Raw genomic sequence first — 223,810 nt, 5'->3', positions numbered from 1 at the left:
TCAGACCGGCGTCGAGCATCGCCAGCGGAACGCGCGTCGTCTTGCCCGCACCAGGGGGCGCTTGCAGTACCGCGCGCGCGTGGTCACGCAGGGCAGAGATCAGCCCTGGCAGGGCGTCGTCGATGGGCAGTCTGGTCATGGTCGCGTTATGAGCGACCATGCGAGGCTTGGAAAGTGGGCGGTGGGAAAGGGGCACGACAGCGTCGTCGCGGCTCTGGACTTTTCCACGCGGGCGCGGGAAATGGACACATGGATATCGAGGATCTCAAGACCCGCATCCTGGCGGGCGAACGGCGTGCCCTGGCGCGTGCCATCACGCTGGTGGAAAGCGGGCGGGCAGATCACCGCGCGCAGGCCCTTGCGCTACTCGAGGCTGTGAAGGGACATGGCCGCGAGGCGCTGCGCGTCGGTCTGTCGGGCACGCCCGGCGTGGGCAAGTCCACCTTCATCGAGGCGTTCGGGATGATGCTGACGGCACAGGGCCTCAAGGTCGCCGTGCTGGCGGTGGATCCCAGTTCCGCGCGTTCGGGCGGGTCGATCCTGGGTGACAAGACACGGATGGAACGGCTCAGCCGCGAGCGCAACGCCTTTATCCGGCCTTCGCCGTCGCAGTCGCAGCTGGGCGGTGTAGCCCGCCGCACGCGTGAGGCGATCGATCTTTGCGAGGCGGCGGGATTCGACGTGGTGCTGATCGAGACCGTGGGCGTCGGCCAGTCGGAGACGATGGTGGCGGAAATGTCCGACCTCTTCCTGCTGCTCTTGGCGCCGGCCGGTGGCGATGAGTTGCAGGGGGTCAAACGGGGCATCATGGAGATGGCCGACATCCTGCTGGTCAACAAGGCCGATGGCGATCTCAAGGCGACCGCCGTTCGAACCTGTGCGGATTACGCCGGTGCGCTGCGCCTGTTGCGCAAGCGTCCGCAGGACCCCGAGGGTTTTCCGAAGGCGATGACGGTTTCGGCGCTGGAGGATTCGGGCCTGGTGACGGCCTGGGAAGAGATGCAGTCGCTCGCCGATTGGCGGCGTGAGACCGGGCATTTCGCCGGCCGCCGTGCCGAACAGGCGCGATTCTGGTTCGAGGCCGAAGTGCGTGAGCGCCTTCTGGCAAGGTTGAAACGGGAGCCGGTCAAGGGCGCGCTGGAGGCGCTTGCGCGCGACGTCGAGGCAGGCGGATTGACGCCCTCGGCCGCGGCGGAGGAGTTGTTGCGCGACTACCTGCAGATGGGATGAGCCGCTTTGGCAGGTGCCGCGCGGAAAGCCTTGCAACAGGGACTTGACGAAACCCGCACATCTGCATATGCACCGTCAGACCAGATTCCGGGCGCCCCCCGAATAACCAAAACGGGCGGCGCCCTTTGATATTGGCAGGGTCCTCGATTCGCTTTGAACCGGGGTATGCTGCAAGGATGAGACCGGCGGGGCAAAGGCCTTGCCACCAGTGGATGAGGACGAAGCGATGTCGCGTGTCTGCGAACTGACCGGCAAGGGCCCGATGGTGGGCAACAATGTGAGCCACGCCAACAACAAGACCAAGCGGCGTTACCTGCCGAACCTGAATGACGTGACCCTGCAGTCCGAGACGCTGGGCCGCGGCATCAAGCTGCGCATCACTGCGCATGCTCTGCGTTCGGTGGACCACCGTGGCGGCCTGGACAAGTTCCTGGCCAAGGCGAAAGATGCCGAGCTTTCGGATCGCGCCCTGAAGGTCAAAAAAGAGATCATGAAGGCACAGGCCGAAGCCTGAAGCTTTCCTGAGGGACAGTGAAGACAGCCCCGTGGCACAGGTCACGGGGCTGTTTCCTTTTGTCGCTTTGGGGTGCCCGGAAAGGGCGTCTATATCACCGGAACGATGCGGAAACTCCGGACCTCCATAGGTATCTTGCTGGCGATGGTGCTGGCCCTTACGGGCCTGTCTGCCGCCTATGCACGCGGGCAGGCGGACCCGGCGGGCAGCATCGTGATCTGCCGGGGGCTGACCGTTGTGACAATCCTCGTGGATGCCGAGGGTCAGCCGGTCGAACCGCCGCACATCTGTCCCGATGCCGCGACGGCTCTTTTCGTAGAGACCGGCGCCATCGAGCTCTCCTTTGCCCCGGGGCTGACTTGGCGCGCCGTGGATTGGCAGCAGCCCGAGGAGATTCTGCCCCGACAGGCCAAGGCACAGGTCCGGGTGCGGGGTCCTCCACCTATTCACTGACAGACAGACCACATGACTGACAGAGAATTCCGAGGATATTGAAATGACCCTGAAGACCCTCTTTGCCGGCGCCTGCGCGCTGGCCCTTGCCACACCCACCTTTGCCGACATCGTCATCACGGATCCCTACGCCCGCAGCTCTGGCCCGCTGGCCAAGGCCGGCGCCGCCTTCATGATGATTGAGAACACCGGCGCGGAAGATGACCGTCTGATTGCAGCCAAGTCCGACATCGCCGTGCGCGTCGAATTGCACACGCACAAGGACATGGGCGAAGGCGTGATGCGCATGATGGAAGTCGAGGAGGGCTTTCCCGTGCCGGCCGGTGGCGCGCACATGCTGCAACGTGGGGGGGATCACGTCATGTTCATGGGGCTGAAAGGCCCGATGGAACAGGGCGAGACGGTTGCCGTGACGCTGACGTTTGAAAAAGCGGGCGATATGGTCGTCGAAATTCCCGTCGATCTGGACCGCCAGCCGAGGCACGGGATGGGGCACGGCGCCGGGATGGGCGCGAGCAACTGAAGATGTGATGGGGCAGGCCTGTGGGCCTGCCCTTACACCTGCCGGGCCAGCAGGCTGTCCACCCAGGGGGGCACGACCTCGGTGGCCTTGCCCATGTGGTGCCGCGTAAAGGCCCGTGACACCTCTGTCCGTTCCAGGTTCAATTCCACGGTTTCAGCTCCGGCCAGCGCCGCTTCGACGACGAAGCCCGCCGCCGGATAGACTTGGCCAGAGGTTCCGATAGCGGCGAATATCGCACAGTCCTGCAGGTGCTCCGCGATTTCGTCCATGTGATAGGGAATCTCGCCGAACCAGACCACGTCCGGTCGGGTCGCGGGTGCGGCGCAGGCGGGGCAGGGGTCCTCGGGCTGCATTCTCTCGGGGGCGCTCCAGCGGTGCCCGCAGGCGGCGCAGAGCGCCCCGGCCAGCGTGCCGTGCATATGGATCGCTTCCCCTCCAGCGTTTTCGTGCAGGCCATCCACGTTCTGGGTCACCAACACGACCTCGCCGGGCCAGTACCTTTGCAGTCGCGCCAAGGCCTCATGCGCGGCATTGGGGGAGGCGCTTGCGGATTGCCGCCGTCGCGCATTGTAGAATTCATGGACGAGGGATGGATTGCGGGCAAAGCCCTCGGGGGTGGCCACGTCCTCGATCTTGTGCCTTGCCCAAAGCCCGTCCTCGTCGCGGAAGGTGCCCAGCCCGCTTTCCGCGGACAGCCCGGCGCCGGTCAGGATGACGATCTTGCCGGTCATGTTCTCGGTCCTTGCCCTGTTTCCCACGGCTCGCTAGGACCGTGACATGGCTCATCGTATCCTCTTTGTCTGCCTCGGCAACATCTGCCGGTCTCCTTCCGCCGAGGCCGTGGTCCGTACGCGGGCAGAGGCGCGCGGAAAGGCGGTGGACCTGGACAGCGCGGGCACCGGGCGCTGGCACATCGGAGAGCCGCCCTATGCCGCGATGCAAAAGGCGGCGCTCTTGCGCGGGTATGACCTGTCGGCCCTGCGTGCGCGGCAGGTCACGCCGCGTGATTTCGGGCGCTTCGACCTGATCGTGGCGATGGACGGACAGAACCTTCGCGATCTGCGCGAGATGGCACCGGCAACGGGTGGGGCAGAGCTGCGCCTGATGACGGACTATGCCCCATCGCTTGGCGCCGACGAGGTGCCCGATCCCTATTACACGCGTGACTTCGACGGAACGCTTGATCTGATCGAGCGCTGCGCCGACGGGTTGTTGGATCAGTTGTAGAGCTGACGTGCGACCAACCACGGACCGGGGCTGCGATCACGAACCCGGCAATGGCCGCGGCGATGATCGGATATAGCGTGACCTGTCCCGCGACCAGCGCGACGATGATGAATGTCCCGGCCAAGGATGTTGAAATCAGGGAATACAGAAGACTGGCGAGGCGAAGCATGGCATCCTCCGGATGTGCATGTTCTTGCGACACATACTGAAGGCTGCATGCGGAATCCTTGATCTGGGGCAGGTGCCGCTTGATCGGCATTGGCGACTCTCGTAGGTTCACGGCATCAATTTTGATCCAATGGATATACCATGCGCAAACTTGCCTTACTGTCGGCCTGTGCCCTCGCCGTGGCGGGATGCGACCCGACAACCTACATCGCCCAGAGCAGCCGCGCCGAGGCGCCCGAAATCTCCTGCCTGACCCGGCCGCAGGGGGGCTGCACCTTCAGCCAGTCGCCGCTGCGTGTCCTTGACGAGCCGGTCGAACTGCCGCGACGCCCGTACAAGTTCTTCCCGACGGCCGATCCTCTGGATTTTGTCGACGCTCAGGGCAAGTCGTGGAATGCCCCGCCGAGAACCCTGACGGATGGCGCGTCGATCCCCCAGATATTCATCAGCATCGTCGGGGATCCGACTTCGCCCGAGTACATCAATGCCGCGGCCGTGCATGACGCCTATTGCGGTGTCGGCAACGAACGGGGGCCGATGTTTCACCGTGCGAAATGGCAAGACGTCCACGTCATGTTCTACGACGGGTTGATCGTTGGCGGCACGCCGGAAATCCGCGCCAAGATCATGTTCGCCGCTGTCTGGCTGGGCGGCCCGCGCTGGGCCGATCCCACGGGGGCGGTCGTGTCGACGCAGGGCCAGGGGGCGCCGCGAGGGCCGGCCTTCTACAATCCGCTCGACACGGTCCCGGTCTGGGAGAAGCAGGATGCGATGCGCAAGGCCAAGCGCTACATCGAGCGCAATCGCCCGCCCCTGCCGCGGCTGATCGCCTACCTGCGCCGGCTCGAAAAGGAAATGATACACAACCAGCGGCCTGACGCGAGAGATGAATTCCAGTACGACGACGAAGAGAGCTTCTTCTACGAGTTCAATTCGGACGACCCGGAAGTCACCGACCCGGGTCTTGGCGTCAACGGCACCTGAGCCGATCCCTTTCCCCGCCTGATCCGGATCAAGGTCGCCTTTGCGGCCTTGGTCTATCCTCTCCCCGATGTGCGGCGATCCGGGAGGAGAAAAACATGATCACGCTGGACGATATCGAGGACATGACCTGCCTCACGCGCGAAGAGATCGAGGCGGTGGCCGAGCATGATCACCTGCCAGAGGTCAGCGCCACCTGTCTTGCCGAATACATGATGCACCAGCACCACGGGCCGGCCAGGCTCCAGCAGATGATCTGCGAGGATATCCGCGAGGCACTGCACCGGGGGGACAAGTCGCACGCCAAGGAGCTTTATGGCGTGCTGCACCATTTCCTGAAAGAGCACCCCGAAGCGGCGCGCGGCGCGTCCGGCTGAAAGATTGTTCCGGGATCAGGTGCCCGGACAGATATAGACGATTGTCAGCCCCGGCCCGTCCAGCGACAGCGCATAGCTGGTGCCCGCCTCGCCCCGGAAAGGGCTGGGTTGCGGCTCGCTGCTGGGGGCGGGGCCGGGCAGGCTGTGTCCACTGCTGGCATGGATCACCACCTGCCCGGGACCAAGATTGTAGAGCGTCCAGGTATGCGTGGGCGCCAGTAGCTGGATGCGCTGATCGGGGTTTTTCAGGTCATGCCCGATACACTCCCCCGGTTCCTGCGCGGCCAGCGGGCCGGGCAGGGCGAGGGTAAGCAGGGCGAGTCGAAGGGGCAGTCGCATGAGGCCGGGACATTAGGGGTTTGCGCGCCCGTGGCAAAGGGGGATTCGGATAGGTCGAGAGGTACCGGGGGCTGCTGTGGATGGAGTCTGCGGTGGCGGGGGGTGTGGCACACTGGGGAGATGCGTAGAGCCTCAGCCCGCTAAGCGGGAGCCCCAAATTTAGCGAGATCAACCGCCGCGGGGCCGAAGTCGGGCGGTCCGCCAACATGATACCCGCTCAAAATCGGGCTTAGGGTCAGGACCCATTGATTTCAGAGGGGTGTCGTGATTCACGGTTCGAAAAAGAGCGGTGAACATGTCTGATCTATTCTGGCTGACCGATGCCCAGGTGGCGCGTCTCGAGCCTTTCTTTCCGAAGTCCCACGGCAAACCCCGCGTCGATGATCGGCGTGTGCTGAGTGGGATTATCTTTATCAACCGCAATGGGTTACGATGGCGCGATGCGCCTGCAGCCTATGGTCCACACAAGACGCTCTACAACCGCTGGAAGCGATGGAGTGATAAAGGCGTTTTTGCCCGAATGATGGCTGGTTTGGCTGCTGAACACGGTGAGACGAAGACAGTCATGATCGACGCGACATACCTCAAGGCCCACCGGACAGCGACCAGCATGGGCGTCAAAAAGGGGGGCGTGGGCGCCTGATTGGTCGCACCAAGGGCGGCATGAACACCAAGCTGCATGCCATCTGCGACAGCCAAGGACGCCCGCTTGATCTGTTCGTGACCGCCGGACAGGTGAGCGACTACATCGGGGCGCGCGCCTTGCTCAGCAGCCTGCCGAACGTCGATTGGTTGCTTGGTGACCGCGGCTATGATGCCGACTGGTTCCGAGAAGCGTTGCAAGACAAAGGGATACGCGCATGTATCCCCGGTCGAAAGCAGCGCAAGAAACCTGTAAAGTACGACAAGCGTCGCTACAAACGGCGCAACCGGATCGAGATCATGTTCGGCAGGCTGAAGGACTGGCGGCGTGTTGCGACCCGGTACGACAGATGCCCGAAGGTCTTCCTATCAGCCATCGCTCTCGCCGCAGCCGTCATCTACTGGCTTTGAAACTCAATGAGTCCAGACCCTAGGCAAACTCCCCCTCAGTCCAGTTGTTTTAGCGATCTGTCACGTCATTGTGGGCGGCTATGGATACCTGAGTCCGACAGTCGAAAACAATGTACATACAGGGTATTTCAGCTTGCCTTTTCGACCGCAGGGGACCTAGTTTTTCACGGTTAGAAGGCTTGACTGAAGGAGAGGCTGCTTGAGTGGAAATATTGGGGATGAGTGTGAGGTCGTCTTGAGGAAGGCCAAGCTGGGTTCAGTGGTGGTCAATACTATCTTGTTTGGTTTTGTTCATGCCTATCTTTTGTATAAGGTGGTTTTTGATAGTGAGTTTCAAGATCATAGGATGTATCAAGTTGCTTTGTTGATTGTTTTTATTGGCGGGCCAGTCGCGTTTATATATGAGGTCTTAATGCTGAAGAGTCGATTGGAGAGGTTATGCAGTAAGAAATGAATTGGAGAATTTTTTAGGGCGATGCTTTGTTCCAAAACAAACGAACGACCGGTTTCGTAATCGTACAATGCTTCAATAAGAGTTCCGAGGTGGAAGCGGGTCCTGCCATGTTGGGACAGATCAGGGATCTTGATATGAACTGATTTGGTACTCAGTTGATCAAGATCGATGATCTGTTCGTCAAGCAGCACGGCTTGCAACACCCCGCCATGTGGGCGCGCGGAGCCTGCTTCGCACAACCAACTTTCGCCCAACGTCCGAAAAAATGGACTATTCGTCCATCTTCAGCGCAGAAATAAACGCCTCCTGCGGGATCTCCACCTTCCCGAACTGGCGCATCTTCTTCTTGCCGGCCTTCTGCTTTTCCAGCAGCTTCTTCTTCCGGGTCGCGTCGCCGCCGTAGCATTTCGCCGTCACGTCCTTGCGCAGCGCCGACAGCGTCTCACGCGCGATGACCTTGCCGCCGATGGCCGCCTGGATCGGGATCTTGAACATCTGGCGCGGGATCAGGTCCTTGAGCTTGGCGCACATGGCGCGCCCGCGCATCTCGGCCCGATCACGGTGCACCATCATCGAGAGCGCGTCCACCGGCTCGTCGTTCACCAGGATCTGCATCTTGACGAGGTTGTCCTCGCGGTAATCCGTGATCTCGTAGTCGAAGCTGGCATAGCCCTTGGTCACCGATTTCAGCCGGTCGTAGAAATCAAAGACCACCTCGTTCAACGGCAGGTCGTAGACCGCCATCGCCCGACCGCCGACATAGGTCAGGTCTTGCTGAAGCCCGCGCCGATCCTGGCAGAGTTTCAGCACGTCGCCCAGGAACTCGTCCGGCACCATGATGGTGGCCTTGATGCGCGGTTCCTCGATGTGGTCGACCTTGGACGGGTCAGGCATGTCGGCCGGATTGTGCAGGTCGGTGCGCGTGCCATCTTTCATGTAGACATGGTAGACAACGGAAGGGGCCGTGGTGATCAGCTCGATGTCATATTCGCGCTCGATCCGGTCGCGGATGACCTCAAGGTGCAAGAGGCCGAGGAAACCGCAGCGGAAGCCGAATCCGAGCGCCGCCGAGGTTTCCATCTCGTAGGAGAAGCTGGCGTCGTTCAGGGCCAGTTTCTCGATCGCGTCCCGCAGGTCCTCGAACTCCGAACTGTCGACCGGGAAGAGACCGCAGAAGACCACAGGGATCGAGGGTTTGAACCCGGGTAGCGGCTCGGCGCAGGGTTTCTTGTCATGGGTGATCGTGTCACCGACCTTGGTGTCGCGGACCTGCTTGATCGAGCCGGTGAAAAAGCCGATCTCGCCGGGGCCCAGTTCCTTGACGTCCTGCATGGCGGGGCGGAAGACGCCCAGCTTGTCGACGCCGTATTTCGCCCCAGTCTGCATCATGCGGATGTTGTCGCCCTTTTTCAGGGTGCCATCCATGATGCGGATCAGGACAACCACGCCAAGGTAGGGGTCGTACCAGCTGTCGACCAGCATCGCCTTGAGCGGCGCGTCCGGGTCGCCGCCATGCGGAGGCGGCAGGCGGTTGACGATCGCCTCGAGCACGTCGGGGATACCGATACCGGTCTTTGCCGAAATCAGGCATGCATCGCTTGCGTCGATGCCGATGACGTCCTCGATCTGTTCGGCCACGCGCTCGGGCTCGGCGGCGGGCAGATCGACCTTGTTCAGGACCGGGATGATCTCGTGGTCGGCGTCGATGGCGGTATAGACATTGGCCAGAGTCTGCGCCTCGACCCCCTGCGAAGCATCGACCACCAGCAACGAGCCTTCGACCGCGCGCATGGAGCGGGAGACCTCGTAGGCAAAGTCGACGTGCCCGGGGGTGTCGATGAGGTTGAGGACATAGGTGTTCCCGTCCTGCGCCGGGTAATCGATGCGGACGGTGTTGGCCTTGATGGTGATGCCGCGCTCTCGCTCGATGTCCATTGCGTCGAGAAGCTGGGCCTTCATGTCGCGCTCGGCGACGGTTCCGGTCAGCTGGATCAGCCGGTCGGCCAGGGTGGATTTCCCGTGGTCGATGTGGGCGACGATGGAGAAGTTGCGGATGCGGGACAGGGGTGTGCTCATGACGTGCGATATGCTGTGGAACAAGGGTTTGGTCAAGTGGAGATGGGCGGGGGCGTCCCGGGCATGGACGTGCTGAGGCGGCGCGAAACAGCGATTGCGCGCCGGTGCTTGGCCATTGCAGTATCTTGCCGGGAGGCGGCGGCGGAAGCAGCGGGCAGGCCCTTCAGAAATCCCGTCGCAGCGGTTCGTTCGCCGCCCAGTCCTTGCGATCCATGATGTAGGGTGTTTCGCCGAAGTCCACGGCCCAGGTCTCGACGATGAATTCCTGTCCCGTGTCCTTCTGAAAGATCGAGGCAACCGTGTGGGTCCAGAATTCGCGCGTCATGAAGCCGATCGTGACGCGTTGGCCGGGACGGTGAAAGCGCAGGTCGCCGGCGTCGTCCAGCATCTTGAGGTAGACGGCGGTATTCACCATTTCGTCGACGCAATCCTGCGCCTTGACGCCCATCTGCAAGGTCGATCCGGCCCTGTCGCTGTCATATCCAGTCTTGCGTCCCACCACGACCTCTAGCCGGCGAAGGGTCTCGGCCAGGGCGCGGCGCTCGGCGCCGGCGTTTCGCGGGTGGCTGCGCAGAGGTGTTCTGGCGCTAGACCATTCGGCGGGGCTGAGTGAAACGGCGACGCGTTTGCGGCAGTTGTGACTGCCGCAGACCTGGAAGGCGCCAGGCTTGGGGTCGGTCACGCCAAAGCTTTGCCGTGCTCGGTCGAGCCCGCCGTTATCGACATCGCAGCCGGCGAGGCCGATTGTGCCCAGGAAGCAGGCCAGCAGAGCCTTTTGACGCATTTCCGAAGGTCCTTCTTTGACGGGATTTCCTTGGCAAATGGACGTCCCGGGGGCAACGCTGTGCGGTTCACGCGGCGCCGGGATGGTGGGAAACGGCAACAGGTTGAATGGGGGCATGGGCGTCTCTGGGGGATTTCCGGACTGTGCCGCCGAATTTCGCGCCCATATGGTCCTCACAGTTGATTGGAGAAGTTTGATGACCCGTACCGTTGCCATCGCCATTCTTGTTCTTACGGGTCTGTCCGCCGTTGCCGTCGAAGCAGAGCCCCAAGAAAGCAAGACCACGGATCGAAGCGCCCGGATCGACGGGTTTGCCGGGGCCTCGGGGACGGGAAAGACCCTCGCGGGCGGCTTTGCCAGCGACGGCGGCCTTGGCGGGACGCGTTGATCCGGGAAACCCGCTGTTTACCCCGACCGGCCTAGGGTGCCCCAAGCAAGAAGGGGCAGGCGATGGCAAAGGTCGAGGCGGTTCTGGCACGGGCCAGGTCACATGAACGCAAGGGCGACATGGCACAGGCACGTGCGCTTTGCCGTGACGTGCTGGCGCGCTATCCCGGCAACTCGCGGGCGCGGGCCCTGATTGCCCGCCTCCCAGAGCCCGCGCCGTCGCAGGAGTTGCTGGAAAAACTCGTCGAGGCGCACAAGGCCGGGGAGACGCTTCTTGTGGCCGAACAGGCGGCGCGCCTGCTGCCGATCTATCCCGAAAGCTATGTTCTGTGGCAGATCCACGGGGGTGTCCTGCTGGAATTGGGGGCCTACGCCCAGGCGGAAACCTCTTTGGCTCGGGCGGCAGAGCTGCGCCCGGACCTGGCGGAGGCGCGTGTGAACCATTCGGTGGCCCTGCGTGCGGTTGGCCGCATGGACGCAGCCGAGGCAGAGGCGCACGCCGCGCTGAGGTTCGCGCCGGGGCATACGGGTGCCATGATGGAACTCGCTGCGGTGCTGGCGGACAGGGGCGATCTGCCCGAGGCCGCCAGCCTGTGCCGTGAGGTGATCTCGCGGGTGCCGGACGTGGCCGTGGCGCACAATATCCTTGGCGTATCCGCCTACGAGGAGGGCCGTTTCGAAGAGGCGCAGGGCTGCTACTCGAAAGCGATCGAGGTTGCGCCGGGCTTTGCCGAGGCGCATCGGAACCTTGCCGGACTGAAGACCTGGCAAGGAGAAGATGCGCAACTGGCGCAGATGCTGGCGCTGCACGATGATCCGGCGCAATCGCCCATGGACCGGGCGCGCATCTGTTTCGGAGTGTTTCAAGCCTTTGACAAACTGGGACAACCGGATCGGGCCTGGCCTTACCTGGAGCAGGGGAATGCCCTGCGCAAGGCGCTGATGGGCTATGATATTTCGCAGGATCGGGGGTTGTTCGAACGGTTGCGCGCGCTGGAAGTTACTCCTTTGGAAGAGGTCGCGCCGGCGCCGGTGGTGCCCATTTTCATCCTCGGGATGCCCCGATCCGGGACGACCCTCACGGAACAGATCATCTCGTCCCATGCCGAGGTCGCAGGTGCCGGGGAACTCTCGCTCTTTGCGGATCTGGCACGGGATTTCCTGTCCGGGGCGCCCGTAACCTTGGCTGCCCTGCAGGACTTGCGCGCGGGCTACCTGCAAGGATTGGTGGCTCTGGGTGGCGGCGCGCGGTGTGTGACCGACAAGATGCCCCACAACTTCTGCTTTCTGCCGCTGATCTGCGCTGCCTTGCCGGAGGCGCGGATCGTGCATGTGGTGCGGGACGCTGCTTCGGTCTGTTGGTCCAACCTTCGACAGTATTTCACCGCGCAGTCGCTGGGCTATTGCTATGACCTCGATGACGTCGTGGCCTATCACGGGTTGTACCGCGACTGGACGGACCGGTGCGAAGCAGCATGGCCCGGCAGGGTTCGGCGGTTGGACCATGCCACGCTGACCGCCAACCCCGGGGCCGAGATCCGAGCGTTGATCGCCGACCTGGGGTTGGAGTGGGACGCCGCCTGCCTTGCGCCGCAGGAAAATCGACGCCGGGTGCACACGGCGTCGGCGGGGCAGGTGCGACAGTCGGTCTACAAGGTGCCAACCGATGCCTGGGCGCCCTATGCGCCCTGGGTTGGCAAAGCCTTTGCCCGACTGCGCGTTGATTCTTGAAGCTTTTCCCTCTTTGACGCATGATGCGCCCGAGGGCAGTGCCGGGGTAGACGAAAAATTCGCGTCCGGGCAACGAGAGACAGGTGAGATGAAGCAAGCAGTTATTCTGGCTGCCTGCCTTGGGCTGGCAGCCTGTGGTGGCGGAACAGCATCCAAACGCAGCTATGGGGCCGCGCCGCAAGTGCGCATCAGTTCGGGGCCGATCGCCAACGCCTGCGTGGCGGCGGGTCGGCAGGGGGCGACGCGACGCCTGTGCGGGTGCGTGCAGGGGGTCGCCGATCAGGACCTTTCGGTGTCGGATCAGCGGTTGGCGGTCTCTTTCTTTTCCGATCCGCATCGGGCGCAGGAAATCCGGCAATCGGACAACCCGCGGCACGAGGTGTTCTGGAAGAAATACAAGGCCTTTGCCGCCCGCGCTGAACAGGTTTGCCGCGGGCAGTAGGCCGGACCGTCACCCGGACCGGGCGTGTGCGAGGATTAGCGCAACCAGGCAATCAAGGCTGTCCGTCCAGCCCACGTCCGCTGGCAGCAAGGGGGCAGCCAGCGACAGTTCGGTGCAGGCAATCAGGATGTGATCGGTGCGCTCTTGCAGGCGCCGGGCTTCTTCGGTCAACGCCGGCAGGATCTCTTCGGGTGGCGCACCGGCCTTGATCGCGCGGATCATCCCCAGCAGCGGCGCGTCGTCCGGCGGCGCGGTGAAGGGCATGTCGAGGTAGGTATCGAAGATCCCGGTCAATCGGGTCGCCGGCGAGGCCAGGATGCCGATGCGACCCTTACCCTCCAGCGTCTGCGCGGTGGCGGCCAGCATGTCGAGAAACGGCAGATCGGTGGCCGCGCGGATACCGGCGGCATAATGATGCGCGGTGTTGCAAGGCATGGCTAGCGCGGTCGCCCCCGCAGCGGCCAGGTCGCGGGCCATCTCTTGCAGGACGGGCAGGGGTGAGGGACCTGTGCCATCGATCAGGGCGGCGATGCGCGAAGGGACGCCCGGGTTCTGATGCACGATCACAGGGACATGATCCGCGTCGTCCTGCGCCGGCATCGCATCGAGCAGTTTCTGCATCAGCAGGACGGTGGCCTGTGGCCCCATCCCGCCGAGAATGCCGACGGGCTTCATGCGCGGGATTTCACGTCGAAGGCATGGGTGTAACCGGTCAGCCCGATGGCGCCGCCGGTGTGCAGGAAGACGACGCGCTCATTGCTCTTGAAATGGCCCTTGCGGATCAGGTCGATCAGTCCCGCAGCCCCCTTGGCCGAATAGACCGGGTCCAGCAGGATCGCCTCGTGCCGGGCAAAGAGGTCGATCGCCTCCAGCGTGCTTTCGGCGGGGATGCCGTAGCCGTCGCCGACGTAGTCCGTGTTGGCCACCACCGCCTCGCGCGCGACCACACCCGGACAGCCCAGCTTGTCGGCGGTCTTCAGGGCAAGGTTGTACACGTTTTCCTCTTGTTTCGCTTTGGGCGCACGCACCCCGATCCCCAGCAGCGGGATACCGGCGTTCATTGCGCACAGCCCGGTGATCAGTCCGGCCTGTGTCCCGGCAGAGCCGGTGGCGTGGACGATGTGATCGACGCGCAGACCTGTCTCGGCGAACTGGTTCAGCATTTCCAGCGCGCAGTTGACGTAGCCAAGCGCGCCTGTCGCGTTCGATCCGCCGCCGGGAATCGTGTAGGCACGCTTGCCATGCTCACGCATGGTTTCGGCCACGGCCTCCATTTCGGCGTTCATGTCCAGGTCCGGCCCACGATGTTCGATCGAGGCGCCGTGGAGCACGTCCAGCAGGACGTTGCCGTTGTAGCGATAGTTCTCGTGATTGTAGCCTGTGCGGTCTTCGAGCAGGATATGACATTCCATGCCCAGTTTCGCCGCCGCCGCCGCAGTCTGGCGGGCATGGTTGGACTGGGTTGCACCCTGGGTGAGGACGACGTCGGCGCGTTGCTCCAGCGCCTCGGCCATGAGGAATTCCAGCTTGCGGGTCTTGTTGCCGCCGGTCGACAGGCCGGTGCAATCGTCGCGCTTGATCCAGATTTCCGGGCCGCCAAGGAATTCGGTCAGACGAGGCAGGGGTTCCAGCGGCGTGGGCAGATGGGCAAGGCGGACACGGGGGAATTTGGCGAGGTTCATCTTTCAACTTTCATTTGCGGCACAGGCGCGTGGGGACAGGTTTGCGAGGCGGGCTTCTGCCGTCAAGGCGTGTCCGGTCATGCCTTCGGCCCGCGAGATGACAGAGGTGGCATGGGCCAGGGCGGGCAGGGCCTCGTCGCGGGCACGTTGCCAGGTGACGGTCTTGAGAAACTTGTGCACCGAGAGCCCGCCAGTATAGCGCGCGGCGCCGCCGGTGGGCAGGACGTGGTTGGGGCCGGAAGCCTTGTCGCCAAAGGCAACCGTGGTCTCGGCCCCCAGGAACAGCGAGCCGTAGCTGGACAGGCGCGCTTGCCACCAGGGCAGGTCGGCGCATTGGACATGCAGGTGTTCAGGGGCATAGCGGTCGGCCTCGGATGCCATCTCTTCGCGGCTGCGACAGAGGACGATTTCGCCCATCGCCTCCCAGGCCTCGCGGGCGGCGCGTGCATTGTCGCCGCCAAGGCGTGCGCAGGTGCGCGGCATGATCTCTGCCACGCGGCTGGCCAGCGGTTCGTGATCCGTCACCAGCCAACAGGGCGAGGTCGGTCCGTGTTCGGCCTGTCCTGCCAGATCCAGAGCGACCAGTTCCGGATCGGCAGTGGCATCGGCCAGGATCAGCACGTCCGTCGGTCCGGCGAACATGTCGATGCCCACGGGGCCGAAAAGCTGGCGCTTCGCCTCGGCGACATAGGCGTTTCCGGGGCCGGCCAGCACGTCGGCGGGGGGTGTTCCGAAAAGACCGTAGGCCATCGCGGCGATCCCTTGCACGCCGCCGAGGGTCAGGATCGTGTCGGCCCCGGCAAGCTGCATGGCATAAAGCGTCGCCGGATCTATTCCCAGCGCGGTCCCTTCCGCGTCGCGACGGGGTGGGGCGCAGGCGGTGACATGGGGCACGCCGGCGGCGCGGGCGGTGGCGATGGTCATCAATGCCGATGCGATATGCGCATAGCGCCCGCCGGGGACGTAGCAACCGGCCGCCGAAACCGGCAGGCTTTTCTGACCTGTGGTCAGGCCCGGATGCAGTTCGATCTCGAAGTCCTGGACCGAAGCGCGCTGCGCCTCGGCAAACCGGCGGATGTTGTCATGTGCATAGGCCAGCGCCTGTTTCAATGCATCGGGCACCTGGCGGGCGGCGTGCTGCATCTCTTCGGGCGATACCGTGATGTCGCCGGTCCAGCCATCAAGGCGGCCGGCATAGTCACGCGCGACCTCTTCGCCGCCGCTCTTGAGGCGGGCCAACATGATTTGCACGGTGTCGGAAATTTCCGCGATCGAGGCGGGGGGCAGGCCGGGGGCGGATTTGATCAGGCGGGACATGCGTTTTCCTTGACGTGGGCGGACAGGTTCACAAAAACGGAAATTGTGACCTCGGAGATTCTGCGATGTTGATGAAAGGCGTGACGTTGCGCGGGCTCGAGGTCTTCGAGGCGCTGGCGGAAACTGGCTCGGTCGCCAAAGCGGCCGAGATGACGGGATTGAGCCAGCCCGCGGTCAGCCAGCAGATGCGTAACCTTGAAGGGGCGCTGGGCGTGGACCTTCTGGATCACGGGCGTCGGCCGATGCAGCTGACCCCGGCGGGCCGGTCGTTCCTGGGGCGGACCCAGGCGGTGCTGCGGCAGTTGCGGTTGGCTCAGAATGAACTGACAGTGATGGATCTCACCCATCTCAGCACGCTGAGCCTTGGGGTGATCGACGATTTCGACAACGACTTGACGCCGCGCCTTGTCACCATCCTGGCCGAGAGCATGACGCGCTGCCGGTTCAAGCTGATCACCGCGCCCAGCCATGAGATCTCCGAGGAGATCAAGGCGCGTCGCCTGCATCTTGCCATCGCTGCCAGCAGCGGCGAGGTGATGGAAGAAATCGTCGAGTATCCTTTGGTGAGAGATCCTTACATCCTTGTCTGCGCCCGCGGTGCGGTCGAGGCGGCGGGCGGGGTCGAGGCGATGATGCGGGCGCTGCCGATCCTGCGTTACGACCGGGCACAGCTGATCGGGCGTCAGATCGAGGCTCACCTGGCGCGGCAAAAGCTGGAATTCGCCGAAAGATTCGAGATCGGGGCACACCTGTCGCTGATGACCCTGGTGGCGCGTGGCATGGGCTGGGCGATCACCACGCCCTTGGGATACATGCGCGCCGGGCGTTACCACGAGCAGATGGAGGCGCATCCCGTGCCCTTCAAACCCTTCTCGCGCACCATTTCGCTGTTTGCCGGAACGGACTGGGCGGACCGGGTGCCGCGCGACGTTGCGCGCACCATGCGGATGCTGGTGAGCGACATGGTCATCGCCCCGGCGCTGGCGCAGTTGCCCTGGCTGGAGGGCGAGCTGAGGGTGATGGAAAGCTGACGGCGCGCGGCATCGGCGCGCGAACAGCACGTTGACCTGTCGCATGACGCCAGATTGCCCTAAGGGCATGCCCTGTCCACGGGGCAATCGTCTGTTTTGGGAAGGAAATGCCGCAGTTTCGAGAATCGTGAAACTGCCCTTGGTCGGCTAGCCTTCGACGTGGTCCACGAAAGCCCGGACAGAGGCCTCGAACCCGCGCGGATCTTCGGCGTGCAGCCAGTGCCCTGCTTTCGGGATCTTGGCAAACCGCGCCTTGGGGAACAGTTTGCGAATACGGGGGCGGTGTTCAGCTTGCACATAGTCGGACTGACCGCCCGAGAGGAACAGCGTCGGTCCTTCGTAGCGCCCCTCGATTTTGGGAAACCCCAGAATCTTGGGCATTTCCCGGGCTAGAGTGTCCAGGTTCAGCTTCCACCGCTTGTTCTGCACGTCCAGAGACTGGGTAAAGAAACTCTGCAGCGTCTTGTCGTCGACATGCTGCGCCAGTTGTTCCACCGCGTCAGAGCGCTTTTCGACGCGGGAGAGGTCAACCGCGCGCATGGCCTCGATAAACTGGATCTGGCTGTGGGTATAGGCAACGGGCGCGATGTCCGCGACAAGAAGAGAGGCCAGCTTCTCGGGGTGTTGCAAGGCCAGGAGCATTGCTGCCTTGCCGCCCATTGAATGCCCGACCACATGCGCGCGTCCGCCGTGGGCGTCGATCAGTTCTGCCAAGTCCCCCGCGAGGTCGGGGTAGCTGTGGGTTTCAGTCCGGGGGCTGTCGCCGTGATTGCGCATGTCCGGGGTCAAAATGTGCCAGCGGTCGGACAGGCGCTTGGCGATCACTCCCCAGTTACGCCCCGAGCCGTATAGCCCGTGAACGATGACAAGGGGGATACCGTCGGGCGTGCCGTGAGAAAGCGTGTTCAACATGGGCAAGACATACGATGCGCGGTGGTCAAGGGCCAGTGGTCGCGCGTCAATCGCGCATCGGCGTGCCGTGTAGGCGCAGGAACAGGCTTTCTTCATCGTCGTTGCGGAAGAAGGGGACGGAGGCGGGCGGGGTGGCGTCCGTCGCGCGCGCCGCCACTTCTGCCAGAACGACCTCGGTGATAAAGGGCATGTCGTAATCGCGGATCTCGTCCACGGCGATCCATTGCAGGTGGGAAAGCTCGTCCGTGGCAGCGTCGAAATCATCCGGATCCGAGGCGAGATCATCCGCGTCGAGCAGGAAGAACCGCGCATCGAAGCGGCGCGGACGTCCCGGCGGGGTGATGGCGCGAAAGATGAATTGTAGCGGTTCGGCCGAGGGGAGGTGCCCGGTGCCGGCAAACTTCAACCAGTCTTCGGGGATCGATTCGGGCCAAGGGGCGGGAACGCCCAGGATTTGCCCGGTTTCCTCCCACAGTTCGCGCACGGCGGCGATTGCCAGCGCGCGGGCCATCTCCGGCGAGGAATCTTCGCTCAGCCGCGCGGCGCAGAGCGGCGGCAGGGCGCGGGCCAGCGGTATCTGCGCGTCCTGCGCATCGACCGCGCCACCGGGAAAGACGAACTTGTTGGGCATGAAGGCGGCCTTGGCGCCGCGCTGTCCCATCAGGACGCGCGGGCGCGTGGCCCTGTCGCGCAGGACAACCACCGTGGCGGCATCGCGGATCGCGGTCTTGTCGATGGGCTTGGTCGTCGTCTCGGTCATCTGCGTCCCTCAGCTTGGGGGCGCAAAACCATGCATGCCGCGTGCCCACTGGAAGGCCACGATCACCCCTTTCAATCGGGGCAGAAGATAGAGCGAGAGCGCGACGCAGCCAACGCCAAAGATCGTGAACAGGACCAGTGGTTCCGGGCGCCAGGTGGTAAAGACCACGTGCAGAAGGGGCGCCATCAGGTGCCCGACGATCAGGATCGTCAGGTAGGCCGGGCCATCGTCCGCCCGGTGATGGTGCAGTTCTTGGCGACAGACCGGGCAGTGATCTCGCACGGTCAGGTATCCCGACAACAACGGGCCATTCCCGCAATTGGGGCAGCGTCGCCTCCAGCCCCGCCAAAGCGTCGGCCACAGGCTGTCTTTTTCCGGAGTGTCCAGCATGTCGTCCATCTCAGTTATACGCGTTACCGTGATGCAGGATGGGGGCGCGGACGATGCTGCGGAAGGGTGCAAAACGTCATTGCGTCCGGATGTCACAGATCACGGCAGCGTGAAGGAAAAGCCGAAATTTCTTGCGACGGAATTGCAGGGCTGGGCCGTGATAGCCTGCAGAGACGCCCGGAGAGCGGGCGGCTTGGACACCCGAGACAAACTCTGGAAGGACAAGGAAATGAAAACGACTGCACTCTGGATCACGGGCGCGATGGTCGTGGTGATGGGCACCGCGGGTCTGGCCTCGGCCAAGGGCATGGAATTTGGCGACCACGGGCCGCGTGGCGCCGTCATGCAGGAAATGTTTGCCGAGATCGACACCGATGGCGACGGCAAGGTGACCAAGGAAGAGATCGAGGCCTTCAAGACCGCACGGTTCGAGGCCGCGGACACCGACGGTGACGGCAAGCTGTCGCGCGAAGAAATCGCGGCAGCCCGCGATGCCCGCCGCGTTGCGCGAATGCAGCAGATGATCGAGCGGCTGGACCAGGACGGCGACGGGCTGCTGAGTGCCGATGAACTGGCTGCAGGTCCGGACCGGCGCGCGCCCCAGGACATGTTCGACCGGCTGGATGCGGACGATGATGGCGCGCTGACCCTGGAAGAGATCGAAAAGGCGCGTGGTGCCTTCCATCGCGGCGGCAAGTCCCGCTTTGGTCACAAGGACCGCGAACACGGTCAGCGTGGCGGGCATGGCCATCACGGTGGCATGGGCTTTCCGTTCTTTGGTGGCCCCAACATGTCGGACGACAGCTGATTGAAGAGACCGGGCGGCGCTGGCCGCCGCCCGGACCGTTGCACACGGCGAGCTGCCGGGATAGCGCGGAACGATGGACGGGATATGCCTTTCGAAGCCATGAGTACGGCAGCCGACGAAGACCTGCTGGCGGATTACGCTGCCGGCGACGCCAGTGCGGCGCGGGTTCTGACCCAGCGCCTTGCGCCGCGCGTCTTCGCACATGCCATGCGGATGCTGGGCGGCGACCGGGCCGAGGCAGAGGACGTTTCGCAGGAAGCGCTGTTGCGCCTCTGGCGTGCGGCGCCGGGGTGGCGCATGGGCGAGGCCAAGGTCTCGACCTGGCTGTACCGGGTGACGGCGAACCTCTGCATCGATCGCATCCGGCGGCGGCGTGGGGGGACGGACATCGACTCGGTACCCGAGCCGGTGGACGAGACGCCCTCGGCGGCGGCGGGACTGCAGCAGCAGGCCCGCGCCGAGGCTCTGCAGGGAGCGCTGGATGCCTTGCCCGACCGGCAGCGCCAGGCGGTGATCCTGCGTCATATCGAGGGGCTGCCCAACCCCGAGATCGCCGAGATCATGGACATCGGGCCGCGCGCGGTCGAGAGTCTGGTGGCGCGGGGCAAGCGGGCATTGGAGGCGGCGCTGATCGGGCGCCGCGCAGAACTGGGATATGAAGACGATGACTGAGCGCAAGGACAACCGGGACGATCCTGTGCTGCCCAAAGGTGGGCAGGAGGACGATGCGCTGGGGCTGTTTTTTGCCGCAGCCCGCGCCGAGACGCCGCAACCCGGCGGCGATTTCCTGGCCCGGATCGAGGCACAGGCGCTGGCCGAGCAGCCGCGCGTGTCGTCCCCGGCGCCGGTTGTCCTGCCGCGCAGGCCGGGACGGTTGGCGCAATTGCGCGACGCGCTCGGCGGCTGGATCGGGGTGACCGGTCTGGCGACTGCCTGCGCGGCGGGGATCCTGATCGGGGTCAGCTCGCAGGATAGTCTGTCGGTTTTCTGGGGAGGCGATGCCGCCGGGCTGGGGACGCTCGGTGTCGATCCCCTGAGCGGTTTCGACCTTGCGTTGATGGAAGGGTAGGCAATGGCGTCGGAAAAGGAAAACACGGCTCGGCCCGGACGTTGGCTGCGCATTCTGCTGTTCCTGTCGCTGGCGCTCAACCTGCTGGTGGTCGGCGCGGCGGTGGGATTCTTCCTCAACGGGCCGCCTGCGCCGCGTGGCGACCGAAGCGATCCGGTGCTGCCCTACACGCGTGCCTTCGACGAAGACCAGCGGCGCGAATTGCGCCGCGGGCTGTGGCGGGCGATGCGCAAGGATGCCGGTGCCATGCGGGCGGGCTATCTGGCGGATTACCAGCGCGGTCTTGACCTGCTGCGGCAGGACCAGTTCGACCAGGCCGCCCTTGCAGCGTTGCTGGCGGACCAGGCCGCCCGCGGCGTCGAAGTGCGGGCGCGCGGTCAGGAGGTTCTGTTGAATTTCCTGGCCGAGATGAGCCCGGAAGAGCGTCGCGCCTATGCCGACAGGCTGGAATCCGAACTGGAGCGGATGCGAAGCCGCGGAAACCGGCGGGATGGCGACAAGGACGGACGCCAGTCGCCGAAACCGCCGCGCGACTGAGCGCGGCGGATTTTCCTCAAGTCAGCCCGGCGCGCCGCGCCTCGGCTTCTTTGTCGTTGCTAACAGGTAGGGATTTGGCCAGTGACGTGGACCCAACTGTCGGTAATGGACGTACCGTGTCGGCCATGACCACCGTGTTGCGTCCCTTGTCTTTGGCCGCGTAAAGCGCCTCGTCCGCGCGTTCGATCAGTTCCAGCGGGCTGGTTTCATGGCCGGGACGACCGATCGCGACCCCGATCGACAGCGTCACGGTCAGCTGCCTGCCGTCGGGCAGGGTCACTGGCTGGCGCGACATGATCCGGCAAAGCCGTTCCGCCGTGCGCTTGGCCGCGGTTCGGCCGGCGTCTGGCATGGCGACCAGGAATTCCTCACCCCCCCAACGCGCGATCAGGTCGGCGGCGCGAAGATTGTCCTTGAGACGCTGCGCCAGGGTGACAAGAACCGCGTCTCCGGCGCCGTGGCCGTGGTTGTCGTTGACCTGCTTGAAGAAATCGAGATCCGCCAGCAGAAGGGCATAGGGGCGTTTCTGAGCCGCTGCGCGGTCGGCCAGACGCGACAGATGCGGCACTGCGTAACGTCGGTTGTACAACCCCGTGAGAGGGTCGCAGACCGCTGCGCGCAGACCGTCGCGCATGTTGGCGCGCAGCCGGTCGTTGGTGCGCTTGCGTTCGATCTGTTTCTTTAGCCGGATGGCCAGTTCGTCGAGGTCGAGGCCCGAGCTGAGCAGGTCGTTCGCCCCCATGTCCAGCGCGCTTGCCGCCTCGCGCTGCTGGTTGGGCTGGGCAATGTAGATCAGCGCCGAATGGCGGGTGTGACGGCTGGCGCGCAGTTGCGGCAAGAGCGTCAGGGCCTCGCCGGAACTACCCGGCGCCTCGGTGACGATCACGACATCCGGTGCGCGGGCGTGTTCGCGCAGCGCGTCCTCGGGGTCGACGACCTCGATCCGGTCGGGAATGCGCGTGGCCAGCCCCTCGCTCAGGACCTTCGTCTCGGGCAGTTTCGGTGGCGAGACCAGGCGGACAAGGCCCGGTGCCACGAAAGCAGCCCCCTCTTCGGCAAGGCCGAGCGCGCGCTGGGTGTCGTCGCGCAGTTGCAGTTCGGCCTCTGCGTCGCGGGCACGCAGAAGAGAGCGCAGCCGGGCCAGCATGACAAGGTCATCGACCGGACGGGTCAGCACATCGTCAGCGCCCGCCGCAAGCGAGGCGAGCCGTTCACCGGGGTCATCGGCGCCATGCAGGATCACCACGGGGATGCGCACGCTGGATGGCAACTTGTTGACTTCGGCGCAGAGCGCACGCCCGGTCATGTCGGGGAGTTCGGTGGCAGTAATCACGAGATCGGGCGAGAGTTTGCGCAGAAGGGCCAGCGCAGTCTCGCCGCTGTCCGCTTGGATCACGTCGTAGTAGGCGGCGGACAATTTGACACGCAGGATGATGCGGTTCGTCGGAACCGAATCGACTATCAATATCCTTCCGGTCATCTTTCGATACCCCCGCGTATGCAGGTTAGCCGCAGTTAGCTGCGCTTGCACTTTTCTTAACACTCAGCTTTGATGATTATTGGTTAAGAAACCCTTTCGGAGAGAGATCAAAATGGATCTGTCGCGGGAAGCCGCCGAAACCGTCGGCTTGCAGGCTGTGGCCTGGCTGGCGGGAAATGACGAGTTGTTGCAGGTCTTTCTAGGCGCAACCGGGGCCTCTCAGGAGGATTTCCGGGAGGGATTGCAGGACCCCACCTTCCAAGGGTCCGTACTCGATTTCCTCCTGATGGATGACGCCTGGGTGATGGAGTTCTGCGAGGCGCAAGGCCTTCGGCCGCAGGATCCTATGGCTGCGCGGATGGCCCTGCCGGGCGGGGAAACGGTGCACTGGACATGACTTTAGCCGCAATCGAGGCGGTGCTTTTCGACAAGGACGGCACCCTTTTCGATTTTGCAGAAACCTGGAACGCCTTTGCGGCGCGTCTGATCGTAAATCTGGCCGGCGGAGATGACCTGAGGCGACACGGGTTGGCGCGGGTCCTGATGTTCGATCTGGAAACGGGCCGTTTCCTGCCGGGCAGTCCGGTGATCGCGGGGACCAACCGCGAGGTGGCGGAACTGATCGCGCCCATCCTGCCCGAACGCAGTATAGAAGAGCTTGAATCGACGATCATCGCCGAAGCGGCCGACGCCCCGTTGAGCGAGGCGGTGGCGCTGGTGCCCTATCTCGCCGGTCTGGCTGCGCGCGGGCTCAGCCTGGGGGTGATGACCAACGACAGCGAATCCGTGGCGCGCGCGCACCTGCGAACCGCCGGGATCGAGGGGATGTTCGATTTCGTTGCCGGGGCCGACAGCGGCCACGGCGCCAAGCCGTCGCCCGCGCCCTTGCTGGCCTTTGCCTCGGCGACAGGTCATGCGCCGGACCGTGTGATCATGGTCGGTGACAGCCTTCACGACCTTGCCGCCGGTCGGGCGGCAGGCATGTGGACGGCCGGCGTGCTGACCGGGATGGCGGATGCGGACACCCTGGCGCCGATGGCGGACGTGGTTCTGCCCGACATCGGGTATCTTCCGGACTGGCTCGCTGCACACGGAACCTGAAAGCGACCGATTTCGTCGGTTTTGCGAAGGAAGGCGCGGTGCGGGCGCTGTGTGATGGTGGGCACCAGACACGGAGAGCCACCATGCCGGATGCCGTTGAAGCTACCTTGACCGCCCAGAAACGCCGCCGGACCGGGGGGCGCGCGGGCAACCGTCGCCGCGGCGGCGCGGCAATCGAACAGATGCCTTGGCGCCTGCCACTCAACATCGATCGCCCCACGGAACCGCTGACCGAGGAAGGCGTGGAACGCCTGCACCATGCGACAATGCGCATCCTCGAAGAGATCGGGATCGAGTTCCTGCACCCCGAGGCGGTCGAGATCCTGCGTGCCGCGGGCTGCACCGTCCAGGGCGAGAACGTCCGCATCGGACGTGACATGGTCATGGAGATGCTCGCCAAGGCCCCGGCGAAGTTCACGCTGATGCCGCGCAATCCGGACCGCAAACTGACCATCGGCGACGGGCACATCCTCTTCGGCAACGTTTCTTCTCCGCCGAATTACTATGACCTGGAGATCGGAAAGAAGGTCTCGGGCACCCGGCAGCAATGCGCGAACCTGCTGAAGTTGACGCAGTATTTCAACTGTATCCATTTCGCGGGCGGCTATCCGGTCGAGCCCGTGGACGTGCATGCAAGCGTGCGTCACCTGGATGTGGTCTTTGACAAGCTGACGCTGACGGACAAGGTCATGCACGCCTATTCCCTCGGCCAGGAGCGGGTCGAGGACGTGATGGAAATGGTGCGCATCAGCCAGGGGATCAGCCACGAAGAGTTCGAGGCGGTTCCGCGGATGTATACCAACATCAACTCGACCTCGCCGCTAAAGCACGACTACCCGATGATGGACGGCTGGATGCGCTTGGCCCGGCGCGGGCAGGGGCTGGTTGTGACACCCTTCACGCTGGCCGGTGCGATGGCGCCCGTGACGATGGCGGGCGCGGTGGCGCAATCCCTGGCCGAGGGTCTGGCGGCAGTGGTGCTGGCGCAGATCATCAACCCGGGTGTTCCTTGCGTGATCGGGACCTTCACCTCGAACGTCGACATGAAGACCGGTGCCCCGGCCTTTGGCACGCCGGAATACATGCGCGCGACCCAGATGACCGGCCAGATGGCGCGTTTCTACGGGTTGCCGATGCGGTCTTCGGGGGTCTGCGCCGCCAACGTGCCGGATGGACAGGCCATGTGGGAAACGGAACATTCTCTATGGGCCGCAGTCCAGTCGGGTACGAACATGGTCTATCACGCGGCGGGCTGGCTGGAAGGCGGTCTGGTCGCCAGCCCCGAGAAATTCATCATGGACTGCGAGGTGTTGCAGCAGATCCAGCGCTACCTCGAACCCGAGATCTGCGATGTCTCGGACGATGCGCTGGCGGTCGAGACGATCCGTGAAGTGGGGCCCAACGGCCATTTCTTCGGTGTTGACCACACGCAAGAGCGCTACGAAACCGCTTTCTACCAACCTTTCCTGTCGGACTGGAAGAACTTCGAGGCCTGGGAGGCGACTGGTGCCGTCTGGACGGCCGAACGCGCGCACACGCTGTTCAAACGCATCCTGGACGAGTTCGAGGCGCCGCCGATGGATCAGTCGATCCGCGAGGAACTGGAGGACTTTGTCGCGCGCCGCAAGGCAGAGGGTGGGGCGCCGACGGACTTCTGACCCAGGACCTGAGGTGGAGAGTTCCCTTGCGGAAATTCGGGCAATTGTACCTGTTTCCGGATTCTTAATCGCTGATCGCCATGCTCCGACCAAGGCGTTGAGGAATGGCAAGATGCACGGGTTGATCCTGCGAACCTTCCAGGTCTTTGTGGAGGATACATATGGCCCCGGGATATGGGCGGACGTTGCCGAGAAGGCGGGTCTTGAGATGCCCGACTTCGAGGCGATGTTGAACTATGCGCCCGAAACCTACAGCGCGCTGATCAGTGCGGCGGAAACCGTGCTTGATAAGCCTGCCGAGGCGATCTGGGAGGACGTGGGTACCTACCTCGTGTCGCACCCCAACAGCGAGGGCTTGCGCCGCCTGCTGCGCTTCGGGGGGGTCGATTTCATCGAGTTCCTGCATTCCCTGGACGATCTTCCTGACCGGAGCCGCCTGGTGGTCGCCGATCTTGTCCTGCCTGACCTGGAGTTGACGGACAACGGCAGCACCCAGTTCAAGTTGCGGGTGGGTGATGGCCTGCCCGGGTTCGGATATGTCATGATGGGGGTCTTGCGGGCGATGGCCGACGACTACGGCGCGCTGGTTCTTCTCGATACCGAAAGCGGGCGTCGGGGCGAACAATACTTGATGGTAACGGTGATCGAGACCGCCTATGCCGAGGGGCGCGAGTTCGAACTGGCCGCAAGCAGTGGTGGGGGGGGCGAGGGATGAGCATCCTCCCCGAGGAAATCCTGCATCTGATCTGTCCGATGCACCTGCTGCTGGAGTCTTCGGGCCATATCCGGCAGGCCGGTCCGACCTTGCACAAGATCAGTCCCGAACCGCTTGAGGGCGCGCTCTTCCTGGAGGTGTTCGAGGTGTTTCGCCCGCGCGCCGTGACCTGCATGAAACAACTCATGCAGACCGAAGGCCGCAAGATTCGCCTGCGGCTGCGGGGGGGCGTCCGTACACAACTCTACGGCGTGCTTGTTGCCGATGGGCAGGGTGGCGCCGTGATCAACCTGTCTTTCGGCATCCACGTGATGAGCGCGGTGCGCGACTATGCTCTGACGAGCTCGGACTTTGCGCCCACGGATCTCGCTGTCGAAATGCTGTACCTGGTCGAGGCAAAATCCGCTGCGATGGATGCCTCTCGGAACCTGAACACCCGGCTTCAGGGCGCAATGGTTGCCGCCGAGGAGAGGGCCTACACGGACACGCTGACCGGGCTGCGCAACCGCCGTGCGCTTGACGCCGTGCTGGAGCGTTTCAAGCGTGGACGGGGGCCGTTTTCCCTGATGCATATCGATCTCGATTTCTTCAAACAGGTCAACGATACCCTGGGGCATGCGGCCGGCGATCTGGTGTTGCGGCATGTCGCCCGCATCATGACGGATGTGATCCGCAAGGATGATACCGCGGTCCGCGTCGGTGGAGACGAGTTCCTGATTGTTTTCGGCGGTTCGATGCAGCCCGAGCGCCTTGGCGAGATTGCCGGCGATCTCATTGACAGGATCGAGCAACCAGTAAGCTACGATGGGCGGGAGTGCCGGGTTTCCGCCAGTATCGGCATTGCGACCGCCGGCGGGGGTATCGACAATCCGGATGAGTTGCTGGAACAGGCAGACATGGCGCTCTACGCCTCAAAACGCGCTGGGCGTGCGCAGTTCTGCTTCTTCGGAGAAGGCCCCGCGGGGGAAGGTCCGACGAAGGTGGCGAGTAAGTGAATTTCCTGCAATTTTGGTCTTGATCCCGCTGAATCCTCATCGTAAGTAGCGCGCCACGGTTGGGGTGTAGCCAAGTGGTAAGGCAACGGTTTTTGGTACCGCGTACCGTAGGTTCGAATCCTACCACCCCAGCCAAATGCCGAAATTATCCAGTAAAAACAAATCCCTTGAGGGGCGTGCCCAGGCCGCTGTCACACCGCCCGCCCGCGCTGTAACACATCCTGTAGCACAGGCTGTGACACACGGCCCTTCCCGGCGCACGCGTCGCAGCTTCGATTCCAACCAGTCCGGTCGAGGAATCGCCATGCCTTACCTCTCCCGGCGCGGCAGAATCTTCTACTTCCGAAAACGGCTCCCCCGAGCGCTCTCCGCGCGCGGATCAAACCCGTTTCTCTGTCTTTCTTTGCGAACCGATTTCCTGCTCGACGCCGTCAGACGCGCCTCCGTGCTCGTCCCGGCTCTTGAAGAGCGAGAAAGACAAATGTTGAAAGACACCGGCCACGCAGACGTCTGCCCTGAACTCAGCAAGTCCATCCTCCAGGAATTCCTGCGCGTAGAATTGATCCGGCTGATCAAATTCGAAGAGCAGATCGCCACGCAGGAAGAGGACGCGCTGGAAGGCCCTGTCAGAAGAACTTGGGTTGCTGTGGGGCAGGGGCCTGACTAGCGTCTCGGGATGACAAAACGCGATCCGTTCAAATACTTCAAGACGAGCCCCGAGATCATCCGCCTGGCGGTGATGCTCTACATCCGCTTCCCACTGTCGTTACGGAATGTGGAGGATCTGCTGCACGAGCGTGGCATCGACGTCAGCCACGAGACGGTTCGGTTCTGGTGGCGCAGGTTCGGGCCTATGTTCGCGGCCGAGATCCGAAAGCGGCGGATCGAGGCCATGCGGTCAAGCCGCTGGCGATGGCATCTCGACGAAATCTTCGTGAAGATCAACGGCGAGACGCATTATCTTTGGCGCGCCATCGACCATGAGGGCGAAGTGCTGGAAAGCTTCGTGACAAAGAAGCGGGACAAGAAAGCCGCCTTGAAATTCCTCAAGAAAGCGATGAGGAAGCACGGTCGGTCAGACGCTCTGGTGACGGACAAGCTCCGCTCCTATGGCGCCGCCCTGAAGGAAATCGGGGCCGAGGATCGACAAGAAACAGGCCGTTGGCTGAACAATCGTGCGGAGAATTCCCATCTGCCGTTTCGACGACGCGAGCGGGCGATGCTCCGGTTCCGGCGAATGCGAAGTCTGCAGAAATTCGCGTCCGTCCATGCCTCCGTCTACAACCATTTCAACCAGGAACGCGGCCTGTCGAGCCGGGACACTTTCAAGGCCAACCGCGCCGCTGCTCTCTCTGAGTGGCGCGCTCTCTGCGCGGCATAAGGGGCAGCCATACTGCCCTTGGTGAGACCGGTTAGAATTGGTCTGACACCACATATCAGTTAGTCCATATTCGGCGATAGCAGGTATCCAGATTCCGGATGGCAGTAGATGAATGATCTCCGAGCCTTGCGCGTCTTCTCGGAAATCTGCCGGCTGGGCAGTTTCTCGAAGGCGGCGGTTGCCTTGGGCATGGCGCAGCCCAGTATCAGCCGAATCGTCCGGGAGCTCGAAGAGGATGTCGGATCGCCGCTCTTCCTCCGGACCGGGCGCGGTGTCGTGCCCAGCGAAGTCGGCGCCGTCGCGTTCGAGCGGGCCGAACGCCTGCTGCTCGAGGCCGACCAGATGATGGTCGACCTGCGCAATGCCTCGGCTAGGCCGTCAGGCAAGGTCATTGTCGGAGTGCTGCCCTCTGTGGCCCAGCGCATCGCCGCCGATCTGGCCAAGCATGTCGCAATTCACGCGCCCGAGATTTTCCTGTCCTTCCGCGTGGGGTCCAGCGATCAGGTTGACCGGTGGGTGTCCGAGGGGCGTGTCGATATCGGCCTTCTGGGGTATTACAAAGAGTCCGACAAAGGAAGTGGCACCGTTCTGTTTCGCTCAGAATTGCTTCTCATCGGGGCGACGCGACATCGTCGTTTGCCGGACGTAATGAACATGCGGGAGTTGGTTGAATATCCCTTGGTGATTGCGCCAGAGCCAAACGGATTGCGCCTGCTGCTACGCGATGCGGCCAAGTCGACCGGAGAGAGCCTCAACGTTGCAGTGGAAGCCGAAGCCATCGAATTGCAGAAGATAATTATCCAGGAATGCATGTATTTTTCCGTGGTCGCGCGTACTGCAGTCGAAGACGAGCTGCGCTCGGGCATTTTTCAATCCGCGCGCATCGAAAACCCACAGCTTTTCCGGTCGGTGGCACTCACCACCACGCAGCAACGTCCCATTAGCCGTGCGGCCAGTGTGATCGCGGATATCCTGATTGAGAAATTCCGTCGGTCCCGGTAGACGTGGACCATTTTGCTCCGGGATTGACATAGATGGTGCAGCCCGTTGTCCGGCGGTACGTCTCGTCAAACCCGACTTCGTCTTGGAACACATCAACCGCCAGGCTGAAGACAAGGCCGTAGGAACTGTCCCGCATATGCCCGTTATAGTCGATCCAACCCGGCGCAACGGTCGTTTCGAAGTGGAAGAGCTTGCTCATGCGTCAGCAATCTCAACTGTACGTTTCAGGATATCGACGCCCTGTGTCTTCCAGAAATGCAACAGGTCGATGAAAATCCAGTTCTCGGCCAGCTTGACGCCCTCGCGGCGGTAGATGTCGATCACCCGCATTTCGCCGGGTTTGTCCGAACCGGGCATCCCCATGAAGCCGCCTGTGTGCCGGGCGGTGAAGTTGGGCCAGCCGAAGAAGCCTCCGTAATGGCCTTCGGCAATGCGGGCGAGGTGGCGGGTCTTGGAACGGTCGGTGAAGGCCGCGCGAAATGGGCCCGAGTGCTGCTTGGCGTAGCGCTCGATCGTGTAGGTCGCTCCGATCCCCGCCGGGCCCCACCAGATCATGTCGTCATGCCAAGTTTGGGCCAGTTCTTCTTCAAGCGGAAGGCCTGACCGCCAGGTTCCCAGATCACCGATCATGGCATTGATCGCTGCAAGCGTGGCTTGGCCCTCGGCCTCCGGCGCATCGTCGTAGAGCAATCCATCATGGGTCAGCGGGCCGGGCTGGACCAGATGCGCAGCGGTTTGCGGCGGGAAAGGATTGAGCCCGGCCTGCATCATCAGGTGGGGAATGTCGAAATACATCGCGGTTTCGACGATGCGGCCATTTTCGACCTTGTTGAATTCGCAGTACCGCAGAAAGGCCATCTTGCCGGTAGGCGGGATGCTCAGCCAGGGCCGGTCAAAGAGGCCCATCAAATGGCCCATGGACACCACCCAGGTGCCTGTGAACCCGTCCAATTCGTTGCGCCCGGCAAAGAAGATATCCTGCCGCCGTTGCAGCCGCGTCAGTGACTGGCGCAGGGGAGCCCAGAATTGCTCTGCCACAGCGTCCGGGCCGGCCAATTCGCCAAATGGGTGGAACCCGCGCCACAGCGCGTCGGGTGCCATTGCTTTTGAAAGAACCGACCCGATTCGATCCGGAGATGCCTCCTCCAACGCAGTGTAAAGGTCTCGAACGAATTGTTTTTCTTCCTGAAAATTCACAGCTGCATCCTGCGTTTGTCTCTTGTTCACAGCATGCGTACTTGTCAATCTGACACTTGCATGTCCAGTGAATTTCCAGACGAAGGCTTGGTCACGTTCGTCAAGGTGGCGTCATTTGTCAGGCGGCCTGACGTCATGATCAGGCGGTTGGAAAGGCCCGATTTGATGGCAATCCCGAACACTTAGCGAGACACTACGCGGCGCAAGTTTTCGAGCAACCACATGTGGAGTGGGCTGTTGGCATCGCGCGCATGTCGAACAGCTTGCAGCTGAAAATCGCCCACCTTTATCGGCAACGGCTTGTGGATGATATCAAAAGGTTGCTCGTTGTTCTTGGCGACCCGTTCGGGAAGGGTCATGACGAGATCCGAGTTCTTGATGATCGAGAGCGCAGAAAAGAGCGACGGAACAATTGTGCGGATGTTTCTCTTGTAGCCTTGCATTCGGAGCGCTTCGTCCACACGGTTTCGGATCAGACCGTGAGGAGAGACAAGCAGGTGGTCTGCTTGCGCCATGTCCTCGAGTGTCGGGTTTCCGGACAACAGGGGGTGGCCGCTACGACCAGCCAGAACGTAGTTCTCCGAATAGAGGTCCTCGACGACAAATGTCGCGTCGTTTCTTGGCGGAATATCAAAGTATCCAATGGCAAGGTCGAGCCGTCCCTGCACAAGTGCGTCAAGCGCCTCACTATAGACCAGAGGGTAGGCATGGACATCGATGTTCGGGCTGAGACTGCGCATTTCGGTAACAAGCTTCGGTATCACTGTCGTCAGTTCGTAGTCGAATGCTCCGATCCTGAGGTCGGTCGCCGTGGAACGCGGATCGAATTCTTCCGGATCTTCGAGCGTCTCTGAAAGCAGTCGTACGATTCTGCGAATCTTGGGTTCCAGCTCATGCGCCAGCGATGTCGGCTCTAACCCGTGTGCACGGCGCAAAAAGAGCGGATCCTCATAGAGCGTGCGAAGACGTTTCAGGGCATGGCTGACCGCCGGTTGCGTCAAGCCCATCTCGCGGGCAACGTCTGTTGCTTTGCGATGACGCATGAGGCCGAGAAAGATCAACAGGACGGTCGTGTCGATCAATCTCAAATTAATGTTGTTTATATCTACCATAGATCGTTTTCATTATACTGAATATTGCTTTTCGTCTAGCCTCCTTGCAAGCGCATGCAAAGCGTGAAGAGCCACACTCGGGAGGCACCGCATGGCTGAGATACAACTTCGCAATGTCTGCAAACGGTGGGGCAGCTTCGTTGGGGTCGACGATTTCGACCTGACAATCGCAGATCGGGAATTCCTGGTGCTGCTGGGCCCGTCAGGCTGTGGCAAGACGACGACGATGCGGATGATCGCAGGTCTGGAAGATCCCTCGGATGGCGAAATCTGGATTGGCGATCGCAAGGTCAACGATCTGGAACCCAAGGACCGCGACGTGGCGATGGTTTTCCAGAGCTATGCGCTTTATCCCAACCTCAACGTCTATGAGAACATCCGCTTTCCGCTGAAGGTGCGGGGCATTGATCCGTCGACGCATGACGAGAAAGTGCGTCGTGCCAGCGCAATGGTGGAACTGGACGAGTTTCTGCATCGCCGTCCCGCCGAACTGTCTGGAGGTCAGCGGCAGCGCGTGGCGCTGGCCCGCGCCATCGTGCGGGAACCCAACGTGTTTCTGATGGACGAACCGCTGTCGAACCTCGACGCTAAGCTGCGGGTGTCTACCCGCGCGCAGATCAAGAACCTGTCCCACGAGCTCAAGGTCACCACGATCTACGTCACGCATGACCAGATCGAAGCGATGACGCTCGCCGACCGCGTGGTGGTAATGGAAAAGGGCGTGGTCCAGCAGGTTGGCAGCCCGACCGAGATCTACGATCGTCCCGCCAACACATTCGTTGCTAGTTTCATCGGCTCACCGGCGATGAACCTTATTGAAGGTTCTGTTACGGGCGGAAGCTTCACCGCGCCCGACACCCGCATCGACGGACTTTCCGCGCCGGACGGAAAGATCACGCTGGGCTTCCGCGCCGAGGATGCACAGGTGGTGGAAAGCGGCGGTCAGATCAACGCGCCCATCTACACGCTGGAGCTTCTGGGCGACGCTACCATGGTCACTGTCCGTCTGGGTAAGACGTTGGTCAGCGTGCGCGCGGACAAGGCTTTCCGCGCCGAGATCGACGACATGGTCTCGATCCACGTGCCTACCGATCATTGCCACCTGTTCGACGGCCAGACCGGTCAGCGGATTGGCGGCTGACGTAGTTTTTCCCCTGGGGGGTTCCCGGGGCAATCAACGGATGCGTGATTGCAAGGCGCATCCAGTGCAACAGAAATGCAGGGAGAAAGATATGTTTCTGAAAAAGATCGCTATCACCGGCCTGTTTGCCGGCCTCATGTCCACCGCAGCTTATGCCGAAGGCGTCAACTGCGGCCCCGAGGGCCAGTCGATCCGCATCCTCGCGTCCGATTTCCCGGCGATCCATGCCGTGGTCGACGAGGCGCGCAAAAACTGCGGTGGCCAGGCCGCCGAATTCACAGCCAACCACACAACTGAGGCGCGCCAGATCATGAACGCGGCGCTCACGCCGAATCCGGCGGAATACACCTCCGTAATCGTCGCGAACTCGACCCTCACGCAGCTTATGAACGATGGCCTGGTCCGTCCCCTGAACGATCTGGTTGAAAAATACGGCCAGAACCTGCCGAAAAACCTGCTGATCACCCTCGATGGCAAGGTCATGGCGGTGGCCTTCATGGCCAACTCGCAGCACCTCTTTTCCCGCAAGGATATCCTTGCCGAGGTCGGAATAGACACGGTTCCCGAGACCTATGATGAGGTCATCGCCGCCGCCAAGGCGATCCGCGAGGCCGGGATCATGGAATATCCTATCGTGATGAACATGAAGACGGGCTGGAATGTGGGCGAATCCTTCAATCTGGTCTTCATGGCCCATGGCGGTGAATTCTTTAAACCCGGCACGGCAGAGCCGGCGATCAACAGCCCCGCAGGTGTTGCGGCGCTTAACACGCTCAAGGAACTCGTCAAATACGCTCACCCCGACCACCTGACGCAAGCCTCCAATGAGACCCAAGGTCTGTGGGAGGCCGGGCAGGCGGCATTGGGGATCATGTGGGGCTCGCGCGGGGCACCGATACTCGACGATGAGGGCTCGACAGCGAAAATCACCTCAAACACCGTCCTTTCCGCGGCGCCTTCGGTCGAACCCGGCGGCGTGCCTGGCGCGACCCTGTGGTGGGACGGCTTCACCATCTCCACAAACGTCCCTGACGAAGCGGCAGAGGCGACCTTTGCCGCCCTGGCAAGCGCATTGAACGCAGATATGGTCGCGGCGAACAACGATGATGCGGTTTGGCTGCTTGAGGGATTCACGCCGGGACCCGCCGCGGCAGGTGTCGCCGCCACCGCGAAGGGCGGGGCAAAGCCGTACCCGATGATCCCGCAGATCGGCTTGATGCACAACGCTCTCGGGTCGGAACTGACCGACTTTCTGAAGGGTGGCGAGAGTGCCGAGAAGGCTCTCGCCGATGTCGAGGCCGCCTATATCACGGCGGCCAAGGAAGCGGGTTTCCTCAAGTAACCGTCTCGCGGGAGGGGCGCCTTTACGCCCCTCCTACCCTCATTTCATGAATCATCCGGGACCTACGCCATGAAGCATCGCACCTTTTTCTGGTTCATCCTGCCGACCCTCTCGGCGATGATCCTCTTCATCGCATTGCCCATCGTCTCGGTTTTCGTGCAGTCCCTGTTCGTCGCTCATGAACAGGTGCAAGTGGTCTCGGAAAGCTGCGGCCCGTTCGGCTGTGAAGAAACCACCGAGATCGACCTCGAAGCCACCCAGAAGCTCCGCGAGGAGCAACCGCTTGGCCGGTTCAACGGTCTGAACACCTATTTGAATCGCTCACATCTGGCGATTGCCGAGATCGGCGAGGCCTGGGCAAACGCGGAGACCATGGGCGCGTTCTGGGTCGAGGTCTATAACCTGCCCTTCTACAACGCGCTGACCTTCACACTGGCGTATACTTTCATCGTTACACCACTGGTCCTCATGCTGGGTCTGGCCATTGCCGTGGGCGTCAACAATCTGCCTGGCGCGCTCAAGGGGCTTGCGATTTTCATCTCGCTCCTGCCTTTCCTCGTTACGCCTCTGGTCGGTTCGTTGATCCTGTTCTGGATGGTGGACGGAGACGGTGTGATCGGGGCGACGATCCAGAACATCTTCAACGATCCTTCACTCAGTCTCAAGGCCTCGACCCCGCTGATGTGGACCATGCTGATGGTTTACGGCGTGTGGCACACTCTGCCGTTCAGCTTCATCACCTTCTACGCGGGTTTGCAGACCGTACCCGCGGACACGTTGGAGGCCGCGAAGATCGACGGAGCGTCGAAATGGCAAAGCCTGATCCTTGTGACCGTTCCGCACCTGATGCCGCTGGTGTCCTTCGTGACGCTCATGCTCATCATGGACAACTTCCGCGTCTTTGAGCCGATCGTCAGTTTCTCCGCCGAGGCGCATGCCCGGTCTCTGAGCTGGATCATCTTCAACGACCTGCGCGAAAGCGGCAATCCGCTCTACGGCTCCGCGGGCGCAACCTCACTGATCACGATCATGCTGGTGGTGATCCTGATGATGCCCGTCCTGGTCCGCACATGGCGTGACTTCACCCGCAAAGCCCACTGAGGAGACGATCATGGCAACCGCAGCAAAATCCCGCCTGACCCCGCTCAAGATCGCCTCTTTTGGTCTTGTCCTGCTCTGGCTCCTTATCGCGGCGTTCCCTTTTTTCTGGACCTTCTGGGGCAGCTTCAAGGTGCAGGCCGACTTTCTATCCAAGGCTGACTGGATGAATGCGATCAGGGGCACGAACACCATCGCGCAGACTGGCAGCGCCTTCACGACCGAGGCGTATCGCGGTGCCTGGATCGACGAAAGCTTCTGGTTCAATTTCAAGAACACCGGGATCGTCGTCTTCTTCACCGTGGTGATCTCTCTGACCTTCGGCACGCTGGGCGGCTATGCGCTGGCCCGATCGGGGTTCCGCTATGCGTTCTGGATCCTGATGGCCGCGCTCGTGTTCCGCGCCATGCCGCATATCACGCTCGTTTCGGGCTATCTGGTTTGGTTCTTCGAATGGAACGTCTGGGGCATCCTGCCGACGACCATCATTGTGCTCGTGGCGATCAACCAGCCCTTCACGCTCTGGATGCTGCACTCGTTCTTCAAGAACATCCCCAAGGACCTGGACGAAAGCGCCATGGTCGATGGCTGCACCCGGTTTCAGGCTTTCCGGCACGTGATCGTGCCGGTGATGTGGCCAGGCGTCATTACCACGGGGCTGTTCAGCTTCCTGCTCGCCTACAATGACTTCACCGTGACGGTAATGCTTCTCAGCGAGGAAAACGAGACCATCATTCCGGCGATCAACAGCTTCATGGGCACCACGCAGGTCGAGGGCAAAGTGATGTACGCCGTCGCTGCTGTGGTCTCGGCCACCGCGCCCCTGTTTGTGCTGATCCTGTTCTTCCAACGCCAAATCGTCAGCGGCCTGACTGCCGGCGCTGTAAAGGGATGATGCGATGAGAGGTTCCAGACCCGAGCAAGCTGTCCTGTCACGCGACACGGACATGACCAAGACCGAAGAGACCCGTGCCGTGATCGAAGGCATGGTGGACGGTCTCAATGACCACCGTATCGACGATATCGGTCAGTTCTTCGCCGACGGCTTTCGCTGGATGGGGAACCAGGGCTGCGGGACCAAGACAGGGCTCAAGGACTTCCAGGACAACTGGCAGCGCCCGTTCCAAGCCGCGTTTTCCGACAAGACCTGCATCGACGAGGCGCGGCTTTTTATGGGCGAATGGGCGGCGGCCTTCGGGCGGCAGGAAGCGACGCATTCCGGCCACTTCATGGGCATCGCGCCCACCGGCAAGCGGGTGCAGATCCGATACATGGATTTCTGGAAGGTCGAGGACGGCAAGATCACCGACAACTGGGTGATGGTCGATTTCCCGCATGTGCTGGCCCAGCTGGGCCATGACGTTTTCAACGGCGAAGGCTGGGAAGCCTTCGACCGGGGCGAGAAAACTCCGCCCAAGCCCGCAACTCAAGGATCGAAAGAATGACCATGGAACGCATCAAGACATCGAAACCCGAAGCCGACCGCGCCGAGGACGACACCAAGGTGCGCGGCATCGTCGAGGCCGGACTGAAGGACATCGATACTCGTGGCGACGCTGCCGTCCGCGATATGAGCCAGAAGTTCGACAATTACGCGCCCGAAAGCTTCCGCCTGACGCAAGGCCAGATCGAAGGGCTGATGTCCAAGGTCTCGGCCCGCGACATGGAGGACATCAAGTTCGCGCAGACCCAGGTTATGAACTTCGCCCGGGCGCAGCGGGACTCCATGAAAGATATCGAGCTCGAAACCCTGCCGGGCGTGATCCTCGGACACCGCAACATCCCGGTTCAGTCGGTGGGGTGCTACGTGCCAGCCGGCAAGTTTCCGATGGTCGCCTCGGCGCATATGTCGGTGGCCACTGCCACGGTTGCGGGCGTACCGCGTATCGTCGCGGCCACAGCGCCGTTCAAAGGCGAACCGAACCCGGCGGTGATTGCTGCCATGCATCTGGGCGGTGCGCATGAGATCTACGCGCTTGGCGGCATTCAGGCCATCGGCGCCATGGCCATCGGCACCGAGACTATCGACCCGGTGCACATGCTTGTCGGCCCGGGCAACGCCTTCGTGGCCGAGGCCAAGCGTCAGCTCTACGGCCGCGTGGGCATCGACCTCTTCGCCGGTCCGACCGAAACCATGGTGATCGCAGACGACACCGTGGATGCGGAGCTTTGCGCCACCGACCTGCTGGGTCAGGCCGAACATGGGTACAATTCGCCCGCCTGCCTCATCACCAACTCGCGCAAGCTGGCCGATGAGACGCTTTCGGAAATCGAGCGCCTGCTGGGTGTCCTGCCCACGGCGGAAACGGCCCGTGCCTCGTGGGAAGATTACGGCGACGTGATCCTCTGCGACACGCACGAAGAGATGCTGCAGGTCGCCAATGACATGGCCTACGAGCATGTGCAGGTCATGACCGACCGCGACGACTGGTATCTCGAGAACATGCACAGCTACGGCGCTTTGTTCCTCGGCCCGCGCACCAACGTCGCGAATGGAGACAAGGTGATCGGCACCAACCATACGCTGCCGACCAAGAAGGCCGGGCGCTATACCGGCGGACTCTGGGTCGGCAAGTATCTCAAGACCCACAGCTACCAGAAGATCGTCACCGACGAGGCTGCGGCGATGATCGGCGAATACGGCTCGCGGCTCTGCATGCTGGAGGGGTTCGTCGGTCATGCCGAGCAGTGCAACATCCGCGTGCGTCGCTACGGCGGGCGGAACGTAGCCTATGGCACGGCGGCAGAGTGAGTGACGTGCCGGCGCGGCGCAATGCGCGTGGCGGCCCCGGCCCATTGAGCAGAAGAAAACCATGACCGACCAACATACTCAAAACAAGCAGGCCCTCTCGCCGCTCCGCGCGGCGATGGTGGATTTTGATACCGAAGCCGTCCGTGCCGCGCTGCGTGGAGTGATCGCCGAAGGCGCGGTGATCCACATGCCGCATCCTTTCGGCGATTTCACCGGGCCGGACGCGTTCTATGACGCCTGCTATGCGCCTCTTTTCGATGCCATGCCGGACCTCGAACGCCGCGACTGGATCGTCATGGGCGGACCGGACGAACATGGTGGCAACTGGGTTGGCTGCGGCGGGCACTATGTCGGTACCTTCGTCGGTCCTTGGCTGGACATTCCGCCGACCGGGCACCTGACCCATATGCGGTTCCACGAGTTCTACCGGTTCGAGGAGGGCCGGGTCGTCGAAATCCAGACACTTTGGGACATCCCCGAGGTAATGATGCAGGCAAATGCCTGGCCGATGGCGCCCAGCCTCGGGCTGGAGTTCTGCATCCCCGGTCCGGCCACTTTGGATGGAATTATACCGGGACCATGGGACGCGGAAAAATCCCGCGCATCGCAGCAACATATCATCGAAATGCTGACCCACCTCAAGAAGCACCCGAGCCAAGGTGGGCCCGAGGTGATGGAAATGCCGCGCTTCTGGCACCAGCGCATGAACTGGTACGGCCCGGCGGGGATCGGTACCGGACGCGGCATCGCGGGATTCCGCAACTGGCACCAGATTCCCTTTCTGAACGGGATGCCGGACCGCGGGCGGTATCTCGACGAGATCACCTATCACTTCTTCGGCGATGGCGATTATGCCGCCGTCACCGGTTGGCCGAACATGATCCAGACCGTCACCCATGACGGTTGGATGGGGATCGCGCCCTCGGGCAAGAAGATCACCATGCGCAGCCTCGACTTCTGGCGGCTGGAGAACGGCAAGATTCGCGAGAACTGGGTCATGGTCGACATACTGGACGCCTATCGGCAGCTAGGGGTCGACGTTTTTGCCCGGTTGCGGGAGTTCAACAAGGTGCGCGTGCCTGGCCGCATCGCCTTCCCGGTGGGAGACGCCTGATGGAGCTGCCGCGCACCCCGTCGTTTCGTTTGGACGGCAAGCGCGCGCTTGTCGCCGGGGCCTCTTCGGGCATCGGGCTGGCCTGTGCCGTGGCGCTGGCAGAGGCCGGGGCAGAGGTGGTGCTGGCGGCCCGGTCGGCCAGCAAGCTGACGGCGTTGGCCGACGCGCTGACTGGTTCCGGCCACGCGGCCACGGTGCTTTCGCTCGACGTCTCTGACGTCGCAAAGACGGAACGCGCCGTGGCTGCGAACGGCCCCTTTGACATTCTCATCAATTCTGCCGGATTGGCACGTCATTCCCCGGCATTGGAAACGACAGAGACCGATTTCGACTCCGTGAGCGACCTTAACGTAAAAGGCGCCTATTTCCTGACTCGTGCCGTCGCCAAGGGGTTGGCGGACGCGGGCAAGCCTGGCTCGCTGATCAACATATCCAGCCAGATGGCCAAGGTCGGCGGCGTTGACCGTGCCGTCTATTCCGCCACCAAACACGCCGTCGAGGGTTTCACCAAGTCGATGGCGATAGAGTGGGGACCCCTCGGCATCCGCGTCAACACAATCTGCCCCACATTCGTCGTCACGCCACTAACCAAACAGACCTTTGATCGACCCGAGCGCCGCGCCTGGGTCGAGGAAAAGATCAAGCTCGGTCGTATCGGCGAAGTCGAGGACGTCATGGGCGCGGCCGTCTTCCTTGCGTCCGACGCGGCAGCGCTGATCACCGGCACTGCGCTGATGGTGGACGGCGGTTGGACGGCGGATTGATGGCGGAGAAGATCACATCGCTGGACGTGGCCCGCCGCGCTGGGGTGAGCCAGTCGGCAGTCAGCCGGGTCTTCACGCCCGGCGCGTCGGTTTCCAAGAAGACCATTCAAAAGGTCCGGAAGGCCGCCAAAGCACTGGGCTACCGCCCCAACATCCTGGCCCGTGCAGTCGTGTCGGGGAAAAGCCACATCATCGGCCTCGTGGTCGCCTATCTGGAGAACTATTTCTACCCGGAAGCACTGGAAAAGCTGTCCAACGCTCTGCAACGCGAAGGCTACCATGTCCTTGTATTCCTGACCTCGCAGAAGCACCGAAAGATCGATGATGTGGTGGACGAGATGCTCGACTACCAAGTTGACGGGATCGTCTTTGCTTCGGTTCCGATGTCTTCTGACATCGCGGAGCGCTGCCAGAATGCAGGTGTGCCAGTCGTGCAGTTCAACCGCTACGAGGAGCGCAAGGGGATTGCCGCCGTCACATCGGAGAATTTTGATGGCGGTCGAACGGTCGCCGAATTTCTATTGACCGGCGAACACGGACGGATCGCCTACATCGCCGGATGGGAGGGCGCCTCGACACAGCGGGATCGCGAGGCGGGTTTCCTCGAAGGGTTGAATTCGGCGAACCGCGACTTGTTTGCACGTGAGGTCGGAAACTTCGATTTCGATCAAGCCAGAACAGCAGCGCGAGCCATGTTCGGCGTTCCCGCCCATCGCCGACCAGACGCGCTGTTCGTGGCCAATGACCACATGGCATTCGTCGCGATGGATGTGATCCGGCACGAATTGGGCTTGAGCATTCCCGGCGAGGTTTCCGTTGTAGGATTTGATGACGTGCCGCCAGCGGCCTGGCTGTCTTACAACCTGACCACCGTGCGCCAGCGCGCCAAGTTGATGGTCGAGGAGACTGTCAAGGCGCTGCTCGCACAGATCGAATCCATCGATACCGCCATAACCCGAAACATCGCTGTCGAGGCTCCGCTGATCGTGCGCGGATCTGCCCGCATTCCAGAAGGATGGACTGACAAATGAACGCTCCGATGAAGGGTTTTGACCCGAAATTCGTCGATTTTCCCGATTACATCATTGGGATCACCAAAGAGATCTGGGAAGATCGCGGCATCGCGACCCTGCATGATTATTACGCGCCCGAGATCGTGGTGCGGTCGCCTGCTTCCGTCGTGGTCGGCAATCAGGACGTGATCGGCGCAACCATGGCGACGCTGGCCGAGTTTCCCGACAGGACGCTATTTGGCGAGGACGTGATCTGGTCCGGCACGCCCGAGGCGGGAATGCTGTCGTCGCATCGGCTGCATTCGACCGCGACCCACGCCTATCCCGGCGTTTATGGCGCGCCCACGGGCAAGCAGTTGCACTACCGTATCCTGGCCGACTGCCACGCCATCGACAACCAAATCAACGACGAATGGCTGATCCGCGATCAGGGTGCCATCGTGCGGCAACTGGGCTGGGAGCCCAAGGACTTCGCCCGCGACCTCATCGCCCGCGAGGGCGGGCCGGAAGCCTGCGTGCAGCCGCTGACGCCAGCCAATGACGTTGTCGGCCCTTACAAGGGGACGGGCAACGACAACGAATGGGGTCAACGCCACGCAGACATCCTGACCCGGATCATGAGCGCGGATTTCACGGTGGTCCCAGAAGCCTATGACCGTGGCGCGAACCTCTCCTATCCCGGCGGGCTGGAGACGCTGAGTTTTGACGGCGCAGACCGGTTCTGGATGGGGCTGCGCGCGGCCTTCCCCAATGCCACGTTCACCATCCACCACATGATCGGGCGCGAGGATCCGATGATGCCGCCGCGTTCGGCCATCCGTTGGAGCTTGCATGGCAAACACGAAGGCTGGGGCGCGTTCGGCACGCCAACCGGAGCGGAAGTCTATGTTCTCGGCATCAGCCACGCAGAGTTTGGTGCGCTGGTGGGCGGGAAGCCGAAGCTGCGCCGCGAATGGACTCTGTTCGACGAAACCGCGATCTGGAAGCAGATCCTGCTGAAGACAGGTCAACTGTGATGCTGGCGCCGTCCGAGGCTCTGCGCCGCCTTCACGGCTTTCTCGGCAGCAGGCGGGCACGGCGGCTGAACCTGCGGCCGCCGGGGAATGGGTCTTTCACCTTCTGACCCCAACCGAAAAACAGGAACAGTCTCATGACACCTCAGGAAATCGAAAAACGCATCGTCCGTTACGGCGATCTGCAACCCTGTAAAACCGCCTTCATCGACGCCCACACGCCGGGCAGTGACCAGAAGGAGAACTTCACCATCATCGGCGGTGGTGTGTCCGAGTCGCCCGACCAGCATGTCCACATCTCGATCCCACACGGTTTCAATATTGGCGCGGCGGGCCAGCCGCCCAAGTGCCGAAACTCCCTGCATGATCACCATACGGCAGAGGCATTCTTTGTCCTTTCCGGCCGTTGGCGCTTCTTTTGGGGCCGCTGGGGCACCGCTGGCGAAGTGGTGCTGGAAGAGGGCGACATCTTCAACATCCCCACTGGTATCTTCCGCGGCTTTGAAAATATCGGCACCGATTACGGGATGATCATGGCAATCCTCGGCGGCAACGATGCTGGTGGCGGCGTGATGTGGGCGCCGCAGGTGATCGAGGATGCAGCCGATCACGGGCTGGTGCTGGGCGAGGACGGCAAGCTCTACGACACCAAGCGCCAGCAGCGTCTGCCGGACGGGGTGAATCCGATGCCGATAATGTCCAAGGAAGAGCTGGCCAAGCGACCTGAACCCACCACGGCCGAGGTCCTGCCTAACCACGTCGCCCGTTACTGGGACATGGTGGCGCTGGCTGACAAGGCTCCGTGCAAAGTGATCGGCGAAACCGGTCTGCTCAAGGACAAACCCGGCTTCGACGTCGATTTCATCACCCGCGCCTCAGCCACCGACACCAAGCACAGCCACGATCGCCCCTCAGTCCTGACGCCCGTCAAGGGCCACTGGCGCGTGGACTGGGATGGTGGGTCGGCGACCATCGCACCCGGCGACACCATGTCGGTGCCCGAGGGTCTCTCGCATTCCGCCGTGCCTTCGATGACCGGCGAAGCAGCGCTTTATCACATAGTGGGGACCGATGACCCGGCTGGCCCCAGCTGGACCGGGAACTGACACGAGAAGGGAGAGCCTGCATGGGCGAGCAACGATTAACCCAAGCGGGCTCTCCGGCGCGTAGCAAGGCGACACCGGTCTGATGACACCGCTTGTCTTTCTGCCCGGTATGATGTGCGATGCGCGGCTCTTCGGCCCGCAGACCGCATATTTCTCGGGCCGCCGGGTCGTGCATCACGCACCTATCTCCGGTGCGGACAGCATGCAGGCCCTGGCCGCCGAGGTGCTGGCCCGGGCGCCGCAGAGTTTCGCCTTGGCGGGCCTGTCGATGGGCGGGATCGTCGCGATGGAGGTACTGCGGCAAGCGCCGGGCCGTGTCGAACGCATCGCGCTGCTTGACACCAATCCGTTGGCCGAGGCCGACGCCGTCAAGGTCAGGCGTGGACCGCAGATGAACAAGGCTGGTGCAGGCCGCATGGCCGAGGTCATGCGCGACGAGATGAAGCCGAACTACCTCGCGGATGCTCCGGGCAAACAGGCGTTGCTGGATCTTTGCATGGAGATGGCGATTGATCTCGGGCCAGAGGTCTTCATCCGGCAGTCCGTCGCCCTGCGCGACCGTCCGGATCAAAGCGAAACGCTGCGCGGTTTCGGCGGCCCGGCGCTGGTGCTTTGCGGGCGGCACGACACTCTCTGCCCCGTGGCGCGGCACGAGTTGATGGCCGGTCTGCTGCCCAACGCGACACTTGCGATCATCGAGGGCGCGGGACACATGCCAACCCTGGAAAAACCGAACGAGACAAACGCGGCGCTTGGGCGCTGGCTGGAGATGTCATGACACCCGACCTTCTGGACCTTCTGCGCAAGGTCGACACGCCCACCGTCTGCAACGCCATAGAAGTGGTCGAGGGCAAGCGCGGCTTTGATCGCTTCACACGCGGCACGGTGCTTTGCAGCGACCCGGACGCGGGCGCCATCGTCGGCGTGGCTCGCACCGCAAAAATTGCCGCCACCGCCCCGCCGGACGAGGCGCCGGAGGTAATCAGGACCCGGCGGATGGACTACTACCGTCACATGGCGACCGGACCCCGGCCTGCTCTGGCGGTGGTCGAGGACGTCGACGGCCCGAATGCCGTCGGCGCCTACTGGGGCGAGATCAACACCACGGTGCACAAGGGTTTTGGTCTGGCGGGGGCGCTCACCAACGGCGTGATGCGAGACCTTGGCGACTTGCCTATGGGTTTCCCGGTAATCGCCGGCTCCATTGGCCCGAGCCACGCTTTCGTCCACGTGCGCGAGATTGGCACAACGGTCACGGTCTTCGGTTTGACCATCGCTGACGGCGATTTGGTCCACGCCGATCGCCACGGTGCGCTGGTGATCCCGCAAGACTACATTGCCGAGCTGAGCATGGCGATCACAAAAATGCTGGGCACCGAGGCTATCGTTTTGGATGCGGCCCGCGCGCCGGGGTTCGATTTCGACGCGTTCGAGGCGGCTTGGACCGCATTTGAAAAGGCCCGCACCTAGCTGATCGAGTCCGGCATCTTGTCAATCGGGTAGGGAAGTGCCCTGATGCGCGCGATGCTCACGGGATGAGCACCGTTGCGCCCAGTGTCTTGCCGGATTCGATGGCCTCATGTGCCTTGACCGCGTCCTTGAGCTGGTATTCGTAGTTGATGTTGGCATCCAGAATACCCTCGCCGATGGCCTTAAACAGATCCCGCGCGGTCCACTCCAGATCGGACCGTTTGGCGACGTAATGCATGATCGCCGGTCGGGTGATGAACAGCGACCCCCGCCGGCCCAGATCCTGGATGATGTCCACCGGGTCGGGCGGTCCCGAGACGTGCCCGTAGGCCGCACAGACCCCCATCGGGCGCAAGCAGTCGAGGCTGTCCTGCAACGTGTCCTTGCCGATGGCCTCATATACAACGGCGCACCCGTCGCCATCGGTGACATCACGCACAACGTCGACGAACCTCTGCTGTGAGCGGACCACCGGGAAATCGCAGCCTGCCGCGCGGGCGACCTCGGCCTTTTCCTCGGTCGAGACCGTGCCCACCACGGTTGCTCCGAGCGCCTTGGCCCATTGGCACAGGAGCAGCCCCATGCCACCTGCTGCCGCATGGACCAGGATCGTATCTCCGGGCTGAACCGCGTAGGTGCGGTGCAGCAGGTAATGCGCGGTCATGCCCTTCATCAGAAGCGCGGCGACCTGCCTGTCGTCCAATCCTTCGGGCATGTGCAACAGCTTGTCGGCGGGATAATTGCGGGTCTCGGAATAACTGCCCAAAGGCGGGATACCATAGGCGACGCGGTCTCCGGTCTTGAATCCGGTCACACCCTCGCCGACACCTTCCACCACGCCGACGCCTTCGAAGCCGATCACCACCGGTTCATCCGGGACCGGCCACGGATGAGAGATGCCGCCGCGATGATAGGTATCGGCATAGTTCACGCCGACAGCAGTGTGCCGCATGCGCACTTCGCCGGGCGCAGGGTCTGGTACATGCCAGTCTTCCCAGTTCATGCACGCAGGCGGACCTTTCCTGTGGATCACTTGTGCCTTGCTCATGGTCTCCTCCCTGAAATATGCGCGTCACGCAGCGCGGGTTTTCGCCAGTTCTTGCAGGATGCGCGCGTAGGTTTCCTCGCCCTGAGCGCCGGTCACGAGATGCTGACGTTCGAAGATCATCGCCGGGACGGCGCTGATACCGCGCGAAGTCCAGAACTGTTCTTTGTCGCGGACGACTTGCGCCTTCTCTCCGGTCTCCAGCATGGTCAGCGCCGCATCGCGGTCAAGGCCGATGCCCCCCGCCGCATCCGCCAGCATATTGACGTCGTTCAAATCTTCGCGGCGCGTGAAGAATGCGGCGAAGAGCGCCAGTGTCATATCATGCACACGGCCCTGTTCGTCGGCCCAGGCGATCAACTGGTGGGCGCGAAAGGTGTTCACCATTCGCATGTCATCGGCATAGTTGAACTCGAACCCCAACGCCGCGCCCATCTTTGTCAATCGTGCGCGAGCTTCACGCGACCCTTCCGGCGTTGTGCCGTATTTTGCCGCGAGATGTTCGCGCAGGTTCTCGCCCTCGGCCGCCATCTGCGGGTTCAGCTCGAACGGATGCCAATTCACCTCGAGATCGATGCCAGTCTCTTTGGCGGCCTTGGCCAATTGGTGATACCCGATCACGCACCACGGGCAGACCACATCCGAGACGATATCTACACGGAGTGTCATGAACTTACTCCTTGAATCGGGCAGCATTGGCCGAAGCGGCGGCATCGATGTCGCCTTTGCCGAAGGCCGAAGGACGCGGCTCTGGCAATTGCAGGGCCTCCTGCACCTTCGGCATCGCATCGAGTCGGTCGAACCACGCCTGAAGGTTGGGTAGCCCTTCAACCTCCACAGTCGCCCAGAAATAACTGCGCGCCCAAGGATAGGTGGCGATGTCGGCGATGGACATCTCGCCACCCACCAGCCAGTCGCGGCCCTTGAGCCGCGTATCAAGCACTTCCAAGAGCCGCCGGCTCTCGTTGACATAGCGATTGATGGCATAAGGCACCTCGTCGCCATTGGGCTTGGCAATGCGCTGAAAGAACATTGCCTGCCCCATGATCGGACCGATATGGCCGACCTGAAAGAACAGCCATTGCAGCGTCTCTGAGCGTTCCACCGGATCGGAGGACAGGAACCGCCCGTATTTTTCAGCCAGGTGCCACAGGATCGCGCCGCTTTCGAAGATCGCGCGTTCCTCGACCCGGTCCCAGATCGTCGGGATTTTACCGTTCGGGTTCAGCTTCACGTAGTCGGGCGCGTGCTGCTCTTTCTTCGAGAAGTCCACGTTGACCAACTCGTAGTCGATACCCGCCTCGTGCAGGAAGATGAGCGGCTTCCACCCGTTCATCGTGTTGGCGGTGTAAAGGACGATATCAGGCCGCGACATTTTCGACCTCCGCAAAAACGGCACCCAGATGGGCATCAAACCGGGCTAGATCAGCATCGACGTCTGGGTTCTTCATCACGTCATGGGAAGAGAAGGTCGTCAGGGGCGTCATGCCGAAGAACTTCGCGTTCAGGTGCATCGGGCGCAGCAGGTCGTCGACGCTCATGCCCTCGAAGAAGGGCTCTTCAGGGTCGTCGAAGGCTTCGCTCGGGGCGTTGAAGGTGGCAGAGAGCATGTAGCGCGTGCCAGTCAGCGTGCCGCCCATGCCGTAATTCGCCTTGGGCGCCTCGGCGGTACGCCCGTCGCCCGCAGTCAGTCGACCGTCCATCCCGACGGTATAGACCTCATCCATGTATTTCTTGAACGACCACGGCACCCCCATCCAGTTCACCGGAAACTGCATGATGACCGTGTCGGCCCAGCGGTGGCTTTCGACCTCGGCCTCGACGTCATAACCGTCGGCCACGGTCGTAATGCGCACCTCGTGGCCTTGCGCTTCCAGATGGTCTTTCGCCCGCTTGGCGAGAGTCGCGTTCAGCCCGCCGGGCGCAAATGCGTACGGTTGGGCGCCGTTCAGGATCAGGATCTTGCTCATCTTCTTCGTCCTTGTCTGTTTATTCCGGGCCGCTTGACACGCGGCGCGCTCGAGACGAAATTGCGGGCGCAAGGAACTAAGATCAACCAGTATACTTTTTGTAACCTGCAAAAAACAGGAGAGACATGCCGTGGAGGCACGAGTTGAAGAAGACGCAAAGGGCCGCAGACACGTTCACGACGCATGTGTCGAGCCTTGCGCCATCGAACGCGGGATGCGGATCATCGGCGGCAAATGGACCGGGTCGATCCTTTGGCATCTCAAGGATGGGCCGGTCCGGTTCAACGACCTTGCACGGATGGTCGGCGGCGCATCGAAGAAGATGATCACCGAACGGCTGCGCCAGTTGGAAGTGCAAGGCTTGGTGACTCGTGAAGTCATGGATACCGCGCCGGTATCAGTGCAGTACCAGATCACCGAGTTGGGCTGCACGGCGCTCGGGTTTCTCGACGAACTTAGGAAATGGAGCGAAAGCCTGCCCCAGCATATCTCCGATGTCTAAACTGGTGCGTCTGAAGCCCGACCCGATCCCGGCCATTCATCCGGTACCGGAGTACGCCGCAACGGGGGATTTGGCGGAGGTCTACGAGCGGACCAAGGATGGCCTCAGGGTTCCCTGGATGGGCGTTGTTGCAATGGCCTTCGCTCACTATCCGCGCTTTTACGAGACGCTCTGGTCGGCCCTTAAGCCCGTTGTCAGCTCAGATGCTTTCATCCGCGCGTGCCACGACCTGCGCGACCAGGCGGAACAGGAAGCGGCCGCACTTTTGCCGTCGTCTATCTTGGGACGGCTCGGCGAAATGGGCTACGATCAGCGCGAATTCGAGGAGATCCGAGCCTGCAATGAGATCTTCTCGGTCGGAAACATGCCATATCTTCTCATGGCGTCGTTGGCGCGCTTGGTCCTCGAGGGCGGTGAATGGCCCGTCGGCGCCGTTGCGAGCAGGACGCCCGAACCGTGCCGAGATGCGCCAAAACCTGTTCTGATCGAGCCCCACCACGCCGACGCGACCATTTCCGCACTCTATACCGACATCCAGGGCACGCTCGGGCTGCCTTTCGTCAACACCGACTATCGCGCCTTCGCCCGCTGGCCGAGTTACTTCGCCCCTGCATGGGCCGACCTGAAACGTGCCGTGGTACGCGATGACTACGAGCATCACGTTGCCCGGGTCCACGACAGGGCCGTCGTACTGGCCGCGAGTCTTCCGAACCCCACTAGGCTTTCGAGCGACGCGCTTCGCGAGGCCGCCGCAGCAGATGCCACCTGCGAAGAAGTCCTGGCCGTCGCCCGCCTGTTCCAATGGCTGCTGCCCGGACTTGCACTCAACGTCGCCTATCTAAGGGAGCAACTCATCGATCTCCGTGTTATCGAACAGCTCGCTCGCTGAAGAGAAACCGCAAAAAAATTGAGAAACCAAAATATTATCAATGCCCTTGATGCTGGAGAAGGTTCGACCCCGGTCCCATCCCCTCCGCCACTTGCCCCAGCGAAAGCGTTCTCTCGATCCGGCTGCGGCCGGATTTTTTCGTGTTTTCAAAGGGGTTTGCGTGACAGGTGACCTGCCCCCGCGAAACCCCTCACCGTAATGTAGAGTTTGCGCCAACCCTGAAGGAGCAGACACACGCGAAAGAGCCGTTTCACCGAGGCGCAGATCATCGGGATGATCAAGGAGCAGGAGGTGTCAACGGCGGCGCAAAATCCGGCCAAGGGGCGGAGCAAAAGTCGGCCAGTCTGGACGTGACCGGCGCCTTGGCAAACGTGCTCCCCATATAGCTGACGGTTGCCAAGGCGCCTTGGTCTATCAGGACCGATTTCGGTGATGTTTCAGGATTTCTGCCGTGCCTTGCTCTGTGCCAGCCGATAGCTGTCGCCGTTCATCTCCAGGATGGCGACGTGGTGGGTCAGGCGGTCCAGCAAAGCCCCTGTCAGGCGCTCTGTTCCGAAGGTTTCCGTCCACTCGTCGAAGGGCAGGTTCGAGGTGATCAGGATGGAGCCACGCTCGTATCGCTGGGAGATCAGTTCGAACAGAAGCTCGGCGCCGGTCTTGCTGAGAGGCACGAAGCCCAGCTCGTCGATGATCAGAAGTTTCTGCTTCACCAGTTGCTTCTGAAGCCGCAGGAGCTGGCGCTCGTCTCGCGCTTCCATCAGCTCGTGAACGATGGCGGCGGCGGATGTAAACCGAACGGCCATCCCTTTCTGGCAAGCGGCCAGACCCAGGCCGAGGGCCACGTGGGTCTTGCCGGTGCCGCTTGGACCAAGGGCGATAACGTTCTCGCAGCGGTCTATCCATTCACAGCGTGCGAGTTCCAGAACCTGCATCTTGTTGAGCGACGGGATTGCGGCGAAGTCGAAGCTGTCCAGGCTCTTTGTGGCCGGGAATTTCGCTGCCTTGATCCGGCGTTCGATCATCCGCCTTTCCCGGTCGATGAGCTCCAGTTCGATCAGGCGGGCAAGGAACTGGACGTGGTCTCGTCCTTCGGCGGCGCAAAGCCTGGCCTGCTTGTCGTATTCCCGCAGGATGGTCGGCAGCTTCAACTTCTTGAGCTGATGGTTCAGCAGGATCTGCGGCGCTTCCGTCATGTCGTGCCACCGGTTGTCAGGCACATGTGCTGGTCGGAGACGTCGTCTGCACTTCGGCGCGTGGCAGGTACGGATAGACCTCCAGATCGAGCCGCGGTGGCCGCCGTTCGATCCGACACAGCACCAGATGCTTCACGGCGTCGAAGCTGATTGTCCCCATCTGGAGGGCTGTCCGGACTGCGGCATGAACCTCCTCCATCTCGAAGCTTTCGAGCAGCCGTAGGACCTGCACGTATTCGCGCCGGCCGGCTTTCAGCATGCGTACCTCCATCAGCTTCTGAAGGGTGGTGAATGCCTTGGGAAGATCCCATCCGGTCAGCGGAGCCGCCTGCTCGAAAGCGCCAATCTTCTTCTCCAGCAATGGCAGGTAGTGGATCGGATCGAAGACCATGCCCTCGCGGTCGTAGCTGCGAACATGTCGTGCGATGATCTCGCCGCCACAGCCGATGACCACCCGGTCGACATAGGCGCGGATCCATACATCCCGGTGCCCGTAGGCAACCGGCACGGAATAATCGTTGGTCTTGTAGCGCACCAGCGCGAGCGAGCTGACGCGGCCCGATGCCTGATCACAGGCTTCAAAGGAAGTTGCAGGAAGCGTCGCCATCGTCTCCAGATCGCGCCGGAGCCTCTCGCCAATCGTCTCGCTGTGCCCGCGCAGCTTGTCATTCTGGCGTTTCCGGCACTGCTCTTCGAGCCAGTCGTTGAAAGCATCCCACGTCGGTAAGTTCGGGATCGGCACCATGAAGTTGCGCCGGGAGTATCCGACCAACCCCTCCACCGATCCTTTGTCATTGCCCTTGCCGGGGCGCCCATATCGATCCCGGATCACGTAGTGAGACAGCATCTCGCTGAACAGCTTCGCGCGCCTGCGTGTCCCGTCCGGTTCGATCCTGGCCACCAGACAGCGGTCGTTGTCGTAGAGAATCGACAGAGGTACGGCACCGAAGAACGCGAAAGCGTGGACATGCCCATCCATCCAGGCCTCCGCTGTCGCTGCCGGATATGCACGGACGTAGCAGGCATCGCTGTGCGGCAGATCCAGGGCAAAGAAGTGAGCCTTCTGTTCGACACCGCCGATCACCACCACCGCTTCGCCGAAATCGGCTTGGGCATGGCCCGGTGCGTGCGTCAGAGGAACGAACACTTCACGATTCCGCCGTCCGTGCTCCCGCACATAGTCCTTGATGATGGTGTATCCGCCCGCGAAGGCGTGCTCGTCGCGCAGCCGTTCGAAGATCCGCTTGGCGGTATGCCGCTGCTTGCGCGGTCGCTCACGATCCTCCGACAGCCACTGGTCGATAACCCCGGTGAACCCATCCAGTTTGGGCCGCCGGATCGGTGCTGACCGCCGATAGCCGGGTGGGATCGAAAAGGTCAAAATCTTCCGAACGCTGTCACGAGATATCCCGAAATGCCGGGCAGCTTCACGCTGGCCCATGCCCTCGGCACAGGCCAGACGAACCTTGCGATACAAATCCAGGGTGCAGATCCTCCCGCCCTCCCTCCGTCAAAAAAGAAAGGGCAAAGGTGGACGACTTTTACGCCGCCCGCAGCAGGCTCATCCCGCCGCTACCGTGGCCGACTTTCTCACCGCCGCTCTCAACCATGAATATGGACGGTCCCGTGAACTCGATGAACAAAGAGTTCGGGCCGCTCTATGCCGACATGGTGAACAAGCTTGAGGCCGAAGCGGGGCTGAAAGGCGTCATTCTGACCTCGGGCAAAGAGACGTTCTTTGCCCTGACCTCGGGCAAAGAGACGTTCTTTGCAGGGGGTGACCTCAACCGGCTGGTGGCGGTCGAGCCGGATCAGCTGCAGGACCTGTTTGACGAGGTCGAAGGCATGAAGGCCGATATGCGGCGTCTGGAAAACCTGCCGGTTCCGGTGGTCGCCGCGATTAACGGGGCAGCTTTGGGTGGCGGGTATGAGCTGTGCCTTGCCTCGAACTATCGGATCGCCGCCGACAACCCGAAATCCAAGATCGGCCTGCACGAGGTCACGCTGGGCCTGTTGCCCGGTGGCGGCGGCGTGGTGCGCTTGACCTGTCTGCTGGGACTGGAAGCGGCGATGCCGTTCCTGCTGGAAGGCAAGCAATTGCCCCCTGCCGCAGCCCTGAAGGCGGGGCTGGTGCATGAGGTTGTCGAGGCGGACGCCCTGCTGACCCGCGCCCGCGAATGGATCCTGTCCGTTCAGGTCGACGAGGCGGCGGCAACGCAACCCTGGGACACCAAGGGCCATCGCATTCCCGGTGGCGGGTCGAACTCGCCCAAATTGGCCCCCAAGATTGCGGGGGCTTCGGCGATGCTGTTCCAGAAAACTCGCGGCCTGCTGCCTGCGCCAGCCAGGATTCTGGACGTCATGGTTGAAGCGGGCAAGCAGGATTTCGATACGGCGCTGCGTTATGAAACCCGCCAGTTCTGCGCGCTGCTTGTGTCACCCGAAGCGAAGAACATGATTTCAACCTTCTTCTTTGGTCTGGGTCAGGTCAATGGCGGTGCCAGCCGCCCCAAGGACATCCCGCGCAGCAAGGTCAAGAAGCTGGGCATTCTGGGTGCCGGGATGATGGGACAGGGGATCGCCTATTCCTCGGCCATGGCAGGCATTGAGGTTGTGTTGAAGGATATGACGCAAGAAGCTGCAGATCGCGGCAAAGCCTATACCGAGAAACTGCTGGCAAAACGTGTACAGCGGGGCCGCATGGACGAGGCAAAAGCCGCCGAGGTTCTGGGCCGGATCAAAGCCAGCGAAGATATGGAAGACTTGCGCGGCTGCGACATGATCATCGAGGCGGTCATTGAAAAGATCGAATTCAAGGACAAGGTGATCGCCGAGACCGAAGAGTATCTGGCCGAGAACGGGGTCTGGGGCTCGAACACCTCGACCCTCCCGATCACGCGGCTGGGGTCCAAGGCGCAGAACCCGAAGAACTTTGTCGGCCTGCACTTCTTCTCGCCGGTTGACAAGATGCCGCTACTGGAGATCCTCACGGGCGAGGAAACCTCGGACGAGACGCTGGCGCGCGCGTTCGACTTTGCCCAGCAAATCCGCAAGACGCCGATTATCGTCGGTGACAAGACGGGTTTCTACACCTCGCGCGCCATCGGCACGAAGATCATCGAAGGTGTGCAACTGGTTGCCGAGGGGCATGATCCCCTGCGGGTGGACAACCTGTCCAGACTGATCGGGATGCCCACCGGGATGCTGTCGCTGCTGGACGAAGTTCAGATCAAGCTGGTGACGGATATCTATCGCACGCAGATTGAAATGGGCCTGCTGGACCCTGCCGAAGAACAAAACCCCGAGGCGCGGGCGATGCTGGCGGACATGCTGGACAATCATGACCGCCATGGCCGCGCGACCGGCAAGGGGTTCTACGACTACGCAGACGGCGGCAAGACGATCTGGTCCGGCCTGTCCAAATGGCGCAAGGACGATGCCGAGATTTCGGATCGCGACATTCAGGACCGCATCCTGTTCCGCCCGGTTCTGGAAAGCCTTCGGTGTCTGGAAGAAGGCGTTCTGCGCAGCGCCGCCGATGGCAATATCGGGTCGATCATGGGCATCGGCGCACCAGTCCATACCGGGGGCTATACCCAGTATGTGAAACCGGGGGCTATACCCAGTATGTGAACACCTATGGCCAGGATCGGTTCATCGCCCGCTGTGAAGAACTGGCCGACAAATACGGCCCGCGCTTCCGGCTGCCCGCGGCCGTACTCGGAATGACTGCGCTTGGCCTTGCGTCGGTCAACATGTCAGAGGGGCTTGGATCCGTGCTGGCCGAGGGGCAATCGACCTGGCCCTACTGGGCGCAGACCGGTATGATCGCAGGCCTTTGGGTCATTCTGACAGTGCTGTATGTCAAGCAGTCAGACACCTGACCTTCGTGTGCCAACGCCGACGGCGACCGCCATCGGTGGTGATGTCAATCTCAGACATATGCACGTGCTTAGGGCTATCCTTATGCCTCCTTGGTCAAGCCAAGGTGTCCGGTTGAAACGGGGGCCAGTTCACCCATAGCGCGGTTTTCTGGGCACCTGGGTATTCGATCAGGTGGATATTGATCGGGGTGGTCATGGTGATCGAACACAGTTTTTTGCCGCCCGGATTGCCCAAAGGCAGAACCGGCGGGGCGCTACCAGTCGCGTGGACGTGTGCGGTCAAGCTCGGGGCTGATCGGGATGAACTCTTCCTCATCCCCCGGAGGCAGCCTGAAGGGGCCGTTCGACCAATCCGCCGCCTTCCAGTCTTCCTTGGCCTGCTCGATCCTATCCTTCGAGGAGGACACGAAATTCCACCAGATATAGCGTTGCTCGTTCAGCGTCGCGCCGCCAAGCGCCATCAGGCGCGCGCCCAGTGGTCCGGCCTTGACCGAAATGCGGTCGCCGGGACGAAAGACCATCATGCGACCGGCCTCGAATGTGTCACCGCTGACCTCGATGCTGCCTTCGGACACGTAGATGCCACGATCCTCGTGATTGTCGGGCAACGGGAAGGCGGCGCCGGGCTGAAGGATAACGTCAAGATAGAAGGTCTCGGATTGCATGGTGACCGGGCTGGATTTGCCATAGGCGTCGCCCAGGATCAGTCGGGCAATGGCGCCGCCGTCCTGAAACTGCGGCAGCGCGGCCTCTTTGTGATGCTCGAAATCCGGCGCCATCTCCTCGCGGTCTTCGGGCAGGGCGATCCAGGTCTGGATGCCGAACAGCTTGTGGCGCCCGGCGCGGGTTGCGTCGCTGGTGCGCTCGGAATGGGTCATGCCGCGGCCTGCCACCATCCAGTTGACCTCGCCGGGATAGATCATCTGGTGGGTGCCAAGACTGTCGCGATGCTCAAACTCGCCCTGATACAGATAGGTCACGGTCCCAAGGCCGATATGCGGGTGTGGACGCACGTCGATCCCGCCATCGGTGATGAACTCGGCTGGGCCCATTTGGTCAAAGAAGATGAAGGGCCCCACCATCTGCCGTGCTGGCGAGGGCAGTGCCCGCCGTACCTCGAACCCGCCGATGTCACGGGCCCGGGGAATGATCAGCGTGTCGATGTCGTCCACCTGCCCGGCTTTCGGGCAGATCGGTTCGATGGTGGGGTTCCAGCTCATTTTTGTCCTCCTACAGCGCCATGTCGAACAGCAGGAATTCGCTGTTGTCCATTGCAGAGATTGCGACCTTGTTAACATCGGCAAGGGCAAGCCCGTCACCGGATTCCAGCGGTTGGTCTTTGACCGTCACAAGGCCTTTGATGACCTGCACCCAGACGCCACGCTTCTTTTTCAAGGGCAGTTCCACCTGCGCGTCGCTGCGCAGTTTGCTGGCGTAAAGGTTAACGTCGGCATGGATGGAAATCGAGCCGTCCCGCCCGTCATTCGAGGCCACCAGACGCAGATTTCCGTCCAGATCATCATAATGCTCCTGCGCATAGCTGGGTTTCAGCCCTTGCTGGTCGGGCATGATCCAGATTTGCAGGAAATGCACCGGGTCGGTTTTTGAAGCGTTGTATTCGCTGTGGACCACGCCGGTGCCTGCGCTCATCCGCTGCACATCACCCGGTTTGATTTCCGCGACCTGACCCATCGAATCGCGGTGCTCCAAGGCGCCTTCCACGACATACGAGATGATCTCCATGTCGCGGTGCGGGTGCGCGCCGAAGCCACGGCCCGGGGCCACGCGGTCCTCGTTGATCACGCGCAATGGGCCAAAACCCATGTGATTGGGATCATAATAATCAGCGAAGGAAAAGCTGTGTTTGCTTTTCAACCAGCCGTGGTCAGCATTGCCACGGGCGTCAGAGGGACGAAAGTGTTTCATGGTGTTTCCTCTCGGGGATTTCCCCGGTTCAAGATGACAGGACGTCAGCCCATTCAGGGTGACGTTTGAATTGCGCGGCAGCATAGGGGCAAAGCGGCAGTACCTTTTTGCCAGCAGACCGCGCATCGGTGATCGCGCGCTCGACCAAGGCCAGACCGATGCCCTGTCCGCGATAGGCGTCAGGCACCCCAGTGTGATCAATGATGATCATGTGATCCCCGGCCTTAGAGTAAGTCAGCTCGGCCTCGGGTCCGCCATCGGTGGCAAAGCTGTAGCGCCCTTTGGTGTCGGTGGCTTGATGATGAATATTCACGTGCAATTCTCCGGTTCACCCGCCGCTGGCATCAGTGCTGCGTTGGTTGATCCAAAGATACGCCTTATCCGCCGCGCAGGTAGCCCCCGGCATTGAGATTGTCCATTGCGATTTCTGCAACAATAATGCGAGTCTCCACGTAATATCAGCGCAATCAGCCGGGGATTATCGCCAATGGCAGGACAAATCGAACGCATCCGTGTGTTCCTTCGCGTGGCCGAGCTTGAAAGTTTCGCCGCCGCGGCGCGCGATCTTGGCGTCAGCCGCTCGATCGTGACCCGCTATGTCGGGGAACTGGAGGATGAACTGGGCGTGCAGCTGCTGGTGCGCACGACACGGAAGGTTTCGCTGACCGTGGCCGGGCAGGTCTATCTGGATCGCACGCGGCCTCTGGTCGAAGATCTTGACCGGGCAAAGGATCTGGTCAAGCAGCAGCAGGACACGTTGTCAGGGGATTTGAGGGTCAGCGCACCGGTCTCTTTCGGCCAGCGGTTCCTGCCCGACATTTTGCATGAATTCCATCTCGCCCACCCCGACGTTCAGGTGAAGATCGAGATGACTGACCGCTTTGTCGATCTCATTGACGAGGGCTATGACATGGCCCTGCGGATTTCCGGGCCACCGTCGGGAGTTTCCAATATCTGGCGCAAGATCGCCGGCGTGCCGCGCAGTATCGTGGCCTCCCCAGCCTATCTCGAGACAGCAGGAACGCCGCAACATCCCGGCGACCTCGCCGATCACGCGTTTTTGGCCTACAGTCACTTTCCGGGCGGGACCGCGCTGCAACTTTCACACCAGGAAACCGGAGAGACCACGGCAGCTGCGCTCAATCACTGGTTCGAAACCAACAGCGGCGAAGTGATCGTCGCGCTGGCCGACAGGGGGTGCGGCGTCGCGCTGATGCCGAATTTTCTGATGTCCGACGAGCTGAAAAACAGGCGCCTGCTGCCCCTGCTGGACGACTGGTCGGCGCCGGAGATCTGGCTGACGGCCTATTATCCGCCCTACGACAAGATGCCCGCCAAGGTGGCCGCCTTCACCAGTTTCGTCGAGGATATGGTCACCGTAAATCCCGACATGCTGAAATAGGCATAAAGAACGGGCGGCCCGCAGGCCGCCCGCTCGGTTCTTGGAGGGAGGAGGGAGAGTGAGGGAATTCAGGCCTGAACGCGGGCGTCGACCGACAGGACCCCGGCGCCATAGGCGAAGACGAAGCCCAGACCTCCGGCAACCGCCAGGTTCTTCCAGAAGTGGATCATCTCGTTCTGTGCGGTCATGCCTTCCATGCCCGAGCCCGGGATCAGGTGGAACAGCACGCCGGCGATCACGGTGAACCCGCCCAGAAGAAAGGCCACCAGCCGCGTTTGATACCCCACCAGCAGCAGCAGGCCGCCGCCCAGTTCAAGCAGGATGACCAGCGGCAGCAGCCCGCCGGGTACGCCCATCATTTCCATGTAGCCGGCGGTGCCTTCGTAGCCGGCGATCTTTCCGTAACCTGCGCTGATGAACAGCACGGCGATCAGCACCCGGCCGATGGCGGGGGCAATGTTCTGCAGAGATTTGATCAGTTGGTCCATTGGTTTGCTCCGTGTTCGCATTCGATCTGACATCGATCTAACGGGGGCGGCGCCCTGGCAGAAGTCAGGCAATGCGCAATTGATTGTTGCAAAAAATAGCGCAAATCACCTTGCACATAGTCTTTCCACCCAACAAGCGCACCGTTCAGCGTAAATCTCGCAACAATCAATTGCGCGTTTTGCACGTTCCTCTCTCTCGCCCGGCGCCACATATTCCGGCCAGCAACAAAAGGAATTCACCCATGGGTCTTCTGATCGACGGCATCTGGCACGACAGCTGGTACGACACGAAAAAATCTGGCGGCAAGTTCCTGCGCGAGGACGCGCAGTTCCGCAACTGGATCACACCGGATGGCGCCGCCGGTCCTTCGGGTGCGGGCGGGTTCGCGGCCGAGACCGGGCGCTATCACCTCTATGTCTCGCTTGCCTGTCCCTGGGCGCACCGCACGGTGATCGTCCGCAAGCTCAAGGGGCTTGAGGACCTGATCGGCCTGACCGTAGTGCATCCCCACATGCTGGAAAACGGCTGGGAATTCGACAAGGACACTGGCGGCGACCCCATCGGCGGACATGACTTCCTGCATCAGGTCTACACCAGCGTTGTTCCGGACTATACCGGTCGCGTCACGGTGCCTGTGCTTTGGGACAAGAAGACCAACACGATCGTCAGCAATGAATCGTCGGAAATCATCCGGATGTTCAACAGCGCCTTCGATCATCTGACAGGGAACAGGCTGGATTTCTATCCCGAAGCGCTGCGCAGCGACATCGACGCGCTCAACGACTTCGTCTATCCGCACATCAACAACGGCGTCTACCGAGCCGGTTTCGCCACCACGCAAACGGCCTACGAAGAGGCCTTCGACAACCTGTTCGCGGCCCTGGACGAGATCGAGGCACGCCTCGCCACAAGCCGCTTCCTGATCGGTGGCACCCAGACCGAGGCCGACTGGCGCCTGTTCACCACCCTGATCCGGTTCGACGCGGTCTATCACGGGCACTTCAAGACCAACCTGAAACGGATCGAGGATTATCCCAACATCTCAAACTACATGCGGGATCTCTATCAGACGCCGGGCGTGGCCGGGACGGTGGGTTTCCGGCATATCAAGGAGCACTACTACGTCAGCCAACGCACGATCAATCCGACGCAGGTGGTCCCGAAGGGGCCGGTGCTGGACTACGCCCGGCCTCACGACCGCGCGCGGTTGGCAGCGGCGGCCTGACAGGGCGCGAGGGTCCATCGAATTCGTCTCAACGCCGGTCGGAAAACAGGTGCCGATCCAACTGATCGACAACCGCATCGGCCAGATCCGGAATCTGGCCGACGCGGCGTCTGACCTGGTAACAGGCGGAGACATCGTGCCGGAATCCTACGGCGCAAAGCTCAATGCCGCCGGTTGACCCGGTTTGCGCATTAACCTCGCGCAGATGACGATCAGAATCTTGAGCCTTTCTGGGCGTTGCAACAGTCTGCGTGCCGCCCAGTCCAGCGCCTCACCGTCAACATATTCCTTGAGGGCCTCTGGAGACAGAATCGCGCATATACTGTCCCCCGCTGCGGGGCCGCAAGGTTTCCGCATCAGCAATAGTTGCAAGAGCAAAGGGTGGCTCCTTCCCGCAACCTTTAGATCCGGGTTCTCATCTACGCTGCGAAATAAATGAACGGCCGGTTTTCACGCCGCTCAGCGGCGTTGAAAACGATGCGGTCGCGGCAATCTTTCTGCTTCGTGCGCTTGCAGCGAAAATTTAAAACTTCTGCTGAGGGCTCGGAGCGGTCGATCTTCGCGCCGCGGCATGCGAGCGACTGTCAGGCAGGGACGTCCGTCATTCTCGGCCCACAGAAGACATTCGACGCACGTGACGGTGCCGCAGTGCAGCTTCACCAGAGCAGCCTTTTGATGTCAAAGCAACAACCCTGGCGAGGGCACTGTCAAGTTGAGCGGCTTGATCGGTGCAGGGCGGCCGCGTAGCGTTTTGTAATGACCAGACCGAACCTGTTTCGCGGCTTTCGAACGAGCCCGGAAATCATCCGCCTGGCGGTGATGATGTACGTCCGCTTCCCACTGTCGCTTCGGAACGTCGAAGACCTGCTGCACGAGCGCGGGATCGACGTCAGCTACGAGACGATCCGGTTCTGGTGGCACCGGTTCGGCCCGGTCTTTGCCTCGGAGATCAGGAAACGCCGGATCGGCACGATGCGATCGAGCCGCTGGCAATGGCACCTCGACGAGGTCTTCGTGAAGATCAATGGCGAGACGCATTACCTGTGGCGTGCCGTGGACCACGAGGGCGAAGTGCTGGAAAGCGTCGTGACGAAGACACGGGACAAGAAGGCTGCTCTGAAATTCATGAAGAAATTGATGAAGCGCCATGGCAAGCCGGACCGCGTCGTCACCGACAAGTTGCGCTCCTATGGTGTCGCCATGAAAGTGATTGGGAATGCCGATCGGCAGTGTACGGCGCGCTGGTTGAACAATAGAGCCGAGAACTCACACCAACCATTCCGACGAAGAGAGCGGGCGGGTTGAACCGCCCCGGGTTTGCCGTAGGCTGATTGTCGTTAGTTACGCGGCTATGTTTTCAGTTTCCAGAGCTGCGTAGAAGTTCGCTTCTGCTTCGGCTGGCGGGATGTTTGGACCTGTCGCGGTTTGGTACCGCTCCTTTGAGGCCGGCCACATGAGGCTGACATGGGGTGCGACAGAGGCGGTCACCTAGGCTCAGGACTCATAGCCAATAGATGACGGTTGCAGCCAGAGCGATGGCGGAGAAAAAGGCCTTCGGGCATCGGTCGTATCTGGTTGCGACACGGCGCCAGTCCTTGAGCCTGCCGAACATGATCTCGATGCGGTTGCGCCGTTTGTATCGTCGCTTGTCGTATTTCACGGTCGTCTTGCGTTGTTTTCGGCCGGGGATGCAGGCGCTTATCCCTTTGTCCTGCAGTGCTTCTCGGAACCAATCGGCGTCGTAGCCCCGGTCCCCGAGCAGCCAGTCGACATCTGGCAGGCTGCTGAGCAGCGCCCGTGCCCCGATGTAATCGCTGACCTGTCCGGCGGAGACGAAGAAGCTGATCGGGCGGCCTTTGCTGTCGCAGATGGTCGCGCAGGATTGCGCGCTGATCGGGGTTGACTTAACAGCGCACCGCCTTGATGATGTAACTGTATAGTTACTAAAGCTAACTCGCGAAATGCTTTCGTGCGGCTAGAGGATGTCATTAATAACGCGACATTCCGACCTTGCCGGCACGCGCCTTCTATCGGGTTGGCTCGGAGAGTGCCGATCCGATCCGCGGGCAAGGATTACCGTCTCCGTCATTCTTGCCCGCGCCCTTCACGACCCAGACGCAGGACATCGCCATGCCGATCAGCCAGACCAGTAAGATCATCACGCCGGAAACCGCTGCGACACTGGTCGCCTCCGCGCTCGATCATGCCAAGACAAACGGATGGGAGGTTGCGGCGGCAACCGTTGATCCATTCGGCTATCTCGTGGCCTTCGGGCGGACTGACAACGTTGCGCCGCCGATCGGGGAATTCGCCTTGGACAAGGCCTACACCGCGGGAACCTTGCGCAAATCGACCAGGGCCTTTGGACAGCGCATGGCCAGCGACCCGACCCTGTCGCTTGGTCTCAACACGCGGCAACGGTTCATGGCCTGGGGTGGCGGGGTTGCCATCTTCGAAGGCGAGAATTGCATTGGCGGCTTCGGCGTCTCGGGCGCGCAGGATCACGAGGACATTTCCTGTGCCGAAGCCGCGATCCGAGCTTTGGGGCTGGACCCGCGTTGAGCTTTACGGATCGACGCAGACGAGGCGCATGATGGTCTGGATATTGAACTCGATGCGGGCCTCCAGCGCCTCCTTCTCCATCATTTTCCGGTCGAACAGAAGCGCGCCGGTGTAGCGGTTCGTGAGATAATAGTAGTTGACCGCCGCGATGGTGATGTTGAGTTGAACCGGGTCGATGCCCGGGCGGAAGACGCCCTCGGCTACGCCCCGGTCCAGCAGTTCTTCGACCATGTCGACAAAGCGCCGCTGCGCCGGGCCGACGCGCTCGGACTTCTTCAGATGCCGTGCCTTGTGCAGGTTCTCGGAGTTGACCAGCGTTATGAATTCGGGGTTTTTGAGATAATATTCCCAGGTGAAACGTACCAGTTTCTCCAGCGCCTCCCGCGCCGAAAGGTCTTCCAGCCGGAGTTTCCGCTCGGCGGCGCGGATGTCGAGATAGGCCTCTTCCAGAACGATGAGGAACAGATCCTCCTTGTTGCCGAAGTAGTGATAAATCATCCTCTTGTTGGCCTTGGCACGCTCGGCGATCTCGTCGATCCGGGCGCCGCCGAGACCATTCTTGGCAAATTCCTTTTTCGCCGCAGCAAGGATCCGGGCCCGCGTTTCGTCGGCATCGCGTCGCTTTTTCACCGGCTTTTCCATTAGCATTCTCCTGCCTTGGCGCATCTCTGCCTCTCAGTACTCCTAGCGAAAGGGACGTTAGCGGTCAAAGCGCTAGGCGCAGGCGCGTGTTGATCACATCCCTGACGACAATCATGGCTCGGGGCTTGACGATTCGGCAAATAATAAAGTAACTAGTTAGTGCGTTAAGGTTCGGCTGATCCAGATCCGCGACCATCGGTTCGGAGGGGCGATGGGGCGGATGCCCGAATGAGATGGCACACACGGAAAACAGGGAGGAGACCCATGTCCACGTTCATCAAGGATTTCATCGAGAAAGAGAAACTCAGCCGCCGGAACTTCCTTCTGGCCTCGGCCTACGGAATCTCCGGCGCCGCGGCGATGAAGATGTTCGGCCCGTCACCGGTCATGGCGGCCACCTATGACGACCCGACCATCGCGTGGTCGTACCGCAACCGCACCAACCCCTACTGGAACGAGATCGTTTCGGGGGGCGAAGCCTTTGTCGAAAGCCTCGGCAAGCCCGCGGACGCAATGGTCCACCTGATCAACGAAGGTTCGTCGGAAAAATCCCTCGGCGATGTCAAGTCCCTGCTGGCCAAGACCAATGGCGAATTGGCGCTGGCCATAGACACCAACGATGCGCCCAATGCGCGACCCGTGGTCGAAGCCTGCGCCGAGGCGGGGGCCTATGTGTCGACAATCTGGAACAAGACCGACGACCTGCACCCGTGGGACTTCGGCGACAACTACGTCAGCCACATGACCTGGTCGGACGTGGGCCCGGCGGAACAGACCGCGCGCATCCTGCTCGACGCGATGGGCGGAGAGGGCGGTGTCGTCCATCTTGGTGGCATCGCGTCGAACAACCCCGCCATCGAGCGGTTGCAGGGTCTGAAGAACGCGCTGAAGGACTACCCCGACGTGGAGCTTCTGGCCGCCGAGCCCGCCGACTGGGACACCCAGAAGGCCAACCGGGTGATGAGCGCCTTCCTGACCCGCTACGGCGACGAGATCAAGGGGGTCCATTGCGCCAACGACACCATCGCCTACGGCGTGCTGGAAGCGCTGCGCGCCGAGGGGATCGAGGATATGCCCATCGTCTCTTACGACGGGAACCCGCAGGCGGTCGAACTCGTCGGTGAGGGCAAGATCCTGGCGACTGTCTTCACCAATCCGCACTGGGGCGGGGGCATCACCGCGGCGCTGGCCTACTATGCCGCGACCGGCCATTTCAAACCGTCGGAAGAGCCGCCGGAGCACCGCGAGTTCTACGGCCCGACGATCTTGGTGACGCCGGATGAGGCGCTGCATTTCAAGCAGACCTACATCGACAGCACGCCGACATACGACTGGAAGGACTTCTGGAGCCCGACGGGCGGCCAGATCCAGTACAAGTAAGTCCTGCGCGGCGGCCGCACCCAGTGGCCGCAGCCTTGCCCTTTTCCCACACCTACCCATCGGAGGCGCCCCGTGAGCGGCCAAATCTCCAGGGAAGCCCTTCTCAAATGGGCCCCGCTGATCGTCCTATTGGTGCTGATCGCGTTTTTTACCGTGATGGAGCCCCGGTTCTTTTCGGTTCGCAACCTCGCGCGGATCGCGATTGCTTCATCGCCGGCACTGATGGTGGCGGTCGGCGTGACCTTCATCATCATCATGGGGTCCATCGACTTGTCGATGGAAGGCACCGTGTCGGTCGCCGCCGTGGTTTTTGCCTTCGCCTTTATGGGCATGGGGGGCACGGTTTTGGGCCTGGGTATTCTCGCCCTGCCGCTGGCCATCCTGGTGGGCGCGGTGATCGGGCTGATCAACGGGCTGGTGCATGTCAAGCTCAAGATCCCTTCTTTCATGGCCTCGCTCGCCATGGGCTTTGTCGGCACCGGGTTTGCGCTCCTGCTGACCGGCGGTGACCGCATCCGCGTCCAGGACGAGGTCTTTCGCGGGTTGTTGACCGAACGCTGGTTCGGCTTTCCGGTAATGGTCTACGTGGCGGGGCTGTTCCTGCTGGTGGCGTGGTTCATTCAGGCGCGCACGACGCTGGGCCGCAATATCTATGCCGTCGGCGGCGGCGAAGAACTGGCCCATGCCTCGGGCCTCAACGTGAACCGGGTGCGGGTGACGGCCTTTGCGCTGGCCGGCATCTTCTACGCGGTGGGCGCACTTCTGGCGGTGGGCCGGATCGGAATCGCTGAGACCGCGACCGGCAACAACTTCATGTTCATCTCGATTACGTCGGTCGTTGTCGGCGGCACCGCGCTCTGGGGCGGGATAGGTGGCGTTTGGAATACGCTGGTCGGCGTGCTGATCGTCAACGTCATCGGCAACGGCATGGTGGTGATCGGCCTGCCTGGCTACGTGCAGGATGGCGTGCTGGGCGCGCTGGTGATTGCCGCGGTGGTGCTCTCCACCGACCGCAAGTCCGTCGCCTTCGTGAAATAGGGGGAGGCACAGATGTACCAACTCAACCAAGTCGACAAGAAATTCCCGGGCGTGCACGCGCTGAAGGCTGTCGATTTCACAATCGGCCGGGGCGAGATCGTGGGGCTCGTCGGCGAAAACGGCGCCGGCAAGTCGACGCTGATGAAGGTGATCTACGGTGCCTATCAGCCCGATGGCGGAACGATCGAAATCGACGGCCACGAAATGCGGTTCCAGAACCCGCGCCAGGCGATGGAACACGGCATTGGCATGGTGTTCCAGGAACAATCGCTGATCACCAACCTGACGGTGATGGAGAACATCTTCCTCGGGTTCGAGAAGCAGTTCGTCAGATACGGCGTGATCGACTGGAAGGCGATGGCGGCGGCGGCCAAGGCGCAACTGGCCAAGGTCAAGCTGGACATCGACCCGTCGACCGTGACCGCGAAACTGTCCTTTGCACAGCGCCAGCTGGTGGAACTGGCAAAGGTCCTGACGCTGGAGGAACGGGTCGAGGGCGACCTGGTGATCCTGCTGGACGAGCCGACCTCCGTGCTGGCGCGCGAAGAGGTGGAACTGCTCTTCAAGCTCGTGCGCGAGCTGACCAAGCGGGCGTCCTTCATCTTTGTCAGCCACCGCATGGACGAGGTTCTGGAACTGTCCGACCGCGTCTACGTGATGCGGGACGGCGAGGTGGTGGACGTGGTCTCTCACGAAGATGCCAACATCGACGCGATCCAGCACAAGATGGTGGGCCGCGACGTCGACAAGGAATATTACCGCGAGCAGAAGCAGAAGCCGCATGGCGACGAGGTGCTGGTGAGCTTCGACAAGGTGTCGGTGGATCACAAGTATTCCGGCATCAGCTTCGATCTGCACCGCGGCGAGGTACTCTGCCTGGTCGGCACCGAGGGTTCCGGGCGCGAAGCGATCCTTCGCACCATCTTCGGGCTGGAAAAGCCCTCTGCCGGAAGTGTCCGGATCAGACACGAGGAAGTCCGCCAGTTCAGCGCCCAGAACAGCGTGGCCGCGGGCGTCGGCTATGTCCCGCGCGAACGCAAGATCGAGGGCATCGTCGCCGGCATGAACGTCTACGAGAACATCACGCTGAGCCAGATGAAGAACTATGCGGCGGGCGGCGTTCTACGCCTGGGCGAAGAGAAATCGCTGGCCGAGGACTGGGTAAAGCGACTGAAGATCAAGACGCCGAACATCTACAAGGATTGCGGCGGTCTGTCCGGCGGCAACCAGCAGAAGGTCGTTTTGGCCAAGTGGCGCTCGGGCGGGTCGGACATCATCCTGCTCGATCACCCGACACGCGGGCTGGATATCGGCGCCAAGGAAGACGTCTACGACATGGTGCGCGAGATGTCCGAGGCGGGTTCCGGCATCATCCTCGTGGCCGACACTCTGGAAGAGGCCATCGGGCTCAGCCACACCATCCTCGTCCTGAAGGACGGCGAAATGCAAAAGGTCTTTCACGGGCGACCCGGTGACAAGCCGAGCCTCTATGACCTTGTCCACTACATGACCTGAGGCCGACATGAGCATCGAACGTATCAAGCCGCACCTTCCCTGGATCACGCTTCTGATCCTTGTGTTGATCGTCGGCTCCGCCGACGCCAATTTCCTGCGCCCGCAGAACCTGACCTCGATGGTGGCCGACATCATGCCGTTGTTCATCATGGCGCTCGGAATGACCTTCGCCATCTATATTGGCGGCATCGACCTTTCGGCGCAGTCGGTGGCCAACATGACCACCGTGGTGGCGACGATTGCGCTGCCGACGCTGGGCGTCGGCGCGGCGCTGGTCTGCATCTTCGCCGGGCTGGCCTTTGGCGCGGTCTCGGGGTTCATCACCACCAAGCTCCTGGTGCCCTCCTTCGTCTCGACGCTGGCCATCGGCGGCGTGGCCTATTCGACAGCCCAGTACCTGTCGGGCCAGCGCGCGCTATACATGGATGCGACCATGAGGGATGCCTCCTTCGGCTGGATGGTCGGCACCAGCTTCGGCATCCCCAATGAAATCTTCCTGGGCGCATTCCTGCTGCTTGCCACGCTGTTTCTTCAGACGCGAACCACCTTTGGGCGCGCGCTGAAGGCCGTGGGCGCGGGAGAGCTTGCAGCGGTGGCCTCCGGGCTCAGCGTGACGAAGATCAAGATCATGGCCTTCGCCTTGTCCGGAACGCTGGCGGCCATCGCCGGCCTGCTGTTCTCGGTCAAGCTATCGGGCGGCGCGCCGACGCTGGCGAACGGCTTCCTTCTGCCCGCCATCGTTGCGGTGCTGGTGGGCGGCACGCCGTTGACCGGCGGCGTGGGCGGTGTGGTCAATACGCTGGTCGGCACGCTGATCGTCGCGGTGGTCCGCTCCTCGATGCTCTATTTCGAAATCGACGCCACGATGCAGCAGATGGTCTTTGGTATCATCCTGATCATCGCCATCGCCGTCACCATCGACCGCAGCAAGATGCGGATCGTGAAATAGGAGCCGGATGATGATGCAAGCCGCCGTTCTGCAAGAACCCGGGCGCTTCGAGATCGAGGACCGCCCCATTCCGACGCCCGGGCAGGGCGAGGTGCTGATCCGCGTCGCACGCGTGGGTGTCTGCGGCACCGACCTGCATATCTTCCATGGCCATTACGCGGCAGACAGCCTGCCGATGGTGCCGGGGCACGAGTTCACCGGTACGATCCATGCGCTGGGCAAGGGTGTCTCGGGGCTGGCCATCGGCAGCAAGGCGGTGATCGACATGAACATCGGCTGCGGCACCTGCTACTGGTGTCGCCGCAACGAGATCCTGAACTGCCCGGATATGCAGCAGATGGGGATCACCATGGACGGCGCCTTTGCCGAATACATGGCGGTGCCCGCGCGGTTGGTGATCCCGGCACCGGAACACGTGCCGGATGCGGTGCTGGCGCTGACCGAACCCCTGTCCTGCGTGGTGCGCGCGGCGCGCAAGGCGCAGATCACCTTCGGCCAGTCGGTTCTGGTGATCGGGGCGGGGCCGATCGGCAACCTGCATGTGCAGCTTCTCAGGACCATCGGCGCGGCGCCGATCATCGTCACCGACATCTCGCAGCACCGGGTGCAGATGGCGCTGGACTGTGGTGCGGATATCGGTGTGACCGATCCCGACGAACTGAGCCAGACGATCCTCGAAGCGACCGATTGGAGGGGCGTCGACGTGGTGATCGAAAGCGTTGGCCAGCCGGGGCTTTATGCGCAAGCGCTTAGGTTGATGCGCAAGGGCGGGCACCTTGCGGCTTTCGGTTTGACCGGGCCGGACGAAGCGCTGCCGTTGCCGATCCTCGACACGATCCTGCGCGAAAACTCGGTGAAAGGCTCGGTCGCCGGGATGGGGCAGGACATGTACGATGCGCTGACCCTGCTGGTGCATGGCCGGATCGATACCGCGCCCTTTACCCGCGCCGAATACGCGCTGCACGACATCCAGACCGCCTTCGACACGATTGCCGAGCGGCCGCAGGACCTCAAGACGCAGATTGTCATGACCGGGGGAGGAGCGCCATGACCACCGAAAGCTACACGTCGAAGCCGCAAGGAATGATTCCGAACAGTCGCTTTCCGCTGCTGGTGCACCGCAACGCGATACCAGGCGGCGGCACCGAGGCGGTCAAGGCGCGGTTCCGCGAAAACGGCTGGGGCAACAACTGGGAATATCCGGGCGTCTACCACTACGCGCATTTCCACTCGACCAGCCACGAATGCCTCGGCTGCGCGGCGGGCTGGATGGAATTCAACCTGTCGGTGGGCGAGGGCGGCTGGACCAAGGTGCGCGTCGAGGCCGGCGACGTGATCGTCATGCCGGCGGGGGTGAGCCACGAGCACATCGGCGCGTCGGGCGACATCATGATGTGCGGCGGCTACGCCGGCGGCCGGGACTGGGACAACATCCAGGAAAAGTTTCTGACGCCGGAACTCTACTACCAGGCGTGCAAGCTTATCATGAGCTTGCCGATCCCCGACAGGGACCCGGCCACCGGTGAACCCCTGCACCAATGGCACAACGCCCCGTCCTCGGTCGACGGCGGCTGGAACGACTGGCGCGACGGGCTCGACGCCAGCAGTTGAATCTATGCCGCGACAGCGTGGCGGAAGGAGAGAAAGATGGACCAGACGAGCACCAGGCTGACACCGCCCACGGAAGCACGCGATTTCGGCTTTTTCGTGAATGGCAAGAGCGTTCCCGCAGGCGACCGCCAGGTTTTCGACCGGCGCTCGCCCGGCCATGACGTGCCGGTGACGCGCATCCCGAAATGCACCGCCGCGGATCTGGACATGGCGGTGGATGCCGCGCGCGAAGCCTTCGACGACAGGCGCTGGTCGGGCCTGAACGGGCAGGCGCGAGCCGCGGTGCTGCTGAAGGCGGGCGCTTTGATCCGCGAACGGACCGACGAGATTGCCTATTGGGAAACGCTGGAGAACGGCAAGCCGATCAGCCAGTCCCGCGCCGAAGTCAGCGGCTGCGCCGACATGTTCGAATATGCCTCCGGGCTGGCGCGCAGCCTTCATGGCGACAGCTTCAACAACCTCGGCGATGGCATGTTCGGTATCGTCACGCGTGAGCCGGTGGGCGTGGTGGGGATCATCACGCCGTGGAACTTCCCGTTCCTGATTCTTTGCGAGCGGGTGCCCTATATCCTCGCATCGGGCTGCACCATCGTCGCCAAGCCTTCGGAAGTGACCAGCGCGACAACGCTGATCTTGGCCCAGATCCTGACCGAGGCCGGATTGCCCGACGGCTGCATGAACGTCGTCACCGGGTCGGGCTCGACCATCGGCCAGGCGCTACTGGAGCATCCCCGCGTCGACATGCTGTCCTTCACCGGCTCCACCGCCGTGGGGCGCCGCGTGGTCGAGGCCTCGGGCAAGTCCAATTTCAAGAAACTCGGGCTGGAGCTTGGCGGCAAGAACCCGCAGATCGTCTTCGCCGACGCTGATCTCGAGGATGCGGCGGACGGCGTGGCCTTTGGCATTGGCTTCAATACCGGCCAATGCTGTGTGTCCGGCTCGCGCTTGATCGTCGAGCGTTCGGTGGCCGACAAATTCGCGCAGATGGTGCAGGACAAGTTCGCCCGAATCCGGGTGGGGGACCCGCTGGACGAAGCGACGCAGGTGGGTGCGATCACGACCGACGCCCAGAACAGAACGATCATGAGTTACATCCAGAAGGGTCAGGCTGAGGGCGCCAAGCTGCTCTACGGCGGCGAACAGCTCGATTTCGGGCGCGGTCAATACATCGCGCCGACGCTCTTCGGCGATGTGACCCGCGACATGGCCATCGCGCGCGAGGAAATCTTTGGCCCGGTCCTGACGGTGATGCCCTTCGACACTGTGGACGAGGCCATCGCCATTGCCAATGATACCGAGTACGGGCTGGCGGCGTCGGTCTGGACCAAGAACATCGACAAGGCGCTGATGGTGACACGCCGGGTGCAGGCCGGGCGCTTCTGGGTCAACACCACGCTGGCCGGCGGACCGGAACTGCCGCTGGGCGGGTTCAAGCAATCGGGCTGGGGCCGCGAGGCGGGCATGTACGGGGTCGAGGAATACACCCAGGTCAAGTCGGTCCATATCGAGATCGGCAAGCGCAGCCCCTGGATCGAGTGAAAAAGCCCGTAGGCCGCGAAGCGATAGGGCAAAAAAGGCCCTCAGGCAGCGAAGCGGTCGGGCCATCAAGGGAGGAACCATGGCGGAAGGTTACGACTACATCATCGTTGGCGGCGGCTCGTCGGGTTGCGTACTGGCGAACCGGCTGACAGAGGACCCTTCTTCCCGCGTGCTGCTTCTCGAGGCGGGCGGCAAGGACACCCACCCGCTGATCCACATGCCGGTGGGCTTTGCCAAGATGACCACCGGCCCGCTGACCTGGGGCCTCACAACGGCGCCCCAGGAACATGCCAACATGCGCGAGATCCCCTATGCCCAGGCGCGGGTGATCGGCGGTGGGTCCTCGATCAACGCCGAGGTATTCACCCGCGGCAATCCGGTGGATTACGACCGCTGGGCCGAGGAGGAAGGCGCAGAAGGCTGGTCCTTCAAGGACATCCAGAAGTATTTCCTGCGCTCCGAGGGCAATACGATCCTGTCGGGCGACTGGCACGGGACAGATGGCGAGCTGGGGGTGTCGAACATTCCCGATCTGCAGCCGATGACCCGCGCTTTCGTGCAGGCCTGCCAGGAGCGCGGCCTGCCCTACAACCCGGACTTCAACGGCGCGGTGCAGGAAGGCGCGGGTGGCTACCAGACGACCACGAAGAACGGCAAGCGGTGTTCGGCGGCAGTGGGCTACCTGCGGCCCGCCATGAAACGCCCCAACCTGACCGTGACGACCGGGGCGCTGGTCAGGCGTATCGTGATCGAGAACGGGCGCGCGACCGGCGTGGCCTTTTCCGACAAATTCGGCGATCACGTGGCACGGGCGGAGTCCGAGGTGCTGTTGACCTCCGGCGCCATCGGCTCTCCCAAGATGATGATGCTTTCGGGGCTCGGCCCAGCCGCGCATCTGCGCGAACACGGCATCGAGGTGGTCGCGGACCTGCCGGGCGTGGGTGAAAACCTGCACGACCATTTCGGCATCGATATCGTGGCTGAACTGACCGGGCACCAGAGCCTCGACAAGTACAACAAGCCGCATTGGATGGTCTGGGCCGGGGCGCAGTATTACCTCTTTGGTTCCGGCCCGGTGACGTCGAACGTGGTCGAAGGTGGGGCCTTCTGGTACGCCGACTCGGGCCAGCCGGTGCCGGACCTGCAATTCCACTTCCTCGCCGGAGCGGGGGCCGAAGCCGGCGTGCCGAGCGTGCCCAAGGGCTCTTCCGGCATCACGCTCAATAGCTACACGCTGCGCCCGAAATCGCGTGGCACGGTGCGGCTGCGGTCGAACAATCCGGGCGACATGCCAATTGTCGATCCGAAATTCCTGAGCCACCCCGATGATCTGAAAACCTCGGTCGAAGGGGTGAAGCTCAGCCGCGAGATCTTCGAACAGCCGTCGTTGCAGAAACACATCCGCAAGATCCGCTTCCCGGATGACAGCGTGAAGACCCAGGCCGATTACGAGGCCTATGCCCGGCAATACGGCCGCACGTCCTATCACCCGACCTGCACCTGCAAGATGGGGGCGGCGAGCGACCCGATGGCGGTCGTCGATCCGCAATTGCGCGTGCGCGGAGTGGACGGGCTGCGGATCTGCGACAGTTCGGTGATGCCCAGCCTCATAGGCTCCAACACCAACGCGCCGACGATCATGATCGGTGAAAGGGCCGCGGATCTGGTACGCGGCAATCGCTAAGGCTGTCCTGGCCTCTGGCTGTCATTGACTGCCGGGCCCCAAGCGCGGAACCAAAGCTAGCTGCCGCGCATCGACGGCGCGCCTCCAAGTGTCGGCGATCTGGCCGGTGTCAGGGCAGAGCGTCCTGTTCTTGTGGGTTTGGCTGCCATAGAGCGCGCCGCGGAAGTATCGGAGCGCGAACGCGCGCGCCGGTAATGCGCTGCTTGCCCCAAGCCCGGGGCGGTCGGACGCTCCACGCCAATGATCGCGTCCGCGCGGCCGGTCGTGGGGCGGCAACAGGACCGCCCCCGCGCGGGTCAGTCGAATTCCGGTGCGTAAGGCACCAGATCCTTGCTGACGATGCGGTACCCGGTCCCGGTCATTGCCTCGATCCGGTCCATGTCGATCGACGACAGCGTGAAATCCATCACGTCGAAATTGGCCCGGATGTTTGCCTGCTTGGTCGACATGGTGTTGATGCTGACCCCTTTCTGCAAGATCCAGCGCAACACCACCTGCGCGGGGCTCTTGCCATAGGCTGCGCCGATCTCGTCAAAGATCGCGTGCTTGAAGACTTCGCCGCGCGCGACCGAGCAATAGGACGCCAGCGGAATACCGGTCTCGGTGGCGGCGGCCAGCAGCGTGTCCTGGTTCAGCAGCGGGTGGAATTCGACCTGGTTCGTGACCAGCGGGGCGTCGACGATGGACCTTGCGTCACGCATCATCTGGGCGGTGTAATTCGACACGCCTATGTGCTTGGCCAGGCCGCGGTCATGCGCCTGCTGAAGCAATTCCAGCGACAGCTTGATGTCGCCGCCGGGCGTCGGCCAGTGCAGCAGCAGGACATCCGCCTGCTCGATCTGCAGCTTCTTCAGGCTCTCCTCGACCGACGGCAGGAACTTGTCGTCGCTGAAATTGGCGATGTCCACCTTTGTCGTGACCAATAGATCGTCGCGCTCGATACCGGTGGCCTTGAGCGCGGCACCGGTTTCCACTTCGTTGCCATACATCTGCGCGGTATCGAAAGCGCGGTATCCAACCTCGGCGGCGGCCAGCACCGCGTCATGCAACTCCTGACCCTTCAGAGGAAAAGTGCCGAAAGACCGCTGATAGGTCTTTTCGAAATAGATGGTCATTTGAGATCCTCCCTGACATTCGGCCCCGGCCCGGACGCCGCCGCGGGCAATTTCGGCCTTGATCGACTCGCGGATAGGCGGCATATTAAAAATAACCAGTTAGTTACTAAGGGGCAACCGGAGATGTCAAAAGTCACGAATGCACAAGAGGCTGTGGGCCGTATTCAGGACGGTTCGGTTGTGGCCGTGAACTCGTCGAGCGGACTGTGTTGCCCGGATGCGGTCCTCGCCGCTCTGGGCGCGCGGTTCGATGCCGAGGGTGCGCCGCGCAACCTGACCTCTATCCATCCGATTGCGGCCGGCGACATGTTCGGCACCAAGGGAGTCGATCATATCGCCAAGGAGGGGATGCTGACGCGGATCATCGGCGGCTCTTATCCGTCGGGCCCGACCAAGGCGGAGCCGCCGTTGATCTGGCAGCTGATCACCGCCAACAAGGTCAAGGCCTACAACGTGCCCTCCGGCATCGTCTTCGACATGCTCCGCGAAGCCGCGGCAAAGCGCCCGGGCGTGCTGACCAAGGTGGGGATGAAGACCTTCGTCGATCCCGATCAGGAAGGCTGCGCGATGAACGACGCGGCGCGCGCCGCGCCGATCGTTTCGAAACGGGACTTCGAGGGTGAGGAATGGCTGTATTTCCCTGCCATGGCCCCGGACGTGGCGATCATCCGCGCCACCACCGGCGACGAGCGCGGCAATCTGAGTTTCGAGCACGAGGGCGCCTACCTGGGCGCTATGGAAATGGCGCTGGCGGCGCGAAACAATGGCGGGTTGGTAATTGCCCAGGTCAAGCGCGTGGCGATGAACGGCTCGATCCGACCGCATGACGTGGCGGTGCCGGGCATCCTGGTCGATGCCGTGGTGGAGGCATCCGACCAGCTTCAGACCACGGCCACCGAATTCGACCCGGCGATCTCGGGCGAACTGATCCGGCCGCTGTCCTCCTTCCGCCCGGCGGAGTTCAACGTCGGCAAGGTCATCGCCCGGCGCGTGGCGCAGGAGCTAAAGGACGGCTGGGCTGTCAATATCGGCTTCGGCATTTCGGCCAACGTGCCGCGAATCCTGGTCGAGGAAGGACTGCACGGCGCCGTCACCTGGATGATCGAACAGGGGGCCGTGGGCGGCATCCCGCTGCTCGACTTCAAGTTCGGCTGTTCCGCCAACGCCCAAGCCTTCGTCGCCTCGCCGCACCAGTTCGCCTATTTTCAGGCCGGGGGCTTCGACGCGTCGCTGCTGTCTTTCCTGGAAGTCGGGCGCGACGGGTCTGTCAATGTCTCGCGCCTTTCGGCCGTGCCGCACAGGACCGCTGGGGCAGGGGGGTTTGTCGACATCACCGCACGGGCGAAGAAGATCGTCTTCTCTGGCAATTTCAATGCCGGGTCGAAGATGCGGCTGGAGGACGGCAAGCTGCTGATCGACGCCGAGGGCAAGATCGCCAAGTTCGTCGATGCCGTCGACCAGGTGTCTTTCTCGGGCGAACGCGCAGTCGAGCAGGGGCAAGACGTGACCTTTGTGACCGAACGCTGCGTGATCCGGCTGATCGACGGGCGGCTGACGGTGACGGAGATCGCGCCGGGGCTGGACGTGCAGCGCGACGTGGTCGACCAGGCCGCGACGGAACTGCGGGTGGCGGAGGATCTGAAGGTGATGGACGACAGCCTGTTCCGTCCGGAACCGATCAACCTGACACTGGCCCGGGCATGAGCGGTCCTGAGGCCTTTTCGCTGACCGTCGAGGGGCGCATCGGCATCCTTCGCATCGACCGCGAGGAAAAGCGCAACGCGCTCGATGCCGGCATGATGGATGCGCTGGGGTCCTCATGCCGGGAGGTCGAGCGACGGGAAGACATCGACGTGCTCATCCTCACCGGTCAAGGCCGGTCGTTCTGCGCCGGCGGGGATATCGCCGCCTGGTCGGGTGAGGATCCGCTGAGTTTCGGAAGGCACTGGGTGCGCGACGGGCATGAGGCGCTCGACCGGCTGGCCCGGTTGCGCCAACCGGTGATCGCGGTGCTGAACGGGCACGCCCTGGGCGGTGGGCTGGAACTGGCTGCCTGCGCCGATACGCGGATCGCCGAGGCGCATGTGAAACTTGGCCAGCCCGAGGCAGGGCTGGGGATCATCGCGGGATGGTCCGGTACCCAGCGGGCGGTGCGCCGCTTTGGCGCGCGCGCCGTACGGCGCATGGCCCTGATGGGGGAGGTGTTCACGGCAGAAGAGGCGCAAAGCCTGGGCATCGTCGATGCGGTGGCCCCATCGGGTGAGGGGCTGCAAAGTGCACTGGACGTGGCGGCCACCATCCTGAAACGCGGGCCGCGCGCCACGGAACTGACCAAGATGCTGATCAATGCCGCCGAGGGCGAGGAACGCGAACGGGTCCTCGAAGCGCTTGCCGGCCGTGTCGCCGCGGCAAGCGCAGAGCTGCGGGAAGGCGTTTCGGCCTTTTTCGACAAGCGTGCGCCCGATTTTTCCGACAAGAAGGACTGACGTCATGATCCGACACCTGGTGCACCTGCGGTTCCGCGGCGATGTGACGGACGACACCAAGCAGGCGCTCTATGACCGGCTCGCCGGGCTGAGCGGCCATATCGACGGGATCGAGGATTTCCAGCACCGCAGGAACGTCTCGGTCGAGACGCCCCTGGTGCGGGATTTCCGCGACATGTTCTGGTTCGATTTCCGCGACGTGGAGGTGCGCGACAGGTACCTTGCCGACCGGGAACACGAGGCCATCGGCGGCGACATCGTGGCCCACCTGGAAGGCGGCCCCGAGGGCGTCTTTGTCTGCGACATCGAGTTGTGATGCGACCCGAAGACAAGGCCTTTCTGACCGGCCTGTTCGGGTCCGCGGTCCGCGCGGCCGACCCCGAGGCGGTGCTGCGCGACCATCTTCCGGAACGGCCCAAGGGGCGGGTGGTGGTGATCGGGGCAGGCAAGGGTGCTGCGCAGATGGCCGCCGCCTTCGAGCGGCTCTGGGACGGCCCGTTGGAAGGCGTCGTCGTGACCCGCTACGGGTACGGGGTGCCGTGCAAGCGTATCCGCGTGTTGGAGGCGGCGCACCCGGTGCCGGACCAGGCGGGACAGGTTGCGGGGCGGGCGCTGTTGCAGGCGGTGTCAAACCTGACGGCGGACGATTTGGTTGTCGCCTTGATCTGCGGTGGCGGCTCGGCGCTTCTGCCGGCACCGCCCGAAGGTCTGACCCTGGAGGACGAGCGGGCGCTGCACACGGCGCTGCTACGTTCAGGCGCGCCCATTTCCGTGATGAACGCCATCCGCAAACACGTCAGCCGGATCAAGGGCGGGCGCCTCGCTGCCGCCGCCTGTCCCGCCCGCTTGCTGTCGCTGGTGATCTCGGACGTGCCCGGCGACGATCCCGCCGAAGTTGCTTCTGGCCCCACGGTGCCGTCTTCGGTGACGTTGGAGGAGGCGCGTCAGTTGGTGGCCACCTACGGCATCGACCTGCCGCCGCGCGTCGCGGCTTATCTGACCGGCGAGGTCGCCCGTGCGCCCGCCCCGGGCGATGCTGTCTTTGCACGGTCGGAAACGCGGGTGATCGCCTCGGCGGCCCTGTCCCTGGAGGCGGCAGCCCATGCGGCGGAGGCGCAGGGCATACCCGCCGTGATCCTTTCCGATGCCGTAGAGGGCGAGGCGCGGGACATCGGGTTGATGCACGCGGCGATGGCGCGTGAGGTGATCCTGCGAGACAGGCCCTTCACCGCTCCGATCGTGATCCTCTCGGGGGGCGAGACCACCGTGACGCTTGGCGGCGAAGGCGGGCGCGGCGGGCGCAATACCGAGTTCCTGCTGTCATTCGCACGCGCCGTGGCGGGCGTGGACGTGCTTGCCTTGGCGGCGGACACTGACGGGATCGACGGGTCCGAGGACAACGCCGGCGCCTTTGCCGATGGCAGCAGCGCGGCGCGGATGCGCGCAGCAGGCTTCGATCCGATGGAGGCACTTGCGCGCCACGACGCCTGGGGGGCTTTCGCGGCAATCGACGACCTGTTCGTGCCGGGCCCTACGGGCACCAACGTCAACGACTTCCGGGCGATCCTGGTCCGACCTCAGACATAGATCATCAGGCGGTTTTCGCCGCGCTGAACGGTCTTGCCGTTCTGATTGGTCACGTCGAATTCCAGCGTCGCGATGCCTCGCTGGCTGTTTGACGTGAGGCGCAGATCCTTGACCGTGATCGTTGCGCCGACGCTGTCGCCGGCCAGAACGGGCGCCGAAAACTGCCAGTCCCAACCAAGTGATGCGACGGCGTCGAACTGTGCGTCGGCCTGGTTCTTCAACCCGTCGACCAGCGACAGGACCAGTAGGCCGTGCGCGACCCGATCGGCGAAACCGTGGCGGATTGCGGCCGCCCGGTCCATGTGGATTTCGAACCGGTCGCCGGTCATCTCGGCAAAGGTGTCGATCAGGTCTGTGGTCACGGTGCGGCGCCCGGAGACGATCCGGTCACCCACGGCCAGCCGGGCCAGGCCATGGCGGCCGGGCCCCAGGATGCGATGGTTCACGGCGTCGGCGCATCTTCGCGCAGCAAGCCCTTGGACTTCAGATCCGCCCAGAACTCCGGCGGGATCGGATGACTGAACCAGGCCAGGTTCTGCTGCAACTGCTCGACCGTCCGGGTGCCGGCCATGAAGGTCGGGATTGCCGGATGCGCGGTCACGAATTGCAGCGCGGCGGCGGGCAGGGGCACGCCGTACTCGGCGCCGACCGCCTCGATCTTGCGGACGCGATCCATGATCTCTTCGGGAGCAGGGGCATAGTTGTACTTGGCCCCTTCCTTGGCGCCGGTGGCGAGGATGCCGGAGTTGAAGCCGCCGCCGACGACCACCGCCGCACCGCGTTCCTCGCAGAGCGGCAGGAAACCGTCGAGCGCCTCTTGTTCCAGCAGGGTGTAGCGGCCGGCCAGCAGGAAACAGTCGAAATCGCGCTGCTGCAGGGCCGCGTGGCAGACCTCCCATTCGTTCACGCCAACACCGATCGCCTTGACGACACCCTGGTCGCGCAGGTCCGACAGCGCTTTCCAGGCACCATCCATCGCCTGTTTGAATACCTCGGGCTGTTCGTTACCACGGGTGAAGACGTCGATGTCGTGGATAAAACAAATGTCCATGCGTTCCAGGTTCAGCCGCTGCAAACTGTCCTCGAAGCTGCGCATCGTGCCATCGTAGCTGTAGTCGAAATGCATGGTGAAGCGCCCGGCATTGGTCCAGGGCGCATAGTCGATGTCCTGCTTGCGGGCGGGTTTCAGGATGCGCCCCACTTTCGACGAAAGCACGAAATCGTCGCGGTTCTTCCAACGCAGCGAATGCCCGGTGCGCAGCTCCGACAGACCGTGGCCATACATCGGCGCGGTGTCGAAATAGCGAACGCCCTGGTTCCAGGCCTCCTGGATCATCGCGTCGGAAGTCTCTTCGTCGATCTCGCGAAAGATGTTGCCGATGGGCGCGGTGCCGAATCCGAAGGGCGTCACCTCCAGGTCGACTCGTCCGAATTTTTCCTTGGCGTCGGGTTGCATGGGATCCTCCCGTAAGTAACTATATGGTTATATAGTGCATGATTAGCACGTGAAATCAAGCCTTCCATTTGTCTTGACCGGTAGGCGAGTCGACGCTATAAGTAACTAAATGGTTACTGAGGAGAGCGGGATGTACCTGTCCGACACCCACACCCAGGTGCGCGAGATGGCGCGCCAGTTTGCCGACGAGGTGATCAAGCCACTGGCCGAGGAGCTTGACCGCGACGAACGATTCCCGCACGAGATCTACGATCAGATGGGCGAGCTTGGCCTGTTCGGCATCGGCGTGCCGGAAGACATGGGCGGGCCGGGCTTCGACACGGTGGCCTATGCCGTGGTGATGGAGGAGCTGTCCCGCGGCTATGCCAGCGTGGCCGACCAATGCGGTTTGGTTGAACTGCTTTCGACCCTGCTGGTCCAGCACGGCACCGATGCGCAGCGTGACAAGTGGCTTGCCGGCCTGCTGGCGGCCAAGATGCGCGGTGCCTATTGCATCACCGAACCTGAGGCGGGCACCGACGTGTCGGGCATTCGCACGACGGCGGTGCGCGATGGCGACGGGTGGGTTCTGAATGGTGGCAAGATCTGGATCCACAATGCGCCGGTGGCCGATGTCGGACTTGTCCTGGCGCGCACAAATCCCGAGGCCGGGCATCGCGGAATGTCGATCTTCATCGTCGACCTGCATGCCGCTGGCGTTTCGCGCGGGCCCAAGGAACACAAGATGGGGCAGCGCGCCAGCCAGGTCGGCGCCCTCAACTTCGACGGGGTGAAGCTTCCTGCAGATGCGCTTCTGGGGCAGGAAGGTCGCGGCTTCCACATGATGATGAGCGTGCTCGACAAGGGTCGTGTCGGCATTGCCGGGTTGGCCGTGGGCATCGCCCAGGCCGGGCTGGAAGCGGCGGTGGACTACGCCCAGCAACGCAAGCAGTTCAAGAAACCGATCGCGGAATTCCAGGGCGTGCAATGGCTGCTCGCCGACATTGCCAAGGACGTGGAAGCGGCACGCCTTCTGGTCCACAACGCCGCGCACAAGATCGATACCGGCGCGGACGCCACGCGCTATTGTTCGATGGCCAAGTGTTTCGCCGGCGACATGGCGGTGGCCCGGACGGCGGACGCGGTGCAGGTCTTCGGCGGCTCGGGCTATATCCGGGGTTTCGAGGTCGAGCGGCTTTACCGCGATGCCAAGATCACCCAGATCTACGAAGGAACCAACCAGATCCAGCGCATGATCATCGCGCGGGAACTTCTTGCCAAGGGAGCTGCCGCATGACCCGGAACGTCGCGCTCGTCACCGGCGCCAGCAGGGGCATCGGCCTCGCCGCAGCCGTGGCGCTGGCCCGTGAGGGCTTTGCCGTCGCGGTGAACGGACCGGCCGACGACGAGGAACTCAAGGCCGCCGCCGAAACGGTGCGCGCCGAGGGCGGGCCCGTGCACGCCGTGGCCATGGACGTCACCGACCTTTCCGCGCATGACCGCGTGCTGGGCGAAATCGAGGCCGCGCTTGGCCCGCTCACGACGCTGGTCAACAACGCCGGCGTCGGCGTCATGCAGCGCGGGGACCCGCTGGAGGTGAGCGAGGCCAGCTACGATCGCTGCCTCGCCGTCAACACCAAGGCGCCGTTCTTCCTGACCCAGGCTTTCGCCCGCCGCCTGCTGGCGCGCGACCGTGATCTGACGCTGTTTCACGCCGTGGTCAACGTGACTTCGTCCAATGCCACCGCCGTGGCCGAACCGCGCTCGGAATACTGCGTGTCAAAAGCCGGCGCCGCGATGTCGGCGCAGGCCTGGGCTGTGCGGTTGGGGCGCGAGAATATCTCCGTCTACGACGTCCGCCCCGGACTGATCGCCACCGAGATGACAGCGCCGGTGATCGCGCAATACGAAGAGCGCGCGAGGGCTGGCCTGACGTTGATCCCCCGTGTCGGCCAACCCGAGGAAATGGGCACCATCATCTCCTCGCTTGCCGCGGGCAAGCTGCCCTATACCACCGGCCAGGTGATCGCCGCCGACGCCGGCATGCTCGTCCCCCGTTTCTGAAAGGACCGCGCCCCATGAAAATCGCCTTGCCAGATGAAAAAGGTGTCCTCTCCGATCACGCGCTGACCGGCACCCCGGTCGCCGAGGCGCGCTTGCCCGCCGATCCGGCCCGCGTGGTCTATTCCGCCGCGCATGTGGTGGCCGATCCCTTCACTGCCAACGATCCCTCCGGCACGGCGACGGTGGATTGGGAGGCGACGATGCGCTTCCGCCACCACCTGCACGGGCTGGGTCTTGGCATTGCCGAAGCGATGGACACGGCACAGCGCGGCATGGGGCTCGACTGGGGCGGGGCGCTGGAACTGATCCGACGCACCAGGAACGAACTGCCCGACGCGCTGGTCGCCAACGGCTGCGGCACCGATCACCTCGACCCGGCGGACGCGACATCGCTCGATGACGTGAAGCACGCCTACATGGAGCAGCTCGACGCGATCCAAGCGCTGGACGCGCGGATCATCCTGATGGCCAGCCGCGCCCTGGCGCGTGTCGCCACTTCCGCCGACGACTACATCCGAATCTACGGCGAGATCCTGTCGGCCTGTGACCACCCGGTAATCCTTCACTGGCTAGGAGAAAGGTTCGACCCGCAGCTGGCGGGCTACTGGGGCAACGATACCTTCGAAGAGACCCTTGAAACGGTCGTCGCGATCATCGAGCAGAACGCCGCCAAGGTCGACGGGATCAAGACCTCGCTGCTCGACAAGGACAAGGAAATCGCACTGCGCCGCCGCCTGCCTGCGGGCGTCAAGATGTATACTGGCGACGATTTCAACTATCCCGAACTGATCGAAGGCGACGACCAGGGCTATTCCCACGCGCTGCTTGGCATCTTTGACCCGCTGGCCCCGGCCGCGGCCCATTCCGTGAACCTGCTGGGGCAGGGCGATGTCCAGGGCTTCCGCGCCACACTCGACCCGACGGTGCCGTTGGCCCGGCTGATCTTCCGCGCGCCGACGCAATATTACAAGACCGGCGTGGTCTTCCTGGCCTGGCTGAACGGCTTCCAGGATCATTTCGTGATGCTGAATGGCGCCCAGTCGATGCGGCCCTTGCCCTATTTCACCGAGATCTTCCGCCTTGCTGATGGCTGTGGATTGCTGCGCGACCCGGAGATGGCGGTGACCCGGATGAAGCGCCTGCTCGCTCTCCACGGTGTCGCCTGATGCGCGATTTCTCTTCCGAGCACTCGGCCTTGGCGCTGAACACCGCGACGCTCGGGCACAACCTAGAAGGTCATGGTGCCGGTTTTTCGCCAGAACAGGTGGTCGACGCCTGTGCGGCGCGTGGCTACGGCGGCATCGTCTTCTGGAGCCGCGAGATCGGAAAACGGTCGGTCGAGATCGGCGACCGGGTGCGTGCCGCCGGCATGCAGGTCGTGGGCCTTTGCCGCACGCCCTACCTCACCGGTCGCGAGGCCGGCAGCGACGCCGAGGTGACGGCCTCCATCGACATGGCGGCGGATCTGGGCGCGCCGGTGCTGACCATTGTCACGGGTGGAACGGAACCCGGCGTCAAGGGGCTGGAGTACAGCCACAAGCGACTGGCGGAGCGCGTCGCCCGTCATGCAGAACATGCCGCCGATTGCGGTGTCTCCCTCGCCTTGGAGCCCCTGAACCCGATGTTCGGCGGCAACCGCACGGTGCTTTTCACGGTGCGCGACGCGCTGGAGATCTGCGACCAGATCGGGACGGCGAATGTGGGCGTTGCGGTCGATGTCTACCACGTCTGGTGGGATCGGACCCTGGCCGAGACGCTCTCTGCCGCGCGCGGTCGCATTTTCGGGTATCACCTCTGCGACTGGCTCGAAGACACTCGCGACATGCTGCTCGACCGCGGCATGATGGGTGATGGTGTGGCCGATCTGAAAGGGATTCGCAGCGCTGTGGAGACCGCCGGTTACAAGGGGCTGTGCGAGGTCGAGATCTTCTCGCGCGAGTGGTGGCAACGACCTCCGGAAGAGGTGCTGGACGTGATCGTCGAGCGCTTCAGGACCGTCTGCTAGGCGGTTCCACGGATTTCAAACAGGAGAACGCAGATGAAGGTCCTTGTGCCCGTCAAGCGCGTGATCGACTACAACGTGAAAGTCCGCGTGAAGGCGGATGGCAGCGGTGTCGATCTGGCGAACGTGAAGATGTCGATGAACCCCTTCGACGAGATCGCCGTGGAAGAGGCGATCCGCCTGAAGGAAGCCGGCAAGGTCGACGAGGTCGTCGCCGTCTCGATCGGTGTCAAGCAGAGCCAGGAAACCCTGCGCACCGCGCTGGCCATGGGCGCCGACCGCGCCATCCTGGTCGTGGCCGCCGATGACGTGCACACCGACATCGAGCCGCTGGCCGTTGCCAAGATCCTGGCCGCCATCGTCAAGGAAGAAGAGCCGGGGCTCGTGCTCTGCGGCAAGCAGGCCATCGACAACGACCTGGGCGCCACCGGCCAGATGCTGTCCGCCCTGCTGGGCTGGTCGCAGGCCATGTATGCCAACAAGGTCGACGTCGAGGGCGACCACGCGGTTGTCACCCGAGAGGTCGACGGCGGCCTGCAGACCGTCAAGGTCAAGATGCCGACCATCATCTCGACCGACCTGCGCCTGAACGAGCCGCGTTATGCCTCGCTGCCCAACATCATGAAGGCGAAGAAAAAGCCGCTGGATGAGAAGACCGCCGAGGACTACGGCGTCGACGTCAGCCCGCGCCTCGAAATCGTCTCGACCGGTGAACCGGCGGCACGTGCCGCAGGCGAGATCGTTCCGGACGTCGATACGCTTGTCGCCAAGCTGAAAGAAAAGGGGATCGTGTGATGGCCGTTCTGCTGATTGCCGAGATCAACGACGGCGCGCTGGCGATGGACGCCACCGCCAAGACCGTCTCCGCCGCCAAGGCCCTGGGCGACGTGACCATCCTGGCCGCCGGCGCCTCTGCCAAGGCCGCCGCCGACGAAGCCGCCACCATCGAGGGCGTTTCCAAGGTGCTGGTCGCCGAGGATGACCTCTATGGTCACCGCCTGGCAGAGCCGGTTGCCGCGCTGATCGCCTCGCTGGCCGGCGACTACAGCCACGTCGTGGCGCCCGCCACCACCGACGCAAAGAACATCCTGCCCCGCGTCGCCGCGCTGTTGGACGTGATGGTGCTGACCGACGTGACCGAGGTCGTGGACGCCGACACTTTTGTCCGCCCGATCTACGCCGGCAACGCGATGCAGACGGTCAAGTCCAAGGACGCGACCAAGGTCATCACCTTCCGCACCTCGACCTTCGACGCGGCCGCCACCGGCGGTTCGGCGGCTGTCGAAGAGATCGCAGCGGGCGACAACCCCGGCCTCAGCGAATGGGTCGAGGACAAGGTGGCCGAAAGCGACCGCCCCGAGCTGACCTCGGCCGGTGTCGTGGTCTCCGGCGGCCGCGGTGTCGGGTCCCAGGAGGATTTCGCCATCATCGAGAAGCTGGCGGACAAGCTGAACGCCGCTGTCGGTGCCTCGCGCGCCGCGGTCGACTCGGGCTTTGCGCCGAACGACTGGCAGGTGGGCCAGACCGGCAAGGTCGTGGCGCCGGACCTCTACGTCGCGGTCGGCATCTCGGGTGCGATTCAGCACCTTGCCGGCATGAAGGACTCGAAGGTCATCGTCGCCATCAACAAGGACGAAGAGGCCCCGATCTTCCAGGTGGCGGACTACGGCCTTGTCGCCGACCTCTTCGAGGCCGTCCCGGCCCTGACCGAAAAGCTGTGACACGGCGGCGACACGCCCCGAACGTTCGGAAAGGCCCGCCACCTTTGGCGGGCCCTTTGCGAATCAACGTCCGATGATCTCGGGCAATATCTCCGCCAGGGGTGGTGTCAAAGGAACTTCGCTTGCTGCGGAGCAGGGGCCTGATTAGCGTCTCGGGATGGCAAAGCGCGACCCTTTCAAGTACTTCAAGACCAGTCCCGAGATCATCCGGCTGGCCGTGATGCTCTACATCCGGTTTCCGCTTTCGCTTCGGAACGTCGAGGATCTTCTGCATGAGCGCGGCGTCGAGGTCAGCCACGAAACCGTCCGGTTCTGGTGGCGCAGATTCGGGCCGATGTTTGCTGCCGAGATCCGGAAACGGCGGATCGAGGCTATGCGATCAAGCCGCTGGCGATGGCATCTCGACGAGATCTTCGTGAAGATAAACGGCGAGACGCATTATCTATGGCGTGCTGTCGATCACGAGGGCGAGGTGCTGGAAAGCTTCGTGACCAAGACCCGTGACAAGAAGGCCGCCTTGAAATTCCTCAAGAAAGCGATGAAGAACCACGGCCGGTCAGACGCCCTGGTGACGGACAAGCTCCGTTCCTATGGCGCCGCCCTGAAGGAAATCGGGGCCGAGGATCGACAAGAAACCGGCCGATGGCTGAACAATCGGGCGGAGAATTCCCATCTTCCGTTTCGACGACGCGAGCGGGCGATGCTCCGGTTCCGGCGCATGCGAAGTCTGCAGAAATTCGCCTCTGTGCATGCCTCCGTCTACAATCATTTCAACCAGGAACGCGGCCTCTCAAGCCGGGACATCTTCAAGGCCAACCGCGCCGCTGCTCTCTCCGAGTGGCGTGGCCTCTGCGCGGCATAAGGGGCAGCCATCCTGCCCTTGGTGAGACCGGTTAGAATTGGTCTGACACCACACGCCCCGGCGTTCAGCAGGCGCGTTTCGCAGTAATCGGCGTTCTGCGCGATGACCGACTGATGCAGCACGGACCAAAGTTCATTCTCGGTCATGCCGGGACGGATGGCGGCGCGCAGCTTCGCCACGCCGTTTTCCGTCGCGCGGAGCGAGGCGTTCACGCATTTCATTTCTTCGTCCGACTTGATCGCGCGGGCCATTTCCACGGGCTGTTGCGCATCGACGATGTTCAAACCGCAGGCTTTCAGCGCAATTGCCGTACCCGCGTTCAGACGCTCCAGCCCAACGGTGGCCCCGGCACCGACAAGCTCGGTGATGATGGCGGTCATTTCGATCGCCCATGTCTTTTCGCGTGCCGCGATCTCCGGCCCCGCCGCGACGAAACTGGCGGTCCTGGACGGGCGTACCTCGTCGATCGTCTCAAAGCCTTCGCCCAGGTGCAGGCAGCCGGTGAACTCGAAGAGGATGGATTTGTGCTCTGTCATGAGCAAGTAGCGCGAAGGGGCGTTGCGCTGGGAAAAGACCTGCATGTTGCGCGCACCGGTCGCGTAGCGGATGTTGACCGGGTCCGACAGGATCACCGCGTCGACGCCGTGGCGCGCCATCTCGCGCCGCACCCGCGCTTGCCTGTAGAGACGCACGGCCCGCAGGTCGATGCCTTCGCTTTCGGGGGCGCGATCAAGAAGTGCAATACCGGACAGATCGCTGCGCTCTGCGTGCCAATCAAGATTCGCCATGTCGTGATCTCCTGCGTTTTCAGCGCAACTTCTGCTAACTCAAGGTCTCGGTAAACGCGTGAAAAAATCGTGCATCTGGATAACCAAAAGGAATGGAACGGTCCCGAAAATCCCTGCCGCCTCTGGATACGCTGGTCTTCTTCGACGCGGTCATGCGCAACGGCGGGTTCACCGCGGCCTCGTCCGAGCTCTATGTCTCGCAGGCGGCTGTCTCGAAACGGATCAAGCAACTTGAGGATTGGCTTGGCACGCCCTTGTTCGAACGCGGCGCGCGCAGCCTGACGGCCACGCCAACCGGCGCAAAGCTGGCCGAGCCGGTGGCGATGGCGCTCGATTATCTCAACGCATCTCTGGATGGGGTGAGGTCGCCCGCCAACCCTGCCGTTCGGATTGCGGCCAATAACGCGGTCTCGGTCTTCTGGCTGTTCCCCCGGATCAAGGCCTTTGCCATCAGCGAAACGTCCTGCCCGGTCGAGACCGTCGTGTCGGATGACCCGGCGACCCTGCTCTCCGACGACCACGACCTTGCGATCATCTATGCCAGCGCGCCGCCCGATGGCTGGCAGGGCGCGAGGATCATGGAAGAGGCGTTGACACCCGTGCTGTCCCCGGCCCGTTTCGACGCCTTCAAGGCCGACCCGCAAAGGCTGAGCCTGCTGGATTATCACCGCATCGCACCGGACTGGATCAACTGGGAGGTCTGGCTCAAGCGTCACGACACATCCGTTCTGTCGAAGCTGCGACGAGAGGTCTGCCAGACCTACAGCCAGTCCATCGGCCGGGCGATCGCGGGCGACGGTATCGCCCTGGCAAGTTCCGCGCTGCTGAAAGACGAGATAACGTCAGGGGCGCTCATGCCGCTTGGCGAAGAACGCGACGTGACGGGTAAAGGGTACTTCCTCGTGCATCGTTCGGGCCGCCCCATTCGCAAGCACGTCGAAGATTTCGCCAGGTTCCTGTCGAGTGTCGATTGATCAGGCGTACAACCTTTTCCGAAGTTTTTTGCAGTTCTGCTGCATCCGCGGCCAAGGCGTTGCCTGCCCACTGCAAAGGATTGCTTTGATCAGTTGCAAGACATGCCCGCGATCAGTTGCAAGACATGCCCGCGCCCATGCAGCTACGGCAGCAAAAAAAACCGCAATGTCCTCTTGGCCAAGCCGGGCTGCCGGCCCGGTCCTGATCTTCCCTTCCGCCGAGCAATCCTTGTGCATCGGGCCGGCTAGGCAGGGTGCGCGATAGGGCCATGTTCCCGGACACGCTCAATCCTCCCCGTGCGCTTGGGCGACCTTCGGGTGCGCCCTACTGTGCACAACGGGAACGGCCTTGATGCCCTGGACCGCGGGGGAGCCGAAAGACCCGGTAAGGCGGGAGGGGCCGGAAACGCTCAGAACCCGCCCACTTCGGGCCAGGAGGGCGGCCAGGGCTTCCGCCGACCGGGCCACGCGCGGGTAGGTTCCGGGATCGGGCCTGCGGGCCTTGGACCCGGCACCTGAATAGAAACGCCCGGCATCGTAGTTGCACTCCATCCCGTGCAGGCGGATCTCATCGGCCCCGAGCCAGGCCGCGAGTTGGGCCGCAAACAGTGCGACCGAACAGCCGTGGTGGAGCCCGCTGGCAAGATCGTCTGAGGCGCCATCTCCGGGCAGGATACGGACATAGTTGATCTCGGCCTCGTCCTTCAGGAAACCCGCGCAATAGCCCGCAAAGACCCGGGTTGCGTTCTTCGCGGCCCTGGCCATTTCGTGACCCTCAGAGGTTGCCAGAAAGCGGCGGTCAGACACACAGTAGTAATCAAACGCGCGCCCAAGGCGCGACGCCAGGATCTGCGCGGCGTTGACACCGATCACGATGTCCCCCCGCAGGGGCGCCAGATCTATGTCTGCAAGCGAAGGCCCGTTGCCCAGAACATGAGCGACGCGGCCTTGCGCCGATCCGCGGGCGGCAAGCAGCTTGGCGGAAAGGTAGACACGCTGCTCAAAGTCTTCTGACCGTCTGGGGTGTTTCGATCCCTTGACATGGCCCCGCACGGCGCCGTCTGCGCTAGGCGTATCCGGGGCGGGACCGGTTGCACAGACCGGGGCGCGAGTGGGTGACCGAACCGGGCGCACGCCCCTGCACGTCTCCGTTTCATACACCTTGAGGATCGGGTCGAGGACCGCATTCGGTGTCCAGTGCCGCAGCATCCAGGCACGACCGGCCTCGCCGGCCTTGGCAAAGCTCTCGGGCGCATGCGCCATCTCGGTCAACTTGGCCTCCAGCGCGTCGAGTTTGACGGATACCCAGGGCAGCGCGGTCTCGTCGGATCCTGTCATCCTGGCAAGGAGGTGGCGGGTGGTCTCGTCGAGCCAGGCGAAGGTTGCCAAGCCTTGAGACAGCGCTTCCAGCGAGGTCAGGTGGTAGCCCCCGGTCACGCACTCGTCGATCTTGGCCGCGGCGTCCGCCGACAGGGCCAGCGCCTCTCTATGGCTGAGATCGAAGCCGATGACCGGCTGGATCTTACCCGATCGGGCCAACCGCTCGAGGATTGCGCGCGTGGCCCGATAGCCCTTGCCACGGCAGGTTGGTGGGGTCTGCGGATAGTCGTGAAGGTCAGAAGGCGTGAAGACGACGCGGGGCAGGGCGCCGCCAAAACCGCTGTTCGCCCCCTGCGGGGTAAAGCGCGCCGGATCCATCGCGTTCAGCACCGGCGTCGCCCGCGGGTAGAACCGCGCGTGTTTCTGGGCAATGACCAGAACCGGAATGTCCGTGCGTGTGACCGGGTCGCGCCCTCGAAAATGCGGGGCGAGCACAGCGGGCTCGCTGTGGACCTGCAGCACCGCACGCTTGCCGCGCATTGCGCCCGCGAACTGCGACAAAGTCGGGCTTTTCGCATCGACGAAGTTGTGGAAATGCAAGATGTCGGCACGTTCGATCTCGGCCCGCACGGCGGTTTTCTGGCTCCAAAGCAGATCATGGGGGTAGGTCCGTGGCTTGGACCGTCCACGGGTCACGGGTGAGGCGGTTGCAACCCTGCTTTCGAAACGCGGGTCGGCCTGCATCAGTCGGTGCAGGTTCCAGATCGCGCCGGCGCAATTGGTCGAAGAGATGTGCAAGACCCGCGTCGGCGTTCTGCGGGGCGCCACGAAACCCGCGAGGTCGGCCTTGGGAAGAGCACTCAGGCGGCTTCGGCGCGAGAGGTTCACGATCTCGACGCCATTCTGCGCGGCCAATTCGAAAATCCTGCGGTACTCCTTGTCGATCGCGCGCAATTCGCGGGCGAGCGGATGGGGGCCGGTCTTGCCAAAGAAATGATCTTCGGTGAAATCGACCCCAAGGAGGCCTACGCGCTTCGCTCCGAAGAACAGCGCAAGCGTCAGTGCGACATAGGGCGAGTTCCGGGTGTAGGGGATGCGCCCATCGGGGGACACCTCGGTTCCTCCGCGCTTGCCGAGGCGCAGCGGCACAACCTCCACCCCCGGCAAGCTGAAGCCGGCGACGGACGAGAAGACGGCACGCGCGCGCGTGGCCTCGATTGCGGCGAACCGCTCGGGCTTGAACTGTGACTTGGGGTTCAGCACGACGAGATAGTCCGGATCAAAGTGCCGCCCGATGTCGTTCACGCCGATCGTCGTGATCTCGGGCTTGCTCGTGAGGTCCGTTAGCGAGGCGCCACAGCCGCAGACGAGGATCGTTTCACCCGCGTGGCAATTGCGCCAGGCCCTGATGTCGTGCTTCGCCGTCATGCCGCCCCGAAATCGTCAAGCTGTTGCAGCGCCCTTTCGCCGTAGGAACCGCCCTCTGCCGCAAGCGCCTTCAGCGTTGCGGTACCCTCGGTACGCTGGTCACCAAGGAGTTGCGCAAGCCCCAGGTAAAAGCGCGTCCGCGCTCCGGCATCTTTCTTGCTGGCAGCAGATGTCAGTAGTTCGACGGCCGCCGAAAAGGCACCCTGGTCAAGGCGCATGATCGCGAGATCGGTCAGCGGCCCCGCGCTGTGGGGCGCGATCCTCAACAGCGTGTTCAGCGCGGCCTCGGCCTCAATCCGCTTTCCGCAGGCGATGTTGGTGAGATGGAGGTGGCGCAGTACCTCGGCGTCCTCGGGCGCAAGACGTCGCGCGGACTCGAGCGCCTCCAGGGCCGAGCCGAAATCGTGGCGCACGAAACGCACAACGCCAAGCTGGCGCCAGGCATCCGCGTCGGCCGGGTCGAGCGCGCAGGCGGCTTCCAGCACCTCGATCGCCTCGGCGTACCGGCCCCGGGCCGCGATCACCGCGCCAAGCTGAACCAGGTGGTCGACGTTTGGCTCGGACAGAGAGATCGCGTTGCGAAAGGCGTTCTCGCTCTGCTCCAACGCGCCCGCAGCCAGCGACAGGCGGCCAAGGTTGGCCCAGGCCTGCTGGTCATCGGGCGCAATGTCCAGGGCACGCGCCAATAGCGTCATGCCCATCTCCAGATCGCCCTGTGTGGCCCGGGCCGAGGCAAGGTTGGTGAGGCATGTGACGTTCTCGGGATCGAGCCGGAGCGCGGAGTCATAGGCTTCGATCGCTTCGTCGATTTGCCCCTCCTGCGCCAGCAGGAAGCCAAGGTTGTTCAGCGCCGAGGCGTTTTCCGGGTCGGCTTCCAGCGCGGCTTCGTATTGCGCACGCGCTGCCTCGGCCTCGCCGTTCATGTGCAGCATCGCTGCGGCATTGTTGAACTGGCGGCTGCGGTCGATTGCGGATTGTGGTTCGCTCATTTGTTGATCCTCCATCACACGACCTGCTTGATCACGCCCTTGGCGAGTTGCATGGGGTCGATATCGGGTTTGGTAATTTCGACGTCGTTCATCGAGATCGGCTTCACCTCGTTGTTTTCGACCTTCACCTTGAGCTTGGCGCCGACCTCCATGCCGGAGCCATAGGTGAAGGAGGCCAGCTTCCATCTCTTGGAATAGAGTTCGATCGTGGTCAGCCAGAGGTCTGCCTTCACATCGGCAAAGCCCGTGATGTCAAAGGTGAACTGGGGCGAGGCCTTGACGCCCACGTCTGCCTCCATCGAGATGCCGGTCGATGGCGTCCATTCGACCTCGGCATTGGCCGAGGCCAGCCCCTTGACCCCAAGTTCGGCGCCCAGTTCCAGACCGGCGCGGGCCGAAACCACCGGAATACCGGCCCCAAGGGCACCCTGGATGGTCAGCCTCAGGCCCGCTTCGGCCGGCACCTCGAACCGCGCCGATCCGGTGATCTTGGCAGAGCTTTCGTCTTCGGGGTTGTAGGTCACTTCGACCGAGACGTTTTTCAACTCGCCCGGGCCGATCGAGGCCTTGGCGGTGAGCCCGCCCGTGATGTTGAGGAAAATCCCGATCCGCTGGCCCGCGACCGCGACCCCGACGATCGGAATGTCGGCGCTGACCGACAGAAGCTCTTTCTCCAGCTTCTTCTCGGGGAAGACCTCGATGCTGTCGGGCAGTTCGACCTTGCCCTTGACCTCCATCGAGCCGTCTGCCTTGATCGTCAATCCCGCGGTGCCCTGCAGCCAGGGGGTGAACTTGATCGTGACCGAACCCGAGCCGAAGATGGTGATGGCATCGCCCGGGTCGCCGTCCGAAACCTTGCCGGTTTCCGGGTCGACGGGCATGTTCGTCGCGCCGACGGTGACCTTGCCCGATGCAATCCCGCGCGCATAACCGGCACTGGCCTCGGCCTTGAACTTGCCATCATCGTAAGAGGCCGAAAGCTTGGCGGCGACGCCGGGGATATCAAGCTCGGCATCGCCGCTTCCCGACAGCTTGTAGGCCTCGCTCTCCTTGACCAGCTTGGCCTTGAGCTTGCCGCTCTTCAGCCTTGGTATCCCCTTGCCAAGGGTCAATTCGCCCGCGATCTCGAACCCGCCCTTGGGGTCGAACTTCATTGAAAGCGAACCTTCGGAGACACCCGGAACCTTGGGCACGACAGTTCCCGCCGCCTCCCAGGTCTCATCTTCGACGGTGACGTTGAGGGTCGCGGACTGGATGCCCTTGATTTGATCGGACCCGATTTTCAGCGTGCCTTTCCCGGTAAACTTGTCATTGGCATACGCCACGTCGATCTTTGCGTTGGCCCCCTTGAAGAGCGCGGGGTCGAATTCGAACCCGCCCTTGACCGAGAACCCGGCCTCGGCCCCGATCCGGCCCATGCCTTCAAGATAACCCTTGCCGACACGCTCGACCTCGAATTCGAGTTTGCCCGTGGCCGAAAGCGACGCACCTCCCGCACCGGCGCCAGCAGTCAGCGTCAATTCGCTGCCGGTCACATTGATCGGTCCCGGCAGGTCGAAATCCCCGCCCGAGAATGTCTTGGACAGCTCAAGCCGGTGTCCGTTGATCGCCAAGTCGATCCCGAGCCCGTCACGAAAGATCTTCGATGTCGGCAACAGGACCGCCCGCGTCACCAGCCGGTCATTTTCGATCGCGGATTCCTTGACGTCGATCGGGCTCATGCCGACCATCTTGACGTTGTTCTTCAGCGCGGCGCTCAGATCGATCAGGGAATAGGAAAAGGGGTCTCCGCCCAGCATCGAGGGCGTGGCCTGTGTCGTTTTCGAGTCGATCTTCGGGGCTTTGCCGTGTGGATCGACCGTGAAGCTGGTGATCCCGTCTTTGGTGCCCTGAACGCCGGTAATGTTGAGCCCCTTGGGGTTCTTGAAGCTGGGCTTGCCGGTCGGCAGGCTTTCCAGCCCGCCTGGAAGGTTGATCCGTCGCGGTTTGCCTGCGCCGCGTCCGAGCATGACCAGAATGTTGGTGTTGCTGCCGACCAGATCGGCTTTGTTTGCCTCCGCCTTGGTCAGCTGTTTCAGCGTGTTGATGTGCTTTGCGTCCTGGATTTCGCTCACAAGCCAGAAGTTGTTGCGTGATTTCGAAAGCTTCAGGGGCGAGGCGGAGACAGTCTGGAAAGTGACGTCCTTGAAAGTGGACTTCAGGTCGCCCGCATCCATGTCGAGCTGCTTGATCAAGGCGGGGTGGACACCGTCCGCTGTGGCCTTGGCCTTCAGCTTCGTTGCGGCGGCCGCGATCTTCTTGCGTATCTCGGCCTGTATGGCAGAGCCGGAAGCACCGTTCGTGGCCGGGTCCAGCAGTTGAAAATTGCTCATCGCGCTGGCGTCGCCCGACAGCTGGACCTCGTGGATGTGGTCGACCTCAAAGATCTCGTTCTTGCCGGTCTTGGCCCAGTTGGGGATGAGCGATTGTGCCGCGATCTGATCGGGGGTGCCGATGACGTAGGATTTTTGGTTGGCGACTTTCAGAAAAAAGCGCTTTGTTCCGTTCTTGGATTCGACGCCCTCGTCTTGGTTGAGCTTTATCTTGTTGGCGTCGACCTTGATTTTGCTCTTCCAGATAGAACGTTGCTTGCTTTCTGCCGAGGTCCGTTTTTCGCGCTTCGCTTTCAGCGGGCCGGACACCGACTGCTTGTTCGCTTCGGCGGGCAGGCGGATGTCCTTGACGGTCAGCGCGGATTTCTCGGCGCTAGTGGCCAGCGTGGCGGAATGCCCGCCAGCAGTCACCGTTGCCGGACCGGTGGGGGGACCTGCCGGTGCAGCTGGGGGGGCAGCGGCGCTCTTCTTGGCGCGCTGAAGCGGGGCCGGGCCTGCCCGACCCATGGCTGGCGCCATCGAAGGCCCCGGGGTCGAGGGGCCTTGTCGGGCACGGGCCGCGCCGCTTTTTGCCTTGGTCCCGGTCTGCTGGATCACATGTGCGGCCTCATGGGCCATGAGCCGCGTGTCACGCGCGCTTTCCGAAGCGCCAAGCCAGATGTCGCGCCCGTGGGTAAAGGCGCGGGCGCCGATGCTTTCTGCGGCGCGGGCTGCGCGGCCGTCCTGGTGCACCTGCACATCGCTCAGGTCGGCGCCGGTCGAGCGTTCGATCGGACCGCGGACCTCGCTTGCAAGTTCGTCGCCCCGACCTGGGGTCCGGACCGCCTCCTGCGCGACCGAGCGATCGCGTTCAGCGCCGGCAGTCTTTTTCTGGGCGGTCTCCTGTTCGCCCTCATCCTGGACCTTGGGCTGGGCGGTTTTTTCTTCCTCTTCGCCCTCGACGGACTTGGCCTGCGCGGCCTCCTCTTCCTCCTCCTTTTCTTCACCTTCCCCGGATTTCTCCTGTGCCGCCTCTTCCTCTTCCTCTCCACCCGCCATCTTGGTTTGGGCCGGTTCCGCGTCGGGCTTTTCCTCTTCTTCGCTGGTCTTCTTGGCCTGGGTGTCCTGTTCTTCTTCCGCCTTGTCGGTTTCCTCGGTTTCGGTTTCCTCCTTGTCGCTGGCACGTTGCGCATGCGCGCCGAGACCGCCCGCAGGCAGGGGGGTAATGCCCGGAGCCCTGCCGCCCTGGATCACCGTGTCCGCCACCCGGTCGGCTTCGCGTTCAAAGGGGCTGTCGGCTTTTCCGACGGCGAGCTTGGTCTGAACACCCGGGATCGCGAAGGCCGGGCCTTGGGTGGCATTGGCGCCGCTTTTTGCGGGCTTGGAGGGGGATGAACCCTTGGAAGGTGCAGGGCCCGAGGTGACTTTTCTGGCCGGGCGCCGAGATTTGTGAGTCATGATCCTTCTCCGTTCAGGGCCTTCGCAAAGGCGGAGAGGCGTGTGGTCTGCGCGCCGCTCCCACCCCTGCCCGGGGCGAGCCCCCCCATTGCGCCCGCCTTCTGCAACTCGCGTTCGAGCCCGCGGCGCAAGGCTTCGGCGTCGATCGGGCCACCTTCGCTCAGCGCGATGCTGGCGGCGGCGCGCACCGCGTTGCGGATCTGGCCGCCCGTGAGCGCGGCCTGTGTCGAGAAATCGCGCAGACGGGCGGGGTCGACGGCGTGGTTGTCGGGAAGGTGCAGTTCCCAAAGTGCAAGACGCGCTTCGGCCGAGGGGCGCGGGAAGGGCACCACCACGTCCATACGGCGCTGGAAGGCGCTGTCGATATTGTCCGGGGCGTTGGTGGTGACGACGACGATGCCCTCATGGCTTTCAAGGCGTTGCAAGAGAAAGTTCGTCTCGAGATTTGCAAAGCGGTCGTTGGAAGAGCGCACGTCAGTGCGCTGCGCCAAGAGACCGTCGCCTTCATCCGCCAAAAGGATCACGTCCAGCGCCTCGGCCTGCGCCAGGATCTGGTCCAGCCGCTTTTCGGTCTCGCCTACAAACTTGTCGACGACGGCGGCGAGGTTCAGCCGGTAGACATCCGTCCCCACCGCGCCCCCCAGAAGCCGTGCGGCCAGTGTCTTGCCGGTGCCGCTGGCCCCGGTGAAGAGCGCGCGGACACCGCGCCCGGCAGAGCCATCCCGCGCGGTGCCAAGGTGGTGCGGCAGCCTTTCGCGGTTCTTGCAACGGGCGCAGAGTTCGTCGAGCAACGCCCTTGTCTGTCCGGGGGTGATCAGGTCTCCCCATCCGTCGCTGGCGGGCATGAATTCGGCCAGGCCGTCAAGCTGCTCGCGGCCAAGCGCGCGTGCCGCGACCTGAACGTCGCTTGGGGTTATCGTGGCGCGCCCGGCAAGTGTCGCCGCCGAGGCCGCGGCGCGGCCCGCGCGTCGCACATAGCCCAAGGGCAATTGGAAACCGTCGCGGATTTCCTCCATTCCCGTGACAGGGCGCTCTTCGAAGGCCTCAAGCCAGGCACGCGCCCGGTCCGTGGCACGCGGAAATGGCACTGTGAGCGTGATCGCCCGTGCGGCGGATAACGGGTCAAGGCCCCCTGACTGGCCCATCGACAGGATCACCGGGCCGATCCAGCGCCCCAGTTCGGGCGGCTCCAGCGTTTCGCCGGGTCCCAGATCGCAACTCAGCAGCGGGATCGCGTCGCATAGTATCGCCGCAGCGCCGATCGTCTTGGCATTGTCATTGTTTGCAGTTCCGGCAATCAGCAGGTTGCGGTCCATTGTCAGGGCAAGGCTGGCCGAGATCTCTTCGATGTCCGCACCGGGCATGTGGTGCAAGACGATCAGGGGCGCATTGATCGCGGCAATTGCGGCTGGCACCCGCGTCAGCTGGTCTCGGAACGACTGGTTGTAGGCCAGGGCATCGCATTTCCTTGCAGCCGACTTGGCGCGCAGACGGACCCCTTTTGGCCAGGCCGGTAGCGCCGCCCCGCGTATCAGGTCCCAGGCAAGGGGCTCTGGGGCAAGGGTCTGTCGCGCCCGTGGTCCGGTCTTTTCGGTTGGTATCAAGAGACCCGCCGCGATCAACGGCGCTACGAGATCCCAGCCCGCTCCGAGCGCGGGGGGACCATCGGACAGAACCCGCGCCAGCGTCTCGATCGAGGGGTAGGGCGCGCCGCCTCCCTGCGCTTCGACCAGAAATGCGCCGACGCGCGCGTCTTCTTCGGCCAAGGCGACCAGCGCAAAGGCCAGGCGTTGCGTGTCGGTCAAGGCCAGAGTGTCGGCGGTCCGGGCAAAGGGAAGGGCGTCGGTTTCGCGGCTGATCAAATGCGCTGGCCAGGCGGTGGTCGGAACGCCTGGCAAAGCGGCCTCGGCGGCGGCGCGATATCCTTCGAGGAACGGGTGGTGGAGACCAAGCGCGGGATGCTCCCGCGCCACCCAGTCGCAGAGCCGCAGGGCGGCTGCGGTCAACCAGAGCGACATCTGCGTGGCTGGGTCCTGCGGCGGGAGTGACATCGCTGCTGGCGGCGTAACACGTCGGGACCGCGCGAAGGCATCGGGGGGAGGGGGGGGATTCCTCATCAGATCACCTCATGTTCGCGGTAGTGAAAGGCGACGATGCGGCCGAAGGCAGGGTGCCAGCCGGGATCAAGATCGAGCCCGGCCCGACGCACCGGCAGACTCTGGGCGGAAGCAGGAAAGACCACATCGATGTGCATAGGCGCCACGAAGATCCGGGCGCGACGACGAAGGAGGCCTGCCGGGCTTTGTCCCTCGGATGGCCCGTCCGGACCCCAGGCCACACGGCCGAGCCAGGCGCATAGTTCTTGGGCCGCGATCCGGTCGAGTTCGGCAGGATGGGCCGGTGTGTCGACCGGGCGTCCGTCGAGCGTCGCAAGAAGCCCCCAGATCGGGTCGACATGGGGGGCGGTCTCTTCCAACGTCGCCCGCGCCAGTCTTTCGAGCCGTGACCAAGGGCCGTACTCTGGTTGTTTGGACATTTTCAGTGCTTTGGCAAAGGACCTGGCCCGCAGGGCAAAATCGGTCGAGAAGACGTTGATCAGGAAGAAAATCCCGCCAAGGTCTGTGACCGGCGCGGTTTCCGCTTCGGTTGCGGGCGTGCTGTTTTGCGTCGTCTCTGGCCCGGGGCTGACCGCGGGGTCCGGTGACTGTGCCAAGGGCGCGCCTGCAAGGGGCGGGGCGGGTTCCAAGGATGGCGGATCTTTCGAAGACCTGCCGCCTTGATCGGTGTGTTCGGCGCCGTCCGTTCCGATTTCGGCGTCAAGGTCGCGAGACTGGGGATCGGAACCATCGGGGGTGGGCAAGGCACCCCTGTGAAACCTATCCTGGATGCTCTGCGATTGATCCATCTTGCGTGTTGTGGCCGGTTCGTCGGGAACACGGTGTCCACGGGTGGTGCGCATCAAGGTTTCGGCCGCTTCGGTCAGCAGAGCTCCCGCAAGGTTGGGGCGTTTGCGGCGCACCCACCCGATTGCCAAAAGCCGTGCCTGGGGGGGCGACAGCGTGGCGAGTGAATTTTTCAAGGCGGGCGGGGCGTCCACGGCTATGGGGTTGTCGCCGCAGTCATCTGCTGGATCGCCCGTGTCAACGGGCTGGTCATTGGCCGAAGGCCCTGAGTGGCGCCCCGCACCAAATGGCCCGAGGTCGCGGGCCAGTGCCTCCGCCGCCGCGGGCGGCAGGGCCGAGAAAACGCTGCTTGCGCTATTGCGCCAGACCAGCACCTCGGTGATCGCGGGCAGCAGGTGGATCTGCTGGCGCAGCACCGCCTCGGGGCCAGATCCCGGCGGAACCCGGCGCAAGAGCGCCTGCGTCCACCAAGCCTGCTCTGCGGTGCCTGCAAGGCATTCGACCAGGCAGGCGTACATTTCCGCCTCATCGGCGAAGACAACCGCTTCGGCATTGGACAGCGATGCCCCGGGGGTGGGTCTGAGTGCCCGCGCCCGGGCCCTTTCAAGCGCCCCGGTCAGCGCCCGGTCCCAATCCCCCAGCCCGTTTTCGCCCAGAGCGCGGCCAAGCGCACCCGGTGCAGGATCCGCAAGACGGCGCAGGATCAGGACCTCGGAGGGCGCCCCGGGCTGGGTGGGGGAGGCACGTTCGAGCCGCCTCAGCGCCCGGCGCTTTGGAGCCGCCGCCCGGCCTGCGTGCAAATGCACCTTATCTAGTGTCAGCTCGGTCATTACGTGTTCAGGATCATCGTCATGAAGTTCCCGATGTTGCGCTTGAAATCCACCGTCGCAGGCGTGGCCCGTTCAACCGTGACCATGCTGCTTGCGAAGTTCTGCGCCGATCCGGGGAAGGAGACGACAAACTCGTAGTCTCCGGGGGGCAGGGTCAGAATGTACTCGCCGTTCGCGTCGGTGGTCGCGGCAAAGGTGTCTGCCGGGGATCCGGCTGGGGATCCGGTCAGGGTTGCCGTCACGATTGCGCCGGGGACCACCTGCTCTATTGGGCCGGTGCCGAAGAGGTAGATTATGGCGACCGTACCCGTGATCGTTCCGGGCGTGTCCAGGATGTCCTCGAGTTCCTCGATCCTGTCTTCGAGCTCGGCGCATTTGATCGCTTCCAGCTCGGGCGATGGTACGATGTCGGAGACGAACAAGAGCCAGTCCGCAGAGGGATCGACGCGATAGATCACGAACCCCGGTGCCGGCGAGGCGCTGAGGTCCACCGCCGGGTAGCGCATCGCCTCTTCCACAAGGGGGATCAGCCGCCCGGGCGCGATGTCGACCGGGGGTGGTGCGGCGGGCAGGAATGTGCTGGCCGAGGGCATCGGAAGGAAGCCGACCGGTGGCAGGATATCGAAGTAGTCCACCGCCGCCGTGCTGGGCGGGACCGTGATCCCGTCAAAGAGCCAGTCGAGCTGTTCCTGAAACTGGAAGAGGGTGGCCGCGTCGCTCGCGTGTCGCGCATTGGCCGCGATCAGAGGCCAATCGCTGGCACGCGCGTCCGTGCGAGGGCGGCGGCGCACTGACCACATGTCGACAAAGGTGATCTGCCCGCCCTGCAGGCGCAGCACCGCCAGCGGAACCTCGCAAGACATGAGTTTCGGCGGGCTGCCCTGACCAAGAGTGGTTTCCAGTTCCCAGTCCGCCCAGGCCGAAGCGCCAGAGGGCGTCTCGGCGAACGGGTCCAGGGGGAAAGGCGCGCGTGGCGCCGTGCCAAGCCCGAGATGCGCAACACGGTTTCGCAGGCGCGAGCTTTGCTGGTCGCTCGATCCAAGCGCGAGATTTCCGATCTCGGCGCCCCCCATGTCCCCTGCGATCAACGCGGGGTCAAAGCGGACCAGGCGGAACTGCAGACCGAGCGTGGCGTAGCGCCGCCCGCACCCCGCTGCGATCCCGCCGTCCTCCAGCCCTGATTTCGGAGCTTCCTCCTCGTATCCCGAGGCCGTGGTCAGGGTCAGGATGTGAAAGCCTTCCGCCGTCGACGACTCTGACGGCGGGGGTTGATCGAGGCAGATGTCAAAGGCTCCGGCATCCCGGTTCGGGCTGTCCTCGTCCAGGACACTCAGGCGCACGCTGCGTGTCTCTGCCAGATCCAGCGTCTGGCCGGTGCGACTGACCGCCAACCCGGCGGTGACTTCGACCGTCGCGACTTGTCCTGCGCCAGAGGGGGTGACATCGCGCACTTCAAGCCCTTCGACGATGCCGTGACCGATCGCGCGCCCAAGCGCGGTGCGCCCCTGTCGCGCGGCGCCCTGTTCGTCACGCAGGTCGCGGCCTGTCAGGATACGGCCCTCGAAGAAGTTGACGAAACGCCGGCCGCCATCCAAGACAGCTTGTTCGAGTTCGATGGCCATCGCGCTACCTCGCTCCCAGGATGATGTGATCGGGGTTGGTCAGCACGCGGCGCGCGCGGTCGCTGATCCCGTTGATCGCGTTGATCTCGTCGAAGGTGGAGAACCGTCCGAGCGCACGTCGCCGCTGCAGGAAGGCTTCGATGGAAGTGTTCGCGATCCCGAGCGCGCTCAGAACGCTGGCGTCCGCTTCGTTTACGTTGACCCACCCGGCGGAAATGCCGTCGGTGTCGGCGAAGTTGATCCAGCTCGAGAACAGCCCCCCTTGCGTGCCGCGTTTCGCGCCTTCCGGGCGATCCCCCGTTGGCAGGCGCGAGCGCAGGAATTCCGTATCCACAGCACGCGTAATGTCGGGGTCCACACTGTCGGTGAAAGCCCGGACATGATCGCCGTCCAGCTCGACCCAGATCTTGAGCTGTCGATCCACGATCTCGGCATGCGTGTTGTCGTCGATGCGCAGGAAGGCGCCCGGCGCAAGGTTCGTGTCCATTTGCGAGCCCGAGCCGAACAGGGTCTGTCCAACTGCAACGTCGGGTTTGATCGGGATCAGGGCGACCGGGGGCAGACGAAGCCTTGCCCTTGGTTGGGTTTCTGCGAAAGACGCGCCAAGGCGATCGTCGGGAACCTCCGCGTAGATCCGGAAACTGTTGGCGTCGAGCGAACCGAGATCCAGATTTCTCTCACCATCGACGCCAAGCTCGACCACGGAATCCCCGACCTGTTCGTTCCAGAAGGCCACCGCGATTCCCGGAAGGGTTTCGACGGCGCCCCCCAGGAACTGCAGGTCGAACCGAAGGTCGCTTGCCCCCCCATGCAGCCAGGACAGCGCCTGAAGGCGTACCAGGTTTTCCTCGCCGGCCCCGTCTCCGGGGGCTGGGGGCGCGGCTGCGGCCCATACCAGTTGGGTCCCATTGTTTTCGACGGTCAGGTGCATGCCATCGTTTGCACCAGTGTCGTCCGGGGCCGGGATGTCGAGCCCGTGCAGTCCTTTGACGGTGGGGTTCGGGTAGTTGTCGGTCAGGTCGCCGCCGGCGCCCTGGCCCCATGGCATCGCGTCGCCTGGCACGGCGGCCTGTGGAATGTCTTGCAGTCTGAACGTGCCATTGCCCGAGAGATGCTCGACCAGGGTGCTTGGCCCGGCCCCGGTGCGTGGCTGGATCAGGAGGTATTGAAGGTGGTCGTCATCCGCCAACCCGTTGAGAGCGTCATGGTCGATCACACCGCCGTCATCCGAAGCGGGGATCAGCAATTCCTGGATCAGCTGGGTCGACAGGAGCAGCGGACGGTCGACATCCTCCACGGTGATCGCCGCCGCGTTGCCGTCAAGCGCGACCGCGCCGCCGCCCGCGTCCGTTACCGGCACCCGAAGCCGAGCCAGGGCGATGCAGCCATCGCCACCCGGGCTGCCCGCGCAATTGGTGCCATCCGGCAGAAGCGCGGGCCGCACCACCGTGACCCAGGCGTGGAAAGCTGCCGCAAGGTACTCCCCCATCTGGTCCTCGGGCACCTCGATCGGCCCGGTTGCCGGAGAGGCGGGGCTCGGGGGCGAGCCCGTGGAGGTCCCGATCGCTTCGACTTCGTCCAGGAAATCGTCGATCGACATCGCGGGAGAGCCGCCAGGCATGGGATCCAGCCGCCCGATCAGCGCAGCAAAGGCGCGGATCGCATCGAAGCGCGCCATATCGGGGCGCTGCAGGTCAAAACGGATAGAGAAGCTCTCGGTGACACGCGTGGGCGTCATCGATTCCTCAGGGGTGCGGCAAGGGCCGCTCGGGATCGGTTCCTGATCGGTCAGGCATTCGCGGTAGCAGAGCACGACCCAGACATCGAGCTCGGCCGGTGAGGGCAGGGCAAGAGGCGGCGAACTGGCCGCCTGGCCCGCGATCCAGGCGTCAAGGCTTGCGCATTGCGCGGTGGTGACGTGCAACTCGCGGCCGTGGGTGTCGATGCCGTGGCCGGGCGCGACCCGGATCTCGACCTCGTTGCCCTTGTCCGATGCCGACACCCCAAGACCGCAGACCGTGCCATAGCCGTGCAAGGTCCGGTGGTGCCTGCGCGCGCCTTCGAGGAAGTAGTACTCCTCCTGCACGAACTCATCCACGCCCAGCACCTGGCCTTGAGAGTAGTGCACCCGCTTGTGCGGATCGAGCGTCAGAGAAGGCGTACAGGCGCCGTGGCATCCGCATCCTGTTTCGCAAGTCATAGTCTTACCTCTCCTGCTGCGTCGCGTCCGACCACGGTGCGGTCCCGAACGGCAAATGGGTGGCCGTAGCCGATGAAACCCTCGCTGAGCGCGCTGCGACCGAGTTCGATCGCCGTGAACCGCGCGCCGTCGCTCAACGCGGTATCGAGGCCCAGTCGGGCCGAGCCGGTTTGGAAGAGCGCCCAGTAGGGGCGCACCTCGTATGCGGTGTGAAGCGGGCGCTCGCGCTCGACCACGCGGGCGATCTGCCCGATGCGGTCGTCGCGACGCTGGCGGTCTTCGCCCGGGTAAACCGGGGCCAGTACGGTGAAACGATGCGCGTCGCGCTCGACCGGCAGGATGGCCGAGACGAAGGCGATCCAGTCTTCGAGCCGAGGTCCCCCCGGGGGCAGGCTTGCGGGAAGGGACAGGGGATGAGGGTCGGCGCTGGTCAGCCCATGGGCTGCCGCGACGCGATCCGGCGCGCCATGGCGGCGGGTCAGGTAGGCTTGCCAATGGATCGTGTCGGCCGCCGTGGCCGCCGCATAGGTGAACCCGATCGGACCGGCGGCAAAGGCCCGCCAATCCTCGGCCTTGGCGGGGTTGGCGGGCACCAGAGGTGCAAAGCGGATGTCGTTTTGCGACTGCAACGCCGGGCTTTCGCCCCAAATCGTCGACAGCTCGGCCACCGTCGCCCCGCGCCGGTCGAGGGCGAAGGCCGCGAAAGCCTGGTGCAACGCCTCGGCGCCGTCCTCGTAGGTCCAGCCCACCAGCGTCTCCACGGGGTCTGGCGTTACGCTCCTGAAAGCGCGCAGCGCATGGGTCTCTGACAGCCGCACCCCCTGCCGCGCGCCGTCGGGCTCGGGCGGGTTTCCGCTCTTCAGCCCGTCGAAGAGGGATTCGTCCGGGCAGGGATCCGTCGCGATGTCGATCATTGCCTTCAGCCCGGCGGGCGTGCCCCGCCAGCGAAACAGAAGCTCGACATGGTCGATGAAGAGACGCCTCCGCGCGTCGTCCCAGTCGGTCTCCAGTGCCGCACCCATCCAGGTTGCAAGCCAGTCCAGCGCCTCTGGCGGTGCAATCCGCGTATCCCAGAGACCATGCGCCGTGGCGACCCGGTCCTCCATCGAGGTGAAGAGCCCCTCGACGTTGGCCAGGAAGCGTTCCAGGAAATCGCCCGAGACTTCGTCCTCGCGGTAGACCGCGGGCAGGTAACGGTCGAGATAGCTGAACCGGGGCATGTAGATGCGCAGCGCGCGCAGGCGCGGCGTGGTGCTGCCGTTGCCGGTGAGGTCGATCCCCAGTTGCAGGAAACGGCCCTCTGCCGACTGGATCAGCGTTTCATAGCTGCCCGCCGCGCTTTCGGGGTCGGCATCGGGGAAGGGGCTCCAATGCGGGGTCTCGGCCCCGTCGCCGCGCTTGTAGGGGCGGGGCAGGACCGACCACTCGGTCCCGAGAAGCGCGTCCGGGCTATCGGCGGCCCGCACCGAAAGCGTCACCGAGGTTCCCGGCGCCACGCAGCCGTCGAAGATGATCCGGTGCCAAACGGTCCCGGGTTGGCCTGAATCGAAGACGGCGGGCCGGATCGTCCCCTCGGTCACCCTGTTCTGACGCGGGTGTGGGGCCAGCGCGATCCAGGTCTCGCCAAGGTCGTAGTGGGTCTTGCCCCCCGCCTCGACCAGGGCCCGGCCCGCGAAATGGCGCATCGGCAGGTAATCGGGGGCAAGCGTTAGCGATAGCTCGGACACCGCGGGCGCCTCGGGCGCCCAACTATCCGCCGTGAGGTCGAAGTGCAGCGCCTGGTCCCCGTGGTCATCGACGATCAGCAGGGCACCCTCGAGACGGCCCGGGGGGGCCTTGAAATTGGCGACAAAGGCGATGTCGTGACCTCGGTAGGCGAGCGGCGGGTCTTCGAACTCCCTCAGCTTGTCCTGGTCCAGCGTGACCTCGGCCGCCGGACCATCGGGCGAATAGCGGATGATGCGCGAGGGCACGCCCTCGGGCGCGTCGAGGATCAGAAACGTCTCGTCCGGCAGGCTGGCAACCGAAACCGGGGCGGCGGCGCCGGGCACGCCCGTGGGGCCAGATGCACCGAGATCCAGCGCCCTGGGGAATTCCGAAGCGACGACGGGCTCGGGCGGCGCGCCTTCGGGGGTGAAGTCGGGCGGTGCCGGCAGGGGGAGCGCGGTGGTCCCGGCGAAACCTTCAAGGCAGAAACGCTCGTCGAGCTTCCAGACCCGCCCGGCATCCGCTGGTCCCGTTCGGTCGAGGATCCAGGTCCCGCCGTCGTGCGCCCGCGCAAGGTCTCGCACCGCGATCTCTGCCGGGGTGCTCCAGGGCTGGAACGTCGGCGTGCCGCCACTGTGGAGGTCGAACAGAAGGAAACCGTTCGGGGAGAGCGTACCGACCAGCAGGAAATGGCGGCAGCTGACCGACAGGCCCGAGAGCGTCAGATCGGCGAAGGCAGGCTCGGGCGGGGCGCTATCTGCAAAGCTGCCGTCCTTCGGCGGGCAGACGGTTTGCTCCAGCGTGCTTGCGTCGAAGAAATCTGCGGCGCTGCCACCAATCCTCCAGGTCCGGATCCCGCGCCGGTCCTCGGTGATCCAATACCAATTTCCGAAACCGTCGCGATCCGCCCCACGCCGGTCCTCCGGGGACAGGCGTACCGCACCCACGCGCGGTGGGAAGTGCTTGGCCTCGGGGCGCAGAACTGCGGCGCCCGCGGTCTGGTCCCAGATGACCGAGGACGGCGCCTCGTGGGTGAGCGCGGCCTGCCAGTCCCGGCGCCCGAGCATCAGATGAAAGGAGGTGCCGTTTGCGTCTTTCATGTCGCCCTCAGCATTCGTCCGGGATCACGGGCACCGGCGTCGCCGCGACAACCGTATCGACTGGCGGGGCCTGGCCCTGTAGCTCATCAAGCGGGATCGGGTCTCCTCCGGCGACCACCGACACGCCCGCGAGGCGCGGCAGTTCCAGTCCGCTCAGGGCCATGGGCGTGGTGAAGGGGCCCGAAGCACCTCCGACGATCAGTTGATCGACCCGGCGCACGCCCTCGGCCTGCGCCGCCTGCACCAGGATTTCGGCCGGGTCCACGGCGGTTTCCAACGGCCAGCCGCGCCCCGCAAAGCCGCCTTCGAGCGCCGAGAGGAAAGTCTCGATGGCGGCGGTGACCGCGTTGCGCACCGTTGGTGTGTCGCGCCCGGGCGTCACTTCGATCGAGATCGAGACCCAGACATCGACGTAGACCGGGCCGTGAACGTGAAGCTCGGTCGTTATCAGGCGGCGCGGGGCCATGTGCTCGCAAACCGCCTGCAGGAACAGTCGATCGGGGTTGGGCGCGCGCGGGGTCAGCGCATCGTTGGCGGGGATCACCATGACCGTGACGGCACCCGGCGCGACAAGCGCCGGGTTCGCGGGGCGCACCAGCCCCAGAACCTCGACCCGGCCCATGTCGACCCCGGGCGTTCCGGCGGCGATGGTCGAATAATCCTCTTCGGTCACCAGGCGGTCGCGGTTGGCCAGGACAGTGGGTGCGCGGCGCTCTGCCTCGGCGACGGTTTCGCCCGCGCTGCCGCCCCAGGTCGGAACCGGATTGGTAACCTTCAGCCCGCTCGGCAGCCCGGATCCGGACTTGATCGCTCCGATGCTGACGAGCCCCGCGGGCCCGCCGCCGTGATCGTAGCTTGCCAGGATCACCGCGCCCTGGGCAGGGCGCGCACCGTGCAGACCATCTCCAAAGGCGATCTCGCCCGTGGCGGGGTCGAGCGCATAGACCATCGCCTCGGTCCCATCGGCCTCGCTGTCGCCGCCGCGCGCCCCCGCCTCGGCGGGGGCCGCGAGGATATCGTCGATCGGCTGCCAAAGCTGGCCGTTGATGCGCAGCTCCAGGCTGTCGGCGATGACCGGCGTGCTGGTCAGCCGCGCGACCTGGTCCGGAGCGCCGTTGCCCCGACCCAGGAGTTCTCCGGTGACATGCGCGCGTTGCTCCACGCGGCTGGCGTTGATCCCGATCCAGGACAGTTTGAAGGACATCTGCCCGCCCGCCGCCACGGCATTCCCGTCGTTCCTCAGCCGAACACGAAGCCAGGAGACCAGCCGCGCGGCCCGCGGGTCGTCCTCGAGATCCGGCGGGTAGGCCCCGGTGCCGGGTTCCAGCGGTTCGAGATTGTCCCAGGTGGTGAGTTCCGCATCCCCAAGCGAGACCTCGAGAAGCGCGGGCATCGTCAGCGGGTTCGCATCCGGCGTGGCGGTGAGCGCGCGGTAATTGGCGCCTTCGCCGGGGGCAGCGGGATTCGGCGTTTCAACGACCAGCGCACGCAGGGTTTCGGGATCGCTGTCGATCGGCAGATGCGACAGCCCTTCTTCGTCCAGCGCCGGCATCACTCCAAGGCTCAGAGATTTGCCGCGCAACGCGTCCCTTGCCTCCGCGACCTTGTTCTCACGCTGCGCGAACAGCGCGATCCAGAGGCCGTCGATCGTCTCTGCCCCGACGTCCAGACCGGGTCCGATGTCGCCCGGGTGCGGTGGTTCGAATTCCACGGTCTTGTAGAAATCAAGCGCGTTCACCGCTGCCGCACTCCCTGGAGGATCGGTGAAGCTGGCATAAAGAGCACCGTAGGACTCGCGCGCGTTTTCAAGGGCGCCCCCCGCCAGGCGGCGCTTGTAAAAGACCGAGGCAACGACCGGCAGCACATCGAGCCCGCGCGTGACCTTGAATGGCGTCTGCCCGGCGCGCAGGTCGGCGCCTGCGACAAGCGTCTGTGCCTCGACCGCGCCCGAGGATTTCTCGAAAGCCACGAGCCCCCGGGCCACTCCTGCCGGGCGCAGGGCAAGCCCCAGAAGACGCAGGAAGGCGCGGCGGTTGCGCTCGGGGATCGCGTTTGTGCGGTAGATGATGCTCTCGCTCATATAGGCGAAGAGCTGCAACAGCGTGACGCCCGGATCGGCGTCCGACTGGTTGGTCCATTCGGGCGTGTGCACCGCGTTGCGGCGCAGGGCCTCTTCCATCAGCTCGCGCCAGGTGCGGGTGTCGATTGCAGGCGGTGGCAGGGGCATGGCCTTTGATCACCTCAGTTGGACACGCAGGGCGACGCTGTCCGCGGCGCCGGTGCGGATGACGCGGTAGCGCACCAGGGCGCGCGCCGCGTCGGCTTCATCGGGGTCCGGTCCGACATCGACGGACTGGAGGCGTATGCGGGGCTCGAACCGGCCGAGCGACTGGGTAACGACCTCCTCGATCAGCCGGTGCGTGGCGGCTGTGTTGGGCTGGAACAGGAAGCGGGACAGCCCGCCGCCGAAAGCCGGGCGCATAAGGCGCTCGCCTCGATCGGTTCTCAGGATCAGCTCGATCGACTGGTGGATGTTGTCGACGCCCGTCGACCAGGCCCAACGACCATCCGGCCCGATCCCCGGGGGAAAGGCGAATCCGCGACCCAGGCTCTTGTCACCCATGCTCATTCCTTGGCCCCCTTCCTGAGTCGGATGGGGATCACGGTCATGAGGTACGGCAGCCACTTGAAGATCATGTCCAGCAGCGTGACCATGATCATCATCAGGATGAACGCACAGATCGTGACGATCGGGATCGACAGCGAAATCATCAGCCCGAATGCGCTCCCCCCGGCGGTCTTGCAGGCCGCACTGTCTGCCGAGGGCAGGTCCTTGTGCAGCGGCCAGGGCAGGACCGATCGGATCAGATCGCCGAGTGTCACCTTCTTGAAGCGGTTCGTTTCTCCGCAGAACATGTCGGAAACGGCAAACCCCGCGCTCTTGCGGAATTTCCGAAGCCCCGCGGGCGAGAGATCAATCGGCATGGGGATCCTGATGTCGCGCGCGGGTGCATCGGGGTCGAAGAAGGACGCCATCTGGAACGGCGCCGTCGGTGCCGAGACCACCGGGGCGGCAAAGCCCACACAATTGGGCCTCTCGAAGACGCAGCGCACCGTGAACCAAGTGTCCTCGCGACGGCTGACGTCGCGGGGCGGGCGCAAATCGGGGACCGGGCCAGCCCGGCCTTCGGTCGCGGCGTTTTCGACCAGCGCGACCTCGATCAGAGCCTGAAGCTCTGCCACCGTCTCGCTCGATGTGCCCGCGCGACTTGGCCAGTTGTTCCAGGTGTCCGTGGCTGTCACCGCGGAGGGGTTGACCGGCGGGTGTGCCGGGATCCAGAGGAACGCGGGGCGGCTCGGCGGGTTATCCCAGTCGAATGGTGTCGCAGCTTTTTCAAGCTCCAGGACATCGTCATCGCTGAGCGCCAGCAGCGCCTCGACGAAACCGGCCTTGACCGGGCCGGAGGAACCGCCGTGCTCGGTACCGATCTCGCTGACCAGCAGGTTGTGGATCGTGATGCTCTGCAAGAGGCCCTTCACCATGGTTTCGGGAGCGGTCAGGCTGCGCGGAGTTGGTAGCCCCTGCAGATCGTCCCAAAGCACCGGCAGGTGACTTTGCAGGAAGCGCCGCGCATCCGCGAGGATCAGCCAGCCAATCTGGACCGCCCCCGCGCGATAATCGAACAGCAGTTTCTCGGCAGCGGCGTACCGCTCCGGGTGGCCGTCGCTGGCTATGGACATACTGGGTTCGCCGGGGCGATCCGCGATCTGCTCCTGCACAATGGCAGCCTGGTCAATCAGCACGGTCCAGGGGGCGGTCACCTCTGCATGCCAGAGCAGCGCAACAGGGTCCTGCGGGGACTCATCCAGGGTGATTTCAGGATCGGGCGTCTCGTTTGACCGGGTGGCGCCGACATAGGTTTCGCGCCGGGCAATCGGCAGGGCGCCCAGCAGCAATCGGCGCCTGCGCCCGTCGGTGTGGTAAGTGGTCGGGAAAAGGCCGTGGCGCTCTTCATCCGGTATCAGGCGCCCGCGCTCTTCGGGCGCCAGGAGCCGCCAGTGGCCGCCGTCCTCGCCGTGCGGGATGAAGGCGTATTCGTCGACTTCGTCCAGACCGTTCGCATCCTTGCCTTCGGGGTCGAATTCGCCCTCGCTCGCAACTTTCTGCACCAATTGGCGCAGGACGAAGCGGGGGCGCTCTTGCTTGGCAGAACTGATGGTCCGATCCGGCAGCCCCGGGCGCGGGCAGACGAGTTGGGCCGCCACCATGTAGAACCGGTCCTGCGCGGGCTGATAAAGTTTCAGATCCGCCTGAACCTGGGGCACGGGTTTTGCCGCTGCCCCGCCAACGAGCCCATTCTTGCGCGCCAGCGCCGTCGCCCGAGCGCGTGCCGCCGACAACGGCGCCGCGGTCGCCAGGCCCTCTTTCGGAGGCGTGGGCGCCGGTTCGCGCCAGGTCTCGGGCACCGCCAACCAGGCTGGCAAAGCTTCTGGCCGCGTCGCGGTCAGCGCCGCCAGTTCTTCCATGAAGTCTTCGCTTGCAAAGCGCAGGATCGCCGGGCGTCGGGCCTCGCCGTTCAACCCCGGCGAGGTGTTCAGCCACATCGGGTGAGGCGCCATCCAGCGCAGGTTTTCGTGTCGATCCTGCGCTACCATATGTTGCCCGCCCCTGGCGTGTAGGAGGATGAGATCACCGAGTTCGAGATCACCGTGTCGGCTTTGACCACACCCGAGAATTTCGACATCCCCGCATCGACCGTGACCATTCCCGCCGAAACCTCGACCTGGCTTGCGCTGATCGAGACCTTTGAAGACGCATCGATCGACACGCCCGCGGCCTCCATCGTCACCGTGTTGCCGTTGGAGTCTTCCAGAGTGATCCCTGCCTCGCTGTCGTGCAGGGTGATCTTCTGGCCCGCCGGGGTCTCCAGGATCATTTCTTCCGAGCCCGAACTGTCGTCGAGCGTGACCTTGACCCCGTTGCGGGTGCGGATCGACTTGATGTTGTTCTCGGAACTGCTGTCCATTTCCTCGTGCGGTGTGTCCTGGCCGTTCCAGAGGCCGCCGATGATGAAGGCGTGGCGCGGGTCTCCTCCGCCGAAGGCAACGAGCACCTCGTCGTCTACATCCGGCATGAACCAGCTGCCCCGGTCAGGACCGGCAAAGAGCGTCGACATCCGTGCCCAGGCCTCGTGCCCGCCGTCCGCGTCGATCGCCCAGGGCAGGCGCACCCGCACCCGTCCCTGACCGTCCTCGTCGGCAAGATCGGTCACGATTGCCGGATAGACGCCGTAAAACAGCCCGCCCAGCCCGGTGGGCAGCCGGGTGTCCGCAAGCGGGTGAAGGTCAAGGGGTGACATCAGGTTCGCTCCCTCATGATCCGATCCATGGGCGTTCGACCGAGAATTCGGTCTGATAGCCCCGTTCCAGGTCGAAGACGTGGCGCACCGAGGTGACCGTGAAGTCACCGTCGAACATCGGCCCGAGGCCCTGGAAGGTCAGCGCCGAGCCCACCGAGATCCGGCTGTCGCCTTCGGCGATGCCGTCGCCGGAGACGAAGCGGCGTGCCCTGCGGCGATATTCGGCGCCCGCAAGCGCGTCGCCCTCGGCGGTGCTGATCGGCAGAGGGTGAACCACGCGCTCGACTTTTTCGCCGATTGCCGCGTCCAGGACGCTGCTGCCGGTGTCGCCCTCGCTTTCGCCCGAGAGACTGTCTGGCCCCGCTTCGCTTTCCACGGTCTCCTTGGCGCCTGGGTCCCAGCCGCCGACAACCAGTTTCGAGCATTGGTGCGCGAGGTCGGCGCACAGCCGCATCTCGTGCAGGCCCTGGCCATAGGTCAGCACGATCGGATCGGTGGGGCGGTTGGCACGGGATTGCGCAAAAAGGCTGTCGCCGCGCACCCAGATCTCGGCACCGACGTTTGCCGCAACGGTCCTCAGGAACGCCAAATCCGACTGGTTCAACTGCGCCACGATCGGCATGGTCGGACCTTCGATATCTGTGTTCGGAGTCAGCCCGTGATCCTGTGCGACCGCGCGGATGACGTCTTCGGCGCTGGCCTCTTCGAAGACCCGGGTGCGCCGTGTCTTGCGCAAGTCCTGCAGGCGGTCTTCGGCCAGGACCAGCACCTCGGGAGGGCGCGATTTCGGGAAACGCCCCTCGATGCCGGAAATCCGCCCTTCAAACACCGCACCCGCGCCCTGGCCGCCGCCGATGGCGATGCGCAGCGGCGTGCCGAAGTCCAGAAGCGCCCGGTCGAAGTACAGGAACCCGATCCCGCCCGAGGCCGTCCCCCAGTTCCCGAATGTCGCTTCGCAGCGCGCCATGCCGTCGAAGTCTTCTTCGATGGTCAGCGCCATCAGTCCGGCGTCGAGGTCGGGCTGCGCGGTGCCGTCGACCGTCAGCCTGGGCCGGGCATTGTAGAGAAGGGGAACGGTTCCAAGGTCGGGCATGATTGGTCCTCAGTGGCCGCGCAGTCGCGCCGCACGTTCACGCAGATGCGTCTCGACCCGGGCCAGGGTGGTCGGCGCGATGGCGCGCCCCGTCGCATCGGCCTCTGCACCGGGCCCGCCATCGCTGGCGGTCTGGGCGGGGGGCTCGGCCTGGGTTTCAAGGATTATCTCGAGGTCATTGATGATCACGGGCATCAGCGTCTCCCTGGTCGGCTAAGGTCAAGCGGCGTGCCTGCGGGCAGGTTGCGCGGGTTGTCGATGTTGTTCTGGCGGGCGATGTCCTGCCAGTCATCCTGGCGGCCTTCGCGCGCGGCGGCCTCCTGCACGCTCTCGCCCTCGCGGGTGGCGGGGGCGGGTTGCGACGCGGTGGGTGGCGTGCTGCCACGCCCCGTTCCGCCAAGCCCGGCGCCGCCCTGGTTGCCGAACTGGAACTGGATTTCCTGCTTGGACAGCGCCAGCGCGATTTTCGCTCGCAGCGGTTTGCCATCTTCCGAGAACAGCAAAAGCTCTTCGTTGATCGAGTCCACCACGCCTTCGAACAGGAAGGTGCCCCAAAGGAAGCGGATTCCGGGCGGCGTGAACTTGCCCTCCTCGTCGCTCGGCTCAGGCTGGATGAAACGCACCACCTGCTGGGTCAGTCGGCGCACGTCGTCGACGGTTTCGCCTTCGGATTCCGGGCGATCGGGCGCCGGGGCCGTCACGTCGAACCAAAGGTCCAGCGTCAGCTTTGTCGTCCCCGAGCCGACGAACTGGATCGCCGAGCCGCCCCGCTGGTCGCCGCCTGCGCTCTTGTTGGAATAGGCGACCTTCAGGGTTTCGGGGTTGAACTGGACGCTGATCGGATCGCCGGTCTCCGACACGGTCTGCTGTTCGTCCCAGGTCACCGGCTGGATCTGGGCTTTCAGCAGGGCTTGCGGCTCAGGCATCGGTCACCTCCTCCGCATCCAGCGTTTCAAAGGCGATCTGGGCTTCTTCGATGGCGATCAGCCCGTCCGAGGCATTCAACGCCGGCGCCTTCAGCTTTACGGGCAAACAGCCCGTCAGCTTGAATCGCACCACCTCGCGTTCACGGTCAGCCGACAGCATCGCGATTTCGCCATGGGCGCGCGCTTCGCGGCGCTCCTGCACCGCGCGGAACCAGGCCCAGAGACCAAGCCCCTTGGCCATCCCGCGCTTCAAGGTGATCTCGCCATAACTGGTGACGCCTGCCAGGTGGATCTGGCGCGCATTGTTGCCGCCTTCGCGGATGGTCTCGGTCTCCAGCGTGGCTTCCAGACCCGAGACCTCAGAGAAGGCGCCGTCGCAGATGATGCCGTCCTCGCCCTCAAGCTCGAGGCGGACCTTGAAATTGAAGGCGGTGAAGAGAGTGGTCATGTCGCCTCCTCCACGGCCAGATCCCGAGCGCCGGTGCGCAGCAGGCGCACGTTCAGAAACCGCATGGGACGCGAGGGGGCGACGCGCAGTTCGACGATAAAGCGCCCAAGCTCGATCGCACCGGGCGGGTTCACGCTCCTGTCGGTGACAACCCGAAAGCTTTCGACGGGCCGTGCCCCTGCGAATCCGCCGCGTTGGTGGATCAGCGAGAGCACGCGTTCAAACCGACGCTGCACCTGGGCACGGAAATCGGGGGAGTTTGGTTCGAACGTATAGGCCATGCCTTCACGCACGGCGAGGCGGCGCAGGAGGATCATGAGAAGGCGCACGGGCAGGGGGGTAAGCTCGGCGCTTGCCGACAGGGTCTCGGCATTCAGGAAAAGAAAGCCTCGGGGATCGTCGCGGATCGGATTGATCTGATGAGCGATCAGATCGGCAAGCGTCGCGTCCTCGAGTTGCGGCGTGAGGGCCAGCGCATCCGTGACAGGCAAGTTCGCGGAGGCGATCCAGACCCCCGGCCCATTGGCCTGCCGCGCGATCAGCCCCGCAGCGGCGCCATCTGGCGGGTGGAAGGCGCCGCCCGTCGAAATCCAGCCGTGGTGCAGCGCAGCATAGGAAAGCGCCGTCTCTTCTCCAAAGCGCAGGGCGGGAACGCGCAGCATACCGGCGGGGCCGGGATCGCCCTCCAGATCCTCGAACAGCGGCGAAAGCCGGGCGAGGTGTGCCTTGGCCTCGTCCGCGCGGAAGTGGCGCGGCATCGACAGAAGTGCGACCGCGTCGGCGCGCGCCGCCGCAAACCGGACCGCGGCGCGGTGGACGGCGGTCAGGATCTCTTCGCCGCTTTCGGGCGCGGTCCCGACGGTGGCGTATTCCTCTTTCGGATCCACGGTGAAGGCGGAAACCGCGTCCGGGTCAAGCCGCAGCGTGATCGACCAGGGTCCACGGACTTCGTCCCGGAGCTCGCGCACCCGCATGTAGCTCGGGCGGTCGATGGCCGGGGCAGGGAAGAAGTCGACAGTGCCGGGGGCCAGCAAAGTGGTCCTTGCGTCCCCGAGAGTCGGGGCCTGGCCGGTCTGCACCTCAAAGACGTCGCCGGGTGCGGGCGCGCCGCTCTCGAACGTCCAGGTCAGACGCGGGCCGGGGCTCGCGCCGGTATCAAGCGTTGGCAGAAGCGACAGCAGGTCCGGGTCGGTGTAGGCGCAAGGTTCGAAATCTTCCTCGGGGATCATCGAGGCGCGCTCATTCGACCAGGGTCCGATCTCACTGGCGGTTTCGGCGCGCACACGGGCGAAGACAATCGCGGGGCAATCCGGGGCGCGGGGGACGAAGGCCTCTGGCGCTTCGACGATGTGGACCTCGGGTGGGTCGAAGCTGTCATCGGGGGAAAGCTCGACCCTGTAGCGCGTCGCGCCATGCACCGGGGTCCAACTGAGCGCGATCCGGTCGAAGGCATCCAGCGCATTCGGCAGCACGCCGAGACGGGGCGCACCCAATGGCGCGGGCGCTGCGACCAGCCGCCGGTTCCAGGGGCGATGCCCCGCGTCTGGCAGCGCGATCATCGCGACCTCGTCCACCGGGTAAAGCGCATGAAGCCCGCGAAGCGGTCGCCCGCCCTCGGTCAGTTCCATCGAGTGACGCGCCGCAAGCTCGGCGGACAGCGCATGGGTCTGGATCGCCGCAAAGCGCGGGTCGAGAAAAATCTCGCTGGAAAAGTGCTCCAGCCCCTCCGTCTCCAGCCGGGGGCCCGGGGGGAGGGTCGCGAAGGCGCACCGTTCGCGGTCGACATAGGTTTTCATGGCATGCGGCAACCAGACACCGTTCGGGTCGGCTACCGGTCCTGCCAAGGGAAACCGCGGGACCGACGCCTCGGACAGGAACCGCGCACGGCCCGGCGAAAGGCTCGGCACCGGGCGCCCGAATGCGGGACCAAAATGCGCCGCGTCATCGGGCAGGGCCGCCCAATAGCGCGGATGGGCGGCGGCAAAGCCAAGCCCGTCCAGACGGTGGCTGATCCTCTCGCCTTCCCAGAGGACAAGGTCAAAGGTCAGGACGCTGAGACTGTCCGGTTGCGGCTCCGGCGGGCTCGCAAAGAGCGCATCGACAGTTGCGACCGGTGCGGGCACGAGCCCGTCGTCATCCACGCCAATCGCCCCCTCGGGCGGGGGTGAGGCGGGGCGCTGGTACCAGAAGACCCGGTCGTCGCGGGCGATGACCCGGGTCCCCTCGACCCGGTCGACTACCAGCAGCGCGAGCAATTCGGCGTCGTTGAAGGTTGCTTCAATCAGATCGCCCGGAACCGGCGCGTCGCCGGCCTGGGTGACCCGGATCGAGAGGACTTCGCTGGTCCGCACAAGCCCTCCCCCCATCAAGGGGAACAATCTCCGCCGCACGAGCCGCGTGTCAGCTCCAAGCGGTGCGATCCAGCGTCCGGGCGAACGGGCCAGCGCAACCGCGCCGTTGCGCGATGTATCGACAAGTTGCGGAATGTCGAGCGACAGCGTTTGCGGCCCTTCCGGCTCTGCGACCCGCACCACGAAAGCCCGCCTTCCGCCATTTGCGAAGAAGGCCTCGACCGCCGGGCCAAGCAGGCTCGTCTGATCGGTCTGCCTCTCCAGGTCGCGCGCCAACACGACGTCCGGCCCGAATATGTCGCGGAAGCGCGACAGATCCTCGACCGGGACCGGTACGTCCACCGGCCCCGACGCCGCAAAGCCGACAAAGCCTGCCACGTCCATCCGGGGCAAAGCGTCCGCACGCTGGGGACGCCCGGTTTCGACATAGACGCCGGGCAGTCGGGGGGCGCGTCTGGCAAGCGGCAGGTTCATCGGCTTAGCTCACCTCGATCCGCTGTGCCGCGAGGACCAGCTCTTCGACGGCCACATCGGTGCCCTTGCCGTTGAGCGACGGACCGGTGTATTTGATCGGCCGCGCCATCAAGAGCTTCCAGGTCATCGCCACGGTGCCGCGATCCTCGCTCAACAGGTCGATCTTCACCGTGCGCAGGTCGTCCTGCTGGCCGTTCCTGACATTGTCGAGCCAGCCGTAGAGGTCCAGGTAGCCCATGAGCCCGCGTTTCAGCGTGATGTCGGGGACCTTGTAGGTGCCGGTGACCTTGATCGGCGTGTTGTCGTTGGTGTTGCCCGCGCGATATTCGGCAACGTTGATCTCCATCCCGATCCCGGAGATTTCCTGGAAACCGGCCTGGGCCCGGTCCGGCTGGTCGTCTCCGATCGTGACGAGAAAGTTGAACTGGCTGTAGGGAAGCGCTTCGCGTTCTGTCGCCATGATTGTCTCCTATGACGTCTTCTGGAGCGCACGATCAGGATCGCGCGTCGGCTGTCTTCTGTCCGATGCGGAAAATGACGAACTCGGCCGGGTAGAGCGGCGCGACCCCTATGAGGCAGACAAGCCGACCGTTGTCCCGGTCGTTCTGGCTCATCGTGGTTTCGTCGCAGCGTACGAAATAGGCCTGCTGCGGGGTCCGCCCCGCCAGACGTCCGGACACGAATTCGTTGTAGAGGAAATCCTCGATCGTGCGCTGGACGTTGGACCAGAGCCGGTGACCGTTCGGTTCGAACACCGCCCATTGCGTGCCGCGTTCGATCGACCGTTCAAGATAGGCGAAATGCCTTCGAACATTGAGATATTTCCACTCAGGGTCCGACGAAACGGTGCGCGCGCCCCAAACCCGGAACCCCCGCCCCTCGAAGAAGCGCAGACAGTTGATCCCCTCGGGGTTCAGCGCCTCCTGCTGGCGGGTGTTGATCAGGAACTCGAAGTTCAGCGCGGATCGCACGACTTCGTTTGCGGGCGCCTTGTGGACCCCACGCTCGACGTCGTTGCGCGCGTAGATCCCGGCCATGAAGCCGGACGGCGGCAGCGACAGCTCCATCGGGGCGCCGATGGCCAGCGGGTCGTCGACCGTGACCCAGGGGTAGTAAAGCGCAGCGCGCGTGCTGTCGAGCGTTCCGCGCAATTCGCGCACCTCGCCGGGTGTCATCCCGGCTTCGGCATCCAGCACCGCCACCCGATAGCGCATGCGCTCGCAATGGGTGATCAGGCTGCCCATGACCGCGCGGCTGACCTCTTCATCGGCCGACGAGCCCGGGGCGGCGACGATCGAGATATCCTCGAGGTCTTCCAAGGCGGCGAGCCCCGACTTCGGGTCGTCCTCATCGCCCTGATACTGGATATTGCCCAGCGGCCCCCCGTCCGAACCGCCCTGCAACACCAGCGTTGCGGTCAGTTCGGCGTCCGTGGGCAGGCGCACGACCGGTATGCGTCCTGGCGATGCATTGGCCGCTTCGAGCTCGGCAGGCATCGGCAATCCGCCGATCGTCGCAGAGAGCACTTCGAAGAGCGAGTGCCCGGCCTCATTGGAAAGCGAGGCAAAGGCCGCAGCCAAAGCGGCGCCGTTGTCGGTTGTGGTCTGCAGCACCAGCGGCGTGAACAGCTCGGTCGCCCGGCTGTCGGAGTGATGGGCAAAAACGGTCTCTGCCGCGCCCGGATGCTCGGAATGAAAGGCGACGCGTTCAAACACCATCTCGTCCGCAAAGCGTCCGGGCGGCAAAGTGGCAACCGACAGGGTGACCAGACGGACGTCCGAGACGTTCGCCAGATCGACCCACGATGGCGAACCCGGGCCGGGCTCGGTGCCGGCGCTGTCCTGACGCAAGCGAAAGGTTTCGCGCCCCGTGTTCTCGTCGCGAAAGCGGTCTGCCCAGTAGAATTCGGCGTTGACCGTGCCCGGCGAAGCAGGGGGTGGCGATGCCAGGTTCACGGCAATCACCGTGTCAAACGGGCGGATGCCGCGCAGCTCTGGCCCGTTGGCGCCGGTCGCCAGCACGTTCTGACCAACCCGCATCGTCACTTGCACCCGCATGTTCCCGGCGCGCCCGGGGTGGCGCGCCATCAGCGTGAAGCCCGGATTGGCAGGCGAAGCATCGGGCGCCGGCCAGATCGCCCGACCGCCCGAATGGGTTGGCGGGCTGTCGGCAGCCGGCTCGTTGTAGATCCGCGACACGTAGAGCCGCCTGCCGCCCTCATCAAAATAGGACCGCACCGCATGAGCCAGATAGTTGGGGACCTCGGTTCCGTCCGGGCGGATTGCATCAAGCCCCCCGTAGATACGCTCGAAGTCCGAGAAGCTGGTCAAGAGCGGCGGTTCGCCCTCGGTCGGGCCGAAGCGGGCCGGGCCGACAAAGCCGGTGGTGGAGGTGCTGACGCCTTCGATGGTCTTTTGACGGAAACTGACCTCTTCAACGAAGACACCTGGAGCCAGGTATTCGGGCATGGATGAGACCTCCTGATCAAACTTGATTTCTTTGCGTTTCCGTTAAGGTGATGGGCCTGGGCCCACGAAGAGGCGGGAGGCACGAGCGCCGCTGCGCAGCGTGAGCGTCTCGCCGAAATGGAGCGTTGCGGTTGTGGTCGGGGTCGGCACCGGCGTTGGTGAGGCGTCCGGCGGCTCGGGCCAGATCTGGGCGTTTGGCTGGGACAGGATCTGGCCGTAATCGGGTATTTCGCTCGCCGTGATCGGGGGCAGGGGGGCGGCGGCGGCCTCTACGGTAATGGTCAGGGGCCAGTTGCGGCTTAGCAGCGAGGACGCGTCCCCCGTCGGGGGCGAGCCCGGCACGACCTCGGCCAGCACCGGCCAGGGAAGTTGTACAGAACAACGGCCGTCCGGCCCCGCGATCCCGTGCCAGGACCGGCCTTCGGGATCGACGACGATCATCCGCGCCCAGGCGGCGGGTTCTCCGGTCGCGGCCCGCGCCAGCGTCGCGGTGACGCGGGCCAGTGACGGATCGCGCGGGCGATCCGGCCCACCGATCAGGATGAAGCCCGGTGGGGCAGGGGACGGCAGCACCGCACCCAGATAGGGTCCATCGTAGGGCAGGGGCAGGTCGACCCCGAAGGCAGCCGGCGCATAGCGCGCCTTGGTGTCCGTGACCTCGATCAGGAACCGCTGCGTCGGCGGTGAGGGGGGCGAGGCATTGGCATCCGGCGGTCCGTCGTGTTCGAAACCTCGCATCCCGGGCAGCCCCTGGAAGACCAGCGCCCCGGAAAACGTGCGCTGCGCGATGACGGCGCGCCGGTTTTGTTGCCCCCAAGGCCGGGCGGTGGCGATTACCGCGTCCTCGACCGGGCGCTCGAAATCCTCGTCCCAGAACCGAATGCCCAGGGCAGAATGCGTCGAAAGCCTCTCGAGGATGCGCACGTTCATGGCCTTTGCCCCCCGTCCGCGGGCGGGTTGAAGGCGTCGACGGGCTCCAGAACGCCGATGTCCTGGCGTCGCTCCTGCACTGGCGGGCCTCCGCGCTCGGACAGGTATTCGACCGACTCGATGCGCACCGTGCGCGCCACATAGGGAATCGAAAGCTGGTAGATGTTGAGGTTCAGGACCTCCCAGATCCGGAACATGTCCTCGTTGGACAGTTCCGCAAGGCCAAGCTCGACTGCCTCTTCGGCGCGGAAAGACCCACCAACGGCGGCGTTCAAGGCGGCGGACGGCAGCAAGGGCGTATCTTCCAGCGTGCGCATTGCCCAACCGGCAATCGCGTGCTGCAACGTGGGTTCGGTGCCCCAGACCGTCATCAGGATATGAACATCAACCGGCAATTGCGTGCGAAACCGCCGCCCGTTCGTATCCGTGCGCCCGACGGGGGAGCGATGGGTTCCTGACGGCGTGACCCGATAGATCAACAGGGTCACTCCGGCATTCGGAGCGCCATTGCGGATCTGCTCGGTTGTCGTCGTGGTCAAATCCAGAGGAGTCGGAAAATCCGCCGGGTCGTAGGCGGCGCGCAGCAGGTTCGCGATCGCTTCGCCGACCGCCATGATGGCACGGGTATCAGCCATTGGGGCACCTCGCGCACGTCATTCCCTGTCCTCCGGCCGCGTTGGCGGCGCCAATCCGGCAAGCAGTGTCGAGATCCTGTCGAACAGCATGGAGATCCCGACGAATTTGCTGGTGGTCTGGCCGTGGCTGATCTGCCCTCGCCAGTGCTCATCCGAGGATTTCCCGCCATCGGTTTCGTGCCAGGCCCGGATAACCAGAAAGGCATCCGCATCGGCGTCCAGATCCAGCCGGGCCAGATCGTCGCTCATCGGATCACTGCGAGGGCGTTCATCGTCGGTCATGGCAGGCAGCCTAGAGGGCAGCACTCTCGCGCCGGTCGCGCGCCGATGTCAGAGGGGTCACGGAATTTTCGCCACGACCCGCCGGAGATTTCTTAGCGGTGACGAACCGTGATTGCCGGGAAGACGCGCAATTCTCTCAGGGATCTCTCGGAAATTTCCACGGCGCAGCTTGGCGCAGCAAAAAGCCGGCGCAAGGCCGGCGGCGTCGTCGTGGATCTGACCGGATTTGTGCGCGGCTAGCCTATCAGATGCCGCCGCTCATCCTCGATTGACCCAAAGACATCTCCACTGCGGATACGCTGGTAAAGCGCAATGGTCTCTGGCATCGGGTCGATGCCGTAGTCACGCCGTAGCATGTCGGCGCAGCTTTGAAATGCGCAGATCGCATGTGCCCGGTTGCCCGAAAGGACGTGCAGGCGCATCAGGTTCCGCTGCATCGTCTCCCGGATGGGATCCACGGCAAGCACGCTGCGCGAGCATTCGATTGCCTCTTCGTACTGGGACCGGCGCGCATAGGCTGCGATCTTGCAGGTCATGCCACGCACGTACAGCGCTTGCAGCCGTTCCCTGATCTCGACGGCCCATGCGTCGCTGAGGTGTTCCAGAAATTCTCCCTTGTACAGGCGAAGCGCCTGATCAAGCTGCGCCATCGCCCTGTCTTCGCAGGCGAGGTCCAATGCTTCGGTGATACCTTGCGAGAAAGCCTGGCAATCGATGAAATCCTCGTCGCCCAGCGTGAGAACGACATGCGTATGATCGCTCTCGATGCGTTTGTCGCCTTTTGGTTGATTCGCGGCCTCGATCCGAGCGCGCAGTTGCCAAAGAGCATGACTCATCGCCTTGCGCGCGCGACCTTCCGACAACTCGCCCCAGAACATGTCGAGCAGCCGTTCGCGCCGCAGGAGCTTGTGAGGATGGGTGAACAAAAACGCGGCGAAATCACTGGCTTCACGTCCAAGCCGGACCGGCAAATTCTCGCGGTCGGACTGGATCGAAAAAATACCTAGGGTGAGAACATGGACCATGAACATTATCCGAAAAATATGAAAATGGCAGCATGTGGCGCAGACCTTCTGCACGCAGCGCGATAATATCACACTTTAAGAGTGTATCCAAAAGTGGAGTCGCCAACGGTGGTCTGCCTTTAGCGTGGCAACTGGCTGGATTACGAGAGCGCATGACCAAACGCGCGCTCTTTGGCCGGGGCCTTTCAAGACCAATGGCGCCGGCGCGTTGATGAGTGGCGCGGTCCTGTCGCGGCATAAGGGACAGCCTGACCGCCCAGGGTGAGCCTGCCCGAACTTCTCTGAAGTACGGCCATGTGCCGAAGGGATCGAGCGCATGAGGCAGAGCTGCTTTGGCTTCGGGCGAATTTCCCTTTGGTGAAATAAATTGAACCAAGCACTGTGCTGCTGTATCGCTCCCGAGTCTGGAAACGGGTCTTCTGGGCAGGGCGCAGGATGGAAATACGGTTCGATTTCGGCCCCGGCGGCGCAGCGGCACAATTTGCGCGCCCGTCGCGCCTGATCCGTGCAGACAGGGCAGTGGATGTGCCGGCGGCGCTCGCAGACATGGATGCGGCGCGCAAGGCTGGGCAGTGGATTGCCGGCTATGCCAGCTATGAACTCGGCTATGCGCTGGAACCGCGCCTTGCCGAACGGATGCCGGTCGCGCGGCGCATGCCGCTTTTGTGCTTTGGCGTCTATGCCGAGCCCCGATCCGCGACAGCGCCTTCGACAGGCGGTTTCACTCTGGGGGCCTTCCGGCCCGACTGGGACGCTTCACGCTACGGAAGCGCCTTCACCCAGGTTCACGACTGGATAGGTTCCGGGGACATCTACCAGGCAAACCTGACCTTTCCGCTTCGTGCGCCGTTCTCTGGTGATCTTCGGGCTCTCTACGGGGCGCTCACCGCTCGCCAACCTGTGTCGCATGGTGCGCTGGTCATGCAGAATGACGGCCCGGCCATCCTGTCGCGCTCGCCCGAACTGTTCTTTCGCGTCGACGGACATGGCCGCATCGCGACGCGTCCGATGAAGGGAACCGCGCCTCGGGGGCGAACGGCGCAAGAGGACGCGGATCTGCGCGACTGGCTGTCCGGCGATGAAAAGACCCTGGCCGAAAATCTCATGATCGTTGATCTCCTGCGCAACGATCTGTCGCGGGTCGCGACGCCGGGAACCGTCCGTGTGCCGGAACTGTTCAAGGTAGAGACCTATGAAACCGTGCACCAGATGGTCAGCCAGATCGAGGCGCGCCTGGCTCCCGGCACCGAACTCTCCGACATCTTTCGGGCCCTGTTTCCCTGCGGTTCGATCACCGGTGCCCCCAAGATCCGCGCGATGGAAGTCATCAACGACCTGGAGACGGCCCCGCGCGAAGCCTATTGCGGGGCCATCGGCTGGGCGGCGCCTGACGGCCGATCGGAATTCAACGTGGCGATCCGGACGCTGCTGGTCGAGAATGGCACGGCGGTGCTGAATGTCGGCGGCGGTCTCGTCTGGGACAGCCGCGCAGAGAGCGAATATGAGGAGGCACTGTGGAAGAGCCGTTTCGCGACGTTCCAGCAGGAACCGGCCTGATCGAAACAATGCTGTGGCAGCCGGGGCGGGGCGTGATCCTGGCGCGTCGGCACCGCGACCGGCTGTGCCTCTCGGCCCGCAAGCTGGGATTCCCCTTTGATCCCCAGGCTTTCGACGACGCCTTGGAAGGGATTGAGGGAACGGAACCGCTGCGGGTGCGCACCGTGTTGCACAGCAATGGGCGGATCGAGACGACAACCGCGCCCATGCCGTCCCCTGCAGGCGTCTGGCGCATTGCCATCGCGCCGGCACGGCTGACTTCGAAGGACCCTTGGCTGCGGGTGAAATCCACCCGTCGACGGCTTTACGATGACACGCGCGCCGCGCTTCCCGACGGTGTGGATGAGGCGGTCTTTGTGAATGAGAAAGGTCATGTCTGCGAGGGGACGATCACCAACTTGCTGGTCCGTCAGGAGGGGCATTGGGTGACGCCGCCCCTGTCGGACGGGGTCTTGCCCGGGGTCATGCGAGCGCATCTCTTGGCGAGCGGAGAGCTGCGGGTTGGCAGTGTGACGCCAGATGACCTGCGGACAGCCACCGGATTGCGGATGTGCAATGCCTTGCGCGGCCAGATCGAGGCGGAATTGGTGGACTGGCCCGGCTGACCCCAACACGGCTCAGGCCCTGAGACAGGCCCACCCGGCGCTGCGCGCGCCTTCGCCGTTGGGGCGATTCTCTAGCCTGATTCCCGCCGCTGTCAGCCTGCCCATAGCAGGGCGTTTCCTGCTATGGGCAGGCTGCTAAGGCCGCCAATCCTTGCGGTATGGACGGGATGAGGCCAAGGCCGCGGGGCTTGCGAACGAATTTCACTGGCATTGTCGGCAAAGCGCTTCACGTCGGCCGATTGCCAATGGCAGGCAAGGGGCCTTGGCGACCGGGCCTGTCGTGCGAAGACTGTCAATGTGCGTGCAACGTGGGGGGGTGCCTTGGCGTTCCTTTGATCTCAATAGACTGATTTCAAGCGTCTAATTCTGATCCTCTCGGCCGCGAGATCCGTTTTGACGCGGCGCCGCCGCACGAACGGATCAACGGCGCAAAGGGCGCAGTTCGGTCTCCGTCAGCGATGCCCGATTCCCTCCAAAGCCAAAATTTGGTGTTGACCGTGGGTAAAATAAATTGATTATTGGGAAAGTATTGAAGGTCTAAAACCGAGAGGATCGTTGGACATGTCGCTCGATGACGTGGGTATCTGGAAGACAGGCCGAGGCAAAGGGCGTCATACGCCGAAGGGCCGCCAGTACGATGACCAGGCACTGGCCGAGGTCCGCTCTCTTCTGGGGGAGGCGCCGCGCCGGCGTGACCTGTTGATCGAGCACCTGCACCGGATCCAGGACCACTTTGGACACCTGTCGGCCCGGCACCTGCGTGCCCTTGCCGAAGAAATGCGGCTGAGCATGGCCGAGGTCTACGAGGTCGCGACCTTCTATGCGCATTTCGACGTCATCAAGGAAAACGAAACTCCGCCGCCCGCGCTGACAATCCGTGTCTGCGACTCGCTGTCCTGCGAACTGGCGGGGGCGGAACAACTCCGCGCGGCCCTGGAAAAGGGCATGGACCCGACCGAGGTTCGCGTTCTGCGCGCACCTTGCATGGGCCGATGCGATACCGCGCCGGTTCTGGAACTGGGCCACAACCACATCGACAATGCCACGCCGGAAAAGGTGCAGGCGGCGATCGCCGCAGGCGAGACCCATGCCCGCATTCCAGACTACGAGGGGTTCGAGGCCTATCGTGCGGGTGGCGGCTACGAGGTGCTGGCCGACCTGCGTCAGGGTGGCGATTGGGAAGCGGTACAAGACAAGGTCTTGTCTGCCGGCCTGCGCGGGCTTGGCGGCGCAGGTTTCCCGTCGGGCAAGAAATGGGGCTTTGTGCGCGCCAATGCCGGTCCGCGCTACCTGGCGGTGAACGGCGACGAGGGCGAACCCGGAACCTTCAAGGATCGCTATTACCTTGAACGCACGCCGCACCTGTTCCTCGAAGGCATGTTGATCGCGGCCTGGGCGGTCGAGGCGGAAACCTGTTTCATCTACATGCGGGACGAGTACCCCGCGGTTCTGGAAATCCTGCGCCGTGAGATCGCCGCGCTGGAAGAGGCCGGCATCGTTGCGCCCGGATATATCGACCTGCGCCGCGGCGCCGGCGCCTACATCTGCGGCGAAGAAAGCGCGATGATCGAGTCGATCGAAGGCAAGCGCGGCATCCCGCGCCACCGCCCGCCTTTTGTCGCACAGGTCGGTGTCTTTGACCGGCCGACACTGGTTCACAACGTCGAAACGCTGAAATGGGTCGCCCGCATCCTGCGCGAAGGACCGGACGTTCTGAACTCGGTCGAAAAGAACGGCCGCAAGGGGCTGCGCAGCTACTCGGTTTCCGGCCGTGTCAAGAACCCCGGCGTGCATCTCCTGCCGGCGGGCTCGACGATCACCGACATCATCGAGGCAGCGGGTGGGATGCTGGATGGTCATGCCTTCAAGGCCTACCAGCCCGGCGGTCCGTCCTCGGGACTGTTGCCCGCGTCACTGAACGACGTACCGCTGGATTTCGACACGCTGCAGCCGCATGGGTCTTTCATCGGCTCGGCAGCCGTTGTCGTCCTGTCGGACAAGGACAGCGCCCGCGCTGCCGCGCTGAACATGCTGCGGTTCTTCGAGGATGAAAGCTGTGGCCAGTGCACGCCCTGCCGTGCGGGGTGTGAAAAGGCGGTCAAGCTGATGCAGGCCGACCGCTGGGACCAGGGCCTGCTCGAGGAACTGAGCCAGACGATGGTCGACGCCTCGATCTGTGGCCTTGGACAGGCAGCCCCGAACCCGATCCGCCTGACAATCAAGCATTTTCCCGACGAGGTCTGAGCGATGAGCGAGACAATCACCTTCAAGCTGGACGGCCAGGACGTCACCGCCGAAAAGGGGATGACGATCTGGGAAGTGGCCAATGGCCGCGGCCTCAAGATCCCGCACCTCTGCCACAAGCCGGCGCCGGGCTATCGCCCCGATGGCAACTGCCGCGCCTGCATGGTCGAGATCGAGGGCGAGCGCACTCTGGCCGCCTCCTGCATTCGTGAGCCGTCCGAGGGCATGGTCGTCAACACCGCGACCAACCGCGCCAAGGCCGCGCGCAACATGGTCTTGGAACTGCTTGTCGCGGACCAGCCGGAACGCGAAGTCGCGCATGACCGGTCCTCGCACCTCTGGGACATGGCCGACGAAAACGGCATCGATACCAGCCGCTTTCCCAAACTGGAGGAGGGCCGCATCCCGCTGCTGGACGACAGCCACGTCGCGATGAGCGTGAACCTCGATGCCTGCATCCAGTGCGGCCTGTGCGTGCGGGCCTGCCGCGAGGTTCAGGTCAACGACGTGATCGGCATGGCCGGTCGTGGCCACGATGCCTATCCGACCTTCGATTTCGCCGACCCGATGGGCGCCTCTACCTGCGTTGCCTGCGGTGAATGCGTTCAGGCTTGCCCGACGGGTGCGCTGATGCCCTCTACCGTCGTCGACGAGGCGCAGCAGGGCGACAGCGCGGATTTCGACAGCGAAACCGAAAGCGTCTGTCCCTTCTGCGGCGTCGGCTGCAAGGTTTCGCTCAAGGTCAAGGATGGCAAGGTCAAATACGTCGAGGGCATCAATGGCCCCGCAAACGAGGGGCGCCTCTGCGTCAAGGGTCGCTTCGGGTTTGACTATATCCACCACCCGCACCGCCTGACCAAGCCCTTGATCCGCCGCGAGGACGCGCCGGCCAAGGGTCTGAACGTCGATCCCGGCAACCTGATGACCCACTTCCGCGAAGCCTCTTGGGAAGAGGCGATGCAGGCCGCCGCCGGTGGTCTGGCCAAGCTGCGCCAGGCACATGGCGGGCAGTCGGTGGCGGGCTTTGGCAGTGCCAAGTGCACCAACGAAGAGGCCTATCTGTTCCAGAAACTGATCCGCCAGGGCTTCAAGCACAACAACGTCGACCACTGCACGCGGCTTTGCCATGCGTCGTCGGTTTCGGCGCTGATCGAGAACGTCGGTTCCGGCGCGGTGACCGCCACGTTCAACGAGGTCGAGAACGCGGACGTGGCGATCATCATCGGGGCCAACCCGCTGGAAAACCACCCCGTTGCCGCGACCTATTTCAAGCAGTTCGCCAAGCGCGGCGGCAAGCTGATCGTGATGGATCCGCGGGGGCAGGGGCTGAAACGCCATGCCTACCAGATGGTGCAGTTCCGCCCGGGCGCGGACGTCAGCCTGCTCAACGCGATCATGAACGTGATCGTCGAAGAGGGGCTCTACGATCAACAGTACATCGAAGCCTTCACCGAGAACTGGGAGGCGGAGAAGGAACACCTCAAGGCCTTCACGCCCGAGGCGATGGAACCGATCTGCGGGATTGCGCCCGACGTGATCCGCGACGTGGCGCGCACCTTCGCAGGCGCCAAGGCAGGCATGATTTTCTGGGGCATGGGTGTCAGCCAGCACATCCACGGCACCGACAACTCGCGCTGCCTCATCAGCCTTGCCCTGATGACCGGGCATGTCGGCCGTCCGGGAACCGGTCTGCACCCGTTGCGTGGCCAGAACAATGTCCAGGGGGCGTCGGACGCCGGTCTGATCCCGATGTTCGTGCCTGACTACCGTTCGGTCGAGGATGCCGCGGTGCGCGAGGACATCTTCGGCGTCTGGGGGCGGGACGAGGACTGGTCCGACAAGAAGGGCCTGACCGTCACCGAGATCGTCGATCAGGTCTATGCGGGCAATATCAAGGGCATGTACATCCAGGGTGAAAACCCGGCCATGTCCGACCCGGACGTGGACCACGCCCGCGAGGCCTTTGCCAAGCTGGAACACCTGGTGGTGCAGGACATCTTCCTGACCGAGACGGCGAACTACGCTGACGTGATCCTGCCTGCCTCCGCGCTCTACGAAAAGAACGGCACCGTCAGCAACACCAACCGCCAGGTGCAGCGCGTGCGCCCGGCCGTCGCGCCGCCGGGAGAGGCCCGCGAGGATTGGGCGATCACCGTCGACCTGGCGCAGCGCCTTGGCCTGCCTTGGGACTATTCGGATGTCTCCGAGGTCTTTGCCGAGATGAAACTGGTGATGAAGTCGCTGGACAACATCACCTGGGACCGGCTGGAAACCGAAACCGTGACCTATCCCTCGCTCAGCCCGACCGATCCGGGGCAGGCGGTGGTCTTCGGCGACGGGTTCCCGCGCCCGGAGGGTCGCGCAAAGTTCACGCCCGCTGCCGTAATCCCGCCGGACGAGGCACCGGACGAGGCCTACCCGATGATCATGACCACGGGCCGGCAGCTCGAACACTGGCACACCGGGTCGATGACGCGCCGGGCCAGCGTCCTGGACGCGGTGGAACCCGAAGCGAACTGTTCGCTGCATCCGAAAACGCTGCGCACGCTTGGCGTCACGCCCGGAGAGATGATCCGCCTGACCACACGGCGCGGCAGCATCGAGATCATGGCGCGGGCCGACCGGGCCGTGTCCGAGGATATGGTTTTCGTCCCCTTCGCCTTCGTCGAAGCGGCGGCGAACGTCCTGACCAACCCGGCGATCGACCCCTACGGCAAGATCCCGGAGTTCAAGTTCTCGGCCGTGAGGGTCGAGGCCTTGGCAAAAACCGCAGCCGAGTAACCCAAGCTCCAACCCACAGGGACTTATCATGGCACATAAAACGGATATCGAAATAGCCCGCGAGGCGAGCAAGAAGCCGATCCAGGAGATTGGTGATGCGCTGAACATTCCGGGTGAGCACCTGCTGCCCTACGGTCACGACAAGGCGAAGGTGAGCCAGGATTTCATCAACTCGGTTCAGGACCGTCCGGACGGCAAGCTGATCCTGGTGACGGCGATCAACCCGACGCCTGCGGGCGAGGGCAAGACGACGACGACGGTGGGTCTTGGCGACGGTCTGAACAAGATCGGCAAGAAGGCGATGATCTGCATCCGCGAGGCCTCGCTTGGACCGAACTTCGGCATGAAGGGCGGCGCCGCCGGGGGCGGCAAGGCGCAGGTCGTGCCGATGGAGGAGATGAACCTCCATTTCACCGGCGACTTCCACGCCATCACCAGCGCGCACAGCCTGCTGTCGGCGATGATCGACAACCACATCTACTGGGGCAACGCGCAGGAGATCGACCTGCGCCGGGTCCAGTGGCGCCGGGTCGTCGACATGAACGACCGCTCGCTGCGGCAGATCACCTCGTCGCTGGGCGGCGTGGCCAACGGGTTCCCGCGTGAGGATGGGTTCGACATCACCGTGGCCTCCGAGGTCATGGCGATCCTCTGCCTTGCCAAGGATCTCAAGGACCTCGAAGAGCGCCTGGGCGCGATGATCATCGCCTATCGCCGCGACAAGTCGCCGGTCTTCTGCCGCGACATCAAGGCCGAGGGCGCGATGACCGTGCTGCTCAAGGACGCGATGCAGCCGAACCTGGTGCAGACGCTGGAGAACAACCCGGCCTTCGTGCACGGTGGCCCCTTCGCCAATATCGCGCACGGCTGCAACTCGGTCATCGCGACGACCACGGCGCTGAAACTGGCCGACTACGTCGTGACCGAGGCGGGCTTTGGCGCCGACCTGGGGGCCGAGAAGTTCATGAACATCAAGTGCCGCAAGGCCGGTCTTGCGCCGTCCGCCGTGGTCTGCGTGGCCACCGTGCGCGCGATGAAGATGAACGGCGGCGTGGCCAAGGCCGACCTGGGCGCCGAGAACGTGGATGCGGTCAAGAAGGGCTGTCCGAACCTGGGCCGTCACATCGAGAACCTCAAATCCTTCGGCGTGCCGGTTGTCGTGGCGATCAACCACTTCGTCACCGATACCGATGCCGAGGTCGCGGCGATCAAGGACTATGTCGCCAGCCACGGTGCCGAGGCGGTGCTGAGCCGTCACTGGGAACTGGGGTCGGAAGGCTCGGCCGATCTTGCCCGCAAGGTCGTGGCGGTGGCAGAGGGCGAAAGCGCCAACTTCTCGCCGATCTATCCCGACGAGATGCCGCTGGCCGAGAAGATCCAGACCATCTGCAAGCGGATCTACCGCGCCGACGAGGCGCTGATGGACAAGAAGATCCGCGATCAGCTGAAGCTCTGGGAAGAGCAGGGCTATGGCAACCTGCCGGTCTGCATGGCCAAGACGCAGTATTCCTTCTCGACCGATCCGAACCTGCGTGGCGCGCCCACCGGCCATTCGGTGCCGGTGCGCGAGGTGCGGCTGTCGGCGGGGGCGGGCTTTATCGTCGTCGTCTGCGGCGAGATCATGACCATGCCGGGCCTGCCCAGGGTGCCGGCGTCGGAAAGCATCCGCCTGAACGACGCGGGCCAGATCGAGGGCCTGTTCTGAGCGACAAAGAGGGCACGCCCGCGCGGTACGATCATCGTCGCGGGCGTGTTCGGTTTGCCGGTCCTGACCATCGTGACGGCGGTGATCGGGGTGACGCTGGCACGTTGGCTGATCCCGGGAGGCAGCGGCAGGGAAGGCCGACTCGGGTTCGTGCTGCTGCTGCCGGTTCTGTGGCTCTGGAAAAAAATTCCCGGAATTTTGCGGGATGGCTTTCCCGGGGCCGGACGGCGCCGGAAAATGACGGTAGGGATGGGCAGGTTCCATTGCGAAAAGGGAAATCCATGACGCGTCCTGCCCCCGAAACCATTGAGACCATGGCGGAACTTCGGCTCTGTATCGACGAGATCGACCGCGAGCTGGTGCGCCTTCTGGCAGAGCGTGAAGGCTATACCGACCGCGCGCCCGACCTGAAGGCCCGCGAGGGCATCGCGGCCCGGGCGCCGCGCCGGATCGAGGCGGTTCTGGCCAATGTTGGCGACAGGGCCCGGGCCGAGGGGCTGGATCCGGAACTCGCCCGGGCGATTTGGACACTCATGATCGAGACGGTGATTGCCCGTGAGGAACGGGTGATCGGCAAGGAAGGAAAAGACGGATGAGCGCAACAATCATTGACGGCAAGGCCTTTGCGGCCACGGTCCGCGAGAAGGTGGCGGCGCATGTGGCGCGGCTGAAGGATGAAAACGGCATCACGCCCGGCCTGGCGGTGGTGCTGGTGGGAGAGGACCCGGCCAGCCAGGTCTACGTCCGCTCGAAGGGCAAGCAGACCGTCGAGACCGGCATGAACTCCTACGAGCACAAGCTGGAGGCCGATACCTCCGAGGCGGACCTTCTGGCGCTGATCGACAAGCTGAACAAGGACCCGGCGGTGCATGGCATCCTGGTGCAGCTGCCCTTGCCGAAACACCTCGACGAGGACCTGGTGATCAACGCGATCGACCCGGCCAAGGACGTGGACGGCTTTCACATTTCCAACGTCGGCCTGCTGGGCACGGGGCAGAAATCCATGGTGCCCTGCACGCCGCTGGGCTGCCTGATGATGCTGCGCGATCACCACGGCTCGCTGAGTGGCCTGGACGCGGTTGTGATCGGCCGGTCGAACATCGTCGGCAAGCCGATGGCGCAACTGCTGCTGGGCGACAGCTGCACGGTGACGATTGCCCACAGCCGCACCAAGGACCTGCCCGAGGTCGTGCGCCGCGCCGATATCGTCGTCGCCGCCGTGGGCCGCCCCGAGATGGTGCCGGGCGACTGGATCAAGCCGGGGGCCACGGTGATCGACGTGGGCATCAACCGTATCGACGCGCCGGAAAAGGGCACCAGGGAAGATGGCAGCGTCAAGACCCGCCTGGTCGGCGACGCGCACTACGAGAGCTGTGCCGCGGTGGCAGGGGCGATCACGCCGGTCCCCGGCGGCGTCGGCCCGATGACCATCGCCTGCCTGCTGGCCAACACGCTGACCGCCTGCTGCCGGGCCAACGGACTGGATGAGCCGGAGGGGCTGACCGCATGAAACAGGATCCCCGGTTGCTGCTAGGCAAGCCCGTGCAGGAGCGTATCCTGGCCGAGGTACGCGGCATTACCAATTCCGCCGGGCGGATCGGCAAGCTCGTGTCGATCTCGATCGGGGATGTTCCGGAGGTTGCGGTCTATGTCCGCAACCAGGCCCGGGCCGCTGCAGCCGTCGACCTGCCCTTTGACCAGGAATTCTGGGGCGGGGAGGTGACACAGGAAGACTGCAAGGCGCGTATCCAGGAAATGAATGATGACCCGGAGGTACTGGGCATCATCCTGCAGCGCCCGGTGCCAAGCCACATCAACGTCCGCTCTTTGCAATCCGCGATCCACCCGCTCAAGGATGTGGAGGGCATGAACCCTGCCTCGATCGGCAACATCGTCTACAATGATGTTGCGATGGCGCCCTGTACCGCGGCCGCTGCCGTCGAGCTGGTGCGCGCCACCGGCCTCAACATGGAGGGGCTGGAGGTCGTGATGGTGGGGCATTCGGAAATCGTCGGGAAACCGGCGGCGATGATGCTGATGGCAGAAGGCGCCACGGTCACGGTCTGTCACCATCTGACGCGTTCCGTGGCCATGCACTCGCGCCGTGCCGACGTGATCGTTGTCGCTGTGGGCAAGGCGCATCTGATCGGTTCCGACATGGTGAAACCCGGGGCGGCGGTGATCGACATCGGTATCAACCAGCGGGTTCATTCCGACGGCACGACCGAGATCGTCGGCGACGTGGATACCGACGCCGTCAAGGAAGTCGCCGGTTGGATCACTCCGGTGCCGGGCGGTGTCGGTCCCGTGACGGTCGCGATCCTGATGCGGAACGCGATCCGCGCCTACGAACGACAACAGGCGGCCGGCTGGCGGAGCTGAATGGCTCCGCCAATTGGTCAGAGCGTCAGGTAGCCGATCCCCAGAAAGGCCACGATACAGCCCGCCCATTGCGCGATCCGCATCTGTTCGTTCAACAGAATACGCGCCAGCAGGATCGTGAAGAGGCCAAAGATCGAGGCCGCGACCGCCGCGAACTCGGGCTGCGGCAACGATGCGGCCGAGATCACCGACAGCAGGGCGATGCCATCCAGCAGGCCCATGGTCACCAGCGGCACCACGGCCTTGCGGCCGACCCGGATGTCGGGCCGCAGCGCCCAGAGGATCCCGCACAGGAGGACAAGCGCGACAAGCCGCGTGGCGAATGTGCTTTGCCATTCGCCCCCGGTTTCCGCGGCCAGCTGGCCCAGCTTGAAGGTGCTGGCGTAGCCGATGGCCGAGAGCAGCGAGTAGGCGATCGTCGGCCCGCGCGGCGGGATGTCGCTCTGCGAGGAATCCGAGAGTATCGCCACCAGGCCGACGGCACCTATCACAACCAGAACGGTGGCAATCTGATCTGGCGTGATGGTCGAGCCCCCAAGCGCCGCGTAGAACAGGGAAAGGATGGGAAAGGCGCCGATGATGGGGCTGACCAGTCTTACAGGCCCCCGCTCAAAGGCGAAATAAAGCCCGAGACTTGCCGCGAGAAAGGTGAACCCCGCCGCCAATGCATACCCGAGCGCCGGCCCCTGTGGCAAAAGCCACTCTCCCTTGACGAGAATCACGCTGCCTTGGAACGCGAGCCCCGTCAGGAGAACCACAAGCAATGCGCCCATGAGCGGGACGGTCCGGCTGAGATAGCGAATCGCGATGTCATGCAGACCCCAGCAAACGGCCGCAACCAGGCCCAGAAAAAGCGCACTCATATCGTGAAACTCCTGTCGATTAGAGAGATTCCTGTCCGTATCGCTTGCGCGAACAAACCACCGGGTATATTCTCATCATTAATATTATTTTCCGTAAAGGCAAATCTCGGGAGGAATGGACGTGCTTGATACCAGATATCCCAACGTGGTCCCCGGACCGCCGCGGCCCAGTGGGATCTTCGAGCCTCGGGTCTTCTCGATGCCTCCCGGGACAGAGCGCTATGTCGTTGAAGGCATGGGCGCGATCCTTGTCCGGCTCGAGGCCGGGGACAGGCTGGAAATAGAGAACACGGAAGGCGGCCAGCGGTGCGAAATCGTTTGTGCCCACCCGGACGGCACTTTCGATGCCGGATTGATCGGCGCGCGCGCGCAAGGTTCCGCAAACGGGCTTCAGGCGCTGCTGACCTCGACCGACCAGTCCCTGCGTAGCCTGCGCATGGGGATCGAGGCGCGTGGTCTGGACCTGGCAAAGGCCGAGGCGATCCATCTGTTCGAGGCCGCGACCCCGGCCCGGACCACCGAGAGCTTTACTGCCGCGCACGAAGGGATCGCCATCATCGCCGCGCCTGGCGGCATCATGGATTTCGAAGTGCAGGACACGGCGACGCCGCTGACGGTCTACATCCGGCGGGCGACGATCAAGCCGGTGCCCAAGTTCGAACTGCCCGATCCGCTTGCCGATCCGGTCGCCGACGTGCGCGTGCATTCGGCAACCGCCGAGGCTTATTTCGTCAAGGCGGGTGACTATATCCAGATCCTTGACGTGGACGGGCGGCAATGCACGGATTTCCAGTGCTTTTCGGCTCGCAAGCTGGACAAGGGGATCGAGCACGCGCTGGACGTGACCACGACGCGGACGCTGATGGAACATGCCTACCCGATGCCGGGGCTGCATGCGAAATACTATGATCAGGACATGCTGCCGCTGGTCGAGGTGATCCAGGATACCTGCGGTCGGCACGATGCCTTTGCCCTGGCCTGTTCGGCCAAATACTACGACGACATCGGCTATCCCGGACACGTCAACTGTTCCGACAACTTCAACGGCGCCCTGGCGCCGCATGGGGTGACCGGGCGCAAGGGCTGGATGGCGATCAACTTCTTCTTCAACACCGGGCTGGACGAGCACGGGGTGATGTATTCCGACGAACCCTGGTCGCGCCCCGGCGACTATGTGTTGCTGCGTGCCCTGACCGACCTTGTCTGCGTCAGCTCGGCCTGCCCGGACGATACCTCGGCGGCGAACGGCTGGAACCCGACCGATATCCATGTGCGCACATACAGCGGCAAGGAATCCTTTCAACGCGCCGTGGCGTACCGCCCCACACCTGATGCGGAACCGAAGATGACCAAACAGACAGGCTTTCACGACCGGTTCGACCGGTTCACCGACAACTTCATAGAATACAACGGCTTTTGGTTGGCAAACTGCATGTCCAGCGCCGGCCCGATCGAGGAATACCACGCCTGCCGCGAGAAATGCGTCGTGCTGGATCTGTCTGCACTGCGCAAGTTCGAGATCACCGGCCCGGACAGCGAGGCGCTGTGCCAGTATGTCTTTACCCGCAACATGAAGACGCTTCCGGTAGGCGGCGTCGTCTATACCGCGATGTGCTATCCGCATGGCGGCATGATCGACGACGGCACCGTGTTCCGCCTCGGCAAGGACAACTTCCGCTGGATTGGCGGTTCGGATTACGGTGGCGACTGGCTCCGCGAAAAGGCCGAGGAACTGGGATTGAAGGTGCTGATCCGGTCCTCGACCGACATGCAGCACAACATCGCCGTGCAAGGGCCCGAAAGCCGTGATCTGCTGAAGAAGGTTATCTGGACCGCGCCGCACCAGCCGAATTTCGAGGATCTCGCCTGGTTCCGCTTTGCGCCCGCCCGTATCGGTGACGATCAGGGTATCCCGGTCGTGGTCAGCCGGACAGGCTATACCGGCGAACTGGGGTACGAGATCTTCTGCCACCCGAAACACGCGGGAGAGGTCTTTGACGCCGTCTGGGAGGCGGGGCAGGCGCATGGTATCCGCCCGATGGGGCTGGAGGCGCTGGACATGGTGCGGATCGAAGCCGGGCTGATCTTTGCTGGCTATGATTTCTCGGACCAGACCGATCCGTTCGAGGCCGGTGTCGGCTTTACCGTACCGCTGAAGTCCAAGCCGGATGATTTCATTGGGCGCGAGGCGCTGATCCGTCGCAAGGAAAACCCGATGCGCAAGCTGGTCGGGCTGGACATCGACAGCAACGTCGAGGTCGGGCACGGCGATTGCGTCCACATTGGCCGCGCGCAGATCGGAGAGATCACCTCCTCCATGCGTTCTCCGATCCTGGGGCGGAACATCGCCATGGCACGGGTCGACGTGGCCCATTGCGAACCGGGCACGCAGGTAGAAATCGGCAAGCTGGACGGGCATCAGAAACGCCTACCCGCCACCATCCGCGCCGATCTGGCCGCCTATGATCCGAAGAAGGAAAAGCCGCGGTCTTGACGTATCTCAAAGCCGCCAAATCCGCGGCGGGTTAGGTCCTTGCCATGACAAGCGCATTGGAAGAAATCGGCGGTGAAACCGCACTGCGAGACCTCGTGGAGCAGTTCTACGATCTCATGGAAACGGATCCGGCGGTGCATGAATTGCATCGCCTGCATTTCCGGGGGCACGGACTGTCCCATACACGGCAGGCTCAGTTCGAGTTCATGAGCGGTTTTCTCGGCGGCAGGCCCTATTACCGCGAACGCAACGGCCACATGAACCTGCGCGAAATCCATGCCCACATCCCGATCCGCGAGGCGGATGCGGAGATGTGGCTGCAGACGTTCGACAGGGCATTGGCCGACGTGGGGCTGGCGGGTCCGGCGGTCGACAAGATGCGCGCGACCCTGCAACGGGCCGCGCACATGCTGGTGAACGATGTTCCAGACTGGCGCCAGGGCGAAGAGGCACAGGACAGGGAGGTCCTGCGCGATCACGGGGCCTTGCGCCGGGGCTGAGGTCTCAGCCGATCAGCAGGATCTGGACATCGGCGACATTTGTGCCGGTTGCCCCGGTGATCAGCAGGTCTTCGGACAGGCGCAACGCTGCATTGCTGTCGTTGCGTTCCAGATACTCCGTCGGCGACTGCCCTTTGCCCCGTATGCGGGCAAGGGTGTTCTGGTCGACAATCGCGCCGGCCGCATCCGTCGGGCCGTCGCGACCGTCCGTCCCGGCCGACAGAAAGACCCAGGGCGTGGCGATCGGTTCGGCATCGGCAAGTGCCGCCATCCGCAAGGCCAGTTCCTGGTTCCGTCCGCCCAATCCGCCGCCGCGCACCTGAACGGTGGTTTCGCCGCCCCAGAGGATCGCGCGCGGTTTGTCAGGCGTCCCTGCATCACGCAGCGCGCGATAGGTGGTGCAGACCGCCTCGTTCACGTCGCCGGTCAGCGGTTCCTTGATGACCAGGGTCTCGTAGTCCCGACGCAGTTCATCCGCGGCTGCCTGCACGCTTTCGCGGTTGCCGCCGATCAAATGGTTGCTGGCTGTGAGTTCCGCGTTTACGCGGGGCGCGTTGCGGAGGTGGCGCTGCACGCTCTCGGGCAAACGGTTGAACAAACCCACCGAATGCAGCAGGTCGCGCGCCTGTTCCGGCGTGCCGATGGGCGCGACACTGGGGCCGCTGGCAATGGCGCGCAGGTCATCACCGATCACATCCGAGAGGATATAGGCCGTGACTGGCGCCGGGGCGGCCAACCGCAACATCCCGCCGCCCTTCAGTTGCGAAACTTGCTGCCGTACAAGGTTCATCGCCACGATGTCCAACCCGCTGTCCAGCAGCAGGCGGTTGAGCGACTGCTTGTCCTCCAGGCTGACACCCTCCGGCAGGGCGGGCAGCAGGGCAGAGCCGCCACCCGAGATCAGGGCGATCACGACGTCCCCCGTGACGGCGCCTTTCAGCACTTCCTGCATCCGTTCTGCGCCGCGTGCACCCACGGTGTCGGGAACGGGGTGGCCGGCCCGATAGACCTCGGCGCCCGGAACCTGTTCCTGATTCTCGCGGTGGGTGACGCAGATCATCACCCGCGGGCCGCTGATGCGGGGCAGGACCGCGCGCAGCATGGCGGGGGCGGCCTTGCCCAGGGCAAGGACGATGGTTCGGCATCCATGTGCCGGACGGGGCAGCGGATGTTGCCCCAGGCTTTCGCGCATGGCCAGCGCCGGGTCGGCACGGCGGATTGCGGCCCGGAATGCCCGGGCCGCGTCGCCTTTCAGTGCCGGGATCTTATCCGGCTGCAATCTGACGCGCCTTCTCGACCAGCACTTCGGCCTGCCGGATCGAGGCATAGTCGATCAGGCGACCGTCCAGCGAAACCGCGCCCTTGCCGGCGGCCTCGGCCTCGGCCATCGCAGCCAGGATGCGCTCTGCCTTGGTCACTTCGGCGTCGGAGGGGCTCATGACCTCGTTGGCCAGCGCAACCTGACTGGGGTGTATCGCCCATTTGCCCTCGCAGCCCAGCACGGCGGCACGCTTGGCGGCGGCGCGATAGCCGTCGGGGTCCTGGAAGTCGCCAAAGGGGCCGTCGATCGGGCGCAAGCCGTTGGCGCGTGCCGCGACCACCATCCGGGCCAGTGCATAGTGCCACATGTCGCCCCAGTGGGTTTCGCGGGCGTTGTTGGCATCGGGGTCCGTCAGGACCGAGTAGTCGGGGTTCACGCCGCCGATGATCGTGGTGCGCGCCCGGGTCGAGGCCGCGTAGTCGGCGACACCGAAGTGCAGGCTCTCGTTGCGCTTGGAGGCCGCGGCGATTTCCGACACGTTCTGCATGCCGAGCGCGGTCTCGATGATGTGTTCGAAGCCGATGCGCTTTTTCAGGCCCATCGCGTCTTCGATCTGGGTTACGATCATGTCGATGGCATAGACGTCGGCGGCGGTGCCGACCTTGGGAATCATGATCAGGTCCAGCCGCTCGCCCGCCTGCTCGACCACGTCGACCACGTCGCGATACATGTAATGCGTGTCCAGCCCGTTGATCCGGATGGACATGGTCTTGGTGCCCCAGTCGATCTCGTTCAGGGCCTTGATGATGTTCTTGCGGGCCTGAGCCTTTTCGTCGGGCGCAACCGCGTCCTCGAGGTCGAGAAAGATCACATCGACGTCGGATTGCGCCGCTTTTTCAAACATTTGAGGCTGTGATCCGGGCACGGCCAGTTCCGAGCGATTAAGCCGTGCGGGGGCCTGGTCGATGGCGTGGAAAGACATGGTCAGGGTCCTTTCTGACAGGAAAGTTGGGTCGGACCCCTATTTGCATTTGGGAAATCTGTATTCCTGTCAATAAATTTTTTTGCATACCAGTGCACACAGCACGGCGCGTCATCCGCCGCTTTTCGCCTTTGACGCGTAGAAGTGCGCGATCGCCTGAGCGCGGTTCTTGACCGAGAGCTTGTCAAAGATGTTCGACAAATGGAACTTTACCGTATTGGTCGATATCTCGAGCCGCGCGGCCAGCTGCTTGTTGGTCAGTCCCTCGGCCAGGGCATCCAGAATCGCCCGCTCCTTGCGCGACAGGGTGCTGATGGGATCGGTCTTCAGCTCGCGGATGTCGAGGTAGGGAAAGACCATCTTGCCCGCGGCCACGTCGAGGCAGGTCTGCACCAGCGAGTCGGTCGGGGCGGCCCGCGACACGAACGCCGCCGCGCCCGAGGCCATCGCCTGGCGCGGTACGGCCACGTCCGAGTCATGGCCATAGACGACAATGCGCGGCGCGTTTTCCTGCGCGCGCAGCACCTCGATCAGCTTTTCCGCCCCCAGCGCCGGGATGTTCCAGTCTACCACGCAGACCTTCACCGGCACGCGCATGATCATGCCCAGGAACCCTTCGGCGGTGGCACTGGTGGCCACCAGCGAGAATCGGGGATCGCGTTCAAAAACCTCGGACATGGCCGACAGGACCAGCGGATTGCCGTCGCCCAGCATGATGTCGATGCGTTCTCTCTGCACTGTAGGCCCCTGATTTTCTTTAGGTTTCTGTCATAAACCACCCGTTTGGGCGGGGGCGAAAACGGCATACAACGGAATACTTGCCAATTTGGGTGGTAATTTCCCCATCCATTTGGATGCCCAAAAGCAGGATTAAGGAACGTTTTTCCCGTGAGCAAGCAATTCTATAACCGAGAGGAAACAACCATACACCTCAAGTGAACGAACGGAGCGATCATGACCGTTGCGCAGCTATTTCCCAAGCTCGAAATCCCCGAAACCATCGCCGCGGGCCCCGGACCGGGCAATACCGACGCACGGGTGCTGGCGGCCTATGCCGGGGCAGGGCTGGCCGATCACATGCATGGCGACGTCCTGCGCGGCATGGTCGAGTGCAAGCATATGCTGCGCCAGGTCTGGGGCACGGAGAACGTGCACACCTTCGGCGTCGCCGGAACAGGGTGGAGCGGCCTGGACGTGATGTTCAGCGCCGTGATGCCGGGCGACAAGGTCGTGGTCTTTTCCAACGGCACGTTCTCGGGCATCGACGGTCTGACAGTTCGTATGAAGGCGGCGACCGCTGCCGAATTGGCGCTCAGCCCGCTGGATCCCAAACCCGCGTCGGTGGTCATTGTCGACGTGCCGCACGGCATGTCCGTGACAGGCGGCATGGTCGAGGCCGCGCTGGCCGAGCACAAGCCGAAATGGGCCGCGATGGCGCATTGGGAAACCGGTTCGGGCCGGATCAACGACATCGCCGGTTTCAGCGCCGCCTGTGAAAAACACGAGGTGATGGGCCTCGTGGACGCGGTCTCGTCCCTGGGGGTCGAGGATTTCCGGATCGACGATTACCCGGGTGTGCATGGCTGGGCCTCCTGCCCGCAAAAGGGCATCTGCTGCCTGCCGCTGACCTACGCCCCCGTCTCGTTCAGCGACCGCTACATCGAAACCCTGAAAAAGACCGGCACGCGCACCTTCGTGCACCACCCGATCATGGAAGCCCGCCACTGGGGCATCATCGACGGCCAGGATGTCGAGAAGGGCACCTATCACCGGACCCATTCCGCCTACGCGGTCGCGGCCTTCCACGAGGCGCTGCGGATTACCCTGCAGCAGGGCATCGCCGAGCGGGCCAAGGACTACGCCCACCACGAAACGGCGCTGCGCCGCGCGGTGCAGGCGATGGGCTGCGAGGTGACGTCGAACATGACCTCGCTGGTCGTGCTGAACCTGCCCAAGGCGCTGGCGGGCCGCGAGATGGAACTGGTGCAGGCCTGCCGGGCGCAGAACTTCGGCATCTGGCCGACCCTATCCGAGCCTGTCCAGATCCGCATCGGCATTCTGAACCTGCTGAGCCGCGAAGCGATCACCGACATCGTCACCCGTTTCGCGGATGCGATCCGCGCGCTTGGTGGCGAGGTCGACGATGCCCGCGTGACCGATGCACTGAACGGCGTCTACGACCGTGCGGTCGCCGCAGAATAACTAGCAGACGATCCAGTCTTTCGGAGGAGGAAAGAGCATGGACATTCATGAGTATCAGGCCAAGGAAATCCTGGCCAATTTCGGAGTGCACAGCCCCCCCGGGGCGCTGGCCTACAGCCCTGAACAGGCGGCTTACCGGGCCCGCGAACTGGGCGGTGACCGCTGGGTGGTCAAGGCCCAGGTTCATGCCGGGGGCCGGGGCAAGGCCGGGGGCGTCAAGGTCTGTGACAGCGACGCAGAGATCCAGTCGACCTGCGAGTCGCTCTTTGGCCGCAAGCTGGTGACGCATCAGACCGGCCCTGAGGGCAAGGGCATCTACCGGGTCTACGTCGAGGCCGCCGTGCCGATCGAACGCGAGATCTACCTTGGTTTTGTCCTCGACCGGACCTCCCAGCGGGTGATGATCGTGGCCTCTGCCGAAGGCGGAATGGAGATCGAGGAGATATCCGCCAACCGCCCCGACAGCATCGTGCGGGCAACCGTCGAACCCGCCGTGGGCTTGCAGGACTTCCAGTGCCGCCAGATCGCCTTCAAGCTGGGCATGGACCCGGCGCTGACCGCGCCGATGGTGCGTACGCTGCAAGGATGCTACCGCGCCTTCCGCGAGCATGACGCCACGATGGTCGAGATCAACCCGCTGGTGGTGACGGGCGACAACCGCATCCTCGCGCTCGACGCCAAGATGACCTTCGACGACAACGCGCTGTTCCGCCACCCGCAGATCAGCGAGTTGCGCGACAAGAGCCAGGAAGACCCGCGCGAAAGCCGCGCTGCCGACCGGGGACTGTCCTATGTCGGGCTCGAGGGGAACATCGGCTGCATCGTGAACGGTGCGGGACTGGCGATGGCCACGATGGATACGATCAAGCTGGCCGGGGGCGAACCAGCCAACTTCCTCGACATCGGCGGCGGTGCCACCCCGGAACGTGTGGCCAAGGCCTTTCGCCTGGTGATGTCCGACGACAACGTCCAGGCCGTCCTGGTCAACATCTTCGCGGGCATCAACCGCTGTGACTGGGTCGCCGAGGGCGTGGTTCAGGCGCTGAAAGAGGTGCAGGTCGATGTGCCGGTGGTGGTCCGCCTTGCGGGCACGAATGTCGAGGAGGGGCAGAAGATCCTGGCCAAGTCCGGCCTTCCGATCATCCGCGCCACCACGCTGATCGAAGCGGCACAGCGCGCCGTCGGCGCCTGGCAGAACGACCTTTCCCAGGGCTCCAACATGAGGGCAGTCCAATGAGCATCTTTATCGACAGAGGTACCCGCGTCATCGTCCAGGGGATCACCGGCAAGATGGCGCGCTTTCACACCGCGGACATGATCGCCTATGGCACCAATGTCGTCGGCGGCGTCGTCCCCGGCAAGGGCGGCCAGACCGTCGAGGGTGTCCCGGTCTTCGATACGGTCGAAGACGCGGTGGCGGCCACCGGCGCCGAGGCCAGCTTGGTCTTCGTGCCGCCGCCCTTTGCCGCCGACAGCATCATGGAAGCGGCCGATGCGGGCATCAAGTACTGCGTCTGCATCACCGACGGCATCCCGGCCCAGGACATGATCCGCGTCAAGCGTTACATGTACCGCTATCCCAAGGATCGCCGCATGGTCCTGACCGGCCCGAACTGCGCCGGCACGATCAGCCCGGGCAAGGCGCTCTTGGGGATCATGCCCGGCCATATCTACCTGCCGGGTCACGTCGGCATCATCGGTCGGTCCGGCACGCTGGGCTACGAGGCCGCCGCGCAGCTCAAGGAGCATGGCATCGGAATCTCGACCTCGGTGGGGATCGGCGGCGACCCGATCAACGGGTCCTCCTTCAAGGATATACTCGAACACTTCGAGGCGGATGATGAAACCCATGTCATCTGCATGATCGGTGAGATCGGCGGCCCGCAAGAGGCAGAAGCCGCGGCCTACATCCGCGATCATGTCACCAAGCCGGTGGTCGCCTATGTCGCGGGTCTGACCGCTCCCAAGGGGCGGACCATGGGTCATGCCGGGGCGATCATCTCTGCCTTCGGCGAAAGCGCCAGCGAAAAGGTCGAGATCCTGACCGCCGCCGGTGTCACGGTCGCCCCGCATCCGGCCGAGATCGGCGACACCATTGCGAAGGTGATGCAGAAGGAGGCCGCATGATGAATGCCCCTGCCATCCTGAACAACCGGCCGCGCGTGCTTGTCACGCGCCGCTGGCCCCAGACGGTCGAGGCAGAACTGGCCGAGCGATTCGACACGGTCTTCAACGTCGAGGACCGCCCCATGAGCGCCGCGGATTTCCGCGACGCCCTGGGCAAGTTCGATGCCATACTGCCGACCGTCACCGACGGGCTGGGCAGCGAGGCAATGGACGTGAGCGAGGCCCGCACCCGCATCCTGGCCAATTACGGCGTGGGCTTCAGCCACATCGATACCGATGCGGCGAAGAAGCTGGGGATCGCCGTCACCAACACGCCGGATGTGCTGTCGGAATGCACCGCGGACCTGGCCATGACGCTGATGCTGATGGTGGCCCGCCGCGCGGGCGAGGGCGAACGTGAACTGCGTGCCGGACAGTGGACCGGCTGGCGGCCCACACACCTCGTGGGGGCCAAGGTCTCTGGCAAGGTGCTGGGCATCGTGGGCTTTGGCCGGATCGGTCAGGCGATGGCGCAACGCGCGCATTTCGGCTTCGGCATGAAGATCCTCGTTCAGAACCGCTCTCGCATCGCGCAGGACGTGCTGGACCGCTACAACGCGGTGCAGGTCGACACGATCGAAGACCTGCTGCCGCAGTGTGATTTCGTTTCGTTGCACTGTCCTGGCGGCGCGGCCAACCGGCACCTGATCGACTCGCGCCGGCTGGACCTGATGAAGCCGGGGGCCTTTCTGATCAACACCGCCCGCGGCGAGGTGATCGACGAGCACGCGCTGGCCCAGGCGCTGATGTTCGACTGCATCGGCGGCGCGGCGCTGGACGTTTTCGACGGTGAACCCAAGGTGGCCCCGATCCTGCTGGATTGCGACAACCTGGTGATGTTGCCCCACCTCGGCAGCGCGACCGAGGAAACCCGCACCGCGATGGGCATGCGCGTGCTCGACAACCTTGTCGACTTCTTCGAGGGCCGGACCCCCGGCGATCAGGTGGCATGATGCAGATGGTGGCAGAACCTGCGGGGCTTGAAGCCCCCGATCAATATGCGGAAGACGTGTACCGCCGCCTGCGCGGGGCGTGGCTGAAGGTTCTCCACCGTCGCGCGCCGCATGTGGCGCAAGCCGTCGAGGATGGCGTCACCCATTGGGACGAAGGCGATTACGCCGACCACCTGCAGGCCAGCACGATCTGGTTTCACCTGCAGCAGATCATGGACGAAAACCTGACGATCCGCACCGGACGCCTGGCCGAACAGGATGGCCATCCGGGCGAGGGCGGGTTTCACAAGGCGCTCGCCGATTGTCCCGAGGATCACCGTCCCGCGATGCAGCGCCTGCTCTCCGAAGGCCAACTGTCCGTCGGTCCGACGATCACCGCCCATCCGACAGAGGCCAAGCGCGTCTCTGTCATGGAAATCCATCGCCGCATCTACCGCACGCTGGTCCTGTTCGAGACCATGCGCTGGAGCCCGCGAGAGATCGCGCGGCTGGAAGAGACGCTGGAGATGGAAATCGACCTGCTCTGGCTGACAGGCGAGTTGCGGATGGAACGTCCCAGTCTCGCCTCCGAGATCGACTGGGGCCTGCAATTCTACCGCACCAGCCTGTTCGAGGCCGTGCCGCGGCTCTTCGAACGCTATTACGACGCGGTCAGCGAGGTTTTTGGCCCGACCGGGCGCGATCACTGCTGCATCCGGTTCCATTCCTGGATCGGCGGCGACAGGGACGGCAATCCCAACGTGACCGCCGAGGTGACGCGCGAGGCCATCGCTCGCTCGCGAGATATGATCCGCGAGGAGTATGTCATGGCCCTGGATCGGATCATTCCCCGGCTCAGCGTGTCCGAAAAGATCGTCGCCGTGCCGCGTCCGCACCGCGATGCGCTGGCCCAGATTGTCGAGACACGCAGCACGGATCCGGGCCTTTGTGCGCAGCGCAACCCGAACGAGATCTTTCGCCAAGCGGGCTCGGCCATCCGTCAGTGCCTTGCAGCCGGCGGTTATCGCGACGTCTCGGCCTTTCTGGCCGATCTGCGTAGTATCGAAGCGGCGCTGGAAGCCATTGATGCGACCCGGCTTGCGCAACAGCTCATCCGCCCGCTTCGCTGGCAGGCCAGCACCTTTGGCTTTCGGGCCCATACGCTGGATATTCGCCAGAACTCCGACGTCGTGACCCGCACGTTAGAGGCGGTCTGGAACGCGGTCGACGCCGCACCAGAGGCGCTGTCCGCCGACTGGTCGGCGCGGCTGCGGCGCGAAGTGGGGCAGGCGGGCTTGCCCTTTGTCGATCATGGGCGCCTGGGCGAAGAGGCCGCCGAACTGATGTCGCTATTGCGGTTGATCCGCGAAGTGCATGACGGGCCCGAGCCCGATGCCATCGGACCATTCATCCTGTCCATGACCCGCTCGGCGGACGATCTGCTGGCGGTGCTGCTTCTGGCCCGCTATGCTGGTTTCGGGGCCGAGCGCCTTTCGCTCAAGGTCGTGCCGCTGTTCGAAACCATCGAAGACCTGCGGGCGGCGCCCGCGATCCTGCGCGACGTGCTGTCTGTGCCGCTGGCGGCGCGCAGCATGAAGGACCGGGACGGGCGGCTGGAAATCATGCTGGGCTATTCCGACAGCAACAAGGACGGCGGTTTCCTCTGTTCCAGCTGGTCGCTCGACCGGGCACAGCGCGCCATCACCCGCGCGATCGCCGGGCAAGGGGCGCGACCGGTGTTCTTTCACGGGCGGGGTGGGTCCGTCAGCCGGGGCGGTGCACCCACCGACCGGGCCATTGCGGCCCAGCCGCGCGGCACGTTGAACGGCACCCTGCGGCTGACCGAACAGGGAGAGGTGGTGACGGCGAAATATGCCAACACCGGCACCGCTGCGGCGCAACTGGAATTGCTGGCCTCTTCGGTCTTACGCCATAGCACCGCGCCTGTTTTCGAAACCGTCGATCCCGAGGCGGAAGACGTGATGGAGACTCTCTCCAGCCTCAGCCAGACCACCTACCAGACGCTGTTGCAGCATCCGTCTTTCCTGTCCTATTTCAATCAGGCAAGCCCGGTGAATGAATTGGCGCTGTTGAAGATCGGGTCGCGCCCGGCACGACGGTTCGGGGCTGCGACCCTGTCCGACCTGCGCGCGATTCCCTGGGTCTTTGCCTGGAGCCAGAACCGCCACATGATCAGCAGCTGGTACGGGTTTGGCCAGGCCCTGCAGGACTTCCAGTCCATTCGCGGGGCAGGGGGCGAAAAGGCGCTGGCGCGGACGATGCGGGATCTGCCGCTCTTCCGGCTGTGCATCGACGAGGTCGAAAAATCGTTGCTGATGGTCCGGCTGGACATCGCCGAAATCTATGCCGGTCTGGTCGAGGACCGGGCCGAAGCCGAAGCGATCTTTGACATGGTCCAGGCCGAGCACACGCGCTCGGTCGCGGCAATCGAACGCCTGACCGGCACGCCGCTGGGGGCGCGGTTTCCCAATGCGGTGGCGCGGATAACCCGGCACGAAGACGCATTGCGCTCTGCGCACGAGGCGCAGGTGCATCTTTTGCGGCTGGTGCGCCAGCAGGACGGAAACCGCCATCGCATCCAGTTGATGCAAAGCATGAACTGCATATCCGCCGGCCTTGGCTGGACCGGCTGACAGGACAAGGAGCAACACCCATGAATGTCTCGCACCGACCGGACGGTTTCTTCACCGAGTCCCTCGCCTCGCGCGACCCCGAACTGTTTGGCTCGATCACCGGCGAGCTTGGCCGGCAGCGCGACGAGATCGAGCTGATCGCCTCCGAGAATATCGTCTCTCGCGCGGTGATGGAGGCGCAGGGCTCTGTCATGACGAACAAATACGCCGAAGGCTATCCCGGCCGGCGCTACTATGGCGGCTGCCAGTGGGTTGACGTGGCCGAAAACCTGGCCATCGACCGGGCGAAACAGCTGTTCGACTGCGGCTTTGCCAACGTGCAGCCGAACTCGGGCAGCCAGGCCAACCAGGGTGTCTTCCAGGCGCTTTTGAAGCCCGGCGACACCATCCTGGGCATGAGCCTGGACGCCGGCGGCCACCTGACGCACGGTGCGAAACCGAACCAGTCCGGCAAGTGGTTCAACGCCGTGCAATACGGCGTCCGCCAGCAGGACAACACGCTGGACTACGACCAGGTCGCGGCGCTGGCGCAGGAGCACCAGCCCAAGATGATCATCGCCGGCGGGTCGGCCATCCCGCGGCAGATCGATTTCGCCCGCATGCGCGAGATCGCCGACAGCGTCGGCGCCTGGCTGCACGTCGACATGGCGCATTTCGCCGGTCTGGTGGCCGCGGGCGAACATCCCTCGCCTTTCCCGCATGCCCATGTGGCCACCACCACCACGCACAAGACCCTGCGCGGGCCGCGTGGGGGCATGATCCTGACCAATGATGAAGATATCGCAAAGAAAGTGAATTCGGCGATCTTCCCCGGCATCCAGGGCGGCCCCCTGATGCATGTGATCGCGGCCAAGGCGGTGGCCTTCGGCGAGGCGCTGCGGCCGGACTTCAAGACCTACCAGCAGAACGTGATCCGGAACGCGCAGGCGCTGTCGGACCAGCTGATCAAGGGCGGGCTGGACACGGTCACGCATGGCACCGACACGCATGTGGTGCTGGTCGACCTGCGGCCCAAGGGCGTCAAGGGCAATGCCACCGAAAAGGCGCTGGGGCGCGCGCATATCACCTGCAACAAGAACGGCGTGCCCTTCGATCCGGAAAAGCCCACCGTGACCAGCGGCATCCGCCTGGGATCGCCGGCGGGCACCACCCGCGGCTTCGGCGAGGCCGAGTTCCGCCAGATCGCCGACTGGATCATCGAGGTGGTCGACGGCCTGGCCGCCAACGGCGAGGACGGCAACGCCGAGGTCGAGGCCAAGGTCCGCGCCGAGGTCGCCGCCCTCTGCAAACGCTTCCCGATCTATCCCGAGCTTTGAGGCCCCCCACATCCTTCCTCGGAGCCCGGACATGGCGGATCACGATGGTATCGTGGTCCGCCTTTTTCCGTCAGCACGACGTTTGTCTGAGCAAACAAGAGAAAGGCCGCTGCGAATGGCAGCGGCCTTTCGGGTCTGGGCGAGGGGGGACGCCTCAGATGTCGAGCGTATGCTCGCGCTCCCAGCGGCTGAAGTGGGTCACGAAGGAGTTCCACTCCTGCATCTTCATCTTGATGTAGGACGACGAGAAATCCGCCCCCATCATTTTCTTCAACTCCTTGTCCTTGTCATACTCGCGGATCGCGTCGAGCATGTTCAGCGGCAGCTTGGGCGCGCCACGGACCTTGTGGCCCTCGGCGTACATGTCGATGTCATGACGCTTGCCCGGATCGGCCTTGGAGTGAATGCCCGACAGGCCCGCCGCGATGATCACCGCCTGCAGCAGGTAGGGGTTCACGGCGCCGTCGGGCAGGCGCAGTTCGAAGCGGCCGGGGCCCGGGACGCGCACCATGTGCGTGCGGTTGTTGCCGGTCCAGGTCACGGTGTTGGGCGCCCAGGTGGCCCCGGACATGGTGCGCGGTGCGTTGATGCGCTTGTAGCTGTTGACCGTCGGGTTGGTGATCGCAGCCAGCGCGCTGGCATGTTTCATGATTCCGCCAAGGAAGTGCTTGCCGCGCTCCGACAGGCCGACCTCGCCGGTCTGGCCTTCGCCGTCGCCTGCGAAGACGTTGACCTTGGCCGCGTCACCGGGCGCATCCCAGACCGAGATATGCGCGTGGCAACCGTTGCCGGTCAGGCCTTCGATGGGTTTGGGCATGAAGGTTGCGCGGTAGCCGTGCTTTTCGGCGACCGACTTGACCATGAACTTGAAGAAGGAATGCTGGTCGGCGGTCTTCAGAACGTCGTCGAACTCCCAGTTCATCTCGAACTGGCCATTCGCGTCCTCGTGGTCCGTCTGGTAGGGTTTCCAGCCGAGGTCCAGCATGTAATCGCCGACCTCGCGCACCACGTCGTAGCGGCGCATCACCGCCTGCTGGTCGTAGCAGGGCTTGGCAGCGGTATCGAAGGGGTCCGAGATCTCGTCGCCTTCCGGCGTCAGCAGAAAGAATTCGGCCTCGATGCCGGTCTTGACGTGCAGACCTTCTTCGGCGGCTTCGGCAATCAGGCGCTTCAGCACGTTGCGCGGCGCCTGCTCGACGGGCTTGCCTTCCATCACGCAATCGGCGGCCACCCAGGCCACGTCGGGCTGCCAGGGCAGCTGGATGACAGAGGAGGGGTCCGGAACGGCCAGCATGTCGGGGTGGGCCGGTGTCAGGTCAAGCCAGGTCGCGAACCCGGCGAATCCGGCGCCGTCTTCCTGCATGTCGGCAATGGCCGCCGCAGGCACCAGCTTGGCCCGTTGTCCACCGAAGAGGTCGGTGAAGGAGATCATGAAATACTTGACGCCGCGTTCAGCGGCGTAGGTGGCGAGGTCGATCTTTGCGTCCGGCGCGGCCTGATCTTTTGCCATTTTTGTCATCCTCTCTGTCCTATCGTGTCGCGATGGGCGTCGTCTTGTATGCGCCCCATCTTGTGAAGCGGCGCAGCCTCTTACAAGAGGCCGCGCCGTGTTGGTTCAGAAGCCGGGTTTGCCTGGGTACCATTCGGTGCCGGCGAGTGGAACGCGGGCCATTGCCGCCGCTTCCATTGTCAGCGCGCACAGGTCCTCGGGTTCGAGGTTGTGCAGGTTGTTGTGACCACAGGCGCGGGCGATGGTCTGCGCCTCCAGCGTCATGACGCTGAGGTAGTTGCGCAGGTGCCGCCCGGCTTCGATCGGGTCGAGACGCTTTTGCAGTTCGGCGTCCTGGGTGGTGATCCCCGCCGGGTCCAGGCCCTCGTGCCAGTCGTCGTAGGCGCCGGCGGTGGTGCCCAGCTTCTGGTACTCGGATTCCCAACGCGGGTCGTTGTCACCCAGCGCGATCAGGGCGGCGGTGCCGATGGCCACCGCGTCGGCGCCCAGGGCCATGGCCTTGGCCACGTCCGCGCCGTTCCGGATACCGCCGGAGACCACCAGCTGCACCTCACGGTGCACGCCCAGGTCCTGAAGCGCCTGAACGGCGGGACGGATGCAGGCCAGCGTCGGCAGACCGACATGTTCGATGAACACGTCCTGGGTTGCAGCGGTGCCGCCCTGCATGCCGTCAAGAACCACCACGTCGGCCCCGGCCTTCACCGCAAGCGCGGTGTCGTAGTAGGGGCGGGTGCCGCCGACCTTGACGTAGATCGGTTTTTCCCAGGCCGTGATCTCGCGCAGTTCGAGGATCTTGATCTCCAGGTCGTCCGGGCCGGTCCAGTCCGGATGCCGGCAGGCCGAGCGCTGGTCGATGCCCTTGGGCAGGTTGCGCATGTCGGCAACCCGGTCCGAGATCTTCTGACCCAGCAACATGCCGCCGCCGCCGGGCTTGGCGCCCTGGCCGACCACGACCTCGATCGCATCCGCCTTGCGCAGATCGTCGGGGTTCATCCCGTAACGCGAGGGCAGGTACTGGTAGACCAGCTTGGTGGAATGGCCGCGTTCCTCGACGGTCATGCCACCGTCACCGGTGGTGGTCGATGTGCCCGCCGCCGATGCTCCGCGGCCGAGAGCCTCTTTCGCGGGGCCAGAGAGAGCCCCGAAGGACATGCCCGCAATCGTGATCGGGATGTCCAGTTCGATCGGCTTCTTGGCGAAGCGCGTGCCAAGGGTCACCTTGGTGTCGCATTTCTCGCGGTAGCCTTCGAGCGGGTAACGCGAGACCGAGGCGCCGAGGAACAGCAGGTCATCGAAGTGCGGGACCCGGCGCTTGGCGCCGCCACCGCGGATGTCGTAGATGCCGGTGGCCGCCGCGCGGCGGATCTCGGCGTTGATCGGGTTCGAAAAGGTCGCCGACTGGATTGGCATTGTCCGAGGGGGCGTCTTGTCCTTGATGTCTTTCACGCTCATGTCTCCCTCAATACGCGTTGTCGACTTTGAAGTTGTACAGCTGGCGTGCCGAGCCGTACCGCTTGAACTCTTCCGGTTTTGCATCGCTGCCCGCGCGTTCCAGCAAGTCACGCAGGATTTCGATATGTTCGGGCCGCATCTCTTTTTCGATGCAGTCGGCGCCCAGCGATTTTACCGAGCCGCGCACGAAGAGGCGCGCCTCGTAGATCGAGTCGCCCAGGGCGTCGCCAGCGTCGCCGCAGACAACCAGGTTGCCCGACTGGGCCATGAAGGCGGACATGTGGCCGACGTTGCCGTGCACCACGATGTCGATCCCCTTCATGGAGATACCGCAGCGCGAGCTTGCGTTGCCCTTGATGACCAGCAGGCCGCCGTGTCCGGTGGCGCCGGCGTACTGGCTGGCGTCGCCTTCGATGACCACGGTGCCGGACATCATGTTTTCGGCCACGCCGGGGCCGGCAGAGCCGTGCACATGCACGGTCGCCTGCTTGTTCATGCCCGCGGTGTAGTAACCGGTCGATCCCTTGACGCTGACCTCGATCGGCGCGTCCAGACCCACGGCGACGGCGTGGCTGCCGCGCGGGTTCACGATTTCCCAGCTGGTCTGGTTGGTGTCATTGGCCTGGGCATGCAGCGCGGCGTTCAGGTCGCGCAGGCTGTTGGCTTGAAGATCGTAAGTTTGCATCATGCCGCCTTCTTTTTCGGGGTGGGGGCCTGGTTGTGGGTCCAGAAGTAAACGGTCGCGGGTTCGGGTTCCCAGACGCGGGCTGTTTCGATGCCCGGCAGGTTCACCAGCGCGCGATACTCGGAACCGAAGGCCACGTATTGATCGGTTTCCGCCATGACGGCGGGCTTGCAGGCAATCGGGTCACGGACGACGCCGAAGCCGTCCTTGGTGCCGACGACGAAGTTGAAGAAACCGTCGAGATCCTCAAGCGAGGCTTCGAGAGCTTCACCCAGCGTCGCGCCGTTCTGCATCTTCCAGGTCAGGTAGGCGGCGCCGACCTCGGTGTCGTTCTGGGTTTCGATATGGATGCCCTCGCGCTGCAGCTTGCGGCGCAGCGAGTTGTGGTTCGAGAGCGAGCCGTTGTGCACCAGGCACTGGTCAGAGCCGGTGTTGAACGGGTGTGCGCCCAGCGTCGTCACCGCGGATTCGGTGGCCATGCGGGTGTGGCCGATGCCGTGGGTGCCCGACATCTTGGCGATGTCGAAACGTGCCGCCACGTCCTTGGGCAGGCCGACTTCCTTGTAGATTTCCAGGGTATCGCCAAAGGACATGGCGCGGACTTCGGGTGCGATCTCGCGCAGGGCGGTGCGGGCCTCGTCCGCCTTGCCGGCGGGGACCTGCAGCACCGCGTGGGTGTCGTTGCGGGTCAGCGTGACCTTGCCACCCAGCGCCGCGGCCATCTTGTCCGCGAGGCCGTCAAAGGACGCGTCCGGGTCTTCGGCCTGGACGGTGAGTTTCGAGGCCGAGGTGTCCTCGGCGCCGTAGATCGCGATCCCGGCGCTGTCGGGGCCGCGATCGGTCATGGTGATGAGCATATCGGTGAGCAAGGCACCCAGCTGGGGCTCTAGCGCCTTGTCCTTCAGGAACAGTCCGACAATTCCGCACATTCTGGTGTCGCTCCACTTTCTTGATTCTACCCGGATCGGGCTGACCGGTTCAGGCTAGCACCGGAAACGCGATGCCGCAACTAAGATGAAAAAAATTTTCCTGAGAGGCAAGGGTGAGCGATCAGCCCACCCTTGCCGGTCTCGGGATCAGTACCGTTCGACGCTTTGCTGGACCTTCTCGTGGTCCAGCGCGCGCTGCTTGGCACGTTTCAGGTGCTCGCTTTCCCGCACGAACTGGATCCGGTGCCAGCCCAGCCAGAAGATCACGCCAAGCGCGACCATCAGCATTTCCGATCCCTGGAAAGGATAGATCGGACCGACATCCGCCAGGTCTACGGCCCAGCTTTCGTAACCAATCGAGGACATAGTGGACGCTCCTTATTCTGCGGGGGTGAGTTTGGCGGCCAGGTGGGCCTTGTCGGCCTCGATGATGGCCTCCTTGGCTTCTTCGTAGGCATGGTGTTCGGCGTAATCGAGGCCTTCAAGCTCGACCTCCTCGGGGATCCGCAACACGCCCATTGCCGCCTGAATTTTGGACACGGCGAATGCAGGCAGGAACCCGAGGCCAAAGAACATGATCATCGCTCCGATGAACTGACCCAGCGGGTTGACCGTGGCATAGCCTTCATACGGCGAGGACGGCGCACCCCAGAGCACGAAGCCCGCGATGATCAGCCCCACGAAACCGGCATAGCCATGCACCGCGACGGCGCCGACGGCGTCGTCCAGCTTGAACCGGCGTTCGACCCAGAAGTGCAGGCGGTAGACGATGACCACGCCAACGGCGGCGATCAGCATTGCCTGAACCGGGTGGTAAAGGTCATTGCCCGCGGAGGCGGTGATGACCCCGGCAAGACCGCCGGAGAAGGTCCAGAAAGCATCGCCCTTGGACACGAGATAGGCCGCCATCAAGCCGCCCGAAAGCGACATCAGGAAGTTGAAGGTGATCCCGGACAGCGAGGTCGGCGCCAGGTAGATGTTGGTGGCCGTCCAGGTGGTGCCGGTGATCTGGCCGCCGATGCCTTCAGGAGAGATCACGGGCACGTTGCAGGCCGCGTAGAAGCCCCAGAAGCCGGTGTAGATCAAGAAGATGCCGATGGTCAGCATCCACGGGTTGTGCGGGGGAATGTCTCGCGGCGTGCCGTCCTTGGCGAATTTGCCGATGCGCGGGCCGAGAACCGCGATCACGCCCAGGGCATAGCCGCCGGCGATCGCGTGAATCACGCCGGATGCATAAGCGTCGTGATAGCCGAGGAACTTCACCATCCAGCCATCATAATGCCAGCCCCAGGCCGCATCGATGATCCACCAGACAGAACCGATCAGCACCGCATGCACCCAAAGTGCGGACGAGCGGATGCGTTCGATCACGGCGCCGGAAACGATCGAGGCCGCCGTCCAGGAGAACAGGAGGAAGGCTGCCCAGAACACTCCGGTGATTCGATCCGCGGCGTTCGGACCCATCGATTGAGCCCAGGGAAGGTTGCCGGAGCCCATCTCGTGGTCGAGCCCGCCGAAGAAGGGGAACATCGGGAAGGCCCAGTAGATCCACCAGCCGAAGAAGAAAAACGTGACAGTGACCAGTGGGATCACCATGACGTTTTTCATCAGTGTATGCATGTGGTTGCGTCGGCGGCTTGCACCGACCTCGTACATGCAGAACCCGACGTGAATCAGGAACATGAAGACCACGGTCACCCAGTAGTAAAACTCGGTGAACACCGTGGTCAGGGCGTTCAGGTTGCCATCCATTATGTATCTCCCTGTCTGTTGGATCTTGACTTTAGTGCAACTTATTTCACCAATGGGAAGCGAAGTTCATTCATCATGTCAAATTTATTTCACTCTCAGGGTGGAAATATGCCTCGCTTGCCCTATGGTTGTTTCGGTTGTCATGTAATTGATGCGTTTCCCGGCAGGAAAATAATCTTAACCCGGGTATTGATTTTTTCCGGAGGATCGGTCTCAATATCTCCAAACCTAAGAGTCAGGGAGACAAGGAATGGCGATCATCTACAGGACGTCGGCGCTGGCTCAGCGTCATGCGGAAATCGGTGGTGAACTGGAAGACTGGAACGGCATGGGGACCGCATGGTTCTATGACCACACCGACGAACGCGCGAAGGCAGACTACGAAGCGGTGCGCACCAAGGCCGGCCTGATGGACGTGTCCGGCCTGAAGAAGGTCCACCTCAGCGGCCCGCATGCGGCGGCGGTGATCGACCGTGCCACCACCCGCAACGTGGACAAGCTCATGCCAGGCCGTGCAGTCTATGCCGCGATGCTGGATGATCGCGGCCTGTTCATCGACGACTGTGTGATCTACCGCGTCTCGGTCAACTACTGGCTGTTGGTCCACGGCACCGGTACGGGCCATGAAAGCCTGGCGATGGCGGCCTATGGCAAGAACGTCTCGATGATCTTCGATGACGATCTGCACGACATGTCTCTGCAGGGCCCCGTTGCGGTCGACTTCCTCGAAAAGCACGTTCCCGGCATCCGTGACCTTGCGTACTTTGGCATCATCCAGACCAAGCTCTTCGGCAAGCCGGTCATGATCTCGCGCACAGGATACACCGGCGAACGCGGCTACGAGATCTTCTGCGAAGGTCGCCACGCGATCGAGCTGTGGGATGCCATTCTGGAAGACGGCAAGGACATGGGCATCCGCCCGGTCCAGTTCTCGACCCTCGACCTGCTGCGGACCGAAAGCTACCTGTTGTTCTATCCGGGCGACAACTCGGAAACCTATCCTTTTGCCGATGGCAGCGCCTGCGGCGACTCGCTGTGGGAGCTGGGGCTGGAATTCACCGTTTCCCCGGGCAAGACGGGGTTCCGTGGCGCCGAGAACCACTACGCGCTGCAAGGCAAGGAGCGGTTCAAGATCTACGGTGTCCGCCTCGAAGGCACCACCGCCGCAGACGAGGGCGCCGAACTGCTCAAGGACGGCAAGCCGGTTGGCGTCGTGACCTACGGCATGCGGTCGGACCTGTTCGACCACACGGTCGGGATCGCGCGGATGCCGGTCGATTGCGCGGTGCCCGGCACCAAGATGACGGTGCGCAACGCGGATGGCACCGAAATCCCCTGTGTCGCCGAGGAAATGCCCTTCTACGACAAGGACAAGAAGATCCGCACCGCCAAGGGCTGACGCCCGGCCATGCAGAAGGCGCGACCCCCGGGGCCGCGCCTTTTTGCCACCAAGAATCCCAAGGGAGACACGGCAGCATGTCGAAGTTCCAATTCCCCGAAAGTATCCGGAGCCGGCCTGTCTATGGCACGCTTGAACCGCGGCCGGGCAAGGCGCATCTGATGATCGCGGATGCCGAGGGCGCCGAGGCCCTGCTGGACCTCGCGGCGCTGGACGCGTCGATCTTTCGCGCGGCACACATCATCTACATCCCCAAGGCCACGGGCGAGACCTATGTCGATCGCTTGAAGGCGCTTGAACCGGCGCAGTTCTATGTCGGTCCGACCTACGAGGCCTCTGTCCAGCGCATCCGCCGGGTGCTGTCGGACGCACACATGGGTCTGCAGGTCTACCTGGCCGGGACCGAGGGGTTGATGGGGCAGGCGCAGAACGAGGCGATGACCGCCGGAATCCCGCATTCCGCGATTCAGACCGAACATCGCGGTTCTGTCGCGCGGCGGATGCAATGCGTGCACTGCAAGGGCATCACCGAGGACGTGATGACCGATCCCTTCGTCTGTTCGCATTGCGGGCTGAACCTGTTTGTACGCGATCACTACTCGCGTCGGCTGGCCGCCTTCCAGGGTGTCCGGGTGGACGCCGAGGATCCCGGAAACGTGCCCGAACCCGTGGAGCTATACAAATGAGTGCTGCCCCCCAGAAAGCCAAGGCAGGCGCCGAGAAGATCGAGGTCGAGGTCAGCGCCATTGTTCCCCTGAATGATCTGGTCACCCGGTTCGAGTTCACGCGCCGTGACGGCCAGCCCTTTCCGCCGTTCTCGGCCGGGGCGCATACCGTGGTCGAGATGAATGACGATGGCCGTACGCGGCTCAACCCGTATTCGCTGATGTCTGATCCGGCGGATCCCAGCAAATACGCCATTTCTGTCCGGCGCGATGACGAGGGTCGTGGCGGGTCGCTGTTCATGCACCAGAAGGTCAAGGTTGGCGATCCGATGACGATCAGCTACCCGGTGAACCTGTTTCCGCTGGACCTGCGCGGCCGCAAGCATGTCTTCCTTGCCGGCGGCATCGGCATCACGCCCTTCATGGCGATGATCGCGCACCTGGAACGGATGGGTGGCGCCTGGGAACTGCACTATGCCTGCCGCAGCGAGGCCTTGGGCACCTATGCCGACGAACTGACGTCGCGGCACCCGAACAAGGTGCATGTCTACTACGACGACAAGAAGCAGGCCATCGCGCTGGAGGATCTGCTGGACGGTCAGCCGCTTGGCACGCATGTCTACGTCTGCGGACCGCAGGGCATGATCCAGTGGGTGCACAAGACCGCCGCCGCGCACGGCTGGCCGGACGAAAACGTGCATTCCGAGGAATTCCTGGCCCCCCAGCCCGGCAAACCCTTCGAGGTGCGCCTGTGCAAGTCCGACATCACCATCCAGGTTGGCGAACACGAAAGCCTGTTGGAAGCGATCGAACGGTGCGGCGTCGAGGCGCCCTTCCTCTGTCGTGGCGGTGCCTGCGGTCAGTGCGAGACCGATGTCGTCGAGGCGGATGGCGAGTTCATTCACCGCGATCACTGGCTGGATGACGACGAACACGCCAGCGGCAAGAAGATCATGCCCTGCGTCAGCCGCTTTGTCGGCAAGACGCTGGTTCTGGACCGATAGGGGGAGCGACCATGACGATTCAATTCAACGAAGAGACCTTCCGCGACGATTACTCGTTCCGGAATTCGGACTGGGCCATCAAGCGCTTTCCGTTCCCGTTCCACGAAGACAGCTACATGTATTCGGTGAACATGGAACAGCATCGGGGCGGCCCGGAGGGGTCGGTCTACGAAAAGCGGTTCGACGTGGACGAACATTACGTTTCGGAAATGCGGGACCGCGCCATCGTGCTGGCCGAGGATCCGCTGCGGTGCCAGTCGCTGCCGCACATGACTCTGGCTGGCTGGGACACTCTGGAACTGATCATGGTCTCCAAGTCCGAGGACTACCCTGACCTGTTCGAGCTGCACCGCGACGGTGACCGCTGGCGCTGGATCAACAAGCCGATGGGGATCGACCATACGTTCACCTTCCTTGATGAGACGACGCTGCCCTGCGGGCCGTTGGAATACATCACACGGCAGGCCCAAGGTGATTTCGCGGTGCTCGATCAGCGCAACGACATGCTCTACATGGACGCGGGCATGATCACGACCCAGGCGGACTGGAGCCTGGATTTCGACATCGGCATGGATTTCTTCGAGTGGCACGCACCGGTGCCGCTGGCGCATGAGATGGGGATCTTCAAGCGGGCGCTGAAATTCCTGCTCAACATCCAGCAGGGCGCCCCGGCACGGCGGCTGAACTGGACCATGACGGTCAACCCGCTACTGGATACCTCGCCCGAGAACTATCACAAGTGGGGGGTGCAGAAATCGACCCTGACGCCGGAAAACATCGGGTCCAAACAGCACCTGCGGGTCGAGTTGCAGACCTTCTACCGGCTGCCGCGCTCCAACGCGCTGCTGTTCCCGATCCGCTGCTACCTGATCGCCTTTCAGGACATCGTGACCATCCCGAAATGGGGGCGCCGCCTGCATCGGGTGATCCGCGACCTGCCGGACGAACTGGCGACCTACAAGGGGTTCATCGACAACCGCCCGAAAATGCTGGACTATCTTAGCCAGTATGACGATGGCCTGCCGACCTCTCCCGGTGTCTGGCCGGACCTCGACACCGAACCGCCGCTGCAGAAGTGACGGAAAACGGAAAAGCCCCCGCAGTGCGGGGGCTTTTTGCGTCACCGGAGCCGGTGATCAGGTTTTTTGCGGATAGCAGATGATCGAGAGATAGCGTGCGGGCAGTTCGGTCAGCACCTCGGGGCCATGCGGGGCGTCGGCGTCAAAGAACAGCGTATCGCCCGGCTCCAGCGGGTAGTGCTGGTTGCCATGCAGGTAGCCCAGCTTGCCCTCCAACATGTAGATCATCTCGATCCCGTCGTGCTGGAAGGTCTTGAAGGTGTCGGATTCGGTGTTCAGCGTAATGAGATAGGGTTCGACGATCACACCGCTGGAATTGGAGCCGATATGACCAAGCAGGTTGTACTGATGGCCGGCCCGGGTGCCGGCCCGTTCGATTTCCAGGCCCTCGCCGGCCTTGGTGTGCACGGCTTCGCGGCGTTCTTCGTAGCCTTTGAAAAAGGCGGTCAACGGGACCGAGAGGGCATTGGCCAGTGTTTGCAGGGTGGTCAGAGACGGCGAGGTGTTGCCGTTCTCGATCTTGGACAGCATCCCGATGGACAGGTCGGTCAGCCGGGACAATTCAGCGACCGTGATCCCCTGCTGTTTGCGATAGGCACGGACTTCGCGACCGATGGCGACCTCCAGTACCTTCTCTCGTTCCTCGCGCAGGCTGTGCGGGTCCTGGATGAGTTTGGTCATGGGTTTCGGGGACTCTACGTTCATGCGGTCTCTCTGGATTTGGCCTCAAATTCCGGTCACTTGTATATGATCCCAATGTAGCGGAAATTCACTCCATTGCAAAAAAATATTCCTGTGGTTAAAAATTGGTCGGATTGGTCGGAGATTGGTTCTGATGACGAAGAAGATCGGCTTCCTCTTGTTCCCGGGATTCCCGATGGCCTGCCTGACATCGGTGATCGAACCCTTGCGCGCGGCGAACGAGATTTCGCGCACCACCGCCTTTGAATGGACGTTGGTGGCCGAAGCCCCCCGGGCGGTGCAGTCCAGCGCTGGCATCCCGTTCGAGCCGCAGACATTGCTGGAAGACGTGGATGAGGTGGATTATCTGCTGCTGCTCTCCGCACCGGCAGTCGAGTTTGCCGACCCGCGCAGTGCAGCGCACCTGAGGCGGCTCGGGCGACATGGCTGCACCCTCGGCGCGATCAGCGGGGGGGTCTTTCCGCTGGTCCGAAGTGGTGCGGTCACGGGCGAAAGACTATCCGTGCATTGGTGCTACGAGGCTGCCTTTGCCACGGAATTTCCTGACATTCCCCACAGCGACGAGGTCATCGAGGTGTCACGACGTTGCGTCACGGCCTCTGGCGCGGCCGCGGCCTTTGACCTGGCATTGGGGTTCATCGACGCGGCACTGGGTGGCCACGTGGCGACAGAGGTGGCCTGCTGGTTCCAGCATCCGATGATGCGCAAGATCGGGGTCAAGCAATCGGTGCCGGTCCATCTGACCGGCAGCATCCAGGATGACCTGTCGCCCATCGTGTCACGCGCGATCGAGGTCTTTGCCGCCGACATGACGACGCCCGTGTCCGTGGCTGAACTGGCGGAACGGCTGGAGATTTCGCCCCGCCACCTCGAACGCAGCTTCAAGCAGGCGACAGGGCAGAACCCGACCACCTATTTTCGCTGGCTCAGGATGCAGGCGGCCCGGCAGATCGTCATGTATACCAACGACGCGGTGGCGGATGTGGCGGCGGCGGTTGGCTATGCCAGCGCCAAGCATTTCACCCGTCACTACCGGGCGGAATACGGGCTGAGCCCGCAGGAGGATCGCAAACGGATCAACCTTTACAGAACCGAGGGCAACCGTCCGGTGCCCTCGGTCTGATCCTTTCAGAACACCGACCGGCAGGCGGTGATCAGCGCGTGGTGAAGGGAACCGGCCGAACTGCGTGGCCCGATCACCGACAGGGTGCGGGCATCGCGCGCAAGCACGAAACATCCCAGGTGGTCGATCGTGGTCCGCTGCACCTCGCCGCCTTGCCAGTTGGCAAGGTCGATGGCGCAAAGCCGTTCCATCACTGCCGGGTGGTCTTCTCCCTTCAGGTCAAAGCGGCACCAGGCGTCGGTCTGTTCGGTCACACTGGCGCTGGCGCCAAAGGCCGCGACCAGCCGATGCGCCAGATCCTCGTGCGTGGCGATGGGGGCCTCGACCATCCATTGATCCGGTCCGGTCCAGAACGCCGTCAACATGTCGCCCGCATGGCGTGACGGGGCAGGGGCCTCGGCCCCGATCAGTTCGCCCAGCGTCTTGCGGGTGGGCTCCTCGGACCCCAGCCGCGCGGCGACCGAGGCCAGGGCGACCGAAGTGATTTCGGTCAGGGTGAGCGGGCCGATATTGTCGACGCGCGGGTTTGCGGCGCCAAGCGGGGTGATGGGTTTCAGATCATGCACGGAGACGTTCCCCCTCTGGGTCGACGAAATGGGCGCTGACGACTTCGACGTCGTGATCGACCCCGGTCAGCGGACTGACGAGGCGCACGACCTCGCCCAGGCGGGTATCGCCGGATTTCAGGTAGCCGATGCCGATGTGGCAGCCGAGGTTCGGCGAATAGCAGGCCGAGGTCACATAGCCCTGGTCATGTGCCGCATCCACGGGCGTGCCCTTGGTCATCAGGTGTGCCCCGGCCGGAACCTTGTGTTCCGCGTTGACCGGTTTGAAACCGACCAGTTTCAGCGCGTCCTCCTCGTTCATGCCCGGACGTTCCGACAGGGTCGAGCCGATCGAGTCCTTTTTCTTTGAGACCATCCGGCCCATGCCGAGGTTGAAGGCGGTCGTCGTCCCGTTCAGTTCGTTGCCCGCCGCGTGGCCCTTTTCGATCCGCATGACGGACAGCGCCTCGGTACCGTAGGGGGTCACGTCGAACTCCTTGCCTTCCTTCATCAGGCGGCGCATCAGCGCGTCGCCATAGCGCGTGGGTACCGCGATTTCGAAAGCAAGTTCGCCCGAGAAGGAGATCCGGAACAGCCGCGCCCGCAACCCGCCGCAGACCGTGATCTCGCCGCAGGCCATAAAGGGGAAGCCCTCGTTCGAGATGTCAAATTCGGGGTCGACGATCTTTTGCAGCAGCTTGCGCGAGTTGGGACCGGCGACGGCGTATTGTGCCCAGGCCTCGGTGGTCGAGATCAGCTGCACGTCCATGTCCGGGTACAGGCACTGGCGCACGAATTCCATGTGCCGGAAGACCGGAACAGCATTGGCCGTGGTGGTCGTGACGACAAAGTGATCCTCGGCCAGGCGACCGGCTGTGCCGTCGTCCATCGCGATGCCGTCTTCGCGCAGCATCAGGCCATATCGGGTCTTGCCCACGGCCAGCTTGGCAAAGCCGTTGGCATAGATCTTGTTCAGGAATTCTGCAGCGTCGGTGCCCTGAACGTCGATCTTGCCCAGCGTGGTACAGTCGCAGACACCGACCGACTTCCGGGTCTGCAGCACCTCGCGGTCGACGCTTTCGCGCCAGTGGGTTTCGCCGGGTTTCGGGAACCATTGCGCCCGCAGCCACATGCCGACCTCGACGAAGACCGCGCCCTGTTCCTCGGCCCAGTAGTGACTGGGCGTCTTGCGGACCGGGCGAAAGTCCTTGTCCCGCGACCGGCCGGCCAGCACGCCTATGGCGGTGGGGGTGTAGGGCGGGCGGAACATCGTGGTGCCGACCTCGGGGATCTGCTTGCCTGCGACCTCTGCCATGATGGCCAGACCTGCAATGTTCGAAGTTTTGCCCTGGTCGGTGGCCATGCCCAGCGTCGTGTAGCGCTTGAGGTGCTCGACCGAGGTAAAGTTCTCCTGGTGGGCCAGTTTCACGTCCTTTGCAGTCACGTCGTTCTGCTGGTCGACCCAGGCGCGCTTGGCGTCCTTGACGTGCCAGAAGGGCGCGACGCGCACCGGGGCGTCCTCCGCGCCCGGCAGGTCAGGCCGTGTGACGTTAAGGCCCAAGTCGCCCAGGGCGGTGGCCGCGGCATCCTGCCCGGAGGTCAGCGCGGCATGGGTGCTGAAGGCGCCATTTGCCGCGCCCGCCGGGATCAGACCGGTGGGCATGGTGCCACCCGGCACAAAGGCGCAAAGGCCGTCGTCCCATTGCGGACGCCCGCGCTGGTGACAGGTCATGTGGACGTTCGGGTTCCATCCGCCGGAGACGCCCAGACCATCGACAAAGAGCGTTCGCGTGCCACCGTTCGCCAGTTGCACGTCAACGGATTTCAGGCCGAGCCGCCCCTTGGTGTCGATGACCTGCGCCCCGGACAGGATTTCGTAGTCCGGGCTCACGCCTGCGTCGGGCCGCGTGTCGATCACCGTGACCTTGACACCCTTGGCGTGCAGATCGGCGGCGGTGCGATGTCCGTCGTCGTTGTTGGTGAAGACGGCGACCGCGTTGCCCGGTGTCGCTGCCCAGCGGTTGGCATAGCTGCGCATGGCCGAGGCCAGCATGATGCCGGGGCGGTCGTTGTTCTCAAAGACGATGGGCCGTTCGGTGGCCCCGGCGGAAAGGATCGCCCGCTTGGAATAGATCCGCCACAGGATCTGGCGCGGTTTGCCGGCGGCGGGCTCTGCGACGTGGTCGCTGACCCGCTCGACCATACCATAGATGCCGTGATCGAAGGCTCCGATCACGGTGCTGCGCGGCATGACCCGCACGTTGGGCATGGAGTGAAGGCGCTCGACGGCCTGCGCGGCCCAGGCCACGCCATCCTCGTCGGCCAGCAGGCCGTTTTCCGCGTTCAGCCGACCGCCCAGCAGGAAATCCTCGTCCGCCAGGATGACACGGGCGCCGGATTCGCCCGCCGTCAGGGCGGCGGCAAGACCGGCGGGGCCGGCGCCGATGATCAGGACATCGCAGTGCAGGAAGCCCTTGTCATAGCTGTCCGGGTCCGGCTCATGCGAAAGCGTACCCAGACCGGCGGCGCGGCGGATCATCGGTTCGTAGAGCTTTTCCCAAAAGGCGGCGGGCCACATGAAGGTCTTGTAGTAGAACCCGGCCGCAAAGAAGGTCGACAACCGGTCGTTGATCGCCATCGCGTCAAACTTCAAGGATGGCCAGCGGTTCTGGGAATTGGCGGTCAGCCCGTCGAACAGCTCTGCGGTGGTGGCGCGGGTGTTCGGTTCCTTGCGGGCGCCGCTGCGCAATTCGACAATGGCATTCGGCTCTTCCGAACCCGCGGTCAGGGGGCCGCGCGGGCGGTGATACTTGAAAGACCGGCCCATCAGCCGCACGCCGTTGGCCAGCAAAGCCGAGGCCAGCGTGTCACCAGCGTAGCCGTTGTATCGCGTGCCGTCGAAGGTGAAGGACATGGGTCTGTTGCGTTCGATCAACCCGCCGTTCAGTCGGTTCTTGTCACTCATCTGGAGCGCCCCTCGGCCCGCGCGACATCGCGCGCCAGCTCTACCTTGGTGATTTCATGGGTGGTGGTGTTGCGGGTCACGACCAGCCAGGACCGGTCGCCCTGTTCGTGGAACCACAACTCGCGGTGCAGGCCCGCCGGGTTGTCGCGCAGGTAGCCGTAGTCGGTGAACTGTGCGAGCGCATCGTCCGCCTGCCAGTCGGGTCGGTGGATCAGCATCGCATCGCCCTTGTAGACGAACTCGGCAGCGTCGCGGGGGCCGAGGATGGGGTGGTTTATCAGCATGTCCGGTCCTCGCTCAGTGCAGGTTGGGCTGGTTGCCCATGCCTTTTTCGTCGATCATGTGGCCGGTGGCGAAACGATCGAAGCGATAGGCGGTGGCGGTCTTGTGCGGGGTGTCGGTGGCCAGCAGATGCGCATAGGCATAGCCCGAGGCCGGGGTGGCCTTGAAGCCGCCGTAACACCAGCCGCCATTGAAATAGAGACCGTCGATATGGGTGCGGTCGATGATGGGCGAGCCGTCCATCGACATGTCCATGATCCCGCCCCACATGCGCAGCAGGCGTGCCCGGCCAAGGTTGGGGAAGATCGCCATGCCGCCCTCGCAGACATCCTCGACCACGGGCAGGTTGCCGCGCTGGGCGTAGGAGTTGTAGCCGTCGAGGTCGCCGCCGAAGACCAGTCCGCCTTTGTCGGACTGGCTGCAATAGAAGTGGCCGGCGCCGAAGGTAATCACCCCAGGGAGGAGGGGTTTCAAACCTTCGGACACAAAGGCCTGAAGGACGTGGCTTTCGATCGGAAGCCGCATCCCGGCCTTTTCCATCAGTCGCGAGGAGGAGCCCGCGACACAGGAAGCGACCTTGCCCGCGCCGATGAAACCGCGCGAGGTCTCGACACCCTTGCAGGTGCCATTCTCGATCCGGAAGCCGGTGACTTCACAGTTCTGGATGATGTCGACGCCGCGCCGGTCGGCGGCGCGGGCATAGCCCCAGGCCACCGCGTCGTGGCGTACCGTGCCGCCGCGATGCTGGGCCAGTCCGCCCTTGATCGGGAAGCGTGCGTTGTTCACGTTCAGGAAGGGATAGCGCTCGACGATTTGTGCCGTGCTCAGCAGTTCGGCGTCCGCGCCGTTCAGGATCATCGCGTTGCCGCGCCGGATGAAGGCGTCGCGCTGGGCGTCCGAATGGATCAGGTTCAGGATGCCACGCTGGCTAACCATCGCGTTGTAGTTCAATTCCTGCTCCAGCCCTTCCCAGAGCTTCAGCGAGAACTCGTAGAAAGGCTCGTTTCCGTCCAGCAGGTAGTTGGAGCGGATGATCGTGGTGTTCCGGCCCACGTTGCCGCCGCCGATCCAGCCCTTTTCAAGCACCGCGATGCGGGCCTGCTTGAACTCCTTGGCCAGATAGTAGGCGGTGGCCAGGCCGTGGCCGCCCCCGCCGATGATGACATAGTCATACTGCGCCTTTGGCGTGGCATCGCGCCAGGCCGGACCCCAGCCGCGATGGCCGGTGAGCGCTTCCTTGATGACCTTGAACCCTGAGTAGTGCATAGATTCGGACTCCTTTGTCCCATCTTCCGATATCCTCTGCCGGGAGTCGCTGCCCCGATCAGACGGAAACGGGTACAAATCGGACATGGGGCCCTAAAATCTCTGCCGGTGGGAGCGTCAGACTCCACCACCATTGGGAAAGTAATTTTCCTTTCGGTGATTTTGTCGCCCGAAATTCCTTTGAAACGTGAGGCGCGCACCCTGTAGGCAAATCCCGGGCGTTTCGATTAAAGGCAGGTCGCGTTATCGGACATGAAAGCGCCGGGAACACGCGGGGCATGGCCCGTTGTGAACCCGGCGAAAAGGGAGCAGTCGCGGCGGGAGCGAAAGGTGCCGCGTGCCCCAAGGTCGGTCCGGGGCTGGATGCCCCGGACGCCATTTTCATCAGTTGCGCAGGTAGACTTCCATGCTGTCGTCCAGCGCGTCCTTCCAAGGCGTGTGGTGGACGGGGGCCATCGTTCCGGTCATCACCGACTTGTAGCGGTTGTTGCGGAAGCCCATGATGTCTTCTGCCTTGTGCTTCTTCCACTCGTAGAAGGCCTGGCAGGCGCCGTCGATGTCGAAGCTGGGGTAGTCGGTTTCGGCCACCAGTTCCTCGATGTAGTCGGCCTGGTAGCGGATCGCGTATTTCACGTCGTCATCCGCCTCTTCGCGCGTCTCGCGTTCCTTCACGTCTGCCAGCATCTCGTCCTTCGAGACCTTGGACAGGTCGATCTTGCCGAGGATCGCATCGCGCACCCACCATGCCTGTGCGTCGAACATGTTGAAGGTGAACCACTGGTCCTGCATCCCGAGGTAGAACATCTTGGGGTTGTGGACGTAGACCACGCCTTTGTAGAGGTCCGCGGTGGCAAGACGGTTCGCCGTCTTCAGGCGCAGGTCGTCCGGCAGGAAGTTGAAGAAGTGCTTGTAGCCGGTGCAGAGAATGATCGCGTCCACGTCGCGCGTGGTGCCGTCCGAGAAATACACGGTGTTGCCGTCCACCTTCTCCATCGCCGGCTTTTCTTCCCAGTTGTCGGGCCATTTGAAGCCCATCGGCGCGCTGCGATAACAGGAGGTGATCGACTTGGCGCCGTATTTCCAGCACTGCGACCCGATGTCCTCTGCCGAGTAGGAAGACCCGACGACGAGGATGTCCTTGCCCGAGAATTCACGCGCATCGCGGAAGTCGTGCGCGTGGACCAGGCGACCGTTGAACGATTCGAATCCCTCGTAATAGGGAACGTTCGGGGTCGAGAAGTGGCCCGAGGCGCAGATCACATGATCGAAGTCCTCGGAGTAGACATGGTCCTTGGCGTGGTCATGGACCGTCACCGTGAACATGCCGGTATCGGCATTGTAGTTGACCCAACGCACGGCGGAATTGAAGCGGATCCAGTCGCGCACGCCTGCCTTTTTGACGCGGCCTTCGATGTAATCGAACAGCACGGCGCGCGGCGGGTAGGACGCGATCTGCTTGCCGAAGTGTTCCTCAAAGGAATAGTCTGCGAATTCAAGACCTTCCTTGGGGCCATTGGACCAGAGATAGCGATACATCGAGCAGTGGACCGGTTCGCCGTTTTCGTCCAGACCGGTCCGCCAGGTGTAGTTCCACAGGCCGCCCCAGTTGTCCTGTTTGTCAAAGCAAACGATCTCGGGGATCTCTTCGCCCTTGTCCGCGGCGGACTGGAACGCGCGAAGCTGGGCCAGTCCGGACGGGCCCGCTCCGATGATTGCGACGCGTTTCTTGGTCATATCTGTCTCCCATGTCTGACAGGCATCAATTGGTTCTTTTTGGTTGGGCCAAATCTGGCCATTGATCTGGCGTCCTGTCAATAATTTTTCACTTCAGGCAACAAATTTCCCTTCGAATATAGAAAATCATGTTTTGAGATAGGCGGTTTGAGTGGTAGCAATTGGTATGCTCAACTCCAGCTTCGCCCATCGTATCGCCGTGACGTCCATGTTTCCCTCTGATCGGGTGGGCATGAGCGAGCCTGTCAGCATCGGGTTTTTGGCCCCACTGACCGGTCCGGTCAGTTCCTGGGGGCTGCCGGGGCTCAATGGTGTGCAGCTTTGGGCGGAATGGTTGAACAAGGCCGGTGGCATCCTGATCGGCGGCCGCAGGTACCCGTTGCGGATCGTTCCCTTCGATTGCGGGTACGAGCCCGAAAGGGCGATGGAGGGCGCGCGCCACCTGGTGCTGAGTGAGCAGGTCAAGCTGTTGATGATGCTGGGCGGAGATACCTTCACCCCCTTGCGCAACTTCCTGACGGAAAACCGGGTCCTGACCTCAACGCTCTTGCCCAGCGATCTTTCGCCGGACACGCGCTACCTGATCGCGCCGTCGGAGGTGCACCCGGTCTACAACGTGACCGGGGTTGCGTGGCTGGCACAGAACGAACCGCACCGGCGGCGCGTTGCGATGTGCAGCCAGAAGGACGCTCTGGGGCTGCCATCGACCGCCACCTATCGCGCGGCCTTCGAGGCGGAGGGGCTGCCGGTGGTCAAGGATATCCAGTACGATCCCGAACAGACCGACGTTGCCGAAATCGTCGGGCCGATGCTGGCTGCGGATCCCGATGTCCTATGCTGGTGCACCAGCTACACGCCGATGGTGCACGCGATGACGGAATACGCTTTTGAGCAGGGGTTCAAAGGACGGATCCTGTCCTGCACGCTGGACAACTACGAACGCATCGTGGCCCGCACCTCCGAACGTTTCATGGAGGGAACACTGTTCCAGTTCCCGGATTTCGACGACCCGAAACTGGCGCGCAAGGCCTTCTTCTTCAACAAGCCGAGCGCCTTTTTCAAGGAATACAACAGCCGGTATCCCGGGACCTGGAGCGCGGTGAGCTGGGAATATGTCGCCATCCTGGAAATCTGGCACGCGGCGGTGGAAAAGGTTGCCTCGGTGCACCCCGTATCCGTCCTGACCACCATGAAACAGATGGAGCCGGTCACCCATGCTTTTGGCCCCGCGCGCTGGTGGGGCGAGCATATGTTCGGCATCGACAATGCCCTGATCGGGGACTGGCCCGTGGTGCGCCTGCGCGAGGGCCGGGCGAGGATCGCCGAGTTCCTTTCAGTCCCCGACTGGTTGGATCGCCACGAAGATTTGCTTCGGGACCACATGGGCAGGGTCGGGCAGCTCTGGCAGCAGCGGGTCGAGATGGGCGACATGCAGACGGGCCTGACGGCGCGGGAAATCATCGACTGACGGGGCGGGGCACCGCGGTCAGCCGTCGTGCAGGAACAGCTTTTGTTCTTCCACGAGGTGCAGTTTCGTGATCTCGACGGCCGCCTCGACATCGCGCGTCGCAATTGCGTTGAATAGAGAGTTGAACCGCGCCTGGTAGCTTTGGATACGCCCGGGCGTGAGGTGCTTGCGCATCAAGGCGGTGCGGAAACTCTGGCGGCAGACCTCGATGGTCAGCTCGTAGCAGGCTTCCAGCAAGGGGTTGCGCGTGGCCCGCGCGATGGAACGATAGAACTCTTCCTCGCAGCGGATGAACTCATTCAGATCGGTGCGCACGGTCTCGATCTGGGCCACGACCTGCGCCAGTCCGTCGAGATCCTTGGGGGTCATGTTCATCACCGCCATGCGGGTCATTTCCGGCTCGATGATCGACCTGACGATGAGGTGATCCAGCGGGCTGGTGCGTTCGCCGACCGATCCGGGCATCGGGGCCTCTGTCCGGTGCGACTGGTATGTCACGAAACTGCCGCTGCCCTGCCGGCGTCGGATTAACTCGCGGCTTTCTAGGACGTCCAGCGCCTCGCGTACGGTGTTGCGCGACACGCCCAGTTCCGCCGCGAGGGCACGCTCGCTGGGCAGGCGCGAGTCAGGGGGGTATTCGCCTGACTGGATCCGGACCAACAGCTTGTCGACAACGATGCGCACGGTTTCCCCGATGGCGTGGTCGGGGGCTATGTCGGCATTTTTCGTGTTCGGCATCTGAATGTCCGTAAGGGCTGTCCGGCTGTGCTTGTGCAGCATGGTATGACATGGGTTCAACCCGCCACAAGCTGCGTCGAATGCAAAAAGGCCCCGGAGCGACGTCCGGGGCCTTTCCTTGGGGGCTTGGCGTCAGCTGCGCGGGACGTTGTCCGCGTGGGTGGTGACATCCGGTTCGAGGTCCCAGTAGACCTTGTCCAGCCCGTCGATCTGGTCGTCGTCTTCGACCCGCAGGCCCACGGTGGCCTTGAGGATCACGGACAGGACCAGGGCGGTCACTACCCCGGTGCCCAGGCAGACCACGATGCCGGCGAGTTGCATGATCAGCGAGATTTCACCGTGCTGGAAGGCATAGGCGCCTTCCTCGATGCCCAGGTAACCACCGCGCGGGGTACCCGCCTTGAAGAGGCCAAGCGCAACCATGCCGGTGATGCCCGCGCCGATGAACAGCGGGAACAGCTTGTGCTCGTCGATGCCGCGCTTCAGCGTGAACTCGTAGACGATGTAGGATGCAAATGGTGCAACAAGGCCCAGGACAAAGGCCTGCCAGGGCATGTAGACGTCAAAGCCCGAGGCGCCTGCGACATAGCCGGCAAGCGGACCCAGCAGCGTGTAGGCATAATTGCCCGACTTGTAGGCCAGCAGCATGCCGGTGATGGCGCCGCCTGCCCAGACAAGGGCGTAGTTGTTCAGGGCGACGCCGACGCTGGTTTCCGCCATCGTCACGCTGACCGCCAGGGCTTCGGGATCGAAGAAGAACAGGCAGGACAGGATAACCATCGGCAGACCGGCAAAGATCAGCAGCAGGCCGGGGGCGCAGAGGCCGATGCTGGGCGCAAGGTAGGCCGACACGCGGGCGTGCGGTTCCATCATGCCGGGGCGCTTGCCCAGCATCGGGGTAAAGACCAGTGCCATGCCCGCCGGGAACATGTAGACAAAACCAACGCCAAAGAAGTCGTGGAAACCCGCGTTGGTCAGCGGACCGACCGAGCCCCAGGTGGCCCAGCTGAGGATCGACGACACGACCGCCGCAACCACGCAGACGATATAATAGGCCGCCGGCTTCATCCGTTCGGACACCGAGAAGTGGAACAGGATGTTGATGATGCCCGCAAAGACCGCGAGGAAGAAGATGAAGATCTGGAAGGTGTTCAGCCCGGGGAAAACCGCAGGGTCCAGCGCGTGGGCGTGAACATTGGTCAGGCCGCCGCCCAGCCACCAGTCCTTGATGCTGTCCATCATGGTTGCGCCTTCCATGATGTAATACTGCGCCGCCCAAAAGCCGAAGCCGATAACGTAATAGGTCGCGAAGCCGAGGAAAAAGCCCAGCGTCTTCTCGATTGTAGAGTTGAAAAGGCTCTTGCGGCGGGCGGTGCCCGCGTCGATCAGCAACAGCCCCACGACGACCAGGATCGCCCCCACGGTGCCAGAGCCGTAAAGGAGGTTCTGGACCAGTGAATTCAGTGTGACTTGTTCGGCGTATATTGTGCTTACGTCGAGTGACATTTCGTCTTCCCTCTTGGACTTTGTCTTGTTCCGGTCTTTCTTGGCCGGCTCACTTGGCTGACACCGAAAAACGCAACGGAAGACCAATGCCAGCGAGCTGGTAACCATTTTGAACCACATTCGCGGTTGAATGGACCTGCGGTTATGATGACGAAAAATTGGCACTTTTCAAACAAAACATTCACTCAAGAGAAACAATTTTTCTAACGAGCGATGGGAGTGGTGCCGAAATTTGCGGGTGCACGATGTGCGGTGTCTGTATTTTAGTGCTTTAAATTAGATACTTATGGGTTTTTGCCTGATTTGTCAGCGCTGCTGGCGTCTGCTGCAGAATTGGTCCATTCGCTGAGCGCCTTGGGCCGTATGGCAGGCCATCGTTCCGGCCCGTCACAAGCGGAATCTGAGATGGAACAGCCCATTGGTTGCCGAAGTTGAGCCGAAATTCAGGGGTTTGGCGGCTTGAAGCCGTCCATCGGCATAAGGCCAGGTTCAAGCGCTCCATTTGTGCTCGGATCGCGGGCGTTCTGCTTTAAACGTGGGCTTTCCCGCCGCCAATGGTTGTGCGGTGTGCTGACGTAAGTGGATTGCTGGCCGCCCGGCGGTCGCCCGAGAATCAATGACGCAGGGCCCTCGGCGATCTATGACAGCCGCCCGCGCTGCATCATGGGCGTCACGCCGTAGGCGGTCCGGTAGACCCGCGCAAAATGGCCGGGGCTTTCGAAACCGCAGGCAAGGGCAACATCGAGGATCGACATCTCGGTCTGGACCAGGAGGTGCCGCGCCCGTTCCAACCGCATCTCCATGTAGTATTTTTTCGGCGAGGCGTTCAGGTACTTGCCGAAGAGCCGTTCGAGTTGCCGGGTCGAGATCCCAAGGTCCTGCGCGATGATCGTGGGTGAAATCGGGCTGTCGAGGTGATCGCGCATCCGGGTGATGGCGGCGGCAAGATGTGGGTTACGCATGCCGCTGCGCGACTGGAGCGAGACCTTCTGTGCGGCGGTTGCTTCGCGCACGGCGTTGTAGACCATCTGATCCGCCACCGCGACCGAGAGATCCTGACCGTGGTCCTCTGCGATCAGGTGCAGCATCAGGTCTGCCGTGGCGGTCCCGCCAGAGGCCGTGGGGTGCTTTGCATCGGCGACAAAGACATTGCGCAACAGGTTCACCTCGGGGAACTTCTCCATGAAGCTGTCGTGATATTCCCAGTGGATCGCGGCATCGCGCCCGTTCAGGAAGCCGCCTTTGGCCAGTACCCAACTGCCGGAACAAAGTGCGCCGATCCGTGTCCGGGTGAGGCGATCCTTGCGGCGCAGCGCTGTCAGCAGGGCAGTGTGATCCTGCGCCTGCATCCCGATACCTGACAGAACGAAAAGGCGGTCGCACTGGGGTAGGTCGTCGAACCCGTGGTGTACCGCGATCTGCGTTCCGTCCGAGCTGCACGCGTTCTGTCCGTCGAGAGAGGCATAGGTCCAGCGATACAAGGGCCGACCGGAAATCAGGTTCGCGATCCGCAACGGATCCACGGCGCAGGCAAAGGCGATATGCGTGAAATCTTCGACCAGGGCGAAGACGATGTGCTGGGTCTGGGTCATTCCCCTTGGTGCTTTCTCGCAGGGCCGGACGGCCAGTGGCGCATGGGATCGGCAGATCGTCGCGTGATGCGATGATGATCCGCCGCTTGTCTGCTGCCATGGATTTTTATTGTAGACAAGTTGTATTTTCAGGGATAGGCGAACGGCAAGGGATGTCGACACGGCAAGCGCCCGAGTGGACCGGAACGGAGTTGAAGGCATGAGCGAGAAGGCGATCAGCAAGAAGGCCCGGTGCGTCGAGGACGTGCGGCGCAGGATCCTGACGCAGGCCTTCGAACCTGGCAGCTACCTGGACGAGGCGGAACTGTCGCAGGCCTATGACATCTCGCGTCCGCCGCTGCGTGAGGCGCTGAACCAGCTTGCGGGTGAGGGTTATGTCGTCCTGCACAAGAACCGCGGTGCGCAGGTTGCGCCGATGACGCACAAGACGATGCGCAACTTCTTCATGGCGGCGCCGATGCTCTATGCGGCAGTGACACGGCTTGCGGCCGAGAACGCGACCGAGGCGCAGGTGATGCAGCTGAAGGACGCGCAGACGCTGTTTCGCAAGGCGATCCGCGATGGCGACACCGCAGAACGCGCTCTGATGAACCAGCGCTTTCACGCCATCATCGGCGAAATGGCCGACAACGAGTTCCTGACGCCCAGCCTGCGGCGCCTGCTGATCGACCACACGCGGGTTGGCATGTCCTTCTATAACCCGCGCAACCGCGCGATGGCCGAACAGCGCAGCGTCGCTGCTGATCAGCACGACCAGTTCATCGCCCTGATCGAGCAAGGCGATGCCGAGGGTGCGGGCCAGCTTGCGCTGGACCACTGGGAACTGTCGCGGGCGGAGATCGAAAGCTTTGTCACGCCTATGGGAATGCGGATCCCGCTTGGCCCCGCGCCGGGCGCAGGGATGCGGAAAGGAGAAAAATGAAGTTCGACGGCATCTATACACCTGTCATCACGCCGCATCGCGAGGATGGCAGCATCGACCGGGAGGCGCTGGCCGCCCAGATCGAATACCTGATTGCCTCCGGAGTGCATGGTCTCATCAATGGCGGCTCGACGGGGGAATACTACGCTCAGACCCTGGCAGAGCGGCAGGAGATAGCCAGCTTTGCGAGGGAAGTGATCGGGGGCCGCGTGCCACTGATCGTCGGCACCGTGGCGATACGGCTGGAGGACTCGGTTGCGATGGCGGAACACGCGGCCCGGATCGGGGCGGATGCCCTGCTTGTCGGTTCGCCGCCCTACGCAGTCCCGACCGAGCGCGAGAATGCGCTGAACGCCTTGGCCGTTGACCGAGCGGCGGATCTGCCGATCATGCTGTACAACTACCCGGGCCGCATGGGCATCGACATGGGCGAGGAATTCCTCGACCGGGTGGGCCGCAGCCGAAATTTCTGCGCGATCAAGGAAAGCTCGGGCGACATCAACCGCGTGCACCTTCTGGCGCGCGACTACCCGCATATCCAGATGTCCTGCGGCATGGATGACCAGGCGCTGGAGTTCTTTGCCTGGGGCGCGACAAGCTGGGTCTGCGCCGGATCGAATTTCCTGCCGCAGGAACACATCGCGCTGTGGCGGGCCTGCCGGGTCGAAGGCGACTTCGACAAGGGCCGCCGGATCATGTCGGCGATGATGCCACTGATGCGGGTGCTGGAACAGGGCGGCAAGTTCATTCAGTGCGTGAAACACGGCTGCGAGATGATGGGCCAGTACGCCGGCCCGCCGCGACCTCCGCTGCGGCCGCTCAACAAGGATGACAAGCGGCAGTTGGAACAGGTGGTGCGCGTCCTGAAACGTACCGTGGCCGAGATCGAGGCCGAAACGCAGGCGGAGGCAGCAGAATGAGTGATCTTTTGACCCGTGAGGAATACAAGGCCATCGCAGCCGGGCTGACCCTGCCGACCCAGGCTTTCGTCGACGGCAGCTTTCGCGCCGCGCAATCGGGCAAGACCTTTGACAGCACGAACCCGGCAACGGGCGAGGTGCTGGCGAAGGTTGCAGCCTGCGGCCCGGAAGATGTGGATTTCGCCGCCCGGAAGGCGCGCGACGCCTTCGAGGATGGCCGCTGGTCGCGCCTGCATCCTGGTCAGCGCAAGGAGGTGCTGATCCGACTCGCCAAGCTGATGAAGCGCAACGCGCGCGAGCTGGCGGTGATCGAAAGTCTCGACAGTGGCAAGACGATCTTCGACTGCGAGACAGTGGACGTGCCCGAAACGATCCACTGCCTGACATGGCACGCGGAACTGATCGACAAGATCTATGATCAGGTCTCACCGGCTTCGGACGATCACATCGCGATGGTCGTGCGTGAACCCGTGGGGGTCGTCGGCCTCGTGCTGCCCTGGAACTTTCCGCTGCTGATGCTGGCGTGGAAGATCGGCCCGGCGCTTGCGGCGGGTTGTTCGGTGATCGTGAAACCGGCCGAAGAGACCTCGTTGACCGCGTTGCGCGTTGCCGAACTGGCGATGGAGGCGGGTGTGCCTGCGGGGGTGTTCAACGTGCTGCCGGGGGCGGGGCCCGAGGTGGGCGAACCGCTGGGCCGTCACATGGACGTGGATGCGGTCAGTTTTACCGGGTCGACCGAGACCGGGAGGCGGTTCCTGCGCTACGCGGCAGAGTCGAACCTCAAGGAAGTCACGCTGGAAATGGGGGGCAAGAACCCCGCTGTCGTGCTGGAGGATGCCGAGAACCTGGATCGGATCGCGGCGCATGTGGTCAATGGCGCTTTCTGGAACATGGGCGAGAACTGTTCCGCCTCCTCGCGCCTGATCGTGCAGAAGGGCGTCAAGGACGCGCTTTTGGAACGGATCAAAGCCCATGCCCGGGAATGGCCGATGGGCGATCCTCTCGACCCGGTGAACCGGGTCGGCGCGCTTGTCTCCCCGGCACATTTCGACAAGGTTCGGTCCTACCTGGGCAAGGGACCAAAGGTGGTGATGGGCGGCAAGGCCGAGAACGGCTTTGTCGAGCCGACGATCCTCGAGGTCGCTCCGGACGCGCCACAGGCCCGGGAAGAGATCTTTGGGCCGGTTCTGTCGGTGCTGACTGTGGACAGCTTCGACGAGGCGATCGCGATGGCCAATGACACGGAATACGGCCTCGCCGCCTCGATCTTTACCGCCAACGTCAAGCGGGCGATCCGCGGCGCGCGGGCCCTGCGGGCGGGGACCGTGACCGTCAACAGCTTTGGCGAGGGCGACAGCGCGACACCCTTCGGCGGGTTCAAATCCTCGGGCTTTGGCGGACGCGACAACGGCATCCATGCCCATGACCAATACACCCAGCTCAAGACCATCTGGATCGACCTTTCCGATGATGCGGATGAGGCGGTGAATTGAACCGACGCAGTGTCACCCGCCTGCCGGCCCTTCCCGGGCCGGCGGCTTGGAACGCGATCCTTGGTCCCGCGCCGACCTACGCGCCGCTAGAGCATGCAAAGACCGCCGACGTGGTCGTCGTTGGCGCGGGCTTTGCCGGACTGTCGGCGGCCCGGCGGCTGCAGCAGATCGACCCAGGCGCGCGCATCGTCGTGCTGGAGGCGGGGCGTATCGCCGAAGGCTCTGCCGGGCGCAATTCGGGCTTCATGATCGATTTGCCACATGAACTGACGTCGGAAGATTATGCGGGGGCCGGGGACGACCGGGCGATGATCGACTTGAACCGGCAGGCCATCGGTTTCGCCGGCGCCGCGGTGGAAGACTATGGCATCGACCGGAACTACTTTGACCGCGCGGGCAAGGTGAACGGCGCGGCCAGCGAGACAGCCCAGGCGCACAACCGCAGCTATGCAGCGCACCTGGAAACTCTGGGCGAAAGCTCCGAGATGCTCGACGCGCAGGACATGCGGGATCTCACCGGCTCCACGCACTACCGGTCGGGATTGTATACGCCCGGCACGGTCATGCTGCAGCCCGCGGGCTATATCCGCGGGTTGGCCGCCGGGCTGTCGCGCGCCGGCGTGACGCTCCACGAACAAAGCCCGGTCAAGGCGCTGGCGCGCGAAGGCGCAGCCTGGCGCCTCGACACTCCGGGTGGCGCGATCAGCGCGGGCCGCGTGATCCTGACCGTCAACGGCCATCTCGAAAGCTTCGGTTTCGAGAAAGGGCGGCTGATGCAGCTGTTCCTCTACGCAGTAATAACGCCGGAGCTGGGCGCCGAGGCGCTGAGGGCTCTGGGCGGGCAAAGCCGATGGGGCATCACGCCCTCGGACCCGATGGGCACCACCGTGCGCCGCATCGACACCAAACAAGGCGGCAACCGCATCGTCACGCGCACCTGCGCCACGCTGGCGCCGGGGCGTCGGATCGGTGCGGGACACGTTGCGCGGGCGTCGCGGATCATGCAGCGCAAGTTCGACGACCGTTTCCCGCAACTGCGCGGCATGAGGATGGAATACTCCTGGGCCGGGCACCTTTGCCTGACGCTCAACGGAGTCTCGGTCATGCGCAGGCTGGATGAGGGGCTGTTCTCGGGCTGCGTGCAAAACGGGCTGGGCACCGCGCGCGGCACATTGACAGGGATCGGCGCGGCGGAACTGGCCTGCGGTGTCGAAAGCGCCATCACCCGTCATTTTACTGCCGAGGCGCGGCCCGGACGCCTCCCGCCGCAGCCTTTCCAGCAGATCGGCGCCAACGCTGTGCTGCGCTACAAGGAATGGCGCGCGCGGCACGAATAGGTGCCGCGCCTGCGGCACGTTGGTCAGTATTCCTGGTTCAGCGCATCGGCGGGCGGGATCTCCAGTTCGCGCCGCGCGATGTAGTCCCGCAGCGCTTCGTCCTTGGCCACGTCCAGCTTGGGCTCCTGGTATTCCGACAGCAGTTCCCGGGCGAATACCAGCGCCCGCGCAGTGATTTCCTTCGATCCTTCCGCGACCCACTGTTCGATCGAGTTGTTGTCGAACAGTTCAGGCATGAAATAGGCCTTCTGGAAGTGCTCGAGCGTGTGCGGATGGCCAAGGTAATGCCCGCCCGGACCGACATCGGGCACCGCCTTCAGCGCGGTCTCGAAATCTTCCCACCTTGGTCCCTCGGCCATGCGGTAGGCCATCGCGCATTGCTCGGCATCGACGACGAACTTGGCCACGGAACAGTGCATCCCGGCCTCGTTCCAGCCAGCAGAGTGCCAGATGTAATTGGCGCCCGCGTGAATCACCGATGACAGCGTCGTGGCGCTTTCATAGCCCGCCTGTGCGTCAAAGGTCTTGGCCCCGCCCAGCGTGTTCGATGTCCGCCAGGGCACGCCGTAGTGGCGCGCCATCTGACCGATCATGAAGTTCATCAGGCTGATTTCCGGCGTGCCGGCCATCGGCGCACCGGATTTCATCGAGACGGTCGACAGGTAATGGCCGTAGATTGCCGGACAGCCGCGCCGAATGATCTGGGTATAGGCCAGCGCGCTCAGTGCCTCGGCATTCAGCTGCGCAACAGTGGCTGGCACGCTGGCTGGCGTGTTGGCCCCGCCCAGCACGAAGGGCGAGCAGAGAACCGGCTGGTTGCGCCTGCAGAAGGCGCGCATGGCGCCCAGCATCGTTTCGTCCCAGACCAGCGGCGAGTTGCCGTTGCAGTTACCCGTCGTGACCGGGTTCTCCTCCATGAACTCCGCGCCGAAGAGGATCGCGCACAACTCCATCACGTCTTCGGCGTTCCTGGGCGAGGTGGTCATGCCCATGAAGGTCTTGTCCGAGTGTTTCATGGACGAATAGGTGATGCGCAGGTGCCGCTGGCTGATCGGGTGATCGCAGGGTTCGACGATGTGATGGGCCGAGGAATGCAGGCTGGGTAGCATGTGCGCCAGCTTGTGGAACATGGCCAGATCGTCCAGCGTCGGGATGCGCCGCTGATCGTCCAGGTCGCGCAGGTAGGGCGCGCCGGTCATCGGGACAAAGATCGAATGCGGTCCGCCCAGGCGGAGGTTGTTGGCCGGGTTGCGCGCGGAATATGTGAAGTCGGCGGGGATCGTGGCGATCAGGTCGCGGATCAACCCACGGTCCGGGTAGACCATCTCGCCCACCACCTTGGCGCCCGCCGCCGTCCAATCGGCAAGGGCAACGGGGTCGCGGAACATCACGCCGACGTTTTCGAGGATGTCCATCGAGGCCGCGTCGATACGCTCGACCTGGGCGCTGTCCATCACCTCGCAAAGCGGTATGCCCCGGGTCAGCCCCGGCAGCATCCGCAGGTCACGCGTGCTGCGCAGCGTGCGGCGGGCAGAACGTCCGCCGGAACGGGCGCGGGGGCGGGGCATTGTCTCGGTCATCGCGGGATCTCCTCTGGCTTGGGAAGATCATGCCGCCGCGCAGCCGGTGCTGGCGTGCCGGATTCCGAAGCAGGTGCCACGACAAACGACTCCGGCCCGCCGAAGCGGGCCAGAGAGGATCAGACGTCGAGTTCGACGGCGCCGATGGGCTTGGAGCAACAGGCGAGGATGTAACCGTCGTCGATGTCGTCCTCGGAGATGCCGCCGTTGTGAACCATGTGTACTTCGCCGGAGGTCTTCTTGACCTTGCAGGTTCCGCAAACGCCAAAGGTGCAGCCCGAGGGGATGACGATGCCGGCGCCGCGGGCGACCGCCAGGACGGTGTCGGTTTCGGTACAATCTGCCGCAACCTCGGAACGGGCGAAGGCGATGCTTGCGCTGGCCGCCTCGTCCGGGATGACATCGTCATGCTCGGGCAGCTGCTCTTCTTCCTTGACCGGCGCGGTAAAGCTCTCCTGGTGGTAGCGGTCCATGTCATAGCCAAGCGCGATCAGCATTTCGCGCACGGCATTCATGAAGGGCTCCGGCCCGCAGCAATAGACCTCGCGCTCCAGGTAATCGCCCGCGATCAGGCCGATCATCAGCTGGTTAAGGCGCCCGCGCAGCCCGGTCCAGACGCGATAGGGGTCGTCCTCTTCAACGATGAAGAACAGCTTGAGCGATGGCACGCGCGAGGCCATCTGTTCCAGCCGCTGACGCGCGATGATGTCCTGCGGGCGCTGCGCGCAATGCACGAAGGTGACATCGATGTTGGTGCCTCGGTCATACAGGTAGGTCGTCATCGACAGCGAGGGCGTGATGCCGGAACCGGCCGAGATGAACAGGTATTTCTTCTGCTCCTTGCGCGGCAGCGAGAAGATGCCGGCCGGGCCGATCGCCTTGATCTTCATCCCCGGTTGCAGGTGGTCCAGCATCCAGCGTGTGCCGACACTGCCTGCCTGTGCCTTGACCGTGACCGCGATGGTCAATGGCCGCGAAGGCGAAGATGAGATCGTGTAGGTGTTCCAGACCGTGCCGCCCGGAACGGGCAGTTCCAGTGTCAGGAACTGCCCCGGGTCATAGCTGAACTGCGCGCCCGAGGCCGACACGAAGCTGAAGGTTGCCGTGTTCGGTGCCTCGGGCACGACCGCGCAGCAGACCAGCGGCTCTGCATCGGTCCAGATGCCATCATCCGCCGAGGCGGTAAGGTCCATGTCCAGTCCCATGCCCTTACTCCGCCGCGATCGGGGTGACGCCGCCGGTGATCGCGCGGATCATCGTGTTGGCGTACCAGTCGACGAACTGGATGTTGCCGCCTTCGTGGGTCGGCGAATAGGGTCCGGGCTGGTAGGCGGGCGAGAGAATGCCGCGCTGGTTGTTCTCGACCACTTCACGGTCTTCGTCGTTGGTCGCGATCCAGACCTCGGTCAGGCGTTTGAGGTCGTAATCCTGGCCTTCGACCGCATCCTTGTGGACCAGCCACTTGGTGCAGACCTCGGTTTCCGTCGCGCTGATCGGCGTGACGCGGAACAGCAGGACGTGATCCGACAGGAAGTGGTTCCAAGTGGCGGGATACTTGAACTTCAACAGCGAACCGGCGTTCCGGAACGGCAGATTGGAATTGGGTTTCGTCACCGCGACCTTGCCGTCCATCGTATAGCTTTCACCGGCGTCCAGCAGCGGCGTGCGCACGAAACGCCAGTCGCCCAGTCCCGACATCCTGAAGGCCGAGGGGGCCCCCGCCGCCTCGCAGCGTTCGCTGTGTTCCTTCTGCAGGCCGGTCAGTTCGGCGCTTTCGTCATTGCCGATGGCACGCGGGTCCTCGGGGAAGGTGCGGCACAGCGAGGGGTGGTTGCCCGAGCAGTGATAGCACTCGCGGTTGTTTTCCCAGACCAGCTTCCAGTTGCCCCGCTCGACGATGGTGCTTTCGTAGGCGACCTTGGAATTCTCCAGGTCATGCGCCGCCAGGTAGCGCGCGGTTTCCGCGGCCAGCTCGTCGATGGCGGGGGCGTCATCGGCCAGGCAGATGTAGACCATCCCCGACAGGTTGCGGCAGTGCACCTGCTTGAGCCCGTGTTGCGAGGCGTCGAAATCGGGGCCCATGTCGCGCGCCCACAGCAGGCGGCCATCCAGTTCGTAGGTCCACTGGTGATAGGGGCAGACCAGCTTGGGGCCGGTGCCCTTCCTGGTCTTGCACAGGACCGATCCGCGGTGGCGGCACGAGTTGTGGAAGGCACGGATTTCACCGTCGTTGCCGCGCACGATAACGACGGAATAGGCGCCGATCTCGTGCACGATGTAGTTGCCGGGCTTGGGGATCTCGCAGGAGGGGATCGCGAAGAGCCATTCCCGGTACCAGATGCGGTCCATGTCGGCCTGGAACACGCCCGGATCGCAATACAGCTCCTGTGCGAGGGAATAATCGGGCTTTCGGCGCATCAACGTCGAAAGAACATCGGATTCGCGCAGCATTCGGCACCTTTTCTGCTGTGTGCCCGCCCAGCGGCGGGAGGTTGGTCGCGTTGAAATGTCGATAAGGTCGGCGAGTCGGCGGACCGACCCCGTGCCTCTGACGTCGCAATCGCACGCGGCGGTTTCCGCCACGTCGAGAATTGCGACTCCGAATATCCAATTTGCGACCGGAGGTGTTCAGCCCCTTGGATTCAGCAGGACGCCGACGGCGGGCAGGTCGTCTTGCGGGCTGGCCTGGGCCTTGCGGTATTCGCCCGGGGCAAAACCGCGTTCCGCCTTTAGCACCCGCGCCAGGTGGGTGCCGTCGCAAAACCCGGTGGCCAGCCCGATCTCGGCCACCGGATCATCCGTGTTGCGAAGTTTCTGAAGGGCGCGATCCAGCCGGATGTCCAGATAGACCTTGGAGGGCGGCTGCCCCAGGTCGGCCAGGACACGCCGTTCCAGCGTCCGCCTGCCGACCCCCAGTTGCCGGGCGAGCGCAGCAATCGACAGCGGCACCTCGATGTTCTGCTGCATGCGCAGGATCGCGCGTTTCACCAGGTCGTCCTTGGGCGCGCGCGCCGTCTGCTGGCCCGGCTGGGCCTCGTCCCCGCGCAGGGCCTCGTCGATCATCATGATGTTGAGGCTTTTGATGGCCGCGGACTGCCCAACATGACGCGAGACCAGAAAGGCCGCAAGGTGGGCCGAGCCGTGCCCGCCGGAACAGGTCAGCCGGTCCCGGTCGACGACGAAGATCTGGTCCGAGACCGGCTGGACCGCGTCGAAACGATTGACGAAATCCTGATGGTGGAACCAGCTGACGCAACAGCGATAGCCGTCCAGCAACCCGGCCTCGTGGAGCAGGAAGACCCCTGTGCACAGGCCCACAACCGGCGTTCCGGCCTCGGCTCGCGCGGTCAGAAAGGCGCTTTCCGCCCGGCTCAACGCGGGCTTGTCGCTCATCACGCCGCCGACCACGACGATGTAATCGAACTTGCCGGCCCGGCGCAGCGAGGTGTCCGGCGTGACGCGCACGCCGCAACTGGACCGCACCGGGGTCATCGTGTCCGACAGAACCGCCCAATCGCAGAGGATGGGCCGCGACATGTCCGCCTCGTCCGCGGCCAGCCGCAGGACGTCGACGAAGTTGGCAAAGGCGGACAGGGTGAATCTGTCGGCCAGCAGAAAGGCGACGCTCAGCCGCTTGCGCGGGGCAGGCGCGGGCGGTGTCGATCCTGTGCGTTCGGGCATGGCGCAAACCTGCAGGTTGGATGGCGCAATCATACCGACGTGCCGCGCAGGACGCCAGTAGGTCTGCGCGGCAGTATTCCCCAGAGGTGCCGACCATGACCCATTTCAGTGCCTTCAGCCTGCTGAAGAACGCCTTGACCGGCCACAAGGCCTGGACCGAGCAATGGCCCGACAGCCAGCCCAAGAAAGAATACGACGTGATCATCGTCGGCGCGGGCGGTCATGGTCTGGGCGCGGCCTATTACCTGGCGAAGCAGCACGGCATCACCAATGTCGCGGTGATCGACAAAGGGTGGCTGGGGGGCGGCAACACTGGCCGCAACACCACGATCATCCGGTCGAACTATCTCTATGACGAGAGTGCGCGCCTCTACGATCACGCGGTCGACCTGTGGGAAAACCTCAGCCAGGATCTGAACTACAACGTCATGTATTCGCGTCGCGGCGTGTTGATGCTGGCGCACAACGTGCATGACGTCCAAAGCTTCAAGCGGCACATTCACGCCAACCGCCTGAACGGTGTCGACAACCGCTGGCTCACCCCGCAGGAGTGCAAGGACTACTGCCCGCCGCTGAACATCTCGCAGAACGCGCGTTACCCGGTCATGGGCGGCGCCCTGCAGGAACGCGCGGGGACAGCGCGGCACGATGCGGTGGCCTGGGGCTATGCCCGTGGCGCCGCCATGCGCGGCGTCGACATCATCCAGAACTGCCCGGTCACGGCGATCCGCCGCAACGCGGACGGATCGGTTGCCGGTGTCGAGACCGCCAAGGGGTTCATCAAGGCCAAGAAGGTCGCGGTCTCGGCCGCCGGGCATACCTCTGTCGTGATGGAAACCGCCGGTGTCCGCCTGCCGCTGGAAAGCTACCCGCTGCAGGCGCTGGTCAGCGAGCCGATCAAGCCGATCTTCCCCTGTGTCGTCATGTCGAACGCGGTGCACGCCTATATCAGCCAGTCCGACAAGGGCGAACTGGTGATCGGGTCGGGCACTGACCAATACACGTCCTACAGCCAGCGCGGCGGCCTGCCGCTGATCGAACATACCGTCGCAGCGATCACCGAGGTCTTCCCGATCTTCAACCGGATGCGGATGCTGCGCAAATGGGGCGGCATCGTAGATGTGACCCCGGACCGGTCCGCCATCATCTCCAAGACGCCGGTCGACGGACTCTATGTCAACTGCGGCTGGGGCACCGGCGGGTTCAAGGCGACGCCGGGCGCGGCGCATACCTTTGCCTGGACCATCGCCAAGAACGAACCGCACCCGATCAACGCGCCCTTCACGATGGAACGATTCCGCACCGGGCGCCTGATCGACGAAGCCGCCGCCGCGGCTGTGGCTCACTGAGGATATCGACATGCTTCTGATCCATTGCCCCTATTGCGACGAGACGCTGCCCGAGGCCGAGTTCACCTATGCCGGCCAGGCGCATGTCATCCGCCCCGAGGATCCCTCTGGCCAGAGTGACGACCAGTGGCAGGAATTCCTGTTCATCCGTGAAAACCCCAAGGGGCCGCATTACGAACGCTGGCGGCATTTCCACGGTTGCGGACGGTTCTTCAACGCCGTGCGCGACACCGTTTCGGACAAGTTCCTGACCACCTACAAGGCGGGTGCCCCGCGCCCCGACCTCTCCAGCCTGACGGAGGGCCTGAAATGAGCCAGTTTCGCGTTGCGGGAAAAGGCCGCGTCGACACCGGGCGGCCTGTCACGTTCACCTTCGACGGCAAGTCCTACAAGGGCGCGCAGGGCGACACGGTCGCCTCGGCGCTGCTGGCGAATGGCGTGCACCTGATGGGCCGGTCGTTCAAGTATCACCGCCCGCGCGGCGCCGTCGCCGCCGGATCGGAAGAGCCGAACGCCCTGATCGGCACCCGTCGCGGCAAGGGCCGGTTCGAGCCGAACACGCGCGCCACCGTGCAGGAAATCTGGCAGGGGTTGGAGACGACCTCGCAGAACAAGTACCCCAGCCTGAAATGGGACATCGGCGCGGTCAACGACGCCGCCTACATGCTGTTCTCGGCGGGTTTCTACTACAAGACCTTCATGTGGCCCAAGAATTTCTGGCACAAGGTCTATGAGCCCTTCATCCGCGCGGCTGCCGGTCTGGGTGTCTCGCCGACCGAGGAAGACCCGGATCACTACGCCTCGCGCTACCTGCATTGCGACGTTCTGATCGTTGGGGCCGGTCCGTCCGGTCTTGCCGCCGCCCGCGCGGCAACGGTGGACGGGCTGAAGGTCGTGCTGGTGGATGAAAATGCCGAGGTGGGCGGAACGCTGCTGTCCGAGCCGCAGGCGCAGATCGACGGAAACCACGCCTGGGACTGGCTGGCGGCAGAAGCCGCGGCGCTGAAGGACCTTGGTGTGCGGATCATGACCCGGACCACGGCCATCGGCTACTACCATCAGAACATGATCGGCATGGTCGAAAAGCTGACCGACCACCTGCCGGACCTGCCCACTGACACGCCGCGCGAACGCATGTGGCGTGTGCGGGCGCGGCAGGTCGTGCTGGCGCAGGGCGCGCTGGAAAAACCGCTGGTTTTCCACGGCAATGACCGCCCCGGGGTGATGCTGGCTGGATCGGCCCAGACCTACCTGAACCGTTACGGGGTTCTGGTCGGCAAGAAGCCGGTTGTCCTGACCGCGCATGACTCTGCCTGGTATGCGGCCTTCGACCTCGCCGATGCGGGGGCCCGTGTGCAGGCCATCGTCGACACGCGCGACACCGTTCGCGACGATCTGCTGGCCGGTGCGCAGGAACGCGGCATCAAGGTCAAGCTGGCGCACACGGCCACCGGAACCACCGGGCGCCTGAGGGTCAATTCCCTGCGCGTGAACCCGGTCAAGGGCGGCACGGTCGGCAATGGCTACACCATCGCCTGCGATGCCGTGCTGATGTCCGGCGGTTGGACGCCATCGCTGCACCTGTTCTCGCACACCAAGGGCTCGCTGGCCTGGGACGACGACCTGACCACCTTCCTGCCCAACGACACGCCCGAGGATTGCGTGATCGCGGGCGCAAGCCGTGGCCTCTGGGGTATCGAGGCGGCGCTGAACGACGGCGCCGCGAAGGGGCGTGAGGTGGCCACGGCGCTGGGCAGGGCACCTGCGGAACTGGTCTATGCCGTTGCGGCGGACCGCCCCGGCACCGGCATCACCCACAAGGAACTGCCGACCGATCGCAGCCCGGGCAAGGCCAAGGCCTTTGTCGACTACCAGAACGACGTCACCGCCAAGGACCTGCGGCTGGCCGTGCGCGAGGGGATGCGTTCGATCGAGCACGTCAAGCGCTACACCACCAACGGCATGGCGACCGACCAGGGCAAGATGTCCAATATCAACGGCTTGAACATCGCCGCCGACGCGCTGGGCAAGAAACAGCCGCAGGTGGGCCTGACCACCTTCCGCCCGCCCTATACGCCCACCTCCTTCGGGGCCTTCGCGGGTTACCACCGGGGCGAACACTTCGAGGTGACGCGCAAGACCCAGATCGACGGTTGGGCCGTGGAAAACGGCGCTGTCTTCGAACCCGTCGGCCAGTGGCGCCGCGCCTGGTACTTCCCAAAGGCGGGCGAGGACATGGACGCCGCCGTGCGCCGCGAATGCGTCGCCACGCGCAAATCCTTGGGTATCTTCGACGCTTCCACGCTGGGCAAGATCGAGGTCAAGGGGCCGGATGCGGTCGAATTCATGAACCGCATGTACACCAACCCCTGGACCAAGCTGGCTCCGGGCCGCTGTCGCTATGGCTTGCTCTGCGGCGATGATGGCTTCATCCGCGATGACGGCGTGATCGGCCGACTGTCGGACGACTGCTTTCATGTCACCACGACGACAGGCGGCGCCGCGCGGGTTCTGAACATGATGGAGGACTACCTTCAGACCGAATGGCCCGAACTGGATGTCTGGTTGACCTCCACCACCGAGCAATGGTCGACCATCGCGCTGAACGGCCCCAACGCGGCCAAGCTTCTGGCGCCGTTGATCGAGGGCGTGGACCTGACCGACGAGGCCTTTCCGCACATGTCCTGCCGGACATGCACCGTGGCGGGCATGCCCGCGCGGCTGTTCCGGATCAGCTTTACCGGCGAAATCGGCTTCGAGGTCAACGTGCCCGCACCGATGGGCCGCAAGCTGTGGGAGACCCTCTGGGAAGCGGGCCGGCAGTACGATATTTGCGCCTATGGCACGGAAACCATGCACGTCCTGCGCGCCGAGAAGGGCTATATCATCGTCGGCCAGGACACCGATGGAACGGTGACCCCTTACGATGCCGGAATGGGCTGGGCCGTGGGCAAGAAAAAGCCCGATTTCGTCGGCATGCGCGGGTTGGCGCGGCCAGACCTTGTCGCGTTGGGGCGCAAACAGCTGGTCGGCCTGCTGACCGACGACCAGTCAAAGCTGGAGGAAGGCGCGCAGATCGTCTTTGATCCCAACCAGCCGGTGCCGATGAAAATGGTAGGCCATGTGACATCGTCCTATCACTCCGACGCGGCGGGCCGGCCCATCGCGCTGGCCCTGGTCGAAGGCGGGCACGACAAGATGGGGGATACCGTCCATATCCCGATGCCCGACCGCACCATCGCGGCAAAGATCACCTCGACGGTTTTCGTCGATCCCGAAAACGCCCGTCTGAAGATCTGAGGAGCCTGTCATGAACGCACCGATTTCCTCTTTCACGCCCTCGGTCCTCGCTGAAAGCGCGGCAGCACGGGTTAGCCTGACCGCGCCTTGTGCACGGATGTCCCTGCGGGCGCGCGGTGATCTTGCACCGCTCAATACGGTGCTGGGGCTGACGCTGCCTGTCCGGATCGGTCAGCGCGCGCAGGCCGGCGATTTCCAGGCCCTCTGCCTGGGGCCTGACGAATGGATGCTACAGGCCCCCGAGACACTGGCGCCGGGCATTCAGGCGGCCTGCGACGATGTTTACGGCGTGCTGCCGCATAGCCTGGTCGACGTGTCGGGGCGCGAAGTGACCTTTGCGCTGGATGGGCCACGCGCCGTGGATCTGCTGACACTGGGGATGCCTCGCAATCCCGACAGTATCGCCGTGGGCGAGGGGCGCCGGATCAACTTCGACGGGGTGACGGTTGTGCTGTGGCGCGATGGTGAAACCGCTTTCCGCATGGACGTCTGGCACAGCTTCGCGCCGCACTTGCTGCACCTGCTGGAGACCGGCGTAAGAGAACTGGCCGCCGAAGCGGCCTGAGCCTCGCCAACCGGCGCGCCGGGAAACGGGAAAGGGCGGCCCTGGGCCGCCCTTCTTTCGTTGGACATCTGCCCGGGCCGCGCGGCCTCAGATGTCCTTGACCAGTCGCAACGCGTCATAGATCGCCGCGTGCATGTTGCGGGCGCTAACGGCGTCTCCGATGCGGAACAGTTGAAAGCTATCTGCGGGTCCGCGGGTCACGGTCTGCGGCTGGCCGCCGATCAGCGCATCGTAATCGACGGCCCCACCGTTCGAGGACAGCGGTTTCAGGTCGAAATAAAGCTCGTCCATCGGCAGCGTGCCATAGTTCACCACCACCTGATCATAACGCTTCTCGGACTTGAGGTCGCTGTAATCCGTGCCGATCACGGCCTTTAATTCGTTGCCGTCGCGGGCCACGTCCAGAAGGCGGCGGGTGACCGTGAAAGTGACGTCCTTGTCCTGCAACGCACGCATGTAGGGCACCAGGTTCATCGCCATGATGTCTGGCGCAAAGGTCCGGTCCGGGGTCATGACCTCGACCGTGGCACCGGTGTTGGCGGCGACCTCGGCGGCCATCAGGCCCGGGTGATCGCCGCTTTCGTCGTAGACCAGCACGTTCTGGCCGGGTTTCACGTCGCCCGCGATGATGTCCCATGCGGTGACGACCAGGTCCTGCTCCTTGCCGCTCTCGAAGAGTTCGGTGTTGGGCAAACCGCCCGTGGCGACGATCACCACGTCGGGGTTCAGCGCGGTCACGTCCTCGGCCTCGGCCCAGGTGTTGAAATGGAATTCGACGTCCCGCGCCGCACATTGCGCCATGCGCCAGTCGATGATCGAGATCATCTCGCGCCGGCGCGGGTTCTGTGCGGTCAGGCGGACCTGGCCACCGGGATCGGGCTGGGCTTCGAACACCGCCACGTCATGGCCGCGCTCGGCGGCGACCCGCGCGGCCTCCAGCCCGGCGGGACCGGCTCCGACGATCACCACCTTCTTGCGGGTCTCGGCACGGGAGATCGTGTGGGGCATGGTCAATTCGCGCCCGGTCGCCGCGTTGTGGATGCACAGCGCCTCTCCGGCGGCGTAGATCCTGTCGAGGCAATAGGTGGCGCCGACGCAGGGGCGGATGTCCTCCTCACGTCCTTCGATGATCTTCTTGACCACGTGCGGATCGGCCATGTGGGCGCGGGTCATGCCGACCATGTCCAGCAGCCCTGCCGCGACAGCCTGGCGCGCGGTTGCCACATCTGGGATCTTGGCGGCGTGGAAGGTGGGCATCCCGGTGGCTTTCCTGACTGCGCCTGCAAAGTCCAGATGCGGCGCGTTCTTCATGCCCTGTACCGGGATCACGTCCGTCATGGCGGGGTCGGTATGGATGCGGCCGCGAATGACGTTCAGAAAGTCGACCTTGCCCCCGGCGGCGAGCCGTTTCGAAATCTCGAGGCCTTCCTCGGGGGTGATCCCGCCTGCTTCGGCCTCGTCGGCGGTATAGCGCAGACCAACGATGAATTCCTTGCCCACCCGTTTGCGGATGCCGTCCAGCACGTCGTCCAGCAATTGCATCCGCGACTCGAGCGTCCGACCGCCATAGGGGCCTTCCAGGTCATTGGTGAGCGGCGACCAGAACTGGTCGAGCAGGTGGCCGTAGACCTGCAATTCGACCCCATCCATGCCGCCGGCCTGCATTCGTTCCGTGGCATCGGCGAAATCCGCGATGATGCGCTCGATGTCCCAGTCCTCGGCCAGTTTGGGAAAGGCGCGGTGCGCCGGTTCGCGGTGTTTCGAGGAGGAGACGGAAGGCAGCCAGTCGCCCTTGTTCCAGGCGGTGCGTCGGCCAAGGTGCGTCAGCTGGATCATCACCGCGCTGCCGTGTTCGTGACAGGCATCCGTCAGGTTGCGGATCCAGGGCACGACCTCGTCCTTGTAGGCGAGAATGTTGTTGAAGACAGGGGGGCTGTCCTTGGACACGGCGGCCGATCCGGCCGTCATCGTCAGCGCCACGCCCGCCTTCGCCCGTTCCGCGTGATAGGCGGCGTAGCGCTCCTTGGGCATCCCGTCCTCGGGGTAGGCCGGTTCGTGGCTGGTGGTCATGATGCGGTTGCGCAGCGTCAGGTGCTTGAGCTGGTAGGGCTGCAGAAGAGGGTCGTTGGACATGGGGCCTCCGCGGGTTGACGGGGCAGCGATGCACGGAATGTTCACCTATGTCAAGTTTGTGTTCATCGGTGTCGAGTTTCCTTGTGACAAGCCGATCCCGCTGTTAGAAGATCCGTCATGACGCAGGAGACAGACGAGAGCTCGAAAGGGTGGCGCGGATCGCGTGAGCTATGGCTCGACGCGGCGAGAGAGGCCTTTATCGGCTCGGGCATAGATGCGGTGAAGATCCAGCCGCTGGCCAGCAGGCTTGGCCTCTCGCGGACCAGTTTCTACTGGTTTTTCGACGACCGGGAGGCCCTGTTGCAGGCGCTGCTGGACGATTGGGACAAGATCAACACCCGCTGCCTTGTCCAGGCGACCGAAGGTTTTGCAGAGACCATCACGGAGGCCGCACTTACGGTGATCGGGACATTCCTGCCCGGGGGCGGGTTCGAGCCCCGGCTGGACCTGGCAGTGCGGGGGTGGGCGCATCAGTCCGACGCCATCGCCGCCAAGGTGAACACCGCGGACGAGCTGCGCCTGTCGGCCATCCGGGCGATGTTCGAAAGGTTCGGCTATGATCCGGGCGAAGCGGATGTTCGAGCGCGCACGATGTACCTGGTGCAGATCGGCTATATCTCGATGCAGGTGCAGGAGGATGTCGGCCTGCGCCTGGCGCGGATCCCCAACTATGTAAAGACCTTCACCGGACAGGCGCCCGATGCGCGCGAACTGGCGCGCTTCGAGGCACGGTACGGGGATGCGGATCTGGCCGGATAGAGGGTGTTCAGGCAGGTTCTCGCGGAAATAGATTTCAAGCCGCAGGGGCCGCGGTTGCGCTTCGGGCTGGGAGAGCGCCCGGATCGCGGCCTCGATCAACAGGTCCGGATCCTGGTCGAAAACGGCGTCCATGCTGCCCTCCAGCAGGGCGCGGCGCGTGTCCGGGGTCAGGTCGTGACCGATGAAGGTGACAGCCATCCTGTCACGCTCGCGAAGGGCGCGGCTGATCCCGCTGGAAGATCCGCCCACGTTGTAGATGCCCACAAGGTCCGGCGCCTGTTCCAGCAGGGCGAGCGTGTGACGATAGTTCTCGCCCCCGTCGTCATGCCCCTCGCGCATGCCGATCACGCGCAGGTGCGGGAACATCTCTTCCTGGATGCTGAGAAAGCCCGCCTCGCGTTCCGACTGGGCGCGGTAGTGGCGTGACCCGGCCTCTAGCGCCACGGCCCCCGTGTCCACATGTGCCAGGCGTTCGATCAGCAGGCCGGCCGTCCGACCGACGGCGCGATTGTCCAGTCCGATGTGCGCGACGCCGGGCAGGGTGCCCAGATCCGACACGATGGTGACAAGCCGGGTTCCCCCGGCGGCGACCTCAAGGGCGGCTTCGCGCACTTCCGGGTGTTCAATCGCGAAAAAGGCGATGGCATCGGCCTAGGCCGCGTTCTTGCGCAACGCTGTGGCCAGCGCGGTGGCGTCGAAAGTGTCGATGAAGAAACAGCGCAGGAAGGGGTCGTTGATCCCGGTCCGTCCTACCCGCGCCTTCACCCATTCGTCCAGCCGACGCAGATAGGGATTTGACCCCGCAGGCAGCAGCATGATCACGTTCAAGGGGCGTTCCGCGCCATAAAGTTCCGCGTCCTCGGCCGAGAGGAACCCGATCTCGCGGGCAATTTCCAAAACCCTCCCGCGCGTGCGCTCCTTGACGCCCTTGCGGCGGATGATGACCCGGTCGACCGTCGCCAGCGTAAACGCCTGCGCGTGGGGCAATGTCGGCAAGTTGCGGTTTCGTGCTGTCCGTCATGCTGTGCTCTTTTTGACGGACCACAAAACCCGTCATTTCATATCCTTTGGCGAAAGGTGCCGAATATCCATAACCTTGGTCAACTCTGTTGAAATCATGAATTTGGGCGCATCCAAGGCATGATGAAACATCAAAACCCATCATTATCCGGGAGGAGGCCCGATGCTGAAGTCCCGAGGATTGACCCGCCGCAGCCTGTTGGCCACCGGCGCCGGTGCCTTGGCCGTGCCGTTTCTGGCGCGTCCCGGCCTTGCCGCAACGACCCTGCGCTATGGCCACAACAACGAGGTCGCCTCTGTCGCGGGCACGTAGGCTGACTGGTTCGCCGAGGCGCTAGGCCAGAGCTCGGGCGGCGACATCAGCGTGCAAGTCTTCCCCAACAGCCAGCTGGGCAAGCTGCAGGAACTGGCAGAGGCGGTGTCGCTGGGCACCATCGCCTTTTCGCATAACACTGCCGGCGCGCTGGGGTCACTGTACCAATCCTTCGCGGCGCTCGACACGCCGTATCTGTACCGTGACGTCGACCACCTGATGAAGGTACGGATGTCGAAAGCCCGGTCATGAAGGAGCTGAACGAGGGCCTGATCGCTACCGCCAATGTGCGGGTGATCTACGCCCACTACTTTGGCCGCCGGAACCTGACCTGCAACAAGGCGGTCATGTCGCCCGGGGACCTGGCTGGGACAAAAATTCGCGCCGTGCCTTTCCCGATCTACACCACGGCGGTCGAGGGCATGGGCGCCGTTGCCGTGCCGGTCGACTGGTCCGAGGTGCCCACCGCGCTGGCCACCGGCGTCGTGCCAGGGCAGGAAAACCCCGTCAACGTGGTGCTGAACGTCAAGCTCTACGAGGTCCAGTCGCACCTGATGCTGACCGGCCACATGTCCAACGCCGAGGTCGTCGTGATGAACGAGGACGCCTGGCAGAGCCTCGACGCCACGCAAAAGGACTCGGTGCGCGACGCTGCCGAGCAGACCCGCCAAAAGGCGACCAAGGCGATCCTCGACAACGAAGACGCCGAGACGCAGAAGCTGCTCGACCTTGGCATGACCGTGATCGGCGCCGAATACGGCGATCTTTACAAGAAGATCGCGGCGGTCGCCTGATGCCGTGCATCGAACCGGGCCGTGCGATCCTCGCGCGGTTCGCCCGTATTGGGGTCACGCTGGGCATGGGCCTGCTGGTGCTGATGGCCGTCCTGGACGTGACGCAGGTGGCCGCGCGCAACTTCTGCGACCTGGGGTTGCCCCGGGCGGACGAACTGGCGCGGTTCTCCGGCATCGTACTGGTGTTTCTGTCCGTGCCCTGTCTCGCCGGGCGGCATGTGCTGGTCTCGGTCTCTATGCTGCCCGATGCCTCGCCGCCGGGGGCGCGCAAGGTCATGCACCTGATCGGGGACATCGCCACGCTGGGGTTTGCCGCGCTGATGCTCTGGAGCTTCGCCGAATTCCTGCCGCGCGCGGGCAAGTTCCTGACACCTGCGATGCGCGTGCCCAACTGGGTCTACTACAGTCTCGCGCTGACGGGCAGCCTGTTCCTCTTGGCCGTCGCCCTGCACCGTGTCGCCCGCAGCCTGGCCGGGCGCGCCCCGACAGACCCCTACCACGATCCCAGGGACGATAGCGGACTGCCCACATGAGGCTCATTCTCGTCGCCCTGTTCATCCTTGCCGCCAACCTGTTGAACGCCACCGGCGTGACGACGCATCTGTTCGACCTGGTGCGGATGATCCAGCCCTTTCAGGAAAAGGTCTTCGTCGAATGTGCTCATCTTTTCATGTCCTCGTTCAGCATCTCTAGCAGCGAGGCTTCGATCTGCCCCGCACAGTACACATCCGCGCAATCGGCCCAGTCGTCGCGCAGACGCATCAGCGCGGGCAAGCTGGCAACTCGGTCCGCCAATGCGCCCAATACAGGCGCGGTATCGTGCAGCAGGGGCCGAAGGGGCGGTAGCCGATCGGCCATCGTGTGCCACAGTGCGGCCAGTACGAGATCGGCGAGGCCCGGCGTCCCTGCGCCGGAGACGAAACCACCCGATACCGTGACCCCTGTTTCCGTCACCAGCCGTTCGTGCCCTTGCATCCAGCGTGGCAACCGGTCGCCTCGGAAGGCGGTCCATGTGTCGCGCGTCCACATGGTGGCGCCGTGATGGCAGGTGATCTCAAGCAGGATGTCCGAGGCATCGCAGAGCAGCCGCAATTCCAGGTCCGGGTCATGCGACAGGCCGTGTTTGCGCCCCAGGTACATGCAGATGGCCGGCATCTGCGACAGGGCCCGACCTGCGTCATGGTCGATCAGCACGGGCGGACCGATGAAGGGTGTCGGCTGGTCCTCGGGACGGGCGGTCTTAGCGGCCAGCACGGCATCAAAGCCCGGTTCGTCCCACTCCGCCCCCGCCTGGGCGAGGATGAAGCGCGGAACATGGCCCCGAAAGGGGATGGGCCAATAGAGTAGCGTGTAGGACATGGAACAGCCTCCGATCATCAAGCCGAGGCTATGCCGATTCCACCTGCCGGGCCATCCTCGGGGCGCGCGGATACAGGTATTGCGGTTGACCGCCGCCCGCGCCTCCATGGCGACGCGTGGACTGGTGCAGCGGGGCCGGGTCTGGCAGGATCGCGGCGACGGATTTTGCGGGTGGTCACGACGTGGCGCGGATGATCGGAAGATGCGGATGGTGACAGGGCGGCACGGGGCAAGGCGCGCAGCATGGCTGCCATGATGGCACCCCCGCCCGTCGTGGTTGCCGATGTTGTCGCCGGGTATCCGCCGGCGGCACGGGCGCACTTTAAGCAGCTGCGCATGGTGATCCTTGACGAGGCCGAAAACCTCTCTGCGGGACCCTTGACCGAGACCCTCAAATGGGGCGAGCCGGCCTTCCTGACGGCGGCGACCGGTGCGGGCACGACCCTGCGACTTGCCTGGAAACCGAAGGTGCCGGAGATTTTGCAGCTGCTGGTGCACTGCCAGACTTCGCTGGTCACAACCTGGCGAGACCGCTTTCCAGAACTGACTGCCGAAGGCAACCGCGCCCTGCACCTGCCCCTGGCCGAGCCGTTGCCCGTATCGGCCCTGCGGATCTGCATTGCCGGGGCGCTGAGCTATCACAGGCGTTGACGATCTTCCCGCCGCGCGAGGCGAGAGCACTTGCAACCTTGTGACCGGACCCGCATGGTCCGCCCCGCAAGGGCAGGCAGGAGGGTGATCATGCGGATCGTGATTTTCGGTGTCGGTGCGGTCGGCGGTGTCGTCGGGGCGGCGCTTGCCCTCGCCGGGCACGAGGTGATCGGCATTGCACGCGGGCGGCGGCTGGCGGCGGTGCGGGAAAAGGGGTTGTTGCTGCGTGGTCACAAGGGCGAACAGCGGGTGCCGCTAAAGCTGGTCGAACAGGCGACAGAGCTGACCCCGCGTGACGACGACGTGATCCTGCTGGCGACAAAGAGCCAGGACAGCGCTGCGGCGCTGGGCGACCTGCGCGCCGCCGGGTATGTCTTGCAGCCGGTCTTCTGCATGCAGAACGGTGTCGCGAACGAGGATCTGGCCTTGCGGTTCTTCGACAACGTGCATGGGATCAACGTGATGCTGCCCGCCGAGTATATCGCGGCGGATGAGGCGATCTGTTTCGGACGCCCCAACTACGGCGTCTTCGACATCGGCCGCTATCCGGGTGGCTGCGATGCGGCGGACAAGACGTTGGCCGAGGCGCTGACGGGGGCGGGCATCCGGTCGTTCGCCACGGAGACTGTCATGGAAAACAAGTACGGCAAGCTGATCGTCAACCTGGGCAACATCGTCGAGGCGGTCTTGGGGCGGGGCGTGAAGGCGCCGGAGATCACGTCCGCCCTGCGTCAGGAGGCCGAAACCGTGTTCCGGGCCGCGGGTCTGTCCTGGCAGGACATGGGCGAGGGCGACCCGCGGCGCGGCACACTGCTTGAAATTGCGCCGATCGAGGGCGTGGACCGCGCGGGTAACTCCACCACCCAGAGCTTTCTGCGGGGGGCGGGCGCGGTCGAGACGGACTACTTCAACGGCGAGGTGGCTTTGATTGCCCGGCGCAACGGTGGCCACGCGCCCCTGAACGCGGCCATAACCTCGGTTGCTGCCCGACTCGCGCGTGGCGGTGCGGCGCCGGGGGCGATGACGCCGGAGGCCCTGGCCGCCGAACTGGGGCTATGAGTCAGAACGCCGTGAAATACTCCGCCTGCTCCCATTCCGAAATCGTCGACAGGTAACGCTCCCACTCGGCCCGCTTGAGACGAGCGAGGTAGGCAACCGTTTCTTCGCCCAGTTCCTCTCGGTACATCCGTGACCCTTCGAAGGCGGCAATCGCCTCTCCGAGGGTGGCGGGCAAATGTTCCGCCCTGTTGTCGTAGGGGTTCTCAAGCGCGGCCGGGGCACGGTGTCCGGCCTCGATCCCGTCGACCCCTGACAGGATCTGGAAGGCCAGCGCGAAATAGGGGTTTGCGGCGCTGTCGGCCACACGGTTCTCGACCCGGCTGGCCCCGTCCCCTGGCGCCATCAGCGCGCGCAGCATGGCGCCCCGGTTGTCAGCGCCCCAGCCGATCCGGTTTGGCGCAAGCTGGTAGGGCGCATAGCGCTTGTACCCGTTCACCGTGGGCGTCGTCGCGATGCAGGAGGCGCGCGCATGGGCCAAAAGACCGCCGATCCAGCCGGAGGCGACGTCCGTCAGCGCGCCGTCCGTCTCGGGGATCAGCAGGTTGCGTCCGTCCATGTCTGTCACGCTCTGGTGGATGTGCCAGCCATTGGCGGCGGCGTTTTCCAACCGTGGCTTGGCCATGAAAGAGGCAAGGTAGCCTTCGCGTGCGCAGACCTCTTTGACCATCGTGCGAAACAACACGGCGCGGTCGGCAATCGTCAGCGGGTCATCGGCGGCAAAGGTGAACTCGAACTGGCTTGGCCCCATCTCGATCTCGACAGAGAGCACAGGCAGGCCCATCGCCTCGGCGCTACGCCGGAGAAGGTCGAGGAGCGGCTCGGCGGCATCGTAGCGGGTCTCGGTGAGATATTGCCAGCCCTGGTTCACGCCGCGCGTCAGCGGCGGGCGTGGCGGCATGGTGGCGTCGGCATGGTCCAGCGCGGGTTCCACCGGCTCGAACACCTGGAATTCGACCTCGAGGCCCATGACGGCCTTCATGCCGCGCGACGCCAGCCGGTCGATGGCCCCTTGCAGAAGCGTCTGGGGAACGAAGGGAATCGTGCGACCGTCGGTGCGCAGCACCCGGCAGAGGATCATCGCCGAATGCGGCGCATGGGGCAGGGGGCAGAAGGTTTCGACGCGGGGAACCAGCAACAGGTCGCTGGCGCCTGACATCGGCGTGTCGCCTGTCTCGGACCAGATCGGAAAGACCGTCCGGTGCGACAGGTCCTTGAGCAGGAGCGTAGAGGGCACCCGCAGACCGGATTTCAGCGCCCCTTCCAGCCCGCGCCGCGTGACCGTCTTGCCGCGCAGGATGCCATGGGCATCGGCAAAGAGCATGCGCAGGGTCTCGATCCCCTCGGCATCGACCCGCGCCATCAACTCTGCAGCCGCCTCTGGCTGCAACAGCCCGTCGCGGCACAGCCGGCCCTGCGCCAGGTGGTCCCGCATCAGAGCCCCGCGTCCCAGGGACAGGCGTCGCGCCGTTCGGCATCGGCGCGCAGGCTGGCCGCGTCCCAATCGGCGCTGTCGGCAATCGCATCGTTGGACAGCGGTCCCCGGATCGTGGCGGGATCAACGGCGCCCCGCATCGGCAGCGCACTTTCCTCGCCCTTCTCCAGCGCGTCCATCGCGGCGCGCAGCATCCGGCGATAGCGGACGATGCCCACGTCGGTCTTGCCCAGGTGTTCGTCGGTGCGGTCCTGGATCGGCCCCATGCTCTCGACCGCCCACTGGTCATGCACGTTGATGTCCAGCCCCATGCCGGTATAGGTCTCGCGCGCCTGTTCCTCGGGGTCGTAGCCGTAGTCGTTGCGCTTGTTCTTCAGCGGCGCGTAGTCCGGCAGGCGGTGTTCCTTCAGCCGCTGTTCGCGCATCAGCTCCTTGTTCACCGGTTTGTCGAAGCTGGTGAACATCGAGTACCAATAGCAATTCTCGTCGTCGATGGGGACGTGCCATTGGGTGATCGTCATCTCGCGGCTCATCGGGATGCAGATCGCCTCGGGGAAGATCTGGTTGGTCACGCGCACATGGGTCAGCCCGTTTTCCATGTGCCGCAGTGCGGTCAGTTTCAGGCCAAACTCCGTTTCCTCGACCCGGATTTCGGGGCGCGGATAGTCGCGCAACAGCTTGGTCATGGGGATGTTTGTGTCCGCCGCGCTGTCGCGGAACTGCTTGCCGTAGCTGTCCTTTGGGTCCTCGTCTTCCAGGAAGCGGTGCAGAAAGGACGCGTGGGCCGGGTCGATGCCGACTTCCAACGCCTGCAGCCAGTTGCACTCCCACAGTCCCTTGAAGGCAAAGACATGGGTGTCGGGCGCGCGGAAACAGTCAAAGTTCGGCAGCGGTGGCGGATCGCCGGGGCCCATGTAGGCAAATACGATGCCGTTTCGTTCCACCACCGGATAGGCCGGCGTGCGGATCTGTTCATGCATTTTCGAGCCCTCGGGCTCTCCGGGTTGTTCGACGCATTGCCCGGTCCGGTCGAAATGCCATCCGTGGAAAGGGCAACGCAACCCGTTGTCCTCGCGCCGACCGTAACACAGGTCGGCGCCGCGGTGCGGGCAATGCCGCCCGATCAGGCCCAGTTCCCCCGCGTTATCCCGAAACAGCACCAGTTTTTCGCCCAGCAGGGTGACCGGCACGACAGGGCGGGGGCCTTTCAGCTCATCGCTCAGGGCGGCAGGCTGCCAGTAGCGTCGCAGGACTTGGCCCGCGGGCTGATCCCGCCCCACCCTCGTCAATCGATCATTGAGCTCCTGGCTGATCATGCCGCTTTCCTCCCACGTTCTGGCTGTCTGCTTTCGGCCGGAGTTTGGCGGTTAGGTGGTTGGGGCGTCAAGATAAACGCCGCCCGTGGCAGGGTGCCGCGGGGTCAAGATCGCTCGCCCGGCAAGGGTGTGGATCCCGACCAGAGGTCGGGCGGAGCCGGGCCTGTGGCGCGCCGGACACATTCCACGCCGCTGGTTTTCCGCGCTCGACGTGACAGGCCGGCGCGCCTAGGGTATCGGCTGATCCAAACACCTGAATGGACAGGATAATGTACGCAGAGCCAGCATGCGGCCCGGAAAGGCAGTCGGGCGGGGCAGCAGAGGAGCCGCTGCGCGATCGGTCCGGGCTGACGCTAGTCGTCGATCTCGACGGGACGCTGCTGCGTAGCGACATGCTGTACGAGAGCTTCTGGACTGCGTTCGGCCGCGACTGGACAGTGGCCCTGACCGCCATGCGGGCCCTGACCCGGGGGCGTGCGGCGTTGAAACAGCGGCTTGCCGAAACCGCCCGGCTGGAACCGGCGACCCTGCCTTTCGACAGCGAAGTACTGGCCTATATCCAGACTTGGCGTGAAAAGGGCGGGCGCACCGCGCTTGTGACGGCCGCGGACCAGAGCCTGGCCGATGCGATTGCCGAACACCTGGGCGTCTTCGACGAGGTGCATGGCTCTGACGGGATGCGCAACCTCAAGGGAAAGGCCAAGGCGGCCTTTCTCGCGGATCGTTTCGGCAAAGCGCAATATGTCTACATGGGCGACAGTTCCGCCGACCTGCCGGTCTGGGAACAGGCCGCCCGCGCGGTGACTGTCAACGCCTCGAAACGGCTGCAGTCCGAGGCAGAGGCCATTGCCCCCGAGGTCGAGCACCTGACAACCAAGCCGGGGACGCTGCGGCCCTACGTCAAGACTCTGCGCCCGCATCAATGGCTGAAGAACATCCTGGTCTTCCTGCCAATGCTGACAGGACACCAGTTCGATCCGGCGACGGTGTTCATGGCGATTTCCGCCTTTGTCGCCTACAGTCTGGTGGCCTCCAGCGTCTATGTCGTCAACGACATGACCGACCTGAACGCCGACCGCGCCCACCCGCGCAAGAAGCGGCGCCCCTTCGCGTCGGGCGCCGTGCCCTTGCCGCACGGGATGATCATGGCCCCTGCGCTTTTCCTTGCCGGTGCGGCGGTCTCACTGGCGGTGAGCCCGGTCTTCCTGGCGGTGGTCTGCGGCTATTTCGTGCTGACAACGGCCTATTCGCTGAACCTCAAGCGCAAGATGGTGATCGACATATGCACCCTTGCGGGGCTCTACAGCATGCGCATCGTGGCGGGGGCCGTGGCAACGGGTATTTCGCTTTCGGTCTGGTTGCTGGCCTTTGCGATCTTCTTTTTCCTGGCTCTTGCCGCGGTGAAAAGACAGGCGGAACTGGTCGACAGTGCCCGGCGCGGTACTCTGCATGCGCGCGGGCGGGGCTACAACGTCGGAGACCTGCCGATCATCACCATGATCGCCATCGCGGCGGGCTATGTCTCGGTGCTGGTGCTTGTGCTTTATGTCGACTCGCCGGATGTCAGCGATCTCTATAACGCGCCCTACATGCTTTGGGGGATCGGGGCCGTGCTGCTGTACTGGATCACACGGACCATCATGATTGCCCATCGGGGCCAGATGCACGATGACCCGCTGGTCTTTGCCGCAAGGGACCGCGTCAGCCAGCTTTGCGTGATGCTGTGTTTCGGGTTCGCATTGATCGGTGCGCTGTGAGATGACGCGCCGAACGCTTTTGCTGCGCTACGCGGGTTTTGCCGTTCTTGCCACGTTTGCCAATCTGGTCACTCAGCGGCTTGTCCTTCTGGCGGGGGACGGAGGCGTCGCCTTTGCCCTTGCGGTCGGGGCGGGGACGCTGGTGGGGCTGGTGGTCAAGTACCTGCTCGACAAGCATTGGATCTTCTACGACGAGGCCACCGGCCTGCGCGCGCACGGGCGCCAGTTCACGCTATACACTCTCATGGGGATCGTGACGACGGCTGTCTTCTGGGGGACGGAAACCGCCTTCTGGATATTCTGGAAAACCGATGTGATGCGCGAATTGGGCGCAGTCCTCGGCCTCACCATCGGGTATGTCATCAAGTACAATCTCGACCGGCGCTTTGTCTTTACCGACGCGCGGCTGGGAGCGATGTCATGAAATTATCCGGATGGGGCCGGTTTCCACGGATCGAAACAGAGGTCCGCGCACCGCGTGACGAGGCCGCTCTGAAAGCGTTTGTCACCGGCAGCAGGCCGGTCATCGCCCGAGGCAACGGGCGGTCCTACGGTGACAGCGCGGTGGGGGCCGGGCTGACGCTGGACATGCGCCATTTCAACCACATGCTGGAATTTGACGCCGAAACTGGACGGCTGGTGGCCGAGGCTGGCGTTCTTCTGGGCGACGTGATCGACGCCTTCCTGCCGCGTGGATGGTTCCCATTGGTGACGCCGGGGACGAAACTCATCACCCTGGGCGGTGCCATCGCGGCCGATGTGCACGGCAAGAACCACCATGTGGAGGGCAGTTTCGGCGCCTGCGTCGACTGGATCGAGATCATGGGGCCAAACGGTGAGGTGCGCCGCGCCTCCCGCAAGGATGAGGACGACCTCTTTTGGTGGACGATCGGTGGCATGGGCCTGACCGGCGTGATCCTGCGCGCAGCCATCCGCCTGCGGCCCGTTGAAACCGCCTGGATCCGCCAGACGATCCACCCCGCGCCCGACCTTGCCACGGCGATGGACATGTTCGAGGCGCATGGCCATGATACCTATTCGGTCGCCTGGATCGACTGCATGGGGCAGGGGCGGCACCTTGGCCGTTCGCTGGTCATGCTGGGGGAGCATGCGACACGGGCAGAACTGGACCCCAAGAAGGCCGAGACCCCGCTGGACGCTGGTCACAAGGGCAAGTTGTCGGTGCCACTGGATTTTCCGGGCTTTGCGCTCAACCGCTGGACGGTGCGCGCCTTCAATGAACTCTATTACCGCATGGGCGCATGGAAAGCGGGCACCTCGCTGGTCGACTGGGACAGCTATTTCTACCCGCTCGACTCGGTGCTGAAATGGAACCGCATCTATGGCCGCCGCGGCTTTGCCCAGTTCCAATGCGTGATCCCGCTTGCCTCGGCCCGCGACGGGCTGACCGAACTGCTGCAGGCCATCGCCGATGCCGGCGCCGGATCTTTCCTTGCGGTGCTGAAGCGCTTTGGCCCGCAGGACAGCGCCTTTTCCTTCCCGATGGAGGGGTACACCTTGGCGCTCGATTTCCCGATGAAATCGCATACGCTGGACCTGCTGGAACGGCTTGACGCCATCGCCGTCGCCCACGGCGGGCGGTTCTACCTGGCCAAGGACAGCCGCATGCGCGCCGCAACCCTGCGTCAGGCCGATGACCGCGTGTCAGAGTTCCTGGAGATGCGCGAAACCCATGGTCTCAAGGCGCATTTTGCCTCTGCCCAATCCGAAAGGCTTTCCCTGTGACCGATCTGCCCGTCCTGATCCTAGGTGCCCGCTCCGACATGGGACAGGCCATCGCCCATGCTTTTGCCGCCCAGGGCCACCCGATCCAGCTGGCCGCGCGCGACGCCGGCAGCCTGGACACGGTGCGCGCCGACCTGGCCCTGCGCCACGGGGTCGAGGTGACGCTGCACGACTTCGACGTGCTGGACAGCCACGGCTTTGGGCCCTTCCTCGATAGTCTGCCCGCGCTGCCGCAGATCGCGGTCAGCGTCGTGGGCTACATGGGCGAACAGTCGGAAAACGAACAGGATCTCGACAAGGCATCGCTGGTGCTGCGCAGCAACTTCGAAGGTCCCGCTGGTATCCTTGCCCTCCTAGCCAACCGGTTCGAGGCGCGGGGCAGCGGCACGCTGGTCGGCGTGAGTTCGGTCGCAGGCGACCGCGGGCGGGCCACGAACTATGTCTACGGCTCGGCCAAGGCCGGGTTCACGGCTTTCCTCTCGGGCCTTCGCAACCGGCTGGCCAAGACGGGCGTGCATGTGGTCACCGTGCTGCCGGGCTTCGTCAATACGGCCATGACCGAGGGCATGGACCTGCCCGCAAAGCTGACGGCCGAACCCGACGAGGTGGGGCGCGCCGTGTTGAAGGCGGTGCAAAAGCAGCGCAACGTGATCTATGTGCGCGGTATCTGGCGGCTGGTCATGGCCATCATCCGCAACATCCCCGAGCCGGTTTTCAAGAAGCTCAAGATCTGACGGCTGGCACCCCGGCGGCCTGAGACGTACCTGCCACTGCAGGATCGCGTTCCGCCCCCGAAATCCCCATCACCGAAGCGCCGCACGCAACAGGAGAGCAGACAGGTGCAGAAGATCCATTTGCCGGAGCGGCCGCATTGGCGTGATCACGCCAGCGAGGTCGGCTTCACCTTTGCGGACATGCATGGAGAGCCCTACTGGGACGAAAGCTCGGCCTATGCCTTTACGCTCGACCAGATCGAAAACGATCTCGAAGACCCGGCGACAGAACTGCATTCCATGTGCCGTGAGGCGGTCGCGGAAATCATCGCCTCCGAACGCCTGATGGCGCAACTGGCAATTCCCGAAAATCGCCGTGACCTGGTGACCGACAGCTGGAAACAGGACGATCCGGAGATCTATGGCCGTTTCGATTTCGCCTATGACGGCAAGGGGCCGGCGAAACTTCTGGAATACAACGCCGACACGCCGACCTCACTTTACGAAAGCGCGGCCTTCCAGTGGCAGTGGCTGGAGGACCAGCTTGGCGCAGGGATCCTGCCCGAGGGCACGGACCAGTTCAACGGTATCCACGAGGCGCTGGTCGCTAGTTTCGGTGAGGTCTTCGAGGAAAACAGCGATCTGCATTTCACGGCGGTCGCGGACAACCCCGAGGATTACGGCACGGTCGAGGCGATGGGATGGGCCGCGCGTGAGGCGGGGCTGGGGGCGCATTACTGCGACCTCGACAAGATCGGGTTGAGCGCGGATGGTCACTTTCTCGACGATCAGGACCGCCGGATCGCCGTCCTTTTCAAGCTTTACCCATGGGAAGACCTCTTCCTTGACGATTATGCCGATCACATCGACGGCTCGGGGTGCCTGTTCCTGGAACCGGCGTGGAAGGCGCTGTTGTCGAACAAGGGACTGTTGCCGGTGCTCTGGCAGATGTTCGAAGGCCACCCCAACCTGCTGCCGGCTTTCTTCGAAGCGGACGTGGCCGATGCGATGGAGGGCAGGGGCAGCCCTTCCGCCGGGGTCGCAGAGGCATTCGCCCGGGCCGAAGCCGGCCTCGCCTCGGGCCATGTGCGCAAGCCGATCCTGTCGCGCGAAGGGGCCTCCGTCTCGATCCTGAAGGCTGGCAAGATCCTGGAAGAGGCCCAGAACACCGAGTATTCCGAACACCCCAGGATCGTTCAGGCCTATGCGCCACTGCCGGTTTTCGACGGCTTCCGGCCTGTAGTCGGCGCTTGGATCGTCGGGCAGGCCTGCGCCGGGATCGGCATCCGGGAGGACCGTTCCCGTATCACGCAGGATTTGTCGCGGTTCAAACCCCACTACATTCAGGCATAAGCCGAGCAACCAACTGACCGCCCATACGGCAGAAAGAAAGAGTGTCATGTCCAAACGTTCGAAACGGGTTGCCATCGCGATCGTCGGCGCCGCGGCCTTTACCGTCGCGGGCTGCAAGGAGGAACAGGTGGACGCCGCCGCCTTTCCCGACCTCCAGACCTGCAAGGACGAGGCGCTGCGCGGTGGCATGTTCTCGGCGCAGGACTGTGAGATCCAGTTTGCCGAAGCTCAGAAACTGCACGTCGAGGCGGCGCCGCGCTACGACAGCCGCGAGGTCTGCGAGGAACTGCACGGCCCGGGCGCCTGCGGCCCCGAGGCGGCGGTGACAGAGGGCGGCTCGGGCAGCATCTTCATGCCGCTGCTGGCTGGCTACCTGATCGGGAACATGATGGGCGGACGGTCCGGCATGTCCGCCGCGCAGCCGCTATACAAGACCAAGGACGGGCGCTTTACCAATGCGGCAGGCTCCAGTGTCTTTTCGGGCAACAAGGGCGCGACCAAGCTTGGCACCTCGCAGTTCACGCGCCCTGCCTCGACCATCGGCGCCAAACCGATGTCCCGCGCAACCGCGCTCTCTCGCGGCGGGTTCGGCAAGTCGGCAGGAGACCGCACACGGTTCGGCGGCTGACCTGGTTCACTGCCGGCACGTGTGCATTTTCCGTGGCAGAGGGTCGTTGATCCGTTCGTCGCCGGTCACGAAAACCGGATCTGCGCCTTCATCGCCCGGCTGCGGTCCGAGGCCAGCTTGAAGCCCTCCTCCGCCTCATCCAGCGCGACCTCATGGGTGATCAGGGGCTTTACGTCGATGCGCCCCTTGCGCATCAATTCCACGGCGGCAAAGAATTCCTCATGAAAGCGGAAAGACCCGCGCAACTCCAGTTCCTTGGCGGTGATCGCCTGCACCGGCAGGGTCATGTCGCCTCCCAGACCAAGCTGAAGGATCACGCCGCCGGGTCGCATCGCCGGGATCGCGGCGACCAGCGCGGGCGCCGCGCCAGAACACTCGAACAGCACGTCTATCTGCCCTTTCTCCGCCGCAAGCGGCGCCAGCCCGTCAGGGTGTTTGCCCATGTTCACGACGCGGTCGGCGCCCAGGCGGGCCGCCATGTCCAGGGTGAAATCACTGAGATCGGTGGCCACGATTTCGGCTGCGCCCGCAGCGCGCGCCACCAGGACCGCCAGCATCCCGATCGGTCCGCAGCCGGTCACCAGCACGCGTTTTCTCAGAAGGTCCCCGGCGCGGCGGGCGGCGTGCAGCACCACCGAGAGAGGCTCGGCCATCGCCGCCTCGCCAGCGCTCAGGTCCCCGGCAGGTGCACATTGCGCGACATCTGCCACCAGGAACTCGCGGAACGCGCCCTGGATGTGGGGGAAAGGCATGGCAGAGCCGTAGAACCGCATGTTCAGGCAGTGGTTGGGCTGGCCCGCATGGCAGAACCGGCAGGCACGGCAAGGCCGCGATGGCGACACGGCGACCCGCAGCCCCTTGGCCAGGCCGCTGACACCCGCGCCAAGGGCCTCGATCCGGCCCGCAACCTCGTGGCCCAGGATCATCGGTTCCTTCAGCCGGACCGCCCCAAAGCCGCCCTGGTGGTAATAATGCAGGTCCGACCCGCAGATGCCGCCGGCCTCCAGCCGGACCAGAACCTGCCCGGGCCCCGGAACGGGCATTTCGCGGTCCTCGATCCTCAGGTCATGTGCGCCGTGGGCGACGATGGTCTTCATGCAGGCTCCTCCCGTTTCCGGGCGCCATGATGGGCACCGGGCCGGGGCTTGTCGAGGGGCGTTCAGGTCAGGTGCCGTTCCAACCCCTGCAGCATGTGCAAGCAAGCCGACAGCTGGTCGCGGCTGACGTATTCGTCGGGCTTGTGCGCCTGCTCGATTGACCCGGGGCCGCAGACAACACAATCCATGCCCAGCGACTGGAACAGCCCCGCCTCGGTGCCAAAGGCCACCACGTCCAGTCCATTGGCGCCGGTCAGGGTGGAAACGATTTCCGCCACTTCGCTGTCCTTGACCGGATGCAGCCCTTGCGTTTCGGCGATGACCTCACGGGTGATCGCGGCCTCGGAATGCACCGAGAGCATCGCGGGCAGCATCTCCTCGGCGAAACGGTCGATTTCGGCCAGGACGTGCTCGGCGTCGGATCTCTGGACCGGGCGCATTTCCCAGTCGATCTCGGCATGGTCTGGGATCACGTTATGCGCGTGGCCCGAATGTATCCGGCCAATGTTCAGCGTGGTCCAGGCGGGCGAAAACGGGCTGCCCTCGGGGGCGCGGGTCCGCAGTTCGCCTTCCAGTTCCATCAGCCGCCCGGCATAGCGTGCCGCACAGACAGCGGCATTGACCCCGTGATCCGGGGCGGACCCATGTCCGGCACAGCCGGTGATGTGGGTGGTGTATTCGTAGCAGCCCTTGTGCCCGTTGATGACGCGCATCATCGTCGGTTCGCCAAGGATTGCCATTGCCGGGCGGATCTCGCGGGCGCGCAGGTCCTCGACCAGCGCGCGGGCACCGAAACAGCCCACTTCCTCGTCATAGGTCAGCGCGATATGGACCGGGCGGGTCAGCTGCCATTCGGCGATGCGCGGGGCCACCGCCAGCACGCAGGCGATGAACCCCTTCATGTCGCATGCGCCGCGCCCATAGAGCCGCCCTTCGCGATCTTCCATCACAAACGGGTCCGAGGACCATTCCTGATCCTCGACGGGCACCACGTCGGAATGCCCAGACAGGACCAGACCGCCGTCGCCCTCGGGGCCGAAGGTGGCAAAGAGATTGGCCTTGTGCCCGGTCTCGTCCAGCGTCACGTCGCAAGTCGCGCCGAGTTCCTTGAGATAGTTCGCGGCCCAGGCGATCAGGTCCAGGTTGCCGTCCGCCGAGACGGTTGGAAAGGCGATCAACTCGCCCAGGAGTTCCTCTGTGCGGTAGAGCAGGTCCATGTCAGTCCTTGACGAAAAGCTGGCGCGGACGGTCGCAGAGGCATTCCGCCGGCCCGTCCTCGCGGATCAGGATGGATTCGGTGATTTCCAGCCCCCAGTCTTCCATCCAGAGGCCGGGCATGAAGTGGAAGGTCATCCCGGGTTGCAGCACCGTTTCGTCACTGGTGCGGATAGAGATGGTCCGCTCGCCCCAGTCTGGGGGATAGCTGAGGCCGATGGGATAGCCGCAGCGCCCGGTGCGCTGGATGCCGCCCTTGGCCAGCGCGGCGTAAAGGGCACGGGCGATGTCGCCGGCAGTATTGCCGGCACGCGCCGCCTCCAGCCCCATTTCCAGGCCTTCGACCAGCGCCTTTTCCGCGTCCAGCATGTGTTGCGGCGGCTTGCCCAGAAAGACGGTCCGGCAGAAGGGGGCGTGGTAACGGCGATAACACCCGGCCAGTTCAAAGAAGGTCGCTTCGCCCTCGGCGAAGGGGCGCCCGTCCCATGTCAGATGCGCGGCAGAGGCGTCAAGTCCCGACGGCAGCAGCGGCACGATGGAGGCGTAGTCGCCCCAGTGTCCATCCGCCCCGCGGATCGCGTCGGCGTAGATTTCGGCCACCAGTTCGTTCTTGGGCAATCCCGGTTCGACGCGCTCGAGGATGCCGTCGACCATCTTTTCCGAGATCTTGGCTGCGCGGCGGATGAACGTGATTTCCTCGTTGGACTTCACGGCCCTTTGCCAGTTCACCAGCGCGGTGGCGTCGATCAGCCGCGCGTCGGGCAGTTCCTCGACCAGCGTCGCATGTGCCCGGGCCGAGTAATAGTAGTTTTCCATCTCGACGCCGATCCGGCCCGTGTCCAGACCACGCGCGCGGATGTGTGCGGCGAGGTCCTGCATCGGGTGAATATCCGTCGCCTGCACGTAGTCGTCGGCATAGCCAAGGATCCGGTCCGGTTCCATCCAGACGGTGCGCAGCGCGCCGTAGCCATCCATCGACCGTCCCCACCACAGCGGCGCCTCGCCCGGGATGACCAGAACGCCCTGGTGGACGTAGAAGGACCAGCCGTCATAGCCGGTCAGCCAGGCCATGTTCGACGGGTCCTCGACAAAAAGCGCATCCAGCCCCAGCGTTTCCATGCGGGCCTCGACCAGGCGCAGGCGCCGGTCGTATTCGGTCTGCGAGAAGGGAAGGTTGGGGGCCGACATATACTGCACCTCTTATCATTGTCCGTTCCGCCATGGTTTGGCGAAACGGAGGAACTGCAAGGAAAAACCTTATGGGACAGCTTGAAGTCCTAGGTGGCGATTGGTCATTGTGCAAGAAGGGGGACCGACACCACTGGGTCCGAAAACGACCGGCAGGGAGCACAATGATCGATTTCACGCTGGACCGCGTGCTTGCTGCCCGATCCCGGATCGCCGGGATCGCCGACCGGACGCCTTTGGTCCCTTCGGCGCTCAACGCGCGCCTTGGGCAAGAGTTCCTTTTGAAACTGGAAATCGCGCAACCGGTGGGTGCCTTCAAGCTGCGCGGAGCGGTGAACGCGATTTTCGGACTGGAGGGCGACGTCGCCGGGGTGACCTGCTGTTCCACCGGAAATCACGGGCGGGGTGTGGCCTATGCGGCCCGCGCCAAGGGATTGCAGGCGGTGGTCTGCATGTCGCATCTGGCCCCCGAGGCCAAGGTGGCAGGCGTGCGCGCCTTGGGGGGCGAGGTGCGCATCGTGGGCCAAAGCCAGGATGATGCCCAGGCCGAGGCCGAACGTCTGGTGGCCGAGGAGGGGTTGGTGGAAATATCGCCTTTCGACGACCCGGCGGTGATCGCGGGGCAGGGCACCATTGGCCTGGAACTGCTGGAGGTACGGCCCGATCTCGATACGATCCTTGTGCCGCTTTCCGGCGGCGGGCTGGCGGCGGGCGTTGCCTTTGCCGCCAAGACGATCAACCCCAGGATCCGTGTCATCGGCATCACGATGGACCGTGGCGCGGCCATGTATGCCTCGTTGCAGGCCGGGCACCCGGTCGAGGTGACGGAGGTCGCCAGCCTCGCCGACAGTCTTGGCGGGGGGATCGGCCTGCAGAACCGTCTGTCCTTTCCTCTGTGCCGCGACTACCTGGACGACGTGCTGCTGGTCACCGAGGAAGAGATCTATCACGCGCTCCAGACAATCTACTACGAAGATCGCATCGTATGCGAAGGGGCCTGCGTGGTGGGGATCGCGGCGGTCCAGGCGGGCAAGGTCGCCCTGCGCGGGCCGACAGCCACGATCATCACCGGGCGCAACCTCGACATGGGACTGCACGCGGCGATCATGGCCGGGCAGGATGTGACGCTGGGGGATCTGACCATCAAGGGGAGGCGCTATGAGCCGTGATGTGACCATCCTGACAGAGGCAGACCTGCGCGCGGCAGTTCCCTTGGACCTGACCGCGGTGGACGTGGTCGAACGCGCCTTTGCCGCGCTGGCCACGGGCGATGTGGTGATGCCGCCGATCCTGTCGATGGACCTGCCCCAAGTGAACGGTGAGGTCGACGTCAAGACCGCGTACATTCCCGGATTCGACGGCTTCGCGATCAAGGTCAGCCCCGGGTTCTTTGACAACCCAAAGCTGGGCCTGCCCAGCCTGAACGGGTTGATGATCCTGTTCTCGGCCAAGACAGGGCTGGTCGAGGCGCTGCTTCTGGACAACGGATACCTGACCGATGTGCGCACGGCCGCCGCGGGCGCGGTTGCCGCGCGGCATCTGGCCCCGACGCAGATTGCAACGGCCGGGGTGATTGGCACCGGCGTGCAGGCGCGCTTGCAGATGCAGGCGGCACATCTTGTGCGCCCCTTCAAGCGGGCGCTGGTCTGGGGGCGCGACACCGCCAAGGCCGCAGACTGTGCCGCGGACATCGCGCAGGCGCTGGGGATCGAGGCCGAGGTCATGAATGATGCCCACGATCTGGTGGCGCAATGCCAACTGGTCATCACCACGACACCGGCGCGCGCACCTGTCCTCAAGGCCGACTGGCTGCATCCGGGGCTGCACATCACGGCGATGGGATCGGACCAGGGCGGCAAGAACGAAATCGAACCGGCGGCTCTGGCGCGGGCGGATCGCTATGTCTGTGACCGGATCAGCCAGTGCGAGACCATCGGCGAACTGGAGGCCGCTCTGGCGGAGGGCCTGATGGTGTCCCCGGTCGAACTGGGCGACGTGATCGCGGGCAAAGCGTGGGGCCGGCGCAACCCCGACGACATCACCATCTGTGACCTCACCGGCACTGGTGCGCAGGATACGGCCATTGCCACCCATGTGATGCAGGTCCGTGGTGCCGCCGGGACGACGATCGCCACATGACCCGCCTGGACGCCCGCGATCTCAAGATCCTCTCGGTCCTCGCCAGGGAGGGCCGCATCACGAAGGCGGCGCTTGCCGACAAGGTGGGCCTCTCGGCGACCCCCTGCTGGGAGCGGTTGAAGCGCCTGGAACAGGCCGGGTTGATTACCGGCTACCGGGCCGAGATCGACCTCAAACGCGTTGCGCCCCATGTCACGGTCTTTGTCGCCGCTGAACTGGCGGACCACACGGCGGCCAGCATGCAGGGCTTTGAACGCGCCATGCAGGGCTATGACGAGGTGGTGAACTGCTGGGCACTTGGCGGCGGGTTCGATTACCTGTTGCAGATTGTTGCGCGGGACATCGACTCGTACCAGCGGCTCATCGACGCCATGCTGGAGGCACGGATCGGACTGGCGCGATACTACACCTATATCGTTACCAAGCCGGTGAAATCTTCGGCCGTGCCGCCGCTGGACGCGCTTCTGGGCGACTGAAACCGAAGATCTGGACTGCCACACGGCTTCTGCGGAGCGGAATCCTCTGGTCTGGCAGGTGAATTTGGTCTCAGGCCGTGCCGGTTTCAGGACATTCTGCACCCCAGATAATGGAGGTGTGACATGACCCAGACGGTTCTTTCCGCGCGTGAGGAAGTCTCTGACAAGTCGCTGGTCCGTAGCTTTTCCTACGTCGGGGGCAAGTGGATCGCGGCGCGGGACAACGCGGTGCTGCAGGTGACCGATCCGGCCAGCGGCGCCGTGGTCGGCGAGGTTGCCAGCCTGACCGCCGACGACAGCGCCGGCGCCGTGGATGCAGCGCAACGTGCCTTTGCGGCCTGGTCGGTGACGCTGCCGCAAGAGCGGTCGGCATTGCTGCGGCGCTGGTTCGACCTGATGATCAAGCACAAGGAAGACCTCGCCCGGATCATGGTGCTGGAACAGGGCAAGCCGATCTCCGAGGCGCGAGGCGAGATCGACTATGCCGCGAGTTTCGTCGAATACTACGCCGAGGAATCCAAGCGCCCGAACATCGAGGGCGTCACCAGCCACCTGCCCGACGCAGAGGTCGAGCTTTGGCTGGAACCGGTGGGTGTGGCGGCACTGATCACGCCGTGGAACTTCCCTTCGGCCATGCTGACGCGCAAGGCGGCGGCGGCGCTGGCGGCGGGTTGCACCGTTGTCGCCCATCCCAGCCATGAAACCCCCTTCAGCGCGCTGGCCCTGGCCGAACTGGCAGAGCGCGCGGGCTTTCCGCCCGGTGTCTTCAACGTGGTGACGGGCCGCGCCTCGACCGTGGTGCCGCCCTGGACCGACGACAAGCGCGTGCGCGCGCTGTCCTTCACCGGCTCGACAGAGGTGGGGCGGCTGCTGTACCGCGCCTCCGCCGAGACGATCAAGAAACTGGTGATGGAACTGGGCGGCCACGCGCCGGTGATCGTCTTCAAGGGCGCGGACCTCGACGAGGCCGTGGCCGAGACGATCAAGGCGAAATTCGCCACCTCTGGCCAGGACTGCCTTGGCGCCAACCGTATCTACGTCGAACGGCCCATCTATGATGCCTTCTGCGAGAAATTCGTTGCCGCCACCAAGGCGCTGAGCATCGGTGCGGGCATGAGTGACCCGGACATCGGCCCGCTGATGAACGAAGCGGCGGTCAATAAACAGGAAGAACACGTCGCCGATGCGCTGGAAAAAGGCGCCAAACTGGCCTGCGGCGGCAAGCGGAACGCTCTTGGTCCGCTGTTCTATGACCCCACGGTACTGACCGATGTCCCGGACGAGGCGCAGATCATGAGCGAGGAAACCTTTGGCCCGGTGGCGCCCATCACGCCCTTCGATACCGAGGATGAAGTGGTCGCCCGCGCCAATGCCAGCGAATACGGGCTCGTCGCCTATGTCCACTCGATGGACCCGCGCCGCATCTACCGGCTCAGCCGGGCGTTGCAGTTCGGAATGGTGGCGGTGAACCGTACCAAGGTGACAGGCGCGCCAATTCCCTTTGGCGGGACGAAACAATCCGGTCTGGGCCGCGAAGGTGCTCGCCGGGGGATGGAAGAATTCATGGACATCAAATACGTCTGCCGCGATTGGGCGTGAGGCGAGGAAAGGACCGAGATGCTTAGAAACGATCAACTGGACCAGTGGGACCGCGACAACTTTTTCCATCCGTCGACCCACCTGGCCGAATTCGCCCGGGGCAACGTGCCCAACCGCGTCGTGACCGGCGGGCAGGGTTGCCATATCGAGGACCGCGAGGGCAACAGGCTGCTGGATGCCTTCGCCGGGCTCTACTGCGTGAACGTGGGCTATGGCCGCCAGGACATCTCCGAGGCGATCGCCGAGCAGGCCAGGGAATTGGCCTATTACCACGCCTATGTCGGTCACGGCACCGAAGCGTCCATCACGCTGTCCAAGATGATCCTCGACCGCGCGCCCGCGGGCATGTCCAAGGTCTATTTCGGCCTGTCGGGGTCTGACGCGAACGAGACCAACATCAAGCTGGTCTGGTACTACAACAACATCCTTGGCCGCCCGGAAAAGAAAAAGATCATCTCGCGCTGGCGCGGCTATCACGGGTCGGGCCTGATGACCGGCTCGTTGACGGGTCTCGAGCTGTTCCACAAGAAGTTCGACCTGCCGCTGACCCAGGTGATCCACACCGAGGCGCCGTACTACTACCGCCGCGACAACCTGGACCTGACGCCGGAACAGTTCACCGCCCATTGCGCGGCAGAACTGGAAGCCCTGATCGAACGGGAAGGCGCGGACACCATCGCCGCCTTCATCGGCGAGCCGGTGCTGGGCACAGGTGGCATCGTTCCGCCGCCGCCGGGTTACTGGGAGGCGATCCAGGCAGTGCTGCAGAAACACGACATACTGCTGATCGCCGACGAGGTGGTCACCGGCTTTGGCCGTCTCGGTACCATGATGGGCTCGGATCACTACGGGCTGAAGCCCGACCTGATCACGATCGCCAAGGGCCTGACCTCGGCCTATGCGCCGCTTTCCGGCTCTATCGTCGGCGACAAGATGTGGAAGGTGCTGGAGCAGGGGACGGATGAAAACGGTCCCATTGGTCACGGCTGGACCTATTCGGCCCACCCCATCGGCGCGGCGGCAGGTGTCGCCAACCTCAAGCTGCTGGACGAGCTGAACCTCGTGCAGAACGCGGGCGACGTGGGCGCGCATTTCCAGAAGGCGCTGCACGATGCGCTGGATGCTCATCCGAACGTCGGCGAAGTGCGTGGCGAAGGCATGATGGCGGCGGTGGAATTCGTCGCCGACCGTGACAGCCGGACCTTCTTCGACCCGTCGAAAAAGGTCGGGCCCAGCGTGGCCGCCGCGTTGCTGTCGCGGGGCGTGATCGGCCGCGCGATGCCGCAGGGCGATATCCTGGGCTTTGCGCCGCCCTTCTGCCTGACCCGTGAAGAGGCCGAAGAGGTCGCCGGCAAGACCGCAGAGGCGGTTGCAGAGGTTTTGGGCTGAGCCGGACCGGCATCGCCTCCGCGCAGGCGAACGATTGACTGCGACCACAGGGCGCCCCGGCAACGGGGCGCCTTTTTCGTCTGTGACTGTTGCGCCGCGAATGGGTTTGCTAAGCCCGGCAGGGGGCTATGTCGCACTGTCGGAGGGCAGGTCATGTTGCTGCAAGTTTCAGGCGTTACCAAGAGCTTTGCCGGAGCAGAGGGGCCGGTTCCCATCCTGTCCGGCGTGGACCTGTCACTAGACCTCGGCCAGACCCTGTCGCTGCAGGGAGAGTCCGGTTCCGGCAAGAGCACGCTTCTACACATCGTCGGCGGGCTGGATACTGTCGACGGCGGACAGGTCCTGTTCGACGGGCGTGACGTTGCCGCGCTGGACGAGGCCGGGCGGGCGGCACTGAGGCGTTCGGACGTCGCGGTGATCTTTCAGCAATTCAACCTGATCCCATCGCTGGACGTGTTCGACAACATTCGTTTCCAGGCACGGCTGGCGGGGCGTGAGGATGCGGCGCAGGTGGCGCGACTGATCGAGACGCTGGGACTGGGTGATCACCGGCACAAGTACCCCGAACAGCTGTCCGGCGGGCAACAGCAGCGTGTCGCCATCGCCCGGGCCTTGGCAGCGCGGCCCCGGTTGATCCTTGCGGATGAACCCACCGGCAACCTGGACGAGGCAACAGCGGAAGAGGTGCTGGATCAGATGCTGGCGCTGGTGGGAGAAACCGGCGCCGCGCTGATGGTGGTCACCCATTCGCCGACCGTGGCCGGGCGGATGGACCGCCAGCTGCACTTGCGCGCAGGACGATTGGCATGACGCGTGCGGTGCTGCAGGCGCTGGCCGCGCATTGGCGGCGCAATCCCCTGCAGTTCTTTACCTTTCTTGCCGGGCTTGCCTTGGCGACGGCGCTGTGGTCCGGCGTGCAGGCGATCAATGCCGAGGCACGGGCCAGCTATGACGCCGCCGCCGCGACGCTGGGCGAGGGGCGCTTTGACCAACTGGTGCCAAGGGCCGGGGACAGCCTTCCGCAAGAGACCTACGTCTCGCTGCGGCGGGCGGGCTGGCAGGTGTCGCCCGTGATCGAAGGGGTGCTGCGCACCGATGGCGGCAGGATCCGGGTGGTCGGGTTGGATCCCTTGACCACACCGGGTGCGCTCAGCCCTGTCGGTGGCACCCGGGACATCGATCTGGACAGTTTTCTGACGGTGGGCGTGCTCTTCGCGAATGCCACCACGGCAGAGCGGCTGGCGGGCCTCCCGCAGGAGATCGTCACGGATCCGTCTGTTGCGCCGGACACGGCGCTGACGGATGTAGGGGTGGCGCAGCGCCTTCTGGACCGGCCAGAAAGCCTAAGCCGGCTGATCGTTGCACCAGAGCAGCCGTTGGGCCTGCCGCCGCTTGACGAGGTCGCGCCGGGACTGACGCGCGTCGCGGCGCAATCGGGCAGCGACGTAGGGCAGCTGACCGGCAGTTTTCACCTTAACCTGACCGCCTTCGGCCTGCTGAGCTTTGCCGTGGGTATCTTCATCGTGCACGGCACCATCGGCCTGGTTTTTGAACAGCGCCGCGGCATGGTGAGGACGTTGCGGACCTTGGGTGTGCCCTTGCGGCGCCTGATCGTCCTGATGCTGGTGGAACTGCTGGTCCTGTCGCTGCTGGCAGGCGGGATCGGCGTGGTGCTGGGCTATTTCGTGGCCGCCCTGTTGTTGCCGGACGTGGCCGCGACGCTTGAGGGGCTCTATGGCGCGCAGGTGTCCGGCGGTCTGCAATTGCGCCCGGTCTGGTGGCTTTCCGGGCTGGCAATTGCCGTGCTGGGGGCCGGTATGGCGGGGGCCGGTGCGCTTTGGCGGATTGCCCGGTTGCCGATCCTGGCCAGCGCCCGCCCGCGCGCCTGGGCGATGGCTGCGGGCCGGGGCCGCTGGCTACAGGGCGGGGCGGCGATGCTGCTTTTGGCCGTGGCGGCGGGGATTGCCCTGGCCGATGCCGGTCTGATCGCCACATTCGCATTGTTGGGTTGCCTGCTGATCGGGGCCGCACTTGCGCTGCCCCTGATCCTTGGCGCGGTTCTGGCGCTGGGTCAGTCGCGTGCCAAAGGTGTGATCGGCGGCTGGTTCTGGGCCGACACGCGCCAGCAACTGCCCGGGCTCAGCCTTGCGCTCATGGCGCTCTTGTTGGCGATGGCGGCGAACGTGGGTGTATCGACGATGGTGTCCAGCTTTCGCCTGACATTCATCGATTTCCTGGATCAGCGCCTGTTCGCGGAAAGCTATGTCCGCGGCAATGACCGTGAACAGATGGCCGGGATCGAGGCGTTTCTGCAGGCGCGAGGGGCGACGGTCCTGCCCCTGCTTCGGGTCGACAGCCGTCTGGCCGGGGTTCCGGCAGAATTGATGGGTGCGCGGATCGGGCCTGCCTATGAGGACAACTGGGCCTTTGTCGATGCCGGACCGGACGCCTGGGAACGGGTCGCGGCAGGGGAGGCGGTGATCGTCAACGAACAACTCGCGCGCCGCGCGGGGCTGTGGCTGGGCGACATGCTGGAGCTTGGCGGGGGCCTGCGCCTGCCGCTGGCCGGCGTGTATGGCGATTACGGCAACCCGCTGGGACAGGCAGTCATTTCCGAGGCGCGGTTCAGCGAGATATTCCCCGACGAGGCGCCCCGCCAGTTCGGGGTGCTGGGGATGGAGCCAGACGACCTCCGCCGTGCACTGAGCGAGGCATTCGACCTGCCGCCGGACAGCGTGGTGGACCAGTCGACGGTCAAGGCCTTTTCGCTGGGCGTCTTCGAGCGGACCTTTACAGTGACGGCGGCGCTCAATGTCTTGACCCTCGCAGTGGCTGGCTTTGCCATCCTGATGAGCCTGTTGACCCTGTCCGCCATCCGCCTGCCGCAGCTTGCGCCGGTCTGGACGATGGGGCTGACGCGCGGCACGCTTGCACGGGTCGAACTGGTGCGGGCGCTGGTGCTGGCGGCGCTGACGGCTATCCTGGCCCTGCCTCTGGGGCTGGCGCTGGCCTGGGTTCTGCTGGCGATGGTCAACGTGCAGGCCTTCGGTTGGTGTCTGCCGATGTATCTCTTTCCGCTGGATTATGCGCGGCTGGGTCTGCTGACCCTGATGGCGGCGGCGCTGGCCGCACTCTGGCCGGCGCTGCGCATGGCGCGGACGCCGGTGTCGCACTTGTTGAGGGTCTTTGCCAATGAACGCTAGGCTGATCGCTTTCCTGCTGCTTTGCCCGGTGGCGGCGTTGGGGCAGGGATTTGCCGGGTTGGGCACGGATGCAGCGGGATTTGCCATGCCCGCGCCGGATCCGGTCTTTGACTTTCCGGCCGATCATGGCCCGCACCCGAATTACCGCATCGAATGGTGGTACGTAACGGCCAATCTGACCGGCCCCGATGGCACTGATTACGGGGTGCAGTGGACGCTGTTCCGCTCGGCCCTCGCGCCCGGAGAGGGGGAGGGCTGGCGTTCGCCCCAGGTCTGGTTCGCCCATGCTGCGGTGACAACGCCCGATGCCCACCATGTCGCCGAACGCATTGCCCGTGGCGGGATCGGTCAGGCCGGTGTTACGGCGCAGCCATTTGATGCGTGGATCGACGATTGGCAGATGGTCGGAAAGACGCTGGACAACGTGAGGCTGACAGCCGGCGGGACCGAGTTTCGCTATGACCTTGGGCTCGAGGCGCAGGGGCCGCTGGTTTTCCATGGCGACGGGGGGTTCTCGGTGAAATCGGCGGAAGGACAGGCCAGCTACTACTATTCGCAACCCTTCTACCGTGTTGAGGGCACCCTTGATTTGCCCGACGGGATTGTGCCCGTGACCGGAGAGGCCTGGCTGGATCGCGAATATTCCTCGCAGCCGCTCAGCAGCACGCAATCGGGTTGGGAATGGTTTTCGCTGTCCTTCGACACGGGGGCCAAACTGATGGGGTTTCGACTGCGCCAGACCGATGGCAGCGCCTATACATCGGCCACCTGGATCGGTGCGGACGGTGCGACGCAGCCCTACGGAGACGGCGCCCTGACGGCAGAGCCGATGCGGAACGCCGAGGTGGCAGGGCGAGAGGTGCCAGTCACCTGGCGCGTGACACTGCCGGACCGAAATATCGACGTGACGGTCGAGGCACTGAACCCCGACGCCTGGATGGCGGTCTCGATCCCCTACTGGGAAGGGCCGGTGCGTGTAGGTGGCAGCCATGCGGGACGCGGTTACCTGGAGATGACGGGCTACGAATGAGCGCATGGCCGCCCGCACGGACGTTGCGCTTTGTCCTGCTGGTGCGGCGCAGGTAGAGATCTCAGTCCAGTGACATAGCGGACAGGCCGCGTCTGCCGCGAGAATCATGTCCTCGCCTGAACCGCGGACAAAGCGACGCATCCGGCCCGGTTCCGGGTGCCCGACGGGCCGCACGGTCTATCTCACGTCGCAGAAACCGGCCTATCGAGCTGGCCCGCGCTGGACAACGTTCCGGGGATTGCCGCAACGTGCCGGCATCCCGCGCTGGCCTGCACAAGGGGACCGGTGTGCAAATCCGATGGAGGAAGACTTGACACGATTCATTTCGCGACGCACCGCGCTTCTTTCTGCTGCGGCTTCGGCCTCGCTGGCTCTGACCCTGCCCGGTCGGGTGTTGGCGGCCACGACACATGAAATCGAGATGCTGAACCGGCACCCCGAGGACCGCAAGCTGCGCCAGGTGTTCTTTCCGCGCATCGCCGTGATCGAACCGGGCGACAGCGTCAAGTTCCTGGCCACCGACAGGGGCCACAACGCGCAGACCGCAGACGACATGATCCCCGAGGGCGCGGAACCGTTCCGGGGCAGGATCAACGAAGAGATCGAAGTGACCTTCGACACTCCCGGGTTCTACGGCTACCAGTGCCAGCCGCACTACGCCGTCGGGATGGTTGGCCTGATCGTGGTCAAGGGCGAAGGCATGATGGACAACCTCGAAGCCGCCAAGTCGGTACGTCATCGTGGCAAGGCACGAGCGGTCTGGGGGGACATCTGGGCCGAGGTCTACGGCATGGACCTGTCCGCCTGAACGGGTCTTTGCAACGGTTTGGAAAAGGGGGGGGCACGCCTCCCCTTTTCTCGTTTCTGCATTGCAGAAAAGCCAGTGCCACTCCGGCCAGAGGGACATTTCGACGGGCAAGGGGGAAATGGTGGCGTGGGGGGGACTCGAACCCCCGACCTAACGATTATGAGTCGTTCGCTCTAACCAACTGAGCTACCGCGCCAAGCAGTGGAGCGTCGGATACGGAAGCCGCGCGTCGCCGTCAAGCCCGATTTCACCAAAAAACGCCGGGAACGACCGGGCAGGCGAATGTTGTCCTTTGGTCACGCCCCGGAAGGGGCTGTCGACCGCCAGGCAGAGGGCGATTGCCCGGTGATGCGCAGGAATTCCCGGTTGAAATTCGACTTGGTGTTGAAGCCGCTGGCATAGATCGCGTCCGTCACGGTCATGCCATCGTTCAACAGATCGCAAGCGTGGCGAATCCGGTATCCGTTCACATGGCGAGAGACATTTTCGCCGGTCTCCCGATTGATCGCTGCGGAGAGTTGCTTGGCCGGGACCTGCAACCGCCGCGCCAGACGGGCCAGGGTGAGGTCGGGTTCCAGGAACAGGTGTTCTTCGGCCATAAGGCGGTCCAACCGCGCCAGCAGCATCGCATCGTCGGTCTGAGCGGCGGGTGGCTCAACGGGCTGGGGCGTCTCGGTCTCTGGCGGGGCCATGCCGTCGCGGGTCAGGGCCAAGGCGGCAACCATCAAGAGCGACAACGAGGAAACGAGGCTGACCACGAGGCCATGCACCTCTGGGCGGCCCGCCATGAAGGCCAGCGCGATGACCAGATCGCCGATGGCCGAGAGGATAAGCGCGGCAGCCAGTGCCTGCCAGATCCGGGCAGGCCAAGGGCCGGCGTCCAGCCGCGCGCGCGGCAGCGGATTGGCGGGGCGCAGGGCCCAGAGGATGGCCGCGCCGTAGCCGAGGAACAGCAAGGGCACGGTCGCATCCAGCGCGACCGGGACCGCCAGAAGGCAGAACAACCCGAAGGTCGGGGCAAGTGCGTGTGGCAGCGCCTGTGCCGGCTTCACCGGTTCGAACAGCGCGGCCCGAAAGGCCAGCCAGGCAACCGGCGGCAGCGCACAGGCGACCAGCGGCAACAGCGGATGCAGCCAGTACAGCCCGTAGTGGTGCACCAATGAGATTGCCAGGCTCTGCCATGCGCAAAGCGCGAGCAGCGCCGCCACCTCGCGCCCCAGGTCCCGCTTTCGCAGCGACTGCACCAGCAGGAACAGGATCAGCAGGGCAAAGATCAGCGGCAAAGGCAGGGCAATCATGCGAACAACATTCGTCAGGCGTGTTTCAGCACGTCCTTAAACGCGTTCCGCACGTCCGAAAACCGGTTTCAGGACGCGTGCAGGCGTCCAAGGGGCAAGGGTGACGGCATCAAGGCCAATCACAGGAGACACTTGATGAAACATGTTCTGACCGCCGCATTGCTTGCCCTTGGGGGTGTCGCACAGGCGCAAGACCAACTGCCCGGGCATGACCGCATGGATGTCACCGCGGCGCATCGTGCGAGGCCACTGGAGGCCAGTTTCTATTACCCGGCCGCAAACCCCACCTACGTGACCCGCATCGGTGACAACGCGATCTTCAAGGGCGTGCCGGTCTTCATGGGGCCGCGTTTCGCCGAGGGGCGGCGCCCGCTGGTGCTGTTCTCGCATGGATCGGGCGGGAACATGGACGGCATGGCCTGGCTCTTGTCCGGGCTGGCCGAACGCGGCGCGGTCGTCCTGGCCGTCAACCACCCCGGCAGCACCAGCGGCGACAGTTCTCCGCGCCGGTCAGTCCGGCTGGATGAGCGGGCGCGAGACCTTACCGCCGCGTTGGACCAGTTCCTGTCGGAACCGGAGTTTGCCGCCGCCGTGGACCCCGATCGGATCTATACGCTGGGCTTTTCGTTGGGCGGGGCGACGGCGCTGGGGTTGGCCGGGCTGCGGTTCGACGCGGGGGCCTATGCCCCCTATTGCGAGGGGGGCGCGGCGCGGACCGATTGCGCCTTTTTCGACAAGGGCGGCGTTGATTTCCGCAATCTGCCCGCAGGGTTCTCTGCCGATACCCGCGATCCGCGCGTGACGGCGGCAATGGCGATCGACCCGGCCTTTACCTTTGTCGCGACGGAAAGCAGCGTGGAAAAGCTGACGCTGCCGACCTTGCTGATCAACCTTGGCAAGGAACGGCGTCTTGGCGCATCGGACATGGGGCCGGACGGCAGCGATCTCGCCGCGCGGCTGCCGCAGGCGGAGTATGTCGAGATCGCACCCGCGATCCATTTCACGGCCCTGCCGGAATGCACACCCATCGCGTCCGAGATCCTGAAGGACGAGGGCGAGGACCCGATCTGTACCGACCCGGAGGGCGCGCACCGCGGTGAGGTCCACGCCCGGATCCTGAGCGCGGTGGCCGATTTCATGGCTTTGGAGTGAATACCTAGGGGGGGCGGTGCAGGCCCCCAAGGCGCCTATTTGACGATCTTCTCGTCCTTGACGAACATGTTGCCCCAGGCGCGGTCGATCAGTTCGGGGGTCATCTTGTAGGGGATGCCCTCGAAATCGCAGACGGAAATCATCTGGTCGATCAGGAAGACCGGCTGGTAGTTCGCATAGACATTCTTGATCGTCGGGTACTTGTTCTTGAGCAGGTGGACGAGGCTGGCCTCGTCCAGCTGCATCTTCTTCTTGCGGGCGACAAGGCTGAAGATCTTGAGGAAGTCTTGCTGGTTCGGGCCGTCGATCTTGATCTTGAAGAAGATCCTGCGCAGCGCGGCCTGGTCGAAGATCTCGTTCGGATGAAAGTTGGTGGAAAAGATCACGAGGGTGTCGAATGGCACCTCGAATTTCTCGCCTGATTGAAGCGCGAGGATGTCCTTGGATTCCTCCAGCGGCACGATCCAGCGGTTGACCAGTTTCTGCGGCGGTTCCGCCTGACGTCCTAGGTCGTCGACGATGAAGATGCCGCCGGTCGATTTCAGCTGCAAGGGCGCCTGGTAGGTACGCGCTGTCGGGTTGTAGACGAGGTCGAGCATGTTCAGGGACAACTCGCCCCCGGTGATGACCGTGGGCCTCTGGCACAGGACATAGCGGCGATCGAACCGTGCGCGGCGTCGCAGCGCGTTGGGATCTTCCGCGTCATCCTCGGCCTTGGAATGCACGATCGGGTCGTAGACCGTGATAACCTGGCCCGAATACTCGATGGCCCGGGGGACGTAGATCCTGTCGCCCATCGCATCGCGAATGCCGTTTGAGATCGAGCTTTTGCCATTGCCCGGCGGGCCGTACATCAGGATCGACCTGCCCGAGGAAACGGCCGGCCCGAGGTTGGAAATCAGGTCGTTCGGCAGGACCAGGTGGCCCATCGCGCCGGTCAGCTGATCGCGGGTGATCTGGATGTTGCGGATCGACTGGCGTTTGACCTGTTCGGCGTAGACATCGAGGGGGATCGGCATGGCGCCGAAGTATTCCGACTGCGCCAGCGCATCCAGCGCACGCGCCTTGCCGCTGTCGGTCAACTGGTAGGGCATCTCGGAAGAAACCTCTCCCGAGGGGCCAAGCGTGCCCATCGCCTCCATCAGGCCCTGACCGCGGCACATGTCGATCAGTTCCTGCGCGACCGTCACAGGGAGGCAGACGGTGCGTGCAAGATCCGTCACGATGTTGGTGTTCTTGCGGAACATCGTCTTGAGCACGATGTCACGCATCATCACCAGCGGAAGCTTCATTTCCTCAATCCGCCGCGGCTGCGGCGGGGCCAGGACGGCGCCGGTTTCCATGTTCATGTCGTGTCTGCCCTCAACTGGTTTTGCCGCAAAGGTGCCGGTGGAATGTGGCGGCAGCGGGGCAGGGTCAGGGAAAGACGCGGACCTCAGACCCGCACAAGGCGTCGTAGACGTCCGATGAAACCGCGGGTCGGTTGCTGTGGTACCGCGTCTGCCAGCGCCCTATCTCGGAATACGCGGAAGGCCGTGAATCCGGCCTCCGGTGGGTCCATGAGGTCCAGCCACTCCCCAGACACGGTGTCCATTGCGTACCAACCGGGATGCGCAATCAATGTGATGATGGCGTCAAAGGCACCCGCGCCCCCGCGTACATGCAGAGAGATCGAAGCGGTCACGGCGTCTTGGCCGGTATTGACTTCGATTGACCAATCCGCGCCGCGCAAAAGGCCTCAGCTTGGGTCGCTCCAATCCGTTTCTGGAAATGTCGCCGAGACGGTTCTGCGGATGGTCTCGGTTTCAAAACTTCCCGGCGTCCAGTCGCCGGGAAGATCACCGACCGCCGGGGGCGGCGCATCCAGAATGAACAGGATGAGGTCCCAGCTCATGGTGTGGACTGGCCATAGAACAATCCGAGGCCAAGATAGATCGCCAGTGTCCCGCCAAGGGCGAGCCCCATCGGGAATTTCGACCCGGCCTCCCAACTGTGCCAGTGGGGCGCCAGTCGGCGCAGTGGCGTGCGCCTAGCCAAGCGGTGTGCCACGAAGGCCGCCAGCAGGTTGGCGGCAAAGAGCGCCATCAGGAACCGCAGGTCACCGATGTGGATGAAAGGGGCGGCGGCGGCGGCGAATTTCGCGTCGCCGGCCCCCATCGCCCCGCCGGCGTTCAGGGCGATACCTGCCACCAGAACCACGACAAGATGCAAGTAGCGCCAGAAATATGCGTCAAGCGGCAGCGCGACCACGCCCACGAAGAGGTAAACCAGGAACAGCGTTACGACGGCATGGTTGGGAATGCGCATTCCCTTCATGTCGGTGTAGCAGATATAGACACAGATCGGCAGGACGAAGGGGAGAAACCACAGGGCCGCGGCGGCACTCAGGGACATGGACGTCAGGCCTCGTCAAGGGCCGCCAGCGCCCGGGCCGCGGCCTCGAAGTGCTGCGGGTGCGTCTCCATCGCCTCGCGCAGCAGTGCCTTGCCGGTCTTGACGTCGCCGCTCTTGATCGCGGCCAGGCCCAGGGTGTGCAGCAGTTCGGCCTTTTCGACCTGCGTCATGGGGATGACGGGCAGGATGTACTTGCCCTGCGCGCCGCGCGCCATGACCAGGTTGTTCTTGGCGGTGTACAGCTTTTCGTCGTGCCGGATCGCCTCAAGGAAAAGCTTTTCGGCTTCGGGCAGATCGCCGCGCGTCAGTTTGGAATACCCCCAGTTGTTGAGCACCGAGGCGGGTTTGGTCGTCAGTCCCACCGCGATCTCGTAGAAACTGTCGGCCTTTTTCCATTCCTTGTTGCTGTCGGCGATCATCGCCTCCAGCCGGTAGCGCTTGTAAGTTTCGAAGGTGGGCGGGATCGCGTCCAGCACCTTTTCCGCCTGGTCCCACTCGCCGGCGCGTATCAGGACATCGGCCAG

At 63.9% G+C, this 223,810-nt stretch carries 209 protein-coding genes, 2 tRNA genes and 4 pseudogenes (2 of these 215 running past the window's edge); 120 read left to right on the top strand and 95 right to left on the bottom strand.

Annotated elements, in window-relative coordinates; translation table 11 throughout:
• A protein-coding gene (hrpB, locus tag ACQY5B_RS17345; RefSeq protein ID WP_420328276.1) for an ATP-dependent helicase HrpB crosses the window boundary here: on the bottom strand, nt 1-139 show its 5' end (the start). 2,321 nt of this gene lie to the left of the window's left edge; only the first 139 of its 2,460 coding nucleotides appear in the window; it begins with the start codon at nt 137-139; the stop codon falls past the left edge of the window.
• A gap of 110 nt (nt 140-249) precedes the next feature.
• Between hrpB and meaB the strand changes: the two genes are divergently transcribed.
• The 4 genes from meaB to ACQY5B_RS17325 all read left to right on the top strand — a co-directional run bounded on the left by meaB (nt 250) and on the right by ACQY5B_RS17325 (nt 2,720).
• The gene (gene meaB, locus ACQY5B_RS17340) at nt 250-1,230 is read left to right on the top strand and encodes a methylmalonyl Co-A mutase-associated GTPase MeaB (protein ID WP_305971910.1); all 981 of its coding nucleotides are present in this window, start codon (nt 250-252) and stop codon (nt 1,228-1,230) included.
• 226 nt (nt 1,231-1,456) lie between these two features.
• Nucleotides 1,457-1,744 (top strand): 50S ribosomal protein L28, encoded by a 288-nt coding sequence (gene rpmB, locus ACQY5B_RS17335; protein WP_305971911.1) that lies wholly within the window; start codon nt 1,457-1,459, stop codon nt 1,742-1,744.
• Nucleotides 1,745-1,849: 105 nt separating this feature from the next.
• Complete coding sequence (locus ACQY5B_RS17330) at nt 1,850-2,197, top strand: hypothetical protein (RefSeq protein ID WP_420328278.1); 348 nt, start codon at nt 1,850-1,852, stop codon at nt 2,195-2,197.
• 43 nt (nt 2,198-2,240) lie between these two features.
• Nucleotides 2,241-2,720 (top strand): copper chaperone PCu(A)C, encoded by a 480-nt coding sequence (locus tag ACQY5B_RS17325; protein WP_420328280.1) that lies wholly within the window; start codon nt 2,241-2,243, stop codon nt 2,718-2,720.
• 32 nt (nt 2,721-2,752) lie between these two features.
• On the opposite strand, the gene ACQY5B_RS17320 is transcribed toward ACQY5B_RS17325, so the two are convergent.
• A complete protein-coding gene (locus tag ACQY5B_RS17320) occupies nt 2,753-3,451 on the bottom strand; it encodes an NAD-dependent deacylase (RefSeq protein WP_420328282.1) in 699 nt (232 codons plus the stop codon).
• 46 nt (nt 3,452-3,497) lie between these two features.
• On the opposite strand from ACQY5B_RS17320, the gene ACQY5B_RS17315 reads away from it, so the two are divergent.
• The 3 genes from ACQY5B_RS17315 (at nt 3,498) to ACQY5B_RS17305 (ending at nt 5,473) form a co-directional block, all read left to right on the top strand.
• Complete coding sequence (locus ACQY5B_RS17315; RefSeq protein ID WP_420328283.1) at nt 3,498-3,947, top strand: low molecular weight protein-tyrosine-phosphatase; 450 nt, start codon at nt 3,498-3,500, stop codon at nt 3,945-3,947.
• Nucleotides 3,948-4,256: 309 nt separating this feature from the next.
• Nucleotides 4,257-5,099, top strand: a complete 843-nt coding sequence (locus ACQY5B_RS17310; protein WP_420328284.1) for a DUF1353 domain-containing protein — start codon at nt 4,257-4,259, stop codon at nt 5,097-5,099.
• A gap of 95 nt (nt 5,100-5,194) precedes the next feature.
• Nucleotides 5,195-5,473 (top strand): hypothetical protein, encoded by a 279-nt coding sequence (locus tag ACQY5B_RS17305; RefSeq protein ID WP_420328286.1) that lies wholly within the window; start codon nt 5,195-5,197, stop codon nt 5,471-5,473.
• A gap of 15 nt (nt 5,474-5,488) precedes the next feature.
• Here the strand turns inward: ACQY5B_RS17305 and ACQY5B_RS17300 are convergent, their stop codons facing one another.
• Nucleotides 5,489-5,812: a hypothetical protein gene (locus ACQY5B_RS17300; protein ID WP_420328287.1), complete on the bottom strand. Its 324-nt coding sequence runs from the start codon at nt 5,810-5,812 to the stop codon at nt 5,489-5,491.
• Between the two features lie 295 nt (nt 5,813-6,107).
• Here ACQY5B_RS17300 and ACQY5B_RS17295 point away from each other — a divergent pair.
• Nucleotides 6,108-6,865 (top strand): IS5 family transposase gene (locus tag ACQY5B_RS17295; RefSeq protein WP_420328558.1). Its coding sequence is split into 2 segments (ribosomal slippage): nt 6,108-6,429 and nt 6,429-6,865, totalling 759 coding nucleotides; the frame shifts between segments, so codons are not numbered across the junction.
• Nucleotides 6,866-7,216: 351 nt separating this feature from the next.
• Here ACQY5B_RS17295 and ACQY5B_RS17290 read toward each other — a convergent pair.
• The 3 genes from ACQY5B_RS17290 to ACQY5B_RS17280 all read right to left on the bottom strand — a co-directional run bounded on the left by ACQY5B_RS17290 (nt 7,217) and on the right by ACQY5B_RS17280 (nt 10,179).
• On the bottom strand, nt 7,217-7,573 hold the full coding sequence (locus tag ACQY5B_RS17290) for a hypothetical protein (protein WP_420328288.1): 357 nt from the start codon (nt 7,571-7,573) through the stop codon (nt 7,217-7,219).
• A gap of 16 nt (nt 7,574-7,589) precedes the next feature.
• Complete coding sequence (lepA, locus tag ACQY5B_RS17285) at nt 7,590-9,395, bottom strand: translation elongation factor 4 (RefSeq protein ID WP_305971920.1); 1,806 nt, start codon at nt 9,393-9,395, stop codon at nt 7,590-7,592.
• A gap of 163 nt (nt 9,396-9,558) precedes the next feature.
• Complete coding sequence (locus ACQY5B_RS17280; RefSeq protein ID WP_420328290.1) at nt 9,559-10,179, bottom strand: hypothetical protein; 621 nt, start codon at nt 10,177-10,179, stop codon at nt 9,559-9,561.
• Between the two features lie 196 nt (nt 10,180-10,375).
• Here ACQY5B_RS17280 and ACQY5B_RS17275 point away from each other — a divergent pair, with 196 nt between their 5' ends.
• The 3 genes from ACQY5B_RS17275 (at nt 10,376) to ACQY5B_RS17265 (ending at nt 12,739) form a co-directional block, all read left to right on the top strand.
• The gene (locus ACQY5B_RS17275; protein WP_420328291.1) at nt 10,376-10,567 is read left to right on the top strand and encodes a hypothetical protein; all 192 of its coding nucleotides are present in this window, start codon (nt 10,376-10,378) and stop codon (nt 10,565-10,567) included.
• 62 nt (nt 10,568-10,629) lie between these two features.
• Nucleotides 10,630-12,297, top strand: a complete 1,668-nt coding sequence (locus ACQY5B_RS17270; protein WP_420328292.1) for a tetratricopeptide repeat-containing sulfotransferase family protein — start codon at nt 10,630-10,632, stop codon at nt 12,295-12,297.
• A gap of 88 nt (nt 12,298-12,385) precedes the next feature.
• Complete coding sequence (locus ACQY5B_RS17265; RefSeq protein WP_305971924.1) at nt 12,386-12,739, top strand: arginine transporter; 354 nt, start codon at nt 12,386-12,388, stop codon at nt 12,737-12,739.
• A 9-nt stretch (nt 12,740-12,748) separates the two neighbouring features.
• Here ACQY5B_RS17265 and cuyB read toward each other — a convergent pair whose 3' ends face one another.
• Genes cuyB through hisD (ACQY5B_RS17250) form a run of 3 tightly spaced genes read right to left on the bottom strand, consistent with a single transcriptional unit; the run spans nt 12,749 to nt 15,738 of the window.
• Entirely contained in the window at nt 12,749-13,414 is a 666-nt protein-coding gene (cuyB, locus tag ACQY5B_RS17260; protein ID WP_420328293.1) for a cysteate racemase, read from the bottom strand.
• The gene (gene cuyA, locus ACQY5B_RS17255) at nt 13,411-14,421 is read right to left on the bottom strand and encodes a D-cysteate sulfo-lyase (protein ID WP_420328294.1); all 1,011 of its coding nucleotides are present in this window, start codon (nt 14,419-14,421) and stop codon (nt 13,411-13,413) included. Before cuyA ends, cuyB begins: the two co-directional genes overlap by 4 nt.
• 3 nt (nt 14,422-14,424) lie before the next feature.
• Nucleotides 14,425-15,738 (bottom strand): histidinol dehydrogenase, encoded by a 1,314-nt coding sequence (gene hisD, locus ACQY5B_RS17250; RefSeq protein ID WP_420328295.1) that lies wholly within the window; start codon nt 15,736-15,738, stop codon nt 14,425-14,427.
• A gap of 65 nt (nt 15,739-15,803) precedes the next feature.
• Here hisD (ACQY5B_RS17250) and ACQY5B_RS17245 point away from each other — a divergent pair, with 65 nt between their 5' ends.
• Nucleotides 15,804-16,769, top strand: a complete 966-nt coding sequence (locus ACQY5B_RS17245) for a LysR family transcriptional regulator (RefSeq protein WP_420328297.1) — start codon at nt 15,804-15,806, stop codon at nt 16,767-16,769.
• Between the two features lie 147 nt (nt 16,770-16,916).
• Here the strand turns inward: ACQY5B_RS17245 and ACQY5B_RS17240 are convergent, their stop codons facing one another.
• Genes ACQY5B_RS17240 through ACQY5B_RS17230 form a run of 3 tightly spaced genes read right to left on the bottom strand, consistent with a single transcriptional unit; the run spans nt 16,917 to nt 18,840 of the window.
• Nucleotides 16,917-17,681, bottom strand: a complete 765-nt coding sequence (locus ACQY5B_RS17240; RefSeq protein WP_420328299.1) for an alpha/beta fold hydrolase — start codon at nt 17,679-17,681, stop codon at nt 16,917-16,919.
• A 46-nt stretch (nt 17,682-17,727) separates the two neighbouring features.
• A complete protein-coding gene (locus ACQY5B_RS17235) occupies nt 17,728-18,441 on the bottom strand; it encodes an NUDIX hydrolase (protein WP_420328300.1) in 714 nt (237 codons plus the stop codon).
• A 9-nt stretch (nt 18,442-18,450) separates the two neighbouring features.
• Entirely contained in the window at nt 18,451-18,840 is a 390-nt protein-coding gene (locus tag ACQY5B_RS17230) for a DUF983 domain-containing protein (protein WP_420328301.1), read from the bottom strand.
• A gap of 220 nt (nt 18,841-19,060) precedes the next feature.
• Here ACQY5B_RS17230 and ACQY5B_RS17225 point away from each other — a divergent pair, with 220 nt between their 5' ends.
• The 4 genes from ACQY5B_RS17225 to ACQY5B_RS17210 all read left to right on the top strand — a co-directional run bounded on the left by ACQY5B_RS17225 (nt 19,061) and on the right by ACQY5B_RS17210 (nt 21,245).
• Nucleotides 19,061-19,639: an EF-hand domain-containing protein gene (locus ACQY5B_RS17225; RefSeq protein WP_420328303.1), complete on the top strand. Its 579-nt coding sequence runs from the start codon at nt 19,061-19,063 to the stop codon at nt 19,637-19,639.
• A gap of 84 nt (nt 19,640-19,723) precedes the next feature.
• Nucleotides 19,724-20,311 (top strand): RNA polymerase sigma factor, encoded by a 588-nt coding sequence (locus ACQY5B_RS17220; protein WP_420328304.1) that lies wholly within the window; start codon nt 19,724-19,726, stop codon nt 20,309-20,311.
• A complete protein-coding gene (locus tag ACQY5B_RS17215; RefSeq protein ID WP_420328305.1) occupies nt 20,304-20,708 on the top strand; it encodes a hypothetical protein in 405 nt (134 codons plus the stop codon). Before ACQY5B_RS17220 ends, ACQY5B_RS17215 begins: the two co-directional genes overlap by 8 nt.
• A 3-nt stretch (nt 20,709-20,711) precedes the next feature.
• A complete protein-coding gene (locus ACQY5B_RS17210; protein ID WP_420328307.1) occupies nt 20,712-21,245 on the top strand; it encodes a periplasmic heavy metal sensor in 534 nt (177 codons plus the stop codon).
• A 16-nt stretch (nt 21,246-21,261) separates the two neighbouring features.
• On the opposite strand, the gene ACQY5B_RS17205 is transcribed toward ACQY5B_RS17210, so the two are convergent.
• Nucleotides 21,262-22,710 carry a diguanylate cyclase gene (locus ACQY5B_RS17205; RefSeq protein ID WP_420328308.1) on the bottom strand — a complete coding sequence of 483 codons (1,449 nt, stop codon included), beginning with the start codon at nt 22,708-22,710 and terminating at the stop codon, nt 21,262-21,264.
• Between the two features lie 127 nt (nt 22,711-22,837).
• Here ACQY5B_RS17205 and ACQY5B_RS17200 point away from each other — a divergent pair, with 127 nt between their 5' ends.
• The 9 genes from ACQY5B_RS17200 to ACQY5B_RS17160 all read left to right on the top strand — a co-directional run bounded on the left by ACQY5B_RS17200 (nt 22,838) and on the right by ACQY5B_RS17160 (nt 29,577).
• Nucleotides 22,838-23,122: a DUF3572 domain-containing protein gene (locus ACQY5B_RS17200; protein ID WP_305971937.1), complete on the top strand. Its 285-nt coding sequence runs from the start codon at nt 22,838-22,840 to the stop codon at nt 23,120-23,122.
• Nucleotides 23,119-23,826, top strand: coding sequence for an HAD family hydrolase (locus ACQY5B_RS17195; protein WP_305971938.1), 708 nt, complete (start codon nt 23,119-23,121; stop codon nt 23,824-23,826). Before ACQY5B_RS17200 ends, ACQY5B_RS17195 begins: the two co-directional genes overlap by 4 nt.
• A gap of 83 nt (nt 23,827-23,909) precedes the next feature.
• Nucleotides 23,910-25,484 (top strand): trimethylamine methyltransferase family protein, encoded by a 1,575-nt coding sequence (locus ACQY5B_RS17190; RefSeq protein ID WP_420328311.1) that lies wholly within the window; start codon nt 23,910-23,912, stop codon nt 25,482-25,484.
• A 112-nt stretch (nt 25,485-25,596) separates the two neighbouring features.
• Nucleotides 25,597-26,199 (top strand): heme NO-binding domain-containing protein, encoded by a 603-nt coding sequence (locus tag ACQY5B_RS17185; RefSeq protein WP_305971940.1) that lies wholly within the window; start codon nt 25,597-25,599, stop codon nt 26,197-26,199.
• A gap of 38 nt (nt 26,200-26,237) precedes the next feature.
• Nucleotides 26,238-27,194, top strand: coding sequence for a GGDEF domain-containing protein (locus ACQY5B_RS17180; RefSeq protein WP_420328312.1), 957 nt, complete (start codon nt 26,238-26,240; stop codon nt 27,192-27,194).
• Nucleotides 27,195-27,254: 60 nt separating this feature from the next.
• Nucleotides 27,255-27,329, top strand: a tRNA-Gln gene (locus tag ACQY5B_RS17175).
• A gap of 169 nt (nt 27,330-27,498) precedes the next feature.
• On the top strand, nt 27,499-27,861 hold the full coding sequence (locus tag ACQY5B_RS17170) for a DUF6538 domain-containing protein (RefSeq protein ID WP_420328314.1): 363 nt from the start codon (nt 27,499-27,501) through the stop codon (nt 27,859-27,861).
• Between the two features lie 9 nt (nt 27,862-27,870).
• Complete coding sequence (locus ACQY5B_RS17165; protein ID WP_420328316.1) at nt 27,871-28,575, top strand: IS6 family transposase; 705 nt, start codon at nt 27,871-27,873, stop codon at nt 28,573-28,575.
• 108 nt (nt 28,576-28,683) lie between these two features.
• Nucleotides 28,684-29,577, top strand: a complete 894-nt coding sequence (locus ACQY5B_RS17160; protein WP_420328317.1) for a LysR family transcriptional regulator — start codon at nt 28,684-28,686, stop codon at nt 29,575-29,577.
• Here ACQY5B_RS17160 and ACQY5B_RS17155 read toward each other — a convergent pair.
• The 3 genes from ACQY5B_RS17155 to ACQY5B_RS17145 all read right to left on the bottom strand — a co-directional run bounded on the left by ACQY5B_RS17155 (nt 29,516) and on the right by ACQY5B_RS17145 (nt 31,856).
• A complete protein-coding gene (locus ACQY5B_RS17155) occupies nt 29,516-29,713 on the bottom strand; it encodes a hypothetical protein (protein ID WP_428400351.1) in 198 nt (65 codons plus the stop codon). The two genes, ACQY5B_RS17160 and ACQY5B_RS17155, sit on opposite strands and share 62 nt — an antisense overlap.
• 59 nt (nt 29,714-29,772) lie before the next feature.
• Nucleotides 29,773-30,774, bottom strand: a complete 1,002-nt coding sequence (locus ACQY5B_RS17150; RefSeq protein WP_420328319.1) for an ester cyclase — start codon at nt 30,772-30,774, stop codon at nt 29,773-29,775.
• Between the two features lie 182 nt (nt 30,775-30,956).
• Nucleotides 30,957-31,856 (bottom strand): LysR family transcriptional regulator, encoded by a 900-nt coding sequence (locus ACQY5B_RS17145; RefSeq protein WP_428400301.1) that lies wholly within the window; start codon nt 31,854-31,856, stop codon nt 30,957-30,959.
• A 121-nt stretch (nt 31,857-31,977) separates the two neighbouring features.
• Here ACQY5B_RS17145 and ACQY5B_RS17140 point away from each other — a divergent pair, with 121 nt between their 5' ends.
• The 13 genes from ACQY5B_RS17140 (at nt 31,978) to ACQY5B_RS17080 (ending at nt 44,699) form a co-directional block, all read left to right on the top strand.
• Entirely contained in the window at nt 31,978-33,027 is a 1,050-nt protein-coding gene (locus tag ACQY5B_RS17140) for an ABC transporter ATP-binding protein (RefSeq protein ID WP_420328321.1), read from the top strand.
• A gap of 91 nt (nt 33,028-33,118) precedes the next feature.
• The gene (locus ACQY5B_RS17135) at nt 33,119-34,369 is read left to right on the top strand and encodes an ABC transporter substrate-binding protein (RefSeq protein WP_420328624.1); all 1,251 of its coding nucleotides are present in this window, start codon (nt 33,119-33,121) and stop codon (nt 34,367-34,369) included.
• A gap of 69 nt (nt 34,370-34,438) precedes the next feature.
• Nucleotides 34,439-35,470 (top strand): carbohydrate ABC transporter permease, encoded by a 1,032-nt coding sequence (locus tag ACQY5B_RS17130; protein WP_420328323.1) that lies wholly within the window; start codon nt 34,439-34,441, stop codon nt 35,468-35,470.
• A gap of 10 nt (nt 35,471-35,480) precedes the next feature.
• On the top strand, nt 35,481-36,362 hold the full coding sequence (locus ACQY5B_RS17125; RefSeq protein WP_420328325.1) for a carbohydrate ABC transporter permease: 882 nt from the start codon (nt 35,481-35,483) through the stop codon (nt 36,360-36,362).
• Nucleotides 36,363-36,366: 4 nt separating this feature from the next.
• Nucleotides 36,367-36,912, top strand: coding sequence for an ester cyclase (locus tag ACQY5B_RS17120; protein ID WP_420328326.1), 546 nt, complete (start codon nt 36,367-36,369; stop codon nt 36,910-36,912).
• Nucleotides 36,909-38,219 carry a histidinol dehydrogenase gene (gene hisD, locus ACQY5B_RS17115; RefSeq protein ID WP_420328327.1) on the top strand — a complete coding sequence of 437 codons (1,311 nt, stop codon included), beginning with the start codon at nt 36,909-36,911 and terminating at the stop codon, nt 38,217-38,219. The genes ACQY5B_RS17120 and hisD (ACQY5B_RS17115) overlap by 4 nt, the downstream gene beginning before the upstream one ends.
• Nucleotides 38,220-38,280: 61 nt before the next feature.
• A complete protein-coding gene (locus tag ACQY5B_RS17110; RefSeq protein ID WP_420328328.1) occupies nt 38,281-39,333 on the top strand; it encodes an ester cyclase in 1,053 nt (350 codons plus the stop codon).
• Nucleotides 39,333-40,097: an SDR family NAD(P)-dependent oxidoreductase gene (locus tag ACQY5B_RS17105; RefSeq protein ID WP_420328330.1), complete on the top strand. Its 765-nt coding sequence runs from the start codon at nt 39,333-39,335 to the stop codon at nt 40,095-40,097. Before ACQY5B_RS17110 ends, ACQY5B_RS17105 begins: the two co-directional genes overlap by 1 nt.
• On the top strand, nt 40,097-41,128 hold the full coding sequence (locus ACQY5B_RS17100) for a LacI family DNA-binding transcriptional regulator (protein WP_420328331.1): 1,032 nt from the start codon (nt 40,097-40,099) through the stop codon (nt 41,126-41,128). Before ACQY5B_RS17105 ends, ACQY5B_RS17100 begins: the two co-directional genes overlap by 1 nt.
• 8 nt (nt 41,129-41,136) lie before the next feature.
• Nucleotides 41,137-42,126 (top strand): nuclear transport factor 2 family protein, encoded by a 990-nt coding sequence (locus tag ACQY5B_RS17095; RefSeq protein WP_420328333.1) that lies wholly within the window; start codon nt 41,137-41,139, stop codon nt 42,124-42,126.
• Nucleotides 42,127-42,260: 134 nt separating this feature from the next.
• Nucleotides 42,261-43,229, top strand: coding sequence for a cupin domain-containing protein (locus ACQY5B_RS17090; protein ID WP_420328335.1), 969 nt, complete (start codon nt 42,261-42,263; stop codon nt 43,227-43,229).
• Nucleotides 43,230-43,311: 82 nt separating this feature from the next.
• The gene (locus tag ACQY5B_RS17085) at nt 43,312-44,007 is read left to right on the top strand and encodes an alpha/beta fold hydrolase (protein WP_420328336.1); all 696 of its coding nucleotides are present in this window, start codon (nt 43,312-43,314) and stop codon (nt 44,005-44,007) included.
• Complete coding sequence (locus ACQY5B_RS17080; protein WP_420328337.1) at nt 44,004-44,699, top strand: RraA family protein; 696 nt, start codon at nt 44,004-44,006, stop codon at nt 44,697-44,699. The genes ACQY5B_RS17085 and ACQY5B_RS17080 overlap by 4 nt, the downstream gene beginning before the upstream one ends.
• 58 nt (nt 44,700-44,757) lie before the next feature.
• Here the strand turns inward: ACQY5B_RS17080 and ACQY5B_RS17075 are convergent, their stop codons facing one another.
• Genes ACQY5B_RS17075 through ACQY5B_RS17060 form a run of 4 tightly spaced genes read right to left on the bottom strand, consistent with a single transcriptional unit; the run spans nt 44,758 to nt 47,714 of the window.
• Nucleotides 44,758-45,747 (bottom strand): quinone oxidoreductase family protein, encoded by a 990-nt coding sequence (locus ACQY5B_RS17075; RefSeq protein WP_420328339.1) that lies wholly within the window; start codon nt 45,745-45,747, stop codon nt 44,758-44,760.
• 24 nt (nt 45,748-45,771) lie between these two features.
• Nucleotides 45,772-46,440 (bottom strand): DsbA family oxidoreductase, encoded by a 669-nt coding sequence (locus tag ACQY5B_RS17070; protein ID WP_420328340.1) that lies wholly within the window; start codon nt 46,438-46,440, stop codon nt 45,772-45,774.
• Nucleotides 46,418-47,119, bottom strand: coding sequence for a glutathione S-transferase family protein (locus ACQY5B_RS17065; RefSeq protein WP_420328341.1), 702 nt, complete (start codon nt 47,117-47,119; stop codon nt 46,418-46,420). Before ACQY5B_RS17065 ends, ACQY5B_RS17070 begins: the two co-directional genes overlap by 23 nt.
• Nucleotides 47,106-47,714 carry an NAD(P)H-dependent oxidoreductase gene (locus tag ACQY5B_RS17060; RefSeq protein ID WP_420328342.1) on the bottom strand — a complete coding sequence of 203 codons (609 nt, stop codon included), beginning with the start codon at nt 47,712-47,714 and terminating at the stop codon, nt 47,106-47,108. The genes ACQY5B_RS17065 and ACQY5B_RS17060 overlap by 14 nt, the downstream gene beginning before the upstream one ends.
• A 130-nt stretch (nt 47,715-47,844) precedes the next feature.
• Between ACQY5B_RS17060 and ACQY5B_RS17055 the strand changes: the two genes are divergently transcribed.
• Together ACQY5B_RS17055 and ACQY5B_RS17050 are read left to right on the top strand one after the other, a co-directional pair.
• A complete protein-coding gene (locus ACQY5B_RS17055; RefSeq protein WP_420328344.1) occupies nt 47,845-48,216 on the top strand; it encodes a winged helix-turn-helix transcriptional regulator in 372 nt (123 codons plus the stop codon).
• Complete coding sequence (locus tag ACQY5B_RS17050; RefSeq protein WP_420328346.1) at nt 48,209-49,105, top strand: hypothetical protein; 897 nt, start codon at nt 48,209-48,211, stop codon at nt 49,103-49,105. Before ACQY5B_RS17055 ends, ACQY5B_RS17050 begins: the two co-directional genes overlap by 8 nt.
• A 437-nt stretch (nt 49,106-49,542) precedes the next feature.
• Here ACQY5B_RS17050 and istB read toward each other — a convergent pair whose 3' ends face one another.
• Entirely contained in the window at nt 49,543-50,298 is a 756-nt protein-coding gene (istB, locus tag ACQY5B_RS17045) for an IS21-like element helper ATPase IstB (protein WP_420328347.1), read from the bottom strand.
• Nucleotides 50,299-50,314: 16 nt separating this feature from the next.
• Entirely contained in the window at nt 50,315-51,781 is a 1,467-nt protein-coding gene (gene istA / locus ACQY5B_RS17040; protein WP_420328626.1) for an IS21 family transposase, read from the bottom strand.
• 152 nt (nt 51,782-51,933) lie between these two features.
• On the opposite strand from istA, the gene ACQY5B_RS17035 reads away from it, so the two are divergent.
• Both ACQY5B_RS17035 and ACQY5B_RS17030 read left to right on the top strand, forming a co-directional pair.
• Nucleotides 51,934-53,931, top strand: coding sequence for a 3-hydroxyacyl-CoA dehydrogenase NAD-binding domain-containing protein (locus ACQY5B_RS17035; RefSeq protein ID WP_420328349.1), 1,998 nt, complete (start codon nt 51,934-51,936; stop codon nt 53,929-53,931).
• On the top strand, nt 53,928-54,182 hold the full coding sequence (locus ACQY5B_RS17030) for a hypothetical protein (RefSeq protein WP_420328351.1): 255 nt from the start codon (nt 53,928-53,930) through the stop codon (nt 54,180-54,182). The genes ACQY5B_RS17035 and ACQY5B_RS17030 overlap by 4 nt, the downstream gene beginning before the upstream one ends.
• A gap of 254 nt (nt 54,183-54,436) precedes the next feature.
• On the opposite strand, the gene ACQY5B_RS17025 is transcribed toward ACQY5B_RS17030, so the two are convergent.
• From ACQY5B_RS17025 to ACQY5B_RS17015, 3 genes are read right to left on the bottom strand one after another with little or no spacing between them, the layout of a single operon-like run.
• Nucleotides 54,437-55,402 carry a pirin family protein gene (locus tag ACQY5B_RS17025; protein ID WP_420328353.1) on the bottom strand — a complete coding sequence of 322 codons (966 nt, stop codon included), beginning with the start codon at nt 55,400-55,402 and terminating at the stop codon, nt 54,437-54,439.
• 10 nt (nt 55,403-55,412) lie between these two features.
• The gene (locus ACQY5B_RS17020; protein ID WP_420328355.1) at nt 55,413-56,192 is read right to left on the bottom strand and encodes a pirin family protein; all 780 of its coding nucleotides are present in this window, start codon (nt 56,190-56,192) and stop codon (nt 55,413-55,415) included.
• A complete protein-coding gene (locus ACQY5B_RS17015; protein WP_420328356.1) occupies nt 56,137-56,421 on the bottom strand; it encodes a GNAT family N-acetyltransferase in 285 nt (94 codons plus the stop codon). Before ACQY5B_RS17015 ends, ACQY5B_RS17020 begins: the two co-directional genes overlap by 56 nt.
• 174 nt (nt 56,422-56,595) lie before the next feature.
• Here ACQY5B_RS17015 and ACQY5B_RS17010 point away from each other — a divergent pair, with 174 nt between their 5' ends.
• Complete coding sequence (locus ACQY5B_RS17010; RefSeq protein ID WP_420328358.1) at nt 56,596-57,510, top strand: LysR family transcriptional regulator; 915 nt, start codon at nt 56,596-56,598, stop codon at nt 57,508-57,510.
• A gap of 68 nt (nt 57,511-57,578) precedes the next feature.
• On the opposite strand, the gene ACQY5B_RS17005 is transcribed toward ACQY5B_RS17010, so the two are convergent.
• Nucleotides 57,579-57,998: a DoxX family protein gene (locus tag ACQY5B_RS17005; protein WP_420328359.1), complete on the bottom strand. Its 420-nt coding sequence runs from the start codon at nt 57,996-57,998 to the stop codon at nt 57,579-57,581.
• Nucleotides 57,999-58,240: 242 nt separating this feature from the next.
• Between ACQY5B_RS17005 and ACQY5B_RS17000 the strand changes: the two genes are divergently transcribed.
• Nucleotides 58,241-59,224, top strand: coding sequence for a glutathione S-transferase family protein (locus ACQY5B_RS17000; RefSeq protein ID WP_420328360.1), 984 nt, complete (start codon nt 58,241-58,243; stop codon nt 59,222-59,224).
• Between the two features lie 28 nt (nt 59,225-59,252).
• Here the strand turns inward: ACQY5B_RS17000 and ACQY5B_RS16995 are convergent.
• A pseudogene (locus ACQY5B_RS16995) lies at nt 59,253-59,581 on the bottom strand (hypothetical protein).
• 399 nt (nt 59,582-59,980) lie between these two features.
• On the opposite strand from ACQY5B_RS16995, the pseudogene ACQY5B_RS16990 reads away from it, so the two are divergent.
• A pseudogene (locus ACQY5B_RS16990) lies at nt 59,981-60,523 on the top strand (IS6 family transposase); the annotation flags it as partial.
• A gap of 202 nt (nt 60,524-60,725) precedes the next feature.
• Here ACQY5B_RS16990 and ACQY5B_RS16985 read toward each other — a convergent pair.
• A pseudogene (locus ACQY5B_RS16985) lies at nt 60,726-61,094 on the bottom strand (IS5 family transposase); the annotation flags it as partial.
• A 260-nt stretch (nt 61,095-61,354) separates the two neighbouring features.
• On the opposite strand from ACQY5B_RS16985, the gene ACQY5B_RS16980 reads away from it, so the two are divergent.
• Complete coding sequence (locus tag ACQY5B_RS16980; RefSeq protein WP_420328361.1) at nt 61,355-61,786, top strand: GlcG/HbpS family heme-binding protein; 432 nt, start codon at nt 61,355-61,357, stop codon at nt 61,784-61,786.
• A gap of 3 nt (nt 61,787-61,789) precedes the next feature.
• Here ACQY5B_RS16980 and ACQY5B_RS16975 read toward each other — a convergent pair whose 3' ends face one another.
• A complete protein-coding gene (locus tag ACQY5B_RS16975) occupies nt 61,790-62,428 on the bottom strand; it encodes a TetR/AcrR family transcriptional regulator (RefSeq protein ID WP_420328363.1) in 639 nt (212 codons plus the stop codon).
• A 264-nt stretch (nt 62,429-62,692) separates the two neighbouring features.
• Between ACQY5B_RS16975 and ACQY5B_RS16970 the strand changes: the two genes are divergently transcribed.
• The 8 genes from ACQY5B_RS16970 to ACQY5B_RS16935 all read left to right on the top strand — a co-directional run bounded on the left by ACQY5B_RS16970 (nt 62,693) and on the right by ACQY5B_RS16935 (nt 72,144).
• Nucleotides 62,693-63,808, top strand: coding sequence for a sugar ABC transporter substrate-binding protein (locus tag ACQY5B_RS16970; protein WP_420328364.1), 1,116 nt, complete (start codon nt 62,693-62,695; stop codon nt 63,806-63,808).
• 72 nt (nt 63,809-63,880) lie between these two features.
• A complete protein-coding gene (locus ACQY5B_RS16965; RefSeq protein ID WP_420328366.1) occupies nt 63,881-64,846 on the top strand; it encodes an ABC transporter permease in 966 nt (321 codons plus the stop codon).
• Between the two features lie 12 nt (nt 64,847-64,858).
• Nucleotides 64,859-66,361, top strand: coding sequence for a sugar ABC transporter ATP-binding protein (locus ACQY5B_RS16960; protein ID WP_420328367.1), 1,503 nt, complete (start codon nt 64,859-64,861; stop codon nt 66,359-66,361).
• 7 nt (nt 66,362-66,368) lie between these two features.
• Nucleotides 66,369-67,310, top strand: a complete 942-nt coding sequence (locus ACQY5B_RS16955; protein WP_420328369.1) for an ABC transporter permease — start codon at nt 66,369-66,371, stop codon at nt 67,308-67,310.
• Nucleotides 67,311-67,320: 10 nt separating this feature from the next.
• The gene (locus ACQY5B_RS16950; protein WP_420328371.1) at nt 67,321-68,361 is read left to right on the top strand and encodes a zinc-dependent alcohol dehydrogenase; all 1,041 of its coding nucleotides are present in this window, start codon (nt 67,321-67,323) and stop codon (nt 68,359-68,361) included.
• Nucleotides 68,358-68,921, top strand: a complete 564-nt coding sequence (locus ACQY5B_RS16945; protein ID WP_420328373.1) for a hypothetical protein — start codon at nt 68,358-68,360, stop codon at nt 68,919-68,921. The genes ACQY5B_RS16950 and ACQY5B_RS16945 overlap by 4 nt, the downstream gene beginning before the upstream one ends.
• A gap of 36 nt (nt 68,922-68,957) precedes the next feature.
• Nucleotides 68,958-70,460, top strand: a complete 1,503-nt coding sequence (locus ACQY5B_RS16940) for an aldehyde dehydrogenase family protein (protein WP_420328374.1) — start codon at nt 68,958-68,960, stop codon at nt 70,458-70,460.
• Between the two features lie 79 nt (nt 70,461-70,539).
• Complete coding sequence (locus tag ACQY5B_RS16935; protein ID WP_420328376.1) at nt 70,540-72,144, top strand: GMC family oxidoreductase; 1,605 nt, start codon at nt 70,540-70,542, stop codon at nt 72,142-72,144.
• Between the two features lie 296 nt (nt 72,145-72,440).
• On the opposite strand, the gene ACQY5B_RS16930 is transcribed toward ACQY5B_RS16935, so the two are convergent.
• A complete protein-coding gene (locus tag ACQY5B_RS16930; RefSeq protein WP_420328377.1) occupies nt 72,441-73,259 on the bottom strand; it encodes an aldo/keto reductase in 819 nt (272 codons plus the stop codon).
• Between the two features lie 123 nt (nt 73,260-73,382).
• Between ACQY5B_RS16930 and ACQY5B_RS16925 the strand changes: the two genes are divergently transcribed.
• The 4 genes from ACQY5B_RS16925 to ACQY5B_RS16910 are packed head-to-tail and all read left to right on the top strand — an operon-like array spanning nt 73,383 to nt 77,332.
• Nucleotides 73,383-74,963 carry an acyl CoA:acetate/3-ketoacid CoA transferase gene (locus tag ACQY5B_RS16925; RefSeq protein ID WP_420328378.1) on the top strand — a complete coding sequence of 527 codons (1,581 nt, stop codon included), beginning with the start codon at nt 73,383-73,385 and terminating at the stop codon, nt 74,961-74,963.
• Entirely contained in the window at nt 74,960-75,745 is a 786-nt protein-coding gene (locus ACQY5B_RS16920; RefSeq protein ID WP_420328380.1) for an enoyl-CoA hydratase/isomerase family protein, read from the top strand. The genes ACQY5B_RS16925 and ACQY5B_RS16920 overlap by 4 nt, the downstream gene beginning before the upstream one ends.
• Before the next feature lie 4 nt (nt 75,746-75,749).
• The gene (locus tag ACQY5B_RS16915; protein WP_420328381.1) at nt 75,750-76,061 is read left to right on the top strand and encodes a Dabb family protein; all 312 of its coding nucleotides are present in this window, start codon (nt 75,750-75,752) and stop codon (nt 76,059-76,061) included.
• On the top strand, nt 76,061-77,332 hold the full coding sequence (locus tag ACQY5B_RS16910; protein WP_420328383.1) for a glycerate kinase type-2 family protein: 1,272 nt from the start codon (nt 76,061-76,063) through the stop codon (nt 77,330-77,332). Before ACQY5B_RS16915 ends, ACQY5B_RS16910 begins: the two co-directional genes overlap by 1 nt.
• Here the strand turns inward: ACQY5B_RS16910 and ACQY5B_RS16905 are convergent.
• Nucleotides 77,323-77,778: a MaoC family dehydratase gene (locus tag ACQY5B_RS16905; RefSeq protein ID WP_420328384.1), complete on the bottom strand. Its 456-nt coding sequence runs from the start codon at nt 77,776-77,778 to the stop codon at nt 77,323-77,325. The two genes, ACQY5B_RS16910 and ACQY5B_RS16905, sit on opposite strands and share 10 nt — an antisense overlap.
• Nucleotides 77,775-78,788 carry an aldo/keto reductase gene (locus ACQY5B_RS16900; protein ID WP_420328386.1) on the bottom strand — a complete coding sequence of 338 codons (1,014 nt, stop codon included), beginning with the start codon at nt 78,786-78,788 and terminating at the stop codon, nt 77,775-77,777. Before ACQY5B_RS16900 ends, ACQY5B_RS16905 begins: the two co-directional genes overlap by 4 nt.
• A gap of 109 nt (nt 78,789-78,897) precedes the next feature.
• On the opposite strand from ACQY5B_RS16900, the gene ACQY5B_RS16895 reads away from it, so the two are divergent.
• The 7 genes from ACQY5B_RS16895 to ACQY5B_RS16865 all read left to right on the top strand — a co-directional run bounded on the left by ACQY5B_RS16895 (nt 78,898) and on the right by ACQY5B_RS16865 (nt 85,416).
• Nucleotides 78,898-80,064: an acyl-CoA dehydrogenase family protein gene (locus ACQY5B_RS16895; RefSeq protein ID WP_420328388.1), complete on the top strand. Its 1,167-nt coding sequence runs from the start codon at nt 78,898-78,900 to the stop codon at nt 80,062-80,064.
• Entirely contained in the window at nt 80,061-80,831 is a 771-nt protein-coding gene (locus ACQY5B_RS16890; RefSeq protein WP_420328389.1) for a 3-ketoacyl-ACP reductase, read from the top strand. The genes ACQY5B_RS16895 and ACQY5B_RS16890 overlap by 4 nt, the downstream gene beginning before the upstream one ends.
• A gap of 14 nt (nt 80,832-80,845) precedes the next feature.
• Nucleotides 80,846-81,997: a dihydrodipicolinate synthase family protein gene (locus ACQY5B_RS16885; protein WP_420328391.1), complete on the top strand. Its 1,152-nt coding sequence runs from the start codon at nt 80,846-80,848 to the stop codon at nt 81,995-81,997.
• On the top strand, nt 81,997-82,836 hold the full coding sequence (locus ACQY5B_RS16880; protein ID WP_420328392.1) for a sugar phosphate isomerase/epimerase family protein: 840 nt from the start codon (nt 81,997-81,999) through the stop codon (nt 82,834-82,836). The genes ACQY5B_RS16885 and ACQY5B_RS16880 overlap by 1 nt, the downstream gene beginning before the upstream one ends.
• Nucleotides 82,837-82,869: 33 nt before the next feature.
• On the top strand, nt 82,870-83,628 hold the full coding sequence (locus ACQY5B_RS16875; RefSeq protein ID WP_305971667.1) for an electron transfer flavoprotein subunit beta/FixA family protein: 759 nt from the start codon (nt 82,870-82,872) through the stop codon (nt 83,626-83,628).
• Complete coding sequence (locus tag ACQY5B_RS16870; protein WP_420326889.1) at nt 83,628-84,554, top strand: electron transfer flavoprotein subunit alpha/FixB family protein; 927 nt, start codon at nt 83,628-83,630, stop codon at nt 84,552-84,554. The genes ACQY5B_RS16875 and ACQY5B_RS16870 overlap by 1 nt, the downstream gene beginning before the upstream one ends.
• Nucleotides 84,555-84,711: 157 nt before the next feature.
• Nucleotides 84,712-85,416, top strand: a complete 705-nt coding sequence (locus ACQY5B_RS16865; protein ID WP_420328394.1) for an IS6 family transposase — start codon at nt 84,712-84,714, stop codon at nt 85,414-85,416.
• On the opposite strand, the gene ACQY5B_RS16860 is transcribed toward ACQY5B_RS16865, so the two are convergent.
• Complete coding sequence (locus ACQY5B_RS16860; RefSeq protein ID WP_420328395.1) at nt 85,320-86,204, bottom strand: M24 family metallopeptidase; 885 nt, start codon at nt 86,202-86,204, stop codon at nt 85,320-85,322. The two genes, ACQY5B_RS16865 and ACQY5B_RS16860, sit on opposite strands and share 97 nt — an antisense overlap.
• 92 nt (nt 86,205-86,296) lie before the next feature.
• On the opposite strand from ACQY5B_RS16860, the gene ACQY5B_RS16855 reads away from it, so the two are divergent.
• Entirely contained in the window at nt 86,297-87,178 is an 882-nt protein-coding gene (locus tag ACQY5B_RS16855; protein ID WP_420328396.1) for a LysR family transcriptional regulator, read from the top strand.
• Nucleotides 87,179-87,463: 285 nt separating this feature from the next.
• Here ACQY5B_RS16855 and ACQY5B_RS16850 read toward each other — a convergent pair whose 3' ends face one another.
• From ACQY5B_RS16850 to ACQY5B_RS16740, 23 genes are all read right to left on the bottom strand, one after another.
• Entirely contained in the window at nt 87,464-89,926 is a 2,463-nt protein-coding gene (locus tag ACQY5B_RS16850) for a hypothetical protein (protein ID WP_420328398.1), read from the bottom strand.
• Nucleotides 89,923-90,915, bottom strand: a complete 993-nt coding sequence (locus tag ACQY5B_RS16845) for a tetratricopeptide repeat protein (RefSeq protein WP_420328399.1) — start codon at nt 90,913-90,915, stop codon at nt 89,923-89,925. Before ACQY5B_RS16845 ends, ACQY5B_RS16850 begins: the two co-directional genes overlap by 4 nt.
• A gap of 14 nt (nt 90,916-90,929) precedes the next feature.
• The gene (locus ACQY5B_RS16840) at nt 90,930-94,724 is read right to left on the bottom strand and encodes an eCIS core domain-containing protein (RefSeq protein WP_420328401.1); all 3,795 of its coding nucleotides are present in this window, start codon (nt 94,722-94,724) and stop codon (nt 90,930-90,932) included.
• On the bottom strand, nt 94,721-96,742 hold the full coding sequence (locus ACQY5B_RS16835) for an ATP-binding protein (RefSeq protein ID WP_420328403.1): 2,022 nt from the start codon (nt 96,740-96,742) through the stop codon (nt 94,721-94,723). Before ACQY5B_RS16835 ends, ACQY5B_RS16840 begins: the two co-directional genes overlap by 4 nt.
• Before the next feature lie 98 nt (nt 96,743-96,840).
• On the bottom strand, nt 96,841-98,457 hold the full coding sequence (locus tag ACQY5B_RS16830; protein ID WP_420328405.1) for a hypothetical protein: 1,617 nt from the start codon (nt 98,455-98,457) through the stop codon (nt 96,841-96,843).
• Nucleotides 98,457-100,079 (bottom strand): carboxypeptidase-like regulatory domain-containing protein, encoded by a 1,623-nt coding sequence (locus ACQY5B_RS16825; protein ID WP_420328406.1) that lies wholly within the window; start codon nt 100,077-100,079, stop codon nt 98,457-98,459. The genes ACQY5B_RS16830 and ACQY5B_RS16825 overlap by 1 nt, the downstream gene beginning before the upstream one ends.
• A gap of 4 nt (nt 100,080-100,083) precedes the next feature.
• Nucleotides 100,084-102,279, bottom strand: coding sequence for a ComEA family DNA-binding protein (locus tag ACQY5B_RS16820; protein WP_420328407.1), 2,196 nt, complete (start codon nt 102,277-102,279; stop codon nt 100,084-100,086).
• Entirely contained in the window at nt 102,276-105,086 is a 2,811-nt protein-coding gene (locus ACQY5B_RS16815) for a phage tail protein (protein ID WP_420328408.1), read from the bottom strand. The genes ACQY5B_RS16820 and ACQY5B_RS16815 overlap by 4 nt, the downstream gene beginning before the upstream one ends.
• 7 nt (nt 105,087-105,093) lie before the next feature.
• Entirely contained in the window at nt 105,094-107,313 is a 2,220-nt protein-coding gene (locus ACQY5B_RS16810) for a putative baseplate assembly protein (protein ID WP_420328410.1), read from the bottom strand.
• Between the two features lie 9 nt (nt 107,314-107,322).
• Nucleotides 107,323-107,709: a GPW/gp25 family protein gene (locus ACQY5B_RS16805; RefSeq protein ID WP_420328412.1), complete on the bottom strand. Its 387-nt coding sequence runs from the start codon at nt 107,707-107,709 to the stop codon at nt 107,323-107,325.
• A 2-nt stretch (nt 107,710-107,711) separates the two neighbouring features.
• On the bottom strand, nt 107,712-109,742 hold the full coding sequence (locus ACQY5B_RS16800) for a hypothetical protein (RefSeq protein ID WP_420328413.1): 2,031 nt from the start codon (nt 109,740-109,742) through the stop codon (nt 107,712-107,714).
• Entirely contained in the window at nt 109,736-110,446 is a 711-nt protein-coding gene (locus ACQY5B_RS16795) for a phage baseplate assembly protein V (RefSeq protein WP_420328415.1), read from the bottom strand. The genes ACQY5B_RS16800 and ACQY5B_RS16795 overlap by 7 nt, the downstream gene beginning before the upstream one ends.
• A gap of 13 nt (nt 110,447-110,459) precedes the next feature.
• A complete protein-coding gene (locus tag ACQY5B_RS16790; protein WP_420328416.1) occupies nt 110,460-111,539 on the bottom strand; it encodes a phage late control D family protein in 1,080 nt (359 codons plus the stop codon).
• Nucleotides 111,540-111,548: 9 nt separating this feature from the next.
• Nucleotides 111,549-111,734, bottom strand: a complete 186-nt coding sequence (locus ACQY5B_RS16785; RefSeq protein ID WP_420328417.1) for a hypothetical protein — start codon at nt 111,732-111,734, stop codon at nt 111,549-111,551.
• Nucleotides 111,734-112,465, bottom strand: coding sequence for a CIS tube protein (locus ACQY5B_RS16780; RefSeq protein WP_305972038.1), 732 nt, complete (start codon nt 112,463-112,465; stop codon nt 111,734-111,736). Before ACQY5B_RS16780 ends, ACQY5B_RS16785 begins: the two co-directional genes overlap by 1 nt.
• Nucleotides 112,458-112,913: a phage tail protein gene (locus tag ACQY5B_RS16775; RefSeq protein WP_420328419.1), complete on the bottom strand. Its 456-nt coding sequence runs from the start codon at nt 112,911-112,913 to the stop codon at nt 112,458-112,460. The genes ACQY5B_RS16780 and ACQY5B_RS16775 overlap by 8 nt, the downstream gene beginning before the upstream one ends.
• On the bottom strand, nt 112,910-115,738 hold the full coding sequence (locus ACQY5B_RS16770; RefSeq protein WP_420328420.1) for a hypothetical protein: 2,829 nt from the start codon (nt 115,736-115,738) through the stop codon (nt 112,910-112,912). The genes ACQY5B_RS16775 and ACQY5B_RS16770 overlap by 4 nt, the downstream gene beginning before the upstream one ends.
• A gap of 4 nt (nt 115,739-115,742) precedes the next feature.
• Nucleotides 115,743-116,198, bottom strand: a complete 456-nt coding sequence (locus tag ACQY5B_RS16765; RefSeq protein WP_305972041.1) for a phage tail protein — start codon at nt 116,196-116,198, stop codon at nt 115,743-115,745.
• A 34-nt stretch (nt 116,199-116,232) separates the two neighbouring features.
• A complete protein-coding gene (locus ACQY5B_RS16760) occupies nt 116,233-118,206 on the bottom strand; it encodes a phage tail sheath family protein (RefSeq protein ID WP_420328422.1) in 1,974 nt (657 codons plus the stop codon).
• Between the two features lie 42 nt (nt 118,207-118,248).
• Entirely contained in the window at nt 118,249-119,136 is an 888-nt protein-coding gene (locus ACQY5B_RS16755) for a hypothetical protein (protein WP_420328424.1), read from the bottom strand.
• Complete coding sequence (locus tag ACQY5B_RS16750) at nt 119,133-119,771, bottom strand: Pvc16 family protein (protein ID WP_420328426.1); 639 nt, start codon at nt 119,769-119,771, stop codon at nt 119,133-119,135. Before ACQY5B_RS16750 ends, ACQY5B_RS16755 begins: the two co-directional genes overlap by 4 nt.
• Before the next feature lie 18 nt (nt 119,772-119,789).
• Complete coding sequence (locus tag ACQY5B_RS16745; RefSeq protein WP_305972045.1) at nt 119,790-120,053, bottom strand: hypothetical protein; 264 nt, start codon at nt 120,051-120,053, stop codon at nt 119,790-119,792.
• A gap of 236 nt (nt 120,054-120,289) precedes the next feature.
• Complete coding sequence (locus ACQY5B_RS16740; protein ID WP_305972046.1) at nt 120,290-121,078, bottom strand: AfsR/SARP family transcriptional regulator; 789 nt, start codon at nt 121,076-121,078, stop codon at nt 120,290-120,292.
• A 435-nt stretch (nt 121,079-121,513) separates the two neighbouring features.
• Here ACQY5B_RS16740 and ACQY5B_RS16735 point away from each other — a divergent pair, with 435 nt between their 5' ends.
• The 9 genes from ACQY5B_RS16735 (at nt 121,514) to ACQY5B_RS16695 (ending at nt 132,352) form a co-directional block, all read left to right on the top strand.
• Nucleotides 121,514-122,635 (top strand): aminodeoxychorismate synthase component I, encoded by a 1,122-nt coding sequence (locus ACQY5B_RS16735; protein WP_420328428.1) that lies wholly within the window; start codon nt 121,514-121,516, stop codon nt 122,633-122,635.
• Nucleotides 122,593-123,240, top strand: coding sequence for an aminotransferase class IV family protein (locus tag ACQY5B_RS16730; protein ID WP_428400295.1), 648 nt, complete (start codon nt 122,593-122,595; stop codon nt 123,238-123,240). The genes ACQY5B_RS16735 and ACQY5B_RS16730 overlap by 43 nt, the downstream gene beginning before the upstream one ends.
• A 561-nt stretch (nt 123,241-123,801) precedes the next feature.
• A complete protein-coding gene (locus tag ACQY5B_RS16725; RefSeq protein ID WP_420328432.1) occupies nt 123,802-125,484 on the top strand; it encodes an NAD(P)H-dependent oxidoreductase subunit E in 1,683 nt (560 codons plus the stop codon).
• 3 nt (nt 125,485-125,487) lie between these two features.
• Nucleotides 125,488-128,265: a formate dehydrogenase subunit alpha gene (gene fdhF, locus ACQY5B_RS16720; RefSeq protein WP_420328434.1), complete on the top strand. Its 2,778-nt coding sequence runs from the start codon at nt 125,488-125,490 to the stop codon at nt 128,263-128,265.
• Nucleotides 128,266-128,293: 28 nt separating this feature from the next.
• Entirely contained in the window at nt 128,294-129,970 is a 1,677-nt protein-coding gene (locus ACQY5B_RS16715) for a formate--tetrahydrofolate ligase (protein ID WP_420328436.1), read from the top strand.
• Nucleotides 129,971-130,015: 45 nt separating this feature from the next.
• Nucleotides 130,016-130,255, top strand: a complete 240-nt coding sequence (locus tag ACQY5B_RS16710; RefSeq protein WP_420326372.1) for a hypothetical protein — start codon at nt 130,016-130,018, stop codon at nt 130,253-130,255.
• Nucleotides 130,252-130,566, top strand: coding sequence for a chorismate mutase (locus ACQY5B_RS16705; RefSeq protein WP_305972705.1), 315 nt, complete (start codon nt 130,252-130,254; stop codon nt 130,564-130,566). Before ACQY5B_RS16710 ends, ACQY5B_RS16705 begins: the two co-directional genes overlap by 4 nt.
• A complete protein-coding gene (folD, locus tag ACQY5B_RS16700) occupies nt 130,563-131,480 on the top strand; it encodes a bifunctional methylenetetrahydrofolate dehydrogenase/methenyltetrahydrofolate cyclohydrolase FolD (protein ID WP_420326371.1) in 918 nt (305 codons plus the stop codon). Before ACQY5B_RS16705 ends, folD begins: the two co-directional genes overlap by 4 nt.
• Complete coding sequence (locus ACQY5B_RS16695) at nt 131,477-132,352, top strand: bifunctional 5,10-methylenetetrahydrofolate dehydrogenase/5,10-methenyltetrahydrofolate cyclohydrolase (RefSeq protein ID WP_420328437.1); 876 nt, start codon at nt 131,477-131,479, stop codon at nt 132,350-132,352. Before folD ends, ACQY5B_RS16695 begins: the two co-directional genes overlap by 4 nt.
• A gap of 17 nt (nt 132,353-132,369) precedes the next feature.
• Here ACQY5B_RS16695 and ACQY5B_RS16690 read toward each other — a convergent pair whose 3' ends face one another.
• Nucleotides 132,370-133,215, bottom strand: coding sequence for an EamA family transporter (locus ACQY5B_RS16690; protein ID WP_420328438.1), 846 nt, complete (start codon nt 133,213-133,215; stop codon nt 132,370-132,372).
• A gap of 121 nt (nt 133,216-133,336) precedes the next feature.
• Between ACQY5B_RS16690 and ACQY5B_RS16685 the strand changes: the two genes are divergently transcribed.
• On the top strand, nt 133,337-135,709 hold the full coding sequence (locus ACQY5B_RS16685) for a trimethylamine N-oxide demethylase (RefSeq protein ID WP_420328440.1): 2,373 nt from the start codon (nt 133,337-133,339) through the stop codon (nt 135,707-135,709).
• A 44-nt stretch (nt 135,710-135,753) separates the two neighbouring features.
• On the top strand, nt 135,754-136,209 hold the full coding sequence (locus ACQY5B_RS16680) for a group II truncated hemoglobin (RefSeq protein WP_420328441.1): 456 nt from the start codon (nt 135,754-135,756) through the stop codon (nt 136,207-136,209).
• Between the two features lie 4 nt (nt 136,210-136,213).
• Here the strand turns inward: ACQY5B_RS16680 and ACQY5B_RS16675 are convergent, their stop codons facing one another.
• The 3 genes from ACQY5B_RS16675 to ACQY5B_RS16665 all read right to left on the bottom strand — a co-directional run bounded on the left by ACQY5B_RS16675 (nt 136,214) and on the right by ACQY5B_RS16665 (nt 139,166).
• A complete protein-coding gene (locus ACQY5B_RS16675) occupies nt 136,214-137,488 on the bottom strand; it encodes a glycerate kinase type-2 family protein (RefSeq protein WP_420328442.1) in 1,275 nt (424 codons plus the stop codon).
• Nucleotides 137,475-138,452 (bottom strand): HpcH/HpaI aldolase/citrate lyase family protein, encoded by a 978-nt coding sequence (locus ACQY5B_RS16670; protein WP_420328443.1) that lies wholly within the window; start codon nt 138,450-138,452, stop codon nt 137,475-137,477. Before ACQY5B_RS16670 ends, ACQY5B_RS16675 begins: the two co-directional genes overlap by 14 nt.
• Nucleotides 138,453-138,563: 111 nt before the next feature.
• A complete protein-coding gene (locus tag ACQY5B_RS16665) occupies nt 138,564-139,166 on the bottom strand; it encodes a response regulator transcription factor (RefSeq protein ID WP_305972490.1) in 603 nt (200 codons plus the stop codon).
• A 240-nt stretch (nt 139,167-139,406) separates the two neighbouring features.
• Between ACQY5B_RS16665 and ACQY5B_RS16660 the strand changes: the two genes are divergently transcribed.
• Genes ACQY5B_RS16660 through glyA form a run of 6 tightly spaced genes read left to right on the top strand, consistent with a single transcriptional unit; the run spans nt 139,407 to nt 147,722 of the window.
• Complete coding sequence (locus tag ACQY5B_RS16660; RefSeq protein ID WP_420328444.1) at nt 139,407-140,654, top strand: pyridoxal-phosphate-dependent aminotransferase family protein; 1,248 nt, start codon at nt 139,407-139,409, stop codon at nt 140,652-140,654.
• A gap of 37 nt (nt 140,655-140,691) precedes the next feature.
• Nucleotides 140,692-141,891: a malate--CoA ligase subunit beta gene (locus ACQY5B_RS16655; RefSeq protein ID WP_305972481.1), complete on the top strand. Its 1,200-nt coding sequence runs from the start codon at nt 140,692-140,694 to the stop codon at nt 141,889-141,891.
• Complete coding sequence (gene sucD / locus ACQY5B_RS16650) at nt 141,888-142,781, top strand: succinate--CoA ligase subunit alpha (protein ID WP_305972480.1); 894 nt, start codon at nt 141,888-141,890, stop codon at nt 142,779-142,781. The genes ACQY5B_RS16655 and sucD overlap by 4 nt, the downstream gene beginning before the upstream one ends.
• Nucleotides 142,781-143,773, top strand: coding sequence for a 2-hydroxyacid dehydrogenase (locus ACQY5B_RS16645; protein WP_305972489.1), 993 nt, complete (start codon nt 142,781-142,783; stop codon nt 143,771-143,773). Before sucD ends, ACQY5B_RS16645 begins: the two co-directional genes overlap by 1 nt.
• Nucleotides 143,773-146,406, top strand: a complete 2,634-nt coding sequence (locus ACQY5B_RS16640; RefSeq protein ID WP_420328447.1) for a phosphoenolpyruvate carboxylase — start codon at nt 143,773-143,775, stop codon at nt 146,404-146,406. The genes ACQY5B_RS16645 and ACQY5B_RS16640 overlap by 1 nt, the downstream gene beginning before the upstream one ends.
• Before the next feature lie 20 nt (nt 146,407-146,426).
• A complete protein-coding gene (glyA, locus tag ACQY5B_RS16635; RefSeq protein WP_420328448.1) occupies nt 146,427-147,722 on the top strand; it encodes a serine hydroxymethyltransferase in 1,296 nt (431 codons plus the stop codon).
• Nucleotides 147,723-147,876: 154 nt separating this feature from the next.
• Here glyA and glnT read toward each other — a convergent pair whose 3' ends face one another.
• The 6 genes from glnT to ACQY5B_RS16605 all read right to left on the bottom strand — a co-directional run bounded on the left by glnT (nt 147,877) and on the right by ACQY5B_RS16605 (nt 154,050).
• On the bottom strand, nt 147,877-149,232 hold the full coding sequence (gene glnT / locus ACQY5B_RS16630) for a type III glutamate--ammonia ligase (RefSeq protein WP_420328449.1): 1,356 nt from the start codon (nt 149,230-149,232) through the stop codon (nt 147,877-147,879).
• A 105-nt stretch (nt 149,233-149,337) separates the two neighbouring features.
• A complete protein-coding gene (locus tag ACQY5B_RS16625; protein ID WP_420328451.1) occupies nt 149,338-150,684 on the bottom strand; it encodes an FMN-binding glutamate synthase family protein in 1,347 nt (448 codons plus the stop codon).
• Nucleotides 150,685-150,691: 7 nt separating this feature from the next.
• Entirely contained in the window at nt 150,692-151,369 is a 678-nt protein-coding gene (locus tag ACQY5B_RS16620) for a GXGXG domain-containing protein (RefSeq protein ID WP_305970409.1), read from the bottom strand.
• Nucleotides 151,369-152,298 carry a class II glutamine amidotransferase gene (locus ACQY5B_RS16615; RefSeq protein ID WP_305970406.1) on the bottom strand — a complete coding sequence of 310 codons (930 nt, stop codon included), beginning with the start codon at nt 152,296-152,298 and terminating at the stop codon, nt 151,369-151,371. The genes ACQY5B_RS16620 and ACQY5B_RS16615 overlap by 1 nt, the downstream gene beginning before the upstream one ends.
• Before the next feature lie 147 nt (nt 152,299-152,445).
• Complete coding sequence (locus tag ACQY5B_RS16610) at nt 152,446-152,664, bottom strand: hypothetical protein (protein WP_305970405.1); 219 nt, start codon at nt 152,662-152,664, stop codon at nt 152,446-152,448.
• A 12-nt stretch (nt 152,665-152,676) separates the two neighbouring features.
• Nucleotides 152,677-154,050: an ammonium transporter gene (locus ACQY5B_RS16605; protein WP_305970404.1), complete on the bottom strand. Its 1,374-nt coding sequence runs from the start codon at nt 154,048-154,050 to the stop codon at nt 152,677-152,679.
• Between the two features lie 250 nt (nt 154,051-154,300).
• Here ACQY5B_RS16605 and ACQY5B_RS16600 point away from each other — a divergent pair, with 250 nt between their 5' ends.
• The 4 genes from ACQY5B_RS16600 (at nt 154,301) to dmmC (ending at nt 158,197) form a co-directional block, all read left to right on the top strand.
• Entirely contained in the window at nt 154,301-155,449 is a 1,149-nt protein-coding gene (locus ACQY5B_RS16600) for an aminomethyl transferase family protein (protein ID WP_305970403.1), read from the top strand.
• Nucleotides 155,450-155,526: 77 nt separating this feature from the next.
• Nucleotides 155,527-156,135, top strand: a complete 609-nt coding sequence (dmmA, locus tag ACQY5B_RS16595) for a dimethylamine monooxygenase subunit DmmA (RefSeq protein WP_420328454.1) — start codon at nt 155,527-155,529, stop codon at nt 156,133-156,135.
• On the top strand, nt 156,132-157,118 hold the full coding sequence (locus ACQY5B_RS16590; protein ID WP_305970401.1) for a PDR/VanB family oxidoreductase: 987 nt from the start codon (nt 156,132-156,134) through the stop codon (nt 157,116-157,118). The genes dmmA and ACQY5B_RS16590 overlap by 4 nt, the downstream gene beginning before the upstream one ends.
• A gap of 11 nt (nt 157,119-157,129) precedes the next feature.
• A complete protein-coding gene (gene dmmC, locus ACQY5B_RS16585) occupies nt 157,130-158,197 on the top strand; it encodes a dimethylamine monooxygenase subunit DmmC (RefSeq protein WP_420328456.1) in 1,068 nt (355 codons plus the stop codon).
• 57 nt (nt 158,198-158,254) lie between these two features.
• Here dmmC and ACQY5B_RS16580 read toward each other — a convergent pair whose 3' ends face one another.
• The gene (locus ACQY5B_RS16580) at nt 158,255-158,878 is read right to left on the bottom strand and encodes a helix-turn-helix domain-containing protein (protein WP_371931780.1); all 624 of its coding nucleotides are present in this window, start codon (nt 158,876-158,878) and stop codon (nt 158,255-158,257) included.
• Between the two features lie 154 nt (nt 158,879-159,032).
• Here ACQY5B_RS16580 and ACQY5B_RS16575 point away from each other — a divergent pair, with 154 nt between their 5' ends.
• Nucleotides 159,033-160,022, top strand: a complete 990-nt coding sequence (locus ACQY5B_RS16575) for a GlxA family transcriptional regulator (RefSeq protein ID WP_420328458.1) — start codon at nt 159,033-159,035, stop codon at nt 160,020-160,022.
• 5 nt (nt 160,023-160,027) lie between these two features.
• Here the strand turns inward: ACQY5B_RS16575 and ACQY5B_RS16570 are convergent, their stop codons facing one another.
• The 5 genes from ACQY5B_RS16570 to ACQY5B_RS16550 all read right to left on the bottom strand — a co-directional run bounded on the left by ACQY5B_RS16570 (nt 160,028) and on the right by ACQY5B_RS16550 (nt 166,814).
• A complete protein-coding gene (locus tag ACQY5B_RS16570; protein ID WP_420328459.1) occupies nt 160,028-160,588 on the bottom strand; it encodes a sarcosine oxidase subunit gamma in 561 nt (186 codons plus the stop codon).
• Nucleotides 160,581-163,532, bottom strand: coding sequence for a sarcosine oxidase subunit alpha family protein (locus ACQY5B_RS16565; RefSeq protein ID WP_420328460.1), 2,952 nt, complete (start codon nt 163,530-163,532; stop codon nt 160,581-160,583). The genes ACQY5B_RS16570 and ACQY5B_RS16565 overlap by 8 nt, the downstream gene beginning before the upstream one ends.
• Nucleotides 163,529-163,816, bottom strand: a complete 288-nt coding sequence (locus tag ACQY5B_RS16560) for a sarcosine oxidase subunit delta (RefSeq protein WP_305970395.1) — start codon at nt 163,814-163,816, stop codon at nt 163,529-163,531. Before ACQY5B_RS16560 ends, ACQY5B_RS16565 begins: the two co-directional genes overlap by 4 nt.
• 13 nt (nt 163,817-163,829) lie before the next feature.
• Entirely contained in the window at nt 163,830-165,080 is a 1,251-nt protein-coding gene (locus tag ACQY5B_RS16555; protein ID WP_420328461.1) for a sarcosine oxidase subunit beta family protein, read from the bottom strand.
• 384 nt (nt 165,081-165,464) lie between these two features.
• Nucleotides 165,465-166,814, bottom strand: a complete 1,350-nt coding sequence (locus ACQY5B_RS16550; RefSeq protein WP_305970393.1) for a trimethylamine monooxygenase — start codon at nt 166,812-166,814, stop codon at nt 165,465-165,467.
• 166 nt (nt 166,815-166,980) lie between these two features.
• Between ACQY5B_RS16550 and ACQY5B_RS16545 the strand changes: the two genes are divergently transcribed.
• A complete protein-coding gene (locus tag ACQY5B_RS16545) occupies nt 166,981-168,282 on the top strand; it encodes an ABC transporter substrate-binding protein (protein WP_420328629.1) in 1,302 nt (433 codons plus the stop codon).
• 18 nt (nt 168,283-168,300) lie between these two features.
• Here the strand turns inward: ACQY5B_RS16545 and ACQY5B_RS16540 are convergent, their stop codons facing one another.
• The 3 genes from ACQY5B_RS16540 to ACQY5B_RS16530 all read right to left on the bottom strand — a co-directional run bounded on the left by ACQY5B_RS16540 (nt 168,301) and on the right by ACQY5B_RS16530 (nt 172,118).
• Complete coding sequence (locus ACQY5B_RS16540; RefSeq protein ID WP_305970391.1) at nt 168,301-169,020, bottom strand: FadR/GntR family transcriptional regulator; 720 nt, start codon at nt 169,018-169,020, stop codon at nt 168,301-168,303.
• A 132-nt stretch (nt 169,021-169,152) separates the two neighbouring features.
• Nucleotides 169,153-170,526: an ammonium transporter family protein gene (locus tag ACQY5B_RS16535; RefSeq protein ID WP_420328464.1), complete on the bottom strand. Its 1,374-nt coding sequence runs from the start codon at nt 170,524-170,526 to the stop codon at nt 169,153-169,155.
• A gap of 638 nt (nt 170,527-171,164) precedes the next feature.
• Nucleotides 171,165-172,118, bottom strand: a complete 954-nt coding sequence (locus ACQY5B_RS16530; protein ID WP_305970389.1) for a GlxA family transcriptional regulator — start codon at nt 172,116-172,118, stop codon at nt 171,165-171,167.
• Nucleotides 172,119-172,317: 199 nt separating this feature from the next.
• Between ACQY5B_RS16530 and ACQY5B_RS16525 the strand changes: the two genes are divergently transcribed.
• From ACQY5B_RS16525 to ACQY5B_RS16510, 4 genes are read left to right on the top strand one after another with little or no spacing between them, the layout of a single operon-like run.
• Nucleotides 172,318-173,040, top strand: coding sequence for a GntR family transcriptional regulator (locus ACQY5B_RS16525; protein WP_420328466.1), 723 nt, complete (start codon nt 172,318-172,320; stop codon nt 173,038-173,040).
• Nucleotides 173,037-173,960, top strand: coding sequence for a dihydrodipicolinate synthase family protein (locus ACQY5B_RS16520; RefSeq protein WP_420328468.1), 924 nt, complete (start codon nt 173,037-173,039; stop codon nt 173,958-173,960). The genes ACQY5B_RS16525 and ACQY5B_RS16520 overlap by 4 nt, the downstream gene beginning before the upstream one ends.
• Nucleotides 173,957-175,453 carry an aldehyde dehydrogenase gene (locus ACQY5B_RS16515; protein ID WP_420328470.1) on the top strand — a complete coding sequence of 499 codons (1,497 nt, stop codon included), beginning with the start codon at nt 173,957-173,959 and terminating at the stop codon, nt 175,451-175,453. The genes ACQY5B_RS16520 and ACQY5B_RS16515 overlap by 4 nt, the downstream gene beginning before the upstream one ends.
• Complete coding sequence (locus ACQY5B_RS16510; protein ID WP_420328472.1) at nt 175,450-176,790, top strand: NAD(P)/FAD-dependent oxidoreductase; 1,341 nt, start codon at nt 175,450-175,452, stop codon at nt 176,788-176,790. The genes ACQY5B_RS16515 and ACQY5B_RS16510 overlap by 4 nt, the downstream gene beginning before the upstream one ends.
• Before the next feature lie 23 nt (nt 176,791-176,813).
• Here the strand turns inward: ACQY5B_RS16510 and ACQY5B_RS16505 are convergent, their stop codons facing one another.
• From ACQY5B_RS16505 to ACQY5B_RS16490, 4 genes are all read right to left on the bottom strand, one after another.
• A complete protein-coding gene (locus ACQY5B_RS16505; RefSeq protein ID WP_420328473.1) occupies nt 176,814-178,370 on the bottom strand; it encodes a trimethylamine methyltransferase family protein in 1,557 nt (518 codons plus the stop codon).
• A gap of 119 nt (nt 178,371-178,489) precedes the next feature.
• On the bottom strand, nt 178,490-179,575 hold the full coding sequence (locus ACQY5B_RS16500) for an FAD-binding oxidoreductase (RefSeq protein ID WP_420328475.1): 1,086 nt from the start codon (nt 179,573-179,575) through the stop codon (nt 178,490-178,492).
• Between the two features lie 4 nt (nt 179,576-179,579).
• Entirely contained in the window at nt 179,580-180,821 is a 1,242-nt protein-coding gene (locus tag ACQY5B_RS16495) for an aromatic ring-hydroxylating oxygenase subunit alpha (protein ID WP_305970382.1), read from the bottom strand.
• A 177-nt stretch (nt 180,822-180,998) separates the two neighbouring features.
• Nucleotides 180,999-182,051 carry a GlxA family transcriptional regulator gene (locus tag ACQY5B_RS16490; protein WP_420328477.1) on the bottom strand — a complete coding sequence of 351 codons (1,053 nt, stop codon included), beginning with the start codon at nt 182,049-182,051 and terminating at the stop codon, nt 180,999-181,001.
• Nucleotides 182,052-182,146: 95 nt separating this feature from the next.
• Between ACQY5B_RS16490 and ACQY5B_RS16485 the strand changes: the two genes are divergently transcribed.
• The 4 genes from ACQY5B_RS16485 to ACQY5B_RS16470 are packed head-to-tail and all read left to right on the top strand — an operon-like array spanning nt 182,147 to nt 187,265.
• Complete coding sequence (locus ACQY5B_RS16485) at nt 182,147-183,400, top strand: sarcosine oxidase subunit beta family protein (protein WP_305970380.1); 1,254 nt, start codon at nt 182,147-182,149, stop codon at nt 183,398-183,400.
• A gap of 10 nt (nt 183,401-183,410) precedes the next feature.
• Nucleotides 183,411-183,713 carry a sarcosine oxidase subunit delta gene (locus ACQY5B_RS16480; protein WP_305970379.1) on the top strand — a complete coding sequence of 101 codons (303 nt, stop codon included), beginning with the start codon at nt 183,411-183,413 and terminating at the stop codon, nt 183,711-183,713.
• Entirely contained in the window at nt 183,710-186,700 is a 2,991-nt protein-coding gene (locus ACQY5B_RS16475; protein ID WP_420328479.1) for a sarcosine oxidase subunit alpha, read from the top strand. The genes ACQY5B_RS16480 and ACQY5B_RS16475 overlap by 4 nt, the downstream gene beginning before the upstream one ends.
• A 10-nt stretch (nt 186,701-186,710) precedes the next feature.
• The gene (locus ACQY5B_RS16470; protein WP_420328481.1) at nt 186,711-187,265 is read left to right on the top strand and encodes a sarcosine oxidase subunit gamma; all 555 of its coding nucleotides are present in this window, start codon (nt 186,711-186,713) and stop codon (nt 187,263-187,265) included.
• A gap of 87 nt (nt 187,266-187,352) precedes the next feature.
• Here ACQY5B_RS16470 and ACQY5B_RS16465 read toward each other — a convergent pair whose 3' ends face one another.
• Nucleotides 187,353-189,398: an FAD-dependent oxidoreductase gene (locus tag ACQY5B_RS16465; protein WP_420328483.1), complete on the bottom strand. Its 2,046-nt coding sequence runs from the start codon at nt 189,396-189,398 to the stop codon at nt 187,353-187,355.
• Nucleotides 189,399-189,515: 117 nt separating this feature from the next.
• On the opposite strand from ACQY5B_RS16465, the gene ACQY5B_RS16460 reads away from it, so the two are divergent.
• Complete coding sequence (locus ACQY5B_RS16460) at nt 189,516-190,157, top strand: TetR/AcrR family transcriptional regulator (RefSeq protein ID WP_420328485.1); 642 nt, start codon at nt 189,516-189,518, stop codon at nt 190,155-190,157.
• A gap of 129 nt (nt 190,158-190,286) precedes the next feature.
• On the opposite strand, the pseudogene ACQY5B_RS16455 reads toward ACQY5B_RS16460, so the two are convergent.
• Nucleotides 190,287-190,769: pseudogene (locus tag ACQY5B_RS16455) on the bottom strand (substrate-binding domain-containing protein); the annotation flags it as partial.
• 39 nt (nt 190,770-190,808) lie between these two features.
• Entirely contained in the window at nt 190,809-191,153 is a 345-nt protein-coding gene (locus ACQY5B_RS16450; RefSeq protein WP_420328487.1) for a helix-turn-helix domain-containing protein, read from the bottom strand.
• Nucleotides 191,154-191,340: 187 nt separating this feature from the next.
• Here ACQY5B_RS16450 and ACQY5B_RS16445 point away from each other — a divergent pair, with 187 nt between their 5' ends.
• From ACQY5B_RS16445 to ACQY5B_RS16430, 4 genes are read left to right on the top strand one after another with little or no spacing between them, the layout of a single operon-like run.
• Nucleotides 191,341-191,490: a hypothetical protein gene (locus ACQY5B_RS16445; RefSeq protein ID WP_420328488.1), complete on the top strand. Its 150-nt coding sequence runs from the start codon at nt 191,341-191,343 to the stop codon at nt 191,488-191,490.
• A 51-nt stretch (nt 191,491-191,541) separates the two neighbouring features.
• Entirely contained in the window at nt 191,542-191,742 is a 201-nt protein-coding gene (locus tag ACQY5B_RS16440) for a type 2 periplasmic-binding domain-containing protein (protein ID WP_420328490.1), read from the top strand.
• Entirely contained in the window at nt 191,739-192,284 is a 546-nt protein-coding gene (locus tag ACQY5B_RS16435; protein ID WP_420328492.1) for a TRAP transporter substrate-binding protein, read from the top strand. Before ACQY5B_RS16440 ends, ACQY5B_RS16435 begins: the two co-directional genes overlap by 4 nt.
• Nucleotides 192,284-192,817, top strand: a complete 534-nt coding sequence (locus tag ACQY5B_RS16430; RefSeq protein WP_420328494.1) for a TRAP transporter small permease — start codon at nt 192,284-192,286, stop codon at nt 192,815-192,817. The genes ACQY5B_RS16435 and ACQY5B_RS16430 overlap by 1 nt, the downstream gene beginning before the upstream one ends.
• On the opposite strand, the gene ACQY5B_RS16425 is transcribed toward ACQY5B_RS16430, so the two are convergent.
• Together ACQY5B_RS16425 and gst are read right to left on the bottom strand one after the other, a co-directional pair.
• A complete protein-coding gene (locus ACQY5B_RS16425; protein ID WP_420328495.1) occupies nt 192,778-192,948 on the bottom strand; it encodes a hypothetical protein in 171 nt (56 codons plus the stop codon). The genes ACQY5B_RS16430 and ACQY5B_RS16425 overlap by 40 nt on opposite strands.
• Nucleotides 192,945-193,643 (bottom strand): glutathione transferase, Atu5508 family, encoded by a 699-nt coding sequence (gst, locus tag ACQY5B_RS16420; RefSeq protein ID WP_420328497.1) that lies wholly within the window; start codon nt 193,641-193,643, stop codon nt 192,945-192,947. Before gst ends, ACQY5B_RS16425 begins: the two co-directional genes overlap by 4 nt.
• Before the next feature lie 243 nt (nt 193,644-193,886).
• On the opposite strand from gst, the gene ACQY5B_RS16415 reads away from it, so the two are divergent.
• Entirely contained in the window at nt 193,887-194,294 is a 408-nt protein-coding gene (locus ACQY5B_RS16415; RefSeq protein ID WP_420328498.1) for a DUF1801 domain-containing protein, read from the top strand.
• Nucleotides 194,295-194,384: 90 nt separating this feature from the next.
• The gene (locus tag ACQY5B_RS16410) at nt 194,385-195,353 is read left to right on the top strand and encodes a ketopantoate reductase family protein (protein ID WP_420328499.1); all 969 of its coding nucleotides are present in this window, start codon (nt 194,385-194,387) and stop codon (nt 195,351-195,353) included.
• A 1-nt stretch (nt 195,354) separates the two neighbouring features.
• Here the strand turns inward: ACQY5B_RS16410 and ACQY5B_RS16405 are convergent, their stop codons facing one another.
• Complete coding sequence (locus ACQY5B_RS16405; protein WP_420328501.1) at nt 195,355-196,785, bottom strand: glutamine synthetase family protein; 1,431 nt, start codon at nt 196,783-196,785, stop codon at nt 195,355-195,357.
• Entirely contained in the window at nt 196,785-198,101 is a 1,317-nt protein-coding gene (locus ACQY5B_RS16400; RefSeq protein ID WP_420328503.1) for a Rieske 2Fe-2S domain-containing protein, read from the bottom strand. Before ACQY5B_RS16400 ends, ACQY5B_RS16405 begins: the two co-directional genes overlap by 1 nt.
• Nucleotides 198,102-198,358: 257 nt before the next feature.
• Between ACQY5B_RS16400 and ACQY5B_RS16395 the strand changes: the two genes are divergently transcribed.
• The 6 genes from ACQY5B_RS16395 (at nt 198,359) to ACQY5B_RS16370 (ending at nt 204,298) form a co-directional block, all read left to right on the top strand.
• Nucleotides 198,359-199,858, top strand: a complete 1,500-nt coding sequence (locus ACQY5B_RS16395) for a UbiA family prenyltransferase (protein ID WP_420328504.1) — start codon at nt 198,359-198,361, stop codon at nt 199,856-199,858.
• A gap of 1 nt (nt 199,859) precedes the next feature.
• Nucleotides 199,860-200,282, top strand: a complete 423-nt coding sequence (locus tag ACQY5B_RS16390; protein ID WP_420328505.1) for a GtrA family protein — start codon at nt 199,860-199,862, stop codon at nt 200,280-200,282.
• Nucleotides 200,279-201,604, top strand: coding sequence for an FAD-binding protein (locus tag ACQY5B_RS16385; RefSeq protein WP_420328506.1), 1,326 nt, complete (start codon nt 200,279-200,281; stop codon nt 201,602-201,604). The genes ACQY5B_RS16390 and ACQY5B_RS16385 overlap by 4 nt, the downstream gene beginning before the upstream one ends.
• Nucleotides 201,601-202,338 (top strand): SDR family oxidoreductase, encoded by a 738-nt coding sequence (locus tag ACQY5B_RS16380; RefSeq protein WP_420328507.1) that lies wholly within the window; start codon nt 201,601-201,603, stop codon nt 202,336-202,338. Before ACQY5B_RS16385 ends, ACQY5B_RS16380 begins: the two co-directional genes overlap by 4 nt.
• A 105-nt stretch (nt 202,339-202,443) precedes the next feature.
• Nucleotides 202,444-203,670: a glutathionylspermidine synthase family protein gene (locus ACQY5B_RS16375; protein WP_420328508.1), complete on the top strand. Its 1,227-nt coding sequence runs from the start codon at nt 202,444-202,446 to the stop codon at nt 203,668-203,670.
• 46 nt (nt 203,671-203,716) lie between these two features.
• Complete coding sequence (locus ACQY5B_RS16370; RefSeq protein WP_420328510.1) at nt 203,717-204,298, top strand: DUF1190 domain-containing protein; 582 nt, start codon at nt 203,717-203,719, stop codon at nt 204,296-204,298.
• A gap of 65 nt (nt 204,299-204,363) precedes the next feature.
• On the opposite strand, the gene ACQY5B_RS16365 is transcribed toward ACQY5B_RS16370, so the two are convergent.
• From ACQY5B_RS16365 to ACQY5B_RS16355, 3 genes are all read right to left on the bottom strand, one after another.
• Nucleotides 204,364-205,395, bottom strand: coding sequence for an L-idonate 5-dehydrogenase (locus tag ACQY5B_RS16365; RefSeq protein WP_420328512.1), 1,032 nt, complete (start codon nt 205,393-205,395; stop codon nt 204,364-204,366).
• A 62-nt stretch (nt 205,396-205,457) separates the two neighbouring features.
• The gene (gene argE / locus ACQY5B_RS16360) at nt 205,458-206,612 is read right to left on the bottom strand and encodes an acetylornithine deacetylase (protein WP_420328514.1); all 1,155 of its coding nucleotides are present in this window, start codon (nt 206,610-206,612) and stop codon (nt 205,458-205,460) included.
• A 1-nt stretch (nt 206,613) separates the two neighbouring features.
• Nucleotides 206,614-207,798 (bottom strand): M24 family metallopeptidase, encoded by a 1,185-nt coding sequence (locus tag ACQY5B_RS16355; RefSeq protein WP_420328515.1) that lies wholly within the window; start codon nt 207,796-207,798, stop codon nt 206,614-206,616.
• A gap of 164 nt (nt 207,799-207,962) precedes the next feature.
• On the opposite strand from ACQY5B_RS16355, the gene eutB reads away from it, so the two are divergent.
• The 9 genes from eutB (at nt 207,963) to ACQY5B_RS16310 (ending at nt 218,442) form a co-directional block, all read left to right on the top strand.
• Nucleotides 207,963-208,967, top strand: coding sequence for a hydroxyectoine utilization dehydratase EutB (gene eutB / locus ACQY5B_RS16350; protein WP_420328516.1), 1,005 nt, complete (start codon nt 207,963-207,965; stop codon nt 208,965-208,967).
• On the top strand, nt 208,957-209,937 hold the full coding sequence (locus tag ACQY5B_RS16345; protein ID WP_420328517.1) for a cyclodeaminase: 981 nt from the start codon (nt 208,957-208,959) through the stop codon (nt 209,935-209,937). Before eutB ends, ACQY5B_RS16345 begins: the two co-directional genes overlap by 11 nt.
• Nucleotides 209,934-210,413 (top strand): Lrp/AsnC family transcriptional regulator, encoded by a 480-nt coding sequence (locus ACQY5B_RS16340; protein WP_305970354.1) that lies wholly within the window; start codon nt 209,934-209,936, stop codon nt 210,411-210,413. Before ACQY5B_RS16345 ends, ACQY5B_RS16340 begins: the two co-directional genes overlap by 4 nt.
• A gap of 123 nt (nt 210,414-210,536) precedes the next feature.
• Complete coding sequence (locus ACQY5B_RS16335; protein ID WP_420328519.1) at nt 210,537-212,012, top strand: NAD-dependent succinate-semialdehyde dehydrogenase; 1,476 nt, start codon at nt 210,537-210,539, stop codon at nt 212,010-212,012.
• 18 nt (nt 212,013-212,030) lie between these two features.
• A complete protein-coding gene (locus ACQY5B_RS16330; RefSeq protein WP_305970352.1) occupies nt 212,031-213,401 on the top strand; it encodes an aspartate aminotransferase family protein in 1,371 nt (456 codons plus the stop codon).
• A 153-nt stretch (nt 213,402-213,554) separates the two neighbouring features.
• Nucleotides 213,555-214,211, top strand: coding sequence for an ABC transporter ATP-binding protein (locus ACQY5B_RS16325; protein ID WP_420328520.1), 657 nt, complete (start codon nt 213,555-213,557; stop codon nt 214,209-214,211).
• Nucleotides 214,208-216,604, top strand: coding sequence for an FtsX-like permease family protein (locus tag ACQY5B_RS16320; protein ID WP_420328521.1), 2,397 nt, complete (start codon nt 214,208-214,210; stop codon nt 216,602-216,604). Before ACQY5B_RS16325 ends, ACQY5B_RS16320 begins: the two co-directional genes overlap by 4 nt.
• Nucleotides 216,594-217,634, top strand: a complete 1,041-nt coding sequence (locus ACQY5B_RS16315) for a lipocalin-like domain-containing protein (protein ID WP_420328523.1) — start codon at nt 216,594-216,596, stop codon at nt 217,632-217,634. The genes ACQY5B_RS16320 and ACQY5B_RS16315 overlap by 11 nt, the downstream gene beginning before the upstream one ends.
• Nucleotides 217,635-217,944: 310 nt before the next feature.
• Nucleotides 217,945-218,442 (top strand): pseudoazurin, encoded by a 498-nt coding sequence (locus ACQY5B_RS16310; RefSeq protein ID WP_420328525.1) that lies wholly within the window; start codon nt 217,945-217,947, stop codon nt 218,440-218,442.
• 119 nt (nt 218,443-218,561) lie between these two features.
• Here ACQY5B_RS16310 and ACQY5B_RS16305 read toward each other — a convergent pair.
• A tRNA-Met gene (locus tag ACQY5B_RS16305) sits at nt 218,562-218,638 on the bottom strand.
• Between the two features lie 100 nt (nt 218,639-218,738).
• Nucleotides 218,739-219,740: a helix-turn-helix domain-containing protein gene (locus tag ACQY5B_RS16300; RefSeq protein WP_420328526.1), complete on the bottom strand. Its 1,002-nt coding sequence runs from the start codon at nt 219,738-219,740 to the stop codon at nt 218,739-218,741.
• Between the two features lie 135 nt (nt 219,741-219,875).
• Between ACQY5B_RS16300 and ACQY5B_RS16295 the strand changes: the two genes are divergently transcribed.
• Nucleotides 219,876-220,892, top strand: coding sequence for an alpha/beta hydrolase family protein (locus ACQY5B_RS16295; RefSeq protein ID WP_420328528.1), 1,017 nt, complete (start codon nt 219,876-219,878; stop codon nt 220,890-220,892).
• Between the two features lie 35 nt (nt 220,893-220,927).
• Here the strand turns inward: ACQY5B_RS16295 and ACQY5B_RS16290 are convergent, their stop codons facing one another.
• The 4 genes from ACQY5B_RS16290 to ACQY5B_RS16275 all read right to left on the bottom strand — a co-directional run.
• The gene (locus tag ACQY5B_RS16290; protein WP_420328529.1) at nt 220,928-222,241 is read right to left on the bottom strand and encodes a DUF8689 domain-containing protein; all 1,314 of its coding nucleotides are present in this window, start codon (nt 222,239-222,241) and stop codon (nt 220,928-220,930) included.
• A 389-nt stretch (nt 222,242-222,630) separates the two neighbouring features.
• Nucleotides 222,631-222,786, bottom strand: coding sequence for a hypothetical protein (locus ACQY5B_RS16285; protein ID WP_420328531.1), 156 nt, complete (start codon nt 222,784-222,786; stop codon nt 222,631-222,633).
• A complete protein-coding gene (locus tag ACQY5B_RS16280) occupies nt 222,783-223,286 on the bottom strand; it encodes a prepilin peptidase (RefSeq protein ID WP_420328532.1) in 504 nt (167 codons plus the stop codon). The genes ACQY5B_RS16285 and ACQY5B_RS16280 overlap by 4 nt, the downstream gene beginning before the upstream one ends.
• A 5-nt stretch (nt 223,287-223,291) precedes the next feature.
• Nucleotides 223,292-223,810: the 3' portion of a tetratricopeptide repeat protein gene (locus ACQY5B_RS16275; protein WP_420328534.1), read on the bottom strand. Its footprint extends 333 nt past the window's final position; 519 of the gene's 852 nt are visible here — the last part of the coding sequence; the start codon falls outside the window, past its right edge; its stop codon occupies nt 223,292-223,294.

Source organism: Antarctobacter sp., from assembly GCF_965277915.1.
Taxonomy (GTDB): domain Bacteria; phylum Pseudomonadota; class Alphaproteobacteria; order Rhodobacterales; family Rhodobacteraceae; genus Antarctobacter.
The sequence above is the reverse complement of the archived record's forward strand: the minus strand, read 5'-3'. Positions and strand labels throughout refer to the sequence as shown.

What these genes read in the sequence shown, in the direction of transcription:
- meaB (WP_305971910.1), top strand. Translation starts at nt 250, where the DNA reads ATGGATATCGAGGATCTCAAGACCCGCATCCTGGCGGGCGAACGGCGT.
- rpmB (WP_305971911.1), top strand. Translation starts at nt 1,457, where the DNA reads ATGTCGCGTGTCTGCGAACTGACCGGCAAGGGCCCGATGGTGGGCAAC.
- ACQY5B_RS17330 (WP_420328278.1), top strand. Translation starts at nt 1,850, where the DNA reads ATGCGGAAACTCCGGACCTCCATAGGTATCTTGCTGGCGATGGTGCTG.
- ACQY5B_RS17325 (WP_420328280.1), top strand. Translation starts at nt 2,241, where the DNA reads ATGACCCTGAAGACCCTCTTTGCCGGCGCCTGCGCGCTGGCCCTTGCC.
- ACQY5B_RS17320 (WP_420328282.1), bottom strand. Translation starts at nt 3,451, where the DNA reads ATGACCGGCAAGATCGTCATCCTGACCGGCGCCGGGCTGTCCGCGGAA.
- ACQY5B_RS17315 (WP_420328283.1), top strand. Translation starts at nt 3,498, where the DNA reads ATGGCTCATCGTATCCTCTTTGTCTGCCTCGGCAACATCTGCCGGTCT.
- ACQY5B_RS17310 (WP_420328284.1), top strand. Translation starts at nt 4,257, where the DNA reads ATGCGCAAACTTGCCTTACTGTCGGCCTGTGCCCTCGCCGTGGCGGGA.
- ACQY5B_RS17305 (WP_420328286.1), top strand. Translation starts at nt 5,195, where the DNA reads ATGATCACGCTGGACGATATCGAGGACATGACCTGCCTCACGCGCGAA.
- ACQY5B_RS17300 (WP_420328287.1), bottom strand. Translation starts at nt 5,812, where the DNA reads ATGCGACTGCCCCTTCGACTCGCCCTGCTTACCCTCGCCCTGCCCGGC.
- lepA (WP_305971920.1), bottom strand. Translation starts at nt 9,395, where the DNA reads ATGAGCACACCCCTGTCCCGCATCCGCAACTTCTCCATCGTCGCCCAC.
- ACQY5B_RS17280 (WP_420328290.1), bottom strand. Translation starts at nt 10,179, where the DNA reads ATGCGTCAAAAGGCTCTGCTGGCCTGCTTCCTGGGCACAATCGGCCTC.
- ACQY5B_RS17275 (WP_420328291.1), top strand. Translation starts at nt 10,376, where the DNA reads ATGACCCGTACCGTTGCCATCGCCATTCTTGTTCTTACGGGTCTGTCC.
- ACQY5B_RS17270 (WP_420328292.1), top strand. Translation starts at nt 10,630, where the DNA reads ATGGCAAAGGTCGAGGCGGTTCTGGCACGGGCCAGGTCACATGAACGC.
- ACQY5B_RS17265 (WP_305971924.1), top strand. Translation starts at nt 12,386, where the DNA reads ATGAAGCAAGCAGTTATTCTGGCTGCCTGCCTTGGGCTGGCAGCCTGT.
- cuyB (WP_420328293.1), bottom strand. Translation starts at nt 13,414, where the DNA reads ATGAAGCCCGTCGGCATTCTCGGCGGGATGGGGCCACAGGCCACCGTC.
- cuyA (WP_420328294.1), bottom strand. Translation starts at nt 14,421, where the DNA reads ATGAACCTCGCCAAATTCCCCCGTGTCCGCCTTGCCCATCTGCCCACG.
- hisD (WP_420328295.1), bottom strand. Translation starts at nt 15,738, where the DNA reads ATGTCCCGCCTGATCAAATCCGCCCCCGGCCTGCCCCCCGCCTCGATC.
- ACQY5B_RS17245 (WP_420328297.1), top strand. Translation starts at nt 15,804, where the DNA reads ATGTTGATGAAAGGCGTGACGTTGCGCGGGCTCGAGGTCTTCGAGGCG.
- ACQY5B_RS17240 (WP_420328299.1), bottom strand. Translation starts at nt 17,681, where the DNA reads ATGTTGAACACGCTTTCTCACGGCACGCCCGACGGTATCCCCCTTGTC.
- ACQY5B_RS17235 (WP_420328300.1), bottom strand. Translation starts at nt 18,441, where the DNA reads ATGACCGAGACGACGACCAAGCCCATCGACAAGACCGCGATCCGCGAT.
- ACQY5B_RS17230 (WP_420328301.1), bottom strand. Translation starts at nt 18,840, where the DNA reads ATGGACGACATGCTGGACACTCCGGAAAAAGACAGCCTGTGGCCGACG.
- ACQY5B_RS17225 (WP_420328303.1), top strand. Translation starts at nt 19,061, where the DNA reads ATGAAAACGACTGCACTCTGGATCACGGGCGCGATGGTCGTGGTGATG.
- ACQY5B_RS17220 (WP_420328304.1), top strand. Translation starts at nt 19,724, where the DNA reads ATGCCTTTCGAAGCCATGAGTACGGCAGCCGACGAAGACCTGCTGGCG.
- ACQY5B_RS17215 (WP_420328305.1), top strand. Translation starts at nt 20,304, where the DNA reads ATGACTGAGCGCAAGGACAACCGGGACGATCCTGTGCTGCCCAAAGGT.
- ACQY5B_RS17210 (WP_420328307.1), top strand. Translation starts at nt 20,712, where the DNA reads ATGGCGTCGGAAAAGGAAAACACGGCTCGGCCCGGACGTTGGCTGCGC.
- ACQY5B_RS17200 (WP_305971937.1), top strand. Translation starts at nt 22,838, where the DNA reads ATGGATCTGTCGCGGGAAGCCGCCGAAACCGTCGGCTTGCAGGCTGTG.
- ACQY5B_RS17195 (WP_305971938.1), top strand. Translation starts at nt 23,119, where the DNA reads ATGACTTTAGCCGCAATCGAGGCGGTGCTTTTCGACAAGGACGGCACC.
- ACQY5B_RS17190 (WP_420328311.1), top strand. Translation starts at nt 23,910, where the DNA reads ATGCCGGATGCCGTTGAAGCTACCTTGACCGCCCAGAAACGCCGCCGG.
- ACQY5B_RS17185 (WP_305971940.1), top strand. Translation starts at nt 25,597, where the DNA reads ATGCACGGGTTGATCCTGCGAACCTTCCAGGTCTTTGTGGAGGATACA.
- ACQY5B_RS17180 (WP_420328312.1), top strand. Translation starts at nt 26,238, where the DNA reads ATGCACCTGCTGCTGGAGTCTTCGGGCCATATCCGGCAGGCCGGTCCG.
- ACQY5B_RS17170 (WP_420328314.1), top strand. Translation starts at nt 27,499, where the DNA reads ATGCCTTACCTCTCCCGGCGCGGCAGAATCTTCTACTTCCGAAAACGG.
- ACQY5B_RS17165 (WP_420328316.1), top strand. Translation starts at nt 27,871, where the DNA reads ATGACAAAACGCGATCCGTTCAAATACTTCAAGACGAGCCCCGAGATC.
- ACQY5B_RS17160 (WP_420328317.1), top strand. Translation starts at nt 28,684, where the DNA reads ATGAATGATCTCCGAGCCTTGCGCGTCTTCTCGGAAATCTGCCGGCTG.
- ACQY5B_RS17155 (WP_428400351.1), bottom strand. Translation starts at nt 29,713, where the DNA reads ATGCGGGACAGTTCCTACGGCCTTGTCTTCAGCCTGGCGGTTGATGTG.
- ACQY5B_RS17140 (WP_420328321.1), top strand. Translation starts at nt 31,978, where the DNA reads ATGGCTGAGATACAACTTCGCAATGTCTGCAAACGGTGGGGCAGCTTC.
- ACQY5B_RS17135 (WP_420328624.1), top strand. Translation starts at nt 33,119, where the DNA reads ATGTTTCTGAAAAAGATCGCTATCACCGGCCTGTTTGCCGGCCTCATG.
- ACQY5B_RS17130 (WP_420328323.1), top strand. Translation starts at nt 34,439, where the DNA reads ATGAAGCATCGCACCTTTTTCTGGTTCATCCTGCCGACCCTCTCGGCG.
- ACQY5B_RS17125 (WP_420328325.1), top strand. Translation starts at nt 35,481, where the DNA reads ATGGCAACCGCAGCAAAATCCCGCCTGACCCCGCTCAAGATCGCCTCT.
- ACQY5B_RS17120 (WP_420328326.1), top strand. Translation starts at nt 36,367, where the DNA reads ATGAGAGGTTCCAGACCCGAGCAAGCTGTCCTGTCACGCGACACGGAC.
- hisD (WP_420328327.1), top strand. Translation starts at nt 36,909, where the DNA reads ATGACCATGGAACGCATCAAGACATCGAAACCCGAAGCCGACCGCGCC.
- ACQY5B_RS17110 (WP_420328328.1), top strand. Translation starts at nt 38,281, where the DNA reads ATGACCGACCAACATACTCAAAACAAGCAGGCCCTCTCGCCGCTCCGC.
- ACQY5B_RS17105 (WP_420328330.1), top strand. Translation starts at nt 39,333, where the DNA reads ATGGAGCTGCCGCGCACCCCGTCGTTTCGTTTGGACGGCAAGCGCGCG.
- ACQY5B_RS17100 (WP_420328331.1), top strand. Translation starts at nt 40,097, where the DNA reads ATGGCGGAGAAGATCACATCGCTGGACGTGGCCCGCCGCGCTGGGGTG.
- ACQY5B_RS17095 (WP_420328333.1), top strand. Translation starts at nt 41,137, where the DNA reads ATGAAGGGTTTTGACCCGAAATTCGTCGATTTTCCCGATTACATCATT.
- ACQY5B_RS17090 (WP_420328335.1), top strand. Translation starts at nt 42,261, where the DNA reads ATGACACCTCAGGAAATCGAAAAACGCATCGTCCGTTACGGCGATCTG.
- ACQY5B_RS17085 (WP_420328336.1), top strand. Translation starts at nt 43,312, where the DNA reads ATGACACCGCTTGTCTTTCTGCCCGGTATGATGTGCGATGCGCGGCTC.
- ACQY5B_RS17080 (WP_420328337.1), top strand. Translation starts at nt 44,004, where the DNA reads ATGACACCCGACCTTCTGGACCTTCTGCGCAAGGTCGACACGCCCACC.
- ACQY5B_RS17075 (WP_420328339.1), bottom strand. Translation starts at nt 45,747, where the DNA reads ATGAGCAAGGCACAAGTGATCCACAGGAAAGGTCCGCCTGCGTGCATG.
- ACQY5B_RS17070 (WP_420328340.1), bottom strand. Translation starts at nt 46,440, where the DNA reads ATGCTGCCCGATTCAAGGAGTAAGTTCATGACACTCCGTGTAGATATC.
- ACQY5B_RS17065 (WP_420328341.1), bottom strand. Translation starts at nt 47,119, where the DNA reads ATGTCGCGGCCTGATATCGTCCTTTACACCGCCAACACGATGAACGGG.
- ACQY5B_RS17060 (WP_420328342.1), bottom strand. Translation starts at nt 47,714, where the DNA reads ATGAGCAAGATCCTGATCCTGAACGGCGCCCAACCGTACGCATTTGCG.
- ACQY5B_RS17050 (WP_420328346.1), top strand. Translation starts at nt 48,209, where the DNA reads ATGTCTAAACTGGTGCGTCTGAAGCCCGACCCGATCCCGGCCATTCAT.
- istB (WP_420328347.1), bottom strand. Translation starts at nt 50,298, where the DNA reads ATGACGGAAGCGCCGCAGATCCTGCTGAACCATCAGCTCAAGAAGTTG.
- ACQY5B_RS17035 (WP_420328349.1), top strand. Translation starts at nt 51,934, where the DNA reads ATGAACAAAGAGTTCGGGCCGCTCTATGCCGACATGGTGAACAAGCTT.
- ACQY5B_RS17025 (WP_420328353.1), bottom strand. Translation starts at nt 55,402, where the DNA reads ATGAGCTGGAACCCCACCATCGAACCGATCTGCCCGAAAGCCGGGCAG.
- ACQY5B_RS17020 (WP_420328355.1), bottom strand. Translation starts at nt 56,192, where the DNA reads ATGCTGCCGCGCAATTCAAACGTCACCCTGAATGGGCTGACGTCCTGT.
- ACQY5B_RS17010 (WP_420328358.1), top strand. Translation starts at nt 56,596, where the DNA reads ATGGCAGGACAAATCGAACGCATCCGTGTGTTCCTTCGCGTGGCCGAG.
- ACQY5B_RS17005 (WP_420328359.1), bottom strand. Translation starts at nt 57,998, where the DNA reads ATGGACCAACTGATCAAATCTCTGCAGAACATTGCCCCCGCCATCGGC.
- ACQY5B_RS17000 (WP_420328360.1), top strand. Translation starts at nt 58,241, where the DNA reads ATGGGTCTTCTGATCGACGGCATCTGGCACGACAGCTGGTACGACACG.
- ACQY5B_RS16980 (WP_420328361.1), top strand. Translation starts at nt 61,355, where the DNA reads ATGCCGATCAGCCAGACCAGTAAGATCATCACGCCGGAAACCGCTGCG.
- ACQY5B_RS16975 (WP_420328363.1), bottom strand. Translation starts at nt 62,428, where the DNA reads ATGGAAAAGCCGGTGAAAAAGCGACGCGATGCCGACGAAACGCGGGCC.
- ACQY5B_RS16970 (WP_420328364.1), top strand. Translation starts at nt 62,693, where the DNA reads ATGTCCACGTTCATCAAGGATTTCATCGAGAAAGAGAAACTCAGCCGC.
- ACQY5B_RS16960 (WP_420328367.1), top strand. Translation starts at nt 64,859, where the DNA reads ATGTACCAACTCAACCAAGTCGACAAGAAATTCCCGGGCGTGCACGCG.
- ACQY5B_RS16955 (WP_420328369.1), top strand. Translation starts at nt 66,369, where the DNA reads ATGAGCATCGAACGTATCAAGCCGCACCTTCCCTGGATCACGCTTCTG.
- ACQY5B_RS16950 (WP_420328371.1), top strand. Translation starts at nt 67,321, where the DNA reads ATGATGCAAGCCGCCGTTCTGCAAGAACCCGGGCGCTTCGAGATCGAG.
- ACQY5B_RS16945 (WP_420328373.1), top strand. Translation starts at nt 68,358, where the DNA reads ATGACCACCGAAAGCTACACGTCGAAGCCGCAAGGAATGATTCCGAAC.
- ACQY5B_RS16940 (WP_420328374.1), top strand. Translation starts at nt 68,958, where the DNA reads ATGGACCAGACGAGCACCAGGCTGACACCGCCCACGGAAGCACGCGAT.
- ACQY5B_RS16935 (WP_420328376.1), top strand. Translation starts at nt 70,540, where the DNA reads ATGGCGGAAGGTTACGACTACATCATCGTTGGCGGCGGCTCGTCGGGT.
- ACQY5B_RS16930 (WP_420328377.1), bottom strand. Translation starts at nt 73,259, where the DNA reads ATGACCATCTATTTCGAAAAGACCTATCAGCGGTCTTTCGGCACTTTT.
- ACQY5B_RS16925 (WP_420328378.1), top strand. Translation starts at nt 73,383, where the DNA reads ATGTCAAAAGTCACGAATGCACAAGAGGCTGTGGGCCGTATTCAGGAC.
- ACQY5B_RS16920 (WP_420328380.1), top strand. Translation starts at nt 74,960, where the DNA reads ATGAGCGGTCCTGAGGCCTTTTCGCTGACCGTCGAGGGGCGCATCGGC.
- ACQY5B_RS16915 (WP_420328381.1), top strand. Translation starts at nt 75,750, where the DNA reads ATGATCCGACACCTGGTGCACCTGCGGTTCCGCGGCGATGTGACGGAC.
- ACQY5B_RS16910 (WP_420328383.1), top strand. Translation starts at nt 76,061, where the DNA reads ATGCGACCCGAAGACAAGGCCTTTCTGACCGGCCTGTTCGGGTCCGCG.
- ACQY5B_RS16900 (WP_420328386.1), bottom strand. Translation starts at nt 78,788, where the DNA reads ATGCAACCCGACGCCAAGGAAAAATTCGGACGAGTCGACCTGGAGGTG.
- ACQY5B_RS16895 (WP_420328388.1), top strand. Translation starts at nt 78,898, where the DNA reads ATGGTTACTGAGGAGAGCGGGATGTACCTGTCCGACACCCACACCCAG.
- ACQY5B_RS16890 (WP_420328389.1), top strand. Translation starts at nt 80,061, where the DNA reads ATGACCCGGAACGTCGCGCTCGTCACCGGCGCCAGCAGGGGCATCGGC.
- ACQY5B_RS16885 (WP_420328391.1), top strand. Translation starts at nt 80,846, where the DNA reads ATGAAAATCGCCTTGCCAGATGAAAAAGGTGTCCTCTCCGATCACGCG.
- ACQY5B_RS16880 (WP_420328392.1), top strand. Translation starts at nt 81,997, where the DNA reads ATGCGCGATTTCTCTTCCGAGCACTCGGCCTTGGCGCTGAACACCGCG.
- ACQY5B_RS16875 (WP_305971667.1), top strand. Translation starts at nt 82,870, where the DNA reads ATGAAGGTCCTTGTGCCCGTCAAGCGCGTGATCGACTACAACGTGAAA.
- ACQY5B_RS16870 (WP_420326889.1), top strand. Translation starts at nt 83,628, where the DNA reads ATGGCCGTTCTGCTGATTGCCGAGATCAACGACGGCGCGCTGGCGATG.
- ACQY5B_RS16865 (WP_420328394.1), top strand. Translation starts at nt 84,712, where the DNA reads ATGGCAAAGCGCGACCCTTTCAAGTACTTCAAGACCAGTCCCGAGATC.
- ACQY5B_RS16860 (WP_420328395.1), bottom strand. Translation starts at nt 86,204, where the DNA reads ATGGCGAATCTTGATTGGCACGCAGAGCGCAGCGATCTGTCCGGTATT.
- ACQY5B_RS16855 (WP_420328396.1), top strand. Translation starts at nt 86,297, where the DNA reads ATGGAACGGTCCCGAAAATCCCTGCCGCCTCTGGATACGCTGGTCTTC.
- ACQY5B_RS16850 (WP_420328398.1), bottom strand. Translation starts at nt 89,926, where the DNA reads ATGACGGCGAAGCACGACATCAGGGCCTGGCGCAATTGCCACGCGGGT.
- ACQY5B_RS16845 (WP_420328399.1), bottom strand. Translation starts at nt 90,915, where the DNA reads ATGAGCGAACCACAATCCGCAATCGACCGCAGCCGCCAGTTCAACAAT.
- ACQY5B_RS16840 (WP_420328401.1), bottom strand. Translation starts at nt 94,724, where the DNA reads ATGACTCACAAATCTCGGCGCCCGGCCAGAAAAGTCACCTCGGGCCCT.
- ACQY5B_RS16835 (WP_420328403.1), bottom strand. Translation starts at nt 96,742, where the DNA reads ATGTCGCTCTGGTTGACCGCAGCCGCCCTGCGGCTCTGCGACTGGGTG.
- ACQY5B_RS16830 (WP_420328405.1), bottom strand. Translation starts at nt 98,457, where the DNA reads ATGACCGAGCTGACACTAGATAAGGTGCATTTGCACGCAGGCCGGGCG.
- ACQY5B_RS16825 (WP_420328406.1), bottom strand. Translation starts at nt 100,079, where the DNA reads ATGGCCATCGAACTCGAACAAGCTGTCTTGGATGGCGGCCGGCGTTTC.
- ACQY5B_RS16820 (WP_420328407.1), bottom strand. Translation starts at nt 102,279, where the DNA reads ATGACTTGCGAAACAGGATGCGGATGCCACGGCGCCTGTACGCCTTCT.
- ACQY5B_RS16815 (WP_420328408.1), bottom strand. Translation starts at nt 105,086, where the DNA reads ATGAAAGACGCAAACGGCACCTCCTTTCATCTGATGCTCGGGCGCCGG.
- ACQY5B_RS16810 (WP_420328410.1), bottom strand. Translation starts at nt 107,313, where the DNA reads ATGCCCCTGCCACCGCCTGCAATCGACACCCGCACCTGGCGCGAGCTG.
- ACQY5B_RS16805 (WP_420328412.1), bottom strand. Translation starts at nt 107,709, where the DNA reads ATGGGTGACAAGAGCCTGGGTCGCGGATTCGCCTTTCCCCCGGGGATC.
- ACQY5B_RS16800 (WP_420328413.1), bottom strand. Translation starts at nt 109,742, where the DNA reads ATGGTAGCGCAGGATCGACACGAAAACCTGCGCTGGATGGCGCCTCAC.
- ACQY5B_RS16795 (WP_420328415.1), bottom strand. Translation starts at nt 110,446, where the DNA reads ATGTCACCCCTTGACCTTCACCCGCTTGCGGACACCCGGCTGCCCACC.
- ACQY5B_RS16790 (WP_420328416.1), bottom strand. Translation starts at nt 111,539, where the DNA reads ATGCCCGACCTTGGAACCGTTCCCCTTCTCTACAATGCCCGGCCCAGG.
- ACQY5B_RS16785 (WP_420328417.1), bottom strand. Translation starts at nt 111,734, where the DNA reads ATGCCCGTGATCATCAATGACCTCGAGATAATCCTTGAAACCCAGGCC.
- ACQY5B_RS16780 (WP_305972038.1), bottom strand. Translation starts at nt 112,465, where the DNA reads ATGCCTGAGCCGCAAGCCCTGCTGAAAGCCCAGATCCAGCCGGTGACC.
- ACQY5B_RS16775 (WP_420328419.1), bottom strand. Translation starts at nt 112,913, where the DNA reads ATGACCACTCTCTTCACCGCCTTCAATTTCAAGGTCCGCCTCGAGCTT.
- ACQY5B_RS16770 (WP_420328420.1), bottom strand. Translation starts at nt 115,738, where the DNA reads ATGAACCTGCCGCTTGCCAGACGCGCCCCCCGACTGCCCGGCGTCTAT.
- ACQY5B_RS16765 (WP_305972041.1), bottom strand. Translation starts at nt 116,198, where the DNA reads ATGGCGACAGAACGCGAAGCGCTTCCCTACAGCCAGTTCAACTTTCTC.
- ACQY5B_RS16760 (WP_420328422.1), bottom strand. Translation starts at nt 118,206, where the DNA reads ATGCCCGAATACCTGGCTCCAGGTGTCTTCGTTGAAGAGGTCAGTTTC.
- ACQY5B_RS16755 (WP_420328424.1), bottom strand. Translation starts at nt 119,136, where the DNA reads ATGAACGTGCGCATCCTCGAGAGGCTTTCGACGCATTCTGCCCTGGGC.
- ACQY5B_RS16750 (WP_420328426.1), bottom strand. Translation starts at nt 119,771, where the DNA reads ATGGCTGATACCCGTGCCATCATGGCGGTCGGCGAAGCGATCGCGAAC.
- ACQY5B_RS16745 (WP_305972045.1), bottom strand. Translation starts at nt 120,053, where the DNA reads ATGACCGACGATGAACGCCCTCGCAGTGATCCGATGAGCGACGATCTG.
- ACQY5B_RS16740 (WP_305972046.1), bottom strand. Translation starts at nt 121,078, where the DNA reads ATGGTCCATGTTCTCACCCTAGGTATTTTTTCGATCCAGTCCGACCGC.
- ACQY5B_RS16735 (WP_420328428.1), top strand. Translation starts at nt 121,514, where the DNA reads ATGGAAATACGGTTCGATTTCGGCCCCGGCGGCGCAGCGGCACAATTT.
- ACQY5B_RS16725 (WP_420328432.1), top strand. Translation starts at nt 123,802, where the DNA reads ATGTCGCTCGATGACGTGGGTATCTGGAAGACAGGCCGAGGCAAAGGG.
- fdhF (WP_420328434.1), top strand. Translation starts at nt 125,488, where the DNA reads ATGAGCGAGACAATCACCTTCAAGCTGGACGGCCAGGACGTCACCGCC.
- ACQY5B_RS16715 (WP_420328436.1), top strand. Translation starts at nt 128,294, where the DNA reads ATGGCACATAAAACGGATATCGAAATAGCCCGCGAGGCGAGCAAGAAG.
- ACQY5B_RS16705 (WP_305972705.1), top strand. Translation starts at nt 130,252, where the DNA reads ATGACGCGTCCTGCCCCCGAAACCATTGAGACCATGGCGGAACTTCGG.
- folD (WP_420326371.1), top strand. Translation starts at nt 130,563, where the DNA reads ATGAGCGCAACAATCATTGACGGCAAGGCCTTTGCGGCCACGGTCCGC.
- ACQY5B_RS16695 (WP_420328437.1), top strand. Translation starts at nt 131,477, where the DNA reads ATGAAACAGGATCCCCGGTTGCTGCTAGGCAAGCCCGTGCAGGAGCGT.
- ACQY5B_RS16690 (WP_420328438.1), bottom strand. Translation starts at nt 133,215, where the DNA reads ATGAGTGCGCTTTTTCTGGGCCTGGTTGCGGCCGTTTGCTGGGGTCTG.
- ACQY5B_RS16680 (WP_420328441.1), top strand. Translation starts at nt 135,754, where the DNA reads ATGACAAGCGCATTGGAAGAAATCGGCGGTGAAACCGCACTGCGAGAC.
- ACQY5B_RS16670 (WP_420328443.1), bottom strand. Translation starts at nt 138,452, where the DNA reads ATGTCTTTCCACGCCATCGACCAGGCCCCCGCACGGCTTAATCGCTCG.
- ACQY5B_RS16665 (WP_305972490.1), bottom strand. Translation starts at nt 139,166, where the DNA reads ATGCTGGGCGACGGCAATCCGCTGGTCCTGTCGGCCATGTCCGAGGTT.
- ACQY5B_RS16660 (WP_420328444.1), top strand. Translation starts at nt 139,407, where the DNA reads ATGACCGTTGCGCAGCTATTTCCCAAGCTCGAAATCCCCGAAACCATC.
- ACQY5B_RS16655 (WP_305972481.1), top strand. Translation starts at nt 140,692, where the DNA reads ATGGACATTCATGAGTATCAGGCCAAGGAAATCCTGGCCAATTTCGGA.
- sucD (WP_305972480.1), top strand. Translation starts at nt 141,888, where the DNA reads ATGAGCATCTTTATCGACAGAGGTACCCGCGTCATCGTCCAGGGGATC.
- ACQY5B_RS16645 (WP_305972489.1), top strand. Translation starts at nt 142,781, where the DNA reads ATGAATGCCCCTGCCATCCTGAACAACCGGCCGCGCGTGCTTGTCACG.
- ACQY5B_RS16640 (WP_420328447.1), top strand. Translation starts at nt 143,773, where the DNA reads ATGCAGATGGTGGCAGAACCTGCGGGGCTTGAAGCCCCCGATCAATAT.
- glyA (WP_420328448.1), top strand. Translation starts at nt 146,427, where the DNA reads ATGAATGTCTCGCACCGACCGGACGGTTTCTTCACCGAGTCCCTCGCC.
- glnT (WP_420328449.1), bottom strand. Translation starts at nt 149,232, where the DNA reads ATGGCAAAAGATCAGGCCGCGCCGGACGCAAAGATCGACCTCGCCACC.
- ACQY5B_RS16625 (WP_420328451.1), bottom strand. Translation starts at nt 150,684, where the DNA reads ATGAGCGTGAAAGACATCAAGGACAAGACGCCCCCTCGGACAATGCCA.
- ACQY5B_RS16620 (WP_305970409.1), bottom strand. Translation starts at nt 151,369, where the DNA reads ATGCAAACTTACGATCTTCAAGCCAACAGCCTGCGCGACCTGAACGCC.
- ACQY5B_RS16615 (WP_305970406.1), bottom strand. Translation starts at nt 152,298, where the DNA reads ATGTGCGGAATTGTCGGACTGTTCCTGAAGGACAAGGCGCTAGAGCCC.
- ACQY5B_RS16610 (WP_305970405.1), bottom strand. Translation starts at nt 152,664, where the DNA reads ATGTCCTCGATTGGTTACGAAAGCTGGGCCGTAGACCTGGCGGATGTC.
- ACQY5B_RS16605 (WP_305970404.1), bottom strand. Translation starts at nt 154,050, where the DNA reads ATGGATGGCAACCTGAACGCCCTGACCACGGTGTTCACCGAGTTTTAC.
- ACQY5B_RS16600 (WP_305970403.1), top strand. Translation starts at nt 154,301, where the DNA reads ATGGCGATCATCTACAGGACGTCGGCGCTGGCTCAGCGTCATGCGGAA.
- dmmA (WP_420328454.1), top strand. Translation starts at nt 155,527, where the DNA reads ATGTCGAAGTTCCAATTCCCCGAAAGTATCCGGAGCCGGCCTGTCTAT.
- ACQY5B_RS16590 (WP_305970401.1), top strand. Translation starts at nt 156,132, where the DNA reads ATGAGTGCTGCCCCCCAGAAAGCCAAGGCAGGCGCCGAGAAGATCGAG.
- dmmC (WP_420328456.1), top strand. Translation starts at nt 157,130, where the DNA reads ATGACGATTCAATTCAACGAAGAGACCTTCCGCGACGATTACTCGTTC.
- ACQY5B_RS16580 (WP_371931780.1), bottom strand. Translation starts at nt 158,878, where the DNA reads ATGACCAAACTCATCCAGGACCCGCACAGCCTGCGCGAGGAACGAGAG.
- ACQY5B_RS16575 (WP_420328458.1), top strand. Translation starts at nt 159,033, where the DNA reads ATGACGAAGAAGATCGGCTTCCTCTTGTTCCCGGGATTCCCGATGGCC.
- ACQY5B_RS16565 (WP_420328460.1), bottom strand. Translation starts at nt 163,532, where the DNA reads ATGAGTGACAAGAACCGACTGAACGGCGGGTTGATCGAACGCAACAGA.
- ACQY5B_RS16560 (WP_305970395.1), bottom strand. Translation starts at nt 163,816, where the DNA reads ATGCTGATAAACCACCCCATCCTCGGCCCCCGCGACGCTGCCGAGTTC.
- ACQY5B_RS16555 (WP_420328461.1), bottom strand. Translation starts at nt 165,080, where the DNA reads ATGCACTACTCAGGGTTCAAGGTCATCAAGGAAGCGCTCACCGGCCAT.
- ACQY5B_RS16550 (WP_305970393.1), bottom strand. Translation starts at nt 166,814, where the DNA reads ATGACCAAGAAACGCGTCGCAATCATCGGAGCGGGCCCGTCCGGACTG.
- ACQY5B_RS16545 (WP_420328629.1), top strand. Translation starts at nt 166,981, where the DNA reads ATGCTCAACTCCAGCTTCGCCCATCGTATCGCCGTGACGTCCATGTTT.
- ACQY5B_RS16540 (WP_305970391.1), bottom strand. Translation starts at nt 169,020, where the DNA reads ATGCCGAACACGAAAAATGCCGACATAGCCCCCGACCACGCCATCGGG.
- ACQY5B_RS16535 (WP_420328464.1), bottom strand. Translation starts at nt 170,526, where the DNA reads ATGTCACTCGACGTAAGCACAATATACGCCGAACAAGTCACACTGAAT.
- ACQY5B_RS16530 (WP_305970389.1), bottom strand. Translation starts at nt 172,118, where the DNA reads ATGACCCAGACCCAGCACATCGTCTTCGCCCTGGTCGAAGATTTCACG.
- ACQY5B_RS16525 (WP_420328466.1), top strand. Translation starts at nt 172,318, where the DNA reads ATGAGCGAGAAGGCGATCAGCAAGAAGGCCCGGTGCGTCGAGGACGTG.
- ACQY5B_RS16520 (WP_420328468.1), top strand. Translation starts at nt 173,037, where the DNA reads ATGAAGTTCGACGGCATCTATACACCTGTCATCACGCCGCATCGCGAG.
- ACQY5B_RS16515 (WP_420328470.1), top strand. Translation starts at nt 173,957, where the DNA reads ATGAGTGATCTTTTGACCCGTGAGGAATACAAGGCCATCGCAGCCGGG.
- ACQY5B_RS16505 (WP_420328473.1), bottom strand. Translation starts at nt 178,370, where the DNA reads ATGACCGAGACAATGCCCCGCCCCCGCGCCCGTTCCGGCGGACGTTCT.
- ACQY5B_RS16500 (WP_420328475.1), bottom strand. Translation starts at nt 179,575, where the DNA reads ATGGGACTGGACATGGACCTTACCGCCTCGGCGGATGATGGCATCTGG.
- ACQY5B_RS16495 (WP_305970382.1), bottom strand. Translation starts at nt 180,821, where the DNA reads ATGCTGCGCGAATCCGATGTTCTTTCGACGTTGATGCGCCGAAAGCCC.
- ACQY5B_RS16490 (WP_420328477.1), bottom strand. Translation starts at nt 182,051, where the DNA reads ATGCCCGAACGCACAGGATCGACACCGCCCGCGCCTGCCCCGCGCAAG.
- ACQY5B_RS16485 (WP_305970380.1), top strand. Translation starts at nt 182,147, where the DNA reads ATGACCCATTTCAGTGCCTTCAGCCTGCTGAAGAACGCCTTGACCGGC.
- ACQY5B_RS16480 (WP_305970379.1), top strand. Translation starts at nt 183,411, where the DNA reads ATGCTTCTGATCCATTGCCCCTATTGCGACGAGACGCTGCCCGAGGCC.
- ACQY5B_RS16475 (WP_420328479.1), top strand. Translation starts at nt 183,710, where the DNA reads ATGAGCCAGTTTCGCGTTGCGGGAAAAGGCCGCGTCGACACCGGGCGG.
- ACQY5B_RS16470 (WP_420328481.1), top strand. Translation starts at nt 186,711, where the DNA reads ATGAACGCACCGATTTCCTCTTTCACGCCCTCGGTCCTCGCTGAAAGC.
- ACQY5B_RS16465 (WP_420328483.1), bottom strand. Translation starts at nt 189,398, where the DNA reads ATGTCCAACGACCCTCTTCTGCAGCCCTACCAGCTCAAGCACCTGACG.
- ACQY5B_RS16460 (WP_420328485.1), top strand. Translation starts at nt 189,516, where the DNA reads ATGACGCAGGAGACAGACGAGAGCTCGAAAGGGTGGCGCGGATCGCGT.
- ACQY5B_RS16445 (WP_420328488.1), top strand. Translation starts at nt 191,341, where the DNA reads ATGCTGAAGTCCCGAGGATTGACCCGCCGCAGCCTGTTGGCCACCGGC.
- ACQY5B_RS16435 (WP_420328492.1), top strand. Translation starts at nt 191,739, where the DNA reads ATGAAGGAGCTGAACGAGGGCCTGATCGCTACCGCCAATGTGCGGGTG.
- ACQY5B_RS16430 (WP_420328494.1), top strand. Translation starts at nt 192,284, where the DNA reads ATGCCGTGCATCGAACCGGGCCGTGCGATCCTCGCGCGGTTCGCCCGT.
- ACQY5B_RS16425 (WP_420328495.1), bottom strand. Translation starts at nt 192,948, where the DNA reads ATGAGCACATTCGACGAAGACCTTTTCCTGAAAGGGCTGGATCATCCG.
- gst (WP_420328497.1), bottom strand. Translation starts at nt 193,643, where the DNA reads ATGTCCTACACGCTACTCTATTGGCCCATCCCCTTTCGGGGCCATGTT.
- ACQY5B_RS16415 (WP_420328498.1), top strand. Translation starts at nt 193,887, where the DNA reads ATGGCTGCCATGATGGCACCCCCGCCCGTCGTGGTTGCCGATGTTGTC.
- ACQY5B_RS16410 (WP_420328499.1), top strand. Translation starts at nt 194,385, where the DNA reads ATGCGGATCGTGATTTTCGGTGTCGGTGCGGTCGGCGGTGTCGTCGGG.
- ACQY5B_RS16405 (WP_420328501.1), bottom strand. Translation starts at nt 196,785, where the DNA reads ATGCGGGACCACCTGGCGCAGGGCCGGCTGTGCCGCGACGGGCTGTTG.
- ACQY5B_RS16400 (WP_420328503.1), bottom strand. Translation starts at nt 198,101, where the DNA reads ATGATCAGCCAGGAGCTCAATGATCGATTGACGAGGGTGGGGCGGGAT.
- ACQY5B_RS16395 (WP_420328504.1), top strand. Translation starts at nt 198,359, where the DNA reads ATGGACAGGATAATGTACGCAGAGCCAGCATGCGGCCCGGAAAGGCAG.
- ACQY5B_RS16390 (WP_420328505.1), top strand. Translation starts at nt 199,860, where the DNA reads ATGACGCGCCGAACGCTTTTGCTGCGCTACGCGGGTTTTGCCGTTCTT.
- ACQY5B_RS16385 (WP_420328506.1), top strand. Translation starts at nt 200,279, where the DNA reads ATGAAATTATCCGGATGGGGCCGGTTTCCACGGATCGAAACAGAGGTC.
- ACQY5B_RS16370 (WP_420328510.1), top strand. Translation starts at nt 203,717, where the DNA reads ATGTCCAAACGTTCGAAACGGGTTGCCATCGCGATCGTCGGCGCCGCG.
- ACQY5B_RS16365 (WP_420328512.1), bottom strand. Translation starts at nt 205,395, where the DNA reads ATGAAGACCATCGTCGCCCACGGCGCACATGACCTGAGGATCGAGGAC.
- argE (WP_420328514.1), bottom strand. Translation starts at nt 206,612, where the DNA reads ATGGACCTGCTCTACCGCACAGAGGAACTCCTGGGCGAGTTGATCGCC.
- ACQY5B_RS16355 (WP_420328515.1), bottom strand. Translation starts at nt 207,798, where the DNA reads ATGTCGGCCCCCAACCTTCCCTTCTCGCAGACCGAATACGACCGGCGC.
- eutB (WP_420328516.1), top strand. Translation starts at nt 207,963, where the DNA reads ATGATCGATTTCACGCTGGACCGCGTGCTTGCTGCCCGATCCCGGATC.
- ACQY5B_RS16345 (WP_420328517.1), top strand. Translation starts at nt 208,957, where the DNA reads ATGAGCCGTGATGTGACCATCCTGACAGAGGCAGACCTGCGCGCGGCA.
- ACQY5B_RS16340 (WP_305970354.1), top strand. Translation starts at nt 209,934, where the DNA reads ATGACCCGCCTGGACGCCCGCGATCTCAAGATCCTCTCGGTCCTCGCC.
- ACQY5B_RS16335 (WP_420328519.1), top strand. Translation starts at nt 210,537, where the DNA reads ATGACCCAGACGGTTCTTTCCGCGCGTGAGGAAGTCTCTGACAAGTCG.
- ACQY5B_RS16330 (WP_305970352.1), top strand. Translation starts at nt 212,031, where the DNA reads ATGCTTAGAAACGATCAACTGGACCAGTGGGACCGCGACAACTTTTTC.
- ACQY5B_RS16325 (WP_420328520.1), top strand. Translation starts at nt 213,555, where the DNA reads ATGTTGCTGCAAGTTTCAGGCGTTACCAAGAGCTTTGCCGGAGCAGAG.
- ACQY5B_RS16320 (WP_420328521.1), top strand. Translation starts at nt 214,208, where the DNA reads ATGACGCGTGCGGTGCTGCAGGCGCTGGCCGCGCATTGGCGGCGCAAT.
- ACQY5B_RS16315 (WP_420328523.1), top strand. Translation starts at nt 216,594, where the DNA reads ATGAACGCTAGGCTGATCGCTTTCCTGCTGCTTTGCCCGGTGGCGGCG.
- ACQY5B_RS16300 (WP_420328526.1), bottom strand. Translation starts at nt 219,740, where the DNA reads ATGATTGCCCTGCCTTTGCCGCTGATCTTTGCCCTGCTGATCCTGTTC.
- ACQY5B_RS16295 (WP_420328528.1), top strand. Translation starts at nt 219,876, where the DNA reads ATGAAACATGTTCTGACCGCCGCATTGCTTGCCCTTGGGGGTGTCGCA.
- ACQY5B_RS16290 (WP_420328529.1), bottom strand. Translation starts at nt 222,241, where the DNA reads ATGAACATGGAAACCGGCGCCGTCCTGGCCCCGCCGCAGCCGCGGCGG.
- ACQY5B_RS16285 (WP_420328531.1), bottom strand. Translation starts at nt 222,786, where the DNA reads ATGAGCTGGGACCTCATCCTGTTCATTCTGGATGCGCCGCCCCCGGCG.
- ACQY5B_RS16280 (WP_420328532.1), bottom strand. Translation starts at nt 223,286, where the DNA reads ATGTCCCTGAGTGCCGCCGCGGCCCTGTGGTTTCTCCCCTTCGTCCTG.